At 64.5% G+C, this 230,686-nt stretch carries 184 protein-coding genes, 12 pseudogenes and 1 riboswitch; of the genes and pseudogenes, 115 read left to right on the top strand and 81 right to left on the bottom strand.

Going from position 1 to position 230,686, the window contains the following annotated elements:
• The first annotated feature begins 326 nt into the window (after positions 1–326).
• From OKW28_RS21995 to OKW28_RS22005, 3 genes and pseudogenes are all read left to right on the top strand, one after another.
• On the top strand, positions 327–1,319 hold the full coding sequence (locus OKW28_RS21995) for a GlxA family transcriptional regulator (protein WP_429448926.1): 993 nt from the start codon (positions 327–329) through the stop codon (positions 1,317–1,319).
• A gap of 116 nt (positions 1,320–1,435) precedes the next feature.
• Positions 1,436–1,987, top strand: coding sequence for a dTDP-4-dehydrorhamnose 3,5-epimerase (gene rfbC, locus OKW28_RS22000; protein ID WP_429448928.1), 552 nt, complete (start codon positions 1,436–1,438; stop codon positions 1,985–1,987).
• A 306-nt stretch (positions 1,988–2,293) separates the two neighbouring features.
• Positions 2,294–2,551 (top strand): annotated as a pseudogene (locus OKW28_RS22005) (GNAT family N-acetyltransferase); the annotation flags it as partial.
• Positions 2,552–2,800: 249 nt separating this feature from the next.
• Here OKW28_RS22005 and OKW28_RS22010 read toward each other — a convergent pair.
• On the bottom strand, positions 2,801–2,962 hold the full coding sequence (locus OKW28_RS22010; RefSeq protein ID WP_013089029.1) for a DUF1328 domain-containing protein: 162 nt from the start codon (positions 2,960–2,962) through the stop codon (positions 2,801–2,803).
• Positions 2,963–3,224: 262 nt separating this feature from the next.
• Between OKW28_RS22010 and bcsG the strand changes: the two are divergent.
• Positions 3,225–4,033, top strand: a pseudogene (gene bcsG, locus OKW28_RS22015) (cellulose biosynthesis protein BcsG); the annotation flags it as partial.
• On the opposite strand, the gene OKW28_RS22020 reads toward bcsG, so the two are convergent.
• Positions 4,030–4,659, bottom strand: coding sequence for a LysE/ArgO family amino acid transporter (locus OKW28_RS22020; RefSeq protein ID WP_018418582.1), 630 nt, complete (start codon positions 4,657–4,659; stop codon positions 4,030–4,032). The pseudogene bcsG and the gene OKW28_RS22020 overlap by 4 nt on opposite strands.
• A 117-nt stretch (positions 4,660–4,776) precedes the next feature.
• Between OKW28_RS22020 and OKW28_RS22025 the strand changes: the two genes are divergently transcribed.
• On the top strand, positions 4,777–5,670 hold the full coding sequence (locus OKW28_RS22025) for a LysR family transcriptional regulator ArgP (RefSeq protein ID WP_429448930.1): 894 nt from the start codon (positions 4,777–4,779) through the stop codon (positions 5,668–5,670).
• Between the two features lie 37 nt (positions 5,671–5,707).
• Here the strand turns inward: OKW28_RS22025 and OKW28_RS22030 are convergent, their stop codons facing one another.
• Positions 5,708–6,658: a LysR substrate-binding domain-containing protein gene (locus OKW28_RS22030; RefSeq protein WP_429448932.1), complete on the bottom strand. Its 951-nt coding sequence runs from the start codon at positions 6,656–6,658 to the stop codon at positions 5,708–5,710.
• Positions 6,659–6,827: 169 nt separating this feature from the next.
• Here OKW28_RS22030 and OKW28_RS22035 point away from each other — a divergent pair, with 169 nt between their 5' ends.
• Together OKW28_RS22035 and OKW28_RS22040 are read left to right on the top strand one after the other, a co-directional pair.
• Positions 6,828–8,000 carry a M20 aminoacylase family protein gene (locus OKW28_RS22035; RefSeq protein ID WP_429448934.1) on the top strand — a complete coding sequence of 391 codons (1,173 nt, stop codon included), beginning with the start codon at positions 6,828–6,830 and terminating at the stop codon, positions 7,998–8,000.
• Positions 8,001–8,060: 60 nt separating this feature from the next.
• Positions 8,061–9,467: an MFS transporter gene (locus OKW28_RS22040; protein ID WP_429448936.1), complete on the top strand. Its 1,407-nt coding sequence runs from the start codon at positions 8,061–8,063 to the stop codon at positions 9,465–9,467.
• A gap of 85 nt (positions 9,468–9,552) precedes the next feature.
• Here the strand turns inward: OKW28_RS22040 and OKW28_RS22045 are convergent, their stop codons facing one another.
• From OKW28_RS22045 to OKW28_RS22055, 3 genes are all read right to left on the bottom strand, one after another.
• A complete protein-coding gene (locus OKW28_RS22045) occupies positions 9,553–10,554 on the bottom strand; it encodes an NADP-dependent oxidoreductase (RefSeq protein WP_429448938.1) in 1,002 nt (333 codons plus the stop codon).
• A 95-nt stretch (positions 10,555–10,649) separates the two neighbouring features.
• Entirely contained in the window at positions 10,650–11,459 is an 810-nt protein-coding gene (locus OKW28_RS22050) for an oxidoreductase (RefSeq protein ID WP_184044334.1), read from the bottom strand.
• A gap of 109 nt (positions 11,460–11,568) precedes the next feature.
• Positions 11,569–12,177: a TetR/AcrR family transcriptional regulator gene (locus OKW28_RS22055; RefSeq protein ID WP_429448940.1), complete on the bottom strand. Its 609-nt coding sequence runs from the start codon at positions 12,175–12,177 to the stop codon at positions 11,569–11,571.
• 92 nt (positions 12,178–12,269) lie between these two features.
• On the opposite strand from OKW28_RS22055, the gene OKW28_RS22060 reads away from it, so the two are divergent.
• Entirely contained in the window at positions 12,270–13,715 is a 1,446-nt protein-coding gene (locus OKW28_RS22060) for a DEAD/DEAH box helicase (protein ID WP_429448942.1), read from the top strand.
• Positions 13,716–14,165: 450 nt separating this feature from the next.
• Here OKW28_RS22060 and OKW28_RS22065 read toward each other — a convergent pair whose 3' ends face one another.
• The 3 genes from OKW28_RS22065 to OKW28_RS22075 are packed head-to-tail and all read right to left on the bottom strand — an operon-like array spanning position 14,166 to position 17,054.
• Positions 14,166–15,170, bottom strand: coding sequence for a substrate-binding domain-containing protein (locus OKW28_RS22065; RefSeq protein WP_184032708.1), 1,005 nt, complete (start codon positions 15,168–15,170; stop codon positions 14,166–14,168).
• Positions 15,171–15,199: 29 nt separating this feature from the next.
• Positions 15,200–16,240, bottom strand: a complete 1,041-nt coding sequence (locus OKW28_RS22070; RefSeq protein WP_429448945.1) for an ABC transporter permease — start codon at positions 16,238–16,240, stop codon at positions 15,200–15,202.
• The gene (locus OKW28_RS22075; RefSeq protein WP_429454394.1) at positions 16,233–17,054 is read right to left on the bottom strand and encodes an ATP-binding cassette domain-containing protein; all 822 of its coding nucleotides are present in this window, start codon (positions 17,052–17,054) and stop codon (positions 16,233–16,235) included. Before OKW28_RS22075 ends, OKW28_RS22070 begins: the two co-directional genes overlap by 8 nt.
• Before the next feature lie 519 nt (positions 17,055–17,573).
• Here OKW28_RS22075 and OKW28_RS22080 point away from each other — a divergent pair.
• The 4 genes and pseudogenes from OKW28_RS22080 to OKW28_RS22095 form a co-directional block, all read left to right on the top strand.
• Positions 17,574–18,953 (top strand): IS4 family transposase, encoded by a 1,380-nt coding sequence (locus tag OKW28_RS22080; protein ID WP_429443705.1) that lies wholly within the window; start codon positions 17,574–17,576, stop codon positions 18,951–18,953.
• Positions 18,954–19,003: 50 nt separating this feature from the next.
• Positions 19,004–21,271, top strand: coding sequence for a filamentous hemagglutinin N-terminal domain-containing protein (locus OKW28_RS22085; protein ID WP_429448947.1), 2,268 nt, complete (start codon positions 19,004–19,006; stop codon positions 21,269–21,271).
• 675 nt (positions 21,272–21,946) lie between these two features.
• Positions 21,947–22,318: pseudogene (locus OKW28_RS22090) on the top strand (PAS domain-containing protein); the annotation flags it as partial.
• 23 nt (positions 22,319–22,341) lie between these two features.
• Positions 22,342–22,623: pseudogene (locus tag OKW28_RS22095) on the top strand (IS30 family transposase); the annotation flags it as partial.
• Positions 22,624–23,214: 591 nt separating this feature from the next.
• Here the strand turns inward: OKW28_RS22095 and OKW28_RS22100 are convergent.
• The 3 genes and pseudogenes from OKW28_RS22100 to OKW28_RS22110 all read right to left on the bottom strand — a co-directional run.
• A complete protein-coding gene (locus tag OKW28_RS22100) occupies positions 23,215–25,368 on the bottom strand; it encodes a kelch repeat-containing protein (protein ID WP_429448949.1) in 2,154 nt (717 codons plus the stop codon).
• A 618-nt stretch (positions 25,369–25,986) separates the two neighbouring features.
• Positions 25,987–26,775, bottom strand: coding sequence for a substrate-binding domain-containing protein (locus OKW28_RS22105; RefSeq protein WP_429448951.1), 789 nt, complete (start codon positions 26,773–26,775; stop codon positions 25,987–25,989).
• A gap of 118 nt (positions 26,776–26,893) precedes the next feature.
• Positions 26,894–27,058: pseudogene (locus OKW28_RS22110) on the bottom strand (LacI family DNA-binding transcriptional regulator); the annotation flags it as partial.
• A 253-nt stretch (positions 27,059–27,311) separates the two neighbouring features.
• Here OKW28_RS22110 and OKW28_RS22115 point away from each other — a divergent pair.
• A complete protein-coding gene (locus OKW28_RS22115) occupies positions 27,312–28,079 on the top strand; it encodes a sugar phosphate isomerase/epimerase family protein (RefSeq protein ID WP_429448953.1) in 768 nt (255 codons plus the stop codon).
• A 3-nt stretch (positions 28,080–28,082) separates the two neighbouring features.
• Positions 28,083–29,222, top strand: a complete 1,140-nt coding sequence (locus tag OKW28_RS22120) for a Gfo/Idh/MocA family protein (RefSeq protein ID WP_429448955.1) — start codon at positions 28,083–28,085, stop codon at positions 29,220–29,222.
• A 90-nt stretch (positions 29,223–29,312) separates the two neighbouring features.
• Here OKW28_RS22120 and OKW28_RS22125 read toward each other — a convergent pair whose 3' ends face one another.
• Positions 29,313–30,575, bottom strand: coding sequence for an MFS transporter (locus OKW28_RS22125; RefSeq protein ID WP_429448957.1), 1,263 nt, complete (start codon positions 30,573–30,575; stop codon positions 29,313–29,315).
• A complete protein-coding gene (locus tag OKW28_RS22130; RefSeq protein ID WP_429448959.1) occupies positions 30,572–31,639 on the bottom strand; it encodes a PRC-barrel domain-containing protein in 1,068 nt (355 codons plus the stop codon). The genes OKW28_RS22125 and OKW28_RS22130 overlap by 4 nt, the downstream gene beginning before the upstream one ends.
• A 444-nt stretch (positions 31,640–32,083) precedes the next feature.
• Between OKW28_RS22130 and OKW28_RS22135 the strand changes: the two genes are divergently transcribed.
• Both OKW28_RS22135 and OKW28_RS22140 read left to right on the top strand, forming a co-directional pair.
• Positions 32,084–33,478 (top strand): NCS2 family permease, encoded by a 1,395-nt coding sequence (locus OKW28_RS22135; protein ID WP_429454396.1) that lies wholly within the window; start codon positions 32,084–32,086, stop codon positions 33,476–33,478.
• A gap of 89 nt (positions 33,479–33,567) precedes the next feature.
• On the top strand, positions 33,568–34,314 hold the full coding sequence (locus tag OKW28_RS22140) for a DUF899 domain-containing protein (RefSeq protein WP_018418562.1): 747 nt from the start codon (positions 33,568–33,570) through the stop codon (positions 34,312–34,314).
• A 75-nt stretch (positions 34,315–34,389) separates the two neighbouring features.
• On the opposite strand, the gene OKW28_RS22145 is transcribed toward OKW28_RS22140, so the two are convergent.
• Together OKW28_RS22145 and OKW28_RS22150 are read right to left on the bottom strand one after the other, a co-directional pair.
• Positions 34,390–34,572 carry a hypothetical protein gene (locus OKW28_RS22145; RefSeq protein WP_018418561.1) on the bottom strand — a complete coding sequence of 61 codons (183 nt, stop codon included), beginning with the start codon at positions 34,570–34,572 and terminating at the stop codon, positions 34,390–34,392.
• Between the two features lie 130 nt (positions 34,573–34,702).
• Positions 34,703–35,617 carry an NAD-dependent epimerase/dehydratase family protein gene (locus tag OKW28_RS22150; protein ID WP_429448962.1) on the bottom strand — a complete coding sequence of 305 codons (915 nt, stop codon included), beginning with the start codon at positions 35,615–35,617 and terminating at the stop codon, positions 34,703–34,705.
• A gap of 103 nt (positions 35,618–35,720) precedes the next feature.
• On the opposite strand from OKW28_RS22150, the pseudogene OKW28_RS22155 reads away from it, so the two are divergent.
• The 8 genes and pseudogenes from OKW28_RS22155 to hutG all read left to right on the top strand — a co-directional run.
• Positions 35,721–35,849 (top strand): annotated as a pseudogene (locus OKW28_RS22155) (LysR family transcriptional regulator); the annotation flags it as partial.
• Between the two features lie 470 nt (positions 35,850–36,319).
• The gene (hutH, locus tag OKW28_RS22160) at positions 36,320–37,840 is read left to right on the top strand and encodes a histidine ammonia-lyase (RefSeq protein ID WP_429448964.1); all 1,521 of its coding nucleotides are present in this window, start codon (positions 36,320–36,322) and stop codon (positions 37,838–37,840) included.
• Positions 37,841–37,865: 25 nt separating this feature from the next.
• Entirely contained in the window at positions 37,866–38,561 is a 696-nt protein-coding gene (hutC, locus tag OKW28_RS22165; RefSeq protein WP_429448966.1) for a histidine utilization repressor, read from the top strand.
• 61 nt (positions 38,562–38,622) lie between these two features.
• A complete protein-coding gene (gene hutU / locus OKW28_RS22170; RefSeq protein ID WP_429448967.1) occupies positions 38,623–40,311 on the top strand; it encodes a urocanate hydratase in 1,689 nt (562 codons plus the stop codon).
• Positions 40,312–40,319: 8 nt separating this feature from the next.
• Positions 40,320–40,970, top strand: a complete 651-nt coding sequence (locus OKW28_RS22175; RefSeq protein ID WP_429448968.1) for a HutD/Ves family protein — start codon at positions 40,320–40,322, stop codon at positions 40,968–40,970.
• A gap of 84 nt (positions 40,971–41,054) precedes the next feature.
• Positions 41,055–42,284 carry an imidazolonepropionase gene (gene hutI / locus OKW28_RS22180; protein WP_429448970.1) on the top strand — a complete coding sequence of 410 codons (1,230 nt, stop codon included), beginning with the start codon at positions 41,055–41,057 and terminating at the stop codon, positions 42,282–42,284.
• 15 nt (positions 42,285–42,299) lie between these two features.
• Positions 42,300–43,685, top strand: coding sequence for a formimidoylglutamate deiminase (locus OKW28_RS22185; RefSeq protein ID WP_429448972.1), 1,386 nt, complete (start codon positions 42,300–42,302; stop codon positions 43,683–43,685).
• A 51-nt stretch (positions 43,686–43,736) separates the two neighbouring features.
• A complete protein-coding gene (hutG, locus tag OKW28_RS22190) occupies positions 43,737–44,549 on the top strand; it encodes an N-formylglutamate deformylase (protein ID WP_429448974.1) in 813 nt (270 codons plus the stop codon).
• Positions 44,550–44,824: 275 nt separating this feature from the next.
• Here hutG and OKW28_RS22195 read toward each other — a convergent pair whose 3' ends face one another.
• Positions 44,825–44,959, bottom strand: coding sequence for a hypothetical protein (locus OKW28_RS22195; protein WP_429448976.1), 135 nt, complete (start codon positions 44,957–44,959; stop codon positions 44,825–44,827).
• A 342-nt stretch (positions 44,960–45,301) separates the two neighbouring features.
• On the opposite strand from OKW28_RS22195, the gene OKW28_RS22200 reads away from it, so the two are divergent.
• Together OKW28_RS22200 and OKW28_RS22205 are read left to right on the top strand one after the other, a co-directional pair.
• The gene (locus OKW28_RS22200; protein ID WP_429448977.1) at positions 45,302–45,964 is read left to right on the top strand and encodes a hypothetical protein; all 663 of its coding nucleotides are present in this window, start codon (positions 45,302–45,304) and stop codon (positions 45,962–45,964) included.
• 187 nt (positions 45,965–46,151) lie between these two features.
• Positions 46,152–48,080 carry a DUF3857 domain-containing transglutaminase family protein gene (locus OKW28_RS22205; protein ID WP_429454398.1) on the top strand — a complete coding sequence of 643 codons (1,929 nt, stop codon included), beginning with the start codon at positions 46,152–46,154 and terminating at the stop codon, positions 48,078–48,080.
• A gap of 58 nt (positions 48,081–48,138) precedes the next feature.
• Here the strand turns inward: OKW28_RS22205 and OKW28_RS22210 are convergent, their stop codons facing one another.
• From OKW28_RS22210 to glgC, 5 genes are all read right to left on the bottom strand, one after another.
• Entirely contained in the window at positions 48,139–49,290 is a 1,152-nt protein-coding gene (locus OKW28_RS22210; protein ID WP_090803969.1) for a branched-chain amino acid ABC transporter substrate-binding protein, read from the bottom strand.
• Positions 49,291–49,710: 420 nt separating this feature from the next.
• On the bottom strand, positions 49,711–50,172 hold the full coding sequence (locus OKW28_RS22215; protein ID WP_233850352.1) for a hypothetical protein: 462 nt from the start codon (positions 50,170–50,172) through the stop codon (positions 49,711–49,713).
• Positions 50,173–50,317: 145 nt separating this feature from the next.
• Positions 50,318–51,184 (bottom strand): pyridoxal kinase PdxY, encoded by an 867-nt coding sequence (pdxY, locus tag OKW28_RS22220; RefSeq protein ID WP_429448979.1) that lies wholly within the window; start codon positions 51,182–51,184, stop codon positions 50,318–50,320.
• 268 nt (positions 51,185–51,452) lie between these two features.
• Positions 51,453–52,913, bottom strand: a complete 1,461-nt coding sequence (glgA, locus tag OKW28_RS22225; RefSeq protein ID WP_429448980.1) for a glycogen synthase GlgA — start codon at positions 52,911–52,913, stop codon at positions 51,453–51,455.
• Between the two features lie 138 nt (positions 52,914–53,051).
• On the bottom strand, positions 53,052–54,317 hold the full coding sequence (gene glgC, locus OKW28_RS22230) for a glucose-1-phosphate adenylyltransferase (RefSeq protein WP_429448982.1): 1,266 nt from the start codon (positions 54,315–54,317) through the stop codon (positions 53,052–53,054).
• A 475-nt stretch (positions 54,318–54,792) separates the two neighbouring features.
• Here glgC and OKW28_RS22235 point away from each other — a divergent pair, with 475 nt between their 5' ends.
• The 4 genes from OKW28_RS22235 (at position 54,793) to OKW28_RS22250 (ending at position 60,315) form a co-directional block, all read left to right on the top strand.
• Positions 54,793–55,905, top strand: coding sequence for an alpha/beta fold hydrolase (locus OKW28_RS22235; RefSeq protein ID WP_429448983.1), 1,113 nt, complete (start codon positions 54,793–54,795; stop codon positions 55,903–55,905).
• A gap of 316 nt (positions 55,906–56,221) precedes the next feature.
• Entirely contained in the window at positions 56,222–56,614 is a 393-nt protein-coding gene (locus OKW28_RS22240; protein ID WP_429448985.1) for a hypothetical protein, read from the top strand.
• A gap of 260 nt (positions 56,615–56,874) precedes the next feature.
• Complete coding sequence (locus OKW28_RS22245; protein ID WP_429448987.1) at positions 56,875–57,468, top strand: tyrosine-type recombinase/integrase; 594 nt, start codon at positions 56,875–56,877, stop codon at positions 57,466–57,468.
• A gap of 432 nt (positions 57,469–57,900) precedes the next feature.
• Positions 57,901–60,315: a filamentous hemagglutinin N-terminal domain-containing protein gene (locus OKW28_RS22250; protein ID WP_429448989.1), complete on the top strand. Its 2,415-nt coding sequence runs from the start codon at positions 57,901–57,903 to the stop codon at positions 60,313–60,315.
• 334 nt (positions 60,316–60,649) lie between these two features.
• Here the strand turns inward: OKW28_RS22250 and OKW28_RS22255 are convergent, their stop codons facing one another.
• Both OKW28_RS22255 and OKW28_RS22260 read right to left on the bottom strand, forming a co-directional pair.
• Complete coding sequence (locus OKW28_RS22255; RefSeq protein WP_429448991.1) at positions 60,650–61,060, bottom strand: VOC family protein; 411 nt, start codon at positions 61,058–61,060, stop codon at positions 60,650–60,652.
• Positions 61,061–61,418: 358 nt separating this feature from the next.
• Complete coding sequence (locus tag OKW28_RS22260) at positions 61,419–62,318, bottom strand: LysR family transcriptional regulator (RefSeq protein ID WP_187637381.1); 900 nt, start codon at positions 62,316–62,318, stop codon at positions 61,419–61,421.
• 195 nt (positions 62,319–62,513) lie between these two features.
• On the opposite strand from OKW28_RS22260, the gene OKW28_RS22265 reads away from it, so the two are divergent.
• Both OKW28_RS22265 and OKW28_RS22270 read left to right on the top strand, forming a co-directional pair.
• Positions 62,514–63,293 (top strand): SDR family oxidoreductase, encoded by a 780-nt coding sequence (locus OKW28_RS22265; RefSeq protein WP_429454400.1) that lies wholly within the window; start codon positions 62,514–62,516, stop codon positions 63,291–63,293.
• Between the two features lie 57 nt (positions 63,294–63,350).
• Complete coding sequence (locus OKW28_RS22270) at positions 63,351–63,758, top strand: nuclear transport factor 2 family protein (protein WP_429448992.1); 408 nt, start codon at positions 63,351–63,353, stop codon at positions 63,756–63,758.
• 404 nt (positions 63,759–64,162) lie between these two features.
• Here OKW28_RS22270 and OKW28_RS22275 read toward each other — a convergent pair whose 3' ends face one another.
• Entirely contained in the window at positions 64,163–66,538 is a 2,376-nt protein-coding gene (locus OKW28_RS22275) for a filamentous hemagglutinin N-terminal domain-containing protein (protein ID WP_429448994.1), read from the bottom strand.
• Between the two features lie 554 nt (positions 66,539–67,092).
• Between OKW28_RS22275 and OKW28_RS22280 the strand changes: the two genes are divergently transcribed.
• The 3 genes from OKW28_RS22280 to OKW28_RS22290 all read left to right on the top strand — a co-directional run bounded on the left by OKW28_RS22280 (position 67,093) and on the right by OKW28_RS22290 (position 68,939).
• Positions 67,093–67,683 (top strand): hypothetical protein, encoded by a 591-nt coding sequence (locus OKW28_RS22280; protein WP_429448995.1) that lies wholly within the window; start codon positions 67,093–67,095, stop codon positions 67,681–67,683.
• Between the two features lie 68 nt (positions 67,684–67,751).
• A complete protein-coding gene (locus OKW28_RS22285; RefSeq protein ID WP_429448997.1) occupies positions 67,752–68,267 on the top strand; it encodes a hypothetical protein in 516 nt (171 codons plus the stop codon).
• Positions 68,268–68,306: 39 nt separating this feature from the next.
• Positions 68,307–68,939, top strand: a complete 633-nt coding sequence (locus OKW28_RS22290) for a hypothetical protein (protein ID WP_429454646.1) — start codon at positions 68,307–68,309, stop codon at positions 68,937–68,939.
• Between the two features lie 133 nt (positions 68,940–69,072).
• Here the strand turns inward: OKW28_RS22290 and OKW28_RS22295 are convergent.
• Both OKW28_RS22295 and OKW28_RS22300 read right to left on the bottom strand, forming a co-directional pair.
• Positions 69,073–69,271: pseudogene (locus OKW28_RS22295) on the bottom strand (phosphate acyltransferase); the annotation flags it as partial.
• 84 nt (positions 69,272–69,355) lie between these two features.
• Entirely contained in the window at positions 69,356–70,288 is a 933-nt protein-coding gene (locus OKW28_RS22300) for a DMT family transporter (protein WP_429448999.1), read from the bottom strand.
• Positions 70,289–70,417: 129 nt separating this feature from the next.
• Between OKW28_RS22300 and OKW28_RS22305 the strand changes: the two genes are divergently transcribed.
• Entirely contained in the window at positions 70,418–71,335 is a 918-nt protein-coding gene (locus OKW28_RS22305) for a LysR family transcriptional regulator (RefSeq protein ID WP_429449001.1), read from the top strand.
• 272 nt (positions 71,336–71,607) lie between these two features.
• Here OKW28_RS22305 and OKW28_RS22310 read toward each other — a convergent pair whose 3' ends face one another.
• On the bottom strand, positions 71,608–71,808 hold the full coding sequence (locus tag OKW28_RS22310; RefSeq protein ID WP_018418526.1) for a hypothetical protein: 201 nt from the start codon (positions 71,806–71,808) through the stop codon (positions 71,608–71,610).
• 605 nt (positions 71,809–72,413) lie between these two features.
• On the opposite strand from OKW28_RS22310, the gene OKW28_RS22315 reads away from it, so the two are divergent.
• Complete coding sequence (locus tag OKW28_RS22315; protein WP_429449004.1) at positions 72,414–73,205, top strand: SDR family NAD(P)-dependent oxidoreductase; 792 nt, start codon at positions 72,414–72,416, stop codon at positions 73,203–73,205.
• A 127-nt stretch (positions 73,206–73,332) separates the two neighbouring features.
• Here the strand turns inward: OKW28_RS22315 and OKW28_RS22320 are convergent, their stop codons facing one another.
• Complete coding sequence (locus OKW28_RS22320; protein WP_429449006.1) at positions 73,333–74,328, bottom strand: LLM class flavin-dependent oxidoreductase; 996 nt, start codon at positions 74,326–74,328, stop codon at positions 73,333–73,335.
• 319 nt (positions 74,329–74,647) lie between these two features.
• Between OKW28_RS22320 and OKW28_RS22325 the strand changes: the two genes are divergently transcribed.
• The 15 genes from OKW28_RS22325 (at position 74,648) to OKW28_RS22395 (ending at position 92,283) form a co-directional block, all read left to right on the top strand.
• The gene (locus OKW28_RS22325; protein ID WP_429449008.1) at positions 74,648–76,249 is read left to right on the top strand and encodes a rhodanese-related sulfurtransferase; all 1,602 of its coding nucleotides are present in this window, start codon (positions 74,648–74,650) and stop codon (positions 76,247–76,249) included.
• A 514-nt stretch (positions 76,250–76,763) separates the two neighbouring features.
• A complete protein-coding gene (gene bamE, locus OKW28_RS22330) occupies positions 76,764–77,315 on the top strand; it encodes an outer membrane protein assembly factor BamE domain-containing protein (RefSeq protein ID WP_429449010.1) in 552 nt (183 codons plus the stop codon).
• A 59-nt stretch (positions 77,316–77,374) separates the two neighbouring features.
• A complete protein-coding gene (locus tag OKW28_RS22335; protein WP_429449012.1) occupies positions 77,375–78,328 on the top strand; it encodes a patatin-like phospholipase family protein in 954 nt (317 codons plus the stop codon).
• Positions 78,329–78,804: 476 nt separating this feature from the next.
• Positions 78,805–79,494 carry an ABC transporter permease gene (locus tag OKW28_RS22340; protein ID WP_429454402.1) on the top strand — a complete coding sequence of 230 codons (690 nt, stop codon included), beginning with the start codon at positions 78,805–78,807 and terminating at the stop codon, positions 79,492–79,494.
• A 5-nt stretch (positions 79,495–79,499) separates the two neighbouring features.
• The gene (locus OKW28_RS22345) at positions 79,500–80,213 is read left to right on the top strand and encodes an ABC transporter permease (RefSeq protein WP_429449014.1); all 714 of its coding nucleotides are present in this window, start codon (positions 79,500–79,502) and stop codon (positions 80,211–80,213) included.
• Between the two features lie 91 nt (positions 80,214–80,304).
• A complete protein-coding gene (locus OKW28_RS22350; protein WP_184044229.1) occupies positions 80,305–81,096 on the top strand; it encodes an ABC transporter ATP-binding protein in 792 nt (263 codons plus the stop codon).
• Positions 81,097–81,124: 28 nt separating this feature from the next.
• On the top strand, positions 81,125–82,168 hold the full coding sequence (locus OKW28_RS22355) for a GlxA family transcriptional regulator (RefSeq protein ID WP_429449016.1): 1,044 nt from the start codon (positions 81,125–81,127) through the stop codon (positions 82,166–82,168).
• A 285-nt stretch (positions 82,169–82,453) separates the two neighbouring features.
• Positions 82,454–83,689 (top strand): aspartate aminotransferase family protein, encoded by a 1,236-nt coding sequence (locus OKW28_RS22360; protein ID WP_429449018.1) that lies wholly within the window; start codon positions 82,454–82,456, stop codon positions 83,687–83,689.
• Between the two features lie 67 nt (positions 83,690–83,756).
• Positions 83,757–84,809, top strand: coding sequence for an arginine/ornithine succinyltransferase subunit alpha (gene aruF / locus OKW28_RS22365; protein ID WP_429454404.1), 1,053 nt, complete (start codon positions 83,757–83,759; stop codon positions 84,807–84,809).
• The gene (gene astA / locus OKW28_RS22370) at positions 84,806–85,843 is read left to right on the top strand and encodes an arginine N-succinyltransferase (RefSeq protein ID WP_429449020.1); all 1,038 of its coding nucleotides are present in this window, start codon (positions 84,806–84,808) and stop codon (positions 85,841–85,843) included. The genes aruF and astA overlap by 4 nt, the downstream gene beginning before the upstream one ends.
• A 2-nt stretch (positions 85,844–85,845) precedes the next feature.
• On the top strand, positions 85,846–87,309 hold the full coding sequence (gene astD / locus OKW28_RS22375; protein ID WP_429449021.1) for a succinylglutamate-semialdehyde dehydrogenase: 1,464 nt from the start codon (positions 85,846–85,848) through the stop codon (positions 87,307–87,309).
• A gap of 12 nt (positions 87,310–87,321) precedes the next feature.
• A complete protein-coding gene (gene astB / locus OKW28_RS22380) occupies positions 87,322–88,662 on the top strand; it encodes an N-succinylarginine dihydrolase (RefSeq protein WP_429454406.1) in 1,341 nt (446 codons plus the stop codon).
• Positions 88,646–89,716, top strand: a complete 1,071-nt coding sequence (gene astE / locus OKW28_RS22385; RefSeq protein ID WP_429449022.1) for a succinylglutamate desuccinylase — start codon at positions 88,646–88,648, stop codon at positions 89,714–89,716. The genes astB and astE overlap by 17 nt, the downstream gene beginning before the upstream one ends.
• 146 nt (positions 89,717–89,862) lie before the next feature.
• On the top strand, positions 89,863–90,657 hold the full coding sequence (locus OKW28_RS22390; RefSeq protein WP_429449024.1) for an ABC transporter substrate-binding protein: 795 nt from the start codon (positions 89,863–89,865) through the stop codon (positions 90,655–90,657).
• Positions 90,658–90,906: 249 nt separating this feature from the next.
• Positions 90,907–92,283 (top strand): EAL and HDOD domain-containing protein, encoded by a 1,377-nt coding sequence (locus OKW28_RS22395; protein WP_429449026.1) that lies wholly within the window; start codon positions 90,907–90,909, stop codon positions 92,281–92,283.
• 103 nt (positions 92,284–92,386) lie between these two features.
• Here OKW28_RS22395 and OKW28_RS22400 read toward each other — a convergent pair whose 3' ends face one another.
• Together OKW28_RS22400 and OKW28_RS22405 are read right to left on the bottom strand one after the other, a co-directional pair.
• Entirely contained in the window at positions 92,387–93,844 is a 1,458-nt protein-coding gene (locus OKW28_RS22400; protein WP_429449028.1) for an HDOD domain-containing protein, read from the bottom strand.
• A gap of 95 nt (positions 93,845–93,939) precedes the next feature.
• A complete protein-coding gene (locus OKW28_RS22405; protein ID WP_429449030.1) occupies positions 93,940–95,754 on the bottom strand; it encodes a putative bifunctional diguanylate cyclase/phosphodiesterase in 1,815 nt (604 codons plus the stop codon).
• A 353-nt stretch (positions 95,755–96,107) separates the two neighbouring features.
• On the opposite strand from OKW28_RS22405, the gene OKW28_RS22410 reads away from it, so the two are divergent.
• The 3 genes from OKW28_RS22410 to OKW28_RS22420 all read left to right on the top strand — a co-directional run bounded on the left by OKW28_RS22410 (position 96,108) and on the right by OKW28_RS22420 (position 98,676).
• Positions 96,108–97,409: an EAL and HDOD domain-containing protein gene (locus OKW28_RS22410; protein WP_429449032.1), complete on the top strand. Its 1,302-nt coding sequence runs from the start codon at positions 96,108–96,110 to the stop codon at positions 97,407–97,409.
• Positions 97,410–97,580: 171 nt separating this feature from the next.
• Positions 97,581–98,144: a peroxiredoxin gene (locus OKW28_RS22415; protein WP_429449034.1), complete on the top strand. Its 564-nt coding sequence runs from the start codon at positions 97,581–97,583 to the stop codon at positions 98,142–98,144.
• 67 nt (positions 98,145–98,211) lie between these two features.
• Positions 98,212–98,676: a hypothetical protein gene (locus tag OKW28_RS22420; protein ID WP_429449035.1), complete on the top strand. Its 465-nt coding sequence runs from the start codon at positions 98,212–98,214 to the stop codon at positions 98,674–98,676.
• A gap of 17 nt (positions 98,677–98,693) precedes the next feature.
• Here OKW28_RS22420 and OKW28_RS22425 read toward each other — a convergent pair whose 3' ends face one another.
• The 4 genes from OKW28_RS22425 to OKW28_RS22440 form a co-directional block, all read right to left on the bottom strand.
• Positions 98,694–102,020, bottom strand: coding sequence for an efflux RND transporter permease subunit (locus OKW28_RS22425; protein ID WP_429449037.1), 3,327 nt, complete (start codon positions 102,018–102,020; stop codon positions 98,694–98,696).
• A 3-nt stretch (positions 102,021–102,023) separates the two neighbouring features.
• A complete protein-coding gene (locus tag OKW28_RS22430; RefSeq protein ID WP_429449039.1) occupies positions 102,024–105,158 on the bottom strand; it encodes an MdtB/MuxB family multidrug efflux RND transporter permease subunit in 3,135 nt (1,044 codons plus the stop codon).
• A gap of 23 nt (positions 105,159–105,181) precedes the next feature.
• The gene (locus tag OKW28_RS22435; RefSeq protein WP_429449041.1) at positions 105,182–106,582 is read right to left on the bottom strand and encodes an MdtA/MuxA family multidrug efflux RND transporter periplasmic adaptor subunit; all 1,401 of its coding nucleotides are present in this window, start codon (positions 106,580–106,582) and stop codon (positions 105,182–105,184) included.
• 434 nt (positions 106,583–107,016) lie between these two features.
• The gene (locus OKW28_RS22440; RefSeq protein WP_429449043.1) at positions 107,017–107,862 is read right to left on the bottom strand and encodes an IclR family transcriptional regulator; all 846 of its coding nucleotides are present in this window, start codon (positions 107,860–107,862) and stop codon (positions 107,017–107,019) included.
• Positions 107,863–108,641: 779 nt separating this feature from the next.
• Here OKW28_RS22440 and OKW28_RS22445 point away from each other — a divergent pair.
• The 3 genes and pseudogenes from OKW28_RS22445 to OKW28_RS22455 form a co-directional block, all read left to right on the top strand.
• Positions 108,642–109,313, top strand: a complete 672-nt coding sequence (locus OKW28_RS22445) for a hypothetical protein (RefSeq protein ID WP_429449045.1) — start codon at positions 108,642–108,644, stop codon at positions 109,311–109,313.
• 41 nt (positions 109,314–109,354) lie between these two features.
• On the top strand, positions 109,355–109,699 hold the full coding sequence (locus OKW28_RS22450) for a hypothetical protein (protein ID WP_429449047.1): 345 nt from the start codon (positions 109,355–109,357) through the stop codon (positions 109,697–109,699).
• Between the two features lie 23 nt (positions 109,700–109,722).
• Positions 109,723–109,899, top strand: a pseudogene (locus OKW28_RS22455) (ubiquinone-dependent pyruvate dehydrogenase); the annotation flags it as partial.
• Between the two features lie 67 nt (positions 109,900–109,966).
• On the opposite strand, the gene crcB reads toward OKW28_RS22455, so the two are convergent.
• Positions 109,967–110,347, bottom strand: a complete 381-nt coding sequence (gene crcB, locus OKW28_RS22460; RefSeq protein ID WP_429449048.1) for a fluoride efflux transporter CrcB — start codon at positions 110,345–110,347, stop codon at positions 109,967–109,969.
• 72 nt (positions 110,348–110,419) lie between these two features.
• Positions 110,420–110,481: riboswitch (Fluoride riboswitch) on the bottom strand.
• Between the two features lie 77 nt (positions 110,482–110,558).
• Entirely contained in the window at positions 110,559–111,746 is a 1,188-nt protein-coding gene (locus OKW28_RS22465; protein ID WP_429449050.1) for an ammonium transporter, read from the bottom strand.
• 432 nt (positions 111,747–112,178) lie between these two features.
• Between OKW28_RS22465 and OKW28_RS22470 the strand changes: the two genes are divergently transcribed.
• Positions 112,179–113,948, top strand: coding sequence for a sensor histidine kinase (locus tag OKW28_RS22470; RefSeq protein ID WP_429449052.1), 1,770 nt, complete (start codon positions 112,179–112,181; stop codon positions 113,946–113,948).
• A gap of 42 nt (positions 113,949–113,990) precedes the next feature.
• On the opposite strand, the gene OKW28_RS22475 is transcribed toward OKW28_RS22470, so the two are convergent.
• Both OKW28_RS22475 and OKW28_RS22480 read right to left on the bottom strand, forming a co-directional pair.
• Entirely contained in the window at positions 113,991–114,314 is a 324-nt protein-coding gene (locus OKW28_RS22475; protein WP_429449054.1) for a hypothetical protein, read from the bottom strand.
• Between the two features lie 446 nt (positions 114,315–114,760).
• Positions 114,761–115,618: an oxidoreductase gene (locus OKW28_RS22480; protein WP_429449055.1), complete on the bottom strand. Its 858-nt coding sequence runs from the start codon at positions 115,616–115,618 to the stop codon at positions 114,761–114,763.
• A 321-nt stretch (positions 115,619–115,939) separates the two neighbouring features.
• Between OKW28_RS22480 and OKW28_RS22485 the strand changes: the two genes are divergently transcribed.
• The 4 genes from OKW28_RS22485 to OKW28_RS22500 all read left to right on the top strand — a co-directional run bounded on the left by OKW28_RS22485 (position 115,940) and on the right by OKW28_RS22500 (position 120,695).
• Positions 115,940–116,404, top strand: a complete 465-nt coding sequence (locus OKW28_RS22485) for a hypothetical protein (RefSeq protein ID WP_429454408.1) — start codon at positions 115,940–115,942, stop codon at positions 116,402–116,404.
• 90 nt (positions 116,405–116,494) lie between these two features.
• Complete coding sequence (locus OKW28_RS22490; protein ID WP_018418385.1) at positions 116,495–116,944, top strand: Rrf2 family transcriptional regulator; 450 nt, start codon at positions 116,495–116,497, stop codon at positions 116,942–116,944.
• A gap of 180 nt (positions 116,945–117,124) precedes the next feature.
• Positions 117,125–117,772, top strand: a complete 648-nt coding sequence (locus OKW28_RS22495; protein ID WP_429449056.1) for an NAD(P)-dependent oxidoreductase — start codon at positions 117,125–117,127, stop codon at positions 117,770–117,772.
• Between the two features lie 118 nt (positions 117,773–117,890).
• The gene (locus OKW28_RS22500; RefSeq protein WP_429449058.1) at positions 117,891–120,695 is read left to right on the top strand and encodes a mechanosensitive ion channel family protein; all 2,805 of its coding nucleotides are present in this window, start codon (positions 117,891–117,893) and stop codon (positions 120,693–120,695) included.
• 119 nt (positions 120,696–120,814) lie between these two features.
• Here OKW28_RS22500 and OKW28_RS22505 read toward each other — a convergent pair whose 3' ends face one another.
• On the bottom strand, positions 120,815–121,483 hold the full coding sequence (locus tag OKW28_RS22505; RefSeq protein WP_429449059.1) for a cysteine dioxygenase: 669 nt from the start codon (positions 121,481–121,483) through the stop codon (positions 120,815–120,817).
• A gap of 138 nt (positions 121,484–121,621) precedes the next feature.
• On the opposite strand from OKW28_RS22505, the gene OKW28_RS22510 reads away from it, so the two are divergent.
• The 3 genes from OKW28_RS22510 to OKW28_RS22520 all read left to right on the top strand — a co-directional run bounded on the left by OKW28_RS22510 (position 121,622) and on the right by OKW28_RS22520 (position 122,799).
• Entirely contained in the window at positions 121,622–122,107 is a 486-nt protein-coding gene (locus tag OKW28_RS22510; protein ID WP_090804098.1) for an Lrp/AsnC family transcriptional regulator, read from the top strand.
• Positions 122,088–122,336 (top strand): BrnA antitoxin family protein, encoded by a 249-nt coding sequence (locus tag OKW28_RS22515; RefSeq protein ID WP_429454409.1) that lies wholly within the window; start codon positions 122,088–122,090, stop codon positions 122,334–122,336. Before OKW28_RS22510 ends, OKW28_RS22515 begins: the two co-directional genes overlap by 20 nt.
• Positions 122,337–122,592: 256 nt before the next feature.
• Positions 122,593–122,799 carry a hypothetical protein gene (locus OKW28_RS22520; RefSeq protein ID WP_429449061.1) on the top strand — a complete coding sequence of 69 codons (207 nt, stop codon included), beginning with the start codon at positions 122,593–122,595 and terminating at the stop codon, positions 122,797–122,799.
• Positions 122,800–122,818: 19 nt separating this feature from the next.
• Here the strand turns inward: OKW28_RS22520 and OKW28_RS22525 are convergent, their stop codons facing one another.
• The gene (locus OKW28_RS22525) at positions 122,819–125,335 is read right to left on the bottom strand and encodes an FUSC family protein (protein ID WP_429449063.1); all 2,517 of its coding nucleotides are present in this window, start codon (positions 125,333–125,335) and stop codon (positions 122,819–122,821) included.
• Positions 125,336–125,548: 213 nt separating this feature from the next.
• Here OKW28_RS22525 and recC point away from each other — a divergent pair, with 213 nt between their 5' ends.
• Genes recC through OKW28_RS22540 form a run of 3 tightly spaced genes read left to right on the top strand, consistent with a single transcriptional unit; the run spans position 125,549 to position 134,750 of the window.
• On the top strand, positions 125,549–128,941 hold the full coding sequence (gene recC / locus OKW28_RS22530) for an exodeoxyribonuclease V subunit gamma (RefSeq protein ID WP_429449064.1): 3,393 nt from the start codon (positions 125,549–125,551) through the stop codon (positions 128,939–128,941).
• The gene (gene recB / locus OKW28_RS22535; RefSeq protein WP_429449066.1) at positions 128,938–132,663 is read left to right on the top strand and encodes an exodeoxyribonuclease V subunit beta; all 3,726 of its coding nucleotides are present in this window, start codon (positions 128,938–128,940) and stop codon (positions 132,661–132,663) included. The genes recC and recB overlap by 4 nt, the downstream gene beginning before the upstream one ends.
• Positions 132,660–134,750, top strand: a complete 2,091-nt coding sequence (locus OKW28_RS22540) for an AAA family ATPase (protein ID WP_429449068.1) — start codon at positions 132,660–132,662, stop codon at positions 134,748–134,750. Before recB ends, OKW28_RS22540 begins: the two co-directional genes overlap by 4 nt.
• Positions 134,751–134,805: 55 nt before the next feature.
• On the opposite strand, the gene OKW28_RS22545 is transcribed toward OKW28_RS22540, so the two are convergent.
• Complete coding sequence (locus tag OKW28_RS22545) at positions 134,806–135,447, bottom strand: VC0807 family protein (RefSeq protein WP_429449070.1); 642 nt, start codon at positions 135,445–135,447, stop codon at positions 134,806–134,808.
• A 189-nt stretch (positions 135,448–135,636) separates the two neighbouring features.
• Between OKW28_RS22545 and arfB the strand changes: the two genes are divergently transcribed.
• On the top strand, positions 135,637–136,041 hold the full coding sequence (arfB, locus tag OKW28_RS22550) for an alternative ribosome rescue aminoacyl-tRNA hydrolase ArfB (RefSeq protein ID WP_429449072.1): 405 nt from the start codon (positions 135,637–135,639) through the stop codon (positions 136,039–136,041).
• 12 nt (positions 136,042–136,053) lie between these two features.
• On the opposite strand, the gene OKW28_RS22555 is transcribed toward arfB, so the two are convergent.
• Positions 136,054–137,349, bottom strand: a complete 1,296-nt coding sequence (locus OKW28_RS22555) for an EAL domain-containing protein (protein WP_429454411.1) — start codon at positions 137,347–137,349, stop codon at positions 136,054–136,056.
• 625 nt (positions 137,350–137,974) lie between these two features.
• Here OKW28_RS22555 and OKW28_RS22560 point away from each other — a divergent pair.
• On the top strand, positions 137,975–138,265 hold the full coding sequence (locus tag OKW28_RS22560) for a putative quinol monooxygenase (protein ID WP_429449074.1): 291 nt from the start codon (positions 137,975–137,977) through the stop codon (positions 138,263–138,265).
• Positions 138,266–138,345: 80 nt separating this feature from the next.
• On the opposite strand, the gene OKW28_RS22565 is transcribed toward OKW28_RS22560, so the two are convergent.
• The 3 genes from OKW28_RS22565 to OKW28_RS22575 form a co-directional block, all read right to left on the bottom strand.
• Complete coding sequence (locus OKW28_RS22565) at positions 138,346–138,603, bottom strand: hypothetical protein (RefSeq protein ID WP_008923870.1); 258 nt, start codon at positions 138,601–138,603, stop codon at positions 138,346–138,348.
• Positions 138,604–138,837: 234 nt separating this feature from the next.
• Positions 138,838–139,077: a hypothetical protein gene (locus OKW28_RS22570; protein WP_429449076.1), complete on the bottom strand. Its 240-nt coding sequence runs from the start codon at positions 139,075–139,077 to the stop codon at positions 138,838–138,840.
• 199 nt (positions 139,078–139,276) lie between these two features.
• Positions 139,277–139,996, bottom strand: a complete 720-nt coding sequence (locus OKW28_RS22575) for a YdcF family protein (RefSeq protein WP_429449077.1) — start codon at positions 139,994–139,996, stop codon at positions 139,277–139,279.
• A 265-nt stretch (positions 139,997–140,261) separates the two neighbouring features.
• Here OKW28_RS22575 and OKW28_RS22580 point away from each other — a divergent pair, with 265 nt between their 5' ends.
• Positions 140,262–140,585, top strand: a complete 324-nt coding sequence (locus tag OKW28_RS22580) for a hypothetical protein (RefSeq protein ID WP_018418368.1) — start codon at positions 140,262–140,264, stop codon at positions 140,583–140,585.
• Positions 140,586–140,955: 370 nt separating this feature from the next.
• Here OKW28_RS22580 and OKW28_RS22585 read toward each other — a convergent pair whose 3' ends face one another.
• A complete protein-coding gene (locus OKW28_RS22585) occupies positions 140,956–141,207 on the bottom strand; it encodes a hypothetical protein (protein WP_429449079.1) in 252 nt (83 codons plus the stop codon).
• Positions 141,208–141,542: 335 nt separating this feature from the next.
• Positions 141,543–141,938: pseudogene (locus OKW28_RS22590) on the bottom strand (transposase); the annotation flags it as partial.
• 403 nt (positions 141,939–142,341) lie between these two features.
• Between OKW28_RS22590 and OKW28_RS22595 the strand changes: the two are divergent.
• From OKW28_RS22595 to rluB, 4 genes are all read left to right on the top strand, one after another.
• Complete coding sequence (locus OKW28_RS22595; RefSeq protein ID WP_429449081.1) at positions 142,342–143,244, top strand: LysR substrate-binding domain-containing protein; 903 nt, start codon at positions 142,342–142,344, stop codon at positions 143,242–143,244.
• A gap of 190 nt (positions 143,245–143,434) precedes the next feature.
• Positions 143,435–144,655 carry a pyridoxal phosphate-dependent aminotransferase gene (locus OKW28_RS22600; RefSeq protein WP_429449083.1) on the top strand — a complete coding sequence of 407 codons (1,221 nt, stop codon included), beginning with the start codon at positions 143,435–143,437 and terminating at the stop codon, positions 144,653–144,655.
• A gap of 375 nt (positions 144,656–145,030) precedes the next feature.
• On the top strand, positions 145,031–146,083 hold the full coding sequence (gene scpB, locus OKW28_RS22605; protein WP_429449085.1) for an SMC-Scp complex subunit ScpB: 1,053 nt from the start codon (positions 145,031–145,033) through the stop codon (positions 146,081–146,083).
• 63 nt (positions 146,084–146,146) lie between these two features.
• Entirely contained in the window at positions 146,147–147,922 is a 1,776-nt protein-coding gene (gene rluB, locus OKW28_RS22610; protein ID WP_429449087.1) for a 23S rRNA pseudouridine(2605) synthase RluB, read from the top strand.
• Between the two features lie 303 nt (positions 147,923–148,225).
• Here rluB and OKW28_RS22615 read toward each other — a convergent pair.
• A pseudogene (locus OKW28_RS22615) lies at positions 148,226–148,692 on the bottom strand (IS110 family transposase); the annotation flags it as partial.
• A gap of 647 nt (positions 148,693–149,339) precedes the next feature.
• Here OKW28_RS22615 and rimP point away from each other — a divergent pair.
• From rimP to truB, 5 genes are all read left to right on the top strand, one after another.
• The gene (gene rimP / locus OKW28_RS22620) at positions 149,340–149,798 is read left to right on the top strand and encodes a ribosome maturation factor RimP (RefSeq protein WP_429449089.1); all 459 of its coding nucleotides are present in this window, start codon (positions 149,340–149,342) and stop codon (positions 149,796–149,798) included.
• Entirely contained in the window at positions 149,795–151,270 is a 1,476-nt protein-coding gene (nusA, locus tag OKW28_RS22625) for a transcription termination factor NusA (RefSeq protein WP_429449090.1), read from the top strand. The genes rimP and nusA overlap by 4 nt, the downstream gene beginning before the upstream one ends.
• A gap of 94 nt (positions 151,271–151,364) precedes the next feature.
• Entirely contained in the window at positions 151,365–154,286 is a 2,922-nt protein-coding gene (gene infB, locus OKW28_RS22630) for a translation initiation factor IF-2 (RefSeq protein WP_429449092.1), read from the top strand.
• Between the two features lie 227 nt (positions 154,287–154,513).
• Positions 154,514–154,879 carry a 30S ribosome-binding factor RbfA gene (gene rbfA / locus OKW28_RS22635; protein ID WP_429449094.1) on the top strand — a complete coding sequence of 122 codons (366 nt, stop codon included), beginning with the start codon at positions 154,514–154,516 and terminating at the stop codon, positions 154,877–154,879.
• Positions 154,880–154,957: 78 nt separating this feature from the next.
• Positions 154,958–155,893, top strand: coding sequence for a tRNA pseudouridine(55) synthase TruB (gene truB, locus OKW28_RS22640; RefSeq protein ID WP_429449096.1), 936 nt, complete (start codon positions 154,958–154,960; stop codon positions 155,891–155,893).
• A gap of 124 nt (positions 155,894–156,017) precedes the next feature.
• On the opposite strand, the gene OKW28_RS22645 is transcribed toward truB, so the two are convergent.
• The 4 genes from OKW28_RS22645 to OKW28_RS22660 form a co-directional block, all read right to left on the bottom strand.
• Complete coding sequence (locus tag OKW28_RS22645) at positions 156,018–157,580, bottom strand: DHA2 family efflux MFS transporter permease subunit (RefSeq protein WP_429449098.1); 1,563 nt, start codon at positions 157,578–157,580, stop codon at positions 156,018–156,020.
• A gap of 34 nt (positions 157,581–157,614) precedes the next feature.
• On the bottom strand, positions 157,615–158,856 hold the full coding sequence (locus tag OKW28_RS22650) for an EmrA/EmrK family multidrug efflux transporter periplasmic adaptor subunit (RefSeq protein WP_429449100.1): 1,242 nt from the start codon (positions 158,854–158,856) through the stop codon (positions 157,615–157,617).
• A gap of 83 nt (positions 158,857–158,939) precedes the next feature.
• A complete protein-coding gene (locus OKW28_RS22655) occupies positions 158,940–160,460 on the bottom strand; it encodes an efflux transporter outer membrane subunit (RefSeq protein ID WP_429449102.1) in 1,521 nt (506 codons plus the stop codon).
• Positions 160,461–160,512: 52 nt separating this feature from the next.
• On the bottom strand, positions 160,513–161,028 hold the full coding sequence (locus OKW28_RS22660; RefSeq protein WP_429449104.1) for a MarR family winged helix-turn-helix transcriptional regulator: 516 nt from the start codon (positions 161,026–161,028) through the stop codon (positions 160,513–160,515).
• 325 nt (positions 161,029–161,353) lie between these two features.
• Between OKW28_RS22660 and typA the strand changes: the two genes are divergently transcribed.
• The 6 genes from typA (at position 161,354) to OKW28_RS22690 (ending at position 171,191) form a co-directional block, all read left to right on the top strand.
• Positions 161,354–163,183 (top strand): translational GTPase TypA, encoded by a 1,830-nt coding sequence (typA, locus tag OKW28_RS22665; RefSeq protein ID WP_429449105.1) that lies wholly within the window; start codon positions 161,354–161,356, stop codon positions 163,181–163,183.
• 403 nt (positions 163,184–163,586) lie between these two features.
• On the top strand, positions 163,587–166,448 hold the full coding sequence (locus tag OKW28_RS22670; RefSeq protein WP_429449107.1) for a 2-oxoglutarate dehydrogenase E1 component: 2,862 nt from the start codon (positions 163,587–163,589) through the stop codon (positions 166,446–166,448).
• Between the two features lie 140 nt (positions 166,449–166,588).
• Positions 166,589–167,866: a 2-oxoglutarate dehydrogenase complex dihydrolipoyllysine-residue succinyltransferase gene (gene odhB / locus OKW28_RS22675; RefSeq protein WP_429449108.1), complete on the top strand. Its 1,278-nt coding sequence runs from the start codon at positions 166,589–166,591 to the stop codon at positions 167,864–167,866.
• 138 nt (positions 167,867–168,004) lie between these two features.
• The gene (lpdA, locus tag OKW28_RS22680) at positions 168,005–169,447 is read left to right on the top strand and encodes a dihydrolipoyl dehydrogenase (RefSeq protein ID WP_429449110.1); all 1,443 of its coding nucleotides are present in this window, start codon (positions 168,005–168,007) and stop codon (positions 169,445–169,447) included.
• Between the two features lie 88 nt (positions 169,448–169,535).
• Positions 169,536–170,633 (top strand): cell division protein ZapE, encoded by a 1,098-nt coding sequence (zapE, locus tag OKW28_RS22685; protein ID WP_429449112.1) that lies wholly within the window; start codon positions 169,536–169,538, stop codon positions 170,631–170,633.
• Positions 170,634–170,732: 99 nt separating this feature from the next.
• On the top strand, positions 170,733–171,191 hold the full coding sequence (locus OKW28_RS22690; protein ID WP_429449113.1) for a transposase: 459 nt from the start codon (positions 170,733–170,735) through the stop codon (positions 171,189–171,191).
• A gap of 159 nt (positions 171,192–171,350) precedes the next feature.
• Here the strand turns inward: OKW28_RS22690 and OKW28_RS22695 are convergent, their stop codons facing one another.
• Both OKW28_RS22695 and OKW28_RS22700 read right to left on the bottom strand, forming a co-directional pair.
• Entirely contained in the window at positions 171,351–171,836 is a 486-nt protein-coding gene (locus OKW28_RS22695) for a DUF2147 domain-containing protein (RefSeq protein ID WP_429449114.1), read from the bottom strand.
• 201 nt (positions 171,837–172,037) lie between these two features.
• A pseudogene (locus OKW28_RS22700) lies at positions 172,038–172,361 on the bottom strand (ShlB/FhaC/HecB family hemolysin secretion/activation protein); the annotation flags it as partial.
• 294 nt (positions 172,362–172,655) lie between these two features.
• Here OKW28_RS22700 and OKW28_RS22705 point away from each other — a divergent pair.
• Positions 172,656–173,372, top strand: a complete 717-nt coding sequence (locus OKW28_RS22705) for a DUF2968 domain-containing protein (RefSeq protein ID WP_429449116.1) — start codon at positions 172,656–172,658, stop codon at positions 173,370–173,372.
• Between the two features lie 241 nt (positions 173,373–173,613).
• Here OKW28_RS22705 and OKW28_RS22710 read toward each other — a convergent pair whose 3' ends face one another.
• The gene (locus OKW28_RS22710; protein ID WP_090805694.1) at positions 173,614–173,805 is read right to left on the bottom strand and encodes a hypothetical protein; all 192 of its coding nucleotides are present in this window, start codon (positions 173,803–173,805) and stop codon (positions 173,614–173,616) included.
• Positions 173,806–174,009: 204 nt separating this feature from the next.
• Between OKW28_RS22710 and OKW28_RS22715 the strand changes: the two genes are divergently transcribed.
• Complete coding sequence (locus OKW28_RS22715) at positions 174,010–174,237, top strand: hypothetical protein (RefSeq protein WP_429449118.1); 228 nt, start codon at positions 174,010–174,012, stop codon at positions 174,235–174,237.
• A gap of 30 nt (positions 174,238–174,267) precedes the next feature.
• Here the strand turns inward: OKW28_RS22715 and hfq are convergent, their stop codons facing one another.
• Positions 174,268–174,741 carry an RNA chaperone Hfq gene (gene hfq, locus OKW28_RS22720; RefSeq protein ID WP_184029873.1) on the bottom strand — a complete coding sequence of 158 codons (474 nt, stop codon included), beginning with the start codon at positions 174,739–174,741 and terminating at the stop codon, positions 174,268–174,270.
• Between the two features lie 437 nt (positions 174,742–175,178).
• Here hfq and OKW28_RS22725 point away from each other — a divergent pair, with 437 nt between their 5' ends.
• The 5 genes from OKW28_RS22725 (at position 175,179) to OKW28_RS22745 (ending at position 178,974) form a co-directional block, all read left to right on the top strand.
• Positions 175,179–175,316: a hypothetical protein gene (locus tag OKW28_RS22725; RefSeq protein ID WP_167368637.1), complete on the top strand. Its 138-nt coding sequence runs from the start codon at positions 175,179–175,181 to the stop codon at positions 175,314–175,316.
• 26 nt (positions 175,317–175,342) lie between these two features.
• A complete protein-coding gene (locus tag OKW28_RS22730; protein ID WP_429449120.1) occupies positions 175,343–175,906 on the top strand; it encodes an RNA polymerase sigma factor in 564 nt (187 codons plus the stop codon).
• Positions 175,903–176,811, top strand: coding sequence for an anti-sigma factor family protein (locus OKW28_RS22735; protein WP_429449122.1), 909 nt, complete (start codon positions 175,903–175,905; stop codon positions 176,809–176,811). The genes OKW28_RS22730 and OKW28_RS22735 overlap by 4 nt, the downstream gene beginning before the upstream one ends.
• A gap of 96 nt (positions 176,812–176,907) precedes the next feature.
• Positions 176,908–178,485, top strand: a complete 1,578-nt coding sequence (locus OKW28_RS22740; RefSeq protein WP_429449124.1) for an FAD-binding oxidoreductase — start codon at positions 176,908–176,910, stop codon at positions 178,483–178,485.
• Between the two features lie 60 nt (positions 178,486–178,545).
• Positions 178,546–178,974 (top strand): hypothetical protein, encoded by a 429-nt coding sequence (locus tag OKW28_RS22745; RefSeq protein WP_429449126.1) that lies wholly within the window; start codon positions 178,546–178,548, stop codon positions 178,972–178,974.
• On the opposite strand, the gene OKW28_RS22750 is transcribed toward OKW28_RS22745, so the two are convergent.
• The 8 genes from OKW28_RS22750 to OKW28_RS22785 all read right to left on the bottom strand — a co-directional run bounded on the left by OKW28_RS22750 (position 178,971) and on the right by OKW28_RS22785 (position 190,858).
• Positions 178,971–179,909 (bottom strand): DUF1571 domain-containing protein, encoded by a 939-nt coding sequence (locus OKW28_RS22750; protein ID WP_429449127.1) that lies wholly within the window; start codon positions 179,907–179,909, stop codon positions 178,971–178,973. The two genes, OKW28_RS22745 and OKW28_RS22750, sit on opposite strands and share 4 nt — an antisense overlap.
• A gap of 97 nt (positions 179,910–180,006) precedes the next feature.
• Positions 180,007–181,794, bottom strand: a complete 1,788-nt coding sequence (locus OKW28_RS22755) for an AMP-binding protein (RefSeq protein WP_429449129.1) — start codon at positions 181,792–181,794, stop codon at positions 180,007–180,009.
• Between the two features lie 37 nt (positions 181,795–181,831).
• Positions 181,832–183,133 carry an acetyl-CoA C-acetyltransferase gene (locus tag OKW28_RS22760; protein WP_429449131.1) on the bottom strand — a complete coding sequence of 434 codons (1,302 nt, stop codon included), beginning with the start codon at positions 183,131–183,133 and terminating at the stop codon, positions 181,832–181,834.
• A 59-nt stretch (positions 183,134–183,192) separates the two neighbouring features.
• The gene (locus OKW28_RS22765) at positions 183,193–184,125 is read right to left on the bottom strand and encodes a MaoC/PaaZ C-terminal domain-containing protein (protein ID WP_429449132.1); all 933 of its coding nucleotides are present in this window, start codon (positions 184,123–184,125) and stop codon (positions 183,193–183,195) included.
• A gap of 14 nt (positions 184,126–184,139) precedes the next feature.
• Positions 184,140–185,555, bottom strand: coding sequence for a 3-oxoacyl-ACP reductase (locus OKW28_RS22770; protein ID WP_429449134.1), 1,416 nt, complete (start codon positions 185,553–185,555; stop codon positions 184,140–184,142).
• A gap of 144 nt (positions 185,556–185,699) precedes the next feature.
• Positions 185,700–188,198 carry an acyl-CoA dehydrogenase gene (locus tag OKW28_RS22775; RefSeq protein WP_429449136.1) on the bottom strand — a complete coding sequence of 833 codons (2,499 nt, stop codon included), beginning with the start codon at positions 188,196–188,198 and terminating at the stop codon, positions 185,700–185,702.
• A gap of 212 nt (positions 188,199–188,410) precedes the next feature.
• Positions 188,411–189,274 carry a TetR/AcrR family transcriptional regulator gene (locus OKW28_RS22780; RefSeq protein ID WP_429449138.1) on the bottom strand — a complete coding sequence of 288 codons (864 nt, stop codon included), beginning with the start codon at positions 189,272–189,274 and terminating at the stop codon, positions 188,411–188,413.
• A gap of 333 nt (positions 189,275–189,607) precedes the next feature.
• Positions 189,608–190,858: an MFS transporter gene (locus tag OKW28_RS22785; protein ID WP_429449139.1), complete on the bottom strand. Its 1,251-nt coding sequence runs from the start codon at positions 190,856–190,858 to the stop codon at positions 189,608–189,610.
• Between the two features lie 371 nt (positions 190,859–191,229).
• Between OKW28_RS22785 and OKW28_RS22790 the strand changes: the two genes are divergently transcribed.
• Together OKW28_RS22790 and OKW28_RS22795 are read left to right on the top strand one after the other, a co-directional pair.
• Positions 191,230–192,648 carry a 3-deoxy-D-arabino-heptulosonate 7-phosphate synthase gene (locus OKW28_RS22790; RefSeq protein ID WP_429449141.1) on the top strand — a complete coding sequence of 473 codons (1,419 nt, stop codon included), beginning with the start codon at positions 191,230–191,232 and terminating at the stop codon, positions 192,646–192,648.
• 109 nt (positions 192,649–192,757) lie between these two features.
• Positions 192,758–192,994, top strand: a complete 237-nt coding sequence (locus tag OKW28_RS22795) for a hypothetical protein (RefSeq protein ID WP_429449143.1) — start codon at positions 192,758–192,760, stop codon at positions 192,992–192,994.
• Between the two features lie 169 nt (positions 192,995–193,163).
• Here the strand turns inward: OKW28_RS22795 and OKW28_RS22800 are convergent, their stop codons facing one another.
• Positions 193,164–193,565, bottom strand: coding sequence for a DUF6566 family protein (locus OKW28_RS22800; RefSeq protein WP_429449145.1), 402 nt, complete (start codon positions 193,563–193,565; stop codon positions 193,164–193,166).
• 224 nt (positions 193,566–193,789) lie between these two features.
• Between OKW28_RS22800 and OKW28_RS22805 the strand changes: the two genes are divergently transcribed.
• The 3 genes from OKW28_RS22805 (at position 193,790) to OKW28_RS22815 (ending at position 194,860) form a co-directional block, all read left to right on the top strand.
• Positions 193,790–194,164, top strand: coding sequence for a phage holin family protein (locus OKW28_RS22805; RefSeq protein ID WP_090804170.1), 375 nt, complete (start codon positions 193,790–193,792; stop codon positions 194,162–194,164).
• Positions 194,161–194,463 carry a hypothetical protein gene (locus OKW28_RS22810; RefSeq protein ID WP_429449147.1) on the top strand — a complete coding sequence of 101 codons (303 nt, stop codon included), beginning with the start codon at positions 194,161–194,163 and terminating at the stop codon, positions 194,461–194,463. The genes OKW28_RS22805 and OKW28_RS22810 overlap by 4 nt, the downstream gene beginning before the upstream one ends.
• A gap of 208 nt (positions 194,464–194,671) precedes the next feature.
• Positions 194,672–194,860, top strand: coding sequence for a hypothetical protein (locus OKW28_RS22815; RefSeq protein WP_018418322.1), 189 nt, complete (start codon positions 194,672–194,674; stop codon positions 194,858–194,860).
• A gap of 232 nt (positions 194,861–195,092) precedes the next feature.
• On the opposite strand, the gene OKW28_RS22820 is transcribed toward OKW28_RS22815, so the two are convergent.
• Complete coding sequence (locus tag OKW28_RS22820; protein ID WP_429449149.1) at positions 195,093–195,395, bottom strand: DUF4148 domain-containing protein; 303 nt, start codon at positions 195,393–195,395, stop codon at positions 195,093–195,095.
• A 292-nt stretch (positions 195,396–195,687) separates the two neighbouring features.
• The gene (locus tag OKW28_RS22825) at positions 195,688–196,452 is read right to left on the bottom strand and encodes an SDR family oxidoreductase (protein ID WP_429449150.1); all 765 of its coding nucleotides are present in this window, start codon (positions 196,450–196,452) and stop codon (positions 195,688–195,690) included.
• A 137-nt stretch (positions 196,453–196,589) separates the two neighbouring features.
• On the opposite strand from OKW28_RS22825, the gene OKW28_RS22830 reads away from it, so the two are divergent.
• The 7 genes and pseudogenes from OKW28_RS22830 to OKW28_RS22860 all read left to right on the top strand — a co-directional run bounded on the left by OKW28_RS22830 (position 196,590) and on the right by OKW28_RS22860 (position 201,866).
• A complete protein-coding gene (locus OKW28_RS22830; protein ID WP_429449151.1) occupies positions 196,590–197,498 on the top strand; it encodes a LysR family transcriptional regulator in 909 nt (302 codons plus the stop codon).
• 291 nt (positions 197,499–197,789) lie between these two features.
• Positions 197,790–198,407: pseudogene (pstS, locus tag OKW28_RS22835) on the top strand (phosphate ABC transporter substrate-binding protein PstS); the annotation flags it as partial.
• Positions 198,408–198,533: 126 nt separating this feature from the next.
• Positions 198,534–198,962, top strand: coding sequence for a YciI family protein (locus OKW28_RS22840; RefSeq protein WP_429454413.1), 429 nt, complete (start codon positions 198,534–198,536; stop codon positions 198,960–198,962).
• Between the two features lie 339 nt (positions 198,963–199,301).
• The gene (locus OKW28_RS22845) at positions 199,302–199,697 is read left to right on the top strand and encodes a tautomerase family protein (RefSeq protein ID WP_429449152.1); all 396 of its coding nucleotides are present in this window, start codon (positions 199,302–199,304) and stop codon (positions 199,695–199,697) included.
• Between the two features lie 183 nt (positions 199,698–199,880).
• Positions 199,881–200,759 carry a hypothetical protein gene (locus tag OKW28_RS22850; protein ID WP_429454415.1) on the top strand — a complete coding sequence of 293 codons (879 nt, stop codon included), beginning with the start codon at positions 199,881–199,883 and terminating at the stop codon, positions 200,757–200,759.
• Between the two features lie 183 nt (positions 200,760–200,942).
• Positions 200,943–201,371: a YybH family protein gene (locus OKW28_RS22855; protein ID WP_429449154.1), complete on the top strand. Its 429-nt coding sequence runs from the start codon at positions 200,943–200,945 to the stop codon at positions 201,369–201,371.
• 93 nt (positions 201,372–201,464) lie between these two features.
• Positions 201,465–201,866, top strand: a complete 402-nt coding sequence (locus OKW28_RS22860; RefSeq protein ID WP_429449156.1) for a GFA family protein — start codon at positions 201,465–201,467, stop codon at positions 201,864–201,866.
• A gap of 9 nt (positions 201,867–201,875) precedes the next feature.
• On the opposite strand, the gene OKW28_RS22865 is transcribed toward OKW28_RS22860, so the two are convergent.
• The gene (locus tag OKW28_RS22865) at positions 201,876–202,853 is read right to left on the bottom strand and encodes an alpha/beta hydrolase family protein (RefSeq protein ID WP_429454417.1); all 978 of its coding nucleotides are present in this window, start codon (positions 202,851–202,853) and stop codon (positions 201,876–201,878) included.
• A 288-nt stretch (positions 202,854–203,141) separates the two neighbouring features.
• Here OKW28_RS22865 and OKW28_RS22870 point away from each other — a divergent pair, with 288 nt between their 5' ends.
• Genes OKW28_RS22870 through OKW28_RS22895 form a run of 6 tightly spaced genes read left to right on the top strand, consistent with a single transcriptional unit; the run spans position 203,142 to position 209,099 of the window.
• A complete protein-coding gene (locus OKW28_RS22870; protein WP_429449158.1) occupies positions 203,142–204,263 on the top strand; it encodes an AI-2E family transporter in 1,122 nt (373 codons plus the stop codon).
• A gap of 29 nt (positions 204,264–204,292) precedes the next feature.
• Positions 204,293–205,834: a TolC family protein gene (locus OKW28_RS22875; protein WP_429454419.1), complete on the top strand. Its 1,542-nt coding sequence runs from the start codon at positions 204,293–204,295 to the stop codon at positions 205,832–205,834.
• Positions 205,831–206,967 carry an HlyD family secretion protein gene (locus tag OKW28_RS22880; RefSeq protein WP_429449160.1) on the top strand — a complete coding sequence of 379 codons (1,137 nt, stop codon included), beginning with the start codon at positions 205,831–205,833 and terminating at the stop codon, positions 206,965–206,967. The genes OKW28_RS22875 and OKW28_RS22880 overlap by 4 nt, the downstream gene beginning before the upstream one ends.
• A gap of 7 nt (positions 206,968–206,974) precedes the next feature.
• Positions 206,975–207,988 carry a DUF2955 domain-containing protein gene (locus OKW28_RS22885; protein WP_429449162.1) on the top strand — a complete coding sequence of 338 codons (1,014 nt, stop codon included), beginning with the start codon at positions 206,975–206,977 and terminating at the stop codon, positions 207,986–207,988.
• 52 nt (positions 207,989–208,040) lie between these two features.
• A complete protein-coding gene (locus tag OKW28_RS22890; protein WP_429449163.1) occupies positions 208,041–208,421 on the top strand; it encodes a potassium channel family protein in 381 nt (126 codons plus the stop codon).
• A 27-nt stretch (positions 208,422–208,448) separates the two neighbouring features.
• On the top strand, positions 208,449–209,099 hold the full coding sequence (locus OKW28_RS22895; RefSeq protein WP_429454421.1) for a DUF2252 family protein: 651 nt from the start codon (positions 208,449–208,451) through the stop codon (positions 209,097–209,099).
• A gap of 39 nt (positions 209,100–209,138) precedes the next feature.
• Here the strand turns inward: OKW28_RS22895 and OKW28_RS22900 are convergent, their stop codons facing one another.
• The 8 genes from OKW28_RS22900 to imuA all read right to left on the bottom strand — a co-directional run bounded on the left by OKW28_RS22900 (position 209,139) and on the right by imuA (position 223,249).
• A complete protein-coding gene (locus OKW28_RS22900; protein WP_429449165.1) occupies positions 209,139–209,606 on the bottom strand; it encodes a protein kinase in 468 nt (155 codons plus the stop codon).
• A gap of 116 nt (positions 209,607–209,722) precedes the next feature.
• Positions 209,723–211,819 carry a glycogen debranching protein GlgX gene (gene glgX, locus OKW28_RS22905; RefSeq protein ID WP_429449167.1) on the bottom strand — a complete coding sequence of 699 codons (2,097 nt, stop codon included), beginning with the start codon at positions 211,817–211,819 and terminating at the stop codon, positions 209,723–209,725.
• The gene (locus tag OKW28_RS22910; protein WP_429449169.1) at positions 211,809–214,304 is read right to left on the bottom strand and encodes a glycogen/starch/alpha-glucan phosphorylase; all 2,496 of its coding nucleotides are present in this window, start codon (positions 214,302–214,304) and stop codon (positions 211,809–211,811) included. The genes glgX and OKW28_RS22910 overlap by 11 nt, the downstream gene beginning before the upstream one ends.
• A 33-nt stretch (positions 214,305–214,337) precedes the next feature.
• The gene (locus tag OKW28_RS22915; RefSeq protein WP_429449171.1) at positions 214,338–216,734 is read right to left on the bottom strand and encodes a phosphoketolase family protein; all 2,397 of its coding nucleotides are present in this window, start codon (positions 216,732–216,734) and stop codon (positions 214,338–214,340) included.
• Between the two features lie 232 nt (positions 216,735–216,966).
• The gene (locus OKW28_RS22920) at positions 216,967–217,926 is read right to left on the bottom strand and encodes an SOS response-associated peptidase family protein (RefSeq protein WP_429449173.1); all 960 of its coding nucleotides are present in this window, start codon (positions 217,924–217,926) and stop codon (positions 216,967–216,969) included.
• 47 nt (positions 217,927–217,973) lie between these two features.
• Positions 217,974–221,123, bottom strand: a complete 3,150-nt coding sequence (locus tag OKW28_RS22925) for an error-prone DNA polymerase (RefSeq protein ID WP_429449175.1) — start codon at positions 221,121–221,123, stop codon at positions 217,974–217,976.
• Positions 221,124–221,142: 19 nt separating this feature from the next.
• Positions 221,143–222,612 (bottom strand): Y-family DNA polymerase, encoded by a 1,470-nt coding sequence (locus OKW28_RS22930; RefSeq protein ID WP_429449177.1) that lies wholly within the window; start codon positions 222,610–222,612, stop codon positions 221,143–221,145.
• Entirely contained in the window at positions 222,542–223,249 is a 708-nt protein-coding gene (gene imuA / locus OKW28_RS22935; RefSeq protein ID WP_429449179.1) for a translesion DNA synthesis-associated protein ImuA, read from the bottom strand. The genes OKW28_RS22930 and imuA overlap by 71 nt, the downstream gene beginning before the upstream one ends.
• A gap of 83 nt (positions 223,250–223,332) precedes the next feature.
• Here imuA and OKW28_RS22940 point away from each other — a divergent pair, with 83 nt between their 5' ends.
• Positions 223,333–223,617, top strand: a complete 285-nt coding sequence (locus OKW28_RS22940) for a hypothetical protein (RefSeq protein WP_429449182.1) — start codon at positions 223,333–223,335, stop codon at positions 223,615–223,617.
• A 30-nt stretch (positions 223,618–223,647) separates the two neighbouring features.
• Complete coding sequence (locus OKW28_RS22945) at positions 223,648–224,055, top strand: GFA family protein (protein WP_429449183.1); 408 nt, start codon at positions 223,648–223,650, stop codon at positions 224,053–224,055.
• A gap of 9 nt (positions 224,056–224,064) precedes the next feature.
• On the opposite strand, the gene OKW28_RS22950 is transcribed toward OKW28_RS22945, so the two are convergent.
• The 4 genes from OKW28_RS22950 to OKW28_RS22965 all read right to left on the bottom strand — a co-directional run bounded on the left by OKW28_RS22950 (position 224,065) and on the right by OKW28_RS22965 (position 228,067).
• A complete protein-coding gene (locus tag OKW28_RS22950; RefSeq protein ID WP_429449185.1) occupies positions 224,065–224,475 on the bottom strand; it encodes a GFA family protein in 411 nt (136 codons plus the stop codon).
• Between the two features lie 78 nt (positions 224,476–224,553).
• On the bottom strand, positions 224,554–224,868 hold the full coding sequence (locus tag OKW28_RS22955; protein ID WP_429449187.1) for a high-potential iron-sulfur protein: 315 nt from the start codon (positions 224,866–224,868) through the stop codon (positions 224,554–224,556).
• An 86-nt stretch (positions 224,869–224,954) separates the two neighbouring features.
• A complete protein-coding gene (locus OKW28_RS22960; protein ID WP_429449189.1) occupies positions 224,955–226,223 on the bottom strand; it encodes a c-type cytochrome in 1,269 nt (422 codons plus the stop codon).
• A gap of 116 nt (positions 226,224–226,339) precedes the next feature.
• Positions 226,340–228,067 carry a methanol/ethanol family PQQ-dependent dehydrogenase gene (locus OKW28_RS22965; RefSeq protein WP_429449191.1) on the bottom strand — a complete coding sequence of 576 codons (1,728 nt, stop codon included), beginning with the start codon at positions 228,065–228,067 and terminating at the stop codon, positions 226,340–226,342.
• A 516-nt stretch (positions 228,068–228,583) separates the two neighbouring features.
• On the opposite strand from OKW28_RS22965, the gene OKW28_RS22970 reads away from it, so the two are divergent.
• Positions 228,584–230,569 (top strand): sigma-54-dependent Fis family transcriptional regulator, encoded by a 1,986-nt coding sequence (locus OKW28_RS22970; protein WP_429449193.1) that lies wholly within the window; start codon positions 228,584–228,586, stop codon positions 230,567–230,569.
• The last annotated feature ends 117 nt before the right edge of the window (positions 230,570–230,686 follow it).

A 230,686-nucleotide genomic window follows, 5' to 3' on the forward strand; every position in this document is an offset into this window, starting at 1 on the left:
ATTATCGGCAACTTTGTCAGAATGCGCGAGAGTGCCGTCCATCAAGGCTTTGCGGTAAGATCTCCTCAAGCTCTTCGCGCGGCTTGCATAGTTGCCCGGCGTGTCGCGCGCTCATATCAATCGCTCAATAACCGCTTTTCCTCAGACATGGGCTGTCGTGATGAAATTTGTTTTTCAAATTTACTATAGCGATCCATTCCGCTAACATCACGCTTAATCCTTTATGCGGCGAGAGTCTGTTTTTCCGCCGTAATAACGCATTCTCTCGTTCCGTCTGATGGCGGGGCAAATCGGGGTCCGCAACGTATGACCGTTTGGGGAAGATCATGCCGCACATGCACCTTGATACAACAAGAATTACGTGGCTACACACGCCCACTTTGAACGTCCGTACTGCAGCGCGGCGAATCGGCATTCTGCTGTTCGACGGCTTCTGGCTGCTCGGCCCCGGTACCGTCGTGGAAATGTTCCAGACCGCCAACGAGTTCGCGGGCACGCGAGCGGGCGAAGATCCGCCCTACGAAGTGCAGTTCCTCTCGATGGACGGCGGCAATGTCGCCAGTTCGTCGTTGGCGCGCATCTGGACTGACCGCATCGACACGCGCTTTGGCGGCGGTTTCGACGTGCTGTTCATCGCTGGCGGCTACGGCGCCCACGTGGCCGCGCGCGACGAACGGCTGCTGAACTGGCTGCGCGCCGTGCAATCGCGCACACGCGCGATCGAAACGATCGGCGAGGGGCGCCTCGTGCTCGAAGCGGCCGGCCCGACCGAGCATGACGGCCTGATGAGCCGCTATCCGGGCGCGAGCGCCAGCGAAGGCGCGTTCAGCGCGGCCAACGACCGTCACGACTGCGCCCGCAGCGCGCTGATGTTCATCAAGCGCGACCTGGGCGCCGAGCTTGCGCGCAGCGTCGCCGATCGCGTGATGCCCGGCATGGCTGCGACGTGGGTGCCGCTGCCGGCCGAGGGCGGCACGCTGAGCGTCGCCGAAAAGATTCGCGCGGCCGCACGCTGGATGGAGGCCAACTGCGACCGTCCGGTCTCGGTCGCCGATGCGGCGCAGGTCGCCGCAATGAGCGAGCGCAATTTCCTGCGCCGTTTCAAGCACGAGATGCAGATCACGCCGTCGGACTACCTGCTGCAGGTGCGGCTGCGTATCGCGTGCAACTTCCTGACCGAGACCGAATTGCCGGTCGACAAGATCGCGCGTCGCAGCGGCACCGGCAACGGCGATCGTCTCGCGAAAATTTTCCGCAAGCGTATGGCTTTGTCGCCAACCGAGTATCGCGCTCGCAGCCGGGCGGCCACTGAGGCGTAGCATGTATCCTTAGCATGCGATAGGGCGCCCGCGTTGCGGGCGCGCCTCGTCTGTCGGACGCGGTCGCGAGAGCGGCCGTAGGTTCGCTGGCCAGCTTTTTTACGAGCACAGTGGCGATGGGCAACAGGGTCATGGCGACGGTATTGCCGGAGGTGAAACTCATCGAGCCGGAAGTGTTCATTGACGAGTTCGGCTTCTGCTTCGAGAGTTTCAGCGCGGACGAGTTTTCGGACGACGTCGCGCAGGGTTTCAACTTCGTGCAGGACCGCCATCTGCGCGCCGTGCATGGCGTGCTGCGCGGCTTGCACTACCAGGTGCAGCGTCCCCAGGGGCGGCTGCTGCGCGTCGTGCGCGGCGAGATCTTCGACGTCGCGGTCGACGTGCGCCTGAACTCACCGAACTTCGGCAAATGGAACGGCGAGTATCTGAGCGAAGCCAACCAGCGGCAGATCTGGGTGCCGCCCGGTTTCGCGCACGGCTTCGTCGTGCTGTCCGATGTCGCCGAATGCATGTGGAAGACCACCGAGTACTGGTTCCCCGAGCTCGAGCGCTGCCTGCTGTGGTCCGATCCCGACATCGGCATCCAGTGGCCGATCGACTTTCAGCCGATCCTCGGCAGCAAGGATGCGGCGGGCCGTCGTCTGTACGAGGCCGAAAACATCTCGTGAACGACGGCTGATCGGCCTGAGTATTTGCGACATTTTTTCTCGAGACGCTCACGGGCCAACCCTACACTTCGGGCATCCAGTCAGTACGAGGTGCTCAACGTGAAGCGTCGCGCAAGCCATCCGCAATCCGTTCCGGTCCGCTATGTGTGTCGTGGCGCCGGCCACGTCGAACTCAGGCGCCTCGACGCGCCGCGCGATTCGTTCGTCGCATTGACGGCGCTGCTGCATCGCGCGTTTGCGCCGCTCGGCGCGCAGGGGCTCAACTGCACGTGCGTGGATCAAACCATCGAGACGACCCGCGAGCGCGTGCTGCGTGGCGATTGCCATGTCTCCGTGTATGAAGGACACATCGTCGGCACGATGACGCTTTATGCTTCGGATGGCGAAGCATCGTGCGAGCTATACCGGCACGGCGATGTCGCGAGCCTGCCTCAGTTCGCGGTCGATCCCGCATGGCAGGGGCGCGGCATCGGCACGTTACTGATCGCGTTCGCCGAACATTGGGCCGCGATGCGTGGCTATGCGCAACTCGCACTCGATACGCCGCAACCGGCCACGCAGCAGATCGCGTTCCATGACGCCGCAGATCGCGTATGCGGCCTGAAGCGATGCCGCATACGCCTCCGGCATACGGAGAAAGGAAGCGGAAGGAAAGCGGAGTTGAAGCGCCCGATGCTTCGGCAACTATTGCAATCTGCTGCGGCAAGTATTGCAACGGCGACAGCGGCCGCGCAATCCTCAACGCGGTACCCACGCAGCGTGGCCGGTTCGCATCGGGCGAGGCGTGAATTCACCGAACGCTGTATGCAGCCGTCAGCGTCGGATCACGCCCATCAGCAGGGTGACGAGGAAGATCACCAGGAAGATGAAGAACAACACCTTGGCGATTTCGGTTGCGCCTGCGGCAATGCCTCCAAAGCCGAACACTGCGGCGATGATGGCGATGATGAAGAAAATCACAGCGTATCGAAGCATGGTGCCTCCACCGGTGGATTGTTGAAACGACGTTTGAACGGCGCCCCGTTGCGTACGTCACGCGGCTTCACGGGTGAGATGCCGGCGAGCGGAATTCAGCAATAGATGTGCCATCGCTTGATTGCCGCCGACGTTCCAGCGATTCACGATCAGATAGCCGACGAGCGCCGCCCGCCAAGCGCAGCGGTCCGCTGCGCGGGTTGTTCGCGCTGCGGCATTCGTACGCCGGCATCGTCGCGACATTGCGTGCGGAAAGCGCGTTCTCGATGTCGCGAAGGCGCGCAATCATCCGCTGCTCTCGCACTTCAACTATCTGTTCACGAACTTCAGCACCGCGGCCAGCTATAGCGGGCCCGCCGCGATTCGTGTGCTGCGCGCGAGCTGTGGCCAGCAGGCGCACGCGGACCTGTACAGGAACGCGCCACCGCAGTGCTAGCTGCTCGCCGATCTCGCGCAGCCGGCTACACCCCGCAGACGATGCTGAACCACGACGGTCACTTCGACAACTTCCTGGAACTGATCCGCGACAACGCCAGCGTAACGAACGTACCGCTGATTCCGAACACGAGCGTGCCGGTCGCGATGCATGCGTTCGACGGCTCGCCGATCCGCGACGACTACGAGACGCTGGCCGCCTGGTATGCGCAGCGCGCGAGCATCGCGGGCCCGGTCGCGCTGTACTACAACACGATCAGCCTGCACGACGGCAACCGGTTGCCGAACAGCAGCCTGTCGAGTATCGATTCGTATCCACTGCGGGTGAACAAGCTGATGAGCGACTTCGACCGCTTCGCCGATCTGATCGCGTCGTCGGGGCGGCGCGCGGTGATCGTGTTCGTGCCCGAACACGGCGCGGCGCTGCGCGGCGACACGAATCAGGTCGCGGGCCTGCGCGAGATTCCGACGCCGCGCATCGTGCATGGGCCGGTCGGCGTGCGCGTCGTCGGTTTCCAGGGCAGTCATGGGCCAACCACGGTGCTCGACAATCCGTCGAGCTTCCTCGCGGTGGCGCAGTTGCTGTCGAACCTCGTGTCGAACAGCCCGTTCAAGCCGGGCGCGTCGAACGCTCAACGCAATTGCGTGAACGCGAGCAGCAACACCATGCTGCCGATCGCGCCATCCAGCACGCGCCACGCGGTTGCGCGGCGAAACAGCGGCGCGAGCATGCGAGCGCCATAGCCGAGCGCGACGAACCACACCGCGCTGACCGTCATCGCGCCGAGCGCGAAGGCGACCCGCGCGCCTTCCGGTTCACGCGCGCCGGCCGTGCCGATCAACAGGAATGTGTCCAGATAGACGTGCGGATTGAGCCACGTGAACGCAAGCGTCATCAGGATGATCGGCAGCGCGCGTTGCGCAGGCGGCGCTTGATCGCGGGATGCGCCGGCCGAGCCATCGAGCACCGCGTGTCCGGGCCGCACCGCGCGGCGCAGCGCGCTGATGCCGAACCAGGCGAGATACGCGAGCCCAACATAGAGCATCGCGTGCACGAAGCGCGGGAAACGCTCCATCAGCACCGCGGCGCCGCCGACACCCGCGCCGATCAGAATGAAATCGGACAACGTACACAACAGCACGATCTTGCCGACATGCGAGCGCATGATGCCCTGCCGCAGCACGAACGCGTTCTGCGCGCCGATCGTGACGATCAGCGACGCGCACAGCGCCGCGCCATGGGAAAAAGACAACCAGTTCATAGATGATCCGGGAAAAGGAAAGCAGCCGGGATAGACGGGAAAATTCAACAGCGCTAGTCTGCGGGTTGGCATCTCATAAGAGAAGCTAATTTGCTTAATGCCGATTAAGGAACGCTAATGCTCGACTACGCCTTGCTCGACGCACTGGCCGCCGTGGTCCGCCACGGCTCGTTCGACCGTGCCGCGAGCGAGCTCAATATCACGCCGTCCGCGGTGTCGCAGCGGGTCAAGCTGCTCGAGGAGCGCGTCGGCAGCGTGCTCGTGAAGCGCGGGCAGCCGTGCGTCGCGACCACCTCGGGCGCGCTGCTATGCCGTCATACCGAACGCGTGCAACTGCTCGAAGCGGAGCTGAACGGCCGCCTGCCGGCACTGCCCGGCGCGCTCGTAGAGCAGTGGCCGGCACTGCGCGTCGCGGTTAACGACGACAGCGTCGGCACCTGGTTCATCGACGCGGTCGCGCCGTTCTGCGTCGAACGCGAGATGCTGCTCGACCTCGTGATCGACGACCAGGACTACACCGCGCAGCGCATTCGCGACGGCAGCGTGCAAGGCGCGATCACGACACAGGCCGAACCGGTGCAGGGCTGTCGCTCGACGCGGCTCGGCCGCATGCGATACCTGGCGGTGTGCTCGCCCGCGTTTTTCGCGCGCTATTTCGCCGACGGCGTCACGCGCGACAGCCTGCGGCGCACGCCGTGCGTCGACTTCAATCCGAAGGATCAGCTGCAAACGCGCTTCATGCGGCGCATTACGCGCGCGGAGCTCGATCCGCCGCTGCACTGGATTCCGCACGTCGCCGGTTTCTTGCGCGCGTGCGTGATGAGCCTCGGCTGGGGCATGTGCCCCGAGCGGATGATCGCCGGGCATTTGCAGCGCGGCGAACTGGTCGAGATCGCGCCGGGCAAGCATATCGACGTCGATCTGTACTGGCAGAGCTGGCGTCTGTCGATCGGCTGGCTCGACGATTTCAGCGCGATGCTCAGAAAGCGGGCGGGCGAGTTTCTCGATTGAGAACGCGGCGGTGCCACATGCAGAAATGCGGCAGCTGCTATAGCAACAGCTCGATCGAATGAAACAGGCGACGCTGTTCCGGGTCCTGCGAGCGCGCGCCTTCGTCGATCGTCTCGCGCAGGCAGTCGAGAAAGCACGCGGCCGCCGGGCTCGTGGGCGCGCCACGCCGCGACGTGATGCTGATGGTGGTTTCGTCCAGCGTTTCACGCAGCGGCAGCGCCCACAGGTTTTCCTTCGCGCGTATCACCTCGACGAGCGGCCACGGAAAGATGCTGACCATATCCGTGTGCGCGAGCAGGCCCAGCACGATCGCGAGCGAATGCGCGAGCACGATCGTGTGCGGCACCGGCATGCCGCGCTTGACGAACAGATTGTTCGACATCGACTCGCGGCTCGCCGGGTCCCAGTTCAGTATCCATTCCGCGTCTTGAAGGTCGAGCAGCGTGCGGCAACCGGCCTTCGGATGGTCGCGCCGCGCGACCACCGCCGCATGCGTCGAAAAGAGCGGCGCGTTCTGAAACTCCGACTGCGGCGACGCGGGCGGCGGCCGGCCGATCGAAAAATCGAGGCTGCCGTCGCGCAGACGCGGCTGCACGACCGCGAGCAGGCCTTCGAAAAATTCCAGTTGCACCTCCGGCATCCGCTCGCGAAAACGCCGCACGGCGGGCGGCAGAAAGGTCAGCGCGACCCACGGCGTGACGCCGATCGACAGCTTGCCGGCGGCGGCTCCGCGCAACGCCTCGATCTCGGCTTGCGCGCGCTGCAACTGGCCGAGCACGAGCCGCGCATGCACGACGAGCGCACGGCCGAACTCGGTGAACGCGACACCGCTCGCGCTGCGCACGACGAGCGGCGCGTGCAGATCGGCTTCGAGCTCGCGCATCGCCTTGGTCACGGCGGCCGGGGAAAGCCCCAGCGAGCGGGCGGCCGCCCGGATACTCCCGGTATCGGCGATCGCCGCCAAGGTATTGAGCTGATGCAGTTTCATTCGAATGAGAGGCGTGAAGGGGGCAACCAAGGGTTGGCACCGCAACGATTCTACGCCTGACGCCCGAATATCGGCGCCGCTATGCTGGGTTCACGCTGACAGGGGCGCAACCAGTTGCATGGGATCGGACCAAGCGCTGAAGCGCCAAGTCCGATCGACAGGAGACGGCATGAACACGATGGTCATTCCGGCGGGCATCGCCGAAGTCGAACAGGAAATGATCGCGCTGCGACGCAGCATCCACGCGCATCCGGAGCTGGCCTACGAGGAGTTCGCAACCGGCGATCTGGTCGCCGACCGCCTGCGGGAGTGGGGCTACAGCGTCCATCGCGGCTTGGGGCAGACCGGCGTGGTCGGGCAACTGAAGCTCGGCCACGGCACGCGCCGGCTCGGCCTGCGCGCTGACATGGACGCGCTGCCGATCCACGAAACCACTGGCCTGCCGTACGCGAGCAAGCTGCCCGGCAAGATGCACGCATGCGGTCACGACGGCCATACGACGATGCTGCTCGCCGCCGCCAGGCATCTGGCGCGCGAAAAAAGCTTCGACGGCACGCTGAATCTGATCTTCCAGCCGGCCGAGGAAGGGCTTGCCGGCGCGAAGAAAATGCTCGACGACGGCCTGTTCGAACAGTTTCCCTGCGACGCCGTGTTCGCGATGCACAACATGCCGGGCTTTCCCACCGGCAAGCTGGGCTTCATGCCGGGGTCGTTCATGGCGTCGTCGGATACGGTGATCATCAAGGTGATCGGCCGCGGCGGTCATGGCGCGGTGCCGCACAAGGCGGTCGATCCGGTCGTCGTGTGCGCGCAGATCGTGCTCGCGCTGCAGTCGATCGTGTCGCGCAACATCGCGCCGCTCGATATGTCGATCATCACGGTCGGCGCGATTCACGCGGGCGAAGCGCCGAACGTGATCCCCGAAACCGCCGAGATGCGCCTGTCGGTGCGCGCGCTGCGGCCCGAGGTGCGTGACCATCTGCAGCAGCGCATCACCGAGGTCGCGACCGGGCAGGCGGCCGTGTTCGGCGCGCGTGCCGAGGTCGACTATCAGCGTCGCTACCCGGTGCTCGTCAACGATGCGGCCATGACCGCGCTCGCGCGCCAGGTCGCGCTCGACTGGCTGGGCGTCGACGGGCTGATTGGCGACATGCAGCCGCTGACCGGCAGCGAGGACTTCGCGTTCCTGCTCGAACGCTGCGCGGGCAGCTATCTGATCATCGGCAATGGCGACGGCGAGGGCGGCTGCATGGTCCACAACCCCGGCTACGACTTCAACGACGCTTGCCTCGCGACCGGCGCGGCCTACTGGGTCAAGCTCGCGCAGACGTTCCTCGTTTGACGCGGCGGCGGCGCGCGAGCGCCTTGCCGTAGCAGCCACAAGATAATGACGGAGACACAGATGGACTATTCCGCGACACCGCGGCCCGCGAGCGCCAATGCGCTCGATGCGCTCGATGCGCAGCGCCTCGCCGATGAACCTCAAAAGCGCGTCGGCCACGCGAAGGCGATCGCCGCGATCACGCTCGGCAACGGCCTCGAGTTTTTCGACTTCACGATTTACAGCTTCTTCGCGACGATCATCGGCAAGCTGTATTTCCCGGTCGAAGGTCAGCTCGTGCAGCTGATGCTCGCGGTCGGCACGTTCGGCGTCGGCTTCATCATGCGGCCGGTGGGCGGCATCGTGCTGGGGGGCTACGCGGACCGCGCCGGACGCAAGGCCGCGATGAGCCTGACGCTGTGGCTGATGACGCTCGGTTCCGCGATCATCGCGTTCGCGCCGACCTATGCGGCGATCGGCGTCGCGGCGCCGCTGCTCGTGATTCTCGCGCGGCTGATCCAGGGTTTCGCGCTGGGCGGCGAGGTGGGCGCGTCGACGGCGCTGCTGCTCGAATATGGCAGCGATCGCACGCGCGGCTTCTACGGCAGCTGGCAGTTCGTGAGCCAGGGGATGAACACGGTGGTGGGCTCGCTCCTCGGCGTTGCCCTGGCCGCGACGCTGTCGCCGGCCGCACTCGAAAGCTGGGGCTGGCGCGTGCCGTTCGTGATCGGCATGGCGATGGGGCCGATTGGCATCTATATCCGGCGGCATCTCGACGAGACGCTGCCGGGTGTTGAAGATGGCACGGCAGCGTCTGGCGGCGCTGTTGCGCAGGCTGCTTCGGATACCGTTGCGAAGCCCGCTGCGCAAGTTCAGTCGTTACCTGTCCGCGACCTGTTCCGCGACCACGCGCGCTCGATCACGACCGGCGTGCTGACGACGATCGGCGGCACCGCGGCGAACTACATCGTGCTGTTCTACCTGTCGACGTACGCGATCCGCATCCTGCATCTGCCGATGGCGACCGCGCTGTGGGCCGCGTGGACCGGCGCGGTGGTCACGGTGATCTGCTCGCCGTTCGCGGGCGCGCTGTCGGATCGGGTCGGCCGCAAGCGCGTGCTGTGGGTATCGCGCGTGCTGCTGATTCTCGCCGTCTACCCGGCCTTCATGACGATCAACGCGTCGTCGACGGTGCCGGTGCTGCTTGCGGTGGTCGCGGGCCTCGCGCTGCTCGTCACGTTCACCGCGGTGCCCAATATCGTGATGCTGCCCGAGCTGTTTCCGCGCGCGATCCGCGCGACCGGCATGTCGATCGTGTACTGCCTCGGCGTGTCGGTCTTCGGCGGCTTCGCGCAGTTTTTCGCGACCTGGCTGATCCAGATTTCGGGCAGCAATCTCGCGCCGGCGTGGTATCTGATCGGTTGCAGCGTCGTGTCGTTGCTGCCGTTGCCGTTCATGCGAGAGACCGCGGGTAGGGCGATCGATTGACGTGATGGCGATCGGGGTCCGCTGAAAAAAGAGGCGCGATCTTTTCGATCGCGCCTCTTTTGCCATTTGCCCTGCTTCACGCTGACTATCGGATCTTGATGACAACCTTACCCTTTGTACGTCCGGTTTCGACATAAGCCAAAGCCTCCTGGGTCGACTCAAACGGAAAGACCCGATCGACGACGGGTCGTATCGCTCGTGCGTCGATCAGTGCGGCAATCCGGCTGAGCTGTTCGCCGCTGGCCCGCATAAAGAGAAATGTATAGCTGACATCATGACGTTTCGCGGCCTTCCTGATGCGATAACTCAGAAAGCGCATCACCGTTTTCAGGAACCACGACGCACCGATCTCTTTCGCAAATTCGGCATCAGGCGGACCGGCGATCCCGATGAGCTTGCCGCCGGCCTTGAGCACACGCAGCGACTTCTCGAGCGCATGGCCGCCTTGCGTATCCAGTACCAGGTCGTAGTCCTTCAGGATGGTCGCAAAGTCGTCTTTCCTGTAATCGATGACGATATCCGCACCGAGTTGCTTCACCAGTTCGATATTGCGCGCGCTCGCTGTTGTCGCGACGGTCGCGCCCACATGCTTCGCCAGTTGAATGGCGAAGCTGCCGACACCGCCCGAGCCGGCATGTATGAGCACTTTCTGCCCTTTCTTCAATTGCCCTTTTTCGATCAGCGCCTGCCAGGCGGTCAATCCAACCAGCGGGATTGAAGCCGCTTCCTCCATCGTGAGTGCTGTCGGCTTGAGGGCCACGCCATCCTCTTTGACCGCAATGAATTTCGCGAAAGTGCCGATGCGATCCTTGTGCGGGCGCGCGTAGACCTCGTCGCCGGGCTTGAATCGCCGCACGCGCGAGCCGACGCGCACGACAACCCCTGCCAGATCGTTGCCCAAAATCAGCGGCAAACGATAGGGCAAAATGAGCTTGAACTCTCCGTCTCTGATTTTGGCATCGAGCGGGTTCACGCCCGCGGCGTGGATCTGGATCAATACGTCGTCCTCGCGCGGCTCTGGAACCGGCATATCGCTGGATCGTAAGCCATTCTTGCGTCCATATCGATCGACGACGAATGCTTGCATCATGGTTCCTTGTCAGTTGCTCGTTAAGGCTGGTTGTTTCGCTGGCAATAACACGGATGCAGAGCCTTTGAACAGGGAGGAGACAGTCACGTCGTCTACGTTGCCAGCCGCAGATCTTTGCGGATACCGGCGTCCACCAGTCCAGCGGGCGCAAATCTGCGCAGCAATCGCAGACGGGCGGCGAGTCCGCCAGCGGTATAGCGGAGTTTCGGACGAGCCGCGATGGCGGCCTGCAGTACGGTTTCGGCCACGACCTCGGGACCGTCGGCGCCCTCGACCACTTCCTTCACTCGCTTGTCCACGGCCGAGCGCACCTCGCGGTATTCGTCGAGAGGGGCGTCGGGCGCGATGAAGTTGGCGTCGAAAGGCGTCTTGATGTAGGCAGGTTCAATGACCGATACGCGGATGCCCAGCGTACGCAACTCATGGTCGAGCGACTCCGAATAACCTTCCACCGCGTGCTTGGTGGCGGAATACAGCGCCATATAGGGCATTGGCAGAAAACCGAGCACGGAACCGATGTTGATGATGCGGCCGCTGCGTTGTCGCCGCATATGAGGCACGACAGCACGCGTCATGCGGATGATCCCGAAGAAGTTCGTATCGAAGATCGTGCGTGCCTGGTCGATCGAACTCTCTTCCGCGGCGGCAGGGGCGACGCCGAAACCGGCATTGTTCACCAGCAGGTCGATGCGGCCCTGCAGGCGCAGCACTTCGCTGACGGCGGCTGCAACGGATGCATCGCTGGTCACATCGAGCGGCAGCATGTCGAACGACTGTTGGCCGGCTCGTTGGCCGCGCCGGCTGGTGCCGTAGACCTTGTATCCGGCCTTCGCAAGCCGCTTTGCCGTGGCTTCGCCGATTCCTGACGAGGCGCCCGTCACGAGCGCTATTTTGGTTTGCATGATGTTCTTCCCAAGATGTCTTTGCGTGGTTGGTTGAGCATTCGTTTCACTCGAATATGATGACAGTCATATTTGCGGTCCAACGAAAACCGGCACAGTGCCGGCGTTTTTACGTATCAGTCGGTGCGAGTTTTTTCAATGCCGCTTCAAGAAAACTCTCCGATAGTTTGGGGTCGTCGACGGCACGCGCCATCACCATCGTGCCAACCATTGTGGCGACCATCAAAAGCGCCTGTTCGTGCGCGCCTGGCTGACCCCAATCGGGCAATTGGCGCGCAACGACATCGATCATCTCCTTGATGCGGCGGGTGGCCGCGCGCCGTACGGCCGGCGCCTGGCGCGGCATCTCCGAGCCGAGGGCAGAGATCGGGCAACCTTTCTCGATGCTCTCGCAATGCTCCCTCGACAGATAGGCGCGCATCATCGCCGGCAACGCCTGTTCCGGCGGCACGGACGCGGCGATACGCTCCGACAGCGCCACGGATTCAGCTCCGGCGCGGTCAGCGGCTTCGGCAAGCAGCACCTCGCGCGACGGGAAATGGGCATAGAAGCCGCCATGCGTCAGACCCGCCTCCTTCATGATGTCAGCCACGCCCGTGCCGTCGTAGCCGCTGCGCCGAATTGCGCGTGCGGCGACCTCGACGATGCGCTCATGCGTGATTTCCTTGCGGCTGGCTGGCTTCCGGGTAATTGGTGAATTTTTCATGATGATCATCATATATCATTCCGGGGGGATTTGCAGGGGCCATCCAGAGACCGACGGTTCAGGCGGTAACCGCTAGAATTGCGGCTTTAGCCCGGAATACGCCAATGTCTTTTGCCTCGCTTGGCCTGATCGATCCCTTGCTGCGCAATGTGCAGGACCTCAATTACCAGACACCTACGCCGGTGCAGGCCAAGGCGATTCCTGCTGTGCTCAGTGGCAAGGACGTCATGGCTGCGGCACAGACCGGCACTGGCAAAACGGCGGGTTTTGCGCTGCCGCTGTTGCAACGGCTGGTGCAACACGGCCCGGCGGTGTCCAGCAACCGCGCGTGTGTTCTGGTGCTGGTGCCCACGCGTGAACTGGCCGAACAAGTGCTGCAAAGCTTTATCGATTACGGCAAAGGCCTCGACTTACGATTTCTGGCCGCCTACGGCGGTGTGAGTATCAACCCGCAGATGATGAAGTTGCGCAAAGGCGTGGATGTGCTCGTCGCCACGCCGGGCCGTTTGCTAGATCTCCATCGCCAGAACGCAGTGCAGTTTGATCAGGTACAAACGCTGGTGCTGGATGAAGCCGACCGGATGCTGGATCTGGGCTTTGCGCGCGAACTCAACGCCGTCTTTGCTGCCTTGCCCGCTCAGCGCCAGACCCTGCTGTTCTCTGCCACGTTTACCGATGATATCCGCGCCATGGCGGCGGGCATTCTGCGCGGCCCGGTCAATATCAGCGTCAGCCCGCCCAATGCCACGGCCAGCAAGATCAAGCAGTGGGTGGTGCCGGTGGATAAAAAGAACAAGCCCGACCTCTTCATGCACCTTGTGGCTGAGAACGACTGGAAGCACGCGCTGGTGTTCGTCAAAACCCGCAATGGCGTGGATTACCTGGCGGCCATGCTGGATGAAGCGGGCTATGCAGTCGACACCATCCACGGCGACAAACCGCAACCCGCGCGCCTGCGTGCGCTGGAGCGCTTCAAGACGGGCGAAGTACATATGCTGGTAGCCACCGATGTGGCTGCGCGCGGGCTGGATATCGACGACCTGCCGCTGGTGATCAACGTTGATCTGCCGATCGTGGCGCAAGACTATGTGCACCGTATTGGCCGTACCGGCCGAGCGGGCGCTAGCGGCGTGGCGGTGTCCCTTGTGTGCGCCGATGAAGCCCCGCAACTGGCCGCGATTGAAGCGCTGATCCGGCAAACGCTGCCCCGTGAAGAAGAGCCGGGTTTTGAAGCCGAACACCGCGTGCCGCAAACTAGCGCGACGGGCCAGATCATCAAGAAACCCAAAAAGCCTAAGAAGCCCAAAGTGCCGCAAGCTGCGCCGGGCGCCATGCAGGTGCTCAGCAAAAAACCGCGCCCGCAAAGTGGCGAAAACAAACGCAAGCCTGCAGCGCAACGCGCTGTGGCCGCGGGTAAAGGCACGAGCTTGTCCAGCGGTAGCCCATTCAGCGTGCAAAAGCCACGCAGCAAACCCGCCAGCAAGCCAGCTGCGGGTTCACGTAAGCCGGCTGACAAACCCGCTGGTGGTCGCGCCAAACGCCAACCCTGATCCGTGCGGTTGAGTAACGCCAGCCCTGGAACAGGCTGGCGGTTTGGGGCCCACTGGCAGACAGCGGCGCGGCCTCGGCGTGCATCGGGTCGGCGGACTCGTCAAAGTATCCAAGCCTAAATAACGGCCCGGAGATCGAAACCCGACCATTTGTTTCCGGGCCGGCTCCATGCGTCGCCGCATATCCCGACACAGCAATCTGCGCTCTTGGCCCACCGATGGATCAACTCGATCGGACTTGACAATACGGAGCACGGCACGCACGTGACCACTTCGGCCGAAAGACTTACCGCAGAAGGCTCTGAGAATTGTTCAGACTCGACATCCTGGCACGTGATCCTTTCCCATCGAATCGGAATAAAGTTCGATGAGAAAGGAGAACCAGTCGCTAAATCATTTGCGTAGGGCGGACGGCGACACACACGCCATTCCATCTCACATCATCCGACCTTAGCGGATTCCGCGTTTGATCAACGGAATGAGCGAGTCGATCGTCGCAGGTGTTTGGACACCTGCGCCGGTGTTGATGGTCAGTCCCGCGAAATGATAAGCAGCCGAGAGCACGCATTGCGTGACCGGCAGGAAGCCTTGCAGATAAAGTTGCTGGTCGAGCGTCGCGGTGATGTATTTGCTCTGCAGCCCCGAAATCGTGGCCGGTGCCAGATCGATGCCACCAATGATGATTTGCCCCGGCTTCTTGCCGGCCTGCTGGAGCGCCTGCGGAATGAACCCGGTTACACCGCCGTGCTGAGTTCCAATCGCCTTCAGATTAGGGTGCGCCTGGATAAAGGCGACCAGGATCGGCACGGCGAGCGATGAATCGGAATCCACCTGAGGTGAGATATTGAGCCTGGTCACCTTTACGCCGGCCTTCTCCAGCGTTTCGGCAAGGCCACGGTCAGACTGACTGCGCACACTCTCGTTGAACACACCGTATTCGAGCGCCTCGTCGCCCTTCTTGATCCCAGCGTTGAGCATCGCCTGCGCGGTGATCTGCCCGCCTACGTAGAGTTCGACGCCGGCGTAGCCGAAGCCCTTCGCGTCGTAAAGTTTCTGGTTCTCGGGTAGCGGCGTGTTGCCGACGGTAACGATGATGCCCTGGTCTACCGCCTGCTTGATCAGTGGCGCGAAGGCTGGATCGCCCGGATGGCCCATGATGCCGATGCACGTCGGATGCGCCGCCATCGCCTGGCGAAACTGCGCAAGCATTGTCTCTGGGCTCCAGGCCGAGAACTGCTCGATCACCTTGATGCCTAAGGCATGCCCCGCGTCCGCAGCCCCGGTCTGACGTGGCAGCGTCGCGCCGTCGCCAGGGTTTCCGCCCATCTGCATATACATTGTCATACCGGCGCCGAGCGGCCCCGTCGTGGTCGGCTCAGTGGCACCGGCCATCTGCGCGAGGCCAAACGCGAGAATACTCGCCCCCAGGAGGGATCCCGTCATGATCTTGATCATTTCTGCTCCTTTCTCCTGATTTAACGGCTTTATCGCCCCCCAAACCTGAATCTTTCGCGCAACACGCGCAGCTTGGCGGGATTCTCTACCAACAGATGCAGCGTCACAGCGACGATGAACACCACCCCTTCGATCGCCTGTACCCAGAAGCCGGCGATACCTGTCGCAACGATTCCGGCCTCCAGCATGCCTATCACGAAAGTGCCGAAGAAGGTACCCACGATCGTCGCCGTGCCACCAAACACCGAGGTTCCGCCGATGAACACGCCGGCCAGCGCCGGCAGCAGATAGCCCTGCCCCTGGGTTGAAAAATAGTTCAGATTCTCGAGCGTGAGCAGCACCGTGGCGAAACCGGCCAGCACACCCATCAGCGTGAACAATTTCACCGTCTCACGCACGACATTGATGCCCACGACCTTCGCCACGTTTCGGTTGTCTCCGATGAACAGCAGGTGCTCGCCAAAACGGTGACGATTGAGGATGAACCACATGAACACTGCGAGCCCGAGCGCCCAGAGCGATTGCATCGGGATCACACCGAACAACGTGCCCGCGAATACTGCATAGGCTGAACCGTTGGCGAGCTCCTGGAGCGCATTGGAGAGCCCGCCGGACAGGATCGAAGCAACACCAGCCCAGAGGAACTGCGTGCCGATTGTCACGATGATCGAAGGCACACCGACCACCGCGACCAGCACCCCGTTCACCACGCCGACCAGCGCGCCGCCAGCCAATGCCGCGATCACGGCTAGCGAGGCTGATCCCGTGGTGTTCACGCACCAGGCGAACAGAAAGCCCGAGAATGCCATCACGGAGGGGAAGGACAGATCAATTTCCCCCGCCGCAACCACCAGAGTGAGCCCGATCGCCAACACCGCCAGCGGTGGCACGGTGGTCAGGAAGGAGAAGTAGATTGGCCAGCCTAAAAAGACGCGCGGTGCGGTTGCCATGAACAGGCCGACCACCAACGCGAACACGACCAGGCTCGGCATTCCCTCGATGCGTGCAAAACCCGGCAGGCGAAAACACACCAGCCGCGCCGGCTGTTCGTCTTTTATCGGATCACTCACGTCCTTGCCCCGCAGCCAGCGCCGGCCCGTGCCCGCTCTGCTGTAGCGAAATCAAGAACCGGGTGAGCTCCTCGAGGCTCATCTCACCCGACTTCATATCCGCGACGACCCGGCCACGATCGAGCACGACGAGCCGATCGGCGAGTTCGTGCACATGGGCGAGGTTATGTTCGATGTAGATGCAGGCGCGGCCGGACTCCTTGATCGACCGTACGAAGTCGAGAACCTTACGTACCTCGCTGATGGCAAGCGCAACCGTTGGTTCATCGAGAATGATCAGATCGCTGTCGAAATACATCGCCCGTCCGATCGCGATGCCCTGGCGCTCGCCACCGGAGAGTTTCGCAATCAGCGAATCCGCGTCGATCCCCACGCCGCGGAAACCGAGCTGGCGCTTCAAAATATCGTTGGCAATGCGCCGCTGTTCGGCAACTTTGATGAAGCCGAACCGGTTGGTGATCTGCCGGCCGACAAAAAAATTACGCCATAGCGGCTGCTTCTCGCCCAGCGATTTTTCCTGATAGACCGTCTCGAAGCGCAGTCGGTGCGCCTCGCGCACCGAAAAGCGGTTCCAGTCGACCTCCTCGTCCCGGATGAACAGCTTGCCCGTGCTCGGCCGCACGACACCAGTCAGTACCTTGATGAGCGTCGACTTGCCCGCGCCGTTATCACCGATCAGGCCGACGATCTCGTTCCGTCCAATGGCCAGATCGATGCCGGAAAGCGCCCGTATCTTGCCGTAGGACAGGCTGATACCTTGGGCGCGCACGATATGCTGATAGGCGCACGTACCGGGCGCTGCCTGGTTCGGCATCACGCCAGGCTCCAGCTCGAATGACCCACAGCGATGTTGTGAACGACGACAGCCATAGATCTTTCCCCTTTGCTTATCAATCGCCGCATCAACTTACATTGGAAATGTCCCTGAAATTTAGCAAGCCTTAGAGTCCAGTTCAAGAATCGCTTACGAGACCGCTTATATTTCATCGGGAAAATATTAGTCCTGGGCACTTGAACAACGCACAACCTAAGGGATAGAAGAAGCGCGTCAGAAGGGTCCCACAGGACGAGCGGCCACAAACGCCCGGTCAAAAAGGCGCAAAAAGCAGAGGTATCGGCATGCATCCGCCACTCCAGCGGCTATTCTTCAGACGCTACGACTAACGCGTTTCAGGCCGGCTCTGCGGGTCGTCGTCAGCCATTCCGCGCCCCACGCGGAAAGCTCAGGATTACCCATAAGTCGCTCGCGACTGTGCGATTGAAGGGCGATGGCTTGTAAACGGTGACGACCGATGTTAACTTTGATCCGGTTCGTGATCTGTGATGTCGGGCATTGTCGGACACATCTGACCTTGATGATTGGGCAAATGAAGAGTTTGGCGCCGCCGAGCTCGGCGACGCTCGCCTGACCAGACGGCTCGTGACGCTGGCACGCAAGCTTTCGTTGGGCCCACATTGCTCTTTTCCGCAGTCGTTCAATGGTTCGGAGCTGAAGGCGGCATATCGTTTTTTCGACAACCCGCACGTGGATGTCGATGGCGTGCTGGGTGGGCACATCGGTCAAACGCTGTGTCGTATGCAACAGGTGCCAGTCGTCCTTGCTGTTCAGGACACCACCGAGTTCAATTTGTCTCATCTGCGGGCAACCGAAGGTCTGGGATATGGCTCCGATCCACATGTGCGTGGTTTCCTGATACACAGTCTGCTTGCGCTCACGCCAGAGGGGCTGCCACTCGGGGTGATCGGGATGAAGACCTGGATACGCAGGCACGAGGAGTTGGGCAAGAAACATCTGCGTGGGCAACGAACCGTACAACAGAAAGAGAGCGCGAAATGGCTCGAAGGCATCGAGCAACTGGGCGTACTCAAGACGCACTGTCCGTGCACGCATGTCATCGGCGTGAGCGACCGTGAAGGCGATGTCTATGACGTGTTCCTGGCGCAGCGGCCTGCCGGTGTCGACTGGTTGGTGCGCGCGTCGTGGAACCGACGCGTTGCTCACCCCGATCGATATTTGTGGGAAACCGTGCTGGCCTCGCCAGTGCTTGGAGAGGCGCAACTGCAGGTGCCTGCACGCGAAAACCGCCAGGCACGCACCGCACGGCTGGTTGTGCGCTGCATGCCCGTACGCCTTCGTCCGCCGCAAAATCGTCGTCGCGAGAAGCTTCCCGAAATTGAAGTGTTTGCAATTCATGCACAGGAAACGAACTTAGACGAAGGAGCAGAGCCATTGGAATGGCTTCTACTGACTTCGGTGCCTACGCAAACACACGCAGAGGCCCTCGAGCGTCTTGCATGGTATGCGCGCCGATGGACGATTGAATCGTGGCATCGTGTGCTTAAAAGTGGCTGTCGCATTGAAGCCCGCCAATTTGGCAATCTCGATCGATTCGTCCGCGCCACCGCATTGTTCGCCGTCGTAAGCTGGAGGATCCTGTACTCCATGTTGCTTGCCAGGCTTGATGGCAACCTGCCATGCGAAGTATTGCTGCAGCCAATCGAGTGGCGAGCCCTCTACTGTCGTACGCATGGCAGTACCGAAATACCTGATAAACCGCCGTCACTCGCGCAGGTCATCTTGTGGATCGCCAGACTCGGCGGATATCTCGCTCGAAAGCATGATCGTCCACCTGGTCCTACCGTCATCTGGCGTGGATTTCTTGTCCTGCACGAAATCACGATGATGTACCGAATATTCAGGCAAAACGAATAGCACCATCACATTACTTGTGGGTAATCCTGAGACGCGGAAAGGGGGGGTGTATGTCATGTCCAGAACCACCTCGGCCCGCGCGACGCGCACTGCGTCGTCGGCAGTCAAACGCACGCCTGTGGCTCGTCATCGGCAGCGCGCTCACCGGACTGTCCTTTGCCCATGCGACGCTCGCGGCGGGCAAACTTCCACAGGGCGGCACTTACGTGGCCGGCACGGGCGCGATAGCAAGCCAGGGCAACGGCCTCGTGATCACGCAACCGGGTTCGACGCGCGGCGTGATCGAGTGGAACAGTTTTTCGATCGGCAGGAACAACAGCGTGACGTTCGACAACGGCTCGGGCGCGACGCTGAACCGCGTGACGGGCGGCTCGCCGTCCGCCATCTTCGGCAGGCTCAGTGCGACGGGCAGCCTGTATGTGATCAATCCGCAAGGCATCGTCGTGGGGCCATCGGGCGTGATCAGCACCGGTGGCCGTTTCGTCGCGTCAACGCTCGATGTCTGCAACGACGCGTTCATGCAGGGTGGTGGTTCCCTCACGCTGTCGGGCGACCGGGACGCAAGCGTGATCAACCTTGGCAAGGTCAGTTCGAGCGGCGGTGATGTGTTCCTGATCGCGCGGCGTGCCGTCATCAACGCGGGCACTATCACAGCGCCCAACGGTACGGCCGAACTGGCTGCAGGCGAACAGGTGTTGTTACAGGACTCGGGCAGCAGCAGACAGGTGTTCGTGCAGACGGGCAGTCAGGGCACCGCGGTCAACAGAGGGCACATAAAGGCCGCGCAGGTCAGCCTGCAAGCCGCCGACGGCAATGTCTACGCGCTCGCTGGCGGCGGCACGCGCATCCGCGCGACGGGTACCGCGAATCGTGATGGCCACGTATGGCTCGTCGCCGATGGCGGCCGTGTCAGTCAACTCGGCAAGATCTCCGCAAGCAACGCCGACGGCAGCGGCGGAACGGTCGACATGCAAGCGGCACAACTGGCCTTTGGCAAGCATGCAGCCGTTCACGCGGGCCAATGGGACCTTTTGACGCCCGCTTTCACGATCGATGATGCCGCCGCGCGCGCGTTGCAGCGCAGCCTGAACGCGGGCACGTCGGTCGATGTCACGACCACAGGCGCCAACGGCGCGACGGGCGACGTGGGCGTCGCGTCGAGCCTGCGCTGGCAGGGTCCCGCTTCGCTCACGCTTGCCGCATACCGCGATGTCTCAGTCGCGAGCGGCAGGACGATCGCGAACAACGGTGCGGGCAATCTGACCTTGCGCGCAGACGCCTCCGGCATCGACAACGGTGGCAGCGTGATCAACGGCGGCACTATCGACTGGTCGAAAAGTACCGGCATCGTCAGCGCGCTCTACGACATGAACGGCACCTACAGCCCCGGCACATTAGTCGGCAATCCATCGTGGACCGCCCCGGTTTACAGCGGCCTGGTCACGCAGATCACCGGCTATCGACTCGTCAATTCGGTAGCGGACTTTCAGGCGGTCGGCAACGACATGACTGGCAACTACGCACTCGGAAAAGATATCGAAGCGAACAACGCTGCGTTCACCACGCTGGGCACGACCGACTACACGATTAGCGCATTGTTCACCGGTCAATTCGACGGCATGTGGCATACCATTTCGAATCTTTCGCCGAACCTCGACGCTATCTTTGGCGATATCGGGCAAGGCGGCGTCGTGCGCGATTTGAAAGTCGACGCCCACCCGCCCGCCAATGACACAGGGTTCTACGGTGGAATCGGCCTCCTGGCGATCAATAGCCATGGCACGATCGTCAATACATTCGCCTCTGGCGCGAACAGCTGCGAATGCTTTTCCGCAACGCTATCAGGACTCGTTGGGTCGAACTACGGGCTGATCGAACGCTCTGGAAGCAGTGTTACGGTTCGGACCGGTGGCGAGGCGGCCGGACTCGTTTTCACCAACTATGGGAGGATCGACGAGTCGTATGCAACGGGCTCCGCTACAGGCTTTTATACGCATGGCGGTGGCGCCGGGCTAGTCCTGGAGAACTTCGGTTCCGTTACGCAGTCGTTTGCATCGGGCAGAGTCTCGAGCGGCAACGGGTTGGTCCAGGGAGGCATCTGCGCGGACTGTTCGGGTCTCGGCACCGACGTTTACTGGGATGTCCAGACAACCGGGCAACCGACGAGCGGCGGCAACCTTCCTGCGTCCAACGGGCTCACCACGGCCCAGATGAGCAACCCGGCGAGCTTCGTCGGCTGGGACTTCGGGCCGAACGGCGTGTGGGTCATCCCGACGGGCGCCAGGCATCCACTGCTGCGGTGGCAAGTGGAACATTAGCCTGGCGCGACGTTGGTGGAACTGTCCATCACGCAGACGACTTGAGACCGGAGTGGGTCGATCCGAGCCATCGGTCTCGGTGATCGCACGCGGGATGAGCGCATCGTTACGTGACATTCGGCAGTCCCATCGATCGTATCGCGTCAGCCACAGATCAACGTAACCTCTGCCTCCAACGCCACTTTCGAACCATCAAGGCCCAACTCTCTCGGCGCTCGTGCGTTAGATGGCTATCCGTTTCGGCTCTTCGAAATCCGGGACGACATCCCGATCGCGCCGATCCTTACCCTTAATCGATGCCAGCAGGGATGCAAGGACGATCAACCCACCACCGATTGCCGCAAACACAGATACTCTTTCCCCAAGGCCAAACGCTAGCGAAAGGCGCCAAAGACGTATGGTGTGCGAAGCTAAAGGCTTCGTTCCTGTTTCGCTCCCGAACCCGTTTGTGAAGGCCTTGTCCGTTCTCCGCGGATCGAGCAGTTCCGAGTGCTCAGTGGTTTGTCCGCCTGGCCATTGCGTTGCGAAAGCGTTATCCGGTCACTCCTGCCTCGCCACTCGCCGGCCAGGGCACAATCGCAGGTGGTATGGAATGCCCCGGGTACTGCTCGAGGGACGATTCTTGTGCAGTCCTGGAAGGATATGTCGGACCGCTAATACTCACCGGGGGGGCGAATGCACGGCGACGAGGACGATATCGAATCAAGGTGGCCGCCGCTGCTGATCGCGCATGTATCGGAGTACGCGATTTTCAGGCTGACCGGGCACGGCGAGGTCGCCAGCTGGAACCCCGGCGCGAGACGCATCAAAGGCTACGCGGCCGATGAAACCATTGGCCGGCACTTCTCCGTCTTTTACACGGACGACGACCGGCACACCGGTGCTCCTGACGCCGCGCTGCGCGCGGCGCGCGAGCGCGGCCAATATGATTCCGAAGGCTGGCGCATACGCAAGGACGGCACGAAGTTCTGGGCCAGCGTTCTTATTACGCCTCTTTATGCGGCTGACGGCACCTTCATCGGCTTTGGCGAGATTGTGCGCGACACAACCGACAAACGCATGGCCTATGAAGCTGGGGTCGGGGATCAGAGATGGCGAACCATAAACGGTTCACCATCGCCACCGACATTGCCGTGTACTTCTGCGATCCGAAACACCCCTGGCAACGGGGCTCGAATGAAAACACCAATGGCCTGTTAAGACAATACTTCCCGAAAGGCATCGATCTGTCGGTCTACTCACAGGCCAAACTCAATGCCGTGGCTCGAAGGCTGAACGAGCGTCCAAGGAAGACGTTGGATTACGAAACACCGGCTGAACGATTCCATCGAACTATTGCATCGACCGGTTGAATCCGCCTTCGATAAGCGGTCGCTCGATTGCCGATGACGGCCAAACATAACTTTACCGCCCTGGACCTGGTGCAAACATAGGCGATCAAAGATCAAAGGAACAGCAGTGGTGTTGTCGCCAACTCCGTTCTAATCCGGATACCGAAATTCATGTGGACCTGCCAGGTGCCGTCGTTGCCCTCGAACTGGCAGCTTTGCGAGCTCGCAGAGCGGAAGATCGCGCATCGGTAACTGGTATTTCTGCGTCGGCGGCAACATGCTATGCCTGTCCTTCGACATGAAATCTGTCGATATAACGTACGAGGAGACGGGTCGATTCTCAACCATTTACCGAATTATCAATAAAATCTTCACGGTGCGACGCCATAGTCGCCGGATCTTTGGTGACTTCTTGACAAAATCATCAGGCCGCCTCCTGTGCGTCAAGTCGGTGTCCGCAGCCCCGACTTTACGGCAGCCGTTCTACTGAACCGGAGGCAAGCCGGCTATATGATTACCAGAACCCATGACAGACCATGAGGCCGCGCACTTTGGGCTCGCGGCGGCATCCGGTCAGGCAACGAGATTCCCGGGAAGTTACACCATGAACGATCAGTGGAAGAGTTCTGCCATGGACAGGGCTTTGTTCTTAAGCTGGCCCCCGGCAACGAGCACCCGGCCGTCGGACAGCCGCGTGGCGGTGTGCGAGTCACGCGATAGACCCAAGCTGTCGGTCTGTGACCAGTTGCCGGTGGCAGGATCGTAGAGCTCGTCGGAAAACAGGTCGAGTTGCGCGATTCCCGCTGTTGCGAGTACCTTGCCGTTGGCCAGCAGGACGGCGGCATGGTCTTCCCGCGCCTGACTCATGCCACCGGTATGGGACCACGTACCCGTGGCAGGATCGTACAGCTCGGCTGAGGACATTGCGCCAGCGTTGCCTTCGCCACCCGCGACGAGCACGCGGCCGTCTGTCAGCAAGGTAGCGGTATGTTGCTCGCGTGCCTGGGTCATACTGCCGGTCTCTGACCACTTGCCCGTGGCCGGATCGTATAGTTCGGCTGACGCCAGGGCACCGGCCTTGCCGTCGCCGCCCGCAACGAGCACCCGGCCATTGGGCAGCAATGTGGCGGTGTGCGCGTCACGCGCCTCGTTCAGGAAGCCGGTCTGCAACCACGCGCCATTGACCGGATCGTACAGTTCGACTGACGACTGTGCGCCGCCTGGGGCCTCGCCTCCGGCCACGAGCACCCGGCCGTCGGGCAGAAGCGTGGCGGTGTGCAGGTCACGCGCCTGACTCATCTCACCAGTTTCCGTCCATTTGCCGGCTATCGGATCATACAGTTCCGCTGTGGGCAGCGAGGTTCCCTTGCCGTTACTGATGCTGCCACCCGCCACGAGCACCTTGCCGCCCGGCAGCAGCGTGGCGGTGTGCGATTGCCGCGCGTCGGTGAGATTGCCGGTCGGCGACCATTTATCCGAAGCGGGATCGTAAAGTTCGGCGAGAGACAGCGATTTGCCGTTGGATCCCGCCGCGACGAGCACCCGTCCATCGGAGAGCAGCGTGGCCGTATGACGATACCGCCGCGTCTTCATGGCATTGGCAGGCAGCCACTCGCCGGCCGATTCCGCGGTCACGGTGATCGCCACTTGCGTCGCGACGTTGCCCGCGGCGTTGCTGCCGGTCACGATGAAGGTCGTCTGCGCCAAAGCCGCTGTCGGCGTGCCGCTGATTTCGCCGTTCTGCGCGTTTAGGCTCAACCCGGCGGGCAGCGCAGGCGACACCGAAAACTGCGTAATCTCGCCGCCGGAATACACCGGAACGTTCGGGACGATCGCGAGGGTGATGGCATAGTCCGGCGCGGGGTCCTTGTAGGCGAGGCCCATGGGTGGCTGCGCCTGTGCATCCACTCCGATCGTGATCTGAGTCTCGACCGTGTCGACGCCATTGCTGCCCGTAACCGTATAGACCATCGGCGGAGCCGGCGTCATGGGCGTGCCCGTGATGACTCCGGTTTGCGGGTCCAGCGTGAGCCCGGGCGGCAGCGGGGGAGACACGGTGTATTGGGTGATCTCGCCACCCGTGGCGATCGGCGTGTCGGGCGTGATCGGTGCGTTGGTCACATAGTTCGTCGAGCTGTCGAGATACTCCAAGGTGTCGGGCGCCATGGCCACATCCTCGACCTCGATCTGCACGCGCGCCGTGGTGGAGCCTCCCGCGTTGCTGCCGGTGATCGTGTATACCGCGGCGTTGCTGGTGCCGGAGGGCGTGCCCGTTATCGCACCGCTCACGCGATCCAGCGTGAGGCCGGCGGGCAACGGAGGAAACACGCTGTAGTTGGTGATTGCACCACCGCTGCTGCTCGGCAGGTTGGGAATAATTTCGTTCCCCTGCACGCACACCACCGATGTCTCGCGTTCCGTCAACCCCGATGGCGGCGCCTGTGTGATACCGCTGCTGCCACCGCCGCATCCCGCTACGAGCGAGGCGAGTAGCATGATGAGGTCAGTCAGGCAATGCTTGATCTTCACGACGATGATCCCGGAGCCGTCTGGATCAAGGATAGGTCGCGCCGCCGTATTTGTCAGCCAATTGCCGAACGGATGTCGCACGGGGCCACGCACCCGGTCCTGACCTGGCAAGTCACCGGGCAGTGAGCCATACCACCGCACCGACGCTTGCATGAGCGTCAGACGCGTCTCGCGACGCGGCAGACGAGTTTTCGCGAGTTTCGCCTTGCCGTGGTCGTTCTTCCTTCCGGATGACATGCACCGATTCACGCAGAGCGTACGACCGAAAGCCGTCTTGCTACCCGTACGCATGGCCGGGAATCGCGAACGTTCGTTGGCGAAGCAGATCCGGCCAACCATCCGCCTGACACCGATCAATTGGACAGCCGATGTACTCCGTAAACCGCCATTCGGTCGATGAAAGCGGGACGGACTATCTATAATGGGTCGACAACAGCCAACCGCATCGGGCGGTAGCCGGCCCATCTCCAGCCATTCGCTCGCGTGCGCCCGCACGTGCTCTATTGGCGGTTCCGCAGTAGCCCGCGGATCTTCACGCTCGTCGCGTCACCAGCCCTAATCAACAAATACCACAGGGGCAACAACTGCGGCGCAAAGGTTGAGCGCTGCCGGGAATTCCGATCTGAACCGGTTCTTCAAGCATTTGCTTATGGGTCTTCGGCTGGCTCGACTGAGCAAAAACCGCCAGAGCGACGGCGCCAGCCGCGGCGACCACGAAAGCTTCAACGAACGATTTCACGAGCCGTGGGGGCAAGGTGGCCGAAATGCATCGCCGTCGGCAGCCTCATCAAAACTGAGCCAGCTACAAACCACCTCAGTGGGCAAAGCAGATCTTTACTTCTCCCGATCGACCGCTCAAACCGACTCCCGCAGCACCAGCTGATGCTGCAGGATGCGCGACGCTGGACGTTGGCCGTCGAGCAGCGCCAGCAGCATTTCGGCCGCCGCGGCGCCCAGCTCGACCATGGGCTGTGCCACGGTCGTCAGCCCCGGCTCGAAGATGCCAGCGATGGGCACGTCGTCGAAGCCCATTACCGCCACGTCGTGCGGCACCCGCCGGCCGGCTTTGCTAAAGCCCTTGATCGCGCCGATGGCCAACGTGTCCGACACGGCGAACACGGCGCTCGGCGGATCCACCACCGCCAGCAGCTTTGCCGCCGCCTGGCTTCCGGCGGCGTAACTATTGTCGCCAGTGACGCAGACAAGCTCGGGCGCAGGCGCGAGGCCGGCGCGCAGTAGTGCTGCGTCATAGCCCTCGCGGCGCTGACGCGCATACAGGAAGCGCTCATCGCTGGTGATGAAGCCGATGCGCCGGTGGCCCTTGTTGATGAGGTACTGCACGGCATCCGTTCCGGCCTGGCGGTGGTCGATGCTGACATAAGGCACGTCGCTACCGGGCAAGAATTCCGAGCAATTGACCCATGGTTTGCCGTTCGCCGCCTCGCGCCGGGCTGCCGGGTCGGACATGGGCACGAGATTGATGACGCCGTCGCTCAGACTGCCAGCCAGCGTCGGCAGCGAGGCGTCCGCCGTGCCAGTCCAGGCTTCCAGATCCGCCGGGAGCAGCGTGTAACCGGCCTGGCGACTGACCGCGCCGGCCCCGCGCACGATCTCGGCGTAGTAGGGGTTGGCGAAATCCGGCATGAGCATCAGCAGAATGCGACTCTGACCGGTACTCAGGCTGCGGCCGAACGGATTGCGCCCGGTAGTTCAGTGCCCGTACGGCTGCCTCGACCCGCTCACGCGTGGCCACCGTCACGGCCTTCGTCCCGTTGAGCACACGCGACACCGTGGCAATGGAAACGCCAGCCTCGCGGGCAACGGCTTCGATGGAGGGTTTGCTTCGCATTGGTTCGTTCAGGCAGCGGCGCGTCTGTCGCCAGCAGGAAGGTAACAATTTTAGCATCATGGGAAAATTTTTTCCCATGATGCGTCGTCGAACGTCGAAACTGAGCGGGGATTCAGACTCGGCTTGCGGGAATCCATGGTGTTGCTGCAAACCGCGGCGTTATGCAATCCGCTTATCCGAAGCTTCTCGCGTACTCCTGTTTGTGCCGGCGCCTGCTGTATAGGGTAAAGCCCGTGTTCCAAGTAAACGGGAAAGCGCTTACCTTTTGACTTGCGCCCAGCTCCATAGGCCATCCGTGCCGCATCCACCTTGACTCTTTGGATTGACGACCATGAATCAAGCCTTGCCCATTTCCATCCAGATTTACAGCCTGCGTAATGCGGGCGGACTCGACCGGCAGTTCGACATTGCCGCCCAAGCCGGATTTCGCCAGGTGGAGCTGATCGGGTCCTTGCTCGAAAATGCGGCCGACACCCGGAACAAGCTTCAGGCGCGCGACCTTAGCGCCTCCTCCAGCCACCTCAGCATGGCCATGCTGCGTGAGCGTTTGCACGAAGTGACCGCGGCGTGCGAGACCCTCGGTATCACCCAGTTGGTCATGCCCGCGGTGCCGCCCGCCGAGCGCGACAGTGACGCCGCATACTGGCGGGCGCTCGGCAACGAGTTGGGCAGCCTGGCCCATCGGCTAGCCGCTCAGGGCATCGCCCTCGCTTACCACAACCATGATTGGGAACTCAGCGCCAAGGAGAACGGCGCAACGGCGCTGGAACTGCTGTTCGAGTCCGCCGGGGCAAGCCCGCTCGGCTGGCAAGTGGATGTAGCCTGGCTCGTGCGCGGCGGCGCCGATCCTCTGCCATGGCTTCGTCGTTATACGGGCCGCGTGGTCTCGGCCCATGCGAAAGACCTCGCGCCCGCGGGTGAAAAACTGGACGAGGACGGCTGGGCCGACGTCGGTCACGGCGTCATGGATTGGCCCACGCTGGCCGCCGCCTGCCGCGAAGCGGGGGCGCGTTTCCTCGCCGCCGAGCACGACAATCCCAGCGACGGCGAACGCTTCGCCCGCAATGCCTTTGCCTATCTGCACCAGCTCGGAGCCTGATCCATGAAACCTGTCTTCGTCGGCATCATCGGTTGCGGCAACATCAGCGATGCCTATTTCACCGGCGCGTCGAATTCGGAATTCGTCCGCATCAAGGCTTGCGCCGACTTGCGTCCGGAGGCCGCCCGGGCCAAGGCCGCGCAGCACGGCGTTGCCGCGATGACGGTGGATGCGCTGCTGGCCGACCCCGACATCGAAATCGTCATCAACCTTACGGTGCCGCACGCGCATGTGCCGGTCAGCCTGGAGATTCTGGAGGCGAGCAAGCACGTCTACCTCGAAAAGCCCCTGGGTACCGACTTCGCGTCCGCACGCGCGATGCTGGCGCGAGCCGAGGCTTCGGGATTACGCGTGGGCTGCGCACCGGACACCTTCTTCGGCGCGGCCCATCAGGCGTGCCGCGCGGCGCTCGATGCGGGCCGCATTGGGCGTGCCATTGGCGGGGCCGTGGCCGTGTTGTCCCGCGGCATGGAGTCCTGGCATCCCAATCCTGAGTTTTTTTTCAAGCCAGGCGGCGGCCCGATTCACGACATGGGCCCGTATTACGTGACGCAGTTGGTCAACCTGCTTGGGCCGGTGGCACGCGTGTCCGCTTGCGCCACCATCGGTCTTCCCCAGCGCATCATTTCCAGTGAGCCGCTGAGCGGCCAGGTCATCGAGGTCGAGGTGCCCACCACGGTCAACGGTATCCTGCATTTTGCGGGTGGGGCCAACGTGGTGATGAGCGCCTCCTGGGACGTGTGGGCCCATCAGCGTGCGCCCATCGAGATCTATGGCACGGAAGGTAGCCTGTTGGGCGTCGATCCCAATTTCTTTGGCGGGAGTCCGCGCGTGGCTGAACGTGATAGCGGCTTTAAGCCGCTCGATACACAGGTCCATGCTTTTGGCGTCGACAACTTCACGTTGAGGAGTGGTGCGCGGGTGGCCAATTACCGCGCTGTGGGCGTGCTGGATATGGCCATGGCGTTGCGTCGAGGTCGGCCGCATCGCGCGAGCGGCGAACTGGCGTTACACGTGCTGGAGGTGCTGGATGCCTTCGAACGCTCGTCGCGCGAGGGGCGGCACATCGATATCGAGACCGTCGTGCAGCGACCCGTCGTCGTGCCATTGGGTCGAGGCGAAGAGGTGTTTCTCGCCGACTGACTGACCTGACTTCCGGAGTGATCAAGCCGGTTGCGACGTGATCCGACTGCGACCATCAGATCACGCCCCGGCTCATACAGCTCGCGCGACTCACCTCGCGGCCGATTTTCCACGACCGGACACAGCCGCGCCATCGCCGTTGCTGGCCGTCGCCGCGTCGCGCGTCTCGGGCATCGCCGCCCACACCAGCAGCACCGCGAGCGCACCGGCCGCCGCGAGGCAGAAGAAGCTCACCATGTTGCCGAAACGATCGGCGACGAAGCCCGCCGCCGTCGTGCTCAACGTCGCGCCGATGCCGGCCGCGAGCCCGAACAGGCCGATACACAGGTTGTAGCGGCCCTTGTCGCCGGCGACGTCGGCGGCGATCAGCGGCAGCATCACGCCGAACACCGCGGCGCTCAAGCCGTCTAGCATCTGCACCGGCACGAGCAGATAGGGGCTGCTGATGCCCGCGAACAGCAGCGCGCGGATCGGCAACGCGGAGAAGCCGAGCAGCAGAATCGGCCGGCGGCCCCAGCGTTCGGCCGAGCGCCCGACCCACGGCGACATCATCGCGACGATCGCCTGCGGCACGATGATGCATGCCGCGATCACGAGCTGGACGTTGTCTCCCATGCCGGCCGTCACTTCGCCGGCGGCCAGGTTCAGCATCGCCGCGTTCGACAGATGGAACAGTACGATGCACGCGGCGAACAGCAGCATGCGCTTGTCGCGCAGCAGCTCGCGCAGGCTTTCGCGCCGCTCGAGCTGCTCGGGGGTGGGCGCCGCTTGCGGCAGCTCGATCGTGTCGGTGCGCTGGATCATCGCGAGCGCGATCAGCGCGGGAACCGCGAGGCCCGCGGTCAGGACGAACACCGCGCGCGGCGAGTAGTACTCGCCGAACAGCCCCATCAGACCAGCCGCGACCGCGCTGCCGATCGACGCCCAGCGCGCATTGCGGCCGAGCCGGTCGCCGAGATTCGCGCGACCCACCAGCGCGAACGAGATCGCCGCGAGCGCCGGCGTCAGCATGCAGCTCGCGAAGCCGTGGAACACCTCGGCGGCGATCACCGGCAGCACGGTCGGGCTGATCGCGAGCAGCATCGCGCTGAGGATGATCGCGCCGATCGCCCACGCGGCCGCCGCTTTCTTGTTGCGCAACGCGTCGACCGCGGCGCCGCCGGGCACCTGGCTGACCATCGCGCTGATCGTGCCGACCGACAGAACCATGCCGATCTCGCCCTGGGTCCACTTGTGCGATGCGAGGTAGGACGCGATGAACGGCCCGAATCCCGTCTGCACGTTGGCGACGAAGAAGTTCAGCCAATCGAGCGCGCGCAGACTTCGCGCCGTGACCATAGTACGGACCGTCATCGGACCGCCCGTGCGTTGGAAACCGCGACGGCCGACGATGCGGCCGGCGGCGCCGAGGCCACCGGGGCGGCGCTGGCGGCAGGCTGCGCGGGCGGCGCCGGCGACACCGCGCGAATTGGCTTGTCGCTCGCGTAGAGCGGCGTCGCGTTGATCTGCGCGTCGCTCAGATCGATCTGCGGATGCAGTTCCTTGTCGCGCGTGACGAAGCGCAGCGCCGACCAGTTCGCGGCGATCGTGCGCCGGTCGGTGCTGACCATGCCGCCGACGTCGAGGACGATCGCCTGCGGCTGCGCGTTGCCGTCGATCAGCACGTCGACCACACGGCCCACCTTGGCGCCGTTCGCGCGCTCGACGGTCGCATCGAGCAGCGCCAGTTCCAGCGGGTTCGATTTGTTCGCGGTGCTCGGCACGGCCGTCGGGTTCAGCGTGATCGGCGCCCCCTTCGCGGTCGGCACGAAGTGGAACGCGCCCCACGGGAAGTTCACCTTGCGGTCGCCGACGCCGAGGAAGCCCTGCAGATTGACGACCATCTCGCGCGGCTTGCCGGCCGCGTCGGCGATCATGTCGACCGCGCGGCCGACCACCTTGCCGTCGGGCTTCTGCACCTGGCTGTCGAGCAGCGCGTGCGCGTCGCTGCGCTCGATCGTGCGCAGCACGATCAGCGGCGGCGGCGGCGGGGGCGGCGGCGGAGCCGGCACGACGACGGGCGGCGGCGGTTCGACCTTGTGCGGCTTCACGACCGGCTTCTTCGGTTTCTTCGGCTCCTCGGGCCCCTCGTTCGCCTCGCTCTCGACCGGCTCGGACGCGGACGCGGCGACCGGCGCGCTTGCCGGCTCGACCGGCATCACCGTCGCATCGACGATCGGCGCCTGCTGCGTACCCCACAGCAGGCTGCTGCAGCCGGACAGCGCGGCGAACGCGAACAGCGCGGCCACGGTGCACAGCCAGCGGAACAGTCGAAGCACATCGAGCGAATCAGGCGAATCGAGCGGGCGAAGCGATCCAGGCGGTCCAAACGGGACAATCGGCAGGCGCCCGGCGGGGCGCGGAAAACCGCCAGTCATCAGGAAAAACTCCACGGGCAGGTGCGGACGGGCGCGATGAGCCGCCGCGGTTGGATGGGGTACGGCCCAGAGTTTAACCTGCGCTGCCGCGCGGGCAGCCTTTCGCCGGTTGCGTTGCAGGCGGTTTCCCCGATGCGCTGGCGGTATAGCGCTGCACGCCGCGTGCCTGGAACGCGATCGCCGGGGTGGGTGCGGCGCGTTTCGCGGCTGCCCGTATGCCGTAGGTGTATACGCGCGCAGCGTTCGCGCGAGCGACCGTCGCGCAAAAGATATAAGTCGCGCGACATGTCCGGCATGCCATTCATGCGATTGGACACATAGTTCGCTTCACCTACATTTCGACTCAGAAAAGCGTTATCCACACCAACAAATCCACGAGACGAACCTGATGACGGCCGCTTTAGCGGCCGTTTCAGCGCGCTGATAAAGGAGGCACTCATCATGATGGAACCCCAGGCCCTCGCGAATTCCGACGTCGCGAGCGAATCCTTCGACACCGAATCATTCCGCGGTAAGGGCTTTCTCGACCGCTATTTCGACATTTCCGCGCGCGGCAGCACGCAGCGCCAGGAGATCGTCGCCGGCATCACGACCTTCCTCGCGATGGTCTATTCCGTGTTCGTCGTGCCCGGCATGTTCGGCAAGGCAGGCTTCGATACCAGCGCGGTGTTCGTCGCCGTGTGTCTGACCACGGCGTTCGGCTCGCTACTGATGGGCGTGTGGGCGCGTCTGCCGATCGCGATCGGCTGCGCGATCTCGCTGACCGCGTTCACCGCGTTCGGCCTCGTGCTCGGCAAGGGCCTGCATCCAACCGTTGCGCTCGGCGCGGTGTTCCTGATGGGCGTCGTGTTCACGACGATTTCGGTGACCGGCGTGCGCTCGTGGATTTTGCGCAACCTGCCTGTCGGCATCGCGCACGGCACCGGGATCGGCATCGGCCTGTTCCTGCTGCTGATCGCCGCGAACGACGTCGGGCTCGTGGTCAAGAATCCGGGCGCGGGGCTGCCGGTGTCGCTTGGCAATATTGCGGCGTTGCCAGCGCTGATGTCGGTCGCCGGACTCGCCGCGATCTTCGGGCTCGTGCGGCGGCGCGTGCCGGGCTCGATCCTGATCGTGATCGTCGCGATCTCGGCGATCGGGCTCGCGATCGATCCGGCCGTGGCGTTTCACGGCATCTTCGCGGTGCCGTCGTTGAGCGCGCCGGGTCATGCGTCGCTGATCGGCGCGATGGACGTGAAGGGCGCGCTGTCGATGGCGGTGCTGCCGAGCGTGCTCGCGCTCGTGATGACCGCCGTGTTCGACGCGACCGGCACGATCCGCGCGGTCGCGGGCCAGGCGGGGCAGCTCGACGAAAACGGCCGGATCATCAACGGCGGCCGCGCGCTGACCGCCGATTCGCTGAGCTCGATCTTCTCGGGCCTGCTCGGCGGCGCGCCGGCGGCCGCGTATATCGAGTCGACGGTCGGCGTCGCGGCGGGCGCGAAGACGGGGATGGCGGCGGCGGTCGTCGGTCTGCTGTTTCTCGTCGTGATGTTCTTCTCGCCGCTCGCCGCGCTGGTGCCTTCGTATGCGACCGCGCCCGCGCTGATGTACGTGGGGCTGCTGATGCTGTCGAACGTCAGCAAGCTGCATATGGACGACATGGTCGACGCGATGGCGGGGCTCGTGTGCGCGGTGTTCATCGTGCTGACCGCGAACATCGTGACCGGCATCATGCTCGGCTTCGCGACGCTCGTGATCGGACGCGTCGTCAGCGGCGAGTATCGCAAGCTCAACGTCGGGACCGTGGCGATCGCAGTCGTGCTGGTCGGGTTTTATGTCGGCGGCTGGGCGATCTGAGTTTCGTTGCGGCTCCTTGACTTTCGCGTCAGCGTCTCTAAACCTTAACCTTGAGGTCAAGCCCTGCATCCGCAGGAAAGGAGACGCAGATGGAACCGCAACATCGCATCGGCAGCCGGGAAGAGTGGCTCGCCGCGAGCCGCGCGCTGCTCGCCGACGAAAAAGCGCATATGCGCGCCGGCGACGAACTCGCGCGCAAGCGCCGCGAATTGCCGTGGGTCAAGGTCGACAAGGTTTATACGTTCGATACGCCGGAAGGCCGCAAGACGCTCGCGGAGCTGTTCGACGGCCGCAGCCAGTTGATCGTTTATCACTTCATGCTGGGCCCGGACTGGGAAGAGGGGTGCGTCGGCTGCTCGTTTCTGTCGGACCATATGAGCGGCATTCTCACGCATCTGGTCCATCACGACGTCAGCTATGTGACGGTATCGCACGCGCCGCTCGAGAAGATCGACGCGTTCAAACGGCGCATGGGGTGGACCTTTCCGTGGGTGTCGTCGAGCGGCAGCGATTTCAATTTCGACTACCACGTGTCGTTCACGCCGGAGCAGCTGGCGAGTAAAAAGGCGTTCTACAACTTCACCGAGCAGGACGTCGGCATCGACGAACAGCACGGCCACAGCGTGTTCTACAAGGACGCAAACGGCGACGTGTATCACACGTACTCATGCTACGCACGCGGCGACGAGCGCTTCGTGAACACCTACGCGCTTCTGGACATCGCGCCGAAAGGCCGCAACGAGAACAGTAATCTGACCGACTGGGTCCGGCATCACGACCGCTACGACGACCACGCGCGCGCGGCTTGCCCGGCGTGCGGATCGTACACGGTGTGAAGCGGTGAAGCGGGTCGACGAAGGGGGCAAGGGGCGCGCGCCGCCTCTGTGCTGCACGAGCGCTGCATCAGCTCGCTACAGCGCCATCTCAAAGGCGGGTCTGAGGAACATTTCCATCGCCATCACGATGAGGCTCATCGCCGCGGCCGCGAGCGTCAGCACGCCGTATTCGTCGTAGCGCGTGTCGTACAGACACGCGACGACGAACAGAATCGCCATCAGGTTGGTCAGCCAGTCGAAGTTCAGCGCGAAGCTCATCGGTCGAATCGGGGCGTGTGCGCGACGGTGGAATCGCACCGTCAGGTGCCCACGATTCTATCGAAAGGAGCTTACGGATTCGCAACGACCGCGCTTACACAGCTTACGTTGCGCGGCGCGCAAAGCCGCGTCAAACGGTGCTTTGCGGCCCCATGATGTCGCGTTCGATCCATTCGATCACCGACCTGCGCCGCGGTTGCCAGCCGAGCAGTTTGCGCGCGCGTTCGCCGCGCACTCGGCTGTTCGAGCCAAGACCGTACGAGGCCATTTCGTAGCCCCATTCCTGTTTCGCGTCTTCGAGCGGCCAGTCCTGCGGCGCGCCGAGCTTCATCGCGCGTGCGATCGCGGCGCTCATGTCGCGGAACGACGCTTCGCCGCTTTCGACGAAATAGAACGTGCCGGCAGGGGTTTTATCGAGTGCGAGGCGATACAGCTCGGCGACGTCGTCGATATGCACGTTCGACCAGACGTTGCCGCCGCTGCCCACATGACGCACGACGCCGCTTTTCTGCGCCTGGCGCACGAGTCGCGGCAACTGCACGCTCGCGCTGCCGGCCACCGCGCCGTGACCGTAAATCAGCGTGTTGCACAGCACGGCCGAGCGCACGTTGCGTTGCGCGGCGTCGAGCACCAGTTGATCGATCGCGACGCGCGCGGCCTTGTCGGCGGTCGGTGTGGGCAGCGCGTCTTCGTGATAGATGCGTGCTTCACCCGCTTCGCCGCCCGACGCATCGCCGACGATGCTCGACCCGCTCGTGTGCAGGAACACCTTGCCCGAACCGGCGAGTCCGTCGATCAGCGCGCGTACCGCGCCTTCGTGATCGCTGCTCGCGGCGTTGATCACCGCGTCGGCCGCTTGCGCTTCGGCGATCAGCAACGCGCGGTCGTCGAGCGTGCCGAGCACGGGCTCGATGCCGAGCCGCTGCAACTCGCCGCTGTGTTCGGGTTTGCGAATCAGCCCGCGCACCTGATGGCCGGCGCGCGCCAGATGCGCCGCGATCGAGCCGCCGATAAAACCGCTTGCGCCAGTAACGAAAATCTTCAAGACGTTCTCCTGAGGGAAATGCCAGACAGGCACGCAGTATCGCCCGCGCGGATTCTCGCAAAAAGCGTGTTAGTCTCAAATCAATCTTGATCTGAAATCAACAATGAAAACCTCCACCGATGAATTGCTGGTGTTCGTCACCGTGATCGACAGCGGCTCGATTACCGCGGCGGCCGAGAAGTTGGGGCAGACCATCTCCGGTGTGAGCCGCGCGCTCAAGCGCGTCGAGCGTGGTCGGCTCGCCGTGCTCGGCCAGATACGCCGGGCTCGCGAGCACGCGCAGCCTGCTCTCGCCGAGCGCGCGCGCATGCAGCGTCGAATCCTGCAGCGTGCAGTGCTTTCTGGATTTCATCGCGGCGCGGGTCAAGCTCTGATCCGCGTCGCAGAGCCTTCTGTCCTATAACCCAGATATCGGCGGAGCCGGCGTGTCCGGCTTCCCGCCAGCGAGAGCGCGCCAATTTTGGCCAGATGGCGACCCGCGCCGCGAAGGTGTATATACAACTGTGGGCTAAATCACGGCGGCCACGCCGACCCATGCGTCGAGGACCCGCCGCCTGCGACCTGCCGCCAAACCCGCCGCGCTCCCGCCGAGCCACGTGCCAAATAATGGAAATCCCCAGGCACGAAGTCTCGAAAAATAAGTTGTATATACAAGGCCCGCCGGCTAGACTTGTTTGAACTTGTATAGACAGGACGACAACCATGATTCTGAAGCCCGGCTACCTGACCCTCCCGCAACTGCGCCAGATCGCGCGTGAGCAGCTCACCCTGCAACTCGATCCCGCAAGCCACGCCGCTATCGACGCGTGCGCGCAGGCCGTCGCCGACATCACCGCCAAGGGCGAGCCGGCTTATGGCATCAATACCGGCTTCGGCCGCCTCGCCGGCACGCACATTCCGCGCGATCAGCTCGAACTGCTGCAACGCAATCTGGTGCTGTCGCACGCGGTCGGCGTCGGCGAGCCGATGTCGCGCCCGGTCGTGCGTCTGTTGATCGCGCTGAAGCTGTCGAGCCTCGGCCGCGGCCACTCGGGCATCCGCCGCGAAGTGATGGAGGCGCTGATCGCGCTGTTCAACGCCGACGTGCTGCCGGTGATCCCGGTCAAGGGCTCGGTCGGCGCATCAGGCGACCTCGCGCCGCTCGCGCATATGTCGGCGACCCTGCTCGGCGTCGGCGAAGTGTTCGCGAAGGGCGAGCGCATGCCGGCCACCGAAGGCCTCGCGCTCGTCGGTCTGAAGCCGCTGACGCTGCAGGCGAAGGAGGGTCTCGCGCTGCTGAACGGCACCCAGGCTTCGACCGCGCTCGCGCTGTACAACATGTTCGCGATCGAAGACCTGTACCGCACGGCGCTCGTCGCCGGCGCGCTGTCGGTTGACGCGGCGATGGGTTCGGTCAAGCCGTTCGATGCGCGCATCCACGAACTGCGCGGCCATCGAGGCCAGATCGACGCGGCCGCGGCTTATCGCTCGCTGCTGCAAGGCTCGGCGATCAACGTGTCGCACGCCGATTGCGACAAGGTGCAGGACCCGTACAGCCTGCGCTGCCAGCCGCAGGTGATGGGCGCGTGTCTGGACCAGATGCGTCAGGCCGCCGAAACGCTGCTGAGGGAAGCGAACGCGGTCTCCGACAATCCGCTGATTTTCCCGGACACCGGCGAAGTGCTGTCGGGCGGCAACTTCCACGCCGAGCCGGTCGCGTTCGCGGCCGACAACCTGGCGCTCGCAGTAGCGGAAATCGGCGCGCTCGCCGAACGCCGCATCGCACTGCTGATCGACGCGACGCTGTCGGGCCTGCCGCCGTTCCTCGTCAAGGATGGCGGCGTGAACTCCGGCTTCATGATTGCGCACGTGACGGCCGCCGCGCTCGCGTCGGAAAACAAGACGCTCGCGCATCCGGCTTCGGTCGATTCGCTGCCTACGTCCGCGAACCAGGAAGACCACGTGTCGATGGCGACGTTCGCCGCGCGCAAGCTCGGCGATATCGCCGACAACACCGCGAACATCCTGTCGATCGAACTGCTCGCCGCCGCCCAGGGTGTCGATCTGCGCGCGCCGCACAAGACCAGCCCGAGCCTGCAGAAGGTGATGGACCTCGTGCGCAAGGACGTCGCGCATTACGAGCTCGATCACTACTTCGCGCCGGACATCGCGGCGGTCACGAAGCTCGTGCAGGCCGGCGCGGTCGCGAAGCTGAGCCCGTTCTCGTTCGCGTCGGAGCAATGAGTCGTCGAGAGCGCGGATCACACCCATGAACGCACCCGCTTATCAGGGCATCAAGGACTTCATCCTCGCGCGCATTCATGCGGGCGAGTGGGCCGAAGGCGACCAGGTGCCCTCCGAAAACGAGCTTGCGCGCGAATTCAGCGTCGCGCGCATGACGGTCAACCGCGCGTTGCGCGAGTTGACCTCGGAGCAGGTGCTGACACGTGTACAAGGCTCGGGCACTTTCGTCGCCCGTCCCAAGTACGAGTCGACCCTGGTGGCGATCCGCAGCATCTCCGATGAAATCGTCGCGCGCGGTCATCGCTATCAGGCGAGGGTGCTGAACATCGGCGCCAGCATCGCCGATGCGGCGCTCGCCGAAGAGATGCAGGTGAGCGCGGGCAGCCCCGTGTTTCATTCGCGCCTGCTGCATTTCGAAAACGAGGAGCCGGTGCAGCTCGAGGAACGCTGGGTCAATCCGGCCGTCGCACCCGAATACGCGCTGCAGGACTTCACGAACACCACGCCCAACCAGTACCTCGTGCGCGTCGCGCCGCTGCAGCGCGTCGAGTACCGCATCGAGGCGCTCGCCGCCGACGACATCACGCGCGAGCTGTTGAACATGAGTGAACGCGAGCCGTGTCTGGTGCTGCACCGGCGCACGTGGTCGCAAGGCGAGGTCGCCTCGATCGCGAATCTGTGGCATCCGGGCACCCGTTACCGCTTCACTGGGCATTTCTGAATTCGCTTTTTCGTCTTCGCCGAATCTTTATCGAACCTCTTCACGCATTATTGGGGACACCATGAACAATCCGAAACACGTCGATCCGCGTCTCGATCCGACTCGGACGATCCGCGCACCGCACGGCGCGGAAAAGACCTGCAAGACCTGGATCGCGGAAGCCGCGTACCGGATGATCCAGAATAATCTGGACCCCGAAGTCGCCGAGCACCCGCACGCGCTCGTCGTGTACGGCGGCATTGGCCGCGCCGCGCGCAACTGGGATTGCTTCGATCAGATCCTCGCGTCACTGAAGGACCTGAACGAAGACGAAACGCTGCTGATTCAGTCGGGCAAGCCGGTCGGCGTGTTCCGCACCCATGCGGACGCGCCGCGCGTGCTGCTCGCGAACTCGAACCTCGTGCCGCACTGGGCGACGTGGGAACACTTTCACGAACTCGACCGCAAGGGCCTGATGATGTACGGCCAGATGACCGCGGGCAGCTGGATCTACATCGGCAGCCAGGGCATCGTCCAGGGCACCTACGAGACCTTCTTCGCGGTCGCGAACCAGCACTTCAACGGTGACCCGAAGGGCCGCTGGATTCTGACCGGCGGTCTCGGCGGCATGGGCGGCGCGCAGCCGCTCGCGGCGACGATGGCGGGCTTCTCGATGATCGCGGTCGAATGCGACGAGACGCGCATCGACTTCCGTCTGAAGACGCGCTACGTCGACAAGAAGGCGAAGACGCTCGACGAGGCGCTCGCGATGCTCGACGAAGCGAAGCACGCCGGCAAGCCGATCTCGGTTGGCCTGCTCGGCAATGCCGCCGACGTGTTCGCCGAGTGCGTCGCGCGCGGCATCACGCCGGACTGCGTGACCGACCAGACGAGCGCGCACGATCCGATTCACGGCTACCTGCCGCAGGGCTGGACGGTCGGAGACTGGCGCGAGCGCATGAAGACCGCGCCGGAAAGCATCGTCACGCCGGCTAGGCAGTCGATGGCCAGGCAGGTGCAGGCGATGCTGACGCTGCAGGAACGCGGCGCGGCAACGCTCGACTACGGCAACAACATTCGCCAGATGGCGCTCGAAATGGGCGTGGAAAACGCGTTCGATTTCCCGGGCTTCGTGCCGGCGTATATCCGGCCGCTGTTCTGCGAAGGCAAGGGCCCGTTCCGCTGGGTTGCGCTGTCGGGCGATCCCGAGGACATCTACAAGACCGATGCGAAGGTGAAGGAACTGATCCCCGACGATCCGCATCTGCACAACTGGCTCGACATGGCGCGCGAGCGCATCGCGTTCCAGGGTCTGCCGGCGCGGATCTGCTGGGTCGGCGTGAAGGATCGCTATCGTCTCGGCCAGGCGTTCAACGAAATGGTCAGGAACGGCGAGCTGAAGGCGCCGATCGTGATCGGTCGCGATCACCTCGATACCGGTTCGGTCGCGAGCCCGAACCGCGAAACCGAATCGATGAAGGACGGCTCGGACGCGGTCAGCGACTGGCCGTTGCTGAACGCGCTGCTGAACACGGCGGGCGGTGCGTCGTGGGTGTCGTTGCATCACGGCGGCGGCGTCGGCATGGGCTTCTCGCAGCATGCGGGCGTCGTGATCGTCGCGGACGGCACGCAAGCCGCGCACCAGCGCCTCGGCCGCGTGCTGTTGAACGATCCGGCCACCGGCGTGATGCGTCACGCGGATGCGGGCTATGAACTCGCGCAGCAGACGGCGCGCGAGGCCGGTCTCAATCTGCCGATGCTGGGCCGCTGATCGTGACCATGGCCAATCACGCGGGCGGCATGGCAGGCGTCACGCTGATTCGCGGCGCCGACCTCGTGGCGGCGCCGTGGAAAAACGGCGGCGGGCTCACGCGTGAGGTCGCGGCGTTTCCGTCGCACGGCGGCGGGCAGCGCGAGGCGAGCGCCGACTTCGTGTGGCGCGTGAGCGTCGCCGATGTCGCGCAGGCGGGACCGTTCTCGCGCTTCGACGGCGTCGACCGGACGCTGGTGTTGCTGTCTGGCGCGGGCATGCTGCTCGATGAGCTGGGCGACGCGGGCGTCGCCTCGACGCATGTGTTGCGGCAGCCGCTCGACATCGCGCGCTTCGATGGCGCGACGCGCATCGACGCGCGGCTCGTCGACGGGGCAACGCGCGACTTCAACCTGATGGTGCGCCGCGCCGTGGCGCAGGGCGAGTTGGACGTGTGGCGCACTGGCACGCGGCAGGATGCGCCGCGCATGCTCGACGGCGACGTGGCGCTGCTGTTTTGCGCGGGCGGCGCGGTCACGGTCGGACTGGCGGCGGACCACGCGCAAGCCGTGCGGCTCGACACCGGCGACACGCTGCGCGTCGACGGGCCGAACGCGCTCACTTGCACGCTGACGGGCGACGGCGCGGTGCTCGCGATCACGATTCGCTACACGCGATGATGAATCAACCGTGATAGGGCATCACATGCGCTCCATCGCGGACAACCCATCCACAGACACGCAACGAGCGGCAAAGAGCACGCGATGAAGCAAACCGTCTGGCATCACCTGAATTTGTGCCCGCAGGGCGATCCTCGCCACACGCTCGCCGATGCCGCGATTGCGGTCGACGGCGGCCGTATCGCGTGGCTCGGCGCTTTCGCCGATTTACCCACGCCTTATGCCGCATGGCCGCGCGAAGATCTGCGCGGCGCATGGGTGACGCCGGGCCTGATCGATTGCCATACGCACCTCGTGTACGGCGGCCAGCGCGCCGACGAATTCGCGCAGCGGCTCGCGGGCGTCAGCTACGAAGCAATCGCGCGACAGGGCGGCGGCATCGTGTCGACGGTGCGCGCGACGCGCGCCGCGGACGAAACGTCGCTGTTCATGCAAGCGGCCGCGCGGCTCGAACCGCTGCTCGCCGAAGGCGTGACGGCGATCGAAATCAAATCGGGCTACGGGCTTGATCTCGCGAGCGAGCGCAAGATGCTGCGCGTCGCGCGGCAACTCGGCGAGCGCTATCCGGTCACGGTCTATACGACGTTTCTCGGCGCGCACGCGTTGCCGCCTGAATTCGCGGGCCGAGCGGACGCGTATATCGACGAAGTCTGCAACACGATGCTGCCCGCGCTCGCGGACGAAGGCCTCGTCGATGCGGTCGACGTGTTCTGCGAGCGCATCGGTTTTTCGCTGGAACAGAGCGAGCGCGTGTTCAACGCGGCCGCGCGCTACGAGCTGCCGGTCAAGATGCACGCCGAGCAGTTGTCGAACGGCGGCGGCACCGCGCTCGCGGCACGGCATCGCGCGCTATCGGCGGATCACCTGGAGTTTCTCGACGAAGCCGGCGTCGCCGCGATGAAGGAAGCGGGCACCGTCGCGGTGCTGCTGCCGGGCGCGTACTACTTCATCCGCGAGACCCAGTTGCCGCCGCTCGAACTGCTGCGGCGCTACGAGGTGCCGATCGCGATCTCGACCGACAGCAACCCGGGCACCTCACCGGCGACTTCGTTACTGCTGATGATGAACATGGCGAGCACGCTGTTTCGCATGACCGTGCCCGAGGTGCTGCAAGGCGTCACCACGCACGCTGCGCGCGCGCTCGGCAAGAGCGATCGGCACGGTGCGCTGCAGGTCGGTCGCGCGGCCGACTTCGCGGTGTGGTCGGTCGATTCGCTGGCGGAGCTCGCTTACTGGATTGGCCGGCCGGTCTGCGCGCGGGTCGTGCGCGCGGGCGAAACCGTTTATACGCGGCGCGAGTCGCGTGTGACCTGAACTAGAACCTGAGAGATGACGCAAAGCAATCAATCGCTGTTCGCCGCTGACGCGTATCTGCCTGAGGGCTGGCGCCGCAACGTGCTGCTCGAATGGGACGCTCACGGCACGCTGACCTCGGTCACGACGGATCAACCCGAGGCGCCGGCGGGTGTGCCGAAGGCGGCGGGCCCCCTGATGCCAGGCATGCCGAATCTTCACTCGCACGCGTTCCAGCGCGCGATGGCGGGGCTCACCGAATATCGCGCCAACGCGACGGATAACTTCTGGTCGTGGCGCGACCTGATGTATCGCTTTGCCGCGCGCATCACGCCGGAAGGCCTCGCGAGCGTCGCGCAGTGGCTCTACATCGAGATGCTGAAGGCGGGCTATACGTCGGTGTGCGAGTTCCACTACGTGCACCACGCGCAGGACGGCCAGCGCTACGCGAATCAGGCCGAGCTTGCGCAACGCGTGGTGGACGCGGCATCGGCGAGCGGTATCGGCATCACGATGCTGCCGGTGCTGTATCAGTACAGCGGCTTCGGCGCGCGCGCGCCGCGCGACGATCAGCGGCGCTTCATCAATACGCCTGAGAGCCTGCTCGATCTGCTCGGCACGCTACGCGCCGCGCGCTCCGAACATGCGGCGCTGCGTTACGGCGTGGCGCCGCATTCGCTGCGCGCGGTATCGGAGGCGTCGCTGCGCACGTTGCTCGGCGGCATCGACGCAACCGTGCCTGTCCACATCCATATCGCCGAACAGACCGCCGAGGTCGACGCGTGCCTCGAAACCGAAGGTTCGCGGCCGGTGCAATGGCTGCTCGATCGTTTCGATGTGGACAGCCGCTGGTGTCTCGTGCACGCGACCCACGTCGATGCGAACGAAACGCTCGCGCTCGCGAAGAGCGGCGCGGTCGCGGGTTTGTGTCTGACCACCGAGGCCAATCTCGGCGACGGCATTTTTCCCGCGCAAGACTATCTCGACGCGCACGGCCGCATCGGCGTCGGCTCGGATAGCCATGTCGGCGTCGATTGGCGCGCCGAGTTGCGTCTGCTCGAATACGGCCAGCGTCTGACGCGCCGGCAGCGCAACGTGCTGGCGTCGGCGCAAGCTCTGCATGTCGCGGATCGTCTGTACGCGGCCGCACTCGGCGGCGGCGCGCGTGCGACCGGCCGCGCGGTCGGCGCGTTGCGGCCGGGCCATCGCGCGGACTGGCTCGTGCTCGACGCCGACCATACGAGCATCGCCGGGCATGAGCGCGAGGCGTGGCTGTCGGGCGTCGTATTCTGCGAGCACGGCGATACGCCGATCCGCGACGTCTACGCGGGCGGCGTCAAGCTCGTCGACGATCGCCGGCATCGCGACGAAGAGGGTGCCTATGCGCGCTATCGCGCGGCGCTCGCGGAACTGCTCAAATAACGGCCATGACCCGCCGAACTGATTCTCCGATCCCACTGATTCCGGACTGACATGACTGCTTCGAACCTCACGCCGGTTTTCTCGCTGCATCAGGGAAGCCTGCCGCTGCTGATCTCGATCCCGCATCTGGGTACGCAAATCCCCGCCGAGATCGCCGTGACGATGACACCGGTCGCGCAACGCACCGACGATTGCGACTGGCATCTCGATCGCCTGTATGCATTCGCGAAGCGCCTCGGCGCGTCGATCCTGACGCCGACCTACGCGCGCTACGTGGTCGACCTGAATCGTCCGCCCGACGGCGCGAACCTGTACCCGGGGCAGGACACTACGGGTCTGCTGCCGGTCGATACGTTCGACAGGGAGCCGCTCTATCGCGACGGCCATCTGCCCGACGACGCCGAGATCGCACGCCGTCGCGACGCATACTGGAAGCCGTATCACGACGCGCTGACCGGCGAGCTCGCGGCGCTGAAGGCGAAGCACGGCAAGGTGCTGCTGTGGGAAGCGCATTCGATCCGCTCGCGCGTGCCGCGTTTTTTCGACGGACGTCTGCCGGATTTCAACTTCGGCACGTCGAGCGGTGCGAGCGCCGCGCCGGGCCTGGCTGACGAACTGGCCGCGCTGGTCGGGCGTCACGGCGGCTATACGGCGATCGCGAATGGCCGCTTCAAGGGCGGCTATATCACGCGGCAATACGGGCAGCCCGAGCAGGGCGTGCATGCGGTGCAACTCGAGCTGTCGCAGATCACCTACATGGAAGAGCGCCTGCCTTATGCATACGATGAAGACCTCGCCGCGAAGGTCGCGCCACTGCTCGAAGCGCTGGTAACGACGGCTCTCGCTCGCGTGAAATCCGCCTGAAGCTTCTATTCCTTTCTCACCACGCGGATCACGATTGCTGCAGGAGCGCGCGGCATCGTGGTCCGCGTCGGCCTGCATCGATCAGCGTATCGCGAAGGTGTAACAGCATGTGTCCGTGATTGCGCGCCGGCGCGTTCATATGGAATGGTTTGAGCGTCGAGCGCACACGGCGTATCGTGCGCCGGCTGTTTCACGACGCGGCGCGGCATGAAAAAAAGCCCCGCGAAAGCGGGGCTTTTTGATGTGCACCGCGTCCATCGGACACGGTTTCACCATTAGTGGCAGCGCTTTTCCCAATGATGATGCACGTGCACCTTATGGCACTCGTGCTGATGCTCATTGGCCTGAGCGGGGACGATCGCGCTCAGGGTGGCAGCGGCTGCGGCGATGGCGAGAACGATTTTCTTCATTACAAAACCCTTAAGTCAGTGTTGTGGAGCAACCCATGCAGCACGACGCGTGCCGCATCGGCGTGTAAGCATGCCACATCAAGCGGCCGCGGATAGGACCGGCGCTCGAATACGTGTCTCAAGGCAACACGCGATGTGTCGAAAGCCCTGTTTCAACGCGCTTTGCGCTGAATTGGCCGGTGCGTACCGTGTCAAATGTGTACCTTCGGCATCTGGGCCCCACCGCACGCAAAGCGGCATAGCGACATTGCACGCGACACCGCGAGACGACTACCCTTTCAAAACGATGACATGCGCGACGCGCACATCGATTCATCAGGCGAAAAGATGGAAGACCCAGCGATGGAAGATTCCGACGAATTGCTGCTGCCAGTCTGGCGCGCGAACCTGGTGTTGCTGACCAGCGAGGTCGGCGCCGCGAGCCGGCTCGCGCGCATGATGACGTTTTCCGCGAGCTACCTGAAGCTGATGCTGTCCGGACAACGCGAATTCAGCGAGGAATTCGTGCGCGGCGTCGAGGCCGTCACCGGTTTGCCGGGCGGCTGGATGAACGTGCCGCACACCGGTCACGAGATCCCGCCGAATGCGCGCGAGGCGATCGACAACGAGCAGCCGCTCGCGCGCTTTCGGGGCACCGCGCATCCGGTGCGCAAGAAGACGGTGTTGCGGCCCGAGCCGATTTTTGGGCAGCCGCCGCCCGCGCGACGCCTCGAGGAAGAAACGCTCGATGTCGAAGCGCACCGCCGTCATGCGCATTTTCGCAAGGTGCGCGATCTCGCGACGCAGGAAGTGCGGCGCTTCGAGCGGCACCTGCTGCACGCGCCGGTGGAGCTTGCATCGATGCGCGGGAAGGTCGAGGACGTAATGGCCGCGGCCGAACTCGACGACCGCATTCAAGCCGACCTGGAGGGCCGGCTGGAACAGATCGACAAGCACCGGCACATGCTGCTGCGGCACGTGGAAAAACTGCAGGCCCTGCTGAGCCAGCTCGACGACGGCGAGTGAAGACGATCGACGCCGGCCGCTGCGTCGGGGGTGCGCTGGTGACTTCAATGCCGCTCGAGCTCGACGCGGCAACGCCGACTCCGGCCCGAAACGCACGGGTCGGCGATGTGCTACAACGACGACACGAACCTGTCCGAGGTGGATCTTGGGGAACGTCGTCGTCACGTTGGCGCACACGTCGATCGCGATGATCGGGCTCGCGTGCCGCGTGCGCGGCGTGCGCGCCGCGGTGTTGCTTGCCGCGCTATCCGCCGCGAGCGGCATCGCCTTGCCCCTTTGCGCGGCAGCCGGCGAAATCGCCACCTCCACCAACGAACGTGCCCCTGCGACGATCGAGCGCGACGTCCATTTGTTCGTGATCCAGAAAGACGGTTCCATCGAGGAACACGACGACACGCTGATGCGCGCGGACACGGCCAGCGGCGTCGACGAGATCGCGCAACGCTACGTGTGGTTCAACAAGGACATCGAGCAGGTGCAACTGTTGGCCGCCGAAACGATCGACCCCGACGGCACCGCGCATGCGGTCGGTCCCGAGGCGATCCGCGACGTGCAGGAGCCGCGCTCGTCCGGCGCGCCGAGCTTCGAGGACGGCGTGTTGCGCACCGTGATCTTCCCCGGCGTCACGATCGGCTCGCGCGTGCACCTGGAATTTCGCAAGACCCGCGCGAAGGTGCTGCAAGCGGGCACCTTCGCCTATCTCATCGAGCCGTCGCTCGAGCCCGTCGACGAGCAGCGTCTGATCTTCGATCTTCCCGCCGACGTGCCGCTCTATGCGGATGCGCGCGGCTACGTCGCGATGCCGCCCGTCACCGCGAACGGCCGCACGCGCTACGAGTTCGACTACCGGCATGGCCCCTATGCGCGGCTCGAAGCGGGCGCGGTCGGCTACGCGAACTGGGGCGACCGGCTGATGGTGTCGACGGTGCCGGACTTCGCGAGCTTCGCCGCGCGCTATCGCGGTCCCGCCGACAACGACGCGACCCGCGACGATCCCGCGATCATCGGTCTCGCACAGCAACTGACGGCCGGCCTTACCGATCCTCGCGACAAAGCCCGCGCGCTGTACGACTGGATGCGTCTGAACATCCGCTACGTCGCGCTTTTTCTCGGCGAGACGGCGGCGATTCCGCACAAGGCGGCCGACATCCTGCGCAACCGCTATGGCGACTGCAAGGACCACGTCGCGCTATACGGCGCGCTGCTCGCGGGCGCCGGCATTCGCAGCGAGCCGGTGCTGCTCAATCTCGGTCCGTACTACACGATGCCCGAGGTCCCCGGCTACGGCGCGAGCGCGATCAATCACGCGATCATCTGGATTCCCGAGCTGGCGCAATTCGCGGACACGACGGCGGGCGGCACCGCGTTCGGCTATCTGCCTGGCGGCGTCATGGACCGGCCGGTGCTGCTCGTCGACGACGGCGTGCTCGCGCGCACGCCGGCCACTCAACGGCGCGAACGCAAGGCGCGCGTACAGATCGATATCGACGAAAACGGCACCGCACATTATGCGTACCGGGTCGAGGATCGGGGCTATACCGCGGAGCTCGAACGCAACACGTTCCGCCGCGCGACGCGCCAGGGCGCGCAGCAGCTTGCCGCCAGCCGTCTGCTGCAAACGGGCTTGCACGGCTCCGCGCAATTGCAGACCGACGACGTCGCCGTGACCGGCGGTCCGTTCGCGACGTCCATGCAGGGCAGCGTGCCACATCTGATCTGGCCGGACGGCACGACCGCCGTGCGGGCGCTCACGAGCCTCGCTGGCGGCATGGGCTCGCAGGTCGAGGCGTGGCTCGCGGAGCCCGTCAGAACGCGGCCGTGGACGTGCATCGGCGGGGAGTTCGATGAAACGCTGGAGATGAGCTTGCCGCGCTTCGTGCGCGTGACCGACCTGCCGACCGACAGCACGGTCGAGGACCCGTTGCTCACGTTTGCGTCGCACTACGTCTTCGATCCGGCGACGCGCACGTTGCAGGTCAACCGGCATCTGCGCGCCGCGTTCGGCCATCAGATGTGCACGCCAAACGAATTCGCGGCGATTCGCGACGCCCTCGTGCGCATCGAGCGCGATCTCGATGCCGAGGTGGTCGTCCGGGCGGCGAGCGCGTGGCAGTAGCGCGCCCCGCGCCGGCCACGCGCCGGGCAGGGCCGCGACGATCTACTGGACGTGGAGCTTAGGTGCCGCTCTTCGTCACGACCGGCACCCACGCGCCGTTCTTCACCTGATACAGCGTCGACGCTCCGCTCTTCAACGCACCGGTGCTGTCGAACGAGATCTTGCCGGTCACGCCGTCGTAGTCGATCGACTTGAGCGCCGGACGGTACACGTTCGGCGAGTCGGATTTGGCCTGCTGCATCGCCTTGATCGCGACCCACGCGCCGTCGTAGCCGAACGGCGCATAGGACAGCACGTCCGCGCCGAAGCGCTTCTTGAACTTCGCGTTGAAGTCCTTGCCACCCGGCAGTTGCGCGAGCGGGCGGCCGTATTCCCAGGCCATCGCGCCGTCGGACGCATCGCCCGCGAGCTTGATGAAGTCCTCGTCCATCACGCCGCCGCCGCCGACCAGCTGTGCGTTCAGGCCGAGCTGCTTCATGCGCCGCGCGAAGCCCGCCGCCTGGCTGTCGAGGCCGGCGAAGAACACGAGGTCCGCATTGGCGCCCTTGAACTTGGTGATCTGCGTGCTGAAGTCGACCGCGTGGTTGTCGGTGTAGTCGCGCGCGACGATGTTGCCGCCGTGCGCCTTCACAGCCTTCTCGAACTCGTCGGCTTCGCCCTGGCCGAACGCGGTGCGATCGTCGATGATCGCGATGCGCCTAGCCTTCGTCACGTCGACGGCATAGGCGCCCGCATTGCCGGCGTTCTGCGCGTCGGTCGAAATCACCATGAAGGTGTTCGCGAAGCCGCGGCCCGTGATGATCGGATTCGTCGCGGCGGGATCGAGCACCGGAATGCCAGCCTGCTCGTAGACCTGCGAGGCCGGGATCGTCGTGCCCGAGTTGAAGTGGCCGACGACCACCGCGACGCCCGAGTCGACCAGCTTCTGCGCGGCCTGCACGCCGACGCGCGGGTCGGCCTGGTCGTCCTGCGAGACGATCTCGAAGTGCGCCACCTTGTCGCCGATCTTGATCTTCTGCGCGTTGGCTTCGTCGATCGCGAGCCGCACACCGTTTTCCAGATCTTTGCCGTAGCCGGCATTGGCGCCCGTCAGCGGCGCGGCAAAACCGATCTTGACCGGCAGGTCGTCGGCGAAACTGGCAACAGGCGCGACGGCAAACATCGCACCCACGAGCATGGCCAGCGGTTTCAGCGTGTTGCGAAGACTCATGGTCTCTCCTTGCATCGACGGTTGTTATGAAAGCGGTACGACAGCAAAGCGGTACGACACGTGAGGCCGAGGCAAGCCCTCGCGCATCGCAAGACTACGAAGGATCGCTCGCCGCTCACAATGCTGGAATACGCGCACTGGCGTTGAGCCTCGCAGCGTGTTCGCGACGTCAATCTGGGGCGAATATAGAAAGCCAAATTGCCGTCGTCTTGGCAATTCGTGGCGTTTTGGATGAGCATTTCGGCATAGGCCGCAACAGGTGCATGTGGTGCACATGGAGCGTGCGTCAGGCATGCAAGCTGGCTTGCCGTGCGAAGGTCCGCCTGGGCTGCGGATTACGGCATATGCTTAAGAAGCCGGCGCGAGCGCGCCGGCCGGTGTTGCGGTGTTGCGTTGTCGGAGGAGATTCGAGCCTTTTGCCTAGCGCTCGCCTTGCTGGCGCAGCAGCTCTTCACGCAGACGCAAAAGCGGCGCCTTCGTGTCTTCGTCGGCCCACGTGTCGAGGTCGTCGATCGCGCGCTGGCAGCCGTCGAGCACCACGTCGAGATCGACCGGCACGCCGTTGTTCAGCGCGAATTCGATCGTCTCGGCGAACTGCTGGCACTCGTCCTCGCCGTACGAGATGTCGAGATTGTCGGCGATGATTTCGGCGATGTTGCTGCGTGCCTTGTCGTCGGCCGTCACCATGTCGACAATGCCGCGCGCGACGGCGGCCGAGTAGTAGAGCGCGATATCGAGCCATTGCGCGGGATCGAAGTCGGGCTGGTCGAACTGGTTCTCGAAGAACTCGATCGCTTCCTGTTCGTGCGCTTCGTCCGCGTCGACGCTGATGCACAACTGCTCAAAAAATTCTTCCCGCTCGCTGCGGATATGACCGTCCATCGAATGCCTCGTCTGCTGAATGCCGGATGCTGAAAATGCCGTGGCGCGAGGGCGCAAGCCCTGGTCCACGCGGCACGCATTATAGGACGGCCGCCAGCAGGGTGCTGGCGAGGGCGCTCGGCAACGAGCGACGTGCCTAAGTTATCTAAGCCGTTTCCGCGACCCACGCATCGAACCACTCGCGCGGCTGGGCGATTTCATTTTGCATCGCCACCAGTTCGAGTTCATAGCGTCCGGCCTGCCAGGTCGCCTTGACCACCGCGTTGACCGCGGCGAGCGTGTGCTCGAAGGCCGAGCGGATCGAATCGCCGAGCAGCGTGCGCGCGACGAAGACCGCGCTCGTCAGATCGCCGACGCCGACCGGCTGGCGCGCGAACGGATAGAGCGGACGCTGTCCCATCCACGCTTCGCGCTCAGTGACGACGAGCATGTTGAAGCGGTCGGCGGGGCTGTTGCGATCGAGCAGATGCTTGACGAGCACGAGCTTCGGCCCACGCGCGAGCAGCTCGCGGCACGCGGTGACGGCTTCCTCGAACGTCTCGATCTCGCGACCGACGAGGCGCTGCAATTCGATGTGATTCGGCGCGATCCCGTCGGCGACTTGCGGCATTTCTCTCACGAGGAATTCCTGGATGCCGGGCTCGACCTTGTAGCCGCCCGTGGCGCCCATCACCGGATCGCAAAAGTACCAGGCGCGGGGATTGGCCGCCTTCACGGCCTTGACGATGTCAATCACCGCCTGCGCCTGTTCCTTCGTGCCGAGATAGCCGGAGAGCACTGCGTCGCAGCGCGGCAGCATGCCGATCGCGCCGATGCTGTCGACGAGATCTTCCATCTGCGATGCGTCGATTGCGCTGCCGCTCCAGTGCCCGTATTGCGTGTGATTCGAGAGCTGCACGGTGTTGAGCGGCCACACGTTGACGCCGAGCCGGCACATCGGAAACACGGCCGCGCTGTTGCCGGCGTGACCGAACACGACATGGGACTGGATGCTCAGAACGTTTTTCGTCATGGTAAGGCTCGCGCAACCGGTCATGCGCGATCAACAAAACACTGGAAGGGGAGGCTCGCGCGGGCGGGCCGATGGCCCGGGCGCCGCGCGGCAGACATGCCTGATACAGATGGTGCAGGAAAAACGCACGAACTGCATAGCCGGCAAGTCAGCAAACGATACAGGAGTTTGACAGCCGCGAGTTGATCCGTCCCCGTGCTGTTGCGCCGAACCATCAAACGCGCGTGAAGATTAACGAAACCTGACAGTTCAGCGTGCGGCGGATGCTTCAGACGAGTTCGCGATACAAGGCCAGATAGCGGTCGGCCGACGCGCCCCAGCCGAAGTCCTGGCGCATCGCGCGCCGCTGCGTGGCCTTCCATTCGGTGCGGCGTCCGTACAGCGCGAACGCGCGGCGGATCGCCGAGGCGAGTCCCTTCGGATCGAAGCGTTCGAACACGAAGCCGGTGGCGAAATCGTCGGCGAGGTTTTCGAGCGATGCGTCGGCGACCGTATCCGCGAGACCGCCGATGCAGTGCACGAGCGGCAGCGACCCGTAGGCGAGCGCATAGAGCTGGGTGAGCCCGCACGGCTCGAAGCGCGACGGCACCGCGACCACGTCGCTGCCGGCGATGATCGTATGCGCGAGGGTTTCATCGAAGCCGAGCTCGACCGCGACCGATTCCGGATGCGCCTGCGCGACCATCCTGAGGCCATTCTCGAGCGCCGGATCGCCGGTGCCGAACACAACCAGTTGCCCGCCGCGCTTGACGATCTCGGGCACCGCGCCGAGCAGCAGATCGAGGCCTTTCTGCTCGGTCAGCCGGCTGACGACGCCGAACAGCAGCGCGTCGCTTCGCTGCGCGAGGCCGAAGCGCTTTTGCAGCGCTTCCTTGCAGGCGAGCTTGCCCGCCAGTCTCGACGCGCTGTAGTGCGTCGCGAGCAGCGTATCGGTGGCGGGATTCCACACCGTGTAGTCGACGCCGTTCAGGATGCCGCTCAGATCGTGCGCACGATGGCGCAGCAGTGCATCGAGCCCGCCGCCGTGCGCGAGCGTCTGGATTTCGCGCGCATAGGTCGGGCTGACGGTCGTGATGCGCTCGGCGTAGTAGAGCCCCGCCTTCAGGAACGACAGCTGACCATAAAACTCGACGCCGTGCATGTTGAAGAAATCGTGCGGCAGGCCGAGCAGGCCGAACTGATGCGCGGGAAAAATCCCCTGGTAGGCGAGGTTGTGGATCGTGAACACGCTGCGCGCGGGCGCGCGGCCGTGCTCGCGTTCGGCGGCCTTCAGGTAGGCGGGCGCGAGCCCCGCGTGCCAGTCGTGCGCGTGGACGATCTGCGGCGACCACGTCGGGTCCGTTTGCTGCGCGAGTTGCGCGGCGACCCAGCCGAGCAGCGCGAAGCGCTGCACGTTGTCGCCGTACGGCACGTGTTCGTCGTTCAGATACGGGTTGCCGGGGCGATCGTACAGCGACGCGGCGCGGATCACGTAGACGGCGAGCCCGTTGGTGGGCAGCGTGCCGCGTTCGAGCGTCACGTTCGGCGCGCCGAAGCGGCTGCCCAGTTGCGCGACTGGCTGCAGATCGCGCAGGCCGGCGAGCACGGCCGGAAAGCCCGGCAGCAGCACGCGCACGTCGGCGCCGCGCTCGATCAGCGCGGACGGCAGCGCGCCCGCGACGTCGGCGAGACCGCCCGTTTTGAGGAGGGGATACAGCTCGCTTGCGACGTGCAGGGCGCGAATCGTCATAGGCCGGGTCTCTGTCGGGGTGGCAGGGTTGCTCGGGGTCGGCAAATAGTCAGCGGTGGTTCGGGCGAAGCCAGGTGAAGCCAGGCGACGCCTGGCCGGCGGCGCGTGGCCGCCGGCGCTGGCATGCGGCGGGGCGCGCTACTCCGGATGCTGGCGCAACGCCTCCTGCGTGACCAGCACGACGCCTTCGTCGGTGCGATAGAAGCGCTCGGCGTCGCGCGCCGGGTCTTCGCCGATCACCGTGCCTTCCGGAATCGTGCAGCCACGGTCGATTACGACCTTCTGCAGGCGGCAACTCGCGCCGACCGTGACCTGCGGCAATAACACTGCCTCATTGATATTACAGAACGAACTTACTTTCACGTTCGATGACAGCACCGAGCGCGAAATCTGCGAGCCCGAGATCACGCAGCCGCCGCAGACGATCAGATTGTTGCCCGAGCCCTGCAGCCCCTTCATGTCGCGTACGAACTTCGCGGGCGGCAACTGCTCCTGGTATGTCCAGATCGGCCATGACTCGTCGTACAGGTCGAGCGTCGGAATCGTCGACGCGAGATCGAGGTTCGCGGCCCAGTACGCGTCGATTGTGCCGACGTCGCGCCAGTACGGCTCGACGCTCGGGTCCGACGACACGCACGACATGCTGAACGGATGCGCGATCGCCACGCCCTGCGTGACGACGCGCGGCAGGATGTCCTTGCCGAAGTCGTGATCGGTATCGAGCGCGGCGATGTTCTCTTCGAGCTGCGTGTACAGGTAGTCGGCGCTGAACACGTAGATGCCCATGCTCGCGAGCGCCGTGTCGGGGCGACCGGGTATCGCAGGCGGGTCGGCCGGTTTTTCGACGAAGCCGGTCACGCGGCGATTTTCGTCGACCGCCATCACGCCGAACGCGACCGCTTCCATGCGCGGCACCTCGATGCAGCCGACCGTGCAGTCGGCGCCGCTGTCCGCGTGATCGGCGATCATGCGCGTGTAGTCCATCTTGTAGATGTGGTCGCCCGCGAGCACGACCACGTACTTCGGGCGGATCGAGCGGATGATGTCGAGGTTCTGGAACACCGCGTCGGCGGTGCCGCGATACCAGTGCGCGCCTTCGACGCGCTGCTGCGCGGGCCACAGATCGATGAACTCGCCCATCTCGCCGCGCAGGAAGCTCCAGCCGCGCTGCAGATGCCGCAGCAGCGAATGCGCCTTGTACTGCGTGACCACCGCGATGCGGCGGATGCCGGAATTCAGGCAATTGGACAGCGCGAAGTCGATGATCCGGTATTTGCCGCCGAAGTGTACCGCCGGCTTCACGCGCTTGTTCGTGAGCGGTCCGAGCCGGGTACCGCGTCCGCCGGCGAGGACGATCGCGAGGGTAGTGCGCTGTAAGTCGTTCAACCGTGCCGGAGTATTCATATTTGTCTCCTGTCGATCGGAGTGAGCCCTTCAGCACTCACTCCGACCTCATGCAAGATAATTGCTTGATTGATATACCCCCGGGAATGATCTGGTCGCTTCCTCTCCGCTGATGATTCGGGCTGCCTGGCAGTCGTGCCGCATTGCCGTTCTTCGCTGCCTGTTTTCGCGGGTCCGTCAGTCAGTTCTAGCACCGATTGGACGCGAGCGAATAATGTTTATTGCGGGGGCCGCGTGGCGGACCATCCTCAAACGATCGCCTGTTACGGCGCGCTTTTCGGTGCGGCGCAACACATTGGCCACGAGGTCGTGTCGGACGATGCTTGAGCCCAGAAGGCGCAATATGCATGCCACATCTCCGCGGCCGCGTGCCGTGTCCGCAGTGCGCGACTGGCGGCGGAGTTCGGCGGCGCATCGTAGAATCGTGCGCTCCCTGCCTCGTGCATCCCTATTGCGTTTTTTGCAGAGCATCCCGATGAACCTTCGCCGCCCATTCCTGCTTGCCCTGTCGAGTGTCTGCGCCTGCGCCATGTTGTGCGCGGCGTCTGTCGCGGAGGCCGCCACGCCGGCGGGCGTGCCGGTCGGCGTGGCGAGCCCGGCCGTCGCGAGCGCCGCGGCCGCGTCTTCCCTCGACGATTCCGGCCCGGCCTACGGTCCGGAGCTGCGGGGCTTCAGCTACCCGGCGCCGGTCGAACGCTTCGAATTCACGTCACAGGGCGTGCCTTTGCAGATGGCCTACATGGACGTGAAGCCTGCGCATGCGAACGGCCGCACCGTGGTGTTGCTGCACGGCAAGAATTTCTGTTCGGCGACGTGGGACGCGACGATTCGCCGGCTGAGCGATGCCGGCTATCGCGTGATCGCACCGGACCAGATCGGCTTTTGCAAATCGAGCAAGCCCGAGCATTACCAGTACAGCTTCCAGCAACTCGCGCGCAATACGCATGCGCTGCTCGATTCGCTCGGCGTCAGCGAGGTGACGGTGGTCGGTCATTCGACGGGCGGCATGCTCGCCGTCCGCTATGCGCTGATGTATCCGCGCGAAACGCAGCAACTGGTGCTCGTGAACCCCATCGGACTCGAGGACTGGAAGGCGAAGGGCGTGCCGTCGCTGTCGGTCGACCAGTGGTATCAGCGGGAGCTGAAGACCACCGCCGACGGCATCCGCCGCTACGAGCAGGCGACCTATTACGCGGGGCAATGGCGCGCGGACTACGAACCGTGGGTGCAGATGCTCGCGGGCATGTATCGTGGGCCGGGCAAGCAGATCGTCGCGTGGAATTCCGCGCTGCTCTACGACATGATTTACACGCAACCTGTTTTTTATGAGCTGGGCCAGCTCAGCATGCCGACGCTGCTGCTGATCGGCCAGAAGGACACGACGGCGGTCGGCAAGGATGCAGCGCCGCCCGAGGTGCGCGCGAAGCTCGGCCATTACCCCGAATTGGGCCGCGCGGCCGCGAAGGCGATTCCCCATGCGACGCTGGTCGAGTTCGCGGGGCTCGGTCACGCGCCGCAGATGCAGGATCCGCAGGCGTTTCATAAGGCGCTGTTGGAGGGGCTGACAGCGGCGCCGGAAAACCGTTGATCGATTACGTGGGTTTCTGTCCCGCCGCCATACTCCTGCGTCGCGCTCCGTTAAGCGAAGCTGCCTGGGGCTATTTTGCGGTCCATCGCGGCGTACCGGAGAGGGCCGCCTGCGGACAGGCGGCATTCGGCCAGGAACGGCCTCTCACCATCGATTTATGAACGTCCGTTCATCAACTGCGAACCGCCTGCGAAGCTGTCGAATTTCCGGGTCGCTCTAAAGATTTCCTCCCTGTAACCGATAGTAAGGTGAATCGCTCGCTAACAGCGATTCACATTCACCGTGCTCAAAAAATAACCCACTTCTACGAGGGAACATGAAGAAATTCGTGGTGGCAACTGCAATCGCCGCTGGCGCCATCCTGCTGACCGGATGTGCCGGCGTGGGTAATGATTCATTGCGTTCGGAAACGGAGTCCACCGTTTCGACCAAAATCGTCGAAGGCAAAACGACGAAGAACGAGGTCCGCAGCATGTTCGGCTCGCCGATGAAGACCGAGTTCACGGACGGCGGCCTGGAAATCTGGCATTACGAGTTGACCAAGCTGCATGGCGACGCGGTCAATTACATTCCGGTTGTCAACCTGTTCGGATCGAGCGCTAGCGGCACGAAGAAGGAGTTGGTGGTGCTGTTCAACACCGATAACATCGTGAAGCGCTTTTCGATGAGCGAGTCGGATGTATCGCGAAAGACCGGCATCTTCAATTAACCGAGCTGCTCGACCGGTCCTGGTCTATCTTCACCGCCGCGAAGGTCCTTTTGTTACTAAATGAGAAGGGGCCAATGTCCGGCCGGCGACTGCACTTGATCGAATGACCGGTCTACCTCAAGCACCTGCCCTTTGCTTGATGAAACCTCAACGGCACCGATGGGTCGGACAGCGCCCACTGACTGCGGGCACAGACTCGATCTCTCTTCAATTAAAAGGAGATCGTCACGGAAACGCCTGAGAAAGGAACCGCTGCCAGAGTGCCGTGGAACAAAGGCCGGTTGACTGGGCAGAAACCCCCGCTGAAGCTCAAAGAAATCTGGGCCATTCGCATCCGCCTGCAGCTTTCGGCGCGCGTCCGCGACCTCGCCATGTTCAATCTGGCTATCGACAGCAAACTACGTGCATGCGACCTGACGAAGCTGAGGGTCCGCGACGTATGCCACGGCGAGCACGTCACCAGTCGGGCGACGATCATGCTGCAGAAAACGCAACGACCGGTTCAGTTCGAGATTACCGAACAGACGCGGGATAGCGTCGAGACATGGATCGAGGCGGCGGGGCTGGCGGCGCCAGACTTCCTCTTCCCAAGCCGGCTGCGTGAATCGCCGCACCTCTCGACGCGCCAGTATTCGCGCCTGGTGCATCGCTGGGTCGCGTCGATCGGACTGGACGACACGGCGTACGGCACGCACACGATGCGGCGGGCGAAGGCGTCGCTGATTTATCGCCGCACGAAAAACCTCCGCGCTGTTCATCTGCTCCTTGGGCATACCAAGCTTGAGAGCACCGTACGTTATCTTGGCATCGAGGTCGACGATGCACTGGAGATGGCGGAGCAGACTGAGGTTTAAGCGCAGGCACCGCCGGATGGCGATCGACTATCGGTCGCTGTGCGGCCATCAAGCGTCATTCGCCCCTCCCGTTGGACGGACGTTCAGACGTCGGCTCCGCATTGCAAACGGTCCTTGGCCTTTGGGACACGAGCGCGCCGGTATCGTCCATCGCCATAAGCTGTCCACAGCACGTGTCACAGGCGACTGGCAGAACCCAGTCGCGTCGTGGCGCAGTTTCGCGTTGATTTCGTAAAAGCATCCGGAGATGCCGGTACACGCCAGGCGGCCACAAGCGCACAGAATAAAAGGCGAAGAAGGCGCAAAACGCAGAGATATCGGCATGCGTCGGCGACGCCAGCGGCTATTCTTCAGACGCTGCGACTATTGCGTTTCCGGTCGGCTCTGCGGGTCGTCGGCACCATTTCGCGCTTCTCGCGGAAAGGGGGATGTATGTCACCTCCAGAACCACCTCGGCGCACGCGACGCGCACTGCGTCGTCGGCAGTCAAACGCACGCCTGTGGCTCGTCATCGGCAGCGCGCTCACCGGACTGTCCTTTGCCCATGCGACGCTCGCGGCGGGCAAACTTCCACAAGGCGGCACTTACGTGGCCGGCGCCGGCGCGATAGCAAGCCATGGAGACGGCCTCGTGGTCACGCAACCGGGTTCGACGCGCGGCGTGATCGAGTGGAACAGTTTTTCGATCGGCAGGAACAACAGCGTGACGTTCGACAACGGCTCGGGCGCGACGCTGAACCGCGTGACGGGCGGCTCGCCGTCCGCCATCTTCGGCAGGCTCAGTGCAACGGGCAGCCTGTATGTGATCAATCCGCAAGGCATCGTCGTGGGGCCATCGGGCGTGATCAGCACCGGTGGCCGTTTCGTCGTGTCAACGCTCGATGTCTGCAACGACGCGTTCATGCAGGGCGGTGGTTCCCTCACGCTGTCGGGCGACCGGGACGCAAGCGTGATCAACCTTGGCAAGGTCAGTTCGAGCGGCGGTGATGTGTTCCTGATCGCGCGGCGTGCCGTCATCAACGCGGGCACTATCACAGCGCCCAACGGTACGGCCGAACTGGCTGCAGGCGAACAGGTGTTGTTACAGGACTCGGGCAGCAGCAGACAGGTATTCGTGCAGATGGGCGGCCAGGGCACCGTGGTCAACAGAGGGCACATAAAGGCCGCGCAGGTCAGCCTGCAAGCCGCCGACGGCAATGTCTACGCGCTCGCTGGCGGCGGCACGCGCATCCGCGCGACGGGTACCGCGGATCGTGATGGCCACGTGTGGCTCGTCGCCGATGGCGGCCGTGTGAGTCAACTCGGCAAGATCTCCGCAAGCAACGCGGATGGCAGCGGCGGAACGGTCGACACGCAAGCGGCACAACTGGCCTTTGGCAAGCATGCAGCCGTTCACGCGGGCCAATGGAATCTGTCGACGCCCGACTTCACGATCGACGACTCCGTCGCGCATGCGTTGCAGCGCAGCCTGAACGCGGGCACGTCGATCGATGTCACGACCACAGGCGCGAACGGCGCAACGGGCGATCTTGGCGTCGCTTCGAGTTTGAGCTGGAGCGGTCCGGCTTCGCTCACACTCGCCGCGTACCACGACGTGTCGGTGGCGACGGGCACGACCATCGCCAACTCCGGTGCGGGCAACCTGACGTTGCGCGCCGACGCAGCCGGCATCGACAATGGCGACAGCGTCATCAACAACGGCACGATCGACTGGTCGCGCAGCACGGGCATCGTGAGGGCATTGCATGACATAACCGGTGGATACTTACCCGGAAACATTCACTCAAACAGCACCTGGTCTGCCCCTCCAGACAGTGGTCTGGTGACGCAAGTTACCGTCTATGCGCTGGTGAATACCGTCTCCGATCTGGGCGCAGTTGGACTCAACCCTTCAGGCAACTACGCGCTCGGCAGGGACATCGACGCCACGCCCCCGCCCGGTGAATTCAGTCCGGCCGTGGCTTCGTTCTCGGGCCAGTTCGATGGCATGGGACACACGATTTCGCATCTTTGGTTATCTGGATCGCTTCTCGGGGATATCGGGTACTCGGGCGTCGTTCGGAACCTCAACATTGAGGGCAGTGCCGCCAACTTCCCCGAGTCTGCCACCTGGGCGGGCCTTCTCGCAGACACGAACTACGGTACGATCGCATCCGTGCACTCAAGCGGCAGTGTTACTTCAATCGGTCCTCTTTCAACTGGCATCGGTCCACTTTCAACTGGCGGACTTGTGGGCTTGAACGGCGGCACGATCACGCGTTCGTCCAGCACCGCCGACGTTTCATCCTATTACGCCGCGGGAGGCCTGGTCGGGACTAACAGTTTCGGAGTAGTCCGAGAATCGTTCGCATCGGGCGATGTCACCTCGACCCATTACCAGGGAGCGGGCGGTCTGGTCGGCTACAATTTTGGCGTTATCACAGAGTCATATGCGACTGGAACAGTTCATGTGCAGCCGCAATGTGACACCGTCAATGCGTGCGGGGGTGGGTTAGTTGGCGGGACTTCAGGCACGATCAGTCAGTCGTTCGCAACCGGCAAGATTGACCAGCCATCCGGACCTGCGGGGGGGCCGGGCGGCATCGCGGATTACAACGCAAATTACAGCGCGTCTTCCCCGGGGACCATCACCGGCGATGTCTACTGGGATACGCAAACGACAGGCGCGACAGTTGGCGTCCGCACCACGCTCCTAGGCGCGACACTAGGGGACGCTAAAGGCTTGACTACTATGCAGATGAGCACGCCGTCCAGTTTCGGTCCGACATACGACTTTGGCCCAGGCGGCGTTTGGGCGATGCCCGTTGGAGCGACGCATCCGATATTGCAGTGGCAACTGGCGCAATGAGACCGACTGATATCCACAACCATCAGCGAACAGTCATCCTGTTTCATTGTGGCGGTAGCGGGTCAACCAGCCGCCGCCCCACGACTGCCGACCGGCGACTGTCGGTTAAGGCCGAAGACGAGTTCATAGGTGAAGGCGCGGTATGGCCGTTCCACTCTGATGCCTGCCGTTGGAACGGCGACGACCCGACCGTCGGCAACGGGTCGGGTCGACTTGCGACGATCCTCCGCTGCGGGCCGGCAAGCGGTTCTCAATTCAGCTATCGGACCGGGTTCGGCCAACTGCGGACGGAAGACGAGGCGCCCAAATCGCTCCATGCTCCACAAATATCGGCCTATCTGTCGTTGGCCAACCTTGAACGGATCTCGGCAGCAGAGAGGTCGCGCTGATGTGTGGCAATCTGCCATGTGTTTCCCCACGGATCTCTTACCATCGCTCGCCTGTCGCCGTATGGCATGTCGGTCGGAACTTCGAGTGAGATCGCATTTGCCGCAATCGCTCGCTGGTAGGTCGAATCGGCGTCCTCGACGTAGACATACAGAAATGCCGGCATCGGATCGCGAAGGCCGTCTCCGCCGCTAACCATCACGACGGAATCGCCGATCATGATTTCGGCAGGCCGCCCGTGACGGAATTCGCCCTGTGCCTGAAACACCATCTTGATGAATGTGATCAGGTTTTCCGGATCCCGTACGACGATTCGGGGCGTGACGGTATGCCATCCATCGGGCTGAAATTTAGCCATGTTGGGCAGCCTCGGAAGAGATTCGCAAGGGCATTGTCCTCCGAGCGCCGGATGTCCGCAAAGGGGGGCGAACTCGGCCGAATCGGCATCCGGCTCGGTTCGGCCACTTTCAGTCGTTCACCCGTTCGCTCAACCGGACATTCAACCGGCCGCTTCTCCTGAGACAACGGCCAATCACTCTTTGGGAGTTGTATATCGCGGGTCCCGGTAGAAAGATGTCCAAAGCCCATCGCGTGGGCTTCTTTAGCGGTCCGGGTCAGAACGGCAGAAGCCCATGCTGATCAGCGCAGCCCGTCACCGTAATGAGGCGGCCGAGTTCGATGACTTTGCGGTTGTGGTCGTCACCGACCGCCGTCACTCAGACCGACGCGAACAGCGTGGTTACCCAGTCGACAAACACCCTGACCTTGGTGCTGTACCGGCGGCTCGGCGGATAAGCGATGTAGACGTCGATGGGCGCGGGCCGCCATTCCGCGAGAACAGGCACAAGCTTCTTCTGCTTGATAAAAGGGCGCACCATGAAGTCCAGCGTGTGAACTATCCCGAGACCGCTAAGCGCAGTCGCGAGATGCGCGTTGCTTTCGCTAACGAGCACGTCGTTGCGGGGACGATCCAGCGTAACAGTCTCCGCACCCCGACAGAATTGAAGCGGCTGCGTAAGCCCGGTACTCGCGGAAAAGTATCCAACCACTGGCATGTTCCTATCAACGATCTCGCGCGGATGTTTCGGCGTGCCGTGCTTTGCCAGGTACGCGGGACTCGCGCATGTGGTCCATGAGAGCGTGCCGATCGAATGCGTCACCAGAGCGGGATCATTGGCCGTGCTTCGAATCGCGCAGTCGATGTTCTCAGCGATGAGATCGGCAGTGCGGTCGGTGACGCTCAGTTGCATCTGTATTTCAGGATATCGCGCGCAAAAGGCCGGCAATGCGGGGATGATGATGCCGCTGGCGGTCGATCCGCCAGCGTCGACCCTCAAAGCGCCGCGCGGGCTTGCCTGATCCCGGCCAAGCGTAGCTTCGATGTCATCGAGTTCGCTGAGCAGGTGACGCGTACGTTCATAGTAGGCAGCCCCATCGGTCGTTACGCTGACGCTCCTCGTGCTGCGTTCCAGCAGCTTCACGCCGAGATGTTCTTCGAGCGATTTGATCCACTTGCTCACCGTGGCATTCGGCATGTTCAAGGAAAGCGCGGCTCGTCCGAAGCCGCCTGTCTCGACAACCCGGGCAAAGATGCGGATGGCCTGCAGATGATCCATTGATTCACCTCGCAAATTATTCACCGCGGTGGATAGCGTTTGGGAAACGGTCCTGCCTGGCGTCTCGGTTGCGCTCGATACCGTTTCTATTATCCACAATCATGGATAAAGAAACCACAGATACCGTATTTATCTCTGTTTGAAATCTATATACGCTTGAGTCATCGATCAACCCCGCTCGACAAGGAGCCCCAGATGACTACTCTCCACGCCAACATTCACGTCACCAAACACGCCGGCAAGGTTGCGCTTATCACCGGCGGCAGCACCGGGATCGGCCTTGCCGCCGCAAAACGCCTTGCTCGCGAAGGCGCAACGGTGTTCATCACCGGACGACGCCAGCCGGAACTGGACGCAGCGGTGGTCGAGATCGGGCACGGCGCCCGTGCGATCCGTGGCGATATCTCTTCGACGGCCGACCTTCAAGGCGTTATCGATACCGTGTCGGCGGCGCACCAGAAGATTGATATTCTTTTCGCGAACGCGGGCGGCGGCGAGTTTGCGCCGCTCGGCAACATTACCGAAGCGCAATTCGAAAAATACGTCGGCATCAACATGAAAGGCACGTTGTTCACCGTGCAAGCCGCACTGCCATTGATGCCGCCAGGCAGCGCAATCGTGATAACCGGATCGATCGCGGCAATCCAGGGCACCCCCGCGTTCGGTGTCTATGCCGCAACCAAGGCAGCGTTGCGTTCGTTCGCGCGCACCTGGGCATCCGACCTCAAAGGCCGTGACATTCGCGTGAACGTGGTTGCGCCCGGCGTCGTGGTTACGCCTGCCTACAAGTCCGAACTCAGACTGACTGACGAGCAGATCGACGCGTACAGCAAGGAAGTCGCCGAAACGACCCCGCTTGGGCGTGTTGGTAGCGCCGACGAGATCGCCAAAGCGGTGTCCTTCCTCGCTTCGGACGATGCCAGCTACATCACCGGCATCGAGCTGTTCGTCGACGGTGGACGCGCGCAGGTCTGACGCTTCAGCACCCCGCTTCCATCCCTCCCGCAGAGCAACACAAACCGGAAAAACACGATGAATATGCAAGAAAACATTCGCGTCGCGCAGCAGTTCCTCGAAAAGATCGGATCCGGCGCGAGCGGCGTCGAGATTGCCGCGTTATGCACACCGGATCTCGATTGGAACATTCCGGGCGACTCAGGTGTGTTGCCTTGGGTTGGGCACAAAACCGGGCGCGAGGCCATGTCCGACTTCGTCAGGGACACCCAAACCACGATTGAGCGCGTGCGCCTTGATATAAAGGATGTTCTGGCAAGCGACGAGCGGGCCGTCATCCTCGGCCATCTCCAAACCCGGATCAACGCCACGGGAAAGCTGATCGATAGCGCGTTCGCAATCATCCTGACTTTCGCGGACGCAAAGATCGCCAGCTTCCTGATGCTCGAAGACAGCTTCGCCACGTCGATGGCGGCTCGGCATTGACTCGCCGTGCCGACTGATCGTCTATCGTGCAGTGCAATCAGCGGTAGGAATTCACCCCGCGCTCCATCGCATCAAGAAACATGCGCGTGCGCGAGCGCCGATACGTGAGGTCACGGCTCAGCGACTGCGCTGGACTTATTGATGCCTGTTTTTACTTCGCAAGCGGCCCTTCAAGTGTTGACGGCGTGAAGGACAGAAACGGGTCGACTTGCGACGATCATCCGCTGCGGGCCGGCAAGCGATTCTCAATTCAGCAATCGGACCGGGTTCGGCCATCATCGGACGCGCGCGCGTGTTCAGGCAGACATTCGAACGTTGCTCCTCCCCCAAAAAGCTGCCGTTGAGATGCCGCGGCGTGACGCGGCGGAGCCCTGCTCGTGCAGGCCGCGGGTTCTCAGCAGCGCCTACTGGGCCAGTTGCCAGCGCAGGATCGGATGGGTCGCGCCGGCCGGCATGACCCACACGCCGGTCGGGCTGAAGTCCCACGATGCGTCGAAGCTGGCCGGGTTGCTCATCTGAGCAGTGGTGAGGCCGTTCGACGCGGGCAGTTGGTCGCCGGTCCCGGCGCTGACGGGCTGGTTCGTCGTCTGTTTGTCCCAGTAGACGTTCGTTGCGATCGTCCCGTTGGCGGCCGGCTGGTTATAGGCTGCGACGCCGCCGAAACTGCTGGGAGTGCCCGGCGGGATGCAGCAATAGCCTCGAACCAGCCCCGTCGCGAACGACTGCTCGATCACGCCGGAGTTGCTATGCACGAGGCCGCCCGCGCTGAGGTCGCCAGGCACCTCGCCCGTTGCATAGGATTGCGACACCGTACCGCTGTTCACGCCGACGAGGCCGCCCGGCACGCCGTGTATGTCGGTGCTGACAATGCCGGTTGCGAACGACTGAACGATCCGTCCAACGTTGATACCGACGAGCCCGCCTGCCTCGCCCGCGTCGCCCACGGAAGCGCTGCTCCACGAGCGCTCGATCAGACCGTCGTTCATGCCCACCAGGCCGCCGATCGGAACGTTGCCATAGTGGGGGGCGGAGCGGCCGCCAGTCGTGTACGCGTAGGTGATCCGGCCCAGGTTGCGGCCCGCCAGGATCCCGTAGGTGATGGTAATGGGATCGTTGAAGTCAGCGTTCTGGAAGGCCGTGAGCAGGCTGTTCGTCATGCCGACGTTGCGTACCACGCCGGCGGTCCCGATCTCGCCGAACAGGCCGCTCGACCGGGCCAACGACGGCAGGTAAAACTCATTCTGACTGAACTTGTCTATGACATGTCCCATGCCATCGAACTGTCCCGTGAACGGGGTCGCTGCGCTGCCCAGCGAGACGAAGGCGAGGCCGGAGGGGGTGGTGGGATTGATAACCGTCGCGCTGGCGTCGATATCCTTGCCGAGCGCGTAGTTGCCGGCGAGGTCGAGCGATATGTTCTGCAGATCGGTCAGCGAATTGACGAGCTTGTAGGCGGTGATTTGCGTGACCAGCCCGCTGTAGACCGGGGCGGTCCATGAAGCGTTGCCGAGCAGCGTGCCGGGGCTGTTGCGGCCGTTCATGTCGTAGAGAAGGCTCACGATGCCGGTGCTCTTCGACCAGTCGACGGTGCCAAGGTTGGAGACGCTGCCACCGTTGTCAACGCCCGTAGCGTCGGCGCGCAAGGTCAGATTGCCCGCGCCGTCGTTCGCGATCGTCGTGCCGCTCGTGACGGAGACATTGCGATATGCCGCAAGCGTGAGCGAAGCCGGGCCCTGCCAGCGCAGGCTCGAAGCGATGCCCAGGTCGCCCGTTGCGCCGTTGCCACCCGTGGTCGTGACATCGACCGAGGTGCCCGCGCTCAGACTGCGATGCAACGTCCGTGCCGCAGCGTCATCGATCGTGAAAGCAGGCGTTGAAAGATTCCACTGCCCGGCGTGAACGGCTGCGTGCCTGCCGAACGCCAGCTGCGCCGCCTGCGTGTCGACCGTTCCGCCGCTGCCGTCGGCATTCGTTGCCGTGATCTTGCCTTGCTGCCTGACGAGGCCGCTGTCCGCGATCAGCCAGACGTGGCCATCGCGGGTAGCCGTGCCCGTCGCGCGGATCCGGGTGCCGCTGCCTGCGAGCGCATAGACGTTGCCATCGGCAGCCTGAAGACTGACCTGCGCGGCCTTGATGCGCCCCTCGTTGACGACGGTGCCGTGACTGCCTGCCTGCACGAACACCTGCCTGCTGCTGGCCGAGTCCTGCAACAGCACCATGTCGCCAGCCGCCAGTTCCACCGTGCCGCTGGGCGCTTTTACCGTGCCCGCGTTGACGACTGCCTGACGCGCGATCAGGAACACATCGCCGCCGCTGGAGCTGATCCTGCCGAGGTTGATCACGCTCGCGTCCGACTTGCCCGACAGCGTCAGTGCATCACCGCCGTTGATGAAGGCGTCGTTGCAGATCTCCAGGGTGGACGCGACGAAACGTCCGCCCGTGCTGACGACGCCCGAGTGCCCCACGAGGATGCCTTGCGGATTGATCAGGTAGAGGCTGCCGGTGGCGGTGAGCTTGCCGAGAATCGATGACGGATCGCCGCCCGTTACACGGTTCAGTGTTGCGCCCGACCCGTTGTTGAAGGCGACGGTGTTGCCGTTGCCGATCGAGAAGCTGTGCCAGTCGATCACGCCGCGGGACGAGGACTGGTCGATCGTTAGCGAAGTGGTGCCGCTCGTCATCGCGCCCTGGCCCCGGACGAAGGCGCCGCCCTGCGGCAGCGGTCCGGCCGCGTGGGCCACCCCGGCACGCACCACGCGGTGAGCGCGAGCGGCACCCATAGCGCAAGCGGCAGCGGGCGCAGAACACGCTTCCACGCGGAAGGCCGCGACCGAGGCGCGATGAGTGCCGCGCCGGCATACGCCAGCGTAAAGCACAGCCCATTGCGTGGGGTTGGGGGCGACTGGATTGCCAGTCTGGATGAATGACGCGACATGATCCCTCCCGAAACGTGGTTCGTGGAAAGTCGTTGTCGCGGAACGCAGGTTGTTGCGACCAGGTAAGGCGCGAAGGCCGCCATACCGCACAACACAGCCTAATGGTAGCAGCGCGTTTCAAAAGACCAACCGGTATTTGGGCATGCACCCGGTGCTTGCTGGTACCGCTTCAAGCGGGGATGTGTGTCGGTCGCCGCGGCGGCAGGAATGGCGGTTCAACCCTCGAAATCTGCCGTTAAGCTAGTGCGGGATCCAACGGCTGGATTGGGTCGGTTGAAATCTTGCGTAACCGAGTCTATTCTTGCCCCATCACCGAACACGGGCTCAATGAGCCCGGCTTCCCGGCGACTTTGGTTTTAGCGTGACTCGACTTTCGCTATAACGCCGGGGAGGCTCGAATGCGTCGGCTCCTTTACTTTGCGTTGATCATGTGTGTCGCCACTTTCTCTTACGCCGGCGACGACGCCGGGTGGCGTCACAGAGGTGACGAGCAGAGAACCCTCAAGCTGTTCGACGCGCACGGCAATCCCGTGGGCCCCGTCGTCTCGTATGGCGCCGAGGACGGTGTCATGCTGCCAATCAACGGCGCACTCGTTTTCCTCCCCGTACAGCGTATATCTCAAGTCGACGTGGCCACGGCTACCCAGCAATTTTCATCTACGCAGTTGCAGTGGGCAGCCAACTCGGGCGTCTTCTACGCGACTTCAAACTGCACCGGCCAGGCGTTCGTCGCTGTCCTCGATGTTCAGGACGGGAACCACGCAGCGCCTACGCGGCCACTGGGACTGGTGCGAGTGGGGAGCAATGTCTCACTGTACATCGCAACGAATACCCAATCGCAAACTCAGAGTATGTCGTCTTTCTTCTTCCCCTTTCCAGGCAATGCCACTTGTCAGCCGATGGCTACGCAGCCGATCATCGGATGGAATGCCGAAAGCACTTTTGATTTAACGGGCCATTATCCCGAACCTCTGAAGATGGGGTTTTGAGGGGTATATTTTTGGCCGACGCCCTTCGATTATGAGGTGACCGGCCGCTTCGGCGGGAGGAAAGGATCATGCGCGTGTTAGTGAGAAACTATTGCTTCGTTGCTCTGCTTTTCAATGCGCCGTCTGTGTTTGCCGGCGGAGACGACGCACTCTCCACCCGCTCCTCTCATAGCGACACGCACGTCCTGAAGCTCTACGATGCACGCGGGCGCCTGGTCGGGCCGCTCGTGTCGTCGGAATTCCACACCGGGGTCACGCTTTCGTTGAACGGCGCAGTGGTGTTCGCCGGAATTACGCGCGTGGCCAGCTTCAATCCGGTATCCGCATCAGCGTCGCAGTTCCAATGGTTCGCGTCGCAGACTTGCCCTGATCCGTCGTGCTCCAATCCGCCCATCGTGAGCTGCTATCCAGAGCTTTGTCCTGTCAGGCCTTCTATCGCAGTCAGGCAGGGCGACGATGTCACGCTCTTCATCGCGCCGGATACTTACTCGAATGCGCAAACGGGGGCCGGCGAACCTGCATGGACGCCCGAGTTCGGTTACGACCTCACACAGCATTATCCCGAGCCGCTCAGTGTCCGTTAGCGATGTCGAGCGCTGGAGCCCAGTCAAAGGAGAATAGCCGTGCGCAGAGTGTTAATTTCGGCTGCTGCAGTTTGTGCAGCGTCGCTCGCCTATGGTGGCGACGATGGTCATCCCAGCGGCACGGACGGGGGCAACCGGGCAATGCCGGCCCTGCGAGTGTTCGATGCGAATGGGAAGATGGTCGGGCCCCTTACCAATCTGGACGGTCAGGCCGGAGTGATGCTCGACGAAAGCGGAGTGGCCGTGTTGGCAGTGGTGGAGCGCAAGCCGGACAGCACGGGCCGCGCATCTGCTTCCGAGTTCGAGTGGGCGTCGGCCAAAGTTGCCCAGTGGTCGACGGCAAGCTGTAGCGGCACCCCGTTGATTCCCTTCTCGTCACAAGGGACAGCTGGCCGGCCTTCAGTCGTCGTGCGTCATGGAGACGATGTCATCCTCTACTATGCTGGCGATGCGTTTTCAGGTACCGCCGTCAACCTCTCGGCAAGTTCTGCACAATACGGATGCGAAGCGCTAACGCCTGCGCCAAGGTCCGGCTATTGCGAGTCAGAGTCAGACTGCGTTCGGCCCGCCTCGCAGTCATACTATCTGCCGAGGCAGTCGCTGTCGTGGATGGCACAAGGCAGTGACGAACTCACGCGACGCTATCCGGAGCCCCTAAAAATCGGCCATTGAGCCGGACCTCCGATGCGCGTCGGCGCGCGCCCCCGAACCAGCACGGCCGATGCGGCCGCCTTGGCTGCACGCGGCCCAGCGTGCTCAGCCGGCCGACGCGCTGCTGCGGTTCCTCTCGACGACAAGCGGCGCAGACCGTCAGGCTTGAAGTCAGCATGTCGACCGGCGCATTGACTTCGAGCAGGAACGGCGGCACCGCTACATTGGTATCCGCTTCGGTTTTACGCAGGTTGTACTCAATCGACGTTCGCGCAAACCAACACGTTAGCCGATCCCTGCAACGGCGACATGGGCAGAAGATCGGGCCGGACTTCTTCGTCGAGCGCGCAGTCTTATGATGAGAATCGCAGGCCGCCGCTTGCTCCACTTGCGGACAGGCTGTAGTCGGCCAGGAGCGCTTGCGACCTGAAAATAGGCTAACCGTCAACCGAAGTGGCGGGATGCATTTCAAGCGCCGCGTTGGCGTCCCTTTTAAACGGAACCGCCGCCAGCACCGATGCAAGTACCATCAGACCTCCGCCAAACCATGCCCAGCCAGAAAGATGCTCACCGAGCCATACGTATGCGAATAGCGCACCGAACGCGGGCTCGCTTCCCATCAGCAAAGCGACGCGCGTTGGGTTGCTGCGCTTGACGGCAAAGTTCTGTGCGAAGAAAGCGAACAACGTACAGGCGAGCACGAGGTAAGCGATGCTCGCCCAGAAGTCACCGTGCCCACTGAGCGACGGCAGCGCATCCCAATGTTGTGACGGCAACACGAACGCCGCCAGGACACTGCCCAATGCAACGACGCCTGCCTGGACCGCGGTCACCGACAGCGGAGCAAGTGCCGATTCGCGCATCACACGCTTGGTCACGCACACCATCAGCGCACGCAGTAACGCCGCAAGAAGAATCAGCGCGTCGCCCGCGGTCGGAATGATCACGCCTGCGCTCACGAACGCGGCGCCCGTTAGCGACAAGCCCACGGCGATCCATTCGCCACTCGACGGCTTTCGTCGTAGCAACACCCATTCGACCAGCGGCGTAAGCGCGACACACAGACTGATTAGGAACGCCGCATTCGACGCGCGTGTGTGCGCTATCCCGAAAGTCTCGGCCAAAAAGATGCTGAGCAGGATTGCACTGGAGCCGAGCGCACCCAGCAAGGCGGACGCTTTGACGTGTCGGAGCGAGCGCAACGCCGGCGACAACACGAGGAACGTCAGCCCGAAGCGCAACGCCAGCAGACCGAGCACGGGATAGATCGTGAGCGCGCCTTTCACGACCCCATAACTTGTGCCCCACACCATCGCGACCGCAAGCAGCATCAGGTCGGATATCCATAACGCGCTCTTTTGCTTCGACATGACGGACCTTCTGTTTTCATTCGAACGGCCCAAATTGTCGGGTATTGCATTGACAAATATAATCTGGGTCAGCGGAACATCTTTTATGTTTGAGATGCACAAATGACCGGTGCGCGTGCGAGGATCGCGATGAATGCCAATGAACTCTTTGCGTTGCTACCCGACATGGCGACGTTTGCGAGGGTTGTCGACGCCGGCAACTTCTCCATTGCCGCGCGGCAACTGGGCAGTACACCGTCGACTGTCAGTCGGCAGATCAAGCGCCTTGAGGATTCGCTTGGTACGCGGTTGCTTGAGCGCTCGACCCGTAGCATCCGTTTGACGGATTCAGGCGCGCAGGTCTACCGGTATTGCCGGGATATGGTCGGCGCAGCGTCGGGCGCCGTCGACGTCGCTGGACAAGTGACGGGTGATCCGCGAGGCAAGGTCAGCATCAGTGCGCCGATTTCATTTGCGAGATCTGTCATCCATCCGCTTGTTCCCGAATTTCTGCGCATGTGGCCCGACGTGGATGTCCATCTGGTCTTCGCCGACCACGAAGTCGATCCGCTACGTGACGATGTCGATATGGTGATCCGACTCACGCGTTCGCCTCCGCCAGGTCTTGCCGCCCGGCGACTTGGAGCGGTCAAATGGGTTCTATGCGCGTCACCTGCTTATCTCGCGGAACGGGGGACACCGGCCGAGCCGCACGACCTTGCTCGGCATGCATGCATGTATCTAGGGGAGACGGTCGACGACAATCGATGGCATTTCCGCCGCGACTCTGAGACACAGTCGGTCGAAGTGAAGGGGCGATACATCGCCAATGATGCGGGCGCGCGATTGGATGCTGCGCTGCATGGCCTGGGCATTGCGAGCTTGCCCGACTTTGCCGCTGCGCAGGCGATTTCCAGGGGCGGCATTGTCCGGGTGCTGACCGACTGGGAGTTCGAGGCCCGTACATATATGGGACCGGTGTGGCTGCTTTATCCGTCGAATCGTTTTTTACCGTCTCGAGCACGTGCGCTCATCGATTACCTGGTGAGCCAGCTCCACGACACGTAGGCTGGGTCACCAATCGCAGCGACGAATGACCGGTTTTCACCCAGCAATGCAGTCGTACGACCGCAGCATGCCTCCCAGGTGAATCCCAACGCGAAATAGCCCGATCCTGATATGGTCGCAAGGTCGTGCGGGGTCCCGGGTGTTGGCCAGGGATTGCAGTTAGGGATTGATGTGCCAAAGCGTGGCTCGATTCGAACTTCCAGGGTGCCGTCACGCTCGCACTGGCCACCCCGACGGCATCAGGCGCGCAGGGCTGCGCGCCTCCTTTGCTGTCAGCCGTGGTAGAAGCCGTCGGTGACCGAGTTTTGCAGCACGCCGTCGACATAGACGCCGACAGGGTCGCCATCAGCGGACGTGAGGATCGAGCCGATGTGCTGGCCGGGTAGTTTCATCCGGCCACCTTGAATTCTGGTCATCTCCTGGTGATCAAGTTCTGCAGAGTTCTGGATGTCGTCGATGGTCAGCGTGTTCATGATGTGTCTCCTTGAACAAGAGGGTTGTTGAAACATTTGAGCGGCCGGCTGCTTGCAGCACACAACGCACATGTCATGCCATCCGGGCGTGATCTGCGCGGAGCGCGCATCCCCAGTGAATCGCGATGATGCGAGTTTGGGCGCCACCATCACTTAGCCAAACGAAGTTGGAAAATCGCTGACATGGCCTTGTTTTCCTTCTCCTACACGTACTTCAGGTCTGCCTGCTTCGCTGTCCGCCTGCCACTCATGTGCGTTCCCCCACATACACGCCTTGCTGGTCCCGGCCATCTCCGTCAGATGATCGAGTCTTTTTCCAGTTCGAAAGCGCGGTTCTACGCCCGATCCCGACTTGATCCCCGGAGCCGAGGAAGCCGCCGCGCCAAGGTGTTCGTTGCGCCCCGGATTACCGTGCACAGGGCATCTGTGCTCGTGCCACTTTTCGCCGCAGACGGGAAGCAGAGGCGATGCAGACGCGTGAACACTGGCACCAACTCGCGTTTGCCGGCACTGCGGCGATTACACGTACGTGAACCTCACGGCGGCATCCGACGTTCAAGTTCCGATTCGCCATTTTTAATTCATCCATTGAAAGGAAATCACCCATGGACCTGAACCTGACAGGCAAGCTCGCACTGGTGAGCGGCAGCACAGCCGGCATCGGTCTCGCTATCGCCACCACGTTGGCGCAGGAGGGCGCTCGTGTGATCGTGAACGGCCGCTCCCAGTCATCTGTGGACGACGTGGTCGCGCAGCTGAGAGCGCAGACGGGCGGCGACGTGCAGGGATTTGCGGGCGATCTCAGTACGGCCGCTTCAGCAGAAGAGCTCGCGCGACGCTATCCCGACGTGGAAATTCTGGTCAACAACCTGGGCATCTTCGAGCCCAAGCCGTTTGAAGAGATTCCCGATGCGGACTGGCAGCGGTTCTTCGACGTCAATGTCTTGAGCGGGGTACGCCTCGCTCGCCTGTTTTTGCCTGCGATGAGGCGGGCCAACTGGGGGCGCATCATTTTCATTTCGAGCGAAAGTGCGGTGCAGATTCCCGCTGAAATGATCCACTACGGGATGACGAAAACCGCGCAGCTGGCGGTCTCGCGGGGGCTCGCCGAAGCCGTTGCCGGCACGGGCATTACAGTCAATAGCGTGCTGCCGGGGCCGACGAAATCGCGGGGAGTGGGTGAATTCGTGGAGACCCTTGCCAAGGCCGACGGCAAATCGTTTGAAGCGTTCGAAACAGAGTTCTTCGAGAAGGTCCGTCCCACCTCGCTCATCAAGCGATTTGGTTCGCCGCAGGAAATCGCGTCGCTCGTGGCCTATATCGCCAGTCCGCTTTCGTCGGCCACGACGGGAGCCGCGTTGCGCGCCGACGGGGGCGTTATAAAGAGCGCCTTCTAGACCCCGAAGGCATTGGGCCGGCTTCTCACACGACCGGCCCCAACTCAGTGCAAAAGACAAGGGCGGCTTGCCATGAGCCGCCCTTTTTTCGTGCGTCGCCGTGTCCGCCGATCGGTTCGCGAACCGCTTATCTGGCCGCCATCATTTCATCGCGCACCTCGGCGCCGATCTCGAACGAGCGCAGCCGCGCGGCGTGATCGTAAATCTGCGCGGTCAGCATCAACTCGTTCGCGCCGGTCTGCTCGGTGATCGATTGCAAACCTTCGCGGATTGCGTCGCGATCACCGAGCGCCGTGCAAGCGAGCGCACGCGCGACGTTGTTCAACTCCATCTCCGACGCGTCGAGCCGCTCGACCGGCGGCTGCAATTGTCCCGGCGTGCCGCGCCGCAGATTGATGAACTGCTGCTGCAGCGACGTGAACAGCAGTGCGGCTTCGTCGTTCGTGTCGGCGGCGAACAGATTGACGCCGACCATCGCATAGGGCTTCGCCAGCGTAGCGGACGGCCGGAACTGCGTGCGATACACCTGCAGCGCGGTCATCATGTAATCGGGCGCGAAGTGCGACGCGAACGCGAACGGCAGCCCGAGCGCCGCGGCCAGTTGCGCGCTGTACAGCGACGAACCGAGCAGCCACAGCGGCACGTTCAGGCCCGCGCCCGGCACCGCGCGAATACGCTGGCCCGCGACCGGCTCAGCGAAATACCGTTGCAATTCGACGACGTCGTCGGGGAAGGTTTCGGCGCTCGCCTGGAGATCGCGGCGCAGCGCGCGTGCGGTGGTCTGATCGGTGCCGGGCGCGCGGCCGAGGCCGAGATCGATCCGCCCCGGATACAGCGACGCGAGCGTGCCGAACTGTTCGGCGATCACGAGCGGCGCATGGTTCGGCAGCATGATGCCGCCGGAGCCGACGCGAATCGTCTTCGTGCCGCCGGCCACGTAGCCGATCACGACCGAGGTCGCCGCGCTCGCGATACCGGTCATGTTGTGATGCTCGGCGAGCCAGTAACGTTTGTAGTTCAGCTTTTCCGCGTGCTGCGCGAGTGACAGTGTATTCCTGAACGCGTCAGCCGGCGTGGCACCCGCGGTGACCGGCGAAAGATCGAGAACCGAGAAGGGGATCATTGTCTGTTGATTGCGATGGGCGGCGCTTTCGCGCGATGGGGCATTGTGGCAAAGCGGCGCCTTTTCTGCTGGCGGCGCGGCGATGCCCCTGTCGACGGAAGGGTCGGCAGGACCGATGAGGCGCGCTGAGGCGCGACCCATGGCGCGGAAATTGCGCGTGCGTAGCGTGTTCGCGCAGCGGTGCTTCGCATTCGCAGTGCGCCCGAATCAGCAATCCAGCGAGTGACCGTGCGCCGATCGGAATTCGAGTGTACGGTTAAGTATCGGTGCGGTGACGCGACCCGTTGCCGGAGAATGTAGCGAAGGAGTTCCCGAACCCATGAATGTCGTCAAAGAGTTTCGTACCCGGTCATTCCAAGACGTGTGCCACGCATTGCTCGACCGCGAGGAGATCGCGCTCGTCGACGTGCGTGAGGAAGAGCCGCACGCGCGCAGTCATCCGTTGTTTGCCGCCAATCTGCCGCTGTCGCGGCTCGAACTCGACGCGCCGCTGCGGCTGCCTCGGCCGGCCGTGCCGATCGTCGTGTTCGATGCCGGCGAAGGCCTCGCGAGGCGTGCGGCCGAGCGCTTCGCCGAACTCGGCTATACCAACGTCGCCTTGCTCGAAGGCGGCCTGCAAGGCTGGCGCGAAGCGGGCGGCGAGTTGTTCAAGGATGTCAACGTGCCGAGCAAGGCGTTCGGCGAACTGGTCGAAAGCGTGCGTCATACGCCGTCGCTGTCCGCGCAGCAGGTGCAGGCGCTGCTCGATCGCGAGGCCGATGTCGTGGTGCTCGACGCGCGCCGTTTCGACGAGTTTCAGCTCATGAACATCCCCGGCAGCATCAGCGTGCCGGGTGCGGAGCTGGTGCTGCGAGCGCGGCAGCTCGCGCCGGATCCGGCCACGCGCATCATCGTCAATTGCGCGGGGCGCACGCGCAGCATCATCGGCGCGCAGTCGCTGATCAACGCGGGCGTGCCGAATCCGGTGGCCGCGCTGCGCAACGGCACGATGGGCTGGACGCTCGCCGGTCAACCGCTCGCGCATGGCAGCGCTCGGCGTGTCGAAGGCGCGGTCGACGACGCTTCCCGTCTCGCCGCGGCAGACGGCGCGCGCGTGGTTGCCGACCGGGCGCGCGTGCGCCGCACGTCGCGCGACGAAGCGCGCCGCTGGGCCGACGAAGCGGTGCGTACCGTCTATCGCTTCGACGTTCGCAACCCCGAGGAATACGAGGCGGGCCACGTGCCCGGTTTTCGCAGCGCGCCAGGCGGCCAGCTCGTGCAGGAAACCGACCTGTTCGTGACGGTGCGCGGCGCGCGCGTGATCCTCGCGGACAGCGACGGTGTGCGCGCGAACATGACCGCATCGTGGCTCGCGCAGATGAACGTAGAGGTGTACGTGGTCGATGGCCTGACGGCGGCCGATTTCGCCGAGAAGGGCATGGCGCCGTTGGCGCGCAACGCGGTGACGCCGCCCGACGTCGACGACATCGCGCCGGCCGAGCTCGCCGCGCTGCTGCAGTCGACGGGAACCGTCGTGCTCGACTTCACGAGCAGCACGCACTATCTGAGGCGGCATATTCCGGGCGCGTGGTTCGTGATCCGCAGTCAGCTCGCGGACGCGCTGCGCACACTGCCCGACGCGAAGCGCTATGTGCTCACGTGCGGCAGCGACGTGCTCGCGCGCTTCGTCGCGCCGGAGCTCGCCGCGGCGACCGGGCGGCCGGTGCAGGTGCTGCGCGGCGGCACGATCGCGTGGATCGACGCGGGCTTGCCCGTGGAGTCGGGCGGCACGAGGATGGCGTCGCCGCGGATCGATCGTTATCAGCGGCCATATGAGGGTACCGAGAACGCGCGTGAAGCGATGAGCGCGTATCTGGAGTGGGAGCATGGGCTCGTCGCGCAACTCGCGCGCGACGGCACGCACGGCTTTCGTGTGATTTGATGGGCCGGCCATCCGGCGGCCGGCGATCCGCGGGCCGGCACTCCGACACCCCTCTTGCGCCACGCGAATCTTCTGCCGATTCGGTGTAAACGCGCTCTCGTCGAAAGCCTCCGATGCGTTTAGATTAGCGGCATCTGGAAGACTTTTCGAGGGACCAGGGCGGCCATAAAAGGCAGCGGTTTGTCATTCGGCGATGGCGCAAGGTGAGTAGCCAAGGCTGCTCATCGCTTCGTCTGGAGCAGGCCGCTGCGCGTCGTCCTCGGTGCTTCGCGCAAGGCGGCTAATGAGCCGCCGTCACTTCCGGTTGATCCTATCGACCGACACGGCGACGCTGTACACAGCGTCGCCTTTTTGCTTTTGGCGTGCCCATCTCAACCGACCTCGGCCGATCCATTAGCGCTGCGCGCAACACGTTGCTCGCGGTTTTCTCCGTGCGCGGTTATCCTTGTAGTACACACTACAGACCGGCCAGGCGCCGCGACGACAGATCCCGCACATCCGGACAGGAACCGAAGTGAGCCTCAAACCGCTGGGCGTCACGCTACTGATAGCGTGCTGTGCGCTGACCGGCTGCGACCAACAGCAGAGCGATCAAGCCGTGCAAAAACTCAAGGACTTTTTCAACGCCGTCAAACCGGACGCGTTGCTGCTCAGAAACATGACGCCGGGCGTCACGACCGAAGCGCAAATCCTCGCGCAGATGGGCAAGCCCGAGACCACGCGCACCTTCACCGACGGCTCGAAGCGCTTCGAATATCCGCGCGGCCCGCAAGGCCTGAATACCTACATGGTCGACATCGATCGCGACGGCATGCTGCAGGCGATCACGCAGGTGCTGACCGCGGACAACTTCGCGCAGGTTCGCTCGGGCATGACCGAGGACGAGGTGCGGCGCTTGCTTGGCAAGCCTGGACAGGTCGCGGTGTTTCCGCTGAAGCCGGAAACCGTGTGGAGCTGGAAATGGCGCGAGGGCGGCGTGACCGAAGAAGGCATCTTCAACGTTCACTTCGACCGGAACCAGAGGGTGTACACCACGTCACGCTCGGACGTGATCCGCGGGCGATAGGCGGGGGCAATGTCGATCAGAAGACGGCCGGATAAGCGGGCCGAAAAAGCGGGGTAGGCATGATACGTCGACGTCGATACAGCCGGATCGGGCTGGTGTTGGGGGGCGGCGCCGCGCGCGGCTGGGCGCATATCGGCGCGATTCGCGCGCTGCAAGACGCGGGCATCAGGCCCGACGTCGTGTGCGGCACGTCGATCGGCGCGCTGGTCGGCGCGGTCTATGCGAACGGCGATCTCGACTGGCTCGAGGAGTGGGTGTCGCGTCTCACGTGGCAGACCGTGGTGCGGCTGCTCGATCTGCGCATCTCGGGCGGCCTGCTTGGCGGGCGCAAGGTGATCCAGCTATTCGCCGACAAATTCGCCGGCCGCTCGATCGCGCAACTGCACATGCCGTTCGCGGCGGTCGCGACCGAACTCGACACGGGCCGCGAAATCTGGCTGCAGGACGGCAGCACGATCGACTCGGTGCGCGCGTCGATTGCGATTCCGGGCATCTTCACGCCGGTATGGCACAACGGCGTGTGGCTCGTCGACGGCGGGCTCAGCAATCCGGTGCCGGTGTCGGTCGCGCGTGGCATGCGCGCGGACTGCGTGATCGCGATCGATCTGAACAACGACATCCTGAACGGCCGCGATTTCGGCGGCCCGGTCATCGAAACGCCCGCTCTCGATCCCACCGCGCCGCCGCCCGTCGCGCTGCGCCGCAACGGCAAGCCGTGGCCGCGCTGGCTCGCGCCAGCCGAGGCGAGCGCCACCGACGACGTGCGCGTGCCGCCGAAGCCAAGCGCGCAGGTGCCGTCGATGCTGAGCTCGATCGCGCAAAGCATCGACATCATGCAAGTGCGCATCACGCGCAGCCGGCTCGCTGGCGAACCGGCCGATATCCTGATCCAGCCGCGTCTCGGCGGCATGGGCATCTTCGATTTTCATCGCGCGGCGCCAGCCATCGAGGAAGGGCGCGAGGCGGTCGAGCAGATGCTGCCGGCGATTCGCGCGCGGCTCGGGCTCGACTGAGCGCGAGCTGTCAGGCGTCGGAGCCGGCGTGGACGCGCTGATTCAACGGCGCGACGCGATCGGGCGGCGCGCCTTCGAACGCGCGCGGCTGACGTGGGCGAAACGATGAATGACTCATAAATAAGCCGCGAAGGGCCTTGATGACTCATACATAGATCATCTCCGCTTGCGCCGCGCGCGGCGACGTTCGCCACCGCCCTCGGCGCGGCCTATCGAAAAAGCGACCCGAAACTTGCGAAATCGCCGCACGGCCAGGCGCGCGCGGCGCGCCCGACAACACGATAACCCCCGTGAAACCAAGCGCTACGAGCGTTCCGTCGTGCGTCGAAGTGCAATGATGCGTCGCAGCAAACCACCCCCCCGGTATTTGAGAAATTGATTTCAGCTTGCGAGACTCCGCGCCATGCCGGAGCAGCGAGCAGCCCATGAAGCCGCCGCCATCCGCGCCAATTCAACGAACCTGGATGGAGACACGCGTGTTCCTATACGGCTTTGGTCCCGTGCTGCTCGCCGGCACGCTCCAGACGATCGAGCTGTCCGTTCTGTCGCTGGCGGCCGCTGTGTTGCTCGGCCTCGCCGGCGCGGCGGCGAAACTCTCGTTCAACCGGACCTTGCGGGTCATCGCGACCGGCTACACGACGCTGATCCGCTCGGTGCCCGACCTCGTGCTGATGCTGCTGCTGTTCTACAGCATCCAGATCTGGCTTAATGATCTGACCGACATGTTCAACATCGAGCAGATCGACATCGATCCGTTCGTGGCCGGCGTGCTGACGCTCGGTTTCATCTACGGCGCGTATTTCACCGAGACTTTTCGCGGCGCCTTTCTCGCGGTGCCGCGCGGCCAGCTCGAAGCGGGCAGCGCGTACGGCATGAGCGGCGTGCGCGTGTTCACGCGCATCCTGTTCCCGCAGATGATGCGCTTCGCGCTGCCCGGCATCGGCAACAACTGGCAGGTGCTCGTGAAGGCCACCGCGCTCGTGTCGATCATCGGTCTCGCCGACGTCGTCAAGGCCGCGCAGGACGCGGGCAAGAGTACCTTCAACATGTTCTTCTTCATCCTCGTCGCCGCGCTGATCTATCTGGCGATCACCACCGTATCGAACCTCGTGCTGATCTGGCTGAACCGCCGCTATTCGATCGGCGTGCGACACGCGGAGCTCTGAGCGTCATGATCGACATCCTCAATCAGTTCTGGAAGGCGTATCTGTTCTGGGACGGGCAACGCCTGTCGGGTCTCGCGGTCACGCTGTGGCTGCTGGTCGTGTCGATCGCAATCGGCTTCGTGTGCGCCGTGCCGCTCGCGGTTGCGCGCGTGTCGAAGAAGCGCTGGCTGTCAACGCCGGTACGTCTGTACACCTACGTATTTCGCGGCACGCCGCTCTACGTCCAGCTGCTGTTGATCTACACCGGCGTGTACAGTCTCGCGTTCGTGCGTTCGCACAGTCTGCTCGACGCGTTCTTTCGCAGCGGCTTTCACTGTGCGATCCTCGCGTTCGCCTTGAACACCTGCGCGTACACGACCGAGATTTTCGCGGGCGCGATCCGCTCGACCTCGCACGGCGAAGTCGAGGCGGCGCGTGCCTACGGCATGAGCGCATTCACGATGTACCGGCGCATTGTGATACCGTCCGCGCTGCGCCGCGCGTTGCCGTTGTACAGTAACGAAGTGATCCTGATGCTGCATGCGACGACGGTCGCGTTCACGGCCACGGTGCCCGACATCCTGAAGGTCGCGCGCGACGCGAACTCGGCGACCTACCAGTCGTTCAACGCGTTCGGGCTCGCGGCGCTGATTTATCTCGTGGTGTCGTTCGCGCTCGTCGCGCTGTTCAGGCGTGCCGAGCGTCGCTGGCTCGCGCATCTCGCGGTGCGCACGCACTGAGCGCGCGTTGACGACACAGCATCGGGCGGCTCGAGCTTCGGCAGGGCGACGTCCGCACCAGACCGATCCGTATTCTCACTGGGAGAGCATCTTGCTCCATACCACTCAAACCGAAGCTTGCAAGCTCGCCGTACAGGACATCCACAAGCGCTACGGCGACAACGAAGTGCTCAAGGGCGTGTCGCTCAACGCGAACAAGGGCGACGTGATCAGCATCATCGGCGCGAGCGGCTCGGGCAAGAGCACTTTCCTGCGTTGCATCAATTTTCTCGAGCGGCCGAACGCCGGGCAGATCATCGTCGACGGCGAAGCGGTCAAGACGAAGACCGATCGCGCCGGCAATCTCGAAGTCGCCGATCACAAGCAGCTGCAGCGCATCCGCACGAAGCTCGCGATGGTGTTCCAGCACTTCAACCTGTGGGCGCACATGAACGTGCTCGAGAACGTGATCGAAGCGCCGATTCATGTGCTCGGTCTGAAGCGCAAGGAGGCCGAGGACCGGGCGCGCGAGTATCTGGAGAAGGTCGGGCTCGCGCCGCGTCTCGAGAAGCAGTATCCGTCGCATCTGTCGGGCGGCCAGCAGCAGCGTGTCGCGATCGCGCGCGCGCTCGCGATGGACCCGGACGTGATGCTGTTCGACGAACCGACCTCCGCGCTCGACCCCGAACTCGTCGGCGAAGTGCTGAAGGTGATGCAGAAGCTCGCCGAGGAAGGCCGCACGATGATCGTCGTCACGCACGAAATGGGCTTCGCGCGCAATGTGTCGAACCATGTGATGTTCCTGCACCAGGGCCGCACCGAGGAGGAGGGCAATCCCGCCGAGGTGCTGAGCGCGCCGCGCAGCGAGCGCCTGAAGCAGTTCCTGTCCGGCAGCCTGAAGTAACGCGCGGCTCGCTTTTCACGGACACCCGATGGCCCGCACGTCCAGCCCGGCTCGCACGACCCAGGTCGTGATCGTGGCACTGCCGCCCGTGTCGATGTCGGGCGTCGGGCCGATCGTCGACGCGCTCAGTCTCGCCAATGAAATCGACGGCCGCGCGCTGTATCGCGTGCAGGTATGTTCGTGGGACGGCCGCGCGGTGCCGCTCGCGGGCGGCGCGCAATGGCCGGCCGATGCCGCGTTCGGCGACGCGATCGCGTGTGACTGGCTGATCATCGTCACCGAGCGGTTCCAGCAGTTCGCCGACTACCGTCTGTTTCTCGCGAGCCTCGCGCGCGTCGGTCAGCGCACGCCGCTCGTCACCGGTATCCACCACGGCGTGTGGTGGCTCGCGATGGCGGGGCAGCTGTCCGGCTATCGCGTCAGCGTGAACTGGGAAACCTATCAGCAGTTCTCTGAACAGTTCGAACGCTCGATCGTCACGCAGCAGATCTTCGAAATCGATCGCGATCGCGCGACCTGCGCGGGCGGCCAGGCGACCATCGACTTCATGCTCGCGATGATCGGCCGCGAGCACGGGCCCGAACTCGCGGAGCGCATCGCCGATACGCTCGGCGTAGGCGTGCTGCGCGCGGGCGAGGAGCGTCAGCGCATTCCGTTCGTGACCGCGCCGGGCGAGCGCCACCCGCGCCTGAACGACGCGCTGCTGCTGATGGAAGCCAATATCGAGGACCCGCTGACCACCGATGAAATCGCCGGCCTCGTCGGCGTCTCGCGGCGGCAGCTCGAGCGCCTGTTTCGCCAGTATCTCGGTTCGATGCCGTCCAAATACTATCTGGGGCTGCGGCTGTCGAAGGCGCGCACGCAATTGCAGCGCACCAGCAAATCCGTCGTGCAGATCAGCCTCGCATGTGGGTTTTCGTCGGCGGCGCACTTTTCGAATGCGTATCGGGAGCGCTTCGGCGTCACGCCGCGCGAGGATCGCCGCAACTGGATCGACCGCCAGACCGGCGCGCACGGCGGCGCGAGCGAGCCGCGGCCGGCCGCGCTGATCGAGCGGCCCGAGCTCGATTGACGCAAGGCGGCGCGCCAGGCACGCATGGCTCGTGCGCGCGCTGGAAGCCGCCTGAAAGCGAAGCCGGGGCAAGCCGGGCGCGGGTCCGACCAAAGCGCGACAAAAGCGCGACACAAGCCCGACACGAACCGCTCACAGAGTACGAACGAAACGCCTGCACGAAAAGTACCCGCTGTGGCCCGGCGACGCGTGGAACCTCATAGAAAGCGTCGCGTATGCGCAAGACGTGCCGCGCGCGGTTTCCTACACTAGCTGTATTACCTGTCACCCGTAAAAGGAATTGCCATGAACGACCTGACTGTGACACGCCAGACCTTCGACGAAGTCATGGTGCCGGTGTTTGCCCCCGCCGCCTTCGTACCGGATCGCGGTCTCGGCTCGCGCGTGTGGGACACGCAAGGCCGCGACTACATCGACTTCGCCGGCGGCATCGCCGTCACCGCGCTCGGTCATGCGCATCCCGAGCTGCTGAAGGTATTGCATGAGCAGGGCAGCAAGCTGTGGCACATCGGCAATGGCTATACGAACGAGCCGGTGCTGCGCCTCGCGAAGCGCCTCGAAAGCCTCACGTTCGCCGACCGCGCGTTCTTCGCGAATTCGGGCGCCGAGGCGAACGAGGCCGCGCTGAAGCTCGCGCGCCGGGTCGCGTTCGACCGTCACGGCGCGCAGAAAGATGAAATCATTTCGTTCGCGCAGTCGTTCCACGGCCGCACGCTGTTCACCGTCAGCGTCGGTGGCCAGCCTAAGTACTCGGAAGGCTTCGGCCCGGTGCCGGCCGGTATCACGCATCTGCCGTACAACGACATCGAAGCGGCGAAGAAGGCGATCGGCGCGCAGACCTGCGCGGTGATCGTCGAGCCGATCCAGGGCGAGGGCGGCGTGATCCCGGCCGATCCGGCGTTCCTGAAGGCGCTGCGCGAAGCGTGCGACCAGCACGACGCGCTGCTGATTTTCGATGAAGTGCAAACCGGCGTGGGCCGCAGCGGCTTCTTCTACGCGTACCAGGACACCGGCGTGACGCCGGACATCCTGACCACCGCGAAGGCGCTCGGCAACGGCTTCCCGATCGGCGCGATGCTGACCACCAAAGAGCTCGCCGCGCACTTCAAGGTCGGCGTGCACGGCACGACTTACGGCGGCAATCCGCTCGGCTCGGCGATCGCGGAAAAAGTGGTCGAACTCGTCAGTGACCCGAAGCTGCTCGAAGGCGTACGCTCGCGCAGCGAAGTGCTGAAGGGTCATCTCGCGAAACTGAACGAGCGCTTCGGGCTTTTTACCGAAGTGCGCGGCAAGGGTCTCCTGATCGGCGCCGAACTGAACGACACGTTCCGGGGCCGCGCGAAGGACTTCGTCAACGCGGCCGGCCAGCACGGCGTGATCATGCTGATGGCGGGTCCGGACGTGCTGCGATTCGTGCCGTCGCTGATCATGCCGCTCGACGACATGGCCGCAGGTTTCGCGCGTCTCGAGACGGCGTTCGGCGAACTCGTCGGCGCGAACGCGCAGGCGGCGTCGCATTGATGTTCAGGCAGTCCCGCACGCCCACGCTGATGCGGCGGATCATGCGTCACATTCAACAGGAACGATGATGCTCTTCGTACGTCCAGGCCGCCTTGCCGATCTCGATGCGCTCGAGCATATGGCGCGCACCGCGCAGCCGGTGCTGCATTCCCTGCCGCACGACCGGCGCGCGCTCGAAGCGCGGGTCGCGTTGTCGGAAGACTCGTTTCGCGCGGAGGTCGATTTTCCGGGCGAGGAGTTTTATCTATTCGTGCTCGAAGACTCGGAGACCGGCAAGCTGATGGGCACCGCGAGCATCGTCGCGGCGGCCGGTTACGCGGACCCGTTCTACGTGTTTCGCAACGACGCGCTGATTCATGCGTCGCGCGAACTGCATGTGAATCGCAAGATTCACGCGCTGACGATGTCGCATGAGCTGACCGGCAAGAGCCGGCTCGCGGGCTACTACATCGACCCGTCGCTGCGCGGCGACGCGGCCGCGCAACTGATGTCGCGCGCGCGGATGATGTACATCGCCGCGAATCGCAAGCGCTTCACGCCCGAGGTGTTCTCGCTGCTGCTCGGCGTGACGGACGAAAACGGTGTATCGCCGTTCTGGGAAGCGGTGGGGCGCAAGTTTTTCGGCCGCGATTTCGCCGACATCGAAGTCGAATCGGGCGGCCGCAGCCGCACCTTTATCGCCGAAGTGATGCCGACCTATCCCGTGTATGTGCCGCTGTTGCCCGAAGCGGCGCAGCGCGTGCTCGGCGAGCCGGACGCGAACGCGCTGCTCGCCTACGAGATTCATCTCGAGGAAGGCTTCGAGACCGACCGCTACGTCGATATCTTCGACGCGGGTCCGGTGCTGACCGCGCAGGTGGATCGCAGTGTCAGCGTGAAGCACAACGAAACGCGCGTCGTGCGCGAGGCCTCTGCGACGCACGGCGCAACGTACCTGATCGCGCACAACGGCGCCGCCGGCGAGTTCCGTTGCGTGCTCGGCGATCTCGCGCCCGGCAAGGAGTCGGGCGCCGGGTTGTCACAGGCGGCGCGCGCCGCGCTCGGCGTACGGGAAGGCGATGCGGTGCGCTGCGTGCCGCTGCATCAGCCGCAGGATGAACAATCGGGAGACGCGCAATGATCGTCGTTCGCGTAGTACAACGAGGCGATGTGGATGCGCTGATGCGGCTCGCGCAGGAAACCGGACCCGGCCTGACCACCTTCAAACCGGATCGCGATGCGCTCGCGGCGCGTGTCGAGCGCGCGCGCCGCACGATGGAAGATCAAGCCGCGCCGCACGAGGCCGGTTATTTCTTCGTGATGGAAGACACCGCGACCGGCGACGTGGCCGGCGTCTGCGGTATCGAAACGGCGGTGGGTCTGCAGCAGCCGTTCTACAACTATCGCGTGAGCACGGTCGTGCACGCGAGCCAGGATCTCGGCATCTGGACGCGCATGCACGCGCTGAACATCTCGCACGACCTCACCGGTTATGCGGAAGTGTGCTCGCTGTTCCTGAGCCCGCGTTATCGCACGAGCGGCGTCGGCGGCTTGCTGTCGCGCTCGCGCTTCATGTTTCTCGCGCAGTTTCGCGAGCGTTTTCCGCGGCGTCTGTGCGCGGAGTTGCGCGGCCATTTCGACGAGCAGGGCACGTCGCCGTTCTGGCGCGCGGTCGGCTCGCATTTTTACCAGATCGATTTCAATGCGGCCGACTATCTGAGCTCGCACGGCCGCAAGGCGTTTCTCGCCGAGCTGATGCCGCGCTATCCGGTGTACGTCGAACTGTTGCCGGAAGAGGCGCAGCGCTGCGTCGGCCTCACGCATAACGACACGATCCCCGCGCGCCGCATGCTCGAAGCCGAAGGGCTGCGCTATGAGAATCACGTCGATATTTTCGACGCGGGTCCGGTGCTCGAATGCCATATCGCCGATTTGCGCACGGTGCGCGAAAGCGTGCTGGTGGCGGCTGAAATTGGCGAGGCAGCGGAGCAAGCCGCGCAGGACGGGCCGAAGTCGATGGTATCGAATACGTCGCTCGGCGATTTTCGCGTTGGCGTCGTGGCGGGCGTGCCGCGCAACGGTGTGTGCCGCCTGAGCGCGGCCGAGGCCGACGCGCTTCGCGTGCAGGCGGGCGATCCGCTGCGGGTGCTGCCGTTGAAACACAAACAAGGATGATCATGAGCGAGCTTTTCATCGACGGCGAATGGGCCGCCGGCACAGGACCCGTATTCGCATCGCGCAATCCCGGCACGGGCGCGGTGGTGTGGCAAGGCAACAGCGCGTCGGCGGACGACGTCGATCGCGCGGTACGTGGCGCGCGCCGCGCGTTCGCCGCATGGTCGGCGCTGACGCTCGACGAGCGCTGCGCGGTGGTGCGCCGCTTCGCCGCGCTCGTGACAGAGCGCAAGGAAGCGCTCGCCGAAGCGATCGGCCGCGAGACCGGCAAGCCGCTGTGGGAAGCGCGCACCGAAGCGGCCTCGATGGCCGCGAAGGTCGAGATATCGATTCAGTCCTACAACGAACGCACCGGCGAAAAGCGCTCGGCGATGGCCGACGGCACCGCGGTGCTGCGGCATCGTCCGCATGGCGTGGTGGCGGTGTTCGGGCCGTACAACTTCCCGGGCCATCTGCCGAACGGGCATATCGTGCCCGCGCTGATCGCCGGTAATGCGGTCGTGTTCAAGCCGTCCGAACTTGCGCCCGGCGTCGCGGCGCTGACCGTGCAGATCTGGCGCGACGCGGGGCTGCCTGCCGGCGTGCTGAATCTCGTACAGGGTGAGAAGGACACCGGCATCGCGCTCGCGAATCACCGGCAGATCGACGGACTGTTCTTCACCGGTAGTTCGGATACGGGAACATTGCTGCACAAACAGTTCGGCGGACGGCCAGAGATCGTGCTCGCGCTCGAAATGGGCGGCAACAATCCGCTCGTGATCGGCCCGGTCGCGGACCTCGACGCCGCCGTGCACCACACGATTCAATCGGCGTTTCTGTCGGCGGGGCAGCGCTGCACGTGCGCGCGCCGCATCTTCGTGCCCGACGATGCGTTCGGCGAGCGTTTCCTCGCGCGCCTGACGGAAGTGACCGCGCGCATCGGCGTCGGTGAATACAACGCCAAGCCGCAGCCGTTCATGGGCGCCGTGGTGTCGGCGCGCGCGGCCTCGCGTTTGATCGGCGCGCAGGAGCGTCTGCTCGCGAGCGGCGCAAAGGCTCTGCTGAAAATGGAGCAGCGCGATCCGCAACTCGGCTTCGTCACGCCCGCGATTCTCGACGTGACCGACGTAAAGGACCTGCCCGACGAGGAGCACTTCGGTCCGCTCGCGCAGATCATCCGCTACCGCAATTTCGACGACGCGCTCGAACGGGCGAACGATACGGAGTTCGGTCTCTCGGCGGGCCTGCTCGCCGACGACGAAGCGCTGTGGACGCATTTCCAGCGCACGATTCGCGCGGGCATCGTCAACTGGAACCGGCCGACCAATGGCGCTTCTTCAGGAGCGCCGTTCGGCGGGCCGGGCCGCTCGGGCAATCATCGGCCGAGCGCGTACTATGCGGCCGACTACTGCGCATACCCAATGGCCTCGGTCGAGAGCGCGCAACTGAGCATGCCCGCGAGCGTCTCGCCGGGCCTTCAATTCTAAGGATCGACGATGCTGCAAGCCACTGAAGCCAATTTCGACGGCCTGGTCGGCCCGACTCACAACTACGCGGGCTTGTCGTTCGGCAACGTCGCGTCGCAGAACAACGAGAAGTCGGTCGCGAATCCGAAGGCCGCCGCGCGCCAGGGTCTGCGCAAGATGAAGCAGTTGGCGGACCTCGGCTTTCATCAGGGCGTGCTGCCGCCGCAGGAGCGTCCGTCGATGCGTCTGTTGCGCGAGCTCGGTTTTTCCGGCGACGATGCTTCGGTGATCGCGCGCGTCGCGAAGAACGCGCCCGAACTGCTCGCGGCGGCGAGTTCGGCCTCGGCGATGTGGACCGCGAACGCGGCGACGGTGAGCCCGTCCGCGGATACGCACGACGGCCGCGTGCATTTCACGCCGGCCAATCTGTGCAGCAAGCTGCATCGCGCGATCGAACATGAGTCGACACGCCGCACGCTGCGCGCGATGTTCAGCGACGCCGACCGCTTCGTCGTGCACGAGGCGCTGCCCGGCACGCCCGCGCTCGGCGACGAGGGCGCGGCGAATCACACGCGCTTTTGCGAGCAATACAAGGCGCGCGGTGTCGAATTCTTCGTGTATGGGCGCAGCGAGTATCGTCGCGGACCGGAACCGAAGCGCTATCCGGCGCGCCAGACGTTCGAGGCGAGCCGCGCGGTCGCGCATCGTCATGGTTTGCAGGAAGCGGCGACCGTGTACGCGCAGCAGAACCCTGAAGTGATCGACGCGGGCGTGTTCCATAACGACGTGATCGCGGTCGGCAATCGCAACACGCTGTTCTGCCATCAGCTCGCGTTCGTCGAGCAGCAGGCGGTGTACGACGAGCTGCGCGCGAAGCTCGCGAGCCTGCACGCAGGGTTCAACGTAATCGAAGTGCCCGACGCCCAGGTCAGCGTCGCCGATGCGGTGACGTCGTATCTGTTCAACAGCCAGCTGCTGACTCGGCCCGATGGCAAGCAGGTGCTGGTCGTGCCGCAGGAGTGCCGCGAAAATCCGCGCGTGGCCGCGTATCTGGATGAGCTGACTTCGCGCAGCGGTCCGATCGACGAGGTGCTCGTGTTCGATCTGCGCGAGAGCATGAAGAACGGTGGCGGCCCCGCATGTCTGCGTCTGCGCGTCGTACTCGACGACACCGAACGCGCCGCGGTCGCGCCGGGTGTGTGGATCGACGACACGCTGTTCGGCCGTCTCGATGCGTGGATCGAAAAGCACTACCGCGATCGTCTCGCACCCGCCGAGCTGACCGATCCGAAGCTGCTGGTCGAGTCGCGCACCGCGCTCGATGAGCTGACGCAAATCCTCGCGCTGGGCTCGCTGTATGACTTCCAGCGCTGAGCACACAATGGCGGCCCCGAGCGCGATGCTCGACGATTTTCTCGCGTGGACGCTCGCGGGTTCCCGGCCTCCCGCGCATCAAGTGCAAGGCACGTGTGCGAACGGCGTGCGCTGGACGTGGCAGGGTGACGGTGTACTCGTCATCGAGCCCGCGGAGCAGCACGCGGACATCCGTAGCGTGCTCGTGTCGGCCGGCGTGCATGGCGACGAAACCGCGCCGATCGAACTGCTGTCGCGCATCGTCGCCGATATCGCGCAGGGCCGCGCCGTGCTTGCATGCCGGTTGCTCGTGATTCTCGGCAACATCGAGGCGATGCGCGACGGCGGCCGCTATCGCGACGACGATCTGAACCGGCTGTTCAGCGGCCGTCATCTGCAACTGCCGCACAGTCATGAGGCGCCGCGCGCGGCCGCGCTCGAACAGGCCGCGACGCGCTTTTTCGCCGACGCGTCCGCCACGCCCGGCGCGCGCTGGCATATCGACATGCATACGGCGATCCGCGCGTCGGTGTTCGAGCGCTTCGCGCTGTTGCCGCATACCGGCAAGCCGTTTTCGCGCGCGATGTTCGAATGGCTCGGCGACGCGCGTATCAGCGCGGTGCTGCTGCACACGACGAAGGGCAACACCTATTCGCACTTCACCGCGCAAGCGTGTGGCGCTGCTGCGTGCACGCTCGAACTTGGCAAGGTGCGGCCGTTCGGCGAGAACGACCTGACACGCTTCGAGGGCGCGGATCTCGCGGTGCGCGCGCTGCTGGCCGGCACGCGCGTGGGTTCGCAAGCCAACACGCAAGCCGCTCTGCCGCGTGTGTTCACCGTCGTCGATCAGCTGACCAAGCAAAGCGACGCATTCGAGCTGCTGCTCGCGCCGGACGTGCCGAACTTCACGCCGCTCATCAAGGGCAGCTTGCTGGCGCGCGACGGCGACTATCAATACACGGTGCAGCGCGACGAAGAGCGCATCGTGTTTCCGAACCCGACGGTCAAGCCCGGCCTGCGCGCCGGTCTGCTCGTCGTCGACACCACCGCCGATACGCTGTCCAGGCTTGTCTAGACAGGCTCCATGTACAATCGCGGGCTTCGCGGCTGTCGCATCTACGGGTCACGCCGGCCGCGCGAGTCCGAAGCGCGGCCGACGTAATCCGACTGTGCGCGCAGAATCGGCTCCGTTTCAGTCCACACCGTAAAGGAACATCCGTAATGAAGAAGAATTGGCCCAACCTGGCCGCACTCGCGCTGTTCGCGACGGCGGTGTTGACGGCAGGCACCGCGTCGGCGGCTGAGATCAAGGAAGTGCGCTTCGGCGTCGAGGCGTCGTATGCGCCGTTCGAATCGAAGTCGCCCGCTGGCGAACTGCAGGGCTTCGACATCGACGTCGGCAATGCCGTGTGCGCGAAGCTGAAGGCCAAATGCGTGTGGGTCGAGAACTCGTTCGACGGCCTGATCCCGGCGCTCGAAGCGCGCAAGTTCAGCGCCATCAACTCGGACATGACGATCACCGACCAGCGTCGCCAGGCGATCGACTTCACCGATCCGATCTACACGATCCCGAACCAGTTGATCGCAAAGAAGGGCAGCGCTCTGCAGCCGACGCCCGCATCGCTGAAGGGCAAGCACGTCGGCGTGCTGCAGGGCACGATCCAGGAAACCTATGCGAAGGCGCGCTGGGCGCCGGCCGGGGTCGACGTCGTGCCATATCAGACGCAGGACCAGATCTACGCGGACCTCGCGTCGGGCCGTCTCGATGCGTCGTTCCAGGACGCCGAAGCGGCATCGAAGGGCTTTCTGAAGAAGCCGCAGGGCGCGGGCTTCGAGTTCGCCGGTCCGGCCGTCAGCGACGACAGGCTGCTCGGCGCGGGTGTCGGCTACGGCGTGCGCAAGAACGACAAGGCACTGAAGGATGCGCTGAACGGCGCGTTGAAGGAGCTGAAGGCGGATGGCACGATCGACCGCCTCGCCGCCAAATACTTCGACGTGAAAGTCGTGCTGAAGTAGCGATGCATCGAAGTGCGCAAAACGGCCGCTCGTTGCGGCCGTTTTGCTTTCTGCACGCGTGTCGCAAACGTTCAACAAATATTTCGAGATATTGCCTCGTAAGCCTGTTCGTGCCCAATGACGCTGCGATAAAATTGCGACGCAAACTGCCGCGCGCGACGGAGCTTGCAACGTCACAGAAACGCGCCAACATGCAGCGAAAAACAGAACATAGCGGCCAGGCGCCAGCGGCGCCGAGCGGGGACTGGAATGACCACCATCGCAATCGAGACTCTGAGCCACAGCGGCACGACCGACGACGCGTCGCTCACCGCCAGCTACGCAAGGCAGCCCATTCTGAATCGGGACGGCATGCTGTGCGGCTATGAGATCAAGGTGCGTGCGCCCGAGCTGCCGCTCGCCGACGCGGACGGCATCGCCCCGCAAGCCAATACCGATCTCCCTGCCGAAACCGACGCGTTGCCGGGCCGCGCGCCCACGCCGGTGCAACGCGTCGCGCGCGCGATCGTGCGCGGACTCGTGCAGGGCGACGTACGCGGCGCGCTGACCGGCCATCCGGCCTACCTCGACGTGAGCCGCGAGCTGCTGCTCGACGACGCGATCCTGAGACTGCCCGCCGAGCGCTTCATGCTCGAGCTGCCTTCATCGCTCGAAGTCGACGACGCGTTGATCGCGCGTATCGTGTATCTGCATGGCCGCCGCTACTGCTTCGCGCTCGACGACGTCACGCAGCCCAACGAGACTTTCGCGAAGCTGCTGCCGTACGCCGAAGTCGTCAAGATCGACGTCACGCGCACACCGCGCGCGCTGCTGCCGAAGCTCGCGAGCGTGCTGAAGTCGGCTGGCAAGCTGCTGCTCGCATCAGGTGTCGATGCGCAGGCCGACTTCGAAACGGTGCACGAGCTCGGCTTCGACCGCTTCCAGGGTTATTACTTCGCGCGCGCGCAAAGCTCGGCGACGCGCCGGGTCAGCGCGCCGCGCCACGCGCTGCTCAATCTGCTGCAACTGCTCGCGGGCGACCCGACGGTCGCGCAGCTCGAAGCCGAGCTGAAGCTGAACCCGGTGCTCGTCATGCATCTGATGAAGCTCGCGAATTCGAGCGGCCTCGCGGTCGGTCACAAGGTGACGACGCTGCGCGACGCGATCAACGCGACCGGCACCGACCGCATCGCGCGCTGGACGCAGCTGCTGCTCTACGCAGACGGCCGCAAGGTCGCACTGGAGGACGATCCGCTGCTGCAACTCGCGGCCACGCGCGCGCGCTTCATGGAACTCGCGATCGAGCGCATGCCCGAGGCGGGCCGCGACGAAGCCGATGCGGCCTTCCTGACCGGTGTGTTTTCGTTCGTCGATGCGGTGTTCGGCGGCTCGCTCGAAAATACGCTGAACATCCTTACGCTGTCGCGACCGATCCAGGCCGCGATCCTGCATCGCGAGGGCAGGCTGGGTCTGCTGTTGAGCGCGGTCGAAGCGCTCGAAGGCGGCGCATGGGAGCGCGTCGCCACGCTATGCGAGCGTCTTGCTCCGTTGACCGTGGAAGAGGTCGCGCAGATGGGTCTCGCGGCCGGCGCATGGGCCGGCGTCGCGGATCGCAGCGCGGAAGGGCTCGAGCGGATCGAGGATTGAGTGGGGTAAAAGCCCCACACGGTGTCCGGATAAAATCGTTTTCGGGCAAACACGGAAAGGATCGAAGTGAAGCAGCGGCGTGATCAACGATCACGCCAGGTCTTCACATCGTCTCCATTTCCCGCATCTGCCCCTGGCCGAAAAAACGTCCTAACTCCCGTGCCAGTTCGTTGAGCACGCTCATCTCCTTCTGCGAGATGCGGCGCGCCTCCTGCGTATGCGACCAGTCGCCGTAGAGCAGCGCGACCGTCTGATTGGTTTCGTCGACGATCGGCAGCAGCACGAACGCGCGCGCGTCGTCGAACGAGCGCCGGAACCACTCGGGCAGCCGCGCGACCATCTTCGGATCGCGCGCATTCTCGATGAAGATGCCCACCGAGTTCGCGATCGCGAGATGAAATACGTCGGGTTCGAACGCGGTGTTGAACGAGAGCCGCGGCAGCGCCGCGTCGATCTTCGGCCCGAAGCCGAGACGCGCCTTGAACGCGCCGCTGCTGTGCTTGACGTACACCACGGTGCGCGAGAAGCCGAGCGCCGCGAGCACGGTCTCGGCGGCCATCGCGAGCGCCGGTGCGAGCGGGCTGCCCTCGGGCAGGCCGCGCAGATCCTTCACCCCGATCTCGATGCGCGCCTCGGGTGTGAGCGCCTCGCGCGCGATCGCATCGGCATTCGCGCGCAACTCGACGATCTCGCGCATCACGCTGTCGCCGCCATCCTCACGCGATAGCGCGACGCTCATCTGCAGCAGCACCTCGGGGTCGGTGTTCAGCGCGCTGCTGTACTCGTGCGCAAGCTCGCCGATGCGTGCCTCGCGCTCCCCCTCGGGCATGTTCTGCTGGGTGAGCACGTCGGCGACCGCGGTCGAGTAATTGGTGATCGCGCGCAGCCACTGCACCTGGCGCGGTTGCGTCACATCCTCCGGATCGAACTCACCCATGCCCGAGCGGATCGTGTCAGGCAGGCGCCAGCGCACCGCGGCTTCGGCGCCGATTTCATCGAACGTCACGCCGAGCACGAGCACGCACGCATCGGTTTCGAGTGCGCCGCCATCGATATGGCGGCGAATCTGGTCCCATTCGGTGTCGAGATAGAACACGACCAGCAGCTTGCCGATCTGCCGCATCAGCGTGCAGACCACCGCTTCCTCACCGGCGCGCAGGTCGCCGCGCTCGGTCAGCTTGCGCGCGACGCAGCCCGACAGCAGCGTGCGGTTCAGTTCGAGTTTCGCGTCGATGCGGCGCGGCGCGCTTTGATGAAAGTGATCGACGATCTTCAGACCGACGACCAGATGGCCGACCGCATCCATGCCGAGCACCATCAGCGCGCGCGACACGGTCGTGATGTTGCCGCCGAACGCCATGTACATCGCCGAGTTCGCGAGGCGCAGCACCTTCTGCGTGAGCGCGAAGTCCGACAGCACCACTTGCACGAGGCCGGTGAAGTCGAGGTCGTCGTTGGTCACTGCCGCCATGGTGGTGCGCAGCGATTGCGACAGCATAGGGAAATCGCCGCGCTCGCTCATTCGCGTCCAGAGCCGGTCGAGCACTGCCGCCTTTACCATGTGAGTCCCGCAAAAGCCATACGTATTCCAGTGAATGCCATGCCGGCCGTGAGCCGGCTTGTTGCGCTGCCTGGGCGTCGTGTCTGCATCGCCCGTTACGCGCCGTGCAACTGAAGCTCGCGCGTTTCGAAACGCTGCGCGAGTTCCTCGGACGGCAGCGCCTTGCAAACGAGCCAGCCCTGAATGTGATCGCAGCCCATCTCGGTGAGCAACGCGCGTTGCGCTTCCGTTTCGACGCCCTCGGCAACCAGTTCGAGGTCGAGCGTCTGCGCAAGGCCGACGACAGCGCTAACGATTGCCTGATCGTTTCGCGAGGTTAGCAGATTCTCGACGAAACTCCGGTCGATCTTCAGCTTCGCGAGCGGAAAACGCTGCAGGTACGCGAGGCTCGAATAGCCGGTGCCGAAGTCGTCGACGGCGAAGCGGATGCCCATCGCGGTCAGGTCTTCGAGCAAGCCTTTCGCGTGCGCAGGGTCGTGCATCAGCAGACTTTCGGTGATCTCGAAGACGAGGCGGCGCGGATCGATGCCGGTCAGCTCGATCGCCTCGCGCACCGAGTCCTTGAAGCGCGGATCGCGAAACTGCTGCGGCGACACGTTGACGGCCACGTACTGCAGCGAAATGCCCTTCGCGTCCCACTGGATCAGTTGCATGCACGCGACCTTCAGCACCCAGTTGCCGAGAAAGTTGATGAGCCCGATCGACTCCGCGAGCGGAATGAACATCGACGGCGGCACGAGGCCGTGCACCGGATGCGTCCAGCGAATCAACGCCTCGACACCGACCACGCCCCGCGTGCGGCTGCTCGTGATCGGCTGGAAGTGTAGCGAAAACTCGCCGTTGCGTACGCCGTCGTAGAGGTCGGCCTCGAGTTTAAGGCGCTCGGCGTCGGCCGGGTTGTCGTCGGGTACGTAGAACGCCAGCGTGTTGCCGCCCGCGGCCTTCGCCTGCAACAGCGCGTGGTCGGCCCAGCGCAGCAGGTGCGTGTCGTGGCCGCCGGTGTCGTTGGCGTGGCGCACGTCCGGGTACAGCGCGATGCCGATGCTGGCCGACAGGTGCACCTGCTGACCCTTGAACACGTACGGCTGCTGGATCGCGGTCAACAGGCGCCGCGCCAGCGCTTCGGCGGCCGCCGCCGCGTCGGTGCGGCTCGCGGCAGGCTTCACGAGGATCGCGAACTCGTCGCTGGCGACGCGCGCGATCGTTTCGTTCGGGCTCGTCATGTTCAACAGGCGCCGCGACGTGTCGCGCAGCATCTCGTCGCCGGCGTCGTAGCCGAGTGCGCGATTCACGCGCTGATAGTCGTCGAGATCGAGCAGCAAGAGCGCGACCGGCGTGCCGTGCGCGTCGGCCCTCTGTTGCGCGTCGAGCAACGCGTGCAGCAAGCCCGACTGATTCGGCAGGCTGGTCAGCCGGTCCAGATGCAGCGCCTGGGTCAGGCGCTCTTCGGTGGCGCGCCACGACGACACGTCGAAGCCGGCGATCGCGTAGCCTTCGACGCCGTCGTGGCTGCTGCGCACGACCCGCAGCTCGACCGTGATCGGATAGGTCAGCGACTTGACGAGCCCGAGCGTCGCTTTCTCGACGTTGCCCGAGGCCGCCGCGAGCTTGAGCAGCGCGTCGAGGCGCGGCACGTCGGCGGGCGCGACCAGATCGTGCAGCGTCGCGGTTTTCAGGTATTCGCGGTGATAGCCGATGAAGCGCAGGCTCGCGTCGGACACGTAAATGAAGCGCAGCGCATCGTCGACGTGCGCGAGCAGATCGACCGCGCCGACCACCTGTTCCAGTGGGGGCGGGCGATTCGCGCTGCTCGGCTGGTCGTCGTCCTCGCGCCGGCCGAACGCTCGCAGCCGGTCGATGACCGTGCGCAAGGAGCCCCGGCGGGGCGCGGTGATCGTGTTCGCTTCCATGTTTGTCGCTGGCAACCTGGGTTCGTCCGCGGGCGGGGGCTGCTTGTCCGCCGGTCCGGGCGGCCAGGAGATAGCAGGCCGCCCCATCAGAACGAGATAACGACGCATGCGGGGAAATCTTTAGCGGCCGTGGAGAAAAACATCTGGTAAGGAGAAGCCTGGCGCCGTCGCCGGCACGATTCGGTTAAAGTGACACCGCCTCGCGGCCGTTAATACGGCGAATCCCCTTTATTTGGCGACGCTGATGACGTCGCGCTGCATAGACTTTCCGAACCTTGCACTGATGATCCATGTCCGAACGCCCCGTCGTCAGGTCCGCCAGAGCCCCACGGCCCGTCCCGCGGGACGTCGAGGTGCGTGATGTCCTCGCCGGCGCGTCGGCCGGCTATCGTGAGCACGGGGAGCTGGACGCTGCCCCGCAGTACGTCTATGTCGGCCGCCAGCCGATTCTCGATCGCGATGGCGCGCTTCACGCCTACGAGCTGCTGTTCCGTGCCGGAACGTACAACTACGCCGAAATCAGCGACGACACGCAGGCCACCGCGCAGGTGGTCGCGCGCACGATCGGCGGAATCGGCGTACCCGCCGTGCTCGGCCAGCATCGCGGCTTCGTCAATATCGATCGCGCGCTGCTCTTTAGCGACATCGTCCATCTGATGCCGCCCGAGCGCTTCGTGCTCGAAATCCTCGAAACCGTGCGCTACGACGCCTCGCTCGCCCGTCGTCTCGGCGAGTTGCGCGGCGCCGGCTTCCAGGTCGCGCTCGACGACGTGCACGATCTGTCCGACGAGCTGAGCGCGATGCTGCCGTACGCCGACATCGTCAAGATCGATTTCCTGCAGACGCCGCGCCGCACCGTCGCGAAGCTCGCGTCGACGCTGCGCGGCCACGGCAAGACGCTGCTCGCCGAGAAGGTCGAGACGCGCGAGGACTTCGGGCTCGCCCACGAGCTCGGTTTCGATCTGTTCCAGGGCTACTTCTTCGCGCGGCCGCAGGTGCTGGCCGCGCCGCGCAACCGCTCGCTGCGTCCGGGCCTGCTGCGGCTGCTCGCGTTGCTGTCGCGCGACGCCGGCATCGTCGAGCTCGAGGCGGAGCTGAAGGTCAACCCGGGCGTGGTCGTGCAACTGCTGCGGCTCGTCAATTCGAGTGCGTTCGGCCTCGGGCGCAACATCGCGTCGCTGCGCGAGGCGATCATCGCGACCGGCACGCGGCAGATCGCGCGCTGGGCGCAACTGCTGCTGTACGCGGACACCGGCGAGTTGCCGTGGCGCGCCGATCCGCTCGTGCAACTGGCGGCGACGCGCTCGCGCTTCATGGAACTCGCCGCGAACTGGCTGCGTCCGGCCGACAGCGAATTCGCCGACGCCGCGTTCATGACCGGGATTTTTTCGCTCATGCACATCGTGCTCGACAGCACGCCGGACGCGGTGCTCGAGAAACTCGGCCTGGCGCCGCAGATTCGCGACGCGATCGTCGCGCGCAAGGGCGAACTGGGCGCGCTGCTGCTGATCGCCGAGGTCGCGGGCGAGGGCGGCGACGCGGCGCCGGTCGCGACGGCGGCGGGCTTCCACGCGCTGACGCCCGACGTGCTGTCGGAGCTGAACCTGTCGGCGGCGGCGTGGTTCGGCGCGCACGTGGCGGAATTGGGCGTTTGATGCGTCGAGCTCGCACGCCGCACCCTTTCGATTCGCTTGTGATCCGGGCGACGACCCACGCCGCGTGCGCATCCGTGGTCCAATAGGAAGTTCAGCGACGGCCTGTGACGTCGGCCGAAGCTGTCTCCGATGGACCCGATCAATTGCGTGCGCTCACGCGTGGAGGAGCAGATGAAGACAAAACACATACCGGCGGTACTGGCCGCCGTCATGGCGTTCGGATTCGCAATGCATTCGCCGCTCGCCTCGGCAACCCTGAAGCCCGGCAATACGGCGCCGACGTTTACCGCCGAGGCCTCGCTCGGCGGCAAGACCTACACGTATTCGCTCGCCGACGAACTGAAGAAGGGCCCGGTCGTGCTGTACTTCTATCCAGCCGCGTTCACGAAGGGCTGCACGATCGAGGCGCACGAGTTCGCCGATGCGGTCGACGAATACAAGAAGTACGGCGCGACGGTGATCGGCGTGTCGCACGACAACATCGATACGCTGACGAAGTTTTCGGTCAGCGAATGCCGCAGCAAATTCCCGGTCGCGGCCGACGCCGACGCGAAGGTGATCAACGCATACGACGCGGGCATGCCGTTGAAGGCCGGCATGGCGAATCGCGTGTCGTACGTGATCTCGCCCGACGGCAAGATCATCTACGAGTACACGAGCCTGTCGCCCGACAAGCATGTCGAGAACACGCTGAACGCGCTCAAGGAGTGGTCGGCCGCGCATAAGGGGCAGTGAGGGGCCGAACGCGCCGTCGGGTTTGCCCGCGCTAGCCGACTAAAACCATTTGCCGGATGAGCTTGCGATGCCGATTGTCGTTGCGTTGATTGCGCTGATCGCGCTGGGGTACGGCGCGGTGCGTGCCTTTTATGCGCTGCAGGCCGCTTTCGGGCTGGCGGTGGCGGAGGGTGTGGCTGTGCTGGTTGCCCTGCTGATCGCCGGTGCGCTCGCGTACTGGCGGCAGCGGCGCCGCGAAGTCGCGCCGAACGTGCGCGACGGCGACTGGACGCACGAATTGAAGGGAAGTTGGGGCTCGGTGCGGCTCGCGGCGGCCAAGCGGCTCTGCGAGATTCGCGTCGGCGACCAGCAGGGCGCGTATATCTTCGCCGATCTGCTCGCCGCCGAAGCACAGGGCCGCGACGCACAGGCGCGGCTCGCGCTGAAGGTCAAGGACTCACGGCACGGCGAGTGGCTCGTGCCGATGTCGAACGAGCGGGCGGCGCGCCGATGGCAGCGGATTTTCTCGCTGGCCATCGAGCAGAAGCTGTGAGCGCCACCTTCACTACATCATGACGACGTCGGCGCCGCGCCACCCGCGCGGCGTGCCTTTCTCGCCTCCCAGCGCACGCGGATGCGATCCATGTACAGATAGACGACCGGCGTCGTATAGAGCGTCAGCATCTGGCTGACGATCAGCCCGCCGACGATCGAAATACCGAGCGGCGCGCGCATCTCCGCGCCTTCGCCGCTGCCGAACGCGAGCGGCAACGCGCCGAGCAGCGCGGCGAAGGTGGTCATCATGATCGGCCGGAAGCGCAGCAGACAGGCCTGGTAGATCGCGTCGCGCGACGACATTCCCTTGCGCGACGCGTCGATCGCGAAGTCCACCATCATGATCGCGTTCTTCTTCACGATGCCGATCAGCAGGATCACACCGATCAGCGCGATGATGCTGAACTCGGTCTTGAACAGCAGCAGCGCGAGCAACGCGCCGACGCCCGCGGACGGCAGCGTCGACAGGATCGTCAGCGGGTGGATGTAGCTCTCGTACAGGATGCCGAGCACGATATACACCGCCGCGAGCGCGGCGAGGATCAGGATCGGTTGGTCGGACATCGACTGCTGGAACGCCTGCGCGGTGCCCTGGAAGCTGCCGTGAATCGTGGCGGGCATGCCGATCTCGGCCATCGTGTCGTAGATCGCCTGCGTGGCGGTGGACAGCGACACGCCCGGCGGCAGGTTGAACGAGATCGTCGAGGCGACGAACTGGCTCTGGTGATTGACCGATAGCGGCGTGGTGCCCGGCCCGAAGCTCGCGATCGCCGACAGCGGCACCATCGTCTCCTTCGCGGTCGACACCGCCGAGCCCGACGACGCGCTCGACTTGCCGCTCGCCGCGATGGAGTTGATCGCCTGGTTGCGCGCGGAGTCGGCTGCGATGCTGGCCGCGCTCGTCGCGGTGGTGGCGGCCGTGCCGCCGGTTGCCGCGCTCGTCGTGGTCGACGTGCTGGTCGCTCTGGACGTTACGGTGCCGGCCGGCGCGTTGGTGGTCTGCGCGCCGCTCGCGCTGCCGCCCGACGTGCTGACGAAAATCTGCTTCAGCATCTCCGGGCTCTGCCAGTATTGCGGCGCGACTTCCATCACGACGTGATACTGGTTCAGCGGGTTGTAGATCGTCGACACCTGGCGCTGGCCGAACGCGTCATACAGCGTGTTGTCGATCTGCGCGGGCTTGATGCCGAGGCGCGATGCCGTGGCGCGGTCGATCGTCACCATCGCTTCGAGACCGCCTTGCTGCTGGTCGGAGTTCACGTCCGCGAGCTCCTTGCGTGCCTGCAGCGCCTCGGTGAGCTTCGGCCCCCACTTGTACAGATCGGGCGTCGAGTCGGCGAGCAGCGTGAACTGATACTGCGCGTTCGATTGCCGTCCGCCGACACGGATGTCCTGCACCGCCTGCAGGAACGTGCGCGCGCCGGCCACGTCGCCGAGCGGCGCACGCAGTTGCTGGATCACCTGGTCGGCGGACAGCTTGCGTTCGCTCTTCGGCTTCAGCGACATGAACATGAAGCCCGAGTTGGTCTGCCGGCCGCCGGTGAAGCCGGCCACGCTGTCGACCGCCGGATTCTTGCTGACGATTTCCATCATCTGCGAGAACTTGCCCTTCATTGCCTGGAACGACGTGCTCTGGTCGGCCTGGATGCCGCCGATCAGGCGCCCCGTGTCCTGCTGCGGGAAGAAGCCCTTTGGCACGATGATGTAGAGCGCGATGTTCAGCGCGACGGTCAGCAGCAGGACGAGGACGATCAGCAGCGGATGCCGCAGCGCCCAGCCGAGCGTGCGCTCGTAGCCGCGCTGCATCGATGAGAAACCGCGTTCGAGCCAGCGGCCGAAGCGGCTTTCCTGTTCTTTCTCGTGCGGCTCGCGCAGCAGGCGCGAGCACATCATCGGCGTGAGCGTCAGCGATACGACCAGCGACACCGCGATCGCGAGCGACAGCGTCAGCGCGAACTCGCGGAACAGCCGCCCGACGATGCCGCCCATCAGCAGGATCGGCAGGAACACGGCGACCAGCGAGATGCTGATCGACATCACCGTGAAGCCGACCTCGCGCGCGCCGATGAACGCGGCCTTCATGCGCGGCACGCCGTCTTCGATGTGGCGCGAGATGTTTTCGAGCACGACGATCGCGTCGTCGACGACGAAGCCGGTCGCGATGGTCAACGCCATCAGCGACAGATTGTCGATCGAGAAGCCCATCAGGTACATCGCGCCGAACGTGCCGACGATCGAGATTGGCACGGCCACGCTCGGAATCAGCGTGGCGCGCCAGTTGCGCAGGAACAGGAACACCACCATCACGACGAGCGTGACCGCGATCACGAGCGTGCGCTGGGTGTCCTTCAACGACGCGCGGATCGTCGTCGAGCGGTCCGAGGTCGGCGCGATGTCGACGTCGGCGGGCAGCGACGCGTGCAGTTGCGGCAGCATCGCCTTCACGCGGTCGACGGTCTCGATGATGTTCGCGCCCGGCTGCCGGTACAGGATCACGAGCACCGAGCGCTTGCCATTGAAGAGACCGAGATTGCGCAGATCTTCGACCGAATCGACGACTTCGCCCATGTCGGAGAGTTTGACCGGCGCGCCGTTGCGATAGGCAATGACGAGGTCCTTGTATTGCGACGCCTTGCTCGCCTGGTCGTTGGTGTACAGCTGTACGCGGTTCTCGCCGAACTCGATCGAGCCCTTCGGGCTGTTCGCATTGGCCGCGGCGAGCGCCGCGCGCACGTCCTCGAGGCCGATGCCGTAATGCGACAGCGCATGCGGCAGCAACTCGACGCGCACGGCCGGATTCGCCGAACCGCTGACATCCACTTCGCCAACCCCTTGCACCTGCGACAACGACTGCTGCAGCACCGTCGCGGCCGAATCGTAGAGCTGGCCCGCCGTCAGCGTGCTCGACGTCAGCGCGAGAATCAGGATCGGCGCGTCGGCCGGGTTGACCTTGTGGTAGGTCGGGTTGCTGCGCAGGCTCGCGGGCAGGTCGGCGCGCGCCGCGTTGATCGCCGCCTGCACGTCGCGCGCGGCGCCGTCGATGTTGCGGTTCAGGCCGAACTGCAGCGTGATGCGCGTCGAGCCGACCGAGCTCTGCGACGTCATCTCGGTGACGTCGGCAATCGAGCCGAGATGCCGCTCGAGCGGACTCGCGACGCTCGTCGCGACGGTCTCCGGGCTCGCGCCCGGCAGCGTCGCCTGCACCGAGATGGTCGGGAAGTCGACCTGCGGCAGCGGCGCGACCGGCAGCTTCGTGAACGCGAATACGCCCGACAGCGCGACGCCGATCGCCAGCAGCGTGGTGGCGACCGGACGGGAGATAAACGGACGCGACAGGTTCATCGCTCAGTTCCCTGCATCGGTGGCGGGCGGCGTGGCGCTACCGGACGAATCGCCGCGGTTAAAGCGCTCGCGCAGCCGGCGGCCGAGCGAATCGAACGCGAGGTAGATCACCGGCGTCGTGAACAGGGTCAGCAGCTGGCTCACGATCAGGCCGCCGGCGATCGCGATACCGAGCGGCCGGCGCAGCTCCGAGCCCGCGCCGGTGCCGAGCATCAGCGGCAGCGCGCCGAGCAGCGCGGCGAGCGTGGTCATCAGGATCGGCCGGAAGCGCAGCAGACACGCCTGGTAGATCGCCTCGCGCGGCGGCTTGCCTTCCTCGCGCTCGGCGTAGAGCGCGAAGTCGATCATCATGATCGCGTTCTTCTTAACGATACCGATCAGCAGCACGATGCCGATGATGCCGATGATGTCGAGATCGTGGCCGGTGATCAGCAGCGCGAGCAGCGCGCCGACGCCGGCCGACGGCAGCGTCGACAGAATCGTGATCGGATGGATGAAGCTCTCGTACAGCACGCCGAGCACGATGTACATCGTGACGATCGCCGCGAGGATCAGGAACAGCTCGTTGGCGAGCGACGCCTGGAACGCGAGCGCCGCGCCCTGGAAGCGCGTCTGGAACGACGCGGGCAGACCGACGTCCTTCTCGGCCTGCTGGATCGCCTTGACCGCCGCGCCGAGCGACGAACCCGGCGCGAGGTTGAACGACACCGTGGTGGCCGGGAACTGGCTCAGGTGCGTGACCAGCAGCGGCGCGGGTTGCTCGATGAACTTCGCGATCGACGACAGCGGCACCTGGCCGCCCGTCGACGTGGAAGAGGGCAGGTAGATCGAGTTCAGCGACGTGGTGTAGTGCTGCATCGTCGGCTGCGCTTCGAGAATCACGCGGTACTGGTTCGACTGCGTGAAGATCGTCGAAATGATGCGCTGGCCGAACGCATCGTACAACGCGTTGTCGATCGTGGCCGGTGTGATGCCGAAGCGCGCGGCGGTCGGGCGGTCGATCTCGATGAACACCGAGCGGCCGTTGTCCTGCAGATTGGTTGCGACGTCCGCGAGCTCGGGCGACTGCTTCAACCGGTCGACCAGCTTCGGCACCCACGTGGTGAATTCGCTGATGTTCGGATCGGTCAGCATGAACTGATACTGCGTCGGGCTGACGGTCGAGTCGATCGTCAGGTCCTGCACCGGCTGCATGTACAGCGACGCGCCCGGAATATGCGCGACGTCTTTCTGCAACTGGCGGATCACCTCGCTCGCGGTATTGCTGCGGTCGTCGCGCGGCTTCAGGTTGATCAGCATGCGGCCGCTGTTCAGCGTGATGTTGCTGCCGTCCACGCCGATGAACGAGGTCAGGCTTTCGACGTCCGGGTTCTTCAGGATCTGGTCGGCGAGCGCCTGCTGACGCTCGGCCATTGATGCGAACGACACCGACTGCGGCATCTGCGTGATCGCCTGGATCACGCCGGTGTCCTGCACCGGGAAGAAGCCCTTCGGCACGAACACGTACAGCAGGCCGGTCAGCACCAGCGTGAGCACCGCGACGACCAGCGTGGAGCGCTGACGGTTCAGCACCCACGTGAGCGCGACCGCGTAGCGCGCGATCACCCAGTCGATGAAGCGGTGCGCCTTCGCCTCGAAACGTTGACTGTCGTGCGGCGGCGTGTGGCGCAACAGCTTCGCGCACATCATCGGCACGAGCGTCAGCGACACGACCGCCGAGATGACGATCGTCACCGCGAGCGTGATCGCGAATTCGTGGAACAGGCGCCCGACCACGTCGCCCATGAAGAGCAGCGGAATCAGCACCGCGATCAGCGAGACCGTCAGCGAAATGATCGTGAAGCCGATCTGCTTCGAGCCCTTCAGCGCGGCTTCGAGCGCCGTGTCGCCTTGCTCGACGTAGCGCGCGATGTTCTCGATCATCACGATCGCGTCGTCGACGACGAAGCCGGTGGCGATGGTCAGCGCCATCAGCGACAGGTTGTCGAGCGAGAAGCCGCACAGGTACATCACCGCGAGCGTGCCGATCAGCGACAGCGGCACCGACAGGCTCGGAATGATCGTCGCGTAGACGTTGGCGAGGAACAGGTACATCACCAGCACGACCAGCACGACCGACATCGCCAGTTCGAACTGCACGTCGCGCACCGACGCGCGGATCGTCGTGGTGCGGTCGGTGACGACCTCGACGTCGAGCGCGGCGGGCAGCGACTGCTGCAGCTGCGGCAGCAGCGCCTTGATGCTGTCGACCACCTGGATCACGTTCGCGCCTGGCTGGCGCTGCACGTTCAGGACGATCGCGGGCGTGTTGTCGACCCACGCGCCGAGCTTCGTATTCTCCGGTCCCGCCACGATGCTCGCGACGTCGGTCAGCATCACCGGACGGCCGCTCTTGTATGCGACCACGGCGCTCTTGTATTCGTCGGCGTCGGTCAACTGGTCGTTCGAGTTGATCGTGTAGTTGCGCGTCGGACCGTCGAAATTGCCCTTCGGCGTGTTGACGTTCAGGTTCGAGATCGTGGTGCGCAGGTCGTCGAGATTCAGCCCGTACGCGGCGAGCGCGCGCGGGTTCGCCTGAATGCGGATCGCCGGGCGCTGCCCGCCCGACAGGCTCACGAGACCCACCCCGGCGACCTGCGAAATCTTCTGCGCGAGACGCGTGTCGGCGAGATCCTGCACCTGCGTGAGCGGCAGTGTCTTCGACGTGATCGCGAGCGTCATGATCGGCGCGTCGGCCGGGTTGACCTTGGCGTAGATCGGCGGCGCGGGCAGGTCGGACGGCAGCAGGTTGCCCGCCGCGTTGATCGCCGCCTGGACCTCCTGCTCGGCAATGTCGAGCGGCAGGTCGAGGCTGAACTGCAGCGTGATGATCGACGAGCCGGCCGAGCTTTGCGACGACATCTGGTTCAGCGACGGCATCTGCCCGAACTGCCTCTCGAGCGGCGCCGTCACGGACGACGTCATCACTTCCGGGCTCGCGCCCGGATAGAAGGTCTGCACCTGGATCGTCGGATAGTCGACCTCGGGCAGCGCGGACAGCGGCAGAAAGCGCAGCGCGACGAGGCCGACCAGCATGATCGCCGCCATCAGCAGCGCGGTGCCGACAGGACGCAGAATAAAAGCGCGGGATGGATTCATGCGGTAAGTGCCGTGCCTTTACTTTATTGCGATGCTTGCGCCGCAGCGTGCCGGCCGCGATGCGCGTGCGCGCCCGAGGCGCTCGCCGGAGCGCTCGCGCCGTGCGCGCCGGATGCGGCCGATGCGCCGGAGGCGCCACGCGGCCCCTCGGCCGGAATCGTGATCTTCGCGCCTTCGCGCAGCCGGTCCGAACCGTCGATCACGACGCGCTCGCCGACCGCGAGGCCCGACTGGATGCTGGTGCGCTCGCCGTCGACCGGGCCGACCTTGACCTGGCGCACGGTGACCGTGTTGTCGGCCTTCACGACGTACACGAAGGGACCCATCGAGCCATTCAGCACCGCCGAGGTCGGCACGATCACCGCGTTCCTGATCGTATCGACGAGCAGGCGAGTGTTGACGAACTGGTTCGGGAACAGGCCATTGTCCTTGTTCTCGAAGATCGCGCGCAGTTTGATCGTGCCGGTGGTCGTGTCGATCTGATTGTCCATCGTCTTTAGCGAGCCGACTTCGAGCGGATGCGTGTTGCTGCGGTCGTACGCGGTGGCCGACAGCGACTCGCCGTTCTGCGTGTGCTCGATGATCTGCTGCAGATTGTCTTCGGAAGTCGTAAACACCACGCTGATCGGATCGAGCTGCGTAATCACGACGATGCCGTTGGTGAGGCCCGAGGTCACGTAGTTGCCCGGGTCGACCTGACGCAGACCGACGCGTCCCGACACCGGCGCGGTGATGCGCGCGTACACGAGGTCGAGCTTGAAGCTGTCGATGTTCGCCTGGTCGGACTTCACCGTGCCTTCATATTGCCGCACCAGCGACGCCTGCGTGTCGACCTGCTGACTCGCGATCGAGTCCTGCGCGAGCAGCGTCTGATAGCGCTTCAGATCGAGACGCGCGGTGGCGAGCAGCGCCTCGTCGCGCACCAGCGTGCCCTCGGCGTTGCGCAGCGAAATTTCGTACGGGCGCGGGTCGATCTGGGCCAGTACGTCGCCCTTCTTGACCATCTGGCCTTCCTTGAAATAGACGTCCTGCAGCACGCCGCTCAGTTGCGGCAGCACGGTGACGGTGGCGAGCGGCGTGACCGTGCCGAGCGCGGTCAGCACGACCGGCATCTCGCCCTGCGTCGCGGCGGCTACGTGCACCGGCTGCGCCATGTTGGCCATCGCGTTCGGACCGCCGCGGCCGAAGCGGCCGCTGCGCGCGCCGCTCGCCACACCCGGCGCGCTCGCGCCGCTGCCGGGCCCGCCCCACGGATGCCAGCGCCACAGCACGACGCCGAGCACGACCAGCGCCGCGACGATCAGCGCGACAGTGCGGCCACGGTGGCGTTTCACCGCGCCGGGCGCGCTCAATTGCGCGCCGTTCGCGGACGGCTGGGGAGCGGCAGGGCGTTGGGTTTCCGGGTGCTTTTGTTGTTCGTCCATCGGTTCGGTCGGGTGGCTGGCTTGATGATGTGAGCCGCCGATGCGGTCGGCGCCATTCGAAGGGCGGCTGGCCGGCACATGGGCGGCATGTCAGGTGGTCGTGGCGGCGGGCGCCGCGCGATGTTCAGCGCGATGCTACCCGAGGCGCGGGACAGAGATGTTAACGCAATGCGGAATCATCACGGCTGGACGCGGCCGTTTCGACGGCGCTCACGGCTCGCGGCGCGCGGTCCCGCGACCGGCTTGCGTGATCGTACGTTGCGGCGTCTGTAACAGTCCAGCCGCGTATTTTTCGGTTGATTACGAAGGTTACAGCATGTCGGCGAATCGTCGGGCGAGGGCGGGCCGCCGTCGCCACTCTCGCAGATCACGGGCGGCTGGCGCCGCGTTCGATCCCCGCGGCGCGCCGTTTCGCGCCCGTTGCCGCCGACGGCTCATTCGTCGAGCCGGCGCCCCGGCGTGCCGCCGATCTCCAGGACGATCTTGTCGATGCATTCGAGCAGCGCGGGCGCGGCGCGCGTGATCAGCCAGTCGCGCGGACATTGGTCGGCCGAGCCTCCGCAATTGACTGCGTAGCGCTCGCCCGACGGCCCGACGAAGCCGAGCGCGATCGCGTTCAGCCCGTTATACCACTCGCCGGTGGCGATTGCGAAGCCGCGCTCGAGGGTGTCCTGGATCGCGCTTGCGAGACGGCTTCCGATATAGCCCCAATCGTCACCTTCGGCCGTCTGCAGGCCGACCAGCAGACGGTCGCGGTCCGGTTGCGCGAGCGCCGCGAGGTACGCCCGGCCGACGGCGGTGCGCGTCAAGCTCATGCGCGAGCCGATTTCAAGTCGCGACACGAGCACCGCCGAACGCGGCCGGATCGCGTCGATGACGACCATGTCGTAGCGGTCGCGCACCGCCAGATGCACCGACAACGCGGTGCGTTCCGCGAGTTCGATCAGAAACGGCCGCGCGCGCGAGCGGATGTCGAAGTTGCGCAGAAAGCCGTTGCTCAGTTCGAGCACCGACGAGGTCAGCACGAAGCGCTCGCTGTCGGGTAGTCGCAGCAGAAAACCGGTGCCCACGAGCGTCGCGGTGATGCGCGACACGGTGGGCTTCGGGATGCCGGTCAACTCGGCGAGTTCGCGATTGCTGAGTGGTGCGTGCGCGGCGGCGACGGCGCGCAGTACGGTCAGGCCGCGCGCGAGCGCGGTGACTTCATCGCCCGGACCGTCTCGGTCTTTGCTGGCGGGGACCTTGGCGGCGACGGGTTGGTTGGGAGTGGATCGGTTCATGCGTTTTTTTGGAACAGCATTTCAAATTGTTCGTGCGACAACTGTTGACGGCCGCTCACAGAGGCAGGGACATCTCCAAACCGGGGCATCCATTCATACATTTTTAAGAAAAGTCATTGTATCGGAAGAAATTGCCGATCGATGTTCGACGGTATCTTTTTGCTTGACTTAGTCAGCATAACCATAAAAAATGGAACCTCATTTCGAAAGTCGCTTGTCTCCGCTGCATTTTGCGGGCGCGTGAGCGGAAAAATCCCAAAATCCAGGATCGATTGCCCGTCCAATGCGCTTGCGCCTTTCGAATACCTTCTCTCAGGTTCTAGCACGGCCCTCGGAATGGCTAGAACTTTTTAAGGCGTCACGGCAACGTGACGCCTTTTTTTTGTCGTTCACACAAGCCATTGTTCGTATCCGCCCGGATTCATTCGAACGACACTATCAGAACATGCATAGATCCGGTGGTCGTGACGGCAAAACGCTTGCGTAAGTATTTCGCTCACTTACATTCGCCTCGGAAATCTCCACGCGGGTAAGTCCGAGAAGTTTCACAAGCGCGGCGCCCCGAACGAAAGCCTCGAAGCATTAAGCAGCGCTCGGGTGAAATCTTAAGAAACTGCCGCCTCGCGCAAAAGACGTCACGCGAGAACTGCTGGTCGCCTATTGGTTGCGGGTTTTTACATCGCAACTCTGCGCATTTATTTTGTCACTGTTTTCTCATTAACGGGATGGCGGGCGGAGAAACGCGCGCGCTGGTTTCGGGCGATCTTCGCGGTATGTGCGTGTCCGCACCAATTGCGGTTTCGGCATCGAAGTTTTTTATCAACCGTTTTAGCAATATTTATCCAATTCACATTGTTACGTTAGCGCTGAGCGTTGCATTTAATGGCTGTGAATTCCCATCCCTTCGACACCGAACTGAGCAACCTCGATTCAGCACCGCCGATTGTGCACACCATGAGCGGTATGGAAGTGGCGGTCAATGCGGTTTTACAGATCCTGTTATTGCAGGCTTGGAATCCCTTTTATCTGTCATTCAACATTCCGTCGTGGTCGTTGTCGACGCTGTTTTTTTCCATTTATTGTTTCCGGCGCTCGCGCCACGCCTGCTGTCGATGCGCTTGAAGTCCACGATGCTGATGGCGATGTGGGGCGCCAGCCTGTTGGCGGCCGTGATCGTTGTTGCAGGCGGCTGGTATCAGGCGTGGCCGATCGGTGTGTTGCATACCAATCCGCTGGTGCGGCTTCCGGAGTTTCTGGCGGGCATTCTCGCTTACGGGATATTCGAGGCGAACGTCGAAAGCATTACCGGCATGATCGCGAGTTGCCGGCGGATCATATTCGCTGCTACAGGGGCACTTTCATCGGCGCCACTTTTCTGTTTACGGCGGGAATGCGTTCGTGGGAAGTACTTCTTCACAACGTCGCACTCTTGCCCGCGCAAGTCGCGGTGATTTTTGTTTGCGCGAGCGCACTGCAAAACGCGTCGCCGCGCGTGGCCCCCTGGACGAGACGGCTCGATAACGCTTCGTTGTCGATCTTCGCGCTGCAATACCCGCTATTTATCGGCTTTCTCAAAGTGCAGAAGCTGTTTGGCATTCCGTATTCGCTGTTGTCATGCGTGCCTCGACCGCATGTTTGCCGGGAGGCGGCAAGCCAGGCGCCCGTGCATCTTTCCGCCTATCCGGTCTATCTGATCCTGGTGCTGGTGGCGTCGGTGCTGTTTCAGGAGCGGGTCGTGTTGCCGCTGAGGACCAGGCTGCGCCGCGTGCTGAAGAGCCGCTGGGACGCAGCGCGGCCCGCGCCACTGCCTGCGACGTCTGTGCCGAAGACACAGTGAGACGCGCTGCCGGCCAGGTGCAGGCGTTTGCGCATCCCGGTCCCGCACTCGTCGATGTGGTCACATCGAAACATGAGCTTGCCATGCCTCCGAAGGTGGAACTTGCCCATGCGAAGGGATTCAGCCTTTATATGCTGCGTGCGATATTGAACGGACGCGGCGACGAGATCGTCGAGCTGGCTCGCACCGAGCTCAGATGAAAACAGGCGCGAGCGCGATTGCCGACGGCTCGGGCCCGCGTCCGTGATCCTCGTCAACGTGTTCGCCTCAGCGCGCCAGCAACGAAACCGTCGCGATGCCGAGAATCGTCATGATTAGCGAAGTGATCACGTGAATCGCCACTTCGCCCGCCGCCCAGCCGAACCGGCCGTCCTGCAGACGCTGCACGACCTCCGCGGAGAACGTCGAGAACGTCGACAGCCCGCCCATCAGACCGGTGATCACGAACAGCCGCCATTCCGGCGCGAGCTGTGGCACACGCGCGAAGCCCGCGACCGCCACGCCGATGATGTAGCCGGCGATCACGTTGGCGGCGAGCGTGCCGAGCGGCAGGTCGCTAAAGACAGGGTTAAGTCGAAAGCCGAGGAACCAGCGAAACAGCGAGCCGAGTGCGCCGCCAATCGCGACAGCGAGAAAAGACCAATACATGGAAGAGGATCGAAACCGGAATGTCGACAGACCGGTTGATGCGGGCGAGTTGATGCCGCGTCCGCATAACCGGGCGTAGCAGGCATCATCAGCCCCAAGGGCGGTTAATGGAGAATGCCATCTCCAGCCGCGAAGTCTAGCATCGGCGCGCGCATCTGGGGACAGGCGCGTGATTCGCGCCTCTCCCGTTTCCCGCGAGCGCCGCCTTCGTTCACTCCGGCGTTGCCGAAATCTTGTGAATCGACAGATCGGCGCCGTTGTATTCCTCTTCCTGGTCGAGGCGCAGACCGACCGTCATGCGGATCACGCCGTACACGACCGTGCCGCCGAGCCCCGACACGACGATTCCGCCGAGCGTGCCGATGACCTGCGAGGCGAACGACACGCCGCCCAGCCCGCCGAGCGAATGGATGCCGAAGATCCCGGCCGCGATGCCGCCCCATGCGCCGCACAGCCCGTGCAGCGGCCACACGCCGAGGACGTCGTCGATGCGCCAGCGGTTCTGCACGCAGGTGAACATGTAGACGAACAGCACGCCAGCGATACCGCCCGTGACCAGCGCGCCGAGCGGATGCATGATGTCCGAGCCCGCGCACACCGCGACGAGCCCGGCGAGCGGGCCGTTGTACGTGAAGCCCGGGTCGTTGCGGCCCGCGAACCACGCGCTCAGCGTGCCGCCGACCATCGCCATCAGCGAATTGACCGCGACGAGGCCGCTGATCTTGTCGAGCGTCTGCGAGCTCATCACGTTGAAGCCGAACCAGCCGACCGTCAGCACCCATGCGCCGAGCGCGAGAAACGGAATGTTCGACGGCGGATGCGCGGCGATGCCGCCGTCGCGGTGATAGCGACCGTGGCGCGCGCCGAGCAGCAACACGGCCGGCAGCGCGACCCAGCCGCCGAACGCGTGCACCACCACCGAGCCCGCGAAGTCATGGAACGGCGCGCCGAAAGCCTGCGTCAGCCAGTCCTGTATGCCGAAGCGGTTATTCCACGCGATGCCTTCGAAGAACGGATAGATGAAACCGACCAGCACGAACGTCGCGAACAGCTGCGGATTGAACTTGGAGCGCTCGGCGATGCCACCCGACACGATCGCGGGGATCGCGGCGGCGAACGTCAGCAGGAAGAAAAAGCGCACGAGCGCATAGCCGTTGTGCTGGGCGAGCGTCGCCGCACTGTCGAAAAACTGCACGCCGTATGCGATCGTGTAGCCGATGAAGAAGTACGCGATCGTCGAGACCGCGAAGTCCACCAGAATTTTGACCAGCGCATTCACCTGATTCTTCTTGCGCACGGTGCCAAGCTCCAGGAAGGCGAATCCCGCGTGCATCGCCAGCACCATGGCGGCGCCGATCAAAAGAAACTCGGTATCGGCGCCGTATTTCAGACTTTCCATCGATATGTCCCGCTTATGCAAAAAAGTGCGCTATGTGAGCAAGAAGTGGGCCAAAGTTGTGCTGGTCGCGTCGACACGGTGCAATCGGGCACCGGGATGGGCATCCGGTGGGCTTTGAGCCATGCGCCGCCCGAGCGCGTCATGCACCTGAACAGAGAGGAGCCGCACAAGAAAAGTGCATAAATCGACGCCATTGCGCAGATCGACCCAGACGAGGGCGAAATATTCGATTTAAATTACATTTTTCATTCGGAATCCTGGCGCAGCGAGATGCTGGCCGGGCGCGTCGATGCCCATTTCTGGCCCGCTGTGCGCGAACAGCAGAAGCTGCCGTCGACGGGTTTGTGCCCCTCTTTCTTTTCCCGCGCAAACCTCGACATAATGTGCCGACTCCGTGCACGATCCGCCGGCCAACCCCTCCCATGGGCACGCATGAGACTGACCACTAAAGGCCTGCTTCTGATCGCGATCCCGGCCGTTTTCGAACTCGCGCTGCTCACCGGTGTCGTGAAGGCCCAGGCCGATGCGACGATGGCGGAGCGCTGGAGGATGCATAGCGAGGAGGTGTTGCGCCAGACCACGGAGATTCTCGATCCGGTGCTGTCCGAATCGGTCGCGCTGCGGGGCGCGGTGCTCGCCAACGACGCGCATTTCACCACCCCGATCGCGGTATGGATGGACGTCGACCGGCGCATCGACGAGCTCGCCGAACTCGTCGCGGACGATCCGGCGCAGGTCGAGCGCGTGGCCGAGGTGCGCCAGGCGGTGCAGGCGTACCGCCAGTGGTCCGACCGGATCCAGGACATGCTGCACGCCGGGCGGACCGGCGAGATTCTCGCGCGCTTCCACGCTCTCGCCCAGGCCGACGTGCTCGATCATTTCCGTGTGGAGGTGACCGCGTTCCAGGCCGAGGAGCGTCGTCTCGATAGCTCGCGCTCGAATGCCGTCGCCGCCGTGCGCGAACGGGAACAGACGCTAATCGTCGCGGCCGCGTTGGGCTCGCTGCTGTTCGTCGCGCTCGCCGTCTGGATGTTCACGCGCGGTGTGCGCGGCCGGCTCGCGCTGCTGTCCGACAACGCGGGCCGGCTCGCCGGCAACGAGCCGCTCGCGCCGCTCGGCGCGGGCAGCGATGAAATCGCGCGGCTCGATCTGACCTTGCACGAGACGAGCCGCCGACTGCTCGAAGCCGAACGCATCGAAGCTCGCTTTCACGCGGACCTCGAGTGGCGCGCCGCCGAGCTCGCGCGCAGCAACGAGACGCTGCGCCAGCAGACCCAGGAAAACGAAATGTTCATCTACAGCGTGTCGCACGACCTGCGCGCGCCGCTCGTGAACCTGCAGGGATTTTCCAGGGAGCTGATTCGCGCAAGCGACGAGCTGCGCGACGCGGTGCGCGGTTCGTCGCTCGCGATCAGCACGCGTGCGCGGATCGAGCGCCTCGTCGACGAGGACATCGGCGAGGCGCTGCACTATCTGCAGACCGCGGTGCTGCGCGCGTCGCACATCATCGACGCGCTGCTGCGGCTGTCGCGGGTCGGGCGGGTCGAGTACCGGCGCCAGAATGTCGATGTGCGCGACATCGTGCAACGTGTCGTCGATGCGATGCAGGGCTCGATCCGTGCGCGGCGCGCGCGCGTGACGGTCGGCGAACTGCCCGCGGTATGGGGCGATCCGACCGCGCTCGAACAGATCTTCGCAAACCTGATTGGCAACGCGGTCAACTATCTGGACCCGGCGCGCGAGGGCCGCGTCGAAATCGGCACGACGCCTGCGCCGCCGGGCGTGCGTTCGCTGCGGATCTTCTACGTGCGCGACAACGGCCTCGGTATCCCGGCGATCGCGCTGCCGCGCCTGTTCACCGCGTTCCAGCGCCTGCACGGCAATGCCGCGGCCGGCGAGGGCATCGGCCTCGCGCTCGTGCGGCGGATGGTCGAGCGACATGGCGGCCGCGTGTGGGCGGAATCGAAGGAGGGGGTGGGCACGACGTTCTATCTGTCGCTGCCGGAGGCGGGTGCTGCGGGCGCGAAACCGGCCGCGGCTGGCGCGGCTGCGCTTGCCGCGGCGGCTCCGGCTCCGGCTCCGGCTCCGGCGGCGCGCGGTGCGCGTCAGAGCGTGCCGGGCGCTGCGGGGCCAGGCTTGGGCGCAGGCAGCGGGTCGTCCGCGCGTTCGATCGACGCGGTGCGAGGAATCAGCACGCGGTAGGGGGCGCTCGATCGTGCGGCGCGGATGGCGCTCGCCCGCGCATCAACCGGCGAAAATCCGCCGCGGCTTCAGCAGTCTTCTGCCGCGCACCGACCAGTAGCAACCGCATGCCAGCAGCACGGCGATGCCGGCGAACGTTTCGGCCGGTGTTGGCCGAATGCCGGCAAGACCCTCGACGGCAAACAGGCCGTGCGTGACACCCAGCAGCGCCGCCCACAGTGCACACGCAGCCTGCATCAGCAAACGGGTCCCTTTCATATGTCGAGCGCGGGTGTCGTGCGACCAGGTGGGCAGCCGGCGCGCGCACAAAAAAACGATCGCCATCAGCGTGATGGCGAGGGTGACGATCCAGTCGATCAGTTTCATCGAAACAGCACTCCCCAAAAGCAGCCGCGACTATAGGGAGGTGTTTCGCCTGCAACTGTCGGAAGATTCTGAATTGTGGGGCGCTGTTGAGCGATGTTGAGGCGAGCGCCGCTGCAAGTCGACGCTCGTTGCTGCACGTGGTCTCGGGACTCGGTGCGCGATCCGCGTGCCGCCCAGCTGCGAGTACATCGATGTGCTCGCCAGATTGCATCAATCCTCGCAGGGTTCGGGCGCAATGCCAGTCAGACCAAACTGGCTAAATTCCCGGTATTCCTGCTGAAGAAGGCCGGCGCACCGATCTTGACGCCGGTGAACTAACTGGCCCGGTGGTATTCGCGCCTCTCGTGCAGTTCCCGTCATCACCTACAGAAGTCCCGACTTCCAGGCTACAACGGTCATTCAGGTGAACAGCGGCTCAACCCATGCCGAACCGCCGCTTTCTTCGCTCAGGCAGCGAAGTCGGTCGAAGACGACAGCTGTTTCCACGTTTCCGTTTCCTGCGTCACATAAGCGTTTTTCGCAGCGATGGCGGCCAGCGTGTCCGTCCCAAGCGGCAGGCGCAACGGCGGGGACGCCGCGTCGACCAGCGCGATCATCGCGGCCGCAAGCCTGGTCGGGTCGCCAGGCTGGTTGTGATTCAATTGCATGGCGTTGCGGCGAACCGCACCCGAGGTTTCGTCGTAATCGTCGATCACCTCGGGCGCCACGACCAGCGAGGACGCATCGAGAAAGTCGGTACGAAAATACCCCGGCTCGACGACTGTCGCGTGAATGCCCAGCGGTCTCAACTCGGCATGCAACGCTTCCGTGATGCCTTCGACGGCGAACTTCGTCGACGAATACACGCCAAAGCCCGCCGCGGCACGATAGCCGCCAATCGATGAAACATTGATCACGTGGCCCGAGCGGTTCGCGCGCATGGTCGGCAATACAGCGCGCGTGACGTTGAGCAAGCCGAAGACATTCGTGTCGTACATGCGACGCACTTGGTTGTCGGCGGATTCTTCCACCGCGCCAAGGAGACCGAACCCGGCGTTGTTGACCAACACGTCGACGCGGCCAAATTTTTCAATCGCGGCCTGCACCGCCGCCTTTGCCTGGGCCTCGTTGGTCACGTCCAGCTCCACCGGCAGCAACGCAGCCGACTCGCCAAGACGCTCGCTGATCGCCGCGACCTTGCGTCCGGCGGCCACCACCGCGTTGCCGTCCGCGAGCGCAGCTTCAGCTATCAATGCGCCGATGCCTCGCGATGCGCCGGTGATGAACCATACCCGCTTGAAACCACCCTGTTGAACGTTAGCCATGATGTCTCTCCGACGTGTGTGATGAAGTGATGCCATCGTAAGCTCGGCGATTGACACAAACTAGCCGTACATGATTGGCGACATAATCAACTTTTATTTGCTAATTGGGGCTTCGCAATACTGCCGCGGCAAGAGGCGCGCGCCGAAGACGATCGTTGAGGGAAGGGTCGCCTTTTGATTCGCGCGGACGTCAGCTCCATCAGGTTCGACAGAACCGCGACCAACTCCCCAGGGCGATCCGAAGCGGCCGCGCGGCGCAACGGCGGTATCATGGGCACGTCTTCGCATGTGCGAGCCGCCCGACGCGGCTCCTTCCAGATCATGATTTCATCTCTTTCCTCATCGTTATTGCACCGCGCGGCGGTCGTGGTCCTCGTGTTCGGCGCGCTGGCCGCGTGCCAGAAGAACGACGCGTCGGCCGGCCAGGTCGCGGGCAAGCTGAACGACGCCGCGCAGCTTGCCGGTCAGAAGCTCGATCAGGCCGCGAGCTACGTCGGCCAACAGGTCGACGCGACCAAGGACGCCGCGCAACAGAACCTCGACTCGGCCTCCGCGCCGTCGCTCAAGATCGACCCGGCCGCGCTCGCGTCGAGCGCGCAGGCCAACGTGCAGAACGCGGCGAGCGCGGCCAACGCGCAGCTCGGCAAGGCCGCGTCGATCACGGGCCAGGGCCTCGAAACGGCGGGGCGCAAGTTGCAGGCGTGGTCGGCGCAGAATGCGGGCGCGTCGGCTTCGTCGACTGCATCGACCGATTCCGCCGACGCGCAGAAGCAGATGGATAAATGACTCGCGCCGTTCGATCCGGTTTCGCCGTTTGACATTAGCGTTATATGTAATTACGATGGTTACACATTGTCGTTTCGGGACGGATCTGCCGTGAACACGAGTAGCCGGTTTGCCTTTGCCGTGCATGTGCTCGCGCTGTTGTCGCTACAGGGCGGCGTGCCGTTGTCGTCGGAGATGATCGCGGGCAGCGTGAACACCAATCCCGCGCTCATTCGCCGGCTTCTGATCATGCTCTCCGACGCCGGCCTCACCACCTCGCAGATGGGCGCCGGTGGCGGCGCGTTGCTTGCGCGGCGGCCGGAACGGATCACGTTGCTCGACGTCTATCGCGCGGTGGAAGACGCGCAGTTGTTCGCGTTGCATCGCGAGGAGCCAAATCCAGCGTGCATGGTGGGGCGCAATATCCAGAGCGTGTTGAGCGGGATCATCGACGAAGCGCAGCAGGCAATGGAAGCGACGCTGGCCGCGCGCACGCTCGCCGACGCGACCGCCGACGTGGTCCGCTCGGAGAAGCAGCGCGAGCGCAAGCGCCGTGCTTGAGCGTGCCTTCGCGCGCAAGACGCGGCGGCGGTGAACGATAGAAGCGCAGTGTCGTAGGGCGCGGGTCGAACTATTCCGGCACGCGTGCCAAACAAAGGAACGGGGTGAGCGCCCCGCTTTTTTTCTCGTGATATGTAACTATAATGGTTACATATAAGACAACCTGAGGAGTATGCTGATATGAGCAAGCAACTGAAGATCGCCCTGTTTGGCGCGACTGGCGTGATCGGTTCGCGGATTGCCGCGGAAGCCGCGCGTCGCGGGCACCAGGTGACGGCGCTGGTGCGCGATCCGGCGCGGGTGCCGGCCGGCGTCGCGAATCTGCATGCGGCGCAGGCCGATCTGCTCGACGCCGCGAGCGTCGGCGCGGCGGTGCGCGGTCAGGACGTGGTCGCAAGCGCGTATGCGCCGCCGCAGGGCGATCTCGCCACGCTGACGCAAGCGACACGCGCGCTGGTCGAGGGGGTGCGCGCGGCGGGGCTGAAGCGCGTCGTCGTGGTAGGCGGCGCGGGCTCGCTCGAAGTCGCACCGGGCAAACAACTGGTCGATACCGACAGCTTTCCGGACGCGTACAAGGGTATTGCACTCGCGCACCGCGACGCCTTCGAGTACTACCGCGGCGTGACCGATCTCGACTGGACGTTCTTCGCGCCAGCCGCGCTAATCGCGCCGGGCGAGCGCACCGGCAAGTTCCGCACGGGCGCGAACACGCTGATTGCGGACGCGGACGGCAACAGCCGCATTTCGGCCGAAGACTACGCGATCGCGTTCGTCGACGAACTGGAGCAGGGCCGCTTCATCCGCCAGATCGCGACGGTCGCGTACTGACGACCCGCGGTTCGAATTCGCCGGCCGCGCAAGCGTACTAACATTCGGTTACGCATGTTCGGCCGCGCCGGGCGAAACTGCGGCTACACTGGCGTCTGCCGTTTTCTCACGGATTGCCATGCAGTCATGCCCGTCGCAGCGTGAGTCCGAGGCTGCGCCGTCTGGCGGCGGGCAGCAGCCGGCGATTCTCAGCGCCCCCCATCTCTCCTACGCTCACACCGCTCGCGACACTGCCAGCGGCGACGCCCGCCCGCGCGCGAGCACAGATGCCGTCGGTTGGTTTGCCGTGCTGCTGTGCGCCGCGCTGATTCTGTGCCTCGGCGCGCTGCCGCGCATGGCGCAAGCCGCGGGCCCCGCGGTCGGCGGCGGCACGCCCGTGATCCCGGCATTGCAGAGCCTGATCAACAGCGCGACGGTGAACGCAACGCCTGCGTCCGCGGCATCGGGGGCGTCGGCGCCCGAGGCGGCGTCGGCGCCGTCGCCCGCGAGCCAGGCGGAGTTGGCGCGCTCGCTCGACAGCGTGATCGCCACGCTCGACAACGACCGCCAGCGCAACGCGCTCGTTGCCCAGCTGAAAAAGCTGCGCGATGTGTCGCAAAGCGCCGCGCAAACCGTCGGGCCACCCGCGCCCGCGTCCGCGCAACCTAGCCCGGGCCTGCTCGGCGCGATCGCCTCGGGTATCGCATCGTTCGAATCCGACGTGCATCAGGGCCGCACGCCGGTGCGCTACTGGAGCGGGCGCGTGACCGCGGCCGGCAACGAGCTGTACACGATCGTCTCGGGCCAGGGACACGAGGGTGTCGGCACGATCCTGTTGGCGATGCTGGGGATGCTGGCCGGCTGGGGCGCCTGTGCCGGCGCGCTGATCTATCTGCAGCAACGGCTGCACCGGCGCTTCGGTGTCGAGCTGGTGCTGCGGCCCAATCCCACCACGCGCGAGCTGCTGATCTTCGCGTTGCGCCGCGTCGGTCCGTGGATCATCGCGTTCGTCGCGGCGCTGCTGTTCATGCGCGCGATGCCCGATGCGCTCGGCCGCACGCTCGGCATGGTGGTCGCGTATGCGATCGTCGCGGGCGCGGTGTTTTCCGCGATCTGTCTGATCATGTTTTCGCTGTTCGGCTCGGGCCACCGCCGCGTCGCGGTGCGCCTGCTGATCGATCACGCGCGCCGCGTGCTGTTCGTGATCGGCGTGTGCGGCGCGCTCGGCGACGCAGCCGTCAATTACGACGTCGAGCATCAGCTCGGCACCAACCTCGCCGCGCTGATTTCGACCGCGGCCAACATGACGGCCGCCGTGCTGACCGGCTATTTCGCGCTCGCGTTTCGCCGGCCGGTCGCGCATCTGATCCGCAACCGGTCGTACGAACAGCGCAACGATCACAAGGCCGCGACCGATGCGTTCGAGGTGCTCGCCGCGCTGTGGCACCTGCCGGTGCTGGTGCTCTCGGCCGCGTCGGTGGTCGCGACGCTCGGCGGCTCCGGCTCCAGCGAAAACGTGCTGCAGATCTCGATCGTCACCGCGCTGCTGCTGGTGCTGGCGTTCTTCCTGTCGGCGATCGTGCTGCGCATGACGCGGCCGCGCAGCGCCCGCGCGCGGCGCCGCTCGCCGTATCTGACGCGGCTGCTGCGCTTTTGCGGCACGTTGCTGACATTGTTCATCTGGCTGTTTTTCTTCGAATCCGCGGCGCGTCTGTGGGGCGTGTCGCTGGCCGCGGTGATCGAGAGGAACGTGGCGGCGCGCGGCGTCGCGCATGCGATGACGGCGATCGTCGCCACCGTGTTCATCGCGTGGCTGCTGTGGATTCTGGTGGACACCGCGATCACCGAGACGCTCAATCCGGGCAGCCCGCGCAACAAGGCGCGCAGCCCGAGCATGCGCGCCCGCACGATGTTGCCGCTGGTGCGTAACGTCTTGCTCGTCACGATCATGACGATCGGTGGGATCGTCACCGCCGCGAACCTCGGCATCAACGTGACGCCGCTGCTCGCGGGCGCGGGCGTGATCGGTCTGGCGATCGGTTTCGGCGCGCAGTCGCTGGTGACCGACCTGATCACCGGGCTCTTCATCATCATCGAGGACACGGTCTCGGTCGGCGACTGGATCGACGTCGATGGCGGGCATGCGGGCACGGTCGAGCATCTGTCGATCCGCACCGTGCGGCTGCGCGACGGGCAGGGCGCGATCCACGCGATTCCGTTCTCGCAGATCAAGATCGTGAAGAACCTGTCGCGCGATTTCGCGTACGCGGTGTTCGAGGTGCGCATGTCGTTCTCGACCGATGTCGACGAGATCACGCAGCTGATTCGCGAAGTCGGCGCGGAGCTGATGGCCGACTTCCGCTACCGGCGCGAGATGCTCGGGCCGATCGAGGTGTGGGGCCTCGACCGCTTCGATCCGAACTGGATGGTCGTCAAAGGGCAGATCAAGACGCGGCCGCTGCAGCAATGGAGCGTCGCGCGCGCGTTCAACCTGCGGCTCAAGCGCAAGATGGACGAGGCGGGCATCGAGATTCCGGTCGCGCAGATGCGGGTGTACACATCGTCGAAGGATAGCGAGGGCGAGCCGCTGCGCGACGATGAGATGACCGGGTTCGTCGCGCCTGTGAATGCCGGTGCCGATGACAGCCGGCATGCGCATGGCGAGGCGCAGCAGCGGGCGCGGGACGGCGAGCGCGGCAAAATCCATCAAAGGGCGCATGAACCCACTCGCGAAAGAGACCGCGAAGCGGCGCACGAGTATCCGCGCGAAGCTGAGTATGAGGTGGGCGTCGTTGGCCCGTCGGCGCGCGCGTCGACACAGGTGCCGCTTGCGCCCGCGCGTGACGTGTCGCACGAACCGCGTCCGGCGCCGCCGACGACCGGACAGACCGCGCCGATTCCGCCGCAGATTCCGACGGCGGGTGATGTGGGTGGGAAGAATTGAGGCGGGGGGTGTTGGGGGCCGTGCGACGACGGTCACGCTTGTATGTTCGCGTGACCGCGTAATCGCGTAATCGCGCGAATACGTGAGGTCACGTCACCTCACGTCGTGACGTGCAACCGTCAAACCATCTCCGCCGCGTCGGCCATGCGCACGATGTCGTTCACGTGCGTGCCGATCCGCGCGCCTTCGACGCCATAGATATGCAGCGACACCGCCGGCGCATCACTGCTGTTGCCAAGCCGATGAATCGCAGCACGGCCGCCGCGCACGAACGACACTGCGCCGCGTTTGCGCGTCTGAGCGCGCAGCGCGCTCGCGCATTGATGCGCATCGTCCCATTCGAAGACCGTTTCGCTCAGCTTGCCCTCGACCACCGCGTAACCGCACCAGGTGTGATGCGCGTGCACGGGGCTCGCCTGGCCGGGCTGCCAGACCAGCGCGGCAATCGCATAGCGGCCTTGCGGATCGGCGATGAGCAGATGGCGCCGATAGGTGTCGGCGGAACCTTCGCGTTGCATCGGTGCGAGCAGCGCCGGGTCGGCGGCCGCCTCGGCGAGCGCGAGCCGCATGGTGCGCGCGAAGAACCTCGAATGCGACGGCTCCGAAAATTTCGCGCAGGCTTCGAACATCGCGTCGAGCGTGTCGCACAGGCGCTCGAGCGGTGTGCGCCCGATCTCGCCCAGCGTTTGTGTCGGTAACGCGGCCGCTTCAAGTCGGGCCGGGTCCGGCAGCGACTTCAGGTAGTCGGGAAGGTGCTCGAAAGCGGTGGCGCGAAGGTCGTCGCTCATGGTTTCATTGCAGCGCGGGCGCTGCCGTTCGGCAATTTTCGGTATCGATATTTATACCGGTTTGCCCGGAGAAAGAGTTTCCATATAATTTCCTCGACCGTCAGAAAAGTAGAATAATTTCCTATGAGGGGTGGTGGTATGAGTATGGATATCATCGATCGGAAGCTGCTCGAATTGCTGCAGGCAGACGCGACGATGCCGATCGCCGAACTCGCGCAGCGCGTGAACCTGTCCCAGACGCCTTGCTGGAAGCGGCTGCAGCGCCTGAAGGAGGCGGGCGTGATTCGCGCGCAGGTGGCGCTGTGCGACGCGCGCAAGCTCGGGGTCGGAACCACGGTGTTCGTGGCGGTACGGACGAATCAGCACACGGAGACATGGGCCGCCGCATTTACGCAAGCGGTGCGCGATATTCCCGAAGTGGTCGAGGTCTACCGGATGAGCGGCGAGACCGACTATCTGCTGCGCGTGGTGGTCTCCGATATCGACGATTACGACCGGATCTACAAACAGTTGATCACGGCCGTGCCGCTGTACGACGTGAGTTCCAGCTTCGCGATGGAGCAGATCAAGTATTCGACGGCGTTGCCGGTGCGGCCGGCTGTGACTGTCACAAATAACGGCTAACGCGCGACATTGTGTATCTACAAATAATGATGAGGTGCCCGCCGATGATTTCAAAAAGTTGAAGCGCGTGGGCGCCCGAGGACGTCCGCGTCTCGAGACGCCGAAGGTCCTGCTGACGGTTCGCTACGATGCCGACGTGGTCGATGCATTCAAGGCGACGGGAGAGGGTTGGCAAACGCGAATGAACGATGCGCTGCGTGACTGGCTCAAGGATCATCGACCCGCATGATGGAAGGAGGGCGCACGCGCGCTCGCGACTGCGCTTGCAGTACCTTTTTCGAATGCCGGATCACAGACCAAAATCACCAGCAGTAACACGAGGCAGATCGCGTGCCGTCAGGAGCGCCGCTTGCTGCCTCGACAGTAAACGCGCCACAGCGCATCCATACGGCTCCCCCGGCTGCAAGCCGCGTGCAAGCCCACTGGGCGTAGAATGCCGCCTTCTCCGACCCATCCGCGACTGCTTCGCGAATCGAGCCCGCTTCATGACCAGACCGCTGCGCAAGAAGAATCCGACCTTTGGCATCTCCGTCTTTATCGTGGTGGCGATCCTGCTGGTGATTGCCACGCTGTTCTATAACGCGATCCGCGAAAAGCACCAGTTCGACAGCCAGCCCACGCAGGTGCCGCCGGTGGCCTCGGAGGCTGCGGCGGCCACCGCGATGAAACCGGCGAGCGGCGCCGCGCAATAACGCCCGCGCGCTTCCTGCTTCACTCCTCCGGTAGCCGGATCATGCTCGCGTCCTTGCGAATCTGCGCGGACGCTGCGAGCATCTGCTTGCATTGATGCGCGAGCAGCTTCGTGTCATGCACGGCATCGGCCGTATAGTCCGGCGATTTCTCCGTTTCGACGACCATCGCATCGAGTTCGCGACTCATCAGTTTGATCTGCTCGCCCTGCTCGGCGGGCAACGCGGTGCCGGCTTCGGCGGCGCTCAGGTTGTCGCGCACGAGGCTCAAAGCGCGCTGCAGCGGCTGTAGCGAGATATCCTCGACCTGGTGCTGCTGTTGCGCGGAAGTGCGCAACAGCGGCGCGGCGGCCGTGATCTGCGACGCGAGCACATGGCTGCGCACCAGCAGACCGTTCAACTCCGGCACGAACTTCTGCGCGGACTTCGGTTCGAGCATCATCCGCTGGAACGCCTGACCGAGATTCGCGAACGCAACGTGAACGTTCTTGCGCGCGAGCCGATAACGGTAATCGCGGTCGAGCGCGGTCGCCGCGGCGGCAGCGGCGGCCGATGCACCGCTTGCCGGGCGCGCGGTCGCGTTGCGGATGGTGGTGGTGTCATGGCCGGCCTCGCCCGCGTTCGCCTCGGCATTGGCGTCGGCGACCGGCTGTGCCACGCCGGCGCGCCCAGCGCCGCGCGCACGGACGCCACTCGCCACTTCGGCTCCGGCTCCGGCGACGGCGAGCGCCGGGCCGCCAAAGCCGATCGCCGGATCCGCCATCGCCGCCGCCGGCGCGCGCGCGCCCGCTTCGGTCACGGCCGCGACCACCGCCGCGGCCGGCTTACCGCTCCACCACCAGCTCGCTTCGAGATACTGCCGCGTCGCGCTGATCATGTTGTTGACGAGCTTGCCCATCAAGCGGTACTCCCAGTACGGGAACAGGTGGCTCGCCGCGATCGCGATCGCGCAGCCGACTACGGTGTCGATCGCGCGCTCGCCGATGATGCGCATGCTGCCCGGCGCGAGCAGATGGAACAGCAGCAGCACATATGATGACGTGAACACGACGCTCGCCGTGTAGTTGAACAGCAGCAGGCTGTAGCTCATCACCATCGACGCGAACATCACGACCATCAGGATGTGGGGCTCCTTCACGAAGATGATCAGCGCGATGCTCGCCGCGCAGCCGATCAGCGTGCCGATGATCCGCTGCCCGTTGCGCTGCTTGGTCAGCGAGTAGCCGGGCTTCAGAATGATCACGGTGGTCATCACGATCCAGTACGCGTTCGTGAGCGGCAGCAGGCGGCCGAGCCAGAAGCCCACGGCGACCGCGATCGTCACGCGCAACGCGTGTCGAAAGCTCGGCGAGGCCATCGTCAGATTCGACAGGATCTGCCCGAACGGCACGCGCCGGCTCGACACGAAACGGCTCAGCGCCTGGTCGATGCGCAGTTCGGTTTCGGTCGGGCCCGGCTCGTTGGTAAGGCTTCGGCGCATCTTGTCGATCAGCCGCGTGGCGCTCCAGATGCGGCGGAAATTCGACGACACGGCCGAATACGCCTCCGGGTTCTGCGTCGGCAACTCCTGCTTGCGCATCAGTTCGATTTCATACTCGATCGCGCGCAATTCCGCCTTCACGTTCACGCGCATGCGCGGCGCCTGGTTCTGCAGCACCGCGAGGCCGATCTCCTCGAGATCTTCGGCCGCCTTGCGGATCAGATCGCGATAGAACACCAGCAGATCGGAGCCGCCGAACGTGCTGCGCACGAGCGTGTAATCGGTTTGCGCGCCGACGAACAGCTCGTGCAGATCGACGGTATTGATGAACAGGTTGTAGAGCATCGCGCGGCGTGGTTCGAGCTTGCCGCGCTTCAACTTGGGCAGATTGCGCAGCACGATGTCGCGCGCGGCGTCCTGGCGATCGACCGCGGAGATCTGCTTGTCGACGAGGTTGCGATAGCACTCGTCGAGATCGTTGTCGAGATCGTAGAAGGCGGCGCGCGCGAGCAGATAGTCCGCGCACGCGAACACGCTTTCGGCGAGCGCCTGCTGCTCGATCCGATGCATCATCCAGCGGCTCACGAAGGTCGACCAGTACGTGTACCAGAGACCGCCGAGCAGGATCCACGACGCGTTGACGAGCGCCTGCAAGGGCGTGAAGTGCTCCACCAGCGTCATGATCATCATGAACAGCGTCGCGAAGCTGATCTGCGGCCAGCGATTGCCGTACACGACGATTAGCGACAGCACGAACGTGAGCGGCACGACCGTGCACCACAGCGCGATCGGATTGACGGTGGCGAGGCCGGTGGCGAGCGCGGACAGAAAGCCGATCACCGAGCAGGCCAGCATCTCGTTGTGCTTGTACTTGAGCGGGCCCGGCATGTCGACGACGCAAGCGCCGAGCGCGCCGGTCGCGATCGTGAAGCCGAGGTCACGATTGTGAAACACGATCAGGCACAGGATGGCCGGTAACGACACGCCGACCGCGATGCGCAGGCCGCCATAAAAGTACTGGCTATAAAGGAATTTTCTTATTTCGACCGAATAGCGCATCGACTACCTGAATCCATTCACTGAGAAAACCGCAGTTGGAAAGACAGCGCGAAACTGCCGTCGAGTCTAACTGATTTTGCGCACGTTCTGACCTCGTCCATTCGGCCAGGTTATGCCCTGGGGATTGGTTTGTTATGCTGTCGCTTCAATGTCCGCCGTGGCTCGCGCGCATCGCTCGCGGGCCATCGGCGTGCCAAATGTGATCTGGAATCCATGCTTCAGCTCTTCTACTCGAACCGCTACGAAACGCTGGTGGGCGCGCTGCTCGACAACCTCGCGCAAGCGCCGTCCGACCCGTGGACCGCGCGGCCCGTGATCGTGCCGAGCGCGGCCGTGCGCCGGCGGCTCGAGCTCGATATCGCCGCGCGCCAGGGCATCTGCGCGAACGTTAACTTTGGTTATCTCGCGCAATGGCTGTGGGCGCAGATCGGCGGCGTGATCGAGGTGCCGAAGCATTCGCCGTTCGCGCCGGACCGGCTCGTGTGGCGCTGCTACCGGCTGCTCGGCGACTCAGACGAAGCGCTGCCGTGGAACGCGTCGCCGCGTCTGCGCACCTATCTCGATGCGGCCGACGCGTCGATGCGCTACGAGCTGGCACGGCGCGTCGCGACGGTGCTCGATCACTATCTGACCTATCGCCCCGAATGGCTGCTGCAATGGCACAAGGGCGGCTCGATCTTCGCGAGCGGCGCGGCTGACGACACCGGTCCGCGTCTGACCGGCGCGAGCGACGCGGCGCGCGAGGACGAGCGCTGGCAGGCGGCGCTGTGGCGCGCGGTTCTTGCCGAGCTCGCGCAAGCCGGCGGTCATGCGCAAACATCCGCGGCCGCGCTGCCGCCCGCGTATCGGTTCCTCGATGAAATCGCGGCGCTCGATCTCGAGGCGATCTCGAACGCGCGATGGCCCGAGGCGGTCAGCGTGTTCGCGCTGCCGACCATGCCGCCGCTGCATATCGCGTTGCTGCGCGCGCTGTCGCGCTGGATCGACGTGCGTCTGTACGTGATGAACCCGTGCCGCGAGTTCTGGTTCGACGTGGTCAGCGAAGGGCGCGTGCAGGCACTCGACGCGGCGGGGCAGCTCGACTATCAGGAAGTCGGTCATCCGCTGCTCGCCGAATGGGGCCGCCAGACTCAGGCGCAGCTGCATATGCTGCATGAGCTGACCGAAAGCGCCGCATCGGCCGAGACCGGCGAATTCACCGAAAACCCGGAGCCGAGCTGGCTCGCCGCCGTGCAGAACGGCATCCTCGCTTTGCGCGACGAAGCCGATGCCCGCGAGCTGCCGATCGAGCGCGGCATAGAGGTGCATGTCTGCCATAGCCTGTCGCGGCAGCTCGAAGTGCTGCACGATCGCCTGCTAGGCTGGTTCGACGAGTTCGACGATCTCCAACCGTCCGATGTGCTGGTCGCCGTGTCCGATCTCGCGGCGGCCGGTCCGCTGATCGATGCGGTGTTCGGCACCACGCCAGCCAACGACACGCGCCGCATTCCGTACCGCATTACCGGCCTGCCGCCGTCGCAGGCCAATCCGGTCGCGCGTCTGTTGCTCGATTGGCTCGCGCTGCCCGAGCGCAGCGTCGGCGCGCCGGATCTGATCGAATGGCTGCGCGTCGATGCGGTCGCGGTGCGCTACGGCATCGATGCGAATTCGCTCGAAGCCGCGCAGGAATGGCTCGCGGCCGCCGGCGCGCGGCGCGGGCTCGCGCCGCTCGAACCGTTGGGTGAACACGTGCCGGTCGCGCGTCATACGTTCGCCGATGCGCTGACGCGCCTGTACCTCGGCTACGCGATGCCGGCAGGCGGCGAGCCGGTCGATGCGTGGCTGCCGGTCGAAGGCGCGGGCGGTTCGGATGCTGAACTGCTCGGCCGTCTGTCGCGTTTCGTCGACGACATCGACAGCTTCGCGGCGAGCTGCGCGATCGAGCGCACGCCGTCCGACTGGTCGCAACTGCTGCTCGAAACGCTCGGGCAGTGCTTCGACGGCGGCGTCGAGTTCGCCGATTCGCTCGCGGCCGTGCGCGACGCGCTCGATGCGATGAGCGCCGCGATGCAGGCCGGCGCGCATGATGTGTTGCTGCCGGCGTCGGTGGTGCGCACCGCGCTTACTGAAGCGCTCGACGACCCCGCCCGCGGCGGCGTGCCGTGGGGCAGCGTGACGTTTTCTTCGCTGACGAGCTTGCGTGGTTTGCCGTTCCGCGTGGTCTGCCTGCTCGGCATGGACGACGGCGTGCTGCCGTCGCTCGCACGCGCCGACGAATTCGATCTGATGGCCGCGTTTGGCAAGGCCGGCGACCGTCAGCGCCGCGACGACGAGCGCAATCTGTTCCTCGATCTGCTGCTCGCCGCGCGCGAGCGGCTCTTCATCGCCTACACGGGCCGCAGCATTCGCGATAACGCGCCGCTGCCGCCGGCCGCGCTCGTCGACGAACTGCTCGATCATCTCGCGCAGGTGTCGGCGGGCGAGGACGCGAGTCCGGCCGAGGTCGACAGCGCGCGGCGCGAGTTCATCGTCGAGCATCCGTTGCAGGCGTTCGCGTCGGACTACTTCGCGGCGAAGCCCGACCTGTTCACCTACGACGCCGATCGCGCCGAACTGGCCACGCTGCTTGCCGAACCGCAGCATGCGGCCGCCACGCCGTTCTTCGATCAACCGCTGCCGCCGGAAGATATGCACGAGGTGGAGTTCGACGACTTCGTGCGCTTCTGGCGTCATCCGGCGCGCGCACTGCTGCGCGACCGGCTCGGTATCGCGTTGTCGGATGCGCAGGGCGAGTTGCTCGACACCGAGCCGTTCGATCTGGACTATGCGGGCCGCGACGCGCTCGCCGAGCGCGTGCTGCCGGTGCTGCTAGACGCCGGCACCGACGACGAGGTGATGTATAGCCGCGTGCAGCGCGTCGCCGAGGCGAGCCCCGAGTTGCCCGGCGGCGCGACCGGCGCGGTGTGGCGCGCGCGCGAGTTGTCCGCGCTGCGGCAGTTGGCGCAAAGCGTGCGGCGCGAAGTGGCCTCGGGCGTCGAGCGTTTGCCGTTCGTGCTCGACGTCTCGCCGCGCTGGCCGCAAGGCGGCGATGGCACCGACAGCGCCGTCTCCCTGTTTGGCGACTACGACGCGCTGCTGCGCGAGTCCGCCGAAACGCCGCTGCAATTGCGCGGCACGTTGAACCTGCTGACCGGAACGGGACAAGTGATCTTTCGTTATGCCAAAGCCAGCGCGCGCGACTATCTGTCCGCGTGGCTCGCGCATCTGGTCTATTGCGCGGCGCAGCCGGACGGCCCGCGTCGCACCGTATGGCACGGCAGCGGCGAGAGCTTCGAGCTGGCGCCCGTCGCGGCTCCGCTCGACGAACTCGCGCCGTTGGCTGCGCTCTTCAATGCCGGCCGCCGGCTGCCGCTGCGCTTTTTCCCGAAAAGCGCATGGGCGAGGGTCAGCGAAAGCGAATCGGCGGCGCAGGGCGTGTGGATCAACGACCGCGTGCGCGGCGAATCCGACGACCCCGCGTTGCGCATCGCGCTGCGCGGCACACTGCTCACGCTCGACGAACCGTTCGGCAGCCTCGCCGCTATCGTCTTCAAGCCACTGATCCAGCATTTGCGGAGCGCCTCATGAGCGACGCGCTGCGCCATCAAAGCCTCGCCGCCGACGAACTCGACGTGTTTGCATGTCCGCTCGACGGCGTGAACCAGATCGAAGCGTCGGCGGGCACCGGCAAGACGTGGAACATCTGCGCGCTGTACGTGCGGCTGCTGCTGGAAAAGAACCTGAACGCGGATCAGATTCTCGTCGTCACGTTCACGAAGGCCGCGACCGCGGAGCTGCACGAGCGCATACGCGGCCGTCTCGCGGAACTGCATCGCGCGATCGAGATGGACGACGACGGCGACGATCCGTTCATCCGCCGGCTGTTCGAAACGACGCTCGCGCCCGAGCGCGGTATCGAGCGCGAGGCCGCGTTGAAGGTCGTGCGCCGCGCGCTGCGCACGTTCGATCAGGCCGCGATCCACACGATCCACGCGTTCTGTCAGCGCGCGTTGCAGGAAGCGCCGTTCGCCGCCGCGATGCCATTCGCGTTCGAGATGGAAGCCGACGACGCGGCGCTGCGTTTCGAACTCGCCGCCGATTTCTGGCGCGAGCAGGTCGAGCCGGTCGCGCATGCGCATCCGGCGTTCGCCGCGTGGCTGGTGGCCAAGCGCGCCGGTCCCGCGTCGCTCGACGAGCAGCTGGCACGGCGCCTGAAAAAGCCGCTCGCGCAATTGCGCTGGGGCAGCGTCGACGCGGCCGGCGCAAGCGCCGATCCGCAGGCCGGCTTCGATGTCGCGTGCGCGATCTGGCGGGCCGAACGCGACGCGATCGTCGCGCTACTGGCCGAGGCACAGGAGCGCCTGAGCAAGACCACGCACAAGCCCGATCACGTGAGCGCCGCGATCGCCGCGTGGACCGACTACTTCGCGCAGGGCGACTGCCATGCGCCGCCGCCGCGCGCCGCGCTGAAGCTGACGGCGTCGGCGTTGAAGAAGGCAACCAGGGTCAAGTTCGAGCCGCCCGCACATCCGTTCTTCGAGCATGCCGACGCGCTGGCCGCGGCCGTGGTCGCCGCCGAGGCCGCCCAGCGCGCGCGCTGGCTCGCGCTGGTGCAGACATGGCTCGACTACGCGCCGGCCGAGTTGGTGGCGCGCAAGCGCACGCGCCGCGTTGTATCGTTCGACGATCTGCTCGCGAATCTGTATCGCGCACTGGCCGCGCATCCCTGGCTCGCCGATGCATTGCGTAGCCGCTATCCGGCCGCGCTGATCGACGAGTTCCAGGACACCGATCCGCTGCAATTCGCGATCTTCAGCCGCATCTTCGCGCCGGCGGGACCGCTGTTCCTCGTCGGCGATCCAAAGCAGGCGATCTACAGTTTTCGCGCGGCGGATCTGCATACGTATCTCGCGGCGCGCGAGTCGGCGTCCGCGTGCTACACGCTCGCGGTCAACCAGCGTTCGACCGCCCCGATCGTCGAGGCGTGCAACCGGATCTTCGAAGCGAACCGCCAGGCGTTCGTGCTCGATGGGCTCGACTATCAGCCAGTGCGTGCGGGCGAGCGGCGCCGCGCGCCGTTTGCCGATCCCGACGCGAGCGGCGGCGATTTCCGCATCTGGACGTTGCCGCGCGGCGAAACGCCGCTGGACAAACGCAGCGCGCAGCGCGCCGCGAGCGAAGCGTGCGCGGCCGAGATCGTGCGGCTTTTGCGAGGGGCGCGCGAAGGTGTCGTAACGATCGGCGACAAGCCGCTCGCACCGGGCGATATCGCCGTGCTCGTGCAGACGCACAAGCAGGGCAGCCTCGTCAAACGCGTGCTCGCGGCGTGGGGCGTCGGCAGCGTGGAGCTTGCGCAGGCGTCGGTGTTCGCGACGCTCGACGCCGAGCAGATCGAGCGCGTGCTGGCCGCCATCGACACGCCCGGCGATCTGCGTCGCCTGCGCGCCGCGCTCGCCACCGACTGGCTCGGGCTCGATGCCGCCGCGCTGTGGCGTCTCACGCAGGTCGCCGATGCGCCCGCGGCCGCGGCCGTTGACGAACCCGCGCCGGCGCTCGACGTCGCCGACGCGATGGGCTGGGTCGAGCGTTTTTCGCGCTACCGGATGCTGTGGCACGAACGCGGCTTCGCGGTGATGTGGCGCACGCTGGTGCGCGAGCTGCGCGTCGCGCAGCGGCTCGTCGCGGGTGTCGACGGTGAGCGTCGGCTGACCAACGTGAACCATCTCGCCGAGCTCGTACAGGCGCGCGCGGCCACCCAGCCCGGTATCGCGCCTACCTTGCGCTGGCTCGCCGCGCAGCGCGAGCAGGGCGGCGGTGACGAGGCGCAACTGCGGCTCGAGTCGGATCGCAATCTCGTGCAGATCGTCACGGTCCATAAATCGAAGGGACTCGAATACGCGGTCGTGTTCTGTCCGTTCCTGAACGATGGCGGCTTGCGCGAGCCGCCCTCGTCGGGCTTGCCCGACGCGCGCGAGTATCACGACGACAGCGGCGACGCGGTGCTGCACTACGGTTGCGACGAAGAGGAAGCCGAGCGCGCCTCGCGTTACGCGGTGCGTGAGCAGGCGGCGGAACGCGCGCGGCTCGTCTATGTGGCGCTCACGCGCGCGGTGTATCGCTGCTACCTGGTCGCGGGCACTTATCTGTCGTCGCGCTCGACGAAGGAGTCGCGGCGCAGCGTGCTGAACTGGCTCGTCGGCGGCAGCGGCCACACGTTCGACGCCTGGCTCGCCGAGCCGCCCGACGAAGCCGCGCTCGCGGCGAGCTGGCAGGCGCTCGCGGGCGGACCGGTCACGTTGCGGGCGCTGCCCGAAGTGACGCGCCGCGTGCCGCTCGAAAGTCTGCGGGATCAGGGCGCGCATCTGCACGCGCGCGCGAATCGGCGGCCGTTGCGCGATCAGTGGCGCATGGCAAGTTTCAGCGGGCTGATCGCGGCCGGCGGCAGGAGCGGGGATGCGCACGCGCACGCGCCGCAGGAAGACGTGCGGCCCGACCACGATGAAATCGCCGATGCGCTACCCTCCGCGCCGCTGCTCACACCGCTCGCCGCGTCGAGCGCCCCGGCGCATGCCGACGACGACATCCTCGCGTTCCCGCGCGGCGCGGCGGCAGGCGATTGCCTGCATCGGATGTTCGAACTCGCCGATTTCACCGAGGCGCGCACCTGGCCCGACGCGATCCGCGGCGCGCTGCGCGAGCGTCCGGCGCCGGCCGCGCCCGAGCTCGCCGTGCGCTTGCCCGTGATGATGCATCGGCTGATCGCCGACGTCGTCTCGACCGAACTCGTGCCGGGCATGACGCTCGCGCGGCTCGATCCGCGTCGGCGCCTGAACGAACTCGAGTTTCTGTTCGCGGCCCCGTCGCTGGATTTTCCGGCGCTGCGCGAACTGCTGATCGAATACGGCTATCCCGATGTCGCGCTGGAGCCCGGCATGCTGCGCGGGTTCGTCAAAGGATTTATCGACATGATCGTCGAGCACGACGGCCGCTTCTGGATCGTCGACTGGAAGTCGAACCATCTCGGCGACACCGCCGCCGACTACGCGGCCGCGCCGCTCGAAGCGGCGATGGCGAGTCACGCGTACCACCTGCAGGCGCTGCTTTATACGGTCGCGTTGCATCGCTATCTGAAGACGCGCGTGCGCGACTATGCATACGACACGCATATCGGCGGCTACCTGTATCTGTTCGTGCGCGGCGTGCGGCCCGACTGGCGCGATGTCGACGGCGCCGCCGGTGTGCACAGGCGGCGTGCGCCGTTCGAACTGGTGGCGCTGCTCGACGCGGCGATGATCGGAGGTGGCGCATGAGCACGTCCGGCACGCTTGATGAGCCCACGGCCGCGCCGCTCGGGCTCGAAGACATCGGCGTCAACCTGCCCGCGCCGGCCGATTTCAGCATCGCGCTGGCCGAAGGGTTCGCGCGCCGTATCGGCATGCTCGCGCGGCGCGGTGGCGCATCGACCGAGGTGGTGAAGTGGGCCGCGCGCGGCGCGTTCGCCGCGAGCCGCGCGACCGCCGAAGGGCACGTGTGCGTGCCGCTCGCGACGCTCGCGCGCCGCTTCGACGCGTCGAGCGCCGAAGTGCGCGCGGCGCTGCTCGCGAGCGGCATGGCAAGCGATGGCGCGGCGGACGCGGCGGGCGCGGCGGCGTTGCGCCCGCTCGTGATCGACGCGCAGGGGCGTCTCTATCTCGCGCGCTACTACGACTACGAGCGGCGCCTGGCCCACGCCCTGGTCGCGCATGCGACGGGCGAGGCGAGCACCGCGAAGGCCGACGCGGACACCGCCCCCGCCGCTTTGCGCGAACGCCTGCTGCGCTACTTCGGTCCGCCGCGAGACGACGACGTCGACTGGCAACGCGTCGCGGCCGTGATGGCGCTGTCGGGGCGGCTGACGATCGTCAGCGGCGGCCCGGGAACCGGCAAGACCACGACCGTGGTCGGTGTGCTTGCGTGTCTGCTCGATGCGCGCGCCGATTTGCGCATCGCGCTGGCGGCGCCGACCGGCAAGGCGGCGCAACGGATGCAGGAAGCGTTGCTCGCGCGCGCGGGCGACCTGCCGCCCGAACTCGCCGCGCGTTTGCCGCAGACGTCGTACACGCTGCATCGCTTGCTGGGGTCGGGGCCGGGCGGGCGCTTCCGGCATCATCGCGATAATCCGTTGCCGTATGACGTGGTCGTGATCGACGAGGCGTCGATGATCGACGTGGCGATGGCCACGCATCTGCTCGACGCGATCGGGCCGCAAACGCGGCTCGTGATGCTCGGTGACAAGGACCAGCTCGCCGCGGTGGAAGCCGGCGCGGTGTTCGCCGAACTCAGCGCGCGGCCGGCGTTGAGCGCGCGCGGATTGCAATGGGTAGCGCAGGCGCTCGACATCGACGAGGCGCGGCTCGCGCGGGCTTTGCCGCGCGCGTTGCGTGAAGTCGATGAAGCACCGTTGGACGATTTATTTGCGCCGCCCGAGACGCCGCAAACCTTCGAGTCACCCGCGTCGGGCGATCTGTTCGGTGACGGCGTGACATCGGTGACTGGCGAGCAGGCGGATCGCGATAAGCGATCGGCGATCGAACGCAACCCGCTCGCGGACTGCGTCGTCTGGCTCGAGCGCAACTACCGGTTCGGCCTCGAGTCGCCGATCGGCCGTTTGTCCGTCGCGATTCGCAACGGCTCACCGAGCGCGGCGCTCGACGTATTGCAGATCGACCCGACCGAGGTCTGCGCCGCGGCGCTGCACGAGGACGCTCACACGACGCTGGCCGAGCGCACCACCGCAAGACTTGCCGGTGGTTTCGCGCCGTACGCCGACGCGCTTGCCAGGGTGCTCGCCGTCGATACGCCCGATCCAGTGCCGCTCTTCGACGCGCTCAACCGTTTCCGCATCCTCTGTGCGACGCGGCTCGGACCCCGCGGCGTCGATCAGGTCAACGCGGCGATGGCGGCTGAGGTGCGCCGCGCCGCGGGCGTCACGCTCGCGGTCGGCGCGCAGTGGTTTGCCGGACGTCCGGTGATGGTGACGCGCAACGATTACGCGCTGGGTCTGTTCAATGGCGACATCGGCATTGCGCTGCCGGGCGCGGGTGGCGCGCTGCGCGTGTACTTCCGCACCGGCGACGGCGGCGCGCGCGCGGTGTCGCCGGCCGCGCTGCCGCCGCACGACACCGCGTTCGCGCTGACGGTCCACAAGTCGCAAGGTTCGGAGTTCGAGCAAGCGGTGCTGGTGCTGCCGTCGGCGTTCAGCCGGGTGTTGTCGCGTGAGCTCGTGTATACGGCGATTACTCGCGCGCGCGAACGCGTCGAGGTGATCGGCGCGCGGGCCGTGCTCGCGCAGGCGATCGCGACGCCGACGCAGCGTGATTCGGGGCTGGCCGCGCGGATTGCCGAAGCATCGCGTTGATCGCGCGGCAGCAGGCAGAAAAAGCGAAGTGGCGGACTTGTGGTGCGAGCGGCGCTCAACCGGCAACCCCGCTCGCCCGCTCGATGGCCTCGACGCGGCTGCGCATCGTCCTGCGATACCACAGTGTCCACAGCGCGAGTCCCGCGTAGATGCCGTAGCCGATAAAGGGCGACACGACGAGGAAGCGTTCGATCGGCCACGTCAGCGCCATCCACGCGCGTAGCGCGGTTTCGGCGGTCAGCCCAATGCCCCACACGAGCGTCATGGTTCGCATCGCGGTGGCGAGACCGGGGCGCTCGCGCCATAGCGCCTCGAAATGCGCGGCGCCGCCTTCCATTTCGCGAGCGACCGTCGCGCGCGCGAGGTAGAAGATCAGAGGACGACGCATCGGCAGTGACAGCAGGAACACGACGCCGACCACGCCGGACACCAGCGACTCGCGCAACAGCAGCATGCGCGGACTGCCCCCGAGCGCCATGGCCGCGACCGACAGCACGATGCCCGCCACCACCATCACGCTGAGCGCATCGACGCGCCTGAAGCGCGCGAGCTCGATCGCGCTCCACACGAGCGGCGGCACGGCGGACGCGATCAGCGCGCCGGTCTCGCCGACCCGCGGCAACGCGAGCCGGTAAGCAAGCCACGGCAGCAGAAAGTTGACGGCCAGTTCGAGCACGAAACCGGGACGGATTTTCATATGAATTTACGCCGTAAGCGAAAGAACCAGTATCGATGAACCGGTCGGGCCGACGCAAATGGTTTTTTTCGTAGCGTTCGCGAGCCGGTGCCGCCGGGCGCCGCACCGGGCGCTCCGCCGCCTTCCCGCGAGTTCGGGCATCTCGCGTCGAGCGCTTGTACACTGACGCATCTTCCTTCCCGACCACCCATGACATCCCGCTATCCAGTCCCGCCCAACGAAATCGAATTGACCGCCGTGCGCGCGCAGGGGGCGGGTGGTCAGAACGTCAACAAGGTGTCGAGCGCGATCCATCTGCGTTTCGACGTGCGTGCCTCGTCGCTGCCGGAAGTGCTGAAGATGCGTCTGCTCGCGCTGTCCGACCACCGGCTCACGCGCGACGGCGTCGTGATCATCAAGGCGCAGGAGCATCGGACCCAGGAGATGAACCGTGCGGCGGCGCTCGCGCGGCTCGATGAACTGATCGAAAGCGTCAGCGTGGCCCGCAAGCATCGGGTCGCGACGCGGCCGACTCGCGCGTCGAACCTGCGGCGGCTCGACAGCAAGGCCAGGCGCAGCGAGGTCAAGTCGGGGCGCGGCCGCGCGCACGAGTAGCGGCGCGGGTCGCTAACGTCTCGCGCCGCGTCTGCCGGTGCGCACATCCGGCGGCGACGCCTCCGGCACAAAGTCGACGCACAGCACGTGCGTGCCGTCGCGCTCGAACGCGATCGCCGCGGTGTAGCAGTCCTGACCATCGGCGAGCGAAAAATGCGGCCCCATCATCGCAACGCGGCCCGGCGCCGCGAGCGCGTGCCGGAAATACGCGCGACGCGACCAGTTGCTGCGCGTCTCCGTATAGAGCGGCGCGAGCCGCTTCGGAGGCGGCGGGACCGACGCCGCCGTCACCGAAGGCTGGGTCTGCTCGCCCAGGCCGTCGGTGAGGAACACGCGGCGCGCTTCGGGCAGATGCCAGACCTTTTGCGCGGCCTGTTCGAGGTCACCGGTCGCCTTGTAGGTGTCGACGGCGGCCAGCACCGCTTCCGCGAAGCCCTCGAACCCGAGCCGCTGGTGGCCGGCATGCGCACGCTCGTACTCGGCGAACTTGCTCCAGATCGACGCGACGAGCGCAGGCACCTTCGTGCAGGCGGCCAGCACGCTGCTCTTTGGCTGACCGAACCAGAACCCCTGCACGAAATCGACGTCGGCCTGCATCAGGATCATCAGCTCTTCATCGGTTTCGACGCCTTCGGCGAGCACGAGCGTGCCCGACTGATGCAGCATCGCGATCAGATGGCTGATCATCGATTCGTCGCCCTCGCGCTTGCCCGCGCGCGCGACGAGCGAACGGTCGAGTTTGACGATGTCGGGGCGGAAGCGCCACACGCGATCGAAGTTCGAGAAGCCGGTGCCGAAGTCGTCGATCGCGATCAGAAAATCGCGCGGCTGCGAGGCGGCGAGCATGCTGGCGACGGCGGATTCATCGTCGGCGGGCTGCTCGAGCACTTCGATCACGATGCGCTCCTGCGGCAGCCCGAAATGCGCGGACAACTCGTCGATGAAAGCGCGCTGCGGCCAGCCGGTTTCGAACACCTGCGGGCGCGTGTTCAGAAACAGCCACCCGGTGCTGATGCCTTGCTCCATGAAGTTCGCCACATGCAGGCAGCGCGCGATGCGATCGAGTTCGCGCGCTTCGGCGGCCGTGCGCGTGCCGGAGAACAATACTTCGGGCGAGACGGGCAGACCGACCGGATCGAACGCGCGCAACAGCCCCTCGTAGCCGACCACGCACTGATGCGTGACCGACAGCACCGGCTGGAACACGCTGTGCAATGTCAGCGCGCGCCAGGTCGCGGTCCAGCCCGACTCGCCGCGGACCAGGTGCGGGAGCAGGCCGCTCACGGTCAATTCGCTGACGGATGGCATAGAAGCGGGCATGAGAGCTGACATGGGATCGTTGCGGCAAGGGAATGAAGGGGCACGCAAACCCATTCGGCGCGTAGCGCTCGCCCACCCGAAGCGCCGCCGGAACGAAACGAACGCGTCCCGCGAACACGGAGGGCGGTACCAGCCACGCTGGACTCCGGCGAATTGGTCAAAATGAGTCTAGCAGTTTGCAGCGCGCGACAATGTGCGGGTTATCACAAACGCATGGGCGCGAAAATTGTCTGCAAAACGGCTGCCTACGGCTGTGCGACAAGCCGTTGCGGTAATGCGCCGGAGCGTCCCGCGCTCTTGCCACGCGCGAAACCGATTCTCAATCGCAATGAGTTACCGTACCACGCCGAGGGTAGCAGGGCGCCCAGAGGTCGCCCGCCAAACTCCAGGCGCCGACGGTGCTCACACGCTAGTGCCGCTGTAGGCGCCGATGTGGCCATTCGAGCGGCGGGCTTGGCACTGCTCTGCCGGGCGGATTCTGGCGCGACGTGACGGTGGCGCGGCATGGCGGGCAGAGGCGAGATTCGTGCGTCGCTATGCTGGCCGGCGCCCTCGCCGGCAGGTTCAGCGATCGGCGGGTATGCTGCTGATTTTCGAAAATAGGAGATCGGGCATGGCGGAAATCGCGGTGGTCGCAATTTCGGTGGCGAAACCGGGACATGAGGAGCGGTTGAGCGAGGCCCTCGAAGGCATCGTCGGACCGACGCGCAAAGAAGCGGGTGTACTGCAGTACGACTTGCACCGCGACGTGCAGGAGCCGCGCCGGTTCGTGTTCATCGAGCGGTGGGAAAGCCAGGATGCGCTCGCGGCGCATGCGAAATCCGCGCATATCCAGGCTTATAAGAAGGCGGCCGCGGATTGGATCGAGCACGCGGAGATTCGCGTGGTGTCGAAGATCGCCTGAATTCGGGCGCGGGCGACAGCGGCGCGCGGACACGCTGGACAGGTGGGGCGGCCCTGAGGCCACCGGCGCGCCGTCAGCGATCAGTGGGTTGCTTGCGGGACATCCAGAATCAGGATGATGGTCCAGTCGGCGTCGCCGTCATGGTGATACTGGCGCTCCGCGACAATGAACGGCTGCTGCTTGCCAGCCGGGCCGAGAAACAGCACGTCGCCTTCCATCGGCAGGCATTCGACGGGCGGCAGCGCGAGGTACGCTTCCTGACCGCCACGCGGCATCAGTTTTTCGATCTTGCGAGATGCTGCTTCGGTCCATTCGATATCAAGCTGGATGTTGCTCATGCTGTCCTCCGCACCAGGGTGCGCACGGGTTAGGGGATGCCGGCGGCTCGCCGGTCGGTGCGCGACTTTAGCATACAGAGAGCAGAGCGCCGGCGGCTTGCCAAGCCGGTGCGCGCTCGGAATGCCTTGCCAGCAGCGAGCGGGTCGCACGAATAAAAAAGCCGAAACCGGCGCTGCCAGCTTCGGCTTTTTCACCTTCACGACGAGACCGCGAGGCGAGATCCGCGAAGTCGCTCAGGTGCCCGACGCGTCGGCACCCTTCTTCGGATGATGCGGAGCCATTTTGTGATGCTTGGCCGGCGCGGCGGGTGCGCTTCCCATCGACTGCTCGCGGTTTTGCAAATCTTGCGCACGCTGCTCGACGTCGGCGGCCTTCGCCGGATCGGTGCTCGTCGTGATGCCGTTGTCCTGCGCGTAAGCCGCGCCGGCTGCGGCACACAAGGAAATCAGGATCGCCATGGACACTTTCTTCATCGTTACCTCCGTAGAATGGTGGTGGACCCGAGTATTGCCTGTCCAGTGGGAAAGACAATGCATTCTATCGAGCAAACTCTTCTCCAACCGATGGCTTTGTAACCGTGCTCAACACTTGTTACATTTTGTAATAGCTGGACGCTGGTTGAATAAACCGCGACGTCCTCGAATGCGAGAGCGGAGCGGCCTACATCGTTCGTCAGAACCAGCCGATCGCGCGATACAGGTGAAATTGCGCGAGGCCGATCAGCTCATGCAACGCTATCTCCGCGGCCACGAGATTGGCGAAGCGCGGCAGCACGCCGATCCGCGCGCGCCGCGCGCTCGAAATCTGCGGCTGCGGCTCGACGCCGAAGCGCTGAAAATCGAGCAGCGCACGCGGCATCTGATACGCGGAGGTGACGAGTATCAACGTGTCGTAATGTGATTGACCGACAATAACCGAGACGTTGCGCGCGTTCTCATAGGTCGTGCGGCTCCTTTGCTCAAGCACGATGTCCGAGCGCGCCACCTGCTGACGCAGCAGATAGGGCAGGTAGGTGTCGGCTTCGGTCGCGCTATGCCGCTGCGGATTGCCGCCGCTGACGATCACCCGGCACGTGCTCGCCGTGCGCTTGCAGGCCGCGTAGTTCTGTGCGCTGACCTCGATGCGCGAGAGTACGTCGCGCGGTGGCACCAGCACGTGGTCGTGGTCGTAGACCGTGCCGCCGCCGAGCAGGATGATCGCGGTGCGTGGCGCGAAGGTGGCGGCCGTGGCGCTCTGTCGTTGCGGCTGCGCCAGATCGAGCAGTGGCGCGGTCAGCCAGCCGGCCGCGAGCAGCCAGAACAGCGCGATCATGCAGACGATGAGCGGCCGGCGCGCACGTTTCCATAGCACGATTGCTGCAAAAAAAAGCGCTAATAAAGTGAATAGAATCAATTTAAATGGGGTAACGTATGTCTTTCGGGACAAATCCACGGGCCTGCCATCGCGCCGCGGCGGTTGCATCGTCGGTTCATGGAGAGAACGCTAACATGCCGTTCTGACGGGGGTTCCGAAAACGAGACCAGGCAGCACCTGGCGGAAATCCGCTGTCAGACAGGCGGCGAGCTTCCGACCAGGAGCGGGTGCTACGCGCGTCGCCGGTGGCGCAGTGACGCGTGGGCATGAATGTGTCATAGCTGCACTTTAAGAAAGAAGTGAGATGACCACGTATTCCAACGAAGCGGTACTTGAAGCGCTGCGGCGAGCGCAATATCGTCAGGTTCCCTGGGCCAGAAGGCCGGGTGTCTTCCAATATCTTCGCGCGCTGGGGCTGATGGACACCGTTCGTCAGCGAACGGTCGCACCGGCGCCAGGCTTTCATGCTCCCGTCGATATCGCCGTGCTCACCGAACGCGGCAAAGCGGAGTTTGCGCGGCTCGAGCACGACGAGCGTCTGCTCACATGGACAGCGCAACGCATGAACGATTATGTTCTCGGCGCGGCCGAACCGCAGTCCGCCGCGACAGCCGAAGTCAGATCTTAGCTCAAGGTTCATCGCTTATCTGAACTGAGTCACTGTCCGCCCGGGCCTGTCACCCCCTCAGCGGGCCGTCGCTAACGTCGACCGGTCGCCGTGCGCGTCCGGGGGCGAATCTCGGCTTCCCATCGACGAGGCGGCGACGCGATCCGCGCAGGTCGTTGCCGTTGCGCGCGTTTCATGCCATCAACGCCTCGAGGGCGAAAAAAAGCCCGTATCACGAAGATACGGGCATACCGGAATTACTACTGCCACGCTGTGCTAATGGCGTTGAGTCAGACTGGTGCCGCGTCCGGTGGTTCCCCGATCGTAAGTGCGCAATGCAAGATACTGGGCACCGTCGCGCGACGCGCCGTCCGGGCGGCGACTTAGCCAATCAACGCCGCCGCTGATCCTCGCGCGGCGCATCGGGCCGTGCCCGCACATTGCTGGCGATATCGCCGCGCAGATCGCCGCGCGGCGTCGGCGGCGTGAAGTCGCGATTATGGGCCTCGCTTTGCTGCCACGCTTCCAGCGTGGCTTGGCGGTCCGGGCGCCAGTTCCACCCTTGCGGGCGTTGTTGCGCGATTGCGGGCGCGGCCATCGATGAAAGCACAATGCCGCACAACAGCAGTGACATTGGTTTCATTCCGAAATCCCCCTCAACCCGGAGTCCGTCGACTCAAGGCCTGTTTGCATAAGCATTAAGGTATGCCGGGGGACGAAAGCACGCTGTAATTAATAGTAAATGGATGTTTCACCCGGAGCTATCGGGTAGTTTGGCAGTCTGAGGCAGCGCGCAAGGAGCGCTGTGGCGGTCGTGCGGGAGGCGCGACGAAAGGTGCGCGCGAAGCGGAGAAGACAGCGTCTCGCGGCGACCGTCAAATGCTGGCGGGTCGTGCGCACGCACGCAATCGTGGAAAAGTCGGCTGGATAAAAAACCGGGCGCCTACAGGCGCCCGGTGACCGCGTAGTTTCGTGTCAGGCCATCTTGACCGGCGCGCGCCACGATTCCGGATTGGTCCAGAACGCGCCGCGTAGGCGGTCGCGGCTCGGCGGTGCCGGCGGTTTCGCGGCCGTTGCGCCGATCCGGCCGCGCAGCGAGATTTCGCGGCCGCTCGTGCCAAGCCGTTTCACAATTTCAGCGAGCGTGCCATCGGCTTGCCACTCGTCGAAGCGCCGGCGGCAAGTCGGGGGGGACGGGTAGCGGCCGGGCAACTTGGACCAGCCTTCGCCTGTCGACAACACCCAAAGCACGGCGTTGACCACCGCCCGAGCTTCCACGCGCGGTCGACCGCGCCGTTCGCTGCGCGCCGGCTCGGCGCAGAACAAAGCCTCGACCAGCGCCCACTCGTTATCTCTCAAATCGTCGAACAGCATCATGTTTCACCTCAGCGAAGCTAACTCCGGTGCGCTGCCCCGCGCCGCGCACTCTTCACGCACTCGATAGGCGAGTGCCAAAGGGGACGGGCTTGCCACGGATTGCCATCGGAAATCATGGCGCCCTCCCTGTGCGTTTCACAACGCACGAAGTGTGCCAATTTGCTGCCGATTGCCTGAAAGCCCCGTGGCGGCGGGCCAACGCGGGCGCCAACCAGGGCCGTATAAGAATCCAAAAAACCCATCTCGCAAATCGGGACAATCACCAATCTGGGGCAGATAAGCCCGGCCGGCGTGCGTTCGCGCTTTTTTGCTGCATTGCAGCGGCCACGTGGACGGTGCTATGCCGCATGTATTTGGTCGTACAATGCGCATCAAGCTGCGCTATTAATGAGGTGAACAAATGAATGTGACGCTGCGACAGCTCAGGGTTTTCATCGAGGTGGCGCGCTTGCAAAGCTTCAGTCGGGCCGGCGCCGAAATCGGCCTCACGCAGTCGGCGGTCAGTCGCTGCGTGCGCGAGCTCGAAAGCGAGATCGGCCTGAAGCTCATCGATCGCACGACGCGCGAAGTGCAACTAACCGACGTAGGCGGCAACCTCGTGGCGAGTGTGTCGCGACTGCTGGGGGATCTCGACGACGCGTTGCGCGAGATCCGCGAAATCGGCGAGCAGCGCCGCGGACGCGTGGTGGTCGCGGCGAGCCCGACCGTCGCGTGCCGGCTGATGCCGCGCGTAGTCGCGTCGTGTGGACAGCAGTTTCCTTATGTGACGCTTGGGCTGCGCGACGACGTGCAAAGCGACGTAGTGCGCAAGGTGAAGTCGGGTGAAGTGGACTTCGGCGTGATCATCGGCCCGTTCTCCGACGACGATCTGCTCAGCGAGACGCTGATGACGGACTCGTTCTGCATCGTGTCGCGTGACGATCACCGGCTCGCCACGCGCAAGCAGGTTACGTGGAAGGACCTCGACGGCGAGCAACTCGTGATGCTCGATTATGCGTCCGGCAGCCGCCCCCTCATCGATGCCGTGATGCAGGCGCAGGGCGTGAACGCCACCGTGGTGCAGGAACTCGGTCATTCAGCGACGGTGTTCGGGCTCGTCGAGGCGGGCGTCGGGATCAGCGTGCTGCCGTGGCTCGCGCTGCCGCTGCCGGCGGGGGCGTCGCTGGTCGCGCGTCCGCTGGTGCCGCGCGCGGAACGCCTCGTCGAACTGGTGCGGCGGCGCGACCGGTCGCTGTCGCCCGCGGCCGAGGCGGTGTGGAATCTGATCCGCCAGTTGCCGGGCCGGGCCGAGGAGTTGAATTAACGGGCGGGATCGCGTGCGATCCGTTCGACTGGCGGATCGGCGCCGGGCGCTGCCCGCCGCCCACACGCCGCCTGCCGCTACTCGCTGCGCCGCTGTCCGGTTACCCGGCGCGCTAAACTACCATCTTCACCGCGCACGCCTTCGCGGTTGCGCTTCGAACCTCTTATCTTTCACCCACCCGGAAGCCTCGATGAGCGAATTGGACCTGCCCGTGCCCTCCATCCCGAATGCGCGCGACGCCGTACGCGCGCTGCGTCCATCGCAAATCCGCGAAGTCGCGAACGCCGGTTTCGGCGTCGACAACGTGCTGCCGTTCTGGTTCGGCGAGTCCGATCGCGTCACACCCGCATTCATTCGCGACGCCGCGAGCGCGGCGCTCGCCGCCGGCGCGACGTTTTACACGCACAATCTCGGCATCGCGCCATTGCGCGCGGCACTTGCGGGCTACGTCAGCGAGTTGCACGGGGCGACGTCGCCCGAGCACGTCGCGGTCACGAGCGCGGGCGTCAACGCGCTGATGCTCGCCGCGCAGCTGGTGGTCGGCGGCGGCGACCGCGTCGTCGCGGTGACGCCGCTATGGCCGAATCTGGTCGAAATCCCGAAGATTCTCGGCGCGCATGTCGAAACCGTCGCGCTCGGCTACGGCGAACGCGGCTGGGAGCTCGACGTCGGGCAATTGCTGACCGCGCTGACGCCTGACACGAAGATGCTGATGATCAACTCGCCGAACAACCCGACCGGCTGGGTGATGAATCGCGACGACCAGCGCAGCGTGCTCGAACACTGCCGGCGGCACGGCATCTGGATCGTCGCGGACGAGGTCTATGAGCGGCTCTACTATCCCGGCGATGACGCCGCCCAGGCGGCCGGTGTGCGCACCGCGGCATCGTTTCTCGACCTCGCGAGACGCGACGAACGCGTGATCTGCGTGAATTCGTTCTCGAAAGCCTGGCTGATGACGGGGTGGCGGCTCGGCTGGATCGTCGCGCCGACCGCGTTGATGGACGACCTGGCGAAGCTGGTCGAGTACAACACGTCGTGCGCGCCGTCGTTCGTGCAGCAGGCGGGCATCGCGGCGCTCCAGCAAGGCGAGCGTTTTACGCAGCAGCTGGTGCGCGACCTGAGGACGTCACGCGATCATCTGGTACGCGCGCTGTCGGCGGTTCCCGGCGTCGATGTAAAGGCCCCGCTGGGCGCGATGTATCTGTTCTTCTCAATGCCGGGCTCGACGCGCAGTCTCGATTTGTGCAAGGCGATCGTGCGGGAGGTCGGGCTCGGCGTGGCACCGGGCAGCGCGTTCGGGCCGCAGGGCGAGGGGTTCGTGCGCTGGTGCTATGCGTGCGATACGGTGCGGCTCGATGCCGGCGTCGAGCGCTTGACGCGGTTTCTGGCGCGCCACGCCGGGGCCTGATCATGCGGTCTCGTACGCCCCCCGCGCTTCGTGTTGACGCACCGCGAGCGGCGAAAAGCCGCGAATCGTGAGAATCTTCTTGCTGTCGACTCGACCCGGGCGGGCGCGGCTACACCGGTCGGCGCCGCAGCAGAAGATGCACGGCAGATCACGGCTTTACGCCCCGGTCGTTTTTGCGTAATATGGCGCTCAGTCACGCGATTCCTTTCAGGAATATCGCCGCTCCGTCCGGCTGGGTCTGGCTCGATAAGTCTGTTCGCCACCCCCCGGTGCGTGCTCCCATCAATATGACCGATCAGAATCGGGCGAGCGCGTCTTCAGTTCCACATCGTCTGTTTGATCCGGTTCTTTGACCACAGGGTCTGACCTAGCTGCATGAATACCCAAGAGGCGAAGATCGTCCTCGAGACTGCCTTGATCTGCGCGCAGGAGCCGTTAAAGCTCGGCGAATTGCGCAAGCTCTTTGCCGACGGCGTGTCGGCAGACACTGTTCGGACCTTGCTCGAAGACCTGAAGCGGGACTGGTCTGGGCGCGGTGTGGAGCTGGTCGGGCTGGCGTCGGGCTGGCGGTTTCAAAGCAGGCCCGCGATGCGTTCGTACCTGGATCGGCTGCATCCGGAAAAACCGCCGAAATATTCGCGCGCGGTGCTCGAAACGCTCGCGATCATTGCCTACCGGCAACCGGTGACACGGGGCGATATCGAAGAAATTCGCGGAGTGACGGTGAATACGCAGGTTGTCAAGCAGCTCGAGGATCGCGGCTGGATCGAGGTGATCGGTCATCGCGACGTGCCGGGGCGTCCGGCGCTGTATGCGACCACGCGCCAGTTCCTCGATGACCTTGGCCTAACGGCGCTTGACGAGTTGCCTCCGCTTGCCGATCCGTCCGCACAACTGAACGCGGATCTGCTGGGTCAGCACGCGATCGAGTTTGCCGAGGGCGACGCGCAAAGCATGCAGCAGCCGGTGCAGGATGCCGGGCACGACATGGCGGGTGAGGCTGGCGAGCCGGCTCCGCCGGAAGCGGCGCAGCACGCCGCGTCGGGATTTGAAGCAGCGCCGCCCGAGACGGTGGCCGAGTCGACGCTCGAACCGGAGCCCCCTGCGGAAGCGACCGGGCAGGACGGCACGACGAATGCGTCGAGTGCGTCAGACGCGTCGAGCGCGCCGCACGACACGCAACAACAGCCCGAACCGGCACCCACGGCAGCGCATGCCAGCGTCGCCGGCTCGGCACAGCATTACGATCCGGTCGCCCAGACCGATCCGGCAACACCCGCGCACGGCTCGGGCGTAGCTCGCAATACGGAGCACGCTGCCGAGCCGAACCCGATCGAGGCGGCGCACGACGATCCCGAGGATCGCCGCGATGCCGCGCAGGACGCAGGCTTTCTGACCGACGACGAAACCGAGTCGCGCAGCGCCTGACGTAACCGAACTTTTTTGCCGCGCCCGCAACGGGCGCGCGCGACCTGACATTTTGAGGTTGTTTTGACACATACCCACGACACCGATTCGTCCGAATCCGAGCGCCCCGTGCCGTCGGCGCGGACCGACGAACGCACTACGCAAGCGACGACAGGCGAGGGCGAGCGCCAGGCTCATGGCGCGGAAGCAGAGGGCGAAGAGCGCCCCCGCCGCGGTCTGCGTCGCGGGCCGCGCAGCCTGATCGCCCGACGCCGTGCCGGCGCGAAGACGAAGGCAGCCGAGGGCGCGCCCGCGCAAGGCGCGCCGGTCGTTGCCGAAACGCCGCCGGACGGCGAGGTCGTCGCCCAGGTGCGCACGCCGCGCAAGGACGCGGGCGCGAAACAGGGCGGGCGTCGTACCGCCGGCGGTGCGAAGCGCGAGGGCGCGTCACGCGAAGACCAGCGGGAACGTCAGCCGCGCGAAGGTCAACGTGAGGGCCAGCGCCAGAATCGCCGCGGCGCCGATGCGGCCGCGGAGTCAGCTCAGGACGATCTGTTCTCATACGTGACGTCGCCCGCATTCGATGCCGACAACACCACGACTGGCGGCGTACGCGCGCCGATGCTGCGCCGTGGCAAGGCAGCGGGCCCGAAGCGCGTGCTGTCGCCCGATGACGACGCGCCGAAGCTGCACAAGGTGCTCGCCGAGGCGGGCATGGGCTCGCGCCGCGACATGGAAGAGCTGATCATCGCCGGCCGCGTGTCGGTGAACGGCGAACCGGCGCACATCGGCCAGCGCATCATGCCGACCGACCAGGTCCGCATCAACGGCAAGCCGGTGAAGCGCAGGCTCGCCAGCAAGCCGCCGCGCGTGCTGCTGTACCACAAACCGACCGGCGAAATCGTTAGCCACGCGGACCCGGAAGGCCGTCCATCGGTGTTCGACAAGCTGCCACCGATGAAAACCGCCAAGTGGGTCGCGGTCGGGCGTCTCGACTTCAACACCGAAGGTCTTCTGATGCTGACCACCTCGGGCGATCTCGCGAACCGGTTCATGCATCCGCGTTATAGCGTCGAGCGCGAATACGCGGTGCGTGTCGTCGGCGAGCTCGCCGAGGGTATGCGTCAGAAGCTGCTACACGGCGTCGAACTCGAGGACGGCCCGGCGAATTTCTTGCGCATCCGCGACGGCGGCGGCGAAGGCACGAATCACTGGTACCACGTCGCGCTCGCCGAAGGGCGGAATCGCGAAGTACGCCGCATGTTCGAAGCGGCCGGCCTGATGGTCAGCCGGCTGATCCGTACGCGCCACGGCCCGATCTCCCTGCCGCGTGGTCTGAAGCGCGGCCGCTGGGAAGAACTCGAGGACAATCAGGTGCGCGCACTGATGGCGTCGGTCGGCCTGAAGGCGCCGACTGAGGAGCGCGGTAGCGGCAATGCGGCGCCGGAGCGTCGTCAGCCGGATCCGATGCAGACGTCGATGGGCTTTATCAACCGCGAGCCGGTGTTGATGTCGCACAGCCGCTTCGAGCAGCAGCCGCGCGGACAGGGTCGCCGTGGCGCGGCGGGCGGTGGCTTCGGCGCGGGCATGGGGGGCGGCACTGGTTCTGGTGTCGGTGTGGGCAATCGCGGCGCCGGGGGGCAGCGCGGCCGCGACGTCGACGGCAATCGCGGGTCGTCGCCCAACGGCAACCGTGCGCGCACTGGCGGCAAGCGTGCCGGCGCGGCCGGCGACAGCGGCGGCAATCGCGGGCCGGGCGGCAATCGTGGCGGCAACACCAACCGTGCCGGCGGCAACGCGGGTTCGGGCGGCGCGAATCGTGGCGGCGGCACGGCGCGCGGTCGCTCGCGCGGCCGTTGAGCGGGGCGCTGTACCGCGTTTGAGGGGTGGCCGTTGAACGGCCATACCCTTTCGTGCAGTTCGCATGATCTGCCAGGCAGATATGACTCCCGGTGTCATTCGGGAACGGTTTTTTTAGTTTCTCGAATTCAAGTTGCCGGAATTTCCTCAGGGCGGCGTAGCAGTACATTTCGGCGGTGGATCAAGCTGATATCCGCGGGTTGGGTACCGCACTACAGATGTCCGCCCAATGAGCCTGCCGCTATCTGGAACCGCAAGTCGGATGCAGTAGTCCGTTGCGTAGCCTGGTCGCGGGTTACTCGTCCCAAGCGAGAGTAGAACGGCCTTCACGCGTTGCCGTGCGCGCTTCAGGTCGTCTTTGGCGCCACCCACGTCCGAGCCAGATCGCGGAACGCTTCGTCGTCGCTCGGCACGTACACTGCGGAGAGGTCACCGGCGCGCAAAGACCGCGCAAGCTTGATCGCATCACGCCGCTCAGTCTTGACCCGTTCACCCGTTTTTTTCGGAATCAGCGATTGGGCGCACACGATGCACCCGAATCCCTTCTGCACGAACTGCCGGTAAAGTCCGTAGCCGCATGGACCGGCCTCGCAGACAACGCAGATGTGCCGCGCTTTCGACTGCAGGCGCCTGCACAGGTGATCGATATCAGCCTGCGTCATGCCGATCTTGCCCAGCAGTTCGACTTCGCCCGAGCCCAGCGCATACGCGACTGTGATCGAGTCTTTGTGTACATCGAGACCGACGCACAGCGTGCTATCGTCTTCCACGCTGGACTCCGTGCCGGAAATCGCCGGGAGCGGCCGTGTCCGCACTGTGCTGTTCTGGCTGCAATGCTAACCCGCGCTTGATTCCTCACGGCAGGCCAGCCATTGCCTCACGGGAGTCATACTGACTAGCAATGTCGAGTGCTTCCCGGCCGAGCCGTTTATCGTTTTTGGCGATTTTATGCCGCCTCTTGTTTGCCGTGTTCGAGCGGCGTTCCGATGCGTCAAACGCCGTGCGAAACTGCGCTGAAGACCGACAGGACGCATCGCCGCAAAGTGTTGGCGTAGCCCGTCCGGCTCCCCCTCCCGACGGCTCGGGCAACCTTGCAAAAGCCCGGATTTGCCGCCACATTGTCGAAAGATTCCTATCAAATCAAGCGGAAATGCGCATCGCCCGGCGTTCCGCGGATTGCGTTTGGGCCGGAAAATGGCTACAATCGCGAAGTCGCTGGGCGTACGGTTTCATGTGCGGCTCAGGTGCGACCACCGGCAATAAGATGATGGGCGTTCAGCCCATTTTTTTTTGCCGCTCAGTTCATCGTGGTTCGGCATCTCGGGTTCGCACGAACGTGCGCCGGCTTGGCGCGCGGCCCGCATTGGTTGTTTGCAGAAGAGGCGAGGCTCGCTGCGCGAACATCTAAGAGGGCACTGTGCAACTGACGGAACTGATTGAAACCACGGTCGTGGGACTCGGCTACGAGCTCGTCGATCTCGAGCGCACCGGGCGCGGCATGTTGTGTATCTATATCGACCAGCCAGCCGGCATCGCAATCGAAGATTGCGAGAAAGTCACGCGTCAGCTCCAGCACGTTCTGACGGTCGAAAATATCGATTACGAGCGGCTCGAAGTATCGTCACCCGGTCTCGATCGCTCGCTGAAGAAACTGGCGGATTTTGAACGTTTCGCGGGCAGCGAAGCGGTTATCACACTGAAAAAGCCATTGGACGGTCGGAAATCGTACCGGGGCATTTTGCATGCTCCGCAAGGCGAGACGATCGGTCTGGAATTTGAAGGAAAAGAAGGGGCCGCGATGCTCGATTTCACGCTCGCGGACATGGACAAGGCGCGCCTTGTTCCGAAAGTTGACTTTAGGAGCCGCAAACAATGAGTCGCGAAGTGTTGATGCTGGTGGATGCGCTGGCACGCGAGAAGAATGTCGATAAGGACGTGGTATTTGCCGCGCTCGAAGCGGCTCTCGCTTCGGCCTCCAAGAAACTCTTCGAAGAAGATGCGGATATCCGCGTCCACATCGACCGTGAAAGCGGCGAGCACGAAACGTTTCGCCGCTGGAAGGTGGTGCCGGACGAAGCCGGTCTGCAGGAACCGGATCAGGAAATTCTGCTATTCGAGGCGCGCGAGCAGCAGCCCAATATTCAGCTCGACGAGTTCATCGAGGAGCCGGTGCCGTCGATCGAATTCGGCCGTATCGGCGCGCAGGCCGCCAAGCAGGTGATCCTGCAGAAGGTGCGCGACGCCGAGCGCGAGCAGATCCTGAGCGACTTCCTCGAGCGCGGCGAACACATCATGACCGGCTCGGTGAAGCGCCTCGACAAGGGCAACTTCATCGTCGAATCGGGCCGCGTCGAAGCGTTGCTGCGCCGCGACCAGCTAATCCCGAAGGAAAACCTTCGGGTGGGCGACCGCGTGCGCGCGTATATCGCGAAGGTCGACCGGACCGCGCGTGGTCCGCAGATCGAGCTGTCGCGTACGGCGCCGGAATTCCTGATGAAGCTGTTCGAGATGGAAGTGCCGGAAATCGAGCAGGGCCTGCTCGAGATCAAGGCGGCGGCTCGCGATCCGGGCGTGCGCGCGAAGATCGGCGTGGTGGCTTATGACAAGCGCATCGATCCGATCGGCACCTGCGTCGGTATTCGCGGCTCGCGCGTGCAGGCCGTACGCAACGAGCTCGGTGGCGAAAACGTCGACATCGTGCTATGGTCGGAAGACCCCGCCCAGTTCGTGATCGGCGCGCTCGCGCCGGCAGCCGTGCAGTCGATCGTCGTCGATGAAGAAAAGCATTCGATGGACGTCGTCGTCGACGAGAACGAACTCGCGGTCGCGATCGGCCGCAGCGGCCAGAACGTGCGGCTTGCCAGCGAGCTCACCGGCTGGCAGATCAACATCATGACGCCGGACGAATCTGCGCAGAAGCAGAATCAGGAGCGCGGCGTCCTGCGCGACCTGTTCATGGCGCGTCTCGATGTCGACGAGGAAGTCGCCGACATCCTGATCGACGAAGGCTTCACAAGCCTCGAAGAGATCGCCTACGTGCCGCTCAACGAAATGCTCGAAATCGAGGCATTCGACGAAGACACCGTTCACGAACTGCGCAACCGCTCGCGCGACGCGCTGTTGACGATGGCGATCGCGAACGAAGAAAAGGTCGAGAATGTAGCGCTCGACCTGAAGAGCCTGGACGGCATGGACGCCGACCTGCTCGCGAAACTGGCCGAACATCAGATCCAGACGCGCGACGAACTCGCCGAGCTGGCCGTGGATGAACTGGTCGAGATGACTGGGATGGGAGAGGATGCCGCTAAGGCGTTGATCATGAAAGCACGTGAACACTGGTTCCAGTGAGAAATGACCATGGCGCACTGAATTGAACGCGGCCGTCAGGCCGCATGACCCGATGCTAACCGCAAGGAATCGGTCCTTGCATTAAGAGGAATGAATGGCGAGTAACAACGTAGCCCAATTTGCCGCGGAACTGAAAATGCCTGCAGGCGTGCTGCTTGAGCAGCTGCAGGCAGCTGGCGTCACAAAAGCGAGCGAAGCCGACTCCTTGTCCGAAACGGACAAGGCGCGTCTGCTCGACCACTTGCGCAAGTCTCACGGCTCGACTGATGCAGACAAGCGCAAGATCACGCTGACGAAACGGCATACGTCGGAGATCAAGCAGTCCGATGCGACGGGCAAAGCTCGCACCATTCAGGTCGAGGTGCGCAAGAAGCGCACGTTCGTCCGCCGCGACGAGACTGTCGCGGAAGGCGGGGATGCATCGAATCATGTGGCCGAGAACGCGGACGCAGAAGATCTCGAACTGCAGCGTCGTGAGGAAGAAGCACGTCACGAAGCTGAGCTGCTCGAAAAGCAGGCGCAGGAGCTGAAGGCGCGCCAGGAACAGCTCGAGCGCGAAGAAGTCGACCGTCAGGCGCGCGAGCAGGCCGCGGAAGCCGAGCGTCAGCGCGCGGAAGAAGATGCAAAGAAGCGTGCATCGGCTGCGGCCGAGGCGGCGGCTCGCGAGAAGGCCCAGCAGGCGGCGGCGAAAGCCGCTGCACCGGTTGCCGAGAAGGCAAACGAGCAGGACGACGAACGCGCGGCAGCGGAACGCGCCGCGCAACGCGAAGCCGCGAAGAAAGCGGAAGATGCCGCGCGCGTGGCCGCCGAAAAGGCGCGCGCCGAACAGGAAGAAATCGCCAAGCGCCGCGCGGCGGCCGAAGCCGAAGCGCGCGCGATTCGCGAAATGATGAACACGCCGCGCAAGGCGCAGGTGAAGGCGCCGGAACCGGCACCGAAGCCCGCCGAGCCGGCCAAGGCGGCCGAAGCCAAGGGCACGCTGCACAAGCCGGCGCGTCCGGCTGGTGAAGCACCGGCGCGCCCGGCAGCGAGAAAGCCGGCAACCGCCGCGACTCCGGCGCCCGCGAGCGCACCGTCGGCGGGCGACAAGAAGAAGCCGGGCGGCGGTAAGAGCGGCTGGCAGGACGACGCAGCGAAGCGCCGCGGCATCAAGACGCGCGGCGATTCGAGCGGCGGCGTCGATCGTGGCTGGCGCGGCGGTCCGAAGGGGCGTGGCAAGCATCAGGAGCAGACCACCACGTTCCAGGCGCCGACCGAACCGATCGTGCGTGAAGTGCATGTGCCGGAAACCATCACGGTCGCGGATCTCGCGCACAAGATGGCGGTGAAGGCTTCGGAAGTCATCAAGGTGATGATGAAGCTCGGCCAGATGGTCACGATCAACCAGATGCTGGACCAGGAAACGGCGATGATCATCGTCGAGGAACTGGGCCACCATGCGCTCGCGGCGAAGCTGGACGATCCGGAAGCCATGCTGGTCGAAGGCGAAGCGAGCGACGCCGAAGCGCTGCCACGTCCGCCGGTCGTCACGGTGATGGGCCACGTCGACCACGGCAAGACCTCGCTGCTCGACTACATCCGCCGCGCGAAGGTTGCGGCAGGCGAAGCGGGCGGTATTACGCAGCACATCGGCGCCTACCACGTCGAAACGCCGCGCGGCGTGATCACGTTCCTGGACACGCCGGGTCACGAAGCCTTTACGGCAATGCGTGCCCGCGGTGCGAAGGCGACCGACATCGTGATCCTGGTGGTGGCCGCCGACGATGGCGTGATGCCGCAGACGAAGGAAGCGATCTCCCACGCGAAGGCTGGCGGCGTGCCGCTCGTCGTCGCGATCAACAAGATCGACAAGCCGGAAGCGAATCCGGAGCGCGTGAAGCAGGAGCTCGTCACGGAAGGCGTCGTGCCGGAAGAGTACGGCGGCGACTCGCCGTTCGTGGCGGTGTCGGCGAAGACTGGCGCGGGCATCGACGATCTGCTCGAAAACGTGCTGCTGCAGGCCGAGGTGCTGGAGCTGAAGGCACCGGTCGAATCGCCGGCCAAGGGTCTCGTCATCGAAGCGAAGCTTGACAAGGGTAAGGGTCCGGTCGCAACGATCCTCGTCCAGTCAGGTACGCTGAACCGCGGCGACGTCGTGCTGGCAGGCAGCGCCTACGGTCGCGTGCGTGCCATGCTCGACGAAACCGGCAAGCCGACCAAGTCCGCGGGTCCGTCGATCCCGGTCGAAATCCAGGGTCTGTCGGAAGTGCCGCAGGCTGGCGAAGAAGTAATCGTGATGCCGGACGAGCGCAAGGCGCGTGAAGTTGCGCTGTTCCGTCAGGGCAAGTTCCGCGACGTCAAGCTCGCAAAGCAGCAGGCCGCGAAGCTCGAGAACATGCTCGAGCAGATGGGCGAGGGCGAAGTGCAGTACCTGCCGCTCATCGTCAAAGCCGACGTGCAGGGTTCGCAGGAAGCGCTGGTGCAGTCGCTGCAGAAGCTCTCCACCGACGAAGTACGCGTGCAGATCGTGCACGGAGCGGTCGGCGGCATCAGCGAGTCGGACGTCAATCTCGCGACGGCGTCGAAGGCGGTCATCATCGGCTTCAACACCCGCGCGGATGCGCAGGCTCGCAAGCTCGCGGAAGCTAATGGCGTCGACATCCGCTACTACAACATCATCTACGACGCCGTGGATGACGTGAAGGCGGCAATGTCGGGCATGCTGGCGCCGGAGAAGCGCGAAGTCGTGACGGGCACGGTGGATGTACGCCAGGTATTCAAGGTGCCGAAGGTCGGCACGGTGGCCGGCTGTATGGTCACGGACGGTTTCGTCAAGCGCTCGTCGTCGGTGCGCGTGCTGCGCAACAACGTCGTCATCTTCACGGGCGAGCTCGATTCGCTCAAGCGGTTCAAGGACGATGTGAAAGAAGTCCGTCAGGGCTTCGAGTGCGGTATGTCGATCAAGAACTTCAACGATATCGTCGAAGGCGATCAGTTCGAAGTCTTCGAGGTCACCGAAGTCGCGCGTACGCTGTAATTCGCACGGCACGGCACGGCACAGCGGGCGGAACGGGCTTGACGCCCGCTCCGCCCGTTGTTTTTGAGCCCGCAGTGTCGAGTTTGTTGCTGGCTTGGTTGCCGCGTTCGTCGCAAATGGACTCTCACCCCGCCGCGGCGACCGCGACGCCGTCGTATCGAACGAATATCGAACACGGCCCGCGCGAACCCATTTTTTGCATCCGTCTTAGCGGAGCACACAACACCATGCCTAAGAAACGTACTACTCCCAATCGCAACGTGCAGATCGCCGATCAGATCCAGCGCGACCTGGCTGAGCTTCTGCGCGAGGTCAAGGATCCGCGCATCGGCATTGTCACATTTCAGAGCGTCGAGCTAACGCCCGACTACGCGCACGCAAAGGTCTACTTCACGACGCTGACGGGCGACCCGCAGCAAACGCTCGAAGCGCTGACGCACGCTGCCGGCCATCTGCGCAATCTGCTGTTCAAGCGCCTGCATATCCACACGGTGCCGACGCTGCATTTCCACTACGACAAGACGATCGAGCGCGCCGTGGAGATGTCGCGTCTGATCGACGAGGCAAATTCCATGCGCGCGAAAGACGACTGAGCGTCTGCCATGCCGTGGCGTTCCATGTAGCGCGCGGCGCCGTTTTTCGCATTTCCCGAACGTTCTGCCTCCCTCGACATGACCGCACCTCAACGCCCCCGCGTGCCGCGTCGCGCGCTCGATGGCGTGCTGTTGCTCGACAAGCCGCTCGGCCTGTCGAGCAACGACGCGCTGGTTCGCGCGAAACGTCTTTATCTCGCGAAAAAAGCGGGCCACACCGGCACGCTCGATCCGCTGGCAACCGGCCTGCTGCCGCTGTGTTTCGGCGAGGCCACCAAGTTTTCGCAAGACTTGCTCGAAGCCGACAAGACCTACGAGGCGACGATGCGCCTCGGTATCCGCACGACCACCGGCGACGCCGAAGGCGAGGCGTTCGACATCCGCGCCGTCGACTGCGACGAAGCGGCGGTGCGGGCGGCTTTGCCGAAATTCATCGGCGAGATCGTTCAGATTCCGCCGATGTACTCGGCGCTCAAGCGCGATGGCAGGCCGCTGTACGAGTACGCGCGCGCCGGCCAGACGGTCGAACGGGAAGGGCGGCAGGTGACGATTCGCGCGCTCGAGCTGATTGCGTGCGCGTTGCCGGATGTGACGTTTCGCGTAACGTGCAGCAAGGGCACCTATGTGCGCACGCTTGCCGAGGATATCGGCGAAGCGCTCGGCTGCGGCGCGCATCTAGTCGTGCTGCGGCGCACGGGCGTCGGCGCGCTGACGCTCGAGCATTCGGTCACGCTCGACGCGTTGTCCTACGCGACCGAACTCGAACGCGACGCATGGCTGCAACCGGTCGACGCGCTGCTGTCCACGTTCCCGCAGGTCTGTCTGAACGACGATGACACGCGCCGCTTCCTTCACGGCCAGCGCCTGAAGCTGTCGTCGCTGACGATCGCCGCCGACGCGGTGAATGCCCCGCGCGTGAGGGTGTACTCGGCGCAGGGGCGGCTTCTGGGGGTCGCGAAGCCGGGCGAAGGTGTGCTCGCACCCGACCGTGTGATCGTGACGACGGAGAGCTAGAGGTCGCCGTTTTGCCAGCCCGGCGCGGACAATAAAAAAACGCGATCGCCATCGAGCGATCCCGTTTTGATCATGCCCTCCGGTGGAGCGGTGTCGAACTAAAGCAACACCACAAACACCCCCCTCAATGCGCCGTGGCCGCCGCCGCTCCCGCATCGCCGCCTGCCCGTTCCGGCCGCGTGATCCAGATCAGCGCGATCAGCGCGACAAAAATACCGGCCGAAATGAAGAACAGATCGTTTACGCCGAGCTGCGCGGCCTGCTGCGTGACCATGGTGTTGAAGAGACCATAGGTCTGCTGCTGATCCAGGCCCGCCGCGCCCATCTGACGAATCGATTGACCGAACGCCGGGTTGTAAGCATTCGCCTGTTCGGTCAGTTGTGCGTGATGCATGATCGTGCGGTGATCCCAGGCGGTCTGGAAGATCGACGTGCCGATACCGCCGCACATGATCCGCACGAAGTTCGACAGCCCCGAGGCCGCCGGAATCCGATGGCCCGGCAAGCCCGACAGCGTAATCGACACGAGCGGAATAAAGAAGCCGGCCATACCGATACCTTGAATCAGCGTGGGCAGCATCAGCGAGTACGTATCGACGCCCGTCGTATAACGCGAGCGCATCCAGAAACACAGCGCGAAAATCAGGAACGACAGCGTCGCGATATAGCGCGGATCGGTACGCGGCAGCACCTTGCCGGTCAGCGGCGACAACAGGATCGCGAACACACCGACGGGTGCCATCACGAGTCCGGCTTCGGTCGCCGTGTAGCCGATATCGGTCTGCAGCCACAGCGGCAATAGCACGAGATTGCCAAAGTAAAGCCCATAGCCGATCGACAGCGCGATCGTGCCGCCGGTGAAATTGCGGCGGCTGAACAGCGACAGATCAACCACCGGATGCTCGGCCGTCAACTCCCACACGATAAAAAACGCGAGCGCGATCACCGCAACGACCGCGAGTACGACGACCGTCGTCGACGAGAACCAGTCGAGGTCCTTGCCCTTGTCGAGCATCACCTGAAGCGAGCCGACCCAGACGATCAGAAGACCGAGGCCGACGCCGTCGATTGGCGCCTTCCTGATCACCGAATCGCGGTTACGGAAGATCATCCACGTCGCGGCGGCCGCGACCGCGCCGACGGGAATGTTGACGTAGAAGATCCACGGCCACGAGATGTTGTCGGAAATCCAGCCGCCGAGAATCGGACCGGCAACCGGTGCGATTAGCGTGGTCATCGCCCACATCGATAGCGCCATCGGCGCCTTCGCGCGCGGATAGCTCGCGAGCAGCAGCGTCTGCGACAGCGGGATCATCGGGCCGGCCACCGCGCCTTGCAGCACGCGCGACGCAAGCAGGAACGGCAGGTTCGGCGACAGCCCGCACATCCATGACGACAGCACGAACAGCACGATCGACGCCATGAACAGCCGCACCTGGCCGATGCGGTCGGTGAGCCAGCCGGTCAGCGGCACCGAGATCGCGTTGGCCACCGCGAACGACGTAATCACCCACGTGCCCTGGTCGGACGATACGCCGAGGTCGCCGGAAATCGACGGGATCGACACGTTCGCGATCGACGTGTCGAGCACGTTCATGAACACGGCGAGCGACACCGCGATGGTGCCGATCACCAGTTGCGCGCCCTCGAGCGGCGGGTGAGGGACTTGCGCCTGAGCCTGAGCCATTAAAAGAGCCTTCCATGAATCATCGGGCGGACCCTCAGCTCTTATGGGCCGCCGGTTTCGCGGCGGCCGCGGCGCTCGCCGCGCTCGACTTCTGCGCGCCGCCGTTCGCGTTCGTGCCGGCGTTTTCCGAGATGATGCGCGCGATTTCCGCATCGGCTTCCGCGCCGTATTTGTCGAAGACGTTGGTCTGGTAAGCCGTGGACGGCGCCTGACCGAGCTGGCCGCCGGTGTCGTCCTTGATGTTCACGTCAGCTTGCATCGACAGACCGATACGCAGCGGATGCTTCTCCAGTTCCTGCGGATCGAGCGAAATACGCACCGGCAGACGCTGCACGACCTTGATCCAGTTGCCGGTCGCGTTCTGCGCAGGCAGCAGCGAGAACGCCGAACCCGTGCCGGCCGAGAAGCCGACCACCTTGCCGTGATACGGCACCGACGAGCCATAGACGTCGGCCGTCAGTTCGACCGGCTGGCCGATGCGCATGTGCTTCAGTTGCACTTCCTTGAAGTTCGCGTCGACCCACACGTCATGCAGCGGCACGATCGCCATCAGAGGCGAGCCGGGCGATACGCGCTGGCCGACCTGCACCGAGCGTTTTGCGACATAGCCTGTGACCGGCGCCGGCAGAGTATTACGAGCGTGGTTCAGGTATGCGTCACGCAGCTTCGCGGCGGCGGCCTGCACGTTCGGGTGATCGGCGATCGTCGTGTTCGCGGTCAGCGCGCGGTTTGCCGCGAGTTGCTGTTTGGCGGCGTCGAGCGCGGCTTGCGCGCTCTTCACGGAGTCGCGTGCGTGCGAAATTTCTTCCTGCGATACCGCGCCGGTCTGCGCGACCGTCATACGGCGCTTCAGGTCGTCCTGGGCGCGCGACAGATCGGCCTGGCTCGCCGCGACCCGCGCTTCGTACTGGCTGTCGTCGGCGAACAGACCGCGCACCTGGCGCACCACCTGCGCAAGATTGGCCTCGACCTGTTCGAGTGCGACGCGCGCGTCGGCCGGGTCGAGCACGACGAGCGGGTCGCCGGCCTTGACGACCTGGGTGTCGTCCGCGTTGACCGCGATCACGGTGCCCGTGACCTGCGGGGTGATCTGCACGACGTTGCCGCTCACGTAGGCATCGTCGGTGTCTTCATGGAAGCGCGCGACGAGGAAGTAGTACAGGCCGTACGCGACCGCGGCAATCAGGATCACGATGACGAGCAGCGTCATCATGCGCTTGCGTTTGCCGTTGTTCGCCGCTTGCGGTGGAGTGGCGGGCTGCTGGGGGGTGCTCATTGATGTGCTCCGGGTTCTTTTGAACGTCGTCGTTTATTCGGGTGTTCGTGTGTATGCGTGTGCGTCGGCGCGGGCGGGCTCGCTCAGTTCGCGGCGGTGCTCGTGGCGTGGTTCGCGGCGTTGGCCGATGCGGGAGCATCGGTCGGCACGACGAGACCGGTCTGGGTTGCGTCGAAGCCGCCGCCCAGTGCCTTGATCAGACCGATCTGCAGACTACGGCGGCGCATCTGCAGGCCCGTGACCGTCTGCTCGGCGGCAAGGCGGTTTTCGTCGGCGGTGAGCACCTGTAGCTGCGGCGACAGGCCGGCCTTGTAGCGGATTACGGCGAGCTGGTACGCCTTGCTCGACGCGTCGAGCGCGCGCTGGGCGTCACCCTCCTGGCGGTCGATCGAGCGGATCGACGACACCTGCGTCGAAACGTCCTGCAGCGCGTTGATCAGCGTCTGGTTGTAGTTCGCGACGTCGCCCTCGAAGTCGGCGTAGCGGCCCTTCAACTGCGCGCGCAACGCGCCGGCGTCGAAGATCGGCAGATGGATCGCCGGGCCGAACTGGATCTGACGGCTCGACGCGGTCAGGAAACGGCCCCAGCCGAAAGCGTCGAAGCCGAAGCCGGCCGCGAGATTCACGTCCGGGTAGAACTCGGCTTTCGCTTCCTTCACGTCATGCATCGCGGCTTCGACCTGCCAGCGCGCGGCGACGATGTCCGCGCGACGCGCCACGAGGTCGGCCGGGATGTTGTCCGGCAGAGCGACCACGTCGCCGCCGGTGAGCACCGGCTTGTCGATCTGCAGGCCACGGTCCGGGCCTTTGCCGAGCAGCGCGCCCAACTGGTAGCGCACGACGGTGATCTGTCCGTCGAGGTCGGTCAGGTTCGACTGGCTCGTCGCGACGTTGCCGGCGGCGGTCTGCTTCTCGACGTTGGTGTCGAGGCCGGCCGTCACGCGGTCATTCGTGATACGGCCGACGTCCTGGCGGTTCGCGATTTCACGCGCGGCGATGTCGCGGAACGCATACAGCTGCGAGAGCTGGTTGTAGGTGCTCGCGACCGACGCGGCGAGCGTCACGCGCGCCTGCTGCATATCGGCCTCGGCGGCTTTCTGCTGCGACACGGCCTGGCCGAGCCGCTGACGGTTCTTGCCCCACAGGTCGAGATCCCACGACGCGCTCGCGAGCACGTTGTTCTCGCTATACCAGGTGCCGCCGAACGGAGGCGGGTAAAGGGAGTTTGCCGAGTACAGCTCGCGGGTCCACGAATAGCTCGCGCTGACCTTCGGGAACAGCGCCGCGCGCGAGCTTTCGATATACGACGAAGCCTTTGCGAGCCGCGCTTGCGCCTGGGCGATCGACGGGCTGCCCTCGAGCGCTTCCGCGATCAGCTTCGGCAGTTGCGGGTCGCCGAACTGGTTGGCCCAGTCGAGCGATGGCCACTGGCCGCCCTCGTTGGGCAGACTCTGCGTCGAGTCGTACTGCGTCGGCGACGCGATCTGCTTGTCGCTTTTGACGCCGAAGTAGTTCGCGCACCCCGTGAGGGCGAGCGCCATCACCGCGGCGGCGACAGCGGCCCGGCTCGACAGCGCGGGCGCGGACAGGGAAAGGGATTTCATCGCTCGACTCTTCTTTGAGTGGAATGTATTGATGGACGCAGCAAGCAAGCTATTACGATTTGCTATCGGGATGGCTTGCGGCGTCGCGGGAAAGTCCCGTGTGTTCGCCGGAATTGACGAGCACGCGACGCAGCATGCTCTTCAGGAAGCCCACTTCTTCCGGGGTGAACCCGTTCAGCAGGTTATCGAGCACGCCATTGAAAATGGCCGGCATGCGAGCCGCGATCGCATGGCCTTCCGACGTCAACGCGAGGCGCACGACGCGCCGGTCTTCGTTACTGCGCACCCGCGTGAGCAGGCCGCGCTTTTCGAGCCGATCGATCAGGCGCGTGACGGCGCTTGCGTCGATACCGTATTCACGCGCCAACTCAGCCGCGAGCAGGCATTTGCCGCTCGCCACCATGAACAGGATGCTGCCTTGCTGGCTGGTGATGCCGAGTTCGGCCATGCTGCGCTGCGTGATCAGGTTTGATAGCGTCGATTTCACCCGTGAGATGAGATAGCCGACGCTTTCGCCGAGCTGGTACTCGCTGAGATCCGGCGTGGATTCGTTGGACGGCTCCGTCATGATTCTCGTGCGAATGCAATGGTTGACTAGGCATTAGTATAGCTGGCTGTTGATTGACGCGACAAGCGTTAATACAGCTTAGGCAAGGATTATTTCGCGCTCAAGCAACAAACCGTACGGAATGACGTAGAGCGGGGCAAGGCGCGATTCGCGCAACTCGCGCAGGCGCGGAGAGCGGACGGTCTATCGGGGAATACCAGAAAGGATCATCCGTGCGTGCTATAATTTTGGGTTCCCAAAAGTGCGCTTTGGGCTTGTTGTCGTGGTTTGGCTCCTCAACCAGCAGCATAAGCAAGCGGCGCACTCAACCGTCTTCAGGTTTCCTATGACCCGCGCCCTACGCAACATCGCCATCATTGCTCACGTCGACCACGGCAAGACCACGCTCGTCGACCAGCTCCTCCGTCAGACCGCCACGTTCCGCGAGAACCAGCAGATCGCCGAGCGCGTGATGGACTCGAACGACATCGAAAAAGAGCGCGGCATCACGATCCTGTCGAAGAACTGCGCGGTGGAGTACGAGGGCACGCACATCAATATCGTCGACACGCCGGGGCACGCCGACTTCGGCGGCGAAGTGGAGCGCGTGCTGTCGATGGTCGACTCGGTGCTGCTGCTCGTCGACGCGGTGGAAGGCCCGATGCCGCAAACCCGCTTCGTCACGAAGAAGGCGCTCGCGCTGGGTTTGAAGCCGATCGTCGTGGTCAACAAGGTCGACCGTCCGGGCGCGCGGATCGACTGGGTGATCAACCAGACCTTCGACCTGTTCGACAAGCTCGGCGCCAGCGAAGAGCAGCTCGACTTTCCGATCGTCTACGCATCGGGCCTGAACGGCTACGCGGGTCTCACGCCTGATGTACGCGACGGCGACATGCGTCCTTTGTTCGAGGCAATCCTGCAGCACGTGCCGGTGCGCCCGGCCGACCCGGAAGGTCCGCTGCAACTGCAAATCACGTCGCTCGACTACTCGTCGTACGTTGGTCGTATCGGCATTGGCCGTATCACGCGCGGCCGCATCAAGCCGGGCATGGCCGTCGCGGTGCGCTCGGGCCCGGAAGGCGAAATCCTCAATCGCAAGATCAACCAGGTGCTGTCGTTCAAGGGCCTCGATCGCGTGCAGGTCGACTCGGCCGAGGCGGGCGACATCGTGCTGATCAACGGTATCGAGGAAGTGGGCATCGGCGTGACGATCTGCTCTCCGGAACAGCCGGAAGCGCTGCCGATGATCACCGTCGACGAACCCACGCTGACGATGAACTTCCTCGTCAACTCGTCGCCGCTCGCGGGCCGCGAAGGCAAGTTCGTCACGAGCCGTCAGATTCGCGACCGCCTGATGAAGGAGCTGAATCACAACGTCGCGCTGCGCGTGAAGGACACCGGCGACGAAACCACGTTCGAAGTGGCGGGCCGCGGCGAGCTGCACCTGACCATTCTGGTGGAAAACATGCGGCGCGAAGGTTACGAGCTGGCCGTGTCGCGTCCGCGCGTCGTGATGCAGGAAGTCGACGGCGTGAAGCACGAGCCGTATGAAAACCTGACCGTCGACATGGAAGACACGCACCAGGGCGGCGTGATGGAAGAACTTGGCCGCCGCAAGGGCGAAATGCTCGACATGGCATCGGACGGCCGTGGCCGCACGCGTCTCGAGTACCGTATTTCGGCGCGTGGTCTGATCGGCTTCCAGTCGGAATTCCTCACGCTCACGCGCGGCACGGGTCTGATGAGCCACACGTTCGATTCGTACCAGCCGGTCAAGGAAGGCGCGGTCGGCGAGCGTCGCAACGGCGTGCTGATCTCGCAGGACGACGGCGCGGCAGTCGCGTACGCACTGTGGAAGCTGCAGGATCGCGGCCGCATGTTCGTGTCGCCCGGCGAGGCGCTGTACGAAGGCATGATCATCGGTATTCACAGCCGCGACAACGACCTCGTCGTGAACCCGATCAAGGGTAAGCAGCTCACGAACGTGCGCGCATCGGGCACCGACGAAGCCGTGCGTCTCGTGCCGCCGGTTCAACTGTCGCTCGAATACGCGGTCGAGTTCATCGACGACGACGAACTCGTCGAAGTCACGCCAAAGTCGATCCGTCTGCGCAAGCGCTACCTGAAGGAACACGAGCGCCGCAGCGCGAGCCGCAACAAGGTTGCCGGCGAGTAAGCGGGACGCAAACCTGTCTGAATAGCAGGGAACGGAAGCCACCTTCGGGTGGCTTCGTTGTTTTTGGCGCATCAAAATTGGCGGCGCTGCATCATGCCGATCATTTCCCGCTGCGCCCCAAGTGTCGCGACCTGTCACGCCCTTCGCCTCCATTTCCCACAGAACACTGTTGCGCGCTGTGAAAAGGCACCCCGTCGCCCGCGAAACGCCCGCCATCACAGGCTTTGCACCTGTGCCGTTCGCTATCTGGGCTATTCGTTCTGTGCTATGCTCCCGGGTGCAAAGTTTTAGGTCCTTCCAAGCAAGACTTGATTCGCGCAATCCGCTAAACGGTCAGGCCGTGTCGCGGAAGGTTCGGTAACCCGCTATTTCTCGAGAAACTCGAAGAAAGGTGAGCGTAAAAATGATGAAGCAATTCCAGTCGAACTCTTATCTGTTCGGCGGCAATGCTCCGTACGTTGAAGAAATGTACGAAGCGTATCTCGATAATCCGGCGTCAGTGCCCGAGACCTGGCGCAGCTATTTCGATGCGTTGCAGAACGTGCCCGCATCGGACGGCAGCAACGCCAACGACGTGGCCCATGGCCCGATCGTCGAATCGTTTGCCCAGCGCGCCAAGGCCAATGCCTTCCTGCCGCGCGCAACGGCCGGCGGCGAAGATCTCGCAACCGCCCGCAAACAGGTTTACGTCCAGTCCCTCATCGGCGCATATCGCTTCCTCGGCTCGCAATGGGCCAATCTCGATCCTCTGAAGCGCCGCGAGCGTCCCGCGATCCCCGAACTTGAACCCGCGTTCTACGACTTCACCGAAGCCGACATGGACCAGGAGTTCAGCGCAACGAATCTGTACTTCGGGTTCGAGCGCGCGACGCTGCGCGAGATCGTCAAAGCCCTGCGCGACACGTACTGCGGCACGATCGGCGCCGAGTACATGTACATCAGCGATCCGGAGCAGAAGCGCTGGTGGAAGGAACGCCTCGAATCGATCCGTTCGACGCCGAGTTTCAACAACGACAAGAAGAAGCACATCCTGAATCGCCTGACGGCCGCCGAAGGCCTCGAGCGTTTCCTGCACACCAAGTACGTCGGCCAGAAGCGCTTCTCGCTCGAAGGCGGCGAGAGCTTCATCGCGGCGATGGACGAAGTCGTGCGTCACGGCGGTCTGCGCGGCGTTCAGGAAATCGTCATCGCGATGGCTCACCGTGGCCGTTTGAACGTGCTGGTCAATACGCTCGGCAAGATGCCGGCAGACCTGTTCGCCGAATTCGAAGGCAAGCACGTCGATGATCTGCCGGCTGGCGACGTGAAGTACCACAAGGGCTTCTCGTCGGACGTCGCGACGGAAGGCGGCCCGGTTCACCTGTCGCTCGCGTTCAACCCGTCGCACCTCGAAATCGTCAACCCGGTGGTCGAGGGCTCGGCGAAGGCGCGTATGGACCGTCGCGGCGACGAAAACGGCGTTCAGGTGCTGCCGGTGCAGATCCACGGCGACGCGGCTTTCGCCGGCCAGGGCGTCGTGATGGAAACGCTGAACCTCGCGCAAACGCGCGGTTACGGCACGCACGGCACGCTGCACATCGTCATCAACAACCAGATCGGCTTCACGACGTCGGACCCGCGCGACTCGCGCTCCACGTTGTACTGCTCGGACGTCGTCAAGATGATCGAAGCGCCGGTGCTGCACGTGAACGGTGACGATCCCGAAGCGGTCGTGCTGGCCACCCAGATGGCGATCGACTTCCGCATGCAGTTCCACAAGGACGTCGTCGTCGACATCGTCTGCTTCCGCAAGCTGGGCCACAACGAGCAGGACACCCCGGCGGTCACGCAGCCGCTGATGTACAAGACGATTTCGAAGCACCCCGGCACGCGTGCGTTGTACGCTGAAAAGCTCGTTCAGCAGGGCATCATCAAGGCCGAGGATGGCGAGGAATTCGTCAAGGCCTATCGCAAGGCGATGGACGAGGGCCACCACACGGTCGATCCGGTGCTCTCGAACTACAAGAGCAAGTACGCGGTGGACTGGGTGCCGTTCCTGAACCGCAAGTGGACCGACGCGGCCGACACGGCCGTGCCGCTCGCGGAACTGAAGCGCCTCGCCGAACGCATCACCACGATTCCGGAAAACTTCAAGGTTCACCCGCTCGTCGAGCGCGTGATCAACGACCGTCGCGCCATGGGCCGCGGCGAAGCGAAGCTCGACTGGGGCATGGGCGAGCACCTCGCGTTCGCATCGCTGGTCGCTTCGGGCTACGCAGTTCGTCTGACCGGTCAGGATTCGGGCCGCGGCACGTTCACGCACCGTCACGCAGTGCTGCACGACCAGAACCGCGAGCGCTGGAACGACGGCACCTACGTGCCGCTGCAGAACATCGCCGAAGGTCAGGCGAAGTTCACGGTGATCGACTCGGTGCTGTCGGAAGAAGCGGTGCTCGGCTTCGAATACGGTTACTCGACCGCTGAACCGAACACGTTCGTCGCGTGGGAAGCGCAGTTCGGCGACTTCGTGAATGGCGCGCAAGTCGTGATCGACCAGTTCATCTCGTCGGGCGAAGTGAAGTGGGGCCGCGTGTCGGGCCTGACCATGCTGCTGCCGCACGGCTACGAAGGCCAGGGTCCGGAGCACTCGTCGGCGCGTATCGAGCGTTTCCTGCAACTGTGCGCAGACCACAACATGCAGGTCGTTCAGCCGACCACGCCGGCGCAGGTCTTCCACCTGCTGCGTCGCCAGATGATCCGCCTGTTCCGCAAGCCGCTGATCGTCGCGACGCCGAAGTCGTTGCTGCGTCACAAGGAAGCCGTGTCGGATCTGTCGGAACTCGCGAAGGGTTCGTTCCAGCCGGTCATCGGCGAAGTGGACGAAACCATCGACGTGAAGAAGGTCAAGCGCGTGGTGGCCTGCTCGGGCCGCGTGTACTACGACCTGGTCGCGCATCGCCGCGAAGCGAAAGCGAACGACGTCGCAATCATCCGTATCGAACAGCTCTATCCGTTCGCGCACAAGCAGTTCGAAGCGGAAATGAAGAAGTACGACAACGCAACCGAAGTGGTGTGGGTGCAGGACGAGCCGCAGAATCAGGGCCCGTGGTTCTACATCGAGCACCATCTGAAGGAAGGCATGAAGGAAGGGCAGAAGCTGGCGTACAGCGGCCGTCCGGCTTCGGCTTCCCCTGCAGTCGGCTACTACGCGAAGCACTACGAGCAGCAGAAGGCGCTGGTCGAAGGCGCTTTCGGCCGCCTCAAGAGCGCGTCGATCGCTAAATAAAGAAACAGACGAGCCGGGAAAGCGCAGCGCGCTTTCCCGCGCCGCGCCGAACGATCCCATGAGGTTCAGGCGCGGCGTTCACGGTTCGCAGGCGGTCGTGAAGAAGCGCCGTCACCCGATACGTATTCAGGATATTCATAATGGCTATTGTTGAAGTCAAGGTTCCCCAGCTCTCCGAATCGGTCTCGGAAGCGACCATGCTGCAGTGGAAGAAGAAGCCGGGCGAGGCTGTCGCTCAGGACGAAATCCTCATCGAAATCGAGACCGACAAGGTCGTGCTCGAAGTGCCGGCTCCGGCAGCAGGCGTGCTCGCGCAAGTCATCTCGAACGACGGCGACACGGTCACGGCTGAGCAGGTGATCGCGAAGATCGACACCGAAGGCACCGCAGGCGCCGCCGCTGTCGAAGCCGAAGTGAAGCCGGCTCCGGTCGCTGCCGCGGCTCCCGCACCGGCGGCTCAGGCGGCTGTCGCAACGGGCTCGAACACCGCTGCTTCGCCGGCCGCCGGCAAGCTGATGGCAGAGAAGGGTCTGGCTGCTGGCGACGTCGCCGGCACGGGCCGCGACGGCCGTATCACGAAGGGCGACGTGCTCGTCGCTGGCCAGGCTGCTCCGGCGGCTGCCAAGGCTGCACCGGCTCCGGCTGCCGCACCGAAGGCTGCGAAGCCGTCGCTGCCGGACGTCAAGGCCCCGGCATCGGCCGATCAATGGCTGAAGGACCGTCCGGAACAGCGCGTGCCGATGTCGCGTCTGCGTGCTCGTATCGCCGAGCGTCTGCTCGAGTCGCAGCAAACCAACGCCATCCTCACGACGTTCAACGAAGTGAACATGGCGCCGGTCATGGAGCTGCGCAACAAGTACAAGGACAAGTTCGAAAAGGAACACGGCGTGAAGCTCGGCTTCATGTCGTTCTTCGTGAAGGCGGCTGTTCACGCGCTGAAGAAGTTCCCGCTCGTGAACGCGTCGATCGACGGTAACGACATCGTCTACCACGGCTACTTCGACATCGGTATCGCTGTCGGTTCGCCGCGCGGTCTGGTGGTGCCGATCCTGCGCAATGCAGATCAGCTGAGCCTCGCCGACATCGAGAAGAAGATCGCCGAATTTGGCCAGAAGGCGAAGGACGGCAAGCTGTCCATCGAAGAAATGACCGGCGGTACGTTCTCGATCTCGAACGGCGGCGTGTTCGGCTCGATGCTGTCCACCCCGATCATCAACCCGCCGCAATCCGCGATTCTCGGCGTGCACGCCACCAAGGAACGCGCAGTGGTCGAAAACGGCCAGATCGTGATCCGCCCGATGAACTACCTCGCGCTGTCGTACGACCACCGTATCATCGACGGCCGCGAAGCAGTGCTGTCGCTGGTCGCGATGAAGGATGCGCTGGAAGATCCGGCTCGCCTGCTGCTCGACCTGTAAGCGCACGTTCCACCGACGCCGGCCGGCGGTTTGCGCGGGCCGGCGTCATCCGTAGCACGTCTTTAGCATTCCGCAGTACAGGAACGGCGCGCGCCACCTCGAGTGGCCCGGCGCCGTTCCGCCATCAAAGGGATTGTCATGTCCAAAGAATTTGAGGTCGTCGTGATCGGCGCAGGCCCTGGCGGTTACATCGCCGCCATCCGCGCAGCGCAGCTCGGCAAGACCGTCGCATGTATCGAAAAGTGGAAGAACCCGGCCGGCACGCTGAAGCTCGGCGGCACTTGCCTGAATGTCGGCTGCATTCCGTCGAAGGCGCTGCTCGCTTCGTCGGAAGAGTTCGAGAACGCGTCGCATCACCTTGCCGACCACGGCATCTCGGTGGAAAACGTCTCGGTCGATGTCTCGAAGATGATGGGCCGCAAGGACGGCATCGTCGAGAAGATGACCAAGGGCATCGAATTCCTGTTCCGCAAGAACAAGATCACGTGGCTCAAGGGCCATGGCAAGTTCACCGGCAAGACGGACGCCGGCGTGCAGATCGAAGTGAGCGGCGAAGGCGAAGATGGTGCAAGCAGCGAAGTCGTCACGGCGAAGAACGTGATCATCGCAACGGGTTCGAAGGCGCGTCATCTGCCGGGCATTCCGGTCGACAACAAGCTGATCGCCGACAACGAAGGCGCACTCTCGTTCGACACGGCACCGAAGAAGCTCGCCGTGATCGGCGCAGGCGTGATCGGTCTGGAACTCGGCTCGGTGTGGCGCCGCCTCGGCGCGGACGTGACCGTGCTCGAAGCGCTGCCGGAATTCCTCGGCGTGGCTGACCAGGCGCTGTCGAAGGAAGCGGCCAAGCAGTTCAAGAAGCAAGGTCTCGACATCCAAGTCGGCGTGAAGGTCGGCGAAGTGAAGACGAGCGAAAACGGCGTGACGATCGCCTACACGGACAAGGACGGCAACGCGCAGACGCTCGAAGCCGACCGCCTGGTCGTGTCGGTCGGCCGCGTGCCGAACACCGACAACCTCGGCCTCGAAGCGATCGGCCTGAAGGCCAACGAGCGCGGCTTCATCGACGTGGACGACCATTGCGCGACGGCGGTGCCGAACGTGTACGCGATCGGCGACGTGGTGCGTGGCCCGATGCTTGCGCACAAGGCTGAAGACGAAGGCGTGCTGGTCGCGGAAGTAATCGACGGCCAGAAGCCGCACATCGACTACAACTGCATTCCGTGGGTGATCTACACCGAACCGGAAATCGCATGGGTCGGCAAGACGGAGCAGCAACTGAAGGCGGAAGGCCGCGAGATCAAGACCGGCCAGTTCCCGTTCATGGCGAACGGCCGCGCGCTCGGCATCAACAAGGCGGACGGTTTCGTCAAGATGATCGCCGACGCGAAGACCGACGAACTGCTCGGCGTGCACATCATCTCGGCGAACGCATCGGACCTGATCGCGGAAGCCGTGGTGTCGATGGAGTTCAAGGCGGCGTCGGAAGACATCGGCCGTATTTGCCATCCGCACCCGTCGCTGTCGGAAGTCATGCGCGAAGCGGCACTCGCCGTCGACAAGCGCGCGCTGAACATGTAAGCACGCACGCCTGACCGAAACGCAACCTTGGCATCACCAAAGGCGGGCGGGGTTCAATCCCTCCCGCCTTTCTTTTTACAGCAACACGATGAACGTCACCGAATACTACGAAAAAGAACTGCAGACGCGCGGCTATCAATCCGACCCGGCGCAGCGCGCGGCGGTCGACCGCCTGCAGCGGTGCTATGAAGAGTGGGTCGCATACAAGTCGCGCCGCTCGAACGCGCTCAGGAAGCTGATCATTCACCCCGATCTGCCGCGCGGCGTGTACATGTGGGGCGGCGTGGGCCGCGGCAAGAGCTTCCTGATGGACAGCTTCTACATGATCGTGCCGTTGCATCGCAAAACCCGTCTGCACTTCCACGAGTTCATGCGCGAAGTGCATCGTGAACTCGAAGAACTCAAAGGCCAGGCCGATCCGCTCGACGAACTCGCGCGCCGCATCGCGAAGCGCTATCGGCTGATCTGTTTCGACGAATTCCACGTGTCGGATATCGCCGACGCGATGATCCTGTATCGCCTGCTCGACAAGCTGTTCGAGAACGGCGTGCAGTTCGTGATGACGTCAAACTACGCGCCCGACACGCTGTACCCGGACGGCCTGCATCGCGACCGCATGCTGCCCGCGATCGAGCTGATCAAGCAGAAGCTCGACGTGATCAACGTCGACGCGGGGATCGATTATCGCCAGCGCACGCTCGCGCAGGTGGAGGTCTATCACACGCCACTGGACGCCGCCGCCGGCAAGGCGCTGCGCGACGCCTTTGCGCGCCTCGCCGCGGTGCCCGACGAAAGCCCGCTGCTGCATATCGAGAAGCGCGAGCTGAAGGCGCTGCGCCGCGCGGACGGCGTGGTCTGGTTCGACTTCGCGACGCTGTGCGGGGGCCCGCGCTCGCAGAACGACTACCTCGAACTCGCGACCCGCTTTCACGCGGTGATCCTGTCGGACGTGCCGCAGATGTCGGTGCGCATGGCGTCGGAAGCGCGCCGCTTCACGTGGCTCATCGACGTGTTCTACGATCACAAGGTCAAGCTGTTGATGTCGGCTGCGGTGCCGCCGGAGCAGTTGTACGTCGACGGTCCGATGGCTAATGAATTCACGCGTACGGTGTCGCGCATCGTCGAGATGCAGTCGAAGGAGTATCTCGACACGCCGCGCCGGATCGTCGACACGTCCCTAACCTGAGCTACCGCGCACGACACATTTTCAGGAATCGGAGTGGTCTGATATTCCGCGCACGGATGACTGGCTATCTTTTGTCGTTGTTCTGACAAAGGAGGAAGCATGAACCCGTATCGCGAAATCACCGATGAAGAATGGCAGCGCGTTGCGCCACTGCTGCCCGAACTCCGGCCGCGTACCGAAATGCGTGGTCGTCCACTTGCCAATACCCGCTCGGTGCTCAACGGCGTGCTTTGGGTCATGTATAGCGGTGCCACCTGGTCCGCAATGCCGCGCCGCTACCCGTCATATCAGACCTGTCATCGCCGCTTCAAGTCGTGGTACGAATCGGGCGTGCTCAAGCACGTCACGGAGCTACTGCTCGGCACCGCGAGCGAAGATTTCTGCAGATTGATGGAAGCGCGTATGCGCACGCACGCGAGCGTGCAGCACAAGCGCGCCGCGTCCAAGCGCGTGCCCGCGGCGTTTCGTGTTCCGGCCGCCGGATACAATCCGGTACCGGCCACGTCGGTGCCGGCGTCGCCGGTCGCTTACGCTGCACCGCTCAAGCAGGCAGCATGACCATCGCAAACAGCTTGCCCCAATGAAAACGGCCGCGCGATTCTTGATCGCCGGCCGTTTTTTATGTTGCACTTCCTGATGCGGAGCGCGCATCGTTGCAGCATCATGCGCATATTCAGGCGACGTGCCAGGCGCCACGCATGCGCCGCACGTCGACCCTCATTGCTGCCGTATCCACGTTTGCGAGCGGCCAAGCAGCGCGACCCCAATGTAGCCACGCACCACGAGCTTGTTGCCGCCGTCCTCGAGATGCATCTTGCATTTGTAGACCTTGCCGTTTTCAGGATCGAGAATCTGGCCGTGATCCCACTCGTCGCCATCCTTCTTCATGCTGTTGATGATGGTCATGCCGAGGACCGGTTGATCCTTGCGCGCGTCGGTGCATTCGGTGCAACGGCGATCCGGCTGGTCGTTCGCGCCGAGACCCTTGATAACCTTTCCGTTCAGTTCGCCATTGCTGTCTTGTGTGATCTGCACGAGCGCCTTCGGCTGGCCCGTGTGATCGTCGATGGTTTGCCACGTGCCGATCGGTGTATCGGTCTGCGCCATCGCGGTCACGGCGCTGGCGAGCAAGGCGCCGGCGAGCGCGGCGTGACGGGCGGTGCGCAGCGCAAGCGCGCCGGCACGTCGAGTGAATTGCGTCATTGCCTTCCTCGTTGATATGAGACAGCGCGATCATGGTCGCGCGGCGTTATGGGCATCGTGGTCGGATGCGCGGTACCGGCCCTCCCGATGCGGAACGATGCCAGCGATGTGCCGTTTGCATCGTCAGCGCAGAATACGCGAAAGTGCATGCGTCGTTTGATAGTGGAGCTTCTAATCCGCTCGCGGCACTTCTGAAGCGTGTCAATTCAGCCGGTAGCAGAACCTCGCGTTGATGCGCGGACTGTGCGATGCGCTCTCCACCGGCGCATCACCGACCGCTTTTCCGACGGACACATCGAGGCTGTAGCAGTGCGCATCCGAAACGCCGAAGCCGAATACGATCGATGAAAACCGCAACCGCAACCGCAACCGCGACGGCGTGCCCGCGTGCAGATAGACGGGCGCTACGTCAAACGACACATACGGCGTGAACGAACGCAGATATGTGAAGCCGAGCGTGATCGGCCGGTTGACCTCGACCGTCGCGCCCCAGCCGGAATCACCCGACGCATCGCCCGGCTCATAGCATGTCCTTGCCGACGAGCGGTGTGAAGCGTTGCGCGACTTCGTCGAACGAAATCGACTTCCCGCCGTCGACCTGCACGGTCAGGTTCGGACCGCGGTGGGGCGCGTCGATCAGCGGCAGCGAATCGAACGGATCGTCGTCTACCGCCGCGCCGGTGAGGCGGGACTACGCTTGTGCCTGTTATAGAAGCAAACGCGCAAGTACCATATTTTCGACGAAGAGCCCGAAACCCGCGAAAGTGAGTAATAATTCCCCGTTTTCTACTAAAACAAAATCTGTTCAACAGGTATCACATGGACCGAAAGTCGAAGCTACGAGAGATTGCTCTGGCCGCATGCATCGTATTGGGGGCCCTTCAGGGCGCGAATGCACAGGCTCTGCAGAACAGTGGTGCGAGCGGTACGGTCGTGTCCCAGCCGGGTACGACGAGTGCGTTGCCCGACACCTCGCAGGCTGGCCAGGCGGAAACCACTGCACTGACGCCGGATGAAAACCGGCAATCCGCCACCGGGAACGTGGCTGAATTGCAGCAGATGATCCACGGCCCGGATCTGAGCGAATTGCGCACCACGTATAACGGCAGCTATGGCGCGAGCCTGCTGTTCTACGGCAAGGAGATGACCTACTACGTCGCGCTGTTCCAGCAGAAAAACTTCTGGCGCGTGATCAAGTCGCAGGACGCCGCCCGCGCCGAGCTGATCTACAAGGATTTCGCGCGGCAGACGATGCAACTGTCGGACATCGAGATCCGCCGTACGCAACTCGAAGCGCAGAAGGCGTTCACGCAGCGCATGGTCGCGCTGTCGCAGGATCGCGCGAGCCGGCTGCAGGCCGACCTCGACGTCGCGCGTCAGCAGCAAAGCATCGTCGCGAGCCAGCAGGAGCAGAAGCGCGCCGAGGCAACCGAACTGGCGCAGCAGAAAGCCGCCGCGCAGGATCAGTTGCGCGTCGCGCAGCGCCAGGTGCGCGACCTGCAGCGTCAGCTCAATAGCGGCTTGCCGGTGCATTGAGCGCGACGGTGTGAGCCTGGGTGGAGTGGCGGGACGGCGTGGAAATCGGTGCGCCGTCCGGCTCGTCCGCGGGCGTTACCGTTGTTATGTTTGATCGGTGCTTTCCGCACCCCGCCAGCCCGTGCATCGCACTTTTACCGCCGGGCTTTTCGGCATTTGCACTCGGCATTTTTCGCGAGCCCTGACGGCTCGTTGCCGTGTCGTTGTGCGCCGCCGTCGTACGACACGAGACGGCGCGACTTCAATGCCGCTTGCGCGTATCCGCTTGCGTTTTGCGCATCCGTTCGCGAGGCGGCTGCGTCACGTCGACGGCGATCGGATCGCTGGCGGGAAAGCTTTCCATCAGCGCTTCGTCGAGCCGCGTATCGGCGGACGTCGGGGGCGTCCGGCGCGTGCGCGCCGGTCGGGAGGCATGCTGGTTTTTGCTGGTCATGGCGCGCTCCATCGGTAGAGGGTCGATCATTCAGCATAGCGCATCGCGGCTATCGGCGAACGACCGCCGGATGGCGCAGGCGCGTCGTTTAAAACCGGCCGGCATCGATTCGTTCTCCGAGTGTCCCGGCCGCGCTCGAGCCGCGCTTGAGCCGCGCTTGAGCCGCGAACGTCACCTCCATCGATCCATCACACAGCGAACCAGATGAACGGGAAAAAGCCGGCGAGCACGCGACGAGTGCTTGCAGCCCACGTCGTGGAAGCCGAACTGGAACACCTGGATTGGGCGACGCGGCAACCGGCGCTGCACCTATTCGACGCTGGCTACTGGCGGCGCCGCGTGCTGGCGGTCAAGGGGAGATTCGAGCTGACCGAGCGTCAGCTGACCCAACTGGAGAAAATTCTGCGGCGCCTCGGTTCGTCCGCGGAGTAGCGAGGCGCGGCCGCTACAGCTTCTTCGTATTTATTCCTGATTGCCGCCGGGGCTGCCGCCGCCGTGGTTGCCGCCATGATTGCCGCTTTCGCCGCCGGTGCCGAACAGACGCCGCCGCCGCGTGACGACCACCGGACCTTCGGAGTTGCCGCTGCGCTCGCTCGGTGCGCGTTCCGCCGACGGCGTGCCGTACGATTCACGCCCTTCGCGCGGCTCGCGATGTTCGCGCGAACCATGGGGACCGCGCGCGCCATGTTCGCCATGCGACGTTCGGCCCGTGCGCGGCGCCGGCCGCGTGCCGGTGTCGAGCTGGATCGTGGAGATCGCGCGCTTGTAGATGCCTTGCAGGCCAACCGGCGTGCGCAGCATCACCAGGTACTGATCGAACGACTCGATGCATCCGGTCAGGCGGATGCCGTTGACCAGATAGATCTCGACGCGCTTTCGTTCCTTGCGCGCAGCGTTCATGAAGTCGTTTTGCGGATGCGATTCTGCGGAAGCCATGGACAATTCAGGTTAGATAGACGGTGGTTCGCCGCGATTTTACCCTTTCTACCCTATGCGGGGGCAGAACGCGTCGACGGGGCGAACTTTGTCCACTATAACGACTTGTGAGCACATAAGCATCCGATAACGCGGGACTGTAACGTTGAGTTACGAATCTGCTGGTCAATGTCGTCTTCTTCCGGTCTCTCCAGGCATTGCCGGCATGGTTGGCGGAAAAGGAAGAACATAGGGGCATGTTGCGCGACCACGGCGGCGGCGTCGAAGCACCGCGAAAAAGCCCGGAGAAACGGCGCAGCGAAACAGCGCCACGACGGCGATGGAATAAACCACGCGATCGCGGCGTTAAGTCCAGTATGGCAGTAGCGCATTCCGCGGCTGCCGCCCGCCGCGCCGGTCGGTCGATCGCGTGCCGGGCATCTGCCAGGAGGCTCACCATGAAAGCATCCCGTATTCTGTCAGCGCTCTTCGTCCTGCTCGCGCTCGCGTGCGGCTCCCTCGCGCACGCGGCCGATACCGACAACGCCGCGTCGGGTTCGAGCAACAACAGCAACAGCAGCGGCGGCGGCTACTAACGCCGCGACCGAGCCTGGCACGCCGGGTGACATTCGAAGCGGAAGTGATCGCGTGGCTGCCCCAACTGCGCCGCTATGCGCGCGCACTGACGGGCGACCGCGCCTGGGCCGACGACCTCGTGCAGGATACGGCGGAGCGCGCGCTTGCGCGCTGGTCGGCATTCCGGCCGAACAGCAACCTGCGCGCGTGGCTGCTGACGATCCTGCGGCATCTGTACATCGACCAGCTGCGCGGGCGCCGCGAGATCGCCGTCGACGACGAAAGCGCGCCGTGGCGCAATCTCGAGGCGCCGCACGGCGAGGTCGACGGTCTGGTGCTGCGCGACGTGCAGCGCGCGCTGTACTGCCTGCCACTCGAGCAGCGTGAGGTGCTGCTGCTGGTGTGCGTCGAGGAACTGACGTACCAGGAGGCATCGAGCGCGCTGGGGGTGCCGATCGGTACGGTGATGTCGCGGCTGTCGCGCGCGCGCGAGCATATGCGCGCGTTGCTGTGCGAGCAGCCGCCAGGGCCGATGCACGGACCGCAGCCCCGTGCGCCGCGGGCGGCGCATAAAGTCGCGCCGCTGAAAGTGGTGAGAAACCGACAATGAACAACGATGACTCCGATTCCGGCTTGCATGACGAGCTCGATCTGCGCGCGCTGTCGGCCTATGTCGATGGCGAATTGCCGGAAGAGCAGCGCGCCGCGATCGAAACGCAGCTTCGCCAGCATCCGCAGGCCACCGCGCGCGTGGCCGCGTGGCGCGCGCAGAAGGCGGCGCTGCGGGCGCTGTGCGGCGCGCCGGACAGCGATGCGCGGCAAGCGCAAGCAGGGCAGCGGGCCGACGATCGGCAGCAAGCCGCTGAAGCCGGCGAGCGAAGCTATGCAGGCAGCCAGCCCACGGAGGCGGAGGAGCCGGCTTTTATTGTCGTGCGTCGGACGCGGCCGTGGTGGCAGCGCGCGGGTCTCGCCGCCTGCTGGCTCGCGGCCGGTGCCGGGCTCGCGCTGGCCCTCGGTCCGCTCGCGCCGCGGCTGACCGGCGGCGCGTGGAGCGGCTTCGGCGGACAGCCGGCCGGTTTTGCGCAGCGCGCGGATATCGCGTACGCGGTGTACTCGCCGGAGCGGCGTCATCCGGTCGAAGTCGCCGCGAGCGAAGAGGAGCATCTGATCACCTGGCTGTCGAAGCGGCTGAATCGTCCGCTCTCGGTGCCGTCGCTGCAGGAGTATGGTTATTCGCTGGTGGGCGGCCGGCTGTTGCCCGGCGAGGCCGGGCCGGCTGCGCAGTTCATGTACGAGAACCAGGCCGGCGCGCGCCTGACGCTGTACGTGACCGGCGTCACCCGCGGCGAAACCGCGTTCCGCCTGTTTCGCGACGGCAACCGCCGCACCTTTTACTGGATCAGCGACGGCATGGGCTACGCGCTGTCTGGCGCGATCGCGGAAGGCAAGCTGCGCGAGATCGCGGTCGACGTGTGCAGCGCGCTCGGTGGTAAGCCTGAGACGTGGCAGCAGTAGCGTGCGGTAGCGTGTCGTCAAGGCCGTCAGCGGCGACGCACGCATAGCTGCCCGCGCGACTGCACCCGCGGGTTACCCGACCGACAAGGAGACGCCTTGCCCCAGACGCTGCCGCCCAACCTGTCCGCCGCGCAGTTCGACCGGGCGCTCGCCGGCTGGCGCGCGATCGTCGGTGAAGCGCACGTGCTGCGTTCCGACGCCGGCCTCGCCCCCTATGTCGATCCGTTCGCTCCTGGTGAGCCGGGCGCGTTTGTCGCGAGCGCCGCGCTGCTGCCCGCGTCGGTCGATGAAATCCGCGCGGTGCTGCGCATCGCCAATCAGTACCGGATTCCGCTGTGGACCGTCTCGACCGGGCGCAACTTCGCGTACGGCGGCGCGGCGCCGCGTCTCAGCGGCTCGGTCGTGCTCGACTTGCAGCGCATGAACCGCATCCTCGAAGTCGACGAAACGCTCGCCTATGCGCTGGTCGAACCGGGCGTCAGCTATTTCGATCTGTACGCGCATCTGCGCGACAAGGGCTACAAGCTGTGGGTCGATCCACCGGCTGCCGGCTGGGGCAGCGTGGTCGGCAACACGCTGGAGCGCGGCTTCGGCTATACCGACTACGGCGATCACGCGGCGGCCCAATGCGGGATGGAGGTCGTGCTCGCCAACGGCGACGTGCTGCGCACCGGCATGGGCGGCGTCGAGATCGGCACTGCGTGGCAGCTGTATCAGCCGGGCTACGGGCCGTCGTTCGATGCGATGTTCATGCAGTCGAACTACGGCATCGTAACGAAGCTCGGCGTGTGGTTGATGCCCGCGCCGCCCGCGTATCTGCTCGGAGAAATCCAGTTTCGTCGCGAGGCCGATCTGGAGGAGATCGTCGAGATTCTGCGGCCGTTGCGGCTCGACGGCACGATCCGCAATCACGCGGTGATCGAGGGTGGATTGCGGCGCGCGGCGAGCCTGTCGCCACGCCGGCAGTGGTACGACGGCGCGGGCGCGATGCCCGGGAGCGCGGTGCAGGCGATGCTCGACAAACTCGGCGTCGGGCGCTGGAACCTGCATTTCGCGCTGTACGGCACGCCTGAGTTGATCGACGCGCGCTACGCGCTGATCGAGCGCGCGTTCGCGCGGGTGCCAGAGGCGCGGCTCACGGCGGCGCGCTATGCGGGCGATGCTCAGCCGACTGGCGGCGGCGATCGCAACATGGCCGGCATTCCCGCGATGACCGCGTTTCGCATGCTCGACTGGCGCGGCGGCGCGGGCGCGCACGTCGACTTCGCGCCGATCTGTCCGGCGACCGGGCGCGACGCGATGCGCCAGTACACGATGGTGAAAGCGCGCGCCGCCGAATACGGCTTCGACTACTACGGTGGCTTTACCGCGGGCGCGCGGCATCTGCATCATATTTTCGCGGCGATTTTCGATCGCGACGACGCGAACCAGGTGGAGCAGGCCGGCGCGCTGCTGCGCTCGCTGATGAGCGACGCGCGCGCGGCCGGCTACGGCGAATATCGCGCGCATCTCGCGTACATGGATTTCGCGGCCGCGCAATACAGCTTCAACGACGGTGCGTCGCTGCGCTTCGCCGAAACGCTGAAGGATGCGCTCGACCCGAACGGCATTCTCGCGCCGGGCAAGCAGGGCATCTGGCCGGCGGCGTGGCGCGACCGGCGGGGGTACACGTGAACGACGCGTGCGGACACGCACGGCAGACCGAAGCGCAAACAGAACGGAACGTACACGCCAATGGATCGACGCACTTTCATGCTCACCGGTGCATGCCTCGCGACGGCCGCGGGCGGCGCATGGCCGTGGCTCGCGCAAGCCGCCGCGTGCGCTGACGATGCGCGCGCGTTCGCGATCGTCGACTCGACGCTCGAATGCGGCGCGTCGTTCGCACGCTATGCCGCGCATCTTCGCTTGCCGACCTTCGAAACCGGCGACGATGCGGGCGCGCTCTGGTTCACCACACTTGCGCCACTGCTCGACGATGGGCGGACCCCGCACGCGATGCCCGCGCTGATCGGCTTCACGCGCCCGTCCGATTACTTCGTCCTGCAACACCTCGCGCTTCGCACGGGACGCTTCGTCGAGCATCGTCACGAAGCGCGCGAGGGGCTGGATGCGCAACCCGCCCACGTGGCCTTCGCGCTGACGCCACGCAGCGCGCGCTAAAACTTATAGTCCTTGTTCTTCGGATCGAAGGTCGAATCGTCGAATGTCCTCGGCGTGATGCTCTCGAACACGATCTGCTCGAAAATCTTGCCGTCATTGTCGTAAGACTGGACGCTGCGAAAGAACGGATGACGCAGATCGAGCCCGAGCGTTTCCTTTTTCGCGTAGAACTGTGGCTGGCCGACCGGTGTTTCGAACGTGAACGCGACGACGCGCACACCGTCGATGGTCTTCACTTCGATCTGCACCGAACGCGGCAAGCCGGCCTCGGTGTATTTTTTTCCTTCACTCAGGTATTGACCGGCAACGTACTCGGTGCCGAGATCGCGCACGCTGTGATTCGATTGCGAGCGTGCGAGCGCGCCGGTCAGCGACGTCCACAACGGCATCACGTTCATGATGCCGCCGAGGTGGCCGTAGGTTTCGTCGCTACGTTTCGATTCGTCGTAGATGATTTCCTGGCCCGCGTGCGCGCCGTCGGGCAGCCACTTCGCGTAGATGCGCAGCGGGTCGTGCGCGACGCGCACCAGCATGTGATCGGGCTTGTCGGGCCATATGCCGCGAATGCGCTCGGAGCGCGACATCGTGAACTCGTACGACGGGTAGTCGTTCGGCCCTTCCTTGATATAGCGCGGCAGCGTCAGCGGATTGAGTGACTGGAACAGCGCGACCAGTTGCGCGTCGTCGAGCTTTTCGAGCGTGCCGCTTTGCTGCGCGGCGCGCAGCCATTTGACCTGCTGGTCGAGCGTCAGCTTGCCGACCTGCGCGGCCGGCGTGGTGGGCGGCTTGACGGCGCTCGCGGTGTTGAGCGGGGGCGGGCGGTCGTCGTTCTGCGCGAAGGCCGTCGGCACCGACAGCAGGCCGACCGCGACGAGCAGCGCACCCAGCAAGCGCTGTCGCCGGCGATGCGAACGGGCGGGCATGCGGTGCTTCATGAATTTCTCCAGAAAGTGACGCGGCCGCTCATGCAACATGCAAGGCAATAACGCGAAGCAACAAAGCAATAACGCTTTGAAGCAACGCTTATTCCCGTCAGGCAGACTTCTGTTTCGCGAGTTCCTCGTCGCGCAACGCACGGCGCAGAATTTTGCCGACGTTGGTTTGCGGCAGCTCGTCGCGGAATTCGACGAGCTTCGGCACCTTGTAGCCAGTCAGATTCTTGCGGCAGTACGCAATCACCTGCTCGGCGGTCAGTGTCGGCGTGCGCCGCACGATGAACACCTTCACGCGCTCGCCCTGCGCGGGGTCGGACACGCCGATCGCGGCGACTTCGCGCACGTCCGGATGCGCGGCGATCACGTCCTCGATTTCGTTCGGATATACGTTGAAGCCCGACACGAGGATCATGTCCTTCTTGCGATCGATCAGACGGATATAGCCGCGCGAGTCCATCACGCCGATGTCGCCGGTCGCGAGCCAGCCGTCGTCGTCGATCACCTTCGCGGTTTCGTCGGGGCGGTTCCAGTAGCCCTTCATGACCTGCGGGCCCTTCACGCACAGCTCGCCCGCCTCGCCGATATTGGCCCAGCTGCCGTCGTCTTTCCTGAAGCGCACCTGCGTGGACGGCGCGGGCAAGCCGATCGAGCCCTCGAAGTCGCGCAGATTGGTCAGATCGACCGGATTCATCGAGACGATCGGCGAGCACTCGGTGAGTCCGTAGCCCTCGATGATCGGCTTGCCCGTCACCGCCTTGAAGCGCTCGGCGACGGCTTTCTGCGTCGCCATGCCGCCCGCCATCGCGAGCTTCAGGTCCGAGAAGTCGCGCCGACAGAATTCCTCGTTGTCGAGGAACGCGTTATAGAGCGTGTTGACCGCGGTCATGCCGGTGAATTTTTCGTGACGGATGATCATCATCACGCGCTTCATGTCGCGCGGATTCGCGATCAGGATGTTGCGCCCGCCGAGCCCCATGAAGATCAGCGCATTCACGGTCAGCGAGTAGATGTGATAAAGCGGCAGCGGCGTGAGCATCGTTTCGCCCTCGCCGGACAGCTGCCCCGCGGCCCACGCCTTCGCCTGCAACAGATTGGCGAGGATGTTCCGGTGCGTGAGCATCGCGCCTTTCGCGACGCCGGTCGTGCCGCCCGTGTATTGCAGGAACGCGATGTCTTCGTGGGTCGCGCGCACCGGTGTGTGCGGCCGCGCATAACCGGCCGAAAGCGCTTTCAGGAGCGGCACCGCCTGCGGCAGCTTGTAAGGGGGCACCATTTTTTTCACGTGACGCAGCATGAAATTGAGCAGGTGTCCCTTCAGGTTCGCGCCGTCGGCGAGCAGATCGCCGAGCCCGGTCACGATCACGTTGCGCACCTTGGTGCCGGGCAATGCATCTTCGAGCGTCTTCGCGAAGTTCTCGAACACGACGATCGTCTGCGCGCCGCTGTCCTTTAGCTGGTGCGCGAGTTCGCGCACCGTGTAGAGCGGATTCACGTTGACGACCACGGCGCCCGCCTTGATCGTGCCGAACAGCGCGACCGGATACTGGAACGTGTTCGGCAGCATGATCGCGACGCGCTCGCCCGGCTCCACGCCGATGCTTTGCAGGTACGCCGCGAACGCGCTCGCCTTGCGGCCCAGTTCACCGTACGTCAGGTTCGCGCCGACGCTCACGTACGCGACGCGCTCGCGGAACAGCGCGGTGCATTCGTCGAAGAACTGGTCGATCGACTCGTATTGCGTGACGTCGATGTCGCGCGGCACGTCGTCCGGATAGGACGCGTACCAGATGCCGTCGGTGTTCGGAGCGGGGTGGGGCACCGGGTTTTGACGAGGCGTGCCGCCTGCGTCCGGCATGTGCAGCGGGGCTTGGGTGGGCTCGGTCATCGGTTGCCTCCTGAAAATGTTGGTATGCGCTGCCGCGCTAGCGTTCCAGAATCGCGACGACCCCCTGGCCGCCCGCCGCGCAGATCGAGATCAGCCCGCGTGCGCTGCCGGCCGGTTTGTCGAGTTGCGCCAGCATCTTCGCGAGCGCGGCGACGATACGTCCGCCCGTCGCCGCAAACGGATGGCCGGTCGCGAGCGAACCGCCGTTCACGTTGAGCCTGGTGCGGTCGATCGCACCAGGCGCGCCGGCGAGGCCAAGCTGCGTGCGGCAATATTCGTCATCCTGCCATGCCGCGAGCGTGCACAACACCTGGGCCGCGAACGCTTCGTGGATTTCGTAGAAATCGAAGTCCTGCAACGTGAGGCCGGCGCGCGCGAGCATGCGCGGCACCGCGTAGGCGGGCGCCATCAGAAGGCCTTCCTGCTTGTCGAAAAAGTCGACCGCCGCGGTTTCCGACCAGCTCAGATACGCGAGTACCGGCAAGCCACGCTCGACCGCCCACGCTTCGCTCGCGAGCAGTACCGCGGATGCGCCATCGGTCAGCGGCGTCGAGTTGCCGGCGGTCAGCGTGCCCGCGTCGCGGTCGAACACGGGTTTCAGGTTCGCAAGCCTTTCGAGCGACAGGTCGGCGCGCAGGTTGTTGTCGCGCGCGAGGCCTTTGTACGGCGTCATCAGATCGTTGACGAAGCCGCGCGCGTACGCATCGGCGAGCTTGCGATGGCTCTCGTACGCGAGCACGTCCTGCGCCTCGCGCGCGATGTTCCAGCGCTTGGCCATCAGCTCGCAATGCTCGCCCATCGACAGCCCCGTGCGGGGCTCGCCGTTGCGCGGCAACAGCGGCTTGAACAACATGCCGGGCCGCAGCCTGCTGAGCGCGGCGAGACGCTGACCGGTACTCTTGCCGCGATTCGCTTCGAGCAGGATCTTGCGCATGCGCTCGTTGACGCCGATCGGCGCGTCGGACGTGGTATCGACGCCGCCCGCGATGCCCGCGTCGATCTGCCCGAGCGCGATCTTGTTGGCGACGAGGATCGCGGCTTCGAGGCCGGTGCCGCAGGCCTGCTGCACGTCGTAGGCGGGCGTTTCCTTCGCGAGCGTGGTGGACAGCACGGACTCGCGCGTCAGGTTGAAGTCGCGCGAGTGCTTGATGACGGCGCCCGCCGCGACTTCGCCGAGACACACGCCGTGCAGGTCATAGCGATCGATCAGCCCTTGCAGCGTGAAGGTCAGCATGTCCTGATTCGATGCGCTCGCGTACGCGGTGTTCGAGCGGGCAAACGGAATCCGGTTGCCCCCGATGACGGCGACGCGGCGCACGGCAGGTTGCGGGTGGGACATGCTCGGCTCCTTTGTGTCGTTCCCAGATTATTGGTCGATGCGAACGGCGCGCTCGCGGTTCACAGCAGCCGCCACTGCATGCGCCCGCGCAAATGCGGCATTTCCCCGGCGATATCGCGCACCTCGAGATCGCGCTCGATCAGCGAAGGCGATGCGCTCCACAGCGACGCTTCGCCCGGCAGCAGCATCGGCACCTTGAACTCGGCGCTGAGCGTCGCTTCGGCGAGCGGCTTCGGCGGCTGCAGCGACGACGCCGCGCGCGCGAGCGTCCACATGCCATGCGCGATTGCGCGCGGAAAGCCGAACGCCTTCGCCGACAGCGCGCTGATGTGGATCGGGTTGTAGTCGCCGGACACGCTCGCGTAGTCGCGGCCCAGTTGCGGCGCGAGCTGCCAGCGCGCGATCCGTTGCAGCGCATCGGGGCCGAGCGTCAACGCTTCGAGCGGATGGCCGAGCGCCGGCACCGCGCGCTTCAGATAGACGCTGTCGCCGTCCCACACCGCCTCGCCGCGCCGATAGATGCGCGTATGCACGACGAACGCCTGACCTCTGTCGTGACGCAGCAGCGCGCCGAATTCGACCTCGATTCGCAGCAGGTCCTTGTAGGCGAGCGGGCGGCGCAGCCGCACGTGATTGGCCAGATGCACGAGACCGAGCGCGGGCCACGGAAACGCGGGGTCGGTCAGCATCAGCAGATGCAGTGGAAATGCGAGCAGGTGCGGGTAGGTCAGCGGCACGCCGTGCTCGGGAATGAAGCCGCACACGCGCGCATAGCGCCACACGGGGCCGGGCTCGAGCACGACGGCGGGGCGCACGAGCCGCAACGGCGGCAGCCGCGTGTCGCGGCCGCGCTTGACGATGCCCGTCAGCGCGCGCCCGTACAGCTTTGCCGGCGCGGGCAGCGTTTCGATGACGACGGTTTTCGGCCGCGCGCCGTCGCCCGGCGCGGGAGCGAGCTGACGGCTGCCGAACGGATCACGCGGTTCGTCCATACCCATGCTCCCGTTCAGGCGCCAATCAGGCTTTGACCGCACACGCGCACGACCTGGCCCGTCACGCCGGCCGAGCCCGGATGCGCGAGCCATGCGATGGTCTGCGCGACGTCGACGGGCTGGCCGCCCTGGCTCATCGAGTTCATGCGGCGGCCGGCCTCGCGGATCGCGAGCGGAATCTTCGCGGTCATCTGCGTTTCGATGAAGCCGGGCGCGACCGCGTTGATCGTGATGCCGCGCGCGCGCAGTGGCAGCGCCATGCTCTGCACCCGGCCGATCACGCCAGCCTTGGACGTGGCGTAGTTGGTCTGGCCGGGATTGCCCGCGATGCCGCTGATCGACGACACCGCGACGATGCGCCCGCCGTCGCGCAGGATGCCGCCCGCGAGCAGCGCGTCGTCGATGCGTTCCTGCGCGCTCAGGTTGATGTCGATTACGCTTTGCCAGGCGGCGTCGGTCATCTTCGCGATGGTCTTGTCCTTCGTGATGCCGGCGTTGTGCACGACGATGTCGACGCCGAGCTCGTCGAGCGCGGCGGCGATCTGCGCGGGCGCTTCGGGCGCGGCGATGTCGAACGCGAGCGGGCTGCCGTTCAGCCGCCGCATCGTCGCATCGAGCGCGTCGCGCGCGGACGGAATGTCGAGGCCGATCACATGCGCGCCCTCGGCCGCGAGCGCGCTCGCGATCGCCGCGCCGATGCCGCGTGCCGCGCCCGTGACCAGCGCGCGCCGGCCGGCGAGCGGCTGGCGCCAGTCGAACGCGGGCGCGTCGTGCGGCAGCGCGCAATGTGCCGCGATCCGCACCACCTGACCGGACACATAGGCCGAGCGCGGCGACAGGAAAAAGCGCAGCGTCGCCTCGATGGCGTTTTCAGCGCCTTCCTCCACGTACACGAGATTCGCGGTGATGCCGCGCCGCGCTTCCTTGCCGAGCGAGCGCACGAGCCCTTCGAGCGCGCGCTGGGCAGTCCACTGACGCGGGCTCGCGCAGGCCTCGGGCGGCCGGCCCAGCACGACGATGCGCCCACACTTGCCGAGCGAGCGCAGCGTGTCGTGGAAAAAGCCGTGCAGCGGTTCGAGCAGGCTGCTGTCGTCGATACCGCTCGCGTCGAACATCAACGCGGCAAGCTTGCCCGGCGCACCGGCTTCGGCCGGCTCGAAGCGGCCGGTCATCAGGCCGTGGCGATGGGCGAGCGGCACCCACAGCCCGGCGCTTTCGTGCGCGACGCTCGTCATGCCGATGGTGGCGATCAGACTCGCAAGCGCGTCGAACAGGCGCGGCTCGCGGCCCGCGCCGATCGCGATCAGTCCGTCGAACTCGGGCCGGTCCGCGCGATAGCGCCGCAGCACCTCGGGCTTCGGCAGCCCGAGCGAGCGCGCGAGACGGCCGCCGAACGGCGAGTTGACGAACTTCAGGTAGGAGTCATTCATGTTATCGGTTGCTCCGCTGGACGCGCTGCGGGCAGCCCCGTGATTTTCAGGGGCGCCGGACGTGTGTCAGTGTGCCTTGAGTTGCGTGACTCGGGTACGGTTTGCCGCGCCGGGTCGGTAGTTTTTTCTACGTGAGCGCGGGCATCAGGCCACCAGCTCCAGCGCCTTTTCGAGCGCCTGCTTGCGCTGTTGCAAGCTCGCGAGCAGGTCGAAGTCGGCCGGGAAATCGTCGACCTTGACGACCTGCGCGCCGTAGCGCGCGTAGTCGTCGAGCACGCGCCGTTCGTCCGCGTCGACGAGGCCCTGGCGTTGCGCCGCATCGGTCCATGCGGCGAACTGCGGCAGGCTTTGCGGCAGCGGTTCGAGCAGACCCTGCTTCACCGCCTCGCGCAGCTTCTGCTCGATTTGCGTGAACTGCGGATTGAGCGCGAACGCGAGCTCGCCATAGCCGAGCGCATCGACGTCGGGGTGCGGCACGTACGAGTCGGCGACGAGCCGCTCGCGCGCGGCGCCGGGCGTTTGCATCAGTTCGGCGATCTCGCTGCCGAGCCGGTCCGACGGCTCGCGATGCGGCAGGCCGAACGGGAATGCGAGCACACGCACGAGCGTCGCGGCGACCCGGTTCGGGTAGTTCGCGAGCACGCCGTCGAGCGCGTGCTGCGCCTTGTACAGCGCATCCTCGACGCCCCACCGCACGAGCGGCAGGTCGTCGCGCTGTCGGCCTTCGTCCTCGAAACGCTTCAGCGTCGCCGAGATCAGGAACAGCTGCGACAGCACGTCCCCGAGGCGTCCCGAGATGCGTTCGCGACGCTTCAGATCGCCGCCGAGCACGAACATCGACACGTCGGCGAGCAACGCGAACACGGCCGACAGACGTGTCGCCGCGCGATAGTACGCAAGGAGCGGTGCATACGCGCGGCGCGGCTTCGCGATCAGCGCGCCGCCGCTCAGCCCAAACACGGCGCTGCGCACCACGTTCGACACCGTGAAATTCACGTGACCGAAGAACGCCGCGTCGAACTCGCGCAAGGCTTTCGCGCGATCGGGCTCGCACGTCGCCGTCATTTCCTTCAACACGTACGGATGGCAGCGAATCGCGCCCTGGCCGAAGATGATCAGACAGCGCGTCAGAATGTTCGCGCCTTCGACGGTGATCGAGATCGGCATCTGCTGATACGCGCGCGCCAGAAAGTTCGACGGCCCCATGCAAATACCCTTGCCGGCGACGACGTCCATGCCGTCGTTGATGACCATGCGCGCGCGCTCGGTGATGTGATATTTGGCGATCGCCGAAATCACGGAGGGCTTTTCGCCGAGGTCGACCGCCTGCGCGGACAGGCGGCGCGCGGCGTCCATCACGTACAGGTTGCCGCCCATGCGGCCGAGCGCTTCCTGCACGCCCTCGAACTTGCCGACGGCGGTGCGGAACTGGCGCCGAATCGCGGCATATGCGCCGGTGCCGCGCACGGCAATCTTCGCCATCCCGACGTTCGACGACGGCAGCGAGATCGCGCGGCCCGCCGCCAGACACTCCATCAGCATGCGCCAGCCGTTGCCGACCTGGGCGCGTCCGCCGATCACCCAGTCAAGCGGAATGAACACGTCCTTGCCCGAGTTCGGGCCGTTCTGGAACACCGCGTTCAACGGCCAGTGACGCCGGCCGATGTCGACGCCAGGGTGGTCGGTCGGAATCAGCGCGCAGGTGATGCCGGGTTCGTCGTTCGCGCCGAGCAGATGGTCGGGGTCGAGCGCGCGGAACGCGAGGCCGAGTACGGTCGCAATCGGCCCGAGCGTGATGTAGCGCTTGTCCCACGTGACGCGAAAGCCGAGCGTCTCGCGGCCCTCGTGCAGGCCCTGGCAAGCGACGCCGACATCGGGAATCGCGGCGGCGTCGGACCCGGCATACGGGCTCGTCAGCGCGAAGCAGGGGATTTCCTCGCCGCGCGCGAGACGCGGCAGATAGTAGTTCTTCTGCGCGTCGGTGCCGTAGTGCATCAGCAACTCGGCCGGGCCGAGCGAGTTCGGCACCATCACCGACACGGCCGCGGCCGAGCAGCGCGTCGCGAGCTTCATGATCACCTGCGAATGCGCGTACGCGGAGAACTGTTTGCCGCCGTACTGCTTCGGAATGATCATGCCGAGAAAGCCGTGCTGCTTGATGAACTGCCACGTTGGCGGCGACAGGTCCTGCCAGACCATCGTGGTTTCCCAGTCGTTCGCGAGGTCGCACAGCTGCTCGCATTCGACGTCGAGGAACGCCTGCTCTTCGGCGCTGAGCATGGCCGGGCCATAGCCGAGCAGCGTGTCCCAATGCGGGCGGCCCGAGAACAGCTCGGCGTCCCACCAGACCGTGCCCGCCTCGATCGCGTCGCGCTCGGTCGGCGACATCTGCGGCAGGATCTTGCGGAACGTGTCGAGCACCGGTTTCGCGAGCCATGCGCGGCGCAGCGGTTTGATCGTCAGCACGAGGGCGGGGAGTACGAACACGATCGCGAGCAGTGTCGTCAGCAGCGGGCCGGCCGCGCCGCTCACGAGCGCTGCCACGACCCATACGATCAGCGCCGCAAGCCACCATGAGGCGCGGGCCTGAACGTAGACGAGAGCGAATGCGGCGATGACGAGCGCCAGGATGAACCACGGCATGACGTTTCCTCCTCTGTGGTGACGCAATCGCCGGGCCAGCTGCGAGTCGCGCTCTTGCGTCGGGCGTTACCGTGTCTTACCGATTCGACCGACGGGCACGGCGCAGGTGCGCAACGTAAATGTGCTGCTCGGGTAAGCGAGCTCGATCGGGTTCCATGTACGACGTGTGGTGGTTACGTCGAGTGATGACGCGATGACGCCGTGAGAAGTCGTCAGGCGGTGCCGTGCAGCCCATGCTGATAGCTTGCCGGCGCCGCTTCGATAGTGCCGCCGCGGCTTTTGCTGTCGAACGTGTCGCGTGCCACTGCACACGCGGCCTCCTCGCCGCTAGTGTGTTCTTGCGCACTGGCGAACGTGCCGTCCACGCCGCCGTCGGTCGCATCGCCGAGCACGGCGGCGAACGCGGCCAGTTGCGTGCCGTCCGGCAGCGGCGCCTTCAGCGCGGAGACCATCAGCGACGCAAGGCGCCCGATGAGCTGCAGATCGTTCATCGACTTGCCTTGCGAGAACTCGGCAATCAGGCTGTCGGTATCGGTGCCGGCGAGCACCCCCGACAGCGCGCCGATCGCGAAATGCAAGCGCCAGCCGAGCTCCTCGCGCGGCAGATGCGGCAGCGCGCGCTGGAACGCGTCGAAGAAGCGCATCGCCACCGCTTCGTAATGCGCGTTCAGAAAGTCGCGGATGAACGACGAGGGATCGGTGTAGGCGCGCCCGAGCAGGCGCAGAAACGCTTTGCCGCCGACCCGCGGATCGCGCGACAGACGCAGCGCCGGAATGAACATCGCGCCGAGCACGTGCTCGCAGGTCAGGCGCGCGCCGAGCATGACGTCGAAACGGTCGAGCAGCTTCAGGCGCTCCCGGTTCAGCTGATCGAGCCGGCGCGACAGCATCGAGTGAATCAGCGATTCCTTGCTGCCGAAGTGATAGTTGACCGCCGCGAGATTGACTTCGGCGCGCGAAGTGATCTGGCGCAGCGACATCGCCTCATAGCCGCATTCGATGAACAGCGTCTCCGCGGCGTCGAGAATGCGTGACTTCGTATCGCCGGCATGCCGGCCGGGTGTGCGAACTGTCATGTTGCCGTCTCCCAGTTGCCGGGGCTGCCGGCTCGCAAACACGCGATTCAAATCGATATTTGAAACGACCGTTTTTTTTAGGATAAGAAAGAAGGGTCGGTGCGATCAAGGGACGGGCTCGACGAACTCCTCTAGAAGACCTGTCGGGGAGCCATGCTGGCGAAGCGCGGCGCGTCATGCCGCGCGGAAAACAAAAAGGCGGTTCCGAACGAATCGGAACGGCCTTGTATTGTGTTGCGATGTAATCTGGCCTTGCGCTCGACGGCCGGGTTGACCCGGCTCCCACGCGTTGACGCGTATTGGCTAGCCGTCCAGTTCGAAAGCCTCAAGCTCTTAAGCTCGTCCTCCGACCGCGCCGCCCGTCGATTCCGCGCCGACGACTTCACGCGCGGACTGTGTCATGTCGATGCCGCGGCGCTCGCGGCTGAACGGAATCAGCGCGCAGATCACGAGCGCGACGATGCCGATCACGACCGCCATCACGAGCGCGTAGTCGTTGTTGTGCATTTCGGCGATTTTCGCTTGCAGCGGACCGTTGACCGACGCGATCAGATTGCCCAACTGATACACGAGACCGGGGAAGGTCGCGCGGATTTCATCGGGCGAAATTTCGTTCAGGTGCACCGGGATCACGCCCCAGGCGCCTTGCACCGAGATCTGCATCAGGAACGCGCCGAGCGCGAGCAGCATCGGCGTGGTCGAGAACGCCCACAGCGGCAGCACCGGCAACGCGATCAGCGCGGAGATGAAAATCGCGCGTTTGCGGCCGATCTTCTCCGACGCCCAGCCGAAGAACAGACCCCCGCAGATCGCGCCGATGTTCAGTGTGATCGTGATCCACGACACCGTGTGCGCGTCGAACTTGTGCTGTACGCGCAGGAAGGTCGGATACAGATCCTGCGAGCCGTGCGAGAAGAAGTTGAACGCGGTCATCAGGATGATCGCGTAGATCGACAGGCCGACATTCTTCTTGAGCGTCGCGACGAGGCCGGGCCGTACCTTCTTTTCGAGCGTCTTGAACGCGGGCGACTCCGGCACGTGCGCGCGAATGTACAGCACCAGCAGCGCGGGCAGCACGCCGACGAAGAACATGCCGCGCCAGCCGATGTATTGATAGAACACGCCGAACACGATCGACGCGAGCAGGTAGCCGCTCGGATAACCGGCCTGCAGCAGACCCGAGACGATGCCGCGCGACTTCGGCGGCACGGTTTCCATGGTCAGCGCGCCGCCGACACCCCATTCGCCGCCCATTGCGATACCGAACAGCGCGCGCAGCACGAGTAGCGTCATCAGGTTGGGTGACAGACCGGACAGCAGTTCGAGCAGCGAGAAGCACGCGATGTTGAGCATCAGCGTCGGACGGCGGCCGTATTTGTCGGCGAGCCAGCCGAAAATCAATGCGCCGAGCGGGCGCATCATCAAGGTCAGCATGATCGCGACCGCGACCGACGGAATGTCCGTATTGAATTCCTGCGCGATATCTTTCAATACGAAGACCATCAGAAAGAAATCGAATGCGTCGAGCGTCCAGCCCAGATAGGCGGCGATCGTGACGTTTCTCTGTTCCCGAGTCCAGCTCATTGATTGTTCTCCTGAGTCTCCACAAAACCGCGTTTGATCGCGGACGGCACCGTAGCCCTTGCGCCTTATGGCAAGCGCTTCCCGGCGAGTGTACGCCGAGCATTAAGCGTCTGCATGGTTGAAGCCGGTTTTCTCCGTGTTAATCCGGAGAGCAATTTTCGTGCTGAATTCGTAAAGCATGTTTAATGTCGGAAAAATGTAATTGCCGGTTCGATTCATGTTTGTATTTTGTAATGTTTATCGGGATTTCCCAGCGCCCATTTTTTATGAAGTTTATGGCAATGGCGTTTTGACGGGGCGGCCCGTGCCGGTCCGCGCGCCGCATCGAACCTTCATGTACAGTTATTTCGCCAACTGATCGACATATCGCTATGTCCTTGACGCCATCGCCTTCGTTGCTCGACGAGATGCTCGACGCTGTCGCGCGTCGCTATCGCCTGCCGGCGCTTGCGGCCGTCTGCGCGCCGACGCAGCAAGCGAGACCCGCCACCGTGCTCGCGCTCGCGATCGAGCAGGCTCGCGAGGCGAGCGCGCGTGGCGAAGCGCCGGATGCGGCGAACCAGCGCTTCTTCGTCGAGGCGCTCGCGCGCATGATTCGGGAGGCGATGCGCGAGGACGCCGGCGACCCAGTGTTTCAGGCGACGCTGCTACGGCATCGCAGCACGGTGGTGCGCGAGTACGCGTCGCTGGCCGCGCACGCCAGCGTCGATCGCCGGCTGATCTACGCGGCCGTCAATGCGATCGCACATCCGGCCAAACAGCAGCGGCTGCTACCCGGCCTGCAACGCGACGCGCTGGCGCGTCTGCACGCGCTGGCGTTCGCCGAAGCGTGGCCCGAGCTGGCCGAAGCCGTGCAAGCTTGCATCGATACGCCGCAAATCGCGCTCGACGCGGCGCTGCAACGCGGCCTCGCGCAATTGCTGGAGAGTGCTGCTTTGCAACGCTTGCGCCGTCTTTACGCGCTCGCCTCCGACGAGCGCGTGCGTCAGTACCAGACGCTGTGGGATCGCCAGGGGCCGCGCCCGGGAAGCTCGACTGCCGTGGCACGAGGCTTGAGTTCGAAGCAGCGCGGCGCCGCGGTCGAGGCATCGGCCGCGGATGCGCTCGACGCGCTCGCGCGGCGCCTCAATGACGCGCAGGGTGCGCTCGCCTCGTACCGTGTCGTGAACTCGATGCGCGTACCGGCCGCGATACCCGCGAGCCACGAGCGCGCGAAAACCGAATGGGACGTGGTGCTGCTGCGCCAGGCACAGCCCCCGGCCGACGCGGCGGCGTGGGACGTCTGCCTGCTTGTCGAAGCGAAGGCATCGGTCGATGCGGCCACCACCGATCTGCCGCGGCTCGTGCGTGGACTGACGCTGCTTGCGCATGCGGACCCGCACACCGTCTACCCGTTTCGGACGCAGCAGGGGACGGTGGGTTTGAGCGGCGCGTCGCTCGCCGCGCTGACGAGCGACGGGGCCGGTCTTCGCAGGACCGTGCTCTATTGCTGCGACGCACCCGTCGAAGCGGCGCCGCGCGTGCTGGGCCCTGCGAGCCGGATGCAACTGCTGTCGGCGCACGCCAGCCTCGATTTCGCGGCCGCACTGGCGGATGGCCGCGATGCCGATTGCGCGGTGCTGGAACCGGTGTGGCATCAGTTGCTCGAATCGCCGAGATGGCGGACGGCGCTCGACCAGTACGCGACGCTGCGCGAGGTCCGCGAATTGATGGTTCATCCGGACGACTTGCGGGCCGCCGTCGGCATCGCCGACGCAAGACGGTTGAGCGCGGCGCGCCAGGCCTGCTAGGTCTGCCTATGGCCAACGCAAGCGCTGTGCCGCAGTCGCGGCGCGATTGCATTGGAGGTGGCGCGCGCGTTGCTCGTAGAGATAGATCTTCGAGCAAAAAGGAGTGGTGATGGAAACGCCGTCGAAGCGACTGTCGGACACACAGGTGCAGGTTGCCAGCAAGATCTACGGATTTCGCTCGTCACAGGAGGCGGACCGTTTCGTGCAATGTCTGCGCGACGGCGACGCGAGCCGCTGCGTCGCGGACGTTCCGCCCGAGACAGCAACCGATGCCCCCGGAACCCGCACAGGGTCGGGCGCGGGCATGACGATCGGGCCGCCGCCGGGCGGGCTCGATAGCGACTAGTAACGCGTTTGCGCCGGGTCGCCGGCGCCGGCACGGTTCTAACGCCTCGGCGATCAGAAAGACAATCTCGACCCGGGCAATCGGTCGAACCCGCAATCACGACATTTGCGACATGCGCGTATTGCGACATGCGCGTATTGCGACGCGTGCGCGTGTTGCGACGCCCGCGTCAACGCACCGGCCCCCGCGACGCCGACAGAGGTCCGGAGCCGCCGCCCAGTGTCCGGTCGATCAGATAGCGGCCCTGTTCGATGCCGGCGCGCAACGCTTCCGCCTCGGTGAGCCATTCCGGCGTCACGGGCTCCACGTTGGCCAGATTGGCGGGTATCTCCAGCGGCTGGCCCTCGCGGGAAATCGACACGTCGGCGATCCAGGCGCCTCGCGAGTTCCGATGCGCGGTCACCGTGATCAGCGCGCCGCGGTGCGCGTCATGCATCGCGTGGTGGGAGCCGCGCTCGGCGCGCGCGGCCGGCATCGCGCGTCCGTCCGCGCTAGCCATATCGGAGCCGGTCTCGCCGATGCTTGCGCCGGCGGTGCGGTCAGTGTGATCGGTTGGGGGGAGCGGGGTCATGCTGTCCTCGGCGAGCGAATGATCTGCCTGATTCGAGCAAGCGCTGTGCCGACAGGGCGAACGCGTGGAGGCATCCGTCCAGAAACGGGCACGCGGCGTGCGATCGCTCAGCGCGGGCCCGGCTCTTGCGCTGCGTTCAACGCTGGCGTCGCTTCGCTCTGTCGGCCGAGAGGCGAAGTCTTTGCTGATGGCGGCCGGCGCAAATGAATCGTAAGGAGGACGGAATGTCGATCCATGCGAAGGTCACGAGGTGGCGCAACGTCGGGCGATTCTGCGTCGAACGTGTAACCGACTATAGCGAACTGCTCGCGCTGGAAGTCGAGGAGACGCGAAAGCGTCTGGTGCGCGAGTTGAGCGCACTCATGGCGTTGGCAGTCGCGGGCCTGTTCACGCTGTCCTTCATTTGCATCGCGATCATCGCCACCGCGTGGCAGACGCCTTACTTCCTTGCGGTGGTCTGGGGCGTGGCCGCCGCGTGGCTGCTCGTGTGCATCGTGTCCTTGCTCGTCTTGCGGGCGCAGAAACCGGCGCAATCGCTTCACGTGCTCAAGGCCGAGATTCACTCCGATCTCGACGCTCTCAGGGAGTCGCTCAAATGAGTCAGCCACATCACGCAAATGAGCTTGCCCGGGTCACCATTCTGGAACGCATGGAGGCATCGCGAGCCGCATTGGTCGCAGCGAACCAGACTGCCGCGTTGCCAGCGGTGCGGGCAGCCTCGCGCTCCTCCGCCGGCAATGTGCTCGCGTCGCTCGCCGAGGCGCCGCATGTTGCGCTGCTTCTCGCGCTGGTGATCGGCGGCATCGTGCTGGGGCCGCGCCGCACGCTGTCGATCGCGGGCCGTTCCGGTCTTGCGGCGTGGATCGCCCGCAATGTGCGGCGGTCGATCGCGAAGTGACGCCCTGAGCGAAAGCAGCGATCGGACCAGGCAAAGCAGAATCGCCTGGTTCTTGAACGCACGACGGTCGCTATCGTCACGTGTTGCCGCGATGCGCGGCAACGCGACTTTTCCTCGCTTCCTTTTCCAGCCCATCGATTCAGCGAACCGTGTGCAACCCTACCAGCCTGCTAGACTGGAAGTTCCCCTGCAAGCCATGGAGGGAGATATGACGACCGTCTACGTCGTAAAGACCGGCGAAAAGTTCCTCTGCACCGCAGAGGACGGCGATATCGGCATGGCACCGGAGATTAAGGAAGCCACGTCCTTTCGCTCGTATGAGGAAGCGAATAAAGTCGCGAACGAGCACGCCGACCCCGGATACGAAATCCTGACCATCGACGTTAACAAACGCTGACGAGGTGTTAGCTGTTCGCGCCCAGGCGCTCAGCGAAACAAGGCTGGCAATACAACAGGCGCCATGCGACATGGCGCTCGAGTCGGGTGCGTCCGAAATCGTCGCCATGACGGCATCGGGCATTCAGGCGGCGGCCGAAACCACTCTGCAAGCGCGCATAGCACGACACTCCATGCCGTCCCCTGCGGGGGACGGCATGCTCTGCATCGTCGAGTTGGTCAGACGGGCAGGCTTACGATCCGCCAAAGAACACCGGCTTCATCCCACTCGTGCTGGCCGGATGACCCATCTGCTGCGTACCACTGGTCGCAGGGCCGTAGCCGCTGCTCTGGCCTGCGGCAGTGGCGTTGGTGGTCGGCATGTTGGTAGGAAAGTCGACGGTATTCGCATTGGCCGGATTGAAGCCGGCTTGCTCGAGCTGAGCGATTTCTGCCTGCACCTGCGCGTGCGTCAGCGCCCCGTCCGACTGCGCCAGCGATGCAACTGGCACAGCCATGACCGCGACCGCGCAAGCTGTGTGGACTAACGTCTTCATGATGGCCCAACTCCTTGTTGGTTACTCCGGCTGACTCGCGTTTCGCTTTTCGCGGTTCAGATGATCAAAGATTAGGTGAGGAACCGTACAGTGGTCGTTTATTTTTTATGGTAGGGGGTTCGTCCATCAGCCGACGCTGGTCGACGCTCGCGCCCGAACGCTCCGATGTCGGCCGCGCATCCGAAACCGTACCTCCGGACACGAGCCGAGATCATCGAAGCGTGGGTCAAGCAGCCGTTCGCGGGTCGTCGTCGAACATCCGCATTCCCGCGGGTGCCGTCGTCAAGAAAGCTCAGGTGCGCGTAATCGAAGCCCCACCGTCTACCAACGAAGCGGTACCCGTCACGAAGGACGAATCGTCGGAAGCAAGGTAGAGCGCCGAGCGGGCAATCTCTTCCGGCTTTGCGACCCGCTTGAGCGCGTGCAGCCCGGTCACGAACGTCTGCGATTCGGCCGTATCGTTCATACCGCGATACATCTCCGTGTCCACCGCGCCCGGGAGGATCGCGTTGACGCGCACGCCTTGCGGGCCGTATTCAGCCGCGAGCGCTTGCGTCAGTCCGATCAGCCCGGCTTTGCTCGCGGCATAGGCGGCGGTCCCCGGGAAGGCGAACGAGTAGCCGACGAACGTCGACGTGAAGATGATCGACCCACCGCCTTGCTTGATCATTTCAGGAATCTGATGCTTGGCGCCGACAAACGCGCTCGTCAGGTTGGTGGCCAGCGTCGCTGACCAGCCCGCTTCAGATACGCCTGTGGACGGCCCCATTTCACCGAGCGTCCCCGCGTTGTTGTAGGCGATGTCGAGGCGGCCGAAGCGGCTGACGGCGAGTTCGACCAGCGCTTTCGCGAATTCTTCGGATTGGACGTCCCCTGCCAGCGAGACAGCCGTGCCGCCGTCGCGAGCGATCTCGCTCACCAGCGCCTCGAGTTCAGCTTCGCGGCGTGCGGCCACGACAACTTTCGCGCCTTCCGCGGCGAACAGCCTGGCGGCGGCGCGACCAATGCCCGCGCTGGCGCCAGTGACGATAGCGACTTTTCCTGTCAAGCGTTGCATGTTGAATCTCCGGTCTGTCATCGGCCGATGCCCAATGCGTCGGCTCGTTGATACGTACTATAAGATTCCGTTCTTGAGACAAAAAGACCAAAAATATGGCGGTATCATTCAGCTTTTATGAATGACCGGAGTGCCATATGGACCGGCTGCGCGCGTTTGAGATCTTCGTCACCGTAGTCGACCGGGGCAGCTTTGCGCGCGCGGCCGATGCGCTCGAAACCTCGCCCGCGAACGTGACCCGCTACGTGAATGAACTGGAGGCGCATCTCGGTGCGCGGCTTCTGAATCGCACCTCACGCAGATTGTCTCTTACCGAGGCCGGTGAAACGCTTTATTCGCGATGCAAGGCAATCCTCGAAGACGTTGCGGAAACGGAAGGGCTCGTGTCGACAACGTCGATCGAACCGCGTGGACGGCTGCGTATCAATGCACCTGTCAGCTTCGGCATCCTGCATCTCGCGCCGCTATGGCCACGGTTCATGCAGCAATATCCCGACGTCGAACTCGACATCACGCTGATCGATCGCGTCGTCGATATCGTCGAGGAGGGCTTCGATCTCGCCATCCGCATCTCGCGCGCCGGCACGGTCGATCACGCGGCCCGCAAACTGGCGACGTCGACAAACATCCTGTGTGCATCTCCCGACTATCTGAAGCGTTGGGGACATCCTGAAACGCCGTCGGACCTGCTCGGACATCGATGTATCGGCTATAGGTATGCCGCCACGGCCGACGAGTGGCAACTGATCGACAAAGACGGCAAAACGCATGCTGTCGAGGTCAACTGCCACATGCACACCAATAACGGCGACACCGCGCGCGCGGCGGCGCTCGCGGGGCACGGCGTGATCTGGCAGCCGACGTTTCTGATCGGCGAGGACCTACGCGCAGGCCGGCTCGTCCAGGTATTGCCTGAATACCGTTTGCCGGATATCGACGTGCTTGCGCTGTATCCGAGCCGTCGCCACGTGAGCGCAAAAGTTCGTGCGGCAATCGATTTCCTGGTCAACGCGTTCTCGGGCGTGCCACCGTGGGACGAGACGTGAAGGGAGGTCTGATGTGTGTCGGCAATCCGGAAACCGGATGCCTGCAATTATGGAAGAGGCCGCCGGGCACGGCGCGTTCGATAGCATGATTCAACTGGAATTCGGCCTGTCACCGTTCTTTAATGTGCCGTATGGCGCGTCATGCAGGAGACCTGGCACACCGATGAAAACTGCACATTGAATCGCCGGCACGGTCGCCCTCCAACGAGTTCACGCAGTGGCAGGTCTGGATCAGCGATGTCCCGGAACAAGAATCGACGGGAGACATTCGTGAGAACATCCGACGCCATCATGGCTGGTCTGATCTGCTGTTCATGCGCAGCCGGGGCCTACGCCGCCGACATTAAGGGAGCCGGCAGCACGTTCGCCGCTCCTCTCTACACCCGATGGGCCGCCGACTACCAGAAGTCGGGTGGCGGCAGGGTGATCTATCAGGGCACGGGTTCGTCCGATGGGCTCAAGCAGGTCATCGCCCGGGAAGTCGACTTTGCGGGCTCGGACGCGCCACTGACCGACGATCAACTGACCCGCAACGGCTTGCGGCAATTTCCAACCGTAATCGGCGGCGTGGTACCCGTCGTGAACCTTCCGGGGCTCAAAGCCGGCGAGGTGATGTTGACGGGGCCGGTCATCGCCGACATCTTTCTCGGCAAGATTCAGTTCTGGGACGACCCGGCAATCGTGCGGCTGAACCCAAAGATCAAGATGCCGAACTACCCGATTGCCGTGGTGCGTCGCCAGGATGGCTCGGGCACGACGCTGATCTGGACTCACTACCTCGCGCAGGTCAGTCCGGAATGGAAGCGCAGGGTAGGCGAAGGCACTAGCGTGCGATGGCCGCTCGGCATCGGCGGCAAAGGCAACGAGGGCATTGCCACGTACGTCGGCTATCTGCCCGGCGCAATCGGCTAAGAAACGTTCTGAAAAATCGGGCAATCGTGTCTTGCGCGTGTCGATTTCCCCTATGATCATTCGTCGTAGTCACTGGAGGCGCCGTTGCCTCCAGACACTTTCGTCTTCAAAGGGAAAACCCAAATGCGCGTTATGGTCATGATCAAGGCAACCCCCGAATCGGAAGCCGGGCAAATGCCGAGTACGGAACTCCTCACGGCGATGGGGCAGTACAACGAGCAACTGGTCAAGGCCGGCATCATGCAGGGCGGCGACGGGTTGAAGCCGAGTTCGGCCGGCGCTCGCGTGAGGTTCTCAGGGAAGGACCGCACCGTCATTGACGGCCCGTTTGCGGAAACCAAGGAATTGATCGCCGGGTACTGGCTCTGGCAGGTTCAATCGATGGACGAAGCGATTGAATGGGTAAAGCGCTGCCCGAATCCGATGATCAGCGATTCAGAGATCGAGATTCGCCCTTTCTTTGAGCCTGCGGACTTTGGCGAAGCTTTTACGCCCGAGCTTCAAGACGAGGAAAATCGTCTGCGCAGGCAAATTGACGGGCAGATGCGTTGACGATTTTCACCGCATCAGTCTGCGGGGTATGCGCAGGCAATCCAACTCCGACTGTCTGAGACTTGACGCGGGCTTCCGATACATTGTCCGGAAGCCCGATGCCACGGGTCGATGATTGCCGTCGTCAGTGGCTGTCGCCCGGCCAAGCGTTCGAAGCCGGTCGGTGCGAAGGTATCTGCTCGATCTTTTCGGCGTTCAGGGCGCTCGGGAAGCAATCGCCCACATCCGGTTCGGCTTGAAGATCCCGCCGTTGGCATTGGGCGGGTTCACGACCGTATGCAACTGCTTTTCGGCATATAGTTGGCGCGTGCGAAACGCTTTCCCCCGGAGATCGACGCAATGCCTTATCTACAGCTTGATGTAAACGATCACTACTCTGTCGAGAGCAAAAGACTGCTCGCGGCGAAAATGAGTGAGACCTATGCCCGGATGATGTCGGTGGACGTCAGGCGAATCAGCGTAGCCATACGCGAACTCGGTCCCGGTAGCGTCTGGCGCATTGCGGAGGAAAGCGGAGAACCGGTGCCCGTCGCGTTGATGATGCTCGATATCAGAAGGGGGCGCCCGCCCGAGTCGCGCATGGAGGTGGCCAAAGCGCTTTGCGCGCTCTGCGTCGAAATTCTTGGCTTGCGCGAGGACCGACTCAACGTTGAGTTCACTCAGCACTCCGGCGATGAGATGTATCACCCGGCACTCGGAGGTTACAGCCCGGAATGGGATGCGGGCGAGCGATGAGGGTCCGGGTTCCGCGGCCTGTATTTGCGCATGGCCGTGTGAAGTCGCCGATATGCGGGAACCACGAGGGCGCCAGGATCGGATCCGCCTCCGTTGCGCCACGACCTGAGCCAAAGTAGGAGGAGGACCATGAGCGGGCTTGCCACATCCCCGGCGGGTAATCTGCGGACGCGACCGTGGTGGATGGTCTTGATCACGACGGTGTTCTGTTTCTTATGCCAGAGCGTCGTCGCGCAAGCGGACGACGGCGCGGCTCGCCTGCACGCGAAATATCAAAGTCTGACGCAGCAACTCGCGCACAACCAGTTTCAGCGACCGCTGTACCTCGAATCGCAGGAGTTGCCGTCGGCGCTCAAGGGCGATATTTACGGGGTGCTCAACTATCCTTTCGCGGTGGTCAGCGGCGCGCTCAACGACCCGACTCAGGGCCCGGCCAACTGGTGCGACGTGCTGATCCTGCATCTGAACACCAAATACTGCCACGCGTCGACCAGCGACAGCGGTACGATCCTCACCGTGAACATCGGCAAGAAAACCGAGGAATCGCTTTCGTCGTCGTACCGCGTGCAATTCAACTTTCGTGCGGTAGCGAGCACCCCTGATTATTTTCGCGTCGAGCTCACTGCCGCCACGGGTCCGCTGAGCACGAAAGACTACCGTATCGTGCTGGAAGCAATACCGGTGGGCGATAACCGCACCTTTATTCACCTGACCTACGCGTACGGATATGGCACTGCGGGACGGATTGCCATGAAAACCTACCTGGCGACGATCGGCAGCGACAAGGTGGGCTTTTCCGCTGCTCCCGATTCGTCGACGAGCGAGCCGCAATACATCGGCGGCGTGCGCGGCCTGGTCGAACGCAATACGATGCGCTACTACCTCGCCATCGATGCCTATCTTGGCGCGCTTTCCAGCCCGCCCAACGCCCGCCTCGACAAACGCCTCGCTGACTGGTTCGATGCGACCGAGCAGTATCCGCGGCAATTGCACGAGGTCAGCCGCGCCGACTATATGCAAATGAAGCACGACGAGTATCAACGTCAGCAGATCGCCCAGTGATCCGCGCAGCGGACGGGGATCTGATCAATGCAACGCAATATCGCGTTGAAGGTTTTTTCGGGGGGATGTCGATCCGATGGTGCGTCGATCGTCGTTACCTGGTAAGACAATTGGTCAGGAACCTTGGATCTGCCGTTTTGCGCCAAGTCTGGCCGCCATCGTCATCCGACCTGGGAGCACACTGTGAACCGACTCGACAATCCGATCCTGCAAGTCCTGGAAGGCTACAAAGCCGCGGTATTGGCAAAAGACGTGGACGCGTTCGTTGCGCTATACGACCGCGATGCGGTGGTCTTCGACATGTGGGGGACATGGTCGTACAACGGCATCGCATCGTGGCGCGCCATGGTGGAGGGCTGGTTCGGTTCGCTGGGTACAGAACGCGTGATAGTCGATTTCAGCGCGGCGCAAACGATCGTCGCCGCGGACCTCGCCGCTGTTCACGCCTTCGCGACATATAAAGCCGTCGACGCCGACGGATTGGAACTGCGCTCCATGGACAATCGCCTGACCATGACGCTGAGGCAGCAGGCCGACGGATGGAAAATTGTCCACCAGCACACCTCCTCTCCGATCGAGGTCGGCACGGCGCAGGTAATTTTCAGGCGCTAGCGGTCTGGCGGTTCGACATCGCGCGTCGGCTCGCGAATAATCACGGTTGCGTGACTTTCCAATTTGCGACGTACCTTCTGTTTAAAAGCAGCCATGAAACCATTGCTTGCCGGCCGATGCCTTTGCGGTGCCGTCCATTACTCGGTGAAGGACGAATTCGTCTATGCGTTGAACTGCCACTGTTCAAACTGCCGGCGCGCGACCGGCTCGGCGTTCAAACCCTTCGCGGGAATCGAGCGCGACAAGCTGCGCATCACTCGGGGCGAAGACAGCCTGTTGATTTTCGGCGACGAGCGAGCGTCGCATGATGTGCGCTGCAAAATATGTGGAAGCCTGATGTTCTCAGTGGTTTGTCAGGGGCAGTACGTTCACGTCACGCTGGGAACACTCACGGACTCGCCCGCCATGTCTCCCACTGCCCACATTTTCGTGGGTTCAAAGGCACCGTGGTATTCGATCACTGACCCATTGCCGCAACACGGCGAATTCGGGTGAGTCTCTTTCCTATCGCAACATCGACTCGAAAGATCGCACCACAGCGGCGTTGAATCGCTGATGGAGCGCCTTCCGATCGAAGCCCGGCGCGCTGTCGCAGATCTCCGGGCGCAGCCGCGCAAGACGCGCATCGCAAGGTGGCAGAAAGTCGTAGTGGCCGGCGTTGGCCACCACGCGATAGTCGGGAGCGCGGGGCAGGTCGTCCCGCACCGGCTCGTCGTACCGGGGATGCGGCTGATGACGATCGTCGGCGGCGCTCCACAACTGGACCGGGACGCGCACGCCGCTCAAGCCCGCGCGGCCGAACGCGAAGCCGAACGAAGGCGCCGCGATGACGACGGCCTTGATGCGCGCATCGTGGACCCATACGCTGGCGGGAACATTCGCGCCGAAACGAACGTCGACGCCCGCATGCCGCAACGCTTCGCAGAGGTCATGATCCGGGTGAACTTCGCAAAACGGAGCGATTTTCGAAAGATCCGGGATGCCGCCCGCGGCCACGAGCACGGTGAAGCCACCGTTGGAAAAGCCGAATGCGCCGACGCGGTTCGCGTCGAGCCGCTCGCGCCCACGCCAGTCGTCGAGCATGTAGTCCACCAGTCGATGAAGCTGCGCGGGCCGGCGCCAGAGTTGCAGCACGCGGCTCTGGTCATCGAAAGTGTCGCCGGCGTGGCTGACCGCCGCCGCGACGAAGCCCGCGCGAGCCAGCGCGAGCGCCGTGTCGTAATGGGCGCCGTACCAGCCGCCGCCGCCGTGCGACAGCACGATCAGCGGCAGGTGATGGCCTGCGATCGGCGCGCCGGCCGCGACGGTCTGGGTGACGTCGCCCAAGGCGTGCGGCGTGGCCGGCGCATCGGTGGGATACCAGATTCCGGCAGTGAGCGGCGGCTCGGTGCCATTCGGTATGTCGACCTTCTGAAAGCCGACCCCGGCGGCGAGGGCAGGCGCGCCAGGCGTCATGGCCAGAAGAAGGGCGACGATGGCCATCAATCTCACGGTTCTCTCCATGATTGTCGGCGGCGGGCTGAGCTCCGGACGGCTCGAGGCTATGAGACCAAAGTCCAATTGAATATTTCAGGCGCGGGTTCAATAGTAGTGAAACGCCGCGTTCTGTCGACGACAAAGCCGGCGCGATCCTCTTCCTAAAATGCCGGAATTGCAGGCAGGCCTTGGTATTGGCGTCAAGAACGTTCCAGTGGGTTTGAGTTTTCGCGATTGCAGGCCTATCACGGTGTCGCCGCCGAACCGCGACGCGACCTGGCGGGAGAACAACTTATGCTGCTCACACCGATTCCCCAACGGACGCCGTCCCGAGAGATGCTCGACGTCCTGATCCGCGCCGGACTCGTCGCGGTCCTGGCCGTACTCTGTTTTCGGATCTTCGCGCCGTTTCTTAACCTGATGGCCTGGTCGGTGATTCTTGCGATCACGCTCTATCCGCTGCAGGTCCTGCTTCGCTCCATGCTCGGCGGCAAGGATGGCCTGATCGCCACGCTGATCGTGCTTGTCGCGCTTGTCGTGATTCTGGTGCCAACGTATGCGCTGGGTCTCGCGGTAGCCGATTCGGTCGAGAAATCGATAGCCATTGCCAGGAGCGGTAGCTTCCAGATTCCACCTCCCGCGGAGTCGGTGGCGAGTTGGCCGCTGGTCGGCCAGCGTGTGTACGACTTCTGGCAACAGGCATCGACGGACCTGACCGGTCTTGCGCATAAATTCGCCCCGCAGCTGAAGGAGGCCGGGCTCGCTGTGCTTGCAACGGTGACGGGTCTCGGTGCCGGCCTGGTGATATTTTTCGTCGCGCTGATCGTCGCAGGAATCCTGATGGCCCACGGTGAGAAGGGCTATCACAGCGCGGTGCAGATCGCCTCGCGCATCTCGGGCCCCGAGAACGGCGCTCAGATCGCCGACTTGTGTACGGCGACGATTCGCGCGGTGGCCCAGGGGGTAGTGGGCATCGCGTTTATCCAGATGCTGCTGATCGGCATCGGCTTCGTCGTGAAGGGGATACCCGGCGCGGGGTTGCTCGCGCTGGCCGTGCTGCTGCTCGGCATCATGCAATTGCCGGCCACGCTGATCACCATTCCGGTGATCGCCTTCGTGATCGTCACGGACGGCGTGAACACTGCAAACATCATCTTCTCGGTTTACGTGTTCGTCGCGGGCCTCGCCGACAACGTGCTCAAGCCATTGATGCTGGGCCGTGGCGTCGCGGTGCCGATGCCCGTCGTGCTGATCGGAGCGCTCGGCGGCATGGTGACGGGAGGCGTCATCGGGCTATTCGTTGGGCCCGTGATGCTGGCCGTCGGTTATCAGCTGTTCTGGCGCTGGGTCCGAGACCAGCCGCAACCCAAGCAACCCACGCAACCCACGCAGACCCACGAACAGAAGCAGACCTGAAGCTCGAGGATGGCTCCGTGTCACCGTTGATGCGTCCGTACGGGATCGCAGTGCTTTTCGGGGCGGCGGTTGGCCTGAGCGGATGCATGCGGGTGGGCCCGGACTTCAAGCCGCAGCATGAAGCGTGGAGCGAGCACTGGAGTAGCGAATCGATCGCGCGGGTCACGCAACCGGGTGCACAGCCCGATGTGCGCCAGTGGTGGCTGATCTTCGGCGATAGGAATCTCGAACGTCTGATCGCCGAAGCCGACGCGAACAACGGCGACCTGAAGATCGCCGGACTACGCGTGCTCGAGGCGCGCGCACAGCTCGGCATCGCGCTCGCGGGACGCTATCCGCAGGTGCAGCAGGCGAGTGCCGATGTACTGGCTTCGGCGCGCAAGCGCTCGGATGGTTCCAATCCGCGCTCGGGCGCCTTCGTGCAGTACGGCGCGGGCTTCAGCATCGGCTGGGAACTCGATTTCTGGGGACGTTTCAGCCGCGCGATCGAATCGGCCGACGCCGCGTTCTTCGCCGCGCAAGCCAACCGCGACGATGCGCTGGTTCTGTTGCACGCGCAGGTCGCGGATACGTATTTCACGCTGCGGGTCGCGCAGGCGCGGCTACGTATCGCTCGCGAGAACGCCCAGTTGCAAAAACGCAGCTACGACATCGCTCAAAAGCTCTTCAAGGCTGGCGAATCCGACGAACTCGATTTCCAGCAGGCGAAGACGCAGTACCTTGGGACGCTGAGCAGCATCCCCGATCTCGAAAGCCAGATCGTGCTTGCGCGTCATGCGCTGTCGGTGCTGATCGGGCGAGCGCCGGGTCCGCTGCCGGAACTCGACGTGCAGACGGGCAAGGAAGGCGTCGTGCCGTTGGTGGATCATGCGGTGCTGCAGGACGTGCCGGCCGATCTGCTGTTGCGCCGCCCTGACGTTCGCGCGGCCGAGTATCAGATGGCTTCGCAGTCGGCGCTCATCGGCGTGGCACAAGCGGATCTGTACCCGTCGGTATCGTTGCTCGGCACGCTGACGTGGACCGCCAGTTCGCTCGCGGGCGCACCGAGCACACTGCTCTTTGCCGCGGGCCCGAGCGTGACGTGGAACGTGTTCGATTACGGCAGGATCACGAACAACGTGCGCGTCCAGGACGCACGGCTGCAAGAGTTGACGGTCGCTTATCAGAACACGGTGCGCGAGGCGGCGCGCGAGGCCGACGATGCCGCGACGGCGCTGCTCGCCGCCTTGCAGCGCGACACCATTCTGAATGACGCGCAGGGCGCGGCGCGGCGCTCGCTGACGCTCGCCAATACGATCTATCGGGAAGGGTATTCGGACTTCCAGCGGGTCCTCGATGCGCAGCGCGCGCTGTTCGCGCAGCAGGACGCGTACGTGGTCAATCGCAGCAATGCGCTCGGCAGTGTGATCGCGCTTTACAAGGCGCTCGGAGGCGGCTGGGAAACCGAACAGCCGCTCGTCGACGCGGCGACGCGCGCGCAGATGCGGCAACGCACCGATTGGGGCGACCTGCTCGACCAAACCGCGCCGTCTTCCGGTACGCCGGGGCAAGCCGAAGGGGCGTCACGATGAGCGATACCCAGGATACCCGCGAGCCTCGAACCGCCGCCCCGCCGAAGTCGTCGACGCCTGCCGCCGACCCTTCGGGCAGGGCGGTCAAATGGGTCGTCTGTCTGATCGTGCTGAGCCTGATCTGGTATCTGCTCGCCGACCGTTTCACGCCGTATACGCAGCAGGCGCGGATTCAGGCCTATGTCGTGCCCGTCGCCGCCGAGGTGTCGGGACGCGTGACGCGGGTGTTCGTCCATAACAACCAGGATGTCAACGCGGGGGACGTGCTGTTCGAAGTCGATAGCGAGCCCTACCGCATTGCCGCTGACCGCGCGCGCGCCGATCTGGAGTCCACGCGCCGGCAGGTCGGCGCCAGCACGGCCGGTGTCGAGTCGGCACTCGCGGCGTTGCGGGCCGCCATCGCGAACGAGGTCAAGGCGCGCCAGGACAGCGACCGTCTCGAGCGGCTCTATCGTGAAGACGAGGGCACCGTCTCCCTGCGACGCCTCGAGGTCGCGCGGGCGACGCATGAACAGGCGCTAAGCCAGGTCGACGGGGCCCGTGCCGAAGTCGAGCGGGCGCGGGAGCAGCAGGGCGGAAGCGAGGCGGAGAATGCGCAGTTGCGCAGCGCCGCTGGCGCGCTGGAGAAGGCCGAACTCGATCTCGCCAACGCGCGGATCAGAGCCCGCTCGAGCGGCGTCGTGACCGATCTGCGCACGGAAGTCGGTCAGTTCGCCGCGGCGGGCAGTCCGGTCATGACGCTGATCGCGATCCGCGACGTGTGGGTCAGCGCCGACATGACGGAGAACAATCTGGGCCATCTCAAACCCGGCACGCGCGTCGAGATCGCATTGGACGTGCTGCCCGGCGAAGTGTTCGGCGGGCGGGTTCGCAGTGTCGGCTATGGCGTGAGCGTGGGGCAGAGCACGCCGGCGGGCAGCCTGCCCACCGTGCAGAATAGCCGCGACTGGCTGCGTCCCGCGCAGCGTTTCCCGGTAATCGTCGAATTCGACGACAGCGAGCGCGCGCGTCTGCGCGATCTGCGGGTGGGCGGGCAGGCCGAAGTTATGGCGTTTCCGACCCAGGGCAATCCGCTCAATCCGCTGGGACACGCGTTCATCCGGCTGATGAGCTGGCTCTCCTACGTCTATTGAGAAGCCCATGCAGCCCGTGACCCAGCGCCTCGGTTATCGCGCGATACGTGTGGCCATCGGAACGGCGATCGCTCTTGCCGTCAGCTTTGGACTCGATTTCCCGATACCCGTCGTCGCGCCGGTATTCACGGTGTTTCTGCTGGCCACGCAGAATCGCCCGCTATCGTTGAAGGCCGGCGTGATTCTTGCGCTGGTCGTGGCGTCGACCACCGGCAGCGGCCTGCTCCTCGTTCCGTTGCTTCGTCACTATGCGTTGGCCGGCATCATGATCGTCGGCCTCATGCTGTTCTTCGCGTTTCGTTACGGGCTGCGTGGCGGCAACAATCTCGTCGCGACTTTTCTGGTCGCGGGACTGACGATGATTTCCGCCGCGGGCACGGCCGACTTCGAACTGGCCCTGACGGTCGTCGGCGCGCTGGCGAAGGGACTTCTGCTTGCCGTGCTGGCGTCGACGCTGGCGCACAGATTGTTTCCTGAAAGCATGGGCGCGCGAGAACAGCCCGCCGCGGCAGCGATGGCGGAAGACGAGGCGGCCTATATCGCGCTGCGTGCCGCGCTCGTCGTCATGCCGGCCTATCTGCTCGCGATGACCGACCCGGCGAACTACATGCCGATCATCATGAAGTCCGTCAGCCTCGGCCGACAAACCTGCACGACCTCGGCCCGCGGCGCCGCACGCGATCTGATCGGCTCGACGCTGCTCGGCGGTCTGCTCGCCATCGCGTTCTGGTTTGCGCTGAGGCTGTTCGTGCATCTGTGGATGTTCTTTCTGTGGATGCTGTTGTTCGGCCTGCTGGTGGGACGCAAGCTGTACGGCCTGCAACCCACGCGTTGTTCGCCGGGCTTCTGGCTGAACAGTCTCGTGACGATGATCATTCTGCTCGGGCAATCGGTGCAGGACAGCGTGGCGGGCAAGGATGTCTACACCGCGTTTGCCGTGCGAATGGGGCTCTTTCTGGCCGTAACGGCCTATGCGTATTTGATGCTTCTGCTTTTCGAGCAGCACCGCCGTGTCGAGTGAGGCGGTGCGGCATGCTGCAAAGCCGACCCGGTGATCGCAACAGGAGCGTGCAATGGGAAATGCGACAGGTGATGGCGCTGCCCGTCCTCGGGCCGGCGAGATCCTGAAGGAAATGGCGATAACCCTGTGGTATCTGAGAGCGATTCTGATCAGCCTGCTTCTACTGTTCGTCCTGCTGACGATTGGCATGTACTACTGGGGCGCGCCCGTCGAGACAGCGAACCGGACACCGTCGCGGCTGGGTGAAACCGTGTACTTCTGCGCGATCACGGCGCTCACCATCGGGTACGGCGATGTCGTGCCCACTTCGGCGTTCGGCCGGATCGACGCCGCATGCCTCGGGCTGATCGGCGTGGTATTCACCGGCTTGATCGTGGCCGCGGCTGTACGAGGTGTGCAGGAGGCCGCGCATCGGGCGGAAAGGACGGGATAGCGAGGCAAGGTTTTGCGTGCGGGCAGAGTGTCGCGCGGCTCACGGGCATTCCGGTCGCGCAGTTGGCGGCCGAGGAAAAGCAGCGGCTTCTGCACATTAACGCTTCCCGATGACAGGCGCACACTGTTCGATCGCTATGAACTGGTGGATGTCGCCATTCGCGTCGTGGGCATCGGGTCGGTGGGAACGCGTTGCTACGAGGCGCTCTTCATGGCCGACGGAGAGTGCCCGCTGTTCCTGCAACTCAAGGAGGCACGGGCTTCCGCGCTGGAGGGGCATCTGGCGCCGAGCCGCTATGCCAATCACGGCCAGCGTGTGGTGAACGGGCAGCGTTTGCTGCAGTCGGCCAGCGACATTTTTCTCGGCTGGTCGAAGATGCATCACACCGGCAACGACTTTTATGTGCGGCAATTGCGCGACATGAAGGGCGCGTTCGACTTCACCACGTTCGACGTCGAAGATCTCGGCGAATACGCGGTGTCCTGCGCTCACGCGCTGGCCCATTCGATGGCGAAAGCTGGCGACCCTGCGTTGCTCAGCGGATATGTCGGTAAGTCGGAGGCATTCGACGAAGCCGTCGTGCAATTCGCGCTCGCTTACGCGGAACAGAATGAGGCGGACTGGACGGTATTGAAGGCGGCAGTCAAGGCGGGACGTATTCAGGTCATTCGTGAATGAGGTTCAAGTCCCAGCCTGACTTTTTCTAAACCACATCGGCTAATTGCCTTCCGGCATTTTCGACGAATGATGGCTGGTAATCAGCCACTTGTGCCCATTCCACCCGTAGGTGAACGTATAGCGCGCCTTGACGACCGAGCCGTCCGCGAACTTGAAGGTGTAGAGCCCCGAGTCGATCGCGGTGTTGCATTCGATCATGATGTCGCGGAAGTCGATCGTGCCGACCGGTTTGTTTTCGAGGAAGTGTTTGAAATAGTCGAGCTTTTCGTCGGCGGTCAAACGCGGCTTGTTCGAGACGGTCGGCAGCAGGATCGAGTTCGGCGCGTAGTTCGCCACGACCTTCCGCGGGTCGCCGGTTTTCAGCGAGTCGTTCCAGCGATCGAACAGTGCGGAAATCTGCTTTTCCGAGGTGGGATGGCAGGCTTCGGACCTCGCGAATGCGCTGCCATGGGCCACGACCGCAACCATCGCAAAGACGACGGACGGCCCGTCTACGCTGATTCTCATGATGCCCTCCGCGATCGTTGCCGGTGGATTGTTCCGCCAGTAAATCGAAACCGCCCACGGCATATCCGCCACAGCATCGACATTCGAGGACAAGAACCCGGGTTATTTGCGTCGGTTCAGCTCGCTTCTTCCAGAACCACGACGCTGCGTGCCTCCACGCGAAATTGATCGCTTTCGACAGCGGCCTGTTGCGCCGCTTGCACGATGTCATGCGGACTGTCGCGCGCGGTATCGACGATACGCCGCCAGTGCCGCCCGTCGGGCGCCGGCAACTGGACCGTGCGCGCGCAATCGTCCATGTTGAACACCGCGTGCAGTGCCGGCTCGCCCGGTTTTTCGCCGCCCAGCGTGACGGCGAGAAGCCGCGCGGCTGGATCGTGCCAGCCCGGCTCGTTCAGGCGCTCGCCGTGCCACACCGCATCCGGCCGAGTCTGCCCCGGCGAGGGCCGGCCGGTCAGGAAATACCGCCGCCGCAAACTTGCGTGGCGGTTGCGCAGCGCGATCAGCTCGCGCACGAAGCGCGACATGGCCGAGCCGGCTTCAGTGGGTGTCCAGTCGAACCAGCTGAGCGTGTTGTCCTGACAATAGGCGTTGTTGTTGCCGCGTTGGCTGCGCAGCACCTCGTCGCCGGCGAGCGTCATCGGCACACCCAGACTCAGGAACAGGATGGCCATCGCGTTGCGCGCCTGGCGATGTCGCAGACCGAGAATCCCGGCGTCGCCGGTCTCGCCCTCGGCGCCACAGTTCCACGACAGGTTGTCGGAGCTGCCGTCGCGATTCTCGTCGCCGTTGGCTTCGTTGTGCTTCGATTCGTAGCTGACGAGATCGATCAGCGTGAAACCGTCGTGGCACGTCACGAAGTTGACGCTGTTGTTGGGCAGCCTGCCGTCGTCCGCATAGAGGTCCGAGCTGCCCGCGATGCAGGTGGCGACCGCCCCGATGAGCCCCGGGTCGCCGCGCACGAAACGGCGAATCACGTCCCGATAGCGGCCGTTCCACTCGGCCCACGCCATGCCGGGAAAGGCGCCGACCTGATACATGCCGGCGGCGTCCCACGCCTCCGCGATCAATGGCACGCGCGACAGCACACGCGAAGACTCGATCGCCCAGGGCAGCGGTGGATCGACCATCAGCTCGCCGCGCTGGTCGCGCGCGAAGATACTCGCCAGATCGAACCGGAAGCCATCGACGCCGAGTTCTTCTACCCAGTATTCGAGGCAGCGCACGATGAACGTCGTCACCAGTGGATGGTTGCAATTGATCGTGTTGCCGCAGCCGGTGTAGTCCCGGTAGCGGCGCCGGTCGGCCGCGTCGAGGTGGTAGAAGATATCGTTGACGAGGCCCTTGAAGTTGATGGCGGGGCCCGTCTCGCCCGCTTCGGCCGTATGGTTGAACACGACGTCGAGCAGCACGGCGATGCCCGCGGCGTGCATGGCGTCGGTCAGCGCGCGAAACTCCTGGGGCGCGCGCGCGGGATCGCGGCAGTAGCGAGGATGCGGGCTGTAGTAGCTATGCGTGCTGTAACCCCAGTAGTTGCTCAGGCCGAGGGCGGCCGTGGCGGGCGGAACGTCCTGTTCGTCGAAGGCCATCACCGGCAGCAGCTCGACGTGGGTCACGCCAAGCTGCGTCAGGTACGGAATCTTTTCGATCAGGCCGGCGAAGGTGCCGGGATGCTGCACGCCGCTCGACGGATCACGTGTAAAGCCGCCGACATGCAGCTCGTAGATGATCGCGTCGTCGAGTCCGCGCCAGATACGCCCAGGGGACGAGGGCAGGGGTTCCGTCACGATCGCGCGGTGGGTTTTGTGCCCGTTGGGATGCGGCTGGCCGACCGCAGGCCGCGTCCACAGCACGTCGCTAATCGCGCGGGCATACGGGTCGAGGAGTTCCCTGTCGGGGTCGAACGCGTAGCCGCTAGAGCGTGTATCGCGCGGACCGTCCACCCGCCACGTGTAGTAGGTGCCGAACGGCAGCGCTTCGACCATCACATGCCAGTAGTAGAAGGTGCGGTTGCAACCGGCGGCGAGCGTGATGATCTGGAACGGCTCGGGGCTGTCAGCCGCGTCGTACAGCAACAGCTCGACGCGCGTCGCGTGACGGCAGAAGATGCAGAAATTGATGCCGCCGGGCACCGCCGACGCGCCCACGGGAAACCGCGACCCGGAGCGAACCGCATGAGCACGCACCGATCCCGTTTCAGGGTCATTGATCAAGGGTGATCCTCATCGGGCGGATCTTCCAGATCTTGTCGCAGTATTCGCCGATGGCGCGGTCGGAAGAGAACTTGCCCGAGCGCGCGGTGTTCAGGATCGACATCCGGGTCCAGCGCCGCGTGTCCTGCCAGGCGGCGCTCACGTCGTCCTGACGCGCCACGTAGGCGGCATAGTCGGCGAGCACGAGAAACGGGTCCGCGTGCGTCAGATTGTCGATCAGCGGGCGGAACATCTCGCGGTCTCCTCGCGAGAAATGACCGTCGGCGATCAGTTGCAGCACTTCGCTCAGTTCCGCGTCGTCCTTCACATAGTCCGCGGGGCGATGACCCGCGCGCTTCACGCGTTCCACTTCGTCGGCGGTCAGGCCGAACAGGAAGAAGTTTTCGTCGCCGACCTCTTCGCGGATTTCGACGTTGGCGCCGTCGAGCGTGCCGATCGTCAACGCGCCGTTCATCATGAACTTCATGTTGCCGGTGCCCGATGCTTCCTTGCCGGCCGTCGAAATCTGCTCGGACAGGTCGGCGGCAGGGTAGATGAAGTGCGCGTTCTTCACATTGAAGTCCGGATAGAACACGACTTTCAGCCGCCCGTTCACCATCGGGTCGTTATTCACGACTTCGGCGATGCCATTGATCAAACGGATGATCAGCTTGGCCGTCGCATAGCCGGGCGCCGCCTTGCCGCCGAATACGAAACAGCGCGGTGTCAGCGCGAGCTGCGGATCACGCAGCAGGCGCCGGTACAGCGTGACGATCAGCAACGCGTTCAGATGTTGCCGCTTGTATTCGTGGATGCGCTTGACCTGCACGTCGAACAGCGCGGCGGTGTCGACGCCGATGCCCGTGACGCTCCGGATATGCTCGGCGAGCACGGCCTTGTTCGACTGCTTCACGCTACGCCAATGCTGCTGAAACGTGGCGTCGTCGGCATAGGCTTCGAGCTTGCGCAGTCGCGCGAGATCAGTGACCCAGCCAGCGCCGATGGTCTCGTCGAGCAGCCGCGCGAGCGCCGGATTGCAAAGCAGCATGAAACGGCGCGGCGTGACGCCGTTCGTGACGTTGTGAAAGCGCTCGGGCCACAATTCGGCGAAGTCCCGCAGCACGGTCTGCTTGAGCAGCCCGGAATGCAGTTCGGCGACGCCGTTGATCGCGTGGCTGCCGACCGTCGCCAGATGCGCCATGCGCACGAGCTTGTCACCGCGCTCGTCGATCAGCGACATGCGTTCGATGCGCGCGTCGTCGCCCGGATAGCGCTGCCGGACCTCGTCGAGGAAGCGGCGGTTGATCTCGTAGATGATTTCGAGCAGGCGCGGCAGCAGGTTGCGCATCAGCGGCAGCCCCCAGGTTTCGAGCGCTTCGGGCAGCAGGGTGTGATTGGTGTACGCGAGCGCGCGCCGCGTGATGTCCCAGGCCTCGTCCCACGGCACCTGCCTGTCGTCCACTAGCAGACGCATCAGCTCGGCGACGGCGATCGACGGGTGCGTGTCGTTCAACTGCACGTTGAACATCTGCGCGAAGTGTCCGACCGGTTCGCCCTTGATTTCGAGCAGGCGCAGCATGTCCTGCAGCGAGCACGACACGAAGAAGTATTGCTGCGCGAGACGCAGGCGCTTGCCGATCTCGGGCTCGTCGTTCGGATACAGCACCTTCGACAGCGTCTCGGAGATGACCTTTTCGTTGACGGCCTCGTAATAGTCGCCGGCGTTGAAGTCCTGCAGGTCGAACGACTCGACCGCCTCGCTCTTCCACAGCCGCAAGGTGTTGCACGTGTTGACGTGATAGCCGGGCATCGGCGTGTCGCAAGCCACGCCCTTGACCTGCCGTGTGGGTGTCCAGCGCACGCACAGGTTCCCGCGTGCATCGGTTTCGTTGTGGGTGCTGCCGCCGAACCCCACGTAGTACGCAACCTCCGCGCGCACGATCTCCCATGGATTGCCCTTTTGCAGCCACTTGTCGGTGGTTTCGACCTGCCAGCCGTCGCGAATCTGCTGGTCGAAGATGCCGAACTCGTAGCGGATGCCATAGCCGATGGCCGGTATTTCCAAACTTGCGAGCGAATCCAGATAGCAGGCCGCGAGGCGGCCAAGTCCGCCATTGCCGAGCCCCGGCTCTTCCTCGAGTTCGAGCAGCATATCGAGGTCGACGCCGAGCGCGCGCAGCGCTTCGCGTGCGTTGGCCTCGATGCCGAGATTGACGAGGTTGTTGCCGAGTTGCGGGCCGATCAGGAACTCGGCGGACAGGTAGCAGGCGACCCGCACATCGCTTCTGGCGTAGGTCTGTACGGAGGTTGCCCAGCGGGCCAGCAGCCGGTCGCGCACGCTATACGCGAGCGCCATGTACCAGTCATGCGGGGAAGCGATCGCCGGATAGCGGCCCCGCAGGCACAGCAGATTGTCGAGCACGCCGCGTTGGAGCGCGGCGGCGCTCAGGCCGGTGCGCGCTGCATCCGCGCTTTGCTGCGAGGTCGTGGTGGGAGCGTCGGCCATGATGCTTTCCTCGGTGCATGCTGCGCGTGACGTTCAGAAGGGCCAGACCCAGTCGGCGACCTCGGCGCGGTCCGTGCCATGCGTGTGCGCATAGTTCAGGTTGCTGACGATCGCGTTCCTCATGTCTTCCCTGAGATGCGCGGATCTGCCCTGCAAGCGCGGCACGCGGTCGAGCACGTCGATCACCAGATTGAAGCGGTCCACCTGATTGAGAATCGCCAGTTCGAGCGGCGTGTTGATGTTGCCTTTCTCCTTGTAGCCCCGCACGTGCAGATTCTCGTGATTGCGAAAGCGATAGGCGAGCTTGTGGATCAGCCACGGGTAACCGTGGAAATTGAAGATCACCGGCTTATTGGTCGTAAACAGGCTGTCGAATTCGCGTTCGGTCGAGCCGTGCGGGTGCTCGCTCGCCGGCTGCATCCTGAACAGGTCGACCACGTTGACGAAACGCAGCTTCAGTTCGGGAAGACGTTCGCGCAGGATCGCCGTCGCCGCCAGCGCTTCCTGGGTGGCGACGTCGCCGCACGAGGCCATCACCACGTCCGGTTCGGCGTCCTCGTCGTTGCTCGCGCGGCGCCACACGCCGATGCCTTTGGCGCAGTGCACGACGGCTTCGTCGATGGTGGTGAATTGCAGGTGTTTCTGCTTGTCGGCGACGATCACGTTGATGCAGTCGGTGGTGCGCAGACAGTGGTCGGCGACCACCAGCAGCGTGTTCGCGTCGGGCGGAAGATAGACGCGCGTGACCGAGGGGCTCTTGTTGGTGACGAGATCGATGAAGCCGGGGTCCTGATGCGAAAAGCCGTTGTGATCCTGCCGCCACACGGTCGACGACAGCAGAATGTTTTCCGCCGACACCCACGCGCGCCATGGCACGTGATTGCGGCTGATGTCGAGCCACTTCGCGTGCTGGTTGAACATCGAATCCACCACGTGCGCAAACGCTTCATAGGTATGGAAGAAGCCGTGGCGGCCCGTCAGCAGATAGCCTTCGAGCCATCCCATCAGCGTGTGTTCGGACAGCATCTCCATCACGCGGCCGTCGCGCGCCAGTTCGCCGCCGTCCTCGTCCTCGGGGAGCATCTCGGCCATCCACACCTTCTTGCTGACCTCGTAGATCGACTGCAGACGGTTCGAGGCCGTTTCGTCCGGGCCGAACACGCGGAAGGTGTTCATGTTCGCGCGCATCGTGTCGCGCAGAAATTCGCCGAGTGGCCGCGTGTTCTCCTGCAGCACCTTGCCCGCGTGCTGCACATCCACCGCGTACGCGCGGATGTCGGGCAGCTTCAGTTCGCGGCGCAGCACGCCGCCGTTCGCGTGCGGATTGGCGCTCATGCGCCGCGGGCCCTGGGGCGACAGCGCCTTGAGTTCGGGGATCAGCCGGCCCTCGGCATCGAAAAGTTCGGCGGGCCGGTAGCTGCGCATCCATTCTTCGAGCACTTCGAGATTCGCGGAGTTGTTGTGCACATCGGAAAAAGGCACCTGATGCGAGCGCCACGAGCCTTCGACCTTGTGCCCGTTGATCTGCTTCGGTCCGGTCCAGCCCTTGGGCGTGCGCAGCACGATCATCGGCCAGAGCGGCCGCTCGAGATTGCCGTTCGTGCGTGCCTGCTGATGAATTGCGCGAATTTCGCCGAGCACGGTATCGAGCGTGTGCGCCATCTTCCGATGCATTTCCGCGTGATCCGATCCTTCGACGAAATGCGGGGTGTAGCCGTAGCCGACAAAGAGCGCTTCCAGTTCTCTGCTGCTGATGCGCGACAGGATGGTCGGATTGGCGATCTTGTAGCCGTTCAGATTCAGGATCGGCAGCACGGTGCCGTCGCGGGCCGGGTTGATGAATTTATTCGAATGCCACGCGGTGGCGAGCGGCCCGGTCTCCGCTTCTCCATCGCCGACCACGCAGGCCACGATGAGGTCCGGGTTGTCGAGCACGGCGCCATACGCATGCGACAGGCTGTAGCCAAGCTCGCCGCCCTCATGGATGGACCCGGGCGTCTCCGGCGTCACATGCGAACCGATATGGCCGGGAAACGAGAACTGCTTGAAGAACTTCTGCATGCCCTCCGCATCCGCGCTCTTGTCCGGATAGATCTCCGAGTAGGTGCCTTCCAGATAGGTGGGGCCGAGCACGCCCGGTGCGCCGTGTCCGGGACCGGCCATGAAGACGACGTCGAGATCGTCGCGTTTGATCACGCGGTTCAGATGCGCCCAGACGAACGATAACGCCGGGCTCGCGCCCCAGTGTCCGAGCAGGCGATACTTGACGTGTTCGACTTTCAGCGGCTCCCGCAGCAGCGGGTTGTCCAGCAGAAAGATCATGCCGACCGAAAGATAATTGCATGCGCGCCACCACGCATCGATCAGCTGAAGTTCGTCGCTGCCGAGTGCGGTCTGCTGCGAAGCGTCCGCCGCGGGATGTTTGCCCATACCGACGTCTCCTGTGCTTGCAGCCGCAACCCGAGGGTGTGGATCGTGTCGGGCCCGCTGCGCAGGCGCTTCGATGATTGATGGGGTCCGAATCGCGCCTGTTGGCGGACCTCTACAACCGGGTATTCTTCGCCAGCCGATGAACATCCATAACGCAGAATATGTTACTGCGCGAAGATTGCAAGGATGATCCGACACCGTCTCGCGCGGCCTGCGAAACCGCGTCTTGTATTCAGGCCGCGATCCGATGTTCGTAGAACGGCCGGTCCCGATCATCGAGAATCGCGTACAACGCTGCCAGATCGCGCGGATCGGGATTCAACCACGCGTCGATATGCTCAGGCTTGATCGGAATGATGCAGCGATCATGGCCGGCAGCGGCCACCTCGGGTGGCGGATCATCGGTGATGGCCGCGAAGGACAATAGATCGGGCTCGCCTTTGCCGCTCCAGCGGGACCATAAGCATGCGACCAGCATGTCGTGAGGCGGATTGGGCCGGAACTCGAGCCGGACATTTTCATCTTTCTCGCCGGGCGCCGGTTCGCGGCCTTCCATTCGCGCGCGCGAGACGTTCTCATAGAAAGAACTGGCCAGCACGAGTCCATGCGAATAGCCGAATAGCGCTTTCCAGAAACTTTCGAGACTGTCCCGACGAGCGTTGTACGTGCCGGGATAGCGGGTGTCGTACGATGCGGGCTTGCCGGCCAGGCGGCACTGATAGCGCATCGGTTTGACGACGCGCTGGCCATGCTCCATCACCATCACCGGCGCGTAGTAGCCGGGAAAGATGCGCGAGTCGCCTGCTTTGGGAGCGGTTCGGCCGAGGTCGTCGAGTCGCTCGAGCGTGCGGTCGATCTTGTCTTTCGCGATCCGTTTGCTGTCGGTCGCCGCCTTGGTGGCTTTGGTCTGCAAAGAGCGCTCGGCATCGGCGAAGCGCGTGCGCTGTTTGAACAGTTCCTGTTCGAGCTTCACGGTCTGCTGCGATCTGAAGCGCTCGATCAGCGCCCAGACTTCCCGTTCCGCGTCGGACTGCGGTTCCGAGAAGGCGTCTTCCATCGCTTTGGGAATCCTGGCCTGACCGTCCTCTGCGCGTTCGAAGAAAAGACGCGCGAATTCCTCGATGCTCATGTGCGCGCCGAACATGCGGACGTAGCGCCGGTAGTCCGCCAGAATCTGAGCCGAATAGCACATGGATGCCTCCGTTTGCTGTTCCGATGATACGCATTTGCGCGCTCGCGTCAGCAGAAGTTTCTGCTCGTCGTTTGCAACTCGCCCAACAGATGAGACATGTCGACCAGCCGCTGCGCGACGAGGTGCCGTACTTCTCCCTGACACTGCCATGTGCCGTATACGGCGAGCAGCGCGGCGCCCAACGCTTCTTTGCGCTGTTTTTCGAGCAGACTCGGCCAGATGATCACATTGACGTTGCCCGTCTCGTCTTCGAGCGTGACGAACACGACGCCCTTGGCCGTGCCGGGACGCTGTCGCACCGTCACCAGTCCGCAGCCGCGCGCGAGGCGGCCGTCGCGATAGGTCCGCAGCGTCGAGGCCGGCATCAGCCGGTTCGCGAGCAACTGCGGCCGGAGCAGTTCCAGCGGATGGCGGTTGAGCGTCAGGCCGAGCGAACGGTAGTCGGCGACGATGTCGTTCGCTTCGCTCGGTGCGCCCAGTTCGGGCGTTTCGTCCTGAGTCGCCGCGGCCGCGAGCATATCCTTGTCCGGCACCGCGACGACCGACTGCCACAGCGCTTCGCGGCGGTTTCCCGCGAGCGCTGCCAACGCATTCGCATCCGCGAGCGCATGCAGGTCTTTGCGGTCGAGCTGCGCGCGGCGCGCGAGATCGTTGACGCTCGCGAACGGGCGAACCGCGCGCGCGTTCTCGATCCGTTCGGCGGCGCCGTCCTTCATGCCGCGCAGCAGCGAAAGACCGAGACGCACGGCAGGGCGCGTCGCCCCCGCACGGTGTTCGAGCGAGGAGTCCCAACCGCTGATCGTCACATCGACCGGCAACACCGTGACGCCGTGCCGCTGCGCATCCTGAACCAGTTGCGACGGCGAATAGAAGCCCATCGGCTGGCTGTTCAGCATCGCGGCGAGAAAGGCTTCGGGTTCGTGACACTTGAGCCAGCTGCTCGCATAGACCAGTAGCGCGAAACTGGCCGCGTGACTTTCGGGGAAGCCATATTCGCCGAAGCCCTTGATCTGCTCGAAGATCGCCTCGGCGAAGGCCTGGTCGTAGCCGCGCTCCTGCATGCCGAGCACGATGCGGTCATAGTATTTTTCGAGTCCGCCCTTGCGTTTCCACGCGGCCATCGCGCGTCGCAGCTGGTCGGCTTCGCCGGCGGTGAAGCCGGCCGCGAGAATCGCCACCTGCATCACCTGCTCCTGGAAGATCGGCACGCCGAGTGTGCGGCCCAGCGCGGTCTTCAACGCGTCGCTCGGATAGGTCACGGGCTCGAAGCCCTGACGGCGCTGCAGATAGGGATGCACGGCGCCGCCCTGAATCGGACCGGGCCGCACGATCGCGACTTCGATGACGAGATCGTAGAACTTGCGCGGCTGCATGCGCGGCAGCATGCTCATCTGCGCGCGCGATTCGATCTGGAACACGCCGACCGTATCGGCGGCCGAAATCATCGCGTAGGTCGCCTCATCCTCGGCGGGGATGTCCTGCATTTCGAAGCGTTCTCCGCGCTGTTCCGAAACGAGGTCGAGCGTGCGCCGGATCGCCGACAGCATGCCGAGCGCGAGCACGTCGACCTTCAGCAAGCCCAATGATTCGAGGTCGTCCTTGTCCCACTCGATCACCGAGCGGTCGGCCATCGCCGCGTTTTCCACCGGCACGAGCCGGGTGAGCTTGCCACGGCTGATCACGAAGCCGCCCGAATGCTGCGACAGGTGGCGCGGAAAATTCAGCAGTTGCGAGGCGAGCTTCGCCCAGGCCTGAATCAGGGGCTGGTTCGGGTCGAGGCCGGATTCCGCGAAACGCGCGAGCAGATCCCGACTGGTATCGAACCAGTGATGCGACTTCGCGACCGCGTCGACGATCTGCGGATCGACGCCGAGTGCCTTGCCCGTTTCCCGCAGCGCACCACGCGGACGATAGGTCGACACCGCCGCCGCGATCGCCGCCCGGTCGCGGCCGTACTTGCGATAGATGTACTGGATCACTTCTTCGCGCCGCTGGTGCTCGAAGTCGACGTCGATATCGGGCGGCTCGCCGCGCTCCTTGCTGATGAAACGCTCGAACAGCATGTTGCCGCGCGCGGGGTCCACCTCGGTCACGCCGAGGCAATAGCAGACCGCCGAGTTCGCGGCCGACCCGCGCCCCTGACACAGAATGTGCTGGCTGCGCGCGAAGCGGACGATGTCGTAGACGGTCAGGAAATACGGCTCGTACTGCAGGTCCGCGATCAGTTCGAGTTCATGCTCGATCTGCTGCTGCACGTGATGCGCAATCCCCGCGGGAAAACGCCGCTGCGCGCCGACATAGGTTTCCTGACGAAGATACGAGGCCGGCGTATGGCCGGCCGGCACCAGCTCGTCGGGATACTCGTAGCGCAGCTCGTCGAGCGAAAACGTGCAGCGGCTCATGATGTCGACCGTCGCGGCCAGCGCGTCTTGCGGGTACAGGTTGGCGAGCCGCAACCTCGAGCGCAGATGCTGCTCGGCGTTCGGCGCCAGATCATAGCCGCACTGATGGACCGGTTTGCCGACCCGGATCGCGGTCATCGTGTCTTGCAGCGGCTTGCGCGAGCGCACGTGCATCACGACTTCGCCGAGCGCGACGACGGGCACGTCGCGGCTGCGCGCGACGAATTCGACCGCGCCGCGATGCAGGTCGTCCATCGCGCGTTGATGGAGCACGAGGCCGACCCATGCGTGGCCGGTGAACGTTTCGTCGAGCCATTCGACCTGCGCGTCGAGCGCGTCTTCGCTGGCCGGGAAATCCGGCACGAGAATCGCGAGGCAGTCGGGCATGCCGAGCAGGTGGCGATATTCCTTCTCCGGCCGCGACAGATCCTGCGGCGTGAGCCGGTATTCGCCCTTGGGCGCGCGCATGCGCGCCAGCGTGATCAGCTCGGACAGATTGCCGTAGCCGTTGCGGTTGCGGGCGAGCAGGATCAGCCCGAACGCCGGCGAACCATCGGCGTTGACGAGCCGGAAATACGAACCGACGATGAACGGCAGCTTCGCTTCCTTGGCCGCGACATGCGCGCGCACGACTCCCGCGAGCGAGCATTCGTCGGTGATCGCGAGCGCGGAGTAGCCGAGTTGCGCGGCACGCTCGGCCAGTTCCTCAGCGTGCGACGCGCCCCGCAGAAACGTGAAGTTGGAAAAGCAGAACAGCTCGGCATACGCCGGCAGCATCGTGAAGGTGGTGTCCATGGCCGCTCATCCGCGCATATCAGCCGAACAGGCCATGCAGGAACCAGCGTTGCTCCTCTTCCGCGTCGCGGCTGCTCACGCGCTCGCGGTAGATCCAGTAGCAGCTCTGGTCGTCCGCCTGCGCGACGAAGTAGTCGCGCGTGACGAGCTCGCCGTCGAACCAGCCGCTCTCGATGCGCTCGCCCGGCGACACCATGCGCAACGGCGAGCCATAGAACGGGCGGTGCTGGCGCATCAGCAGACGCACGGGCGTGTCGAGCATCCACGTCGGGCGGGGCAGATTCTGCGGCAGCGGGCCGGGCTTGACCGGCTGCGACACCGGCAGCCAGCGGTTCGCGATCTCCGGACGATGATCGGCGCTCGGCGCGGGTTTCAGCACGTTCTCTTCGCCGAGCCGCGCGACCAGCAGTTCGAGCAGCCGCGCGTGATCCTCCTGCGAGCCGCCCGGTTCGGGAAACAATGTGTCGGACGCGGGCGCGGCCGACTCGACGTTCGACGCGTCGAGCCGCAACGCGATCACGGGCGCGGCGAGCTCGATACGATGCAGCCGCTCCTTCAGCAGGTGCATCAGATGTTCTTCGCGCCAGCTCAGCTCGCCGAGTGCGACGTCGATCGTGGTCGGCTCGATCGCAGCGCGTCCGCGCTCGTGTTCGAGCGACAGGCGAATGCCGGTGAGCGCGAGCTGTTTTGCGCACAGCCATCCGCACAGTTGCACGATCAGGCGCTGCGCGCCGAACACCGCGCCATCCGCGTGTTCGAGCCGGTCCGGCATCTCGATGCGCGCCGAGAACGTGGGCGGTAGTTCGAGCCAGTCGAACAGTTCGGGCGCGGTCCCGAACGCGCGGTCGAGCGAGTCGAGCAGATGTTCGCCGCAGCGGCGCTGCAAGCCGGCGCGGGGCAGGCGGCGCAGATCGGCGATGCGCTCGCAACCGAGGCCCGTGAACCAGTCGGCGAACGGGCGGACTTCGGGCACGGCGAGCATCGGCAGGGCGGACAGGCGCTGGTCGAGTGACGCGAGCTTCAGCACGCGCCGGTTGCCAAACTTCGCGAGCAGCCACGCGCCCTGGCCGGTCGGCGCGGCACTGATGCGCGCGGTGAAGCCGAGCGCGTCGAGGATGGCTTTCGCATCGCGGCACAGCGCGAGCAGGCCGCGGAAGAGCCGCAAACTCGCGCCGATCTCGACGACGACCGTCGCCTCATCGAGCAGCGCGACTTCGGGCGAGAAGCGCATCAGCGCGATACCCACCTCGCGATGGGCCGCCGTTTCGCGGCCGCTATCGCGCTCATACATCTCGGTCTGCGGCGACAGCGTCAGCACGCCGCCGCGCTTCATGCCCGGACGCACGCCCGCCGAGCGCGCGGTGGGGTCGGCCATGACCACCTTGTCTTTCTCCAGCACCGCGCAGCCATGCGCGGGCTCAGGCGACCACTTCGGTCTGAAGACCTCGAGCGGCAACTTTGGCAGATGAACGGCGAGAAAGACGCGCATGTCGGGAAAGCAGAACGGGAGTGGGTTGAAGGGGAATCGACAGGGGCTCTGCGCGAGCGGGCCCTCGTCGTTTCACGATGTCGATGGTCAGACCTTCGGCCGATGGCCTGAGCGCGAGCCGCAGCAGTGCGGGGGATGCCTCCTGCGCGGTGGCGAGCGGCCGCACCATGATGAAAAGCGTCTCCGACGACTGCGCGGCCAGATGCAGACGGCGCAGCGACGACGCCTGCGCGTACTGCGCCCAGAAGATCAGCGCGCCGCAACTGCCGGCGCGCAGGATCTGCTCGGCGGACCACAGCGCGTCGGCGGTTTTCGGCGCATTGATCCGCAGCACCTGCTGCAGCGACAGGCCGATGTAGTTGAGCCCGAGGCCGTCCGGCGTATGCGGCGGTTGCACGAAGACGAGCGGACGCTTGCCGACGGCGCTGAGCGCCGGCTGCAACAGCCGCAGTTCGCCGACGCCGGCCTGCTGCACGAGCAGATCGACCAGCGCGCCGAGCGGCCAGCCACCGCCGGGCAACTCCGCCGACAGGGCCGGATAACCGGTATCGACGCTGCGGCCGCGGCCAGCGCCAAGCTGGGACGCCCGCCATAAGGACGGGTGAATGGCTTCCGGTGCTGGCAGGGCGGCTGTCATTTGCGAAAATACCTGTATGGATATACAGTATCCTACATGGTTTTTATGAGATAGCGAACAGGCACTTTTTTGGGGGTGGGTTCATGGACATGCGAGTGCGCAAGCCAGCCGGGCATCCGATGCCGGAGATCGCGGCGTTCGTGGCCGAACTGAAAGCGGTGTTCGGCGAGCCGGCCATCGATGAAGCGATTCGCCGCGGCAAGGCGGGCGAGCCGACGTTTCATGCGCGGGAAAACGGACGCTCGGCGGGGACGGCGGCGCCGGTTGCGGCGAACGTCTGGCGCGTGGATCGCGCGGTGCGCGACCGCCATTACTGCGAGGGTTGCGACGGCTCGTGCATTGGCAGCGCGAAGTCGTGCCGTCCATAATGGCAGCGGCCCTCAATCCCGGAGAACCCCATGTTGCGCACGTACCTCGGAAGTTGCCATTGCCAATTCGTGAAGTTCGAGGCTCGCATCGATTTCGACGAGGGCACGTCGAAGTGCAATTGCAGCTACTGCAGCAGGCTGCGATTCTGGCACGTGCAGGTTCGCCGGCAAGATTTTCGTCTTCTTTCGGATGAAGCCGCGCTCAGGGAATATCAGGGGCACAATGCGGTCGCGCATCACCCGTTCTGCAAACGCTGCGGGGTCCACGTATTCGATCGCATCGATATGCCAAACGGCACAGGGTATCCGTATATCAACGTGAACATCATGTGCCTCGATGAACTCGATCTCGATGCGGCGTTGAATGCGCCCGTGACCTATCGCGATGGGCTGCACAACGCTTGGGGCAATCCTCCCGCGCAAACACGGCATCTTTGATTGCACCGGTCAGGGCGCTCTTCGCGGATGGTGGGGAATGTCAGGCTGGTGGGCATCCAGTTGATGGCGTTCGGACGCGAATTGAACGAACTCGGGCTTGAACCGCGCAGGATCATCGAGCGTGCCGGCATAGAGGGTCACGATGTCCGGCGCATGATGCGGCGTAGCGAATAGCAGGTTGCCGCAATGAGCGCAGAAGTTGCGCGTCGTGGGCATTCCGCTGCCGCCGATCTTCGTATAAGGCCTGACGTCGCCTTTGAACGAAAAGTCGGCGGCTCTCACTATGACGACCGGCAATCCCGCGGAACCTGAAGCGCGCTGACAATCGCGGCAATGGCAGATCAGTTGCGCGAGTGAATCACCGCGAGCTTCGTATTGCACCGCGCCGCACAGGCAGCGCCCCAGCCAGGGCGTCGACATCGATCTTCTCCGGTTCACATGATCTCGCGGTTTGTTCGGGAGTCTAAGAATAGGTGCGGGACCGTAGCTTAGCAGCGCTCAAACTCGTTGCGCATAGACGTTGCACCAGCCGTCAGCGGCAACGGATTTGCCGGGGAACATCGGGCACGGTCCTGAAGCCTCGCCCGCTGCGCCGGTATAGAAACGACAGTTCGCGCAGGTCTGGCCCGCGTGGTACTTGGGGAACTTCGCGACGTCGACGCTGCTCGCTTTCGCACGATAGCCGAGCGAGCTGGCCGTGGCGTCGTTTTCATCGACGGCGGGCGGCGCGGCTAACGCGAGGTCGGCGCTGGCGAGCGCGGCACACAGGCCCGCGGCCTGGAGAATGAAGTGTCTGCGGTTGTGAGAGACCATGATGATGCCCTGAGAAAAGAAATGGGTCGTCCATGCCGCATTCGATTGAAGCGGCGTGGCGTCGTAATGCGGTGCGAAGCAACGTGTTAGTGGCGCGGTCCGGCATTCAGCGGTGTGGTCGAGGATTGCGCGGCTTGCGCGGTCAGCTTCGCGCTGCCGGTGTCGTAGCCATTCGTATAGAGCAGGAAGGCCATCAGATCGGCGTACTCCTCGTCGCTCATCTTGCCGGGATGATCCGCGGGCATGTTGGTCGACATGTACTGGTAAATGCCGCCGATCGTCAGATGCGAGTTCGCCGCTGGCGCGAAGGCCGGTCCGATCAACGACGGCGCGGTGTTGCCTTCGAGCTTCTCGCCGTGGCATTTCGCACACGAATCGGCATACAGATGTTCACCGTGGGTGACCTGATCGTGATCGAACGACGGTGTCTCGGTCGTCGCCGCAACCTTGATGAAGCCGCCGGCGGCGGGCATGCCGCCCACGCGCCATAGGTCCGCACGCGGCGGCGCCTGGGTCGGGCCGTCGAGATAGCGCGCGAGATTCGCGTGAGTGCTGGCCGTGGTCGCCGAACCGCTCGCGATGGTGGTTGGCAGCGCCCAGTTGCGCGTGAGCGCTGCGAGCCGGCCATCGCTGCGCAGACGCGTGAGCGCGTCATCGATGCGCTTTTGCAGCGGCTGCGTGTCGGGCCCCGACGCGAACACCAGATTCCAGTCGGCATAGGGCGACTCGGCGACGGCAACGTCGAAGTGCTGCTGCGGGTGCGCATGCCGATACGCCACCACGGCCGGGTACCAGACGATCGCGCGCTGGGCGCGCCCTTTCGCGACGGCGTCGACGGTCAGCTCGGAGGTGGTTTCCAGATCGAAGCGCGCGTTCTTCTGCTGGACCGCGATCAGTTGCGACGGGCTCGACCAGGTGGCGGCAATGGTGATCTTGCCGTCCGGCGCCGCGACGGGGGTGTTGGCCGCATGGGCGCCGCGCAGCGTGACGCTGACGTAACCGGAGTGCAGATAGCTCTCGGAAAAGAGCAGGTGCGAGTCGGAGCCGTCGGCCACGCTCGAACGCGGAAAGCCCGCGATCACGTCGCAGTTACGCTGCAGCGAAGTCGAGAGCTCGCGAGCCGAGATGCCGTCGTCGCCGTCGTCGTCGATTCCGCGCGGCGCGAATGTCGGGGTAATGCCCGCCGCGCTCAACACCGCGCGTGCAACGGACTTGTCCAGCTCGGCCGAAGGGCTGCCGGGCATCGTGCACACGCGGACGCTGGAAGACGTCCGCGCGGCCGCCTGGGCGGCAACATGTGCGGCGCCGGCGACGAGCGCGCTGGCGAGAGCAAGGTGTGTGAATCGAATGTTCATGATGGTGCGTTCCTGTGATGGCGGGAACACCGCGCCCGCATGGGCTGCGTGCGGGCGCGGCAAGATGCAGCGGCGAAGGCCGGATGGGCAGAACGGTGTGGGTGCGGTGGCTGCGCCTAGCTGCGATCGAGCGCGAACACGTACAGCGTGCCGCCGCGCGGAACGTCCTTCGCGACGTCGGCCATCGGGCCGCCCCAGATCGGATTCGCACCGCCGTAGCCCGCGAGCACGGCCACGTATTCCTTGCCGTCGACTTCGAACACGGAAGGTTGCGCGACGATGCCGCTCGCGAGTTGCGGGCTCTCCCACAGCACCTTGCCCGTCGTCACGTCGAACGCGTACAGATGGCCGTCGAGCGAGCCGCTGAAGGCGAGGCCGCTGGCCGTGGTGGCGACGCCACCGTTCCAGGGCATCCTGGTCCAGTGACCCCACAGCTTCTTGCCGGTATTGACGTCGATGGCCTGAAGCTCGCCATAACCCTGGCTGCCCGGTTCAGGCTGGATCTCGAAGCCTTCGCCGAGGTAGGGCAGACCCTCCATGTAGCTGACCGACTTGCCGGACAGGCTCATGCACGCATGCAGCGAGGGCACCACCGCGATGTGCCGCTCGGGATCGTAGGAAGTCGACCACCAGTTCTTGCCGCCGAGAAAGCTCGGACAGGTGTTGATCGTCGTGCCGGCCTTGGGAAACCGGCTGGCGTCCTGAACTGGTTTGCCGTCGGCGGTATAGCCCGTCACCGACAGCGCTTTGACGAACGGCTCCGCGTAGATCAGCTTGCCGGTCTTGCGGTCGATCGCGTGGAAGAAGCCGTTGCGGTCGGCATGGATGATGGCGTCATACTGCTTGCCCTTGTAGCTGATGTTGGCAAGAACCGGCGTGTTGACGCCGTCGTAGTCCCACGTGTCGTTACTCGTGTACTGATAGTGCCACTTCAGGTCGCCGTTCTTCGGATCGAGCGCGAGCAGGGAATCGGAGTACAGATTGTCGCCGGGACGCAGCGCGGCGAGCCACGGTCCCGGATTGCCGACGCCCCAGTACAGCGTCTGCGTGGCGGCGTCGTAGGTGCCGGTCAGCCACGCCGCGCCGCCGCCATGTTCCTGCATGCCGTCGGGCCACGTATCGCCGCCCTTGTCGCCGGCATTCGGGATCGTATAGCGCTTCCAGATGATCGAGCCGTCGTCGGGATTGAGTGCGGCGATATAGCCGCGAATCCCATACTCGCCGCCTGATGTACCGACCACGATCGCGCCGTCGAGCGCGAGCGGTGCGAGCGAGAACGCGTAGCCGAGACCCGGTTCGAACATCTGCTTCTTCCACACGACATTGCCGCTCTGCGCGTCGATCGCGGCTACCTCGCCGCTCAGCATGGCCACGTAGACGTTCTTGCCATACAGCGCGACGCCGCGATTCACTACGTCGCAGCATGCGGTCTTGAACGATTCCGCGCCGAGCTTCGGCTCGTATTTCCAGAGCTTCGTGCCGGTCTTGACATCGAATGCATAGACGTTGTCTTTCGGCGTGCTGACGAAAAGGTAGCCGCCGTTGACGATCGGGGTTGCTTCGAAGCCTTGCTTGAGTTCCGCGGGGAACTGATAGCTCCAGGCCTCCTTGAGCCCGGCGACATTCGATGCATCGATCTGCTTCAGTGGCGAATGTGACTGGCCGCTATAGCTGCGGTAGTAGGTGAGCCAGCCCGGGTCGCTCTGTGCTTGAGCGAGGCGCTCGTAGGTCACGGCGGGGTAGTCCGGGGCGGCGTGCACCGGAGCCACGTTCAGTGCCATCGCGATCGCGATGCTCGCTCCAAGGACAGCCAGCCGGCCTGCGGCGGGCGAACGGTTCTTCATGGTCGTCTCCTGAGTGTTTGTCGATGCAGTGCCGGGAGAGGCGTCGCCCCTTTGTTCCGTGTCGATCCGGTTGCGGTGTCATTACTGCAAGTCACATGCCATTTTTGTGGGCGAGTCCGAAAGGGCGGCACGCCTGAAACGTGCGGCGGCACATATCGCGCGTAGAGCGCTCCATGTGTTGCATCCCGGTACAACGCCGGGCGATGGAGTGTTGAGAAACAGGACAGTTGCAGCGCTGGCGCGCATCGCTCGGGTCGAGGGCGACGCCAGGATCGCGGGCTAAGCGCCCCTCGGGATGACTCCGCATATCGCGGCGCGCATCAATTTGTGGTAATACAGCCTCTCCCTTCCGCATGGATGCGGCTCGGCATTTCGCGCGTTTGACGACGCATTGCGCGTCGCGGCCGCATTGATGCCGCTTCGCTTCCCCGCTGTCGCTGAAATGGATGGCCCGGAGCTTGCTTAAGAGGACGGAGAAAAGTCTGGCAAGGTACCAGGCTTTCCAGGAGGGAGACAATGCGCGATGACGTTCACCCGGCCGTGGCTCAGACTGCCATACGGTCCAATGACTTTCCCGTGCCGGCAATTCAGAAAGCGCACGAACGCTCCGAAACGTTTGGTCTGTGCGCGTCGGCGCGGCCGGAATACGAGGTTCTTTCGAACGCGGGTCTCGTGCTCAAACGCGAGCAGAACCGGGTGTTGTGCGCGCATGCGACGCCGGTGATGGAGACGCTGCACGAGCAGATCGCCGACACGCAAAGCATGATCGTGCTGACCAATGCCGAAGGGCTGATCCTGCATTCGATCGGCGACGACGACTTCCTCGCGCGCGCGGAGAAAGTCGCGCTGCGGCCCGGCGCGAACTGGGCCGAGGACCGCCAGGGCACCAATGCGATCGGTACGGCGCTGGCCGAGCGCTGCGCGATGGTCGTGCACGGCGACCAGCACTACCTGGCGGCAAACCGCTTCCTGACCTGCTCGAGCGTGCCGATTCTCGATCCGTATGGCGACGCGATCGGGGTGCTCGACGTGACGGGCGACTACCGCAGCTACCATCAGCACACGATGGCGCTCGCCAAAATGTCGGTGCAGATGATCGAGAATCATCTCTTTACGACCACCTTTCACGAAACGCTGCAAGTGTCCTTCCATAGTCGCCCTGAGTTTCTGGGCACGCTGATGGAAGGCATCGTGGCGTTCACGAGCGACGGACGCTTTCTGTCGGCCAACCGGAGCGCCCAGTTCCAGCTCGGCATGTCGCTCGCCGGGCTGCGCGCGCATACGCTGTCGTCGCTGTTCCAGGCCACGAGCGCGCAACTGATCGATCGCGCGCGCGTGAGCCTCGACCCGCACCTGATGCTCAACCTGAGCAGCGGCGCGGTCGTCTGCGCGCGCGTGCAGTTCAGGCGGGCGTCGCTGGCGGAGGGCAGCCGCCCGGTCGCCGTGCACGACGGCGCCCGCGCGCTCGCGCGCGAGGAGCCGCCGCAGGCGGCCGCCGGACTCTCGCGTCTGAGCCATCTCGACACGGGTGACCCGCAGGTCGCCGCGGTCATCGCGAAGGTCAGAAGGGTGATCGGCAAGGACATTCCGATCCTGATCAATGGGGAGACCGGCACGGGCAAGGAACTGCTCGCGCAGGCGATCCACAACGATTCGCCGCGCTGCGCCGGGCCGTTCCTGGCGGTCAACTGTGCTTCGATTCCCGAGACGCTGATCGAATCCGAGCTGTTCGGCTACGAGGAGGGCGCATTCACCGGGGCGCGGCGCAAAGGCGCGATCGGCAAGCTGCTGCAGGCAAACGGCGGCACGCTGTTTCTCGACGAGATCGGCGACATGCCGTACTCGCTGCAAGTGCGGCTGCTGCGCGTGTTGCAGGAACGCGTCGTCAACCCGCTCGGCTCGACGAGGAGCATCGCGGTGGACGTCGCGATCATCTGCGCGACGCACCGGGACTTGCGCGAGATGATCGCGCAAAACCGCTTCCGCGAGGATCTCTACTACCGGCTCAATGGCCTCGTGGTGCGTCTGCCGCGGCTGCGCGACCGTACCGACCTCGCGGTCGTGATCCAGAAGATGTTGCTGCGCGAATCGATCGCCAGCGCGAGCGGACGGCCGCTTCACGTCGCACCCGATGTCATGGCGATGTTCGAGCGCTGTCCATGGCCGGGCAACTTCAGGCAGCTTGGCAACCTGCTGCGCACCGCGGCGGCCATGGTCGACGCGGACGGCGAGATCCGGCGCGAGCATTTGCCCGATGACTTCTTCGACGATCTGCGCTGCGGCGTTTCGTCGAGCGGCGCGGCGGATACGCCGGGCTCGGGCAATGCGTTCGCGCCGGAGTGCGCGCGCCTGCAGGACGTGACCGTGTCGGTGATTGCCGCCGCGCTCGCGCGGCATGGTGGCAACGTTTCGGCGGCCGCGCGCGAGCTCGGCGTGTCGCGCAACACGATCTATCGCAAGATGCCCGTGGTCGAGCCGGATCGTGAGGTGGACGACTTCTGAACCCCACCGCGCCGCTTTCATCAGCACTTCTGTTTCGCTCACGTGCTGTCACACCGTTGTTGCATCCCGCAGCAGTGGTGCTCAAAAAATCAACACTGCCCATCTGCCGAACGCGTC

The organism is Paraburkholderia sp. 40 (genome assembly GCF_050434105.1).
In the GTDB taxonomy this organism is placed as follows: Bacteria; Pseudomonadota; Gammaproteobacteria; order Burkholderiales; family Burkholderiaceae; genus Paraburkholderia; species Paraburkholderia tuberum.

Excerpts from the sequence above, each read along its gene's own strand:
- OKW28_RS22355 (WP_429449016.1), top strand. The coding sequence starts at position 81,125 with ATGGCCCGCACGTCCAGCCCGGCTCGCACGACCCAGGTCGTGATCGTG.
- OKW28_RS22945 (WP_429449183.1), top strand. The coding sequence starts at position 223,648 with ATGTTGCGCACGTACCTCGGAAGTTGCCATTGCCAATTCGTGAAGTTC.
- OKW28_RS22565 (WP_008923870.1), bottom strand. The coding sequence starts at position 138,603 with ATGAGCAACATCCAGCTTGATATCGAATGGACCGAAGCAGCATCTCGC.
- OKW28_RS22815 (WP_018418322.1), top strand. The coding sequence starts at position 194,672 with ATGACGACCGTCTACGTCGTAAAGACCGGCGAAAAGTTCCTCTGCACC.
- OKW28_RS22845 (WP_429449152.1), top strand. The coding sequence starts at position 199,302 with ATGCCTTATCTACAGCTTGATGTAAACGATCACTACTCTGTCGAGAGC.
- OKW28_RS22145 (WP_018418561.1), bottom strand. The coding sequence starts at position 34,572 with ATGAGCTTCGCGCTGAACTTCGACTGGCTGACCAACCTGATGGCGATT.
- hutU (WP_429448967.1), top strand. The coding sequence starts at position 38,623 with ATGAACAATCCGAAACACGTCGATCCGCGTCTCGATCCGACTCGGACG.
- OKW28_RS22485 (WP_429454408.1), top strand. The coding sequence starts at position 115,940 with ATGATTTCATCTCTTTCCTCATCGTTATTGCACCGCGCGGCGGTCGTG.
- OKW28_RS22725 (WP_167368637.1), top strand. The coding sequence starts at position 175,179 with ATGAAAGCATCCCGTATTCTGTCAGCGCTCTTCGTCCTGCTCGCGCTC.
- OKW28_RS22715 (WP_429449118.1), top strand. The coding sequence starts at position 174,010 with ATGAACGGGAAAAAGCCGGCGAGCACGCGACGAGTGCTTGCAGCCCAC.
- astE (WP_429449022.1), top strand. The coding sequence starts at position 88,646 with ATGACTTCCAGCGCTGAGCACACAATGGCGGCCCCGAGCGCGATGCTC.
- OKW28_RS22765 (WP_429449132.1), bottom strand. The coding sequence starts at position 184,125 with ATGGACGAACCGCGTGATCCGTTCGGCAGCCGTCAGCTCGCTCCCGCG.
- OKW28_RS22100 (WP_429448949.1), bottom strand. The coding sequence starts at position 25,368 with ATGTCATCCGGAAGGAAGAACGACCACGGCAAGGCGAAACTCGCGAAA.
- OKW28_RS22055 (WP_429448940.1), bottom strand. The coding sequence starts at position 12,177 with ATGATGATCATCATGAAAAATTCACCAATTACCCGGAAGCCAGCCAGC.
- OKW28_RS22920 (WP_429449173.1), bottom strand. The coding sequence starts at position 217,926 with ATGTGCTATTCGGCTCAGATTCTGGCGGACTACCGGCGCTACGTCCGC.
- OKW28_RS22235 (WP_429448983.1), top strand. The coding sequence starts at position 54,793 with ATGAACCTTCGCCGCCCATTCCTGCTTGCCCTGTCGAGTGTCTGCGCC.
- OKW28_RS22075 (WP_429454394.1), bottom strand. The coding sequence starts at position 17,054 with ATGCCGAACCAGGCAGCGCCCGGTACGTGCGCCTATCAGCATATCGTG.
- OKW28_RS22520 (WP_429449061.1), top strand. The coding sequence starts at position 122,593 with ATGACCAGACCGCTGCGCAAGAAGAATCCGACCTTTGGCATCTCCGTC.
- OKW28_RS22405 (WP_429449030.1), bottom strand. The coding sequence starts at position 95,754 with ATGGAAGCGAACACGATCACCGCGCCCCGCCGGGGCTCCTTGCGCACG.
- OKW28_RS22140 (WP_018418562.1), top strand. The coding sequence starts at position 33,568 with ATGGAACCGCAACATCGCATCGGCAGCCGGGAAGAGTGGCTCGCCGCG.
- OKW28_RS22570 (WP_429449076.1), bottom strand. The coding sequence starts at position 139,077 with ATGAAGAAAGTGTCCATGGCGATCCTGATTTCCTTGTGTGCCGCAGCC.
- nusA (WP_429449090.1), top strand. The coding sequence starts at position 149,795 with ATGAGTCGCGAAGTGTTGATGCTGGTGGATGCGCTGGCACGCGAGAAG.
- scpB (WP_429449085.1), top strand. The coding sequence starts at position 145,031 with ATGAATACCCAAGAGGCGAAGATCGTCCTCGAGACTGCCTTGATCTGC.
- aruF (WP_429454404.1), top strand. The coding sequence starts at position 83,757 with ATGCTCTTCGTACGTCCAGGCCGCCTTGCCGATCTCGATGCGCTCGAG.
- OKW28_RS22425 (WP_429449037.1), bottom strand. The coding sequence starts at position 102,020 with ATGAACCTGTCGCGTCCGTTTATCTCCCGTCCGGTCGCCACCACGCTG.
- OKW28_RS22960 (WP_429449189.1), bottom strand. The coding sequence starts at position 226,223 with ATGAACATTCGATTCACACACCTTGCTCTCGCCAGCGCGCTCGTCGCC.
- OKW28_RS22510 (WP_090804098.1), top strand. The coding sequence starts at position 121,622 with ATGAGTATGGATATCATCGATCGGAAGCTGCTCGAATTGCTGCAGGCA.
- hutC (WP_429448966.1), top strand. The coding sequence starts at position 37,866 with ATGAACGCACCCGCTTATCAGGGCATCAAGGACTTCATCCTCGCGCGC.
- OKW28_RS22650 (WP_429449100.1), bottom strand. The coding sequence starts at position 158,856 with ATGAGCACCCCCCAGCAGCCCGCCACTCCACCGCAAGCGGCGAACAAC.
- OKW28_RS22970 (WP_429449193.1), top strand. The coding sequence starts at position 228,584 with ATGCGCGATGACGTTCACCCGGCCGTGGCTCAGACTGCCATACGGTCC.
- OKW28_RS22780 (WP_429449138.1), bottom strand. The coding sequence starts at position 189,274 with ATGACAGTTCGCACACCCGGCCGGCATGCCGGCGATACGAAGTCACGC.
- OKW28_RS22875 (WP_429454419.1), top strand. The coding sequence starts at position 204,293 with ATGCGTCCGTACGGGATCGCAGTGCTTTTCGGGGCGGCGGTTGGCCTG.
- OKW28_RS22825 (WP_429449150.1), bottom strand. The coding sequence starts at position 196,452 with ATGCAACGCTTGACAGGAAAAGTCGCTATCGTCACTGGCGCCAGCGCG.
- OKW28_RS22265 (WP_429454400.1), top strand. The coding sequence starts at position 62,514 with ATGACTACTCTCCACGCCAACATTCACGTCACCAAACACGCCGGCAAG.
- OKW28_RS22250 (WP_429448989.1), top strand. The coding sequence starts at position 57,901 with ATGTCACCTCCAGAACCACCTCGGCGCACGCGACGCGCACTGCGTCGT.
- pdxY (WP_429448979.1), bottom strand. The coding sequence starts at position 51,184 with ATGACGAAAAACGTTCTGAGCATCCAGTCCCATGTCGTGTTCGGTCAC.
- lpdA (WP_429449110.1), top strand. The coding sequence starts at position 168,005 with ATGTCCAAAGAATTTGAGGTCGTCGTGATCGGCGCAGGCCCTGGCGGT.
- recB (WP_429449066.1), top strand. The coding sequence starts at position 128,938 with ATGAGCGACGCGCTGCGCCATCAAAGCCTCGCCGCCGACGAACTCGAC.
- OKW28_RS22325 (WP_429449008.1), top strand. The coding sequence starts at position 74,648 with ATGAATGTCGTCAAAGAGTTTCGTACCCGGTCATTCCAAGACGTGTGC.
- OKW28_RS22440 (WP_429449043.1), bottom strand. The coding sequence starts at position 107,862 with ATGAACCGATCCACTCCCAACCAACCCGTCGCCGCCAAGGTCCCCGCC.
- OKW28_RS22345 (WP_429449014.1), top strand. The coding sequence starts at position 79,500 with ATGATCGACATCCTCAATCAGTTCTGGAAGGCGTATCTGTTCTGGGAC.
- OKW28_RS22360 (WP_429449018.1), top strand. The coding sequence starts at position 82,454 with ATGAACGACCTGACTGTGACACGCCAGACCTTCGACGAAGTCATGGTG.
- OKW28_RS22270 (WP_429448992.1), top strand. The coding sequence starts at position 63,351 with ATGAATATGCAAGAAAACATTCGCGTCGCGCAGCAGTTCCTCGAAAAG.
- OKW28_RS22655 (WP_429449102.1), bottom strand. The coding sequence starts at position 160,460 with ATGAAATCCCTTTCCCTGTCCGCGCCCGCGCTGTCGAGCCGGGCCGCT.
- OKW28_RS22950 (WP_429449185.1), bottom strand. The coding sequence starts at position 224,475 with ATGTCGACGCCCTGGCTGGGGCGCTGCCTGTGCGGCGCGGTGCAATAC.
- OKW28_RS22465 (WP_429449050.1), bottom strand. The coding sequence starts at position 111,746 with ATGGAAAGTCTGAAATACGGCGCCGATACCGAGTTTCTTTTGATCGGC.
- OKW28_RS22300 (WP_429448999.1), bottom strand. The coding sequence starts at position 70,288 with ATGTCGAAGCAAAAGAGCGCGTTATGGATATCCGACCTGATGCTGCTT.
- OKW28_RS22955 (WP_429449187.1), bottom strand. The coding sequence starts at position 224,868 with ATGGTCTCTCACAACCGCAGACACTTCATTCTCCAGGCCGCGGGCCTG.
- OKW28_RS22305 (WP_429449001.1), top strand. The coding sequence starts at position 70,418 with ATGAATGCCAATGAACTCTTTGCGTTGCTACCCGACATGGCGACGTTT.
- OKW28_RS22105 (WP_429448951.1), bottom strand. The coding sequence starts at position 26,775 with ATGCCGGATTTCGCCAACCCCTACTACGCCGAGATCGTGCGCGGGGCC.
- OKW28_RS22495 (WP_429449056.1), top strand. The coding sequence starts at position 117,125 with ATGAGCAAGCAACTGAAGATCGCCCTGTTTGGCGCGACTGGCGTGATC.
- OKW28_RS22085 (WP_429448947.1), top strand. The coding sequence starts at position 19,004 with ATGTCATGTCCAGAACCACCTCGGCCCGCGCGACGCGCACTGCGTCGT.
- astA (WP_429449020.1), top strand. The coding sequence starts at position 84,806 with ATGATCGTCGTTCGCGTAGTACAACGAGGCGATGTGGATGCGCTGATG.
- OKW28_RS22850 (WP_429454415.1), top strand. The coding sequence starts at position 199,881 with ATGGTCTTGATCACGACGGTGTTCTGTTTCTTATGCCAGAGCGTCGTC.
- astD (WP_429449021.1), top strand. The coding sequence starts at position 85,846 with ATGAGCGAGCTTTTCATCGACGGCGAATGGGCCGCCGGCACAGGACCC.
- OKW28_RS22435 (WP_429449041.1), bottom strand. The coding sequence starts at position 106,582 with ATGGACGAACAACAAAAGCACCCGGAAACCCAACGCCCTGCCGCTCCC.
- OKW28_RS22695 (WP_429449114.1), bottom strand. The coding sequence starts at position 171,836 with ATGACGCAATTCACTCGACGTGCCGGCGCGCTTGCGCTGCGCACCGCC.
- OKW28_RS22010 (WP_013089029.1), bottom strand. The coding sequence starts at position 2,962 with ATGCTTCGATACGCTGTGATTTTCTTCATCATCGCCATCATCGCCGCA.
- OKW28_RS22395 (WP_429449026.1), top strand. The coding sequence starts at position 90,907 with ATGACCACCATCGCAATCGAGACTCTGAGCCACAGCGGCACGACCGAC.
- OKW28_RS22240 (WP_429448985.1), top strand. The coding sequence starts at position 56,222 with ATGAAGAAATTCGTGGTGGCAACTGCAATCGCCGCTGGCGCCATCCTG.
- OKW28_RS22545 (WP_429449070.1), bottom strand. The coding sequence starts at position 135,447 with ATGAAAATCCGTCCCGGTTTCGTGCTCGAACTGGCCGTCAACTTTCTG.
- OKW28_RS22505 (WP_429449059.1), bottom strand. The coding sequence starts at position 121,483 with ATGAGCGACGACCTTCGCGCCACCGCTTTCGAGCACCTTCCCGACTAC.
- glgA (WP_429448980.1), bottom strand. The coding sequence starts at position 52,913 with ATGACGATTCGCGCCCTGCACGTCGCAAGCGAGCTGTATCCCCTCCTC.
- OKW28_RS22865 (WP_429454417.1), bottom strand. The coding sequence starts at position 202,853 with ATGGCCATCGTCGCCCTTCTTCTGGCCATGACGCCTGGCGCGCCTGCC.
- OKW28_RS22420 (WP_429449035.1), top strand. The coding sequence starts at position 98,212 with ATGCCGATTGTCGTTGCGTTGATTGCGCTGATCGCGCTGGGGTACGGC.
- OKW28_RS22670 (WP_429449107.1), top strand. The coding sequence starts at position 163,587 with ATGATGAAGCAATTCCAGTCGAACTCTTATCTGTTCGGCGGCAATGCT.
- OKW28_RS22030 (WP_429448932.1), bottom strand. The coding sequence starts at position 6,658 with ATGAAACTGCATCAGCTCAATACCTTGGCGGCGATCGCCGATACCGGG.
- OKW28_RS22215 (WP_233850352.1), bottom strand. The coding sequence starts at position 50,172 with ATGGACGGTCATATCCGCAGCGAGCGGGAAGAATTTTTTGAGCAGTTG.
- OKW28_RS22045 (WP_429448938.1), bottom strand. The coding sequence starts at position 10,554 with ATGCAAGCATTCGTCGTCGATCGATATGGACGCAAGAATGGCTTACGA.
- OKW28_RS22130 (WP_429448959.1), bottom strand. The coding sequence starts at position 31,639 with ATGACTGGCGGTTTTCCGCGCCCCGCCGGGCGCCTGCCGATTGTCCCG.
- OKW28_RS22415 (WP_429449034.1), top strand. The coding sequence starts at position 97,581 with ATGAAGACAAAACACATACCGGCGGTACTGGCCGCCGTCATGGCGTTC.
- OKW28_RS22940 (WP_429449182.1), top strand. The coding sequence starts at position 223,333 with ATGGACATGCGAGTGCGCAAGCCAGCCGGGCATCCGATGCCGGAGATC.
- OKW28_RS22915 (WP_429449171.1), bottom strand. The coding sequence starts at position 216,734 with ATGGGCAAACATCCCGCGGCGGACGCTTCGCAGCAGACCGCACTCGGC.
- OKW28_RS22555 (WP_429454411.1), bottom strand. The coding sequence starts at position 137,349 with ATGCCATCCGTCAGCGAATTGACCGTGAGCGGCCTGCTCCCGCACCTG.
- OKW28_RS22600 (WP_429449083.1), top strand. The coding sequence starts at position 143,435 with ATGAGCGAATTGGACCTGCCCGTGCCCTCCATCCCGAATGCGCGCGAC.
- typA (WP_429449105.1), top strand. The coding sequence starts at position 161,354 with ATGACCCGCGCCCTACGCAACATCGCCATCATTGCTCACGTCGACCAC.
- OKW28_RS22735 (WP_429449122.1), top strand. The coding sequence starts at position 175,903 with ATGAACAACGATGACTCCGATTCCGGCTTGCATGACGAGCTCGATCTG.
- OKW28_RS22860 (WP_429449156.1), top strand. The coding sequence starts at position 201,465 with ATGAAACCATTGCTTGCCGGCCGATGCCTTTGCGGTGCCGTCCATTAC.
- OKW28_RS22200 (WP_429448977.1), top strand. The coding sequence starts at position 45,302 with ATGGAAGATTCCGACGAATTGCTGCTGCCAGTCTGGCGCGCGAACCTG.
- OKW28_RS22125 (WP_429448957.1), bottom strand. The coding sequence starts at position 30,575 with ATGACGGTCCGTACTATGGTCACGGCGCGAAGTCTGCGCGCGCTCGAT.
- OKW28_RS22790 (WP_429449141.1), top strand. The coding sequence starts at position 191,230 with ATGTCCTTGACGCCATCGCCTTCGTTGCTCGACGAGATGCTCGACGCT.
- OKW28_RS22885 (WP_429449162.1), top strand. The coding sequence starts at position 206,975 with ATGCAGCCCGTGACCCAGCGCCTCGGTTATCGCGCGATACGTGTGGCC.
- OKW28_RS22400 (WP_429449028.1), bottom strand. The coding sequence starts at position 93,844 with ATGGTAAAGGCGGCAGTGCTCGACCGGCTCTGGACGCGAATGAGCGAG.
- OKW28_RS22210 (WP_090803969.1), bottom strand. The coding sequence starts at position 49,290 with ATGAGTCTTCGCAACACGCTGAAACCGCTGGCCATGCTCGTGGGTGCG.
- OKW28_RS22930 (WP_429449177.1), bottom strand. The coding sequence starts at position 222,612 with ATGCGCGTCTTTCTCGCCGTTCATCTGCCAAAGTTGCCGCTCGAGGTC.
- OKW28_RS22820 (WP_429449149.1), bottom strand. The coding sequence starts at position 195,395 with ATGAAGACGTTAGTCCACACAGCTTGCGCGGTCGCGGTCATGGCTGTG.
- glgC (WP_429448982.1), bottom strand. The coding sequence starts at position 54,317 with ATGAATACTCCGGCACGGTTGAACGACTTACAGCGCACTACCCTCGCG.
- hutG (WP_429448974.1), top strand. The coding sequence starts at position 43,737 with ATGACTGCTTCGAACCTCACGCCGGTTTTCTCGCTGCATCAGGGAAGC.
- OKW28_RS22645 (WP_429449098.1), bottom strand. The coding sequence starts at position 157,580 with ATGGCTCAGGCTCAGGCGCAAGTCCCTCACCCGCCGCTCGAGGGCGCG.
- OKW28_RS22775 (WP_429449136.1), bottom strand. The coding sequence starts at position 188,198 with ATGCCGTGGTTCATCCTGGCGCTCGTCATCGCCGCATTCGCTCTCGTC.
- OKW28_RS22060 (WP_429448942.1), top strand. The coding sequence starts at position 12,270 with ATGTCTTTTGCCTCGCTTGGCCTGATCGATCCCTTGCTGCGCAATGTG.
- OKW28_RS22890 (WP_429449163.1), top strand. The coding sequence starts at position 208,041 with ATGGGAAATGCGACAGGTGATGGCGCTGCCCGTCCTCGGGCCGGCGAG.
- hutH (WP_429448964.1), top strand. The coding sequence starts at position 36,320 with ATGATTCTGAAGCCCGGCTACCTGACCCTCCCGCAACTGCGCCAGATC.
- rfbC (WP_429448928.1), top strand. The coding sequence starts at position 1,436 with ATGGGCAACAGGGTCATGGCGACGGTATTGCCGGAGGTGAAACTCATC.
- OKW28_RS22795 (WP_429449143.1), top strand. The coding sequence starts at position 192,758 with ATGGAAACGCCGTCGAAGCGACTGTCGGACACACAGGTGCAGGTTGCC.
- recC (WP_429449064.1), top strand. The coding sequence starts at position 125,549 with ATGCTTCAGCTCTTCTACTCGAACCGCTACGAAACGCTGGTGGGCGCG.
- hfq (WP_184029873.1), bottom strand. The coding sequence starts at position 174,741 with ATGGCTTCCGCAGAATCGCATCCGCAAAACGACTTCATGAACGCTGCG.
- OKW28_RS22540 (WP_429449068.1), top strand. The coding sequence starts at position 132,660 with ATGAGCACGTCCGGCACGCTTGATGAGCCCACGGCCGCGCCGCTCGGG.
- odhB (WP_429449108.1), top strand. The coding sequence starts at position 166,589 with ATGGCTATTGTTGAAGTCAAGGTTCCCCAGCTCTCCGAATCGGTCTCG.
- OKW28_RS22255 (WP_429448991.1), bottom strand. The coding sequence starts at position 61,060 with ATGGCTAAATTTCAGCCCGATGGATGGCATACCGTCACGCCCCGAATC.
- OKW28_RS22745 (WP_429449126.1), top strand. The coding sequence starts at position 178,546 with ATGGATCGACGCACTTTCATGCTCACCGGTGCATGCCTCGCGACGGCC.
- OKW28_RS22580 (WP_018418368.1), top strand. The coding sequence starts at position 140,262 with ATGACCACGTATTCCAACGAAGCGGTACTTGAAGCGCTGCGGCGAGCG.
- OKW28_RS22260 (WP_187637381.1), bottom strand. The coding sequence starts at position 62,318 with ATGGATCATCTGCAGGCCATCCGCATCTTTGCCCGGGTTGTCGAGACA.
- OKW28_RS22770 (WP_429449134.1), bottom strand. The coding sequence starts at position 185,555 with ATGAATGACTCCTACCTGAAGTTCGTCAACTCGCCGTTCGGCGGCCGT.
- OKW28_RS22585 (WP_429449079.1), bottom strand. The coding sequence starts at position 141,207 with ATGAAACCAATGTCACTGCTGTTGTGCGGCATTGTGCTTTCATCGATG.
- OKW28_RS22750 (WP_429449127.1), bottom strand. The coding sequence starts at position 179,909 with ATGAAGCACCGCATGCCCGCCCGTTCGCATCGCCGGCGACAGCGCTTG.
- OKW28_RS22660 (WP_429449104.1), bottom strand. The coding sequence starts at position 161,028 with ATGACGGAGCCGTCCAACGAATCCACGCCGGATCTCAGCGAGTACCAG.
- hutI (WP_429448970.1), top strand. The coding sequence starts at position 41,055 with ATGAAGCAAACCGTCTGGCATCACCTGAATTTGTGCCCGCAGGGCGAT.
- imuA (WP_429449179.1), bottom strand. The coding sequence starts at position 223,249 with ATGACAGCCGCCCTGCCAGCACCGGAAGCCATTCACCCGTCCTTATGG.
- OKW28_RS21995 (WP_429448926.1), top strand. The coding sequence starts at position 327 with ATGCCGCACATGCACCTTGATACAACAAGAATTACGTGGCTACACACG.
- OKW28_RS22205 (WP_429454398.1), top strand. The coding sequence starts at position 46,152 with ATGATCGGGCTCGCGTGCCGCGTGCGCGGCGTGCGCGCCGCGGTGTTG.
- OKW28_RS22040 (WP_429448936.1), top strand. The coding sequence starts at position 8,061 with ATGGACTATTCCGCGACACCGCGGCCCGCGAGCGCCAATGCGCTCGAT.
- OKW28_RS22785 (WP_429449139.1), bottom strand. The coding sequence starts at position 190,858 with ATGAGCTGGACTCGGGAACAGAGAAACGTCACGATCGCCGCCTATCTG.
- OKW28_RS22800 (WP_429449145.1), bottom strand. The coding sequence starts at position 193,565 with ATGACCCCGCTCCCCCCAACCGATCACACTGACCGCACCGCCGGCGCA.
- OKW28_RS22310 (WP_018418526.1), bottom strand. The coding sequence starts at position 71,808 with ATGAACACGCTGACCATCGACGACATCCAGAACTCTGCAGAACTTGAT.
- OKW28_RS22280 (WP_429448995.1), top strand. The coding sequence starts at position 67,093 with ATGCGTCGGCTCCTTTACTTTGCGTTGATCATGTGTGTCGCCACTTTC.
- OKW28_RS22175 (WP_429448968.1), top strand. The coding sequence starts at position 40,320 with ATGGCCAATCACGCGGGCGGCATGGCAGGCGTCACGCTGATTCGCGGC.
- OKW28_RS22705 (WP_429449116.1), top strand. The coding sequence starts at position 172,656 with ATGGACCGAAAGTCGAAGCTACGAGAGATTGCTCTGGCCGCATGCATC.
- infB (WP_429449092.1), top strand. The coding sequence starts at position 151,365 with ATGGCGAGTAACAACGTAGCCCAATTTGCCGCGGAACTGAAAATGCCT.
- OKW28_RS22050 (WP_184044334.1), bottom strand. The coding sequence starts at position 11,459 with ATGCAAACCAAAATAGCGCTCGTGACGGGCGCCTCGTCAGGAATCGGC.
- OKW28_RS22065 (WP_184032708.1), bottom strand. The coding sequence starts at position 15,170 with ATGATCAAGATCATGACGGGATCCCTCCTGGGGGCGAGTATTCTCGCG.
- OKW28_RS22710 (WP_090805694.1), bottom strand. The coding sequence starts at position 173,805 with ATGACCAGCAAAAACCAGCATGCCTCCCGACCGGCGCGCACGCGCCGG.
- OKW28_RS22900 (WP_429449165.1), bottom strand. The coding sequence starts at position 209,606 with ATGAGAATCAGCGTAGACGGGCCGTCCGTCGTCTTTGCGATGGTTGCG.
- OKW28_RS22475 (WP_429449054.1), bottom strand. The coding sequence starts at position 114,314 with ATGAAACTGATCGACTGGATCGTCACCCTCGCCATCACGCTGATGGCG.
- OKW28_RS22870 (WP_429449158.1), top strand. The coding sequence starts at position 203,142 with ATGCTGCTCACACCGATTCCCCAACGGACGCCGTCCCGAGAGATGCTC.
- OKW28_RS22500 (WP_429449058.1), top strand. The coding sequence starts at position 117,891 with ATGCAGTCATGCCCGTCGCAGCGTGAGTCCGAGGCTGCGCCGTCTGGC.
- OKW28_RS22480 (WP_429449055.1), bottom strand. The coding sequence starts at position 115,618 with ATGGCTAACGTTCAACAGGGTGGTTTCAAGCGGGTATGGTTCATCACC.
- OKW28_RS22285 (WP_429448997.1), top strand. The coding sequence starts at position 67,752 with ATGCGCGTGTTAGTGAGAAACTATTGCTTCGTTGCTCTGCTTTTCAAT.
- OKW28_RS22115 (WP_429448953.1), top strand. The coding sequence starts at position 27,312 with ATGAATCAAGCCTTGCCCATTTCCATCCAGATTTACAGCCTGCGTAAT.
- OKW28_RS22275 (WP_429448994.1), bottom strand. The coding sequence starts at position 66,538 with ATGGGTGCCGCTCGCGCTCACCGCGTGGTGCGTGCCGGGGTGGCCCAC.
- OKW28_RS22805 (WP_090804170.1), top strand. The coding sequence starts at position 193,790 with ATGTCGATCCATGCGAAGGTCACGAGGTGGCGCAACGTCGGGCGATTC.
- zapE (WP_429449112.1), top strand. The coding sequence starts at position 169,536 with ATGAACGTCACCGAATACTACGAAAAAGAACTGCAGACGCGCGGCTAT.
- OKW28_RS22390 (WP_429449024.1), top strand. The coding sequence starts at position 89,863 with ATGAAGAAGAATTGGCCCAACCTGGCCGCACTCGCGCTGTTCGCGACG.
- OKW28_RS22120 (WP_429448955.1), top strand. The coding sequence starts at position 28,083 with ATGAAACCTGTCTTCGTCGGCATCATCGGTTGCGGCAACATCAGCGAT.
- OKW28_RS22880 (WP_429449160.1), top strand. The coding sequence starts at position 205,831 with ATGAGCGATACCCAGGATACCCGCGAGCCTCGAACCGCCGCCCCGCCG.
- OKW28_RS22760 (WP_429449131.1), bottom strand. The coding sequence starts at position 183,133 with ATGTCCCACCCGCAACCTGCCGTGCGCCGCGTCGCCGTCATCGGGGGC.
- OKW28_RS22470 (WP_429449052.1), top strand. The coding sequence starts at position 112,179 with ATGAGACTGACCACTAAAGGCCTGCTTCTGATCGCGATCCCGGCCGTT.
- OKW28_RS22690 (WP_429449113.1), top strand. The coding sequence starts at position 170,733 with ATGAACCCGTATCGCGAAATCACCGATGAAGAATGGCAGCGCGTTGCG.
- OKW28_RS22035 (WP_429448934.1), top strand. The coding sequence starts at position 6,828 with ATGAACACGATGGTCATTCCGGCGGGCATCGCCGAAGTCGAACAGGAA.
- OKW28_RS22810 (WP_429449147.1), top strand. The coding sequence starts at position 194,161 with ATGAGTCAGCCACATCACGCAAATGAGCTTGCCCGGGTCACCATTCTG.
- arfB (WP_429449072.1), top strand. The coding sequence starts at position 135,637 with ATGACATCCCGCTATCCAGTCCCGCCCAACGAAATCGAATTGACCGCC.
- crcB (WP_429449048.1), bottom strand. The coding sequence starts at position 110,347 with ATGTATTGGTCTTTTCTCGCTGTCGCGATTGGCGGCGCACTCGGCTCG.
- OKW28_RS22910 (WP_429449169.1), bottom strand. The coding sequence starts at position 214,304 with ATGGCCGACGCTCCCACCACGACCTCGCAGCAAAGCGCGGATGCAGCG.
- OKW28_RS22830 (WP_429449151.1), top strand. The coding sequence starts at position 196,590 with ATGGACCGGCTGCGCGCGTTTGAGATCTTCGTCACCGTAGTCGACCGG.
- OKW28_RS22965 (WP_429449191.1), bottom strand. The coding sequence starts at position 228,067 with ATGAAGAACCGTTCGCCCGCCGCAGGCCGGCTGGCTGTCCTTGGAGCG.
- OKW28_RS22135 (WP_429454396.1), top strand. The coding sequence starts at position 32,084 with ATGGAACCCCAGGCCCTCGCGAATTCCGACGTCGCGAGCGAATCCTTC.
- OKW28_RS22335 (WP_429449012.1), top strand. The coding sequence starts at position 77,375 with ATGATACGTCGACGTCGATACAGCCGGATCGGGCTGGTGTTGGGGGGC.
- OKW28_RS22020 (WP_018418582.1), bottom strand. The coding sequence starts at position 4,659 with ATGAACTGGTTGTCTTTTTCCCATGGCGCGGCGCTGTGCGCGTCGCTG.
- OKW28_RS22025 (WP_429448930.1), top strand. The coding sequence starts at position 4,777 with ATGCTCGACTACGCCTTGCTCGACGCACTGGCCGCCGTGGTCCGCCAC.
- OKW28_RS22430 (WP_429449039.1), bottom strand. The coding sequence starts at position 105,158 with ATGAATCCATCCCGCGCTTTTATTCTGCGTCCTGTCGGCACCGCGCTG.
- OKW28_RS22315 (WP_429449004.1), top strand. The coding sequence starts at position 72,414 with ATGGACCTGAACCTGACAGGCAAGCTCGCACTGGTGAGCGGCAGCACA.
- OKW28_RS22595 (WP_429449081.1), top strand. The coding sequence starts at position 142,342 with ATGAATGTGACGCTGCGACAGCTCAGGGTTTTCATCGAGGTGGCGCGC.
- OKW28_RS22185 (WP_429448972.1), top strand. The coding sequence starts at position 42,300 with ATGACGCAAAGCAATCAATCGCTGTTCGCCGCTGACGCGTATCTGCCT.
- OKW28_RS22320 (WP_429449006.1), bottom strand. The coding sequence starts at position 74,328 with ATGATCCCCTTCTCGGTTCTCGATCTTTCGCCGGTCACCGCGGGTGCC.
- OKW28_RS22525 (WP_429449063.1), bottom strand. The coding sequence starts at position 125,335 with ATGCGCTATTCGGTCGAAATAAGAAAATTCCTTTATAGCCAGTACTTT.
- OKW28_RS22840 (WP_429454413.1), top strand. The coding sequence starts at position 198,534 with ATGCGCGTTATGGTCATGATCAAGGCAACCCCCGAATCGGAAGCCGGG.
- OKW28_RS22755 (WP_429449129.1), bottom strand. The coding sequence starts at position 181,794 with ATGACCGAGCCCACCCAAGCCCCGCTGCACATGCCGGACGCAGGCGGC.
- OKW28_RS22925 (WP_429449175.1), bottom strand. The coding sequence starts at position 221,123 with ATGGACACCACCTTCACGATGCTGCCGGCGTATGCCGAGCTGTTCTGC.
- truB (WP_429449096.1), top strand. The coding sequence starts at position 154,958 with ATGACCGCACCTCAACGCCCCCGCGTGCCGCGTCGCGCGCTCGATGGC.
- rbfA (WP_429449094.1), top strand. The coding sequence starts at position 154,514 with ATGCCTAAGAAACGTACTACTCCCAATCGCAACGTGCAGATCGCCGAT.
- OKW28_RS22195 (WP_429448976.1), bottom strand. The coding sequence starts at position 44,959 with ATGAAGAAAATCGTTCTCGCCATCGCCGCAGCCGCTGCCACCCTGAGC.
- OKW28_RS22560 (WP_429449074.1), top strand. The coding sequence starts at position 137,975 with ATGGCGGAAATCGCGGTGGTCGCAATTTCGGTGGCGAAACCGGGACAT.